The 230,686-nt window shown below is 33.5% G+C and carries 216 protein-coding genes, 2 tRNA genes and 2 riboswitches (1 of these 220 cut by a window edge); of the genes, 100 read left to right on the top strand and 118 right to left on the bottom strand.

The window, feature by feature from the left end; all coding sequences use genetic code 11:
• The 3 genes in view from rodA to BUA46_RS11160 are tightly spaced (at most 48 nt apart) and all read left to right on the top strand, a layout consistent with a single transcriptional unit that may run on beyond the window.
• Positions 1–29, top strand: the 3' end of a protein-coding gene (rodA, locus tag BUA46_RS11170; protein WP_019388206.1) for a rod shape-determining protein RodA. It extends 1,249 nt beyond the left edge of the window; 29 of the gene's 1,278 nt are visible here — the last part of the coding sequence; its start codon lies off the left edge, out of view; its stop codon occupies positions 27–29.
• Between the two features lie 31 nt (positions 30–60).
• Positions 61–684: a peptide deformylase gene (gene def / locus BUA46_RS11165; protein ID WP_019388205.1), complete on the top strand. Its 624-nt coding sequence runs from the start codon at positions 61–63 to the stop codon at positions 682–684.
• Positions 685–732: 48 nt separating this feature from the next.
• Positions 733–1,209, top strand: coding sequence for a hypothetical protein (locus BUA46_RS11160; RefSeq protein WP_143148121.1), 477 nt, complete (start codon positions 733–735; stop codon positions 1,207–1,209).
• A gap of 24 nt (positions 1,210–1,233) precedes the next feature.
• On the opposite strand, the gene gldC is transcribed toward BUA46_RS11160, so the two are convergent.
• Both gldC and gldB read right to left on the bottom strand, forming a co-directional pair.
• On the bottom strand, positions 1,234–1,569 hold the full coding sequence (gene gldC, locus BUA46_RS11155) for a gliding motility protein GldC (RefSeq protein ID WP_019388203.1): 336 nt from the start codon (positions 1,567–1,569) through the stop codon (positions 1,234–1,236).
• Positions 1,569–2,531: a gliding motility lipoprotein GldB gene (gene gldB / locus BUA46_RS11150; protein WP_019388202.1), complete on the bottom strand. Its 963-nt coding sequence runs from the start codon at positions 2,529–2,531 to the stop codon at positions 1,569–1,571. Before gldB ends, gldC begins: the two co-directional genes overlap by 1 nt.
• A gap of 92 nt (positions 2,532–2,623) precedes the next feature.
• Between gldB and nadE the strand changes: the two genes are divergently transcribed.
• Positions 2,624–3,412 (top strand): NAD(+) synthase, encoded by a 789-nt coding sequence (nadE, locus tag BUA46_RS11145; protein WP_019388201.1) that lies wholly within the window; start codon positions 2,624–2,626, stop codon positions 3,410–3,412.
• 97 nt (positions 3,413–3,509) lie between these two features.
• Positions 3,510–4,139, top strand: coding sequence for a response regulator (locus BUA46_RS11140; RefSeq protein WP_019388200.1), 630 nt, complete (start codon positions 3,510–3,512; stop codon positions 4,137–4,139).
• Between the two features lie 2 nt (positions 4,140–4,141).
• On the opposite strand, the gene dnaG is transcribed toward BUA46_RS11140, so the two are convergent.
• Positions 4,142–6,100: a DNA primase gene (gene dnaG / locus BUA46_RS11135; RefSeq protein ID WP_019388199.1), complete on the bottom strand. Its 1,959-nt coding sequence runs from the start codon at positions 6,098–6,100 to the stop codon at positions 4,142–4,144.
• A gap of 143 nt (positions 6,101–6,243) precedes the next feature.
• Here dnaG and BUA46_RS11130 point away from each other — a divergent pair, with 143 nt between their 5' ends.
• The 23 genes from BUA46_RS11130 (at position 6,244) to BUA46_RS11015 (ending at position 28,217) form a co-directional block, all read left to right on the top strand.
• The gene (locus BUA46_RS11130) at positions 6,244–7,434 is read left to right on the top strand and encodes a tyrosine-type recombinase/integrase (protein ID WP_019388198.1); all 1,191 of its coding nucleotides are present in this window, start codon (positions 6,244–6,246) and stop codon (positions 7,432–7,434) included.
• Positions 7,435–7,711: 277 nt separating this feature from the next.
• Positions 7,712–7,960 carry a hypothetical protein gene (locus tag BUA46_RS15180; protein WP_019388196.1) on the top strand — a complete coding sequence of 83 codons (249 nt, stop codon included), beginning with the start codon at positions 7,712–7,714 and terminating at the stop codon, positions 7,958–7,960.
• Positions 7,961–8,124: 164 nt separating this feature from the next.
• Positions 8,125–8,700: a TlpA family protein disulfide reductase gene (locus tag BUA46_RS11115; RefSeq protein WP_019388195.1), complete on the top strand. Its 576-nt coding sequence runs from the start codon at positions 8,125–8,127 to the stop codon at positions 8,698–8,700.
• A 151-nt stretch (positions 8,701–8,851) separates the two neighbouring features.
• Positions 8,852–9,325: a hypothetical protein gene (locus BUA46_RS11110; protein WP_019388194.1), complete on the top strand. Its 474-nt coding sequence runs from the start codon at positions 8,852–8,854 to the stop codon at positions 9,323–9,325.
• A gap of 125 nt (positions 9,326–9,450) precedes the next feature.
• The gene (locus BUA46_RS11105; RefSeq protein ID WP_019388193.1) at positions 9,451–10,188 is read left to right on the top strand and encodes a hypothetical protein; all 738 of its coding nucleotides are present in this window, start codon (positions 9,451–9,453) and stop codon (positions 10,186–10,188) included.
• A gap of 338 nt (positions 10,189–10,526) precedes the next feature.
• Entirely contained in the window at positions 10,527–11,354 is an 828-nt protein-coding gene (locus BUA46_RS11100; protein ID WP_019388192.1) for a hypothetical protein, read from the top strand.
• Positions 11,355–11,513: 159 nt separating this feature from the next.
• The gene (locus BUA46_RS11095) at positions 11,514–12,500 is read left to right on the top strand and encodes a type I restriction enzyme HsdR N-terminal domain-containing protein (RefSeq protein WP_019388191.1); all 987 of its coding nucleotides are present in this window, start codon (positions 11,514–11,516) and stop codon (positions 12,498–12,500) included.
• A 182-nt stretch (positions 12,501–12,682) separates the two neighbouring features.
• Complete coding sequence (locus tag BUA46_RS11090) at positions 12,683–13,078, top strand: DoxX-like family protein (RefSeq protein ID WP_026010097.1); 396 nt, start codon at positions 12,683–12,685, stop codon at positions 13,076–13,078.
• Complete coding sequence (locus BUA46_RS11085; RefSeq protein WP_019388189.1) at positions 13,075–13,809, top strand: DUF2071 domain-containing protein; 735 nt, start codon at positions 13,075–13,077, stop codon at positions 13,807–13,809. The genes BUA46_RS11090 and BUA46_RS11085 overlap by 4 nt, the downstream gene beginning before the upstream one ends.
• Positions 13,800–14,549 (top strand): class I SAM-dependent methyltransferase, encoded by a 750-nt coding sequence (locus tag BUA46_RS11080; RefSeq protein WP_019388188.1) that lies wholly within the window; start codon positions 13,800–13,802, stop codon positions 14,547–14,549. The genes BUA46_RS11085 and BUA46_RS11080 overlap by 10 nt, the downstream gene beginning before the upstream one ends.
• A 2-nt stretch (positions 14,550–14,551) precedes the next feature.
• Positions 14,552–14,947, top strand: coding sequence for a hypothetical protein (locus BUA46_RS11075; RefSeq protein ID WP_019388187.1), 396 nt, complete (start codon positions 14,552–14,554; stop codon positions 14,945–14,947).
• A 767-nt stretch (positions 14,948–15,714) separates the two neighbouring features.
• Positions 15,715–18,744 (top strand): Eco57I restriction-modification methylase domain-containing protein, encoded by a 3,030-nt coding sequence (locus BUA46_RS11070; protein ID WP_019388186.1) that lies wholly within the window; start codon positions 15,715–15,717, stop codon positions 18,742–18,744.
• Between the two features lie 354 nt (positions 18,745–19,098).
• A complete protein-coding gene (locus BUA46_RS11065; RefSeq protein WP_026010096.1) occupies positions 19,099–19,893 on the top strand; it encodes a cation efflux transmembrane domain-containing protein in 795 nt (264 codons plus the stop codon).
• 231 nt (positions 19,894–20,124) lie between these two features.
• Positions 20,125–20,805, top strand: coding sequence for a hypothetical protein (locus BUA46_RS15240; protein ID WP_244890600.1), 681 nt, complete (start codon positions 20,125–20,127; stop codon positions 20,803–20,805).
• Between the two features lie 5 nt (positions 20,806–20,810).
• A complete protein-coding gene (locus tag BUA46_RS11055) occupies positions 20,811–21,593 on the top strand; it encodes an abortive infection system antitoxin AbiGi family protein (RefSeq protein ID WP_019388886.1) in 783 nt (260 codons plus the stop codon).
• Between the two features lie 190 nt (positions 21,594–21,783).
• The gene (locus BUA46_RS11050) at positions 21,784–22,656 is read left to right on the top strand and encodes a cyanophycinase (RefSeq protein ID WP_019388885.1); all 873 of its coding nucleotides are present in this window, start codon (positions 21,784–21,786) and stop codon (positions 22,654–22,656) included.
• 179 nt (positions 22,657–22,835) lie between these two features.
• Positions 22,836–23,549, top strand: coding sequence for a DUF6090 family protein (locus BUA46_RS15125; protein WP_019388892.1), 714 nt, complete (start codon positions 22,836–22,838; stop codon positions 23,547–23,549).
• Between the two features lie 193 nt (positions 23,550–23,742).
• Complete coding sequence (locus tag BUA46_RS11040; protein WP_019388891.1) at positions 23,743–24,204, top strand: hypothetical protein; 462 nt, start codon at positions 23,743–23,745, stop codon at positions 24,202–24,204.
• A gap of 219 nt (positions 24,205–24,423) precedes the next feature.
• Positions 24,424–25,110 (top strand): hypothetical protein, encoded by a 687-nt coding sequence (locus tag BUA46_RS11035; protein ID WP_237714684.1) that lies wholly within the window; start codon positions 24,424–24,426, stop codon positions 25,108–25,110.
• A gap of 156 nt (positions 25,111–25,266) precedes the next feature.
• Positions 25,267–25,653, top strand: a complete 387-nt coding sequence (locus BUA46_RS11030) for a hypothetical protein (RefSeq protein ID WP_019387816.1) — start codon at positions 25,267–25,269, stop codon at positions 25,651–25,653.
• Between the two features lie 135 nt (positions 25,654–25,788).
• A complete protein-coding gene (locus BUA46_RS11025; protein WP_019387815.1) occupies positions 25,789–26,379 on the top strand; it encodes a hypothetical protein in 591 nt (196 codons plus the stop codon).
• Between the two features lie 154 nt (positions 26,380–26,533).
• Complete coding sequence (locus BUA46_RS11020; protein ID WP_019387814.1) at positions 26,534–27,319, top strand: tetratricopeptide repeat protein; 786 nt, start codon at positions 26,534–26,536, stop codon at positions 27,317–27,319.
• Positions 27,320–27,473: 154 nt separating this feature from the next.
• Complete coding sequence (locus BUA46_RS11015; RefSeq protein WP_143148120.1) at positions 27,474–28,217, top strand: SGNH/GDSL hydrolase family protein; 744 nt, start codon at positions 27,474–27,476, stop codon at positions 28,215–28,217.
• Positions 28,218–28,386: 169 nt separating this feature from the next.
• Here BUA46_RS11015 and BUA46_RS11010 read toward each other — a convergent pair whose 3' ends face one another.
• From BUA46_RS11010 to BUA46_RS11000, 3 genes are read right to left on the bottom strand one after another with little or no spacing between them, the layout of a single operon-like run.
• Complete coding sequence (locus BUA46_RS11010; RefSeq protein WP_019387812.1) at positions 28,387–29,520, bottom strand: low temperature requirement protein A; 1,134 nt, start codon at positions 29,518–29,520, stop codon at positions 28,387–28,389.
• A 28-nt stretch (positions 29,521–29,548) separates the two neighbouring features.
• Positions 29,549–30,067, bottom strand: a complete 519-nt coding sequence (locus tag BUA46_RS11005; RefSeq protein ID WP_019387811.1) for a peroxiredoxin-like family protein — start codon at positions 30,065–30,067, stop codon at positions 29,549–29,551.
• Positions 30,068–30,077: 10 nt separating this feature from the next.
• Positions 30,078–30,659: an NAD(P)H-dependent oxidoreductase gene (locus tag BUA46_RS11000; protein WP_019387810.1), complete on the bottom strand. Its 582-nt coding sequence runs from the start codon at positions 30,657–30,659 to the stop codon at positions 30,078–30,080.
• 105 nt (positions 30,660–30,764) lie between these two features.
• Here BUA46_RS11000 and BUA46_RS10995 point away from each other — a divergent pair, with 105 nt between their 5' ends.
• From BUA46_RS10995 to BUA46_RS10930, 14 genes are all read left to right on the top strand, one after another.
• Positions 30,765–31,160: a winged helix-turn-helix transcriptional regulator gene (locus BUA46_RS10995; protein ID WP_019387809.1), complete on the top strand. Its 396-nt coding sequence runs from the start codon at positions 30,765–30,767 to the stop codon at positions 31,158–31,160.
• A 120-nt stretch (positions 31,161–31,280) separates the two neighbouring features.
• Positions 31,281–31,934 (top strand): hypothetical protein, encoded by a 654-nt coding sequence (locus tag BUA46_RS10990; RefSeq protein ID WP_019387808.1) that lies wholly within the window; start codon positions 31,281–31,283, stop codon positions 31,932–31,934.
• Between the two features lie 172 nt (positions 31,935–32,106).
• The gene (locus BUA46_RS10985) at positions 32,107–32,871 is read left to right on the top strand and encodes an alpha/beta fold hydrolase (RefSeq protein ID WP_019387807.1); all 765 of its coding nucleotides are present in this window, start codon (positions 32,107–32,109) and stop codon (positions 32,869–32,871) included.
• A gap of 168 nt (positions 32,872–33,039) precedes the next feature.
• Positions 33,040–33,813 (top strand): DUF6090 family protein, encoded by a 774-nt coding sequence (locus BUA46_RS10980; RefSeq protein ID WP_019387806.1) that lies wholly within the window; start codon positions 33,040–33,042, stop codon positions 33,811–33,813.
• Between the two features lie 297 nt (positions 33,814–34,110).
• Positions 34,111–34,887 carry a DUF6090 family protein gene (locus tag BUA46_RS10975; protein WP_019387805.1) on the top strand — a complete coding sequence of 259 codons (777 nt, stop codon included), beginning with the start codon at positions 34,111–34,113 and terminating at the stop codon, positions 34,885–34,887.
• 174 nt (positions 34,888–35,061) lie between these two features.
• On the top strand, positions 35,062–36,000 hold the full coding sequence (locus BUA46_RS10970) for an NAD-dependent epimerase/dehydratase family protein (protein ID WP_019387804.1): 939 nt from the start codon (positions 35,062–35,064) through the stop codon (positions 35,998–36,000).
• A 247-nt stretch (positions 36,001–36,247) separates the two neighbouring features.
• Positions 36,248–36,763: a VanZ family protein gene (locus tag BUA46_RS10965; RefSeq protein WP_162129534.1), complete on the top strand. Its 516-nt coding sequence runs from the start codon at positions 36,248–36,250 to the stop codon at positions 36,761–36,763.
• 215 nt (positions 36,764–36,978) lie between these two features.
• Positions 36,979–37,230, top strand: a complete 252-nt coding sequence (locus BUA46_RS10960; RefSeq protein ID WP_019387802.1) for a type II toxin-antitoxin system ParD family antitoxin — start codon at positions 36,979–36,981, stop codon at positions 37,228–37,230.
• On the top strand, positions 37,223–37,522 hold the full coding sequence (locus tag BUA46_RS10955) for a type II toxin-antitoxin system RelE/ParE family toxin (protein ID WP_019387801.1): 300 nt from the start codon (positions 37,223–37,225) through the stop codon (positions 37,520–37,522). The genes BUA46_RS10960 and BUA46_RS10955 overlap by 8 nt, the downstream gene beginning before the upstream one ends.
• 162 nt (positions 37,523–37,684) lie before the next feature.
• Positions 37,685–38,449 carry a DUF6090 family protein gene (locus BUA46_RS10950; RefSeq protein WP_019387800.1) on the top strand — a complete coding sequence of 255 codons (765 nt, stop codon included), beginning with the start codon at positions 37,685–37,687 and terminating at the stop codon, positions 38,447–38,449.
• A gap of 81 nt (positions 38,450–38,530) precedes the next feature.
• Positions 38,531–39,583, top strand: a complete 1,053-nt coding sequence (locus BUA46_RS10945) for a DUF6090 family protein (RefSeq protein ID WP_019387799.1) — start codon at positions 38,531–38,533, stop codon at positions 39,581–39,583.
• Positions 39,584–39,793: 210 nt separating this feature from the next.
• The gene (locus BUA46_RS10940) at positions 39,794–40,564 is read left to right on the top strand and encodes a DUF6090 family protein (RefSeq protein ID WP_019387798.1); all 771 of its coding nucleotides are present in this window, start codon (positions 39,794–39,796) and stop codon (positions 40,562–40,564) included.
• Between the two features lie 340 nt (positions 40,565–40,904).
• Positions 40,905–41,624, top strand: coding sequence for a DUF6090 family protein (locus tag BUA46_RS10935; protein ID WP_019387797.1), 720 nt, complete (start codon positions 40,905–40,907; stop codon positions 41,622–41,624).
• A gap of 162 nt (positions 41,625–41,786) precedes the next feature.
• Positions 41,787–42,800: a DUF6090 family protein gene (locus tag BUA46_RS10930; RefSeq protein WP_019387796.1), complete on the top strand. Its 1,014-nt coding sequence runs from the start codon at positions 41,787–41,789 to the stop codon at positions 42,798–42,800.
• Between the two features lie 184 nt (positions 42,801–42,984).
• Here BUA46_RS10930 and BUA46_RS10925 read toward each other — a convergent pair whose 3' ends face one another.
• Complete coding sequence (locus tag BUA46_RS10925; RefSeq protein ID WP_019387795.1) at positions 42,985–43,293, bottom strand: winged helix-turn-helix transcriptional regulator; 309 nt, start codon at positions 43,291–43,293, stop codon at positions 42,985–42,987.
• A 124-nt stretch (positions 43,294–43,417) separates the two neighbouring features.
• On the opposite strand from BUA46_RS10925, the gene BUA46_RS10920 reads away from it, so the two are divergent.
• The 8 genes from BUA46_RS10920 to BUA46_RS10885 all read left to right on the top strand — a co-directional run bounded on the left by BUA46_RS10920 (position 43,418) and on the right by BUA46_RS10885 (position 49,759).
• Positions 43,418–43,930 carry a VOC family protein gene (locus BUA46_RS10920; RefSeq protein WP_019387794.1) on the top strand — a complete coding sequence of 171 codons (513 nt, stop codon included), beginning with the start codon at positions 43,418–43,420 and terminating at the stop codon, positions 43,928–43,930.
• 174 nt (positions 43,931–44,104) lie between these two features.
• The gene (locus tag BUA46_RS10915; protein WP_019387793.1) at positions 44,105–44,470 is read left to right on the top strand and encodes a nuclear transport factor 2 family protein; all 366 of its coding nucleotides are present in this window, start codon (positions 44,105–44,107) and stop codon (positions 44,468–44,470) included.
• A 173-nt stretch (positions 44,471–44,643) separates the two neighbouring features.
• Entirely contained in the window at positions 44,644–45,078 is a 435-nt protein-coding gene (locus BUA46_RS10910) for a DUF1801 domain-containing protein (RefSeq protein WP_019387792.1), read from the top strand.
• Between the two features lie 73 nt (positions 45,079–45,151).
• Positions 45,152–46,273, top strand: a complete 1,122-nt coding sequence (gene chrA / locus BUA46_RS10905; RefSeq protein WP_019387791.1) for a chromate efflux transporter — start codon at positions 45,152–45,154, stop codon at positions 46,271–46,273.
• Between the two features lie 172 nt (positions 46,274–46,445).
• Positions 46,446–47,387, top strand: coding sequence for a TerC/Alx family metal homeostasis membrane protein (locus tag BUA46_RS10900; protein ID WP_019387790.1), 942 nt, complete (start codon positions 46,446–46,448; stop codon positions 47,385–47,387).
• A gap of 351 nt (positions 47,388–47,738) precedes the next feature.
• Positions 47,739–48,614 (top strand): glycoside hydrolase family 16 protein, encoded by an 876-nt coding sequence (locus tag BUA46_RS10895; RefSeq protein ID WP_019387788.1) that lies wholly within the window; start codon positions 47,739–47,741, stop codon positions 48,612–48,614.
• A 25-nt stretch (positions 48,615–48,639) separates the two neighbouring features.
• Positions 48,640–49,146 (top strand): DUF3124 domain-containing protein, encoded by a 507-nt coding sequence (locus BUA46_RS10890; protein WP_019387787.1) that lies wholly within the window; start codon positions 48,640–48,642, stop codon positions 49,144–49,146.
• Between the two features lies 1 nt (position 49,147).
• Entirely contained in the window at positions 49,148–49,759 is a 612-nt protein-coding gene (locus tag BUA46_RS10885; protein ID WP_019387786.1) for a MarC family protein, read from the top strand.
• Between the two features lie 84 nt (positions 49,760–49,843).
• Here BUA46_RS10885 and BUA46_RS10880 read toward each other — a convergent pair whose 3' ends face one another.
• Positions 49,844–50,320: an Hsp20/alpha crystallin family protein gene (locus BUA46_RS10880; RefSeq protein ID WP_019387785.1), complete on the bottom strand. Its 477-nt coding sequence runs from the start codon at positions 50,318–50,320 to the stop codon at positions 49,844–49,846.
• A gap of 344 nt (positions 50,321–50,664) precedes the next feature.
• Between BUA46_RS10880 and BUA46_RS10875 the strand changes: the two genes are divergently transcribed.
• Both BUA46_RS10875 and BUA46_RS10870 read left to right on the top strand, forming a co-directional pair.
• Positions 50,665–51,468 carry a helix-turn-helix domain-containing protein gene (locus BUA46_RS10875; protein ID WP_019387784.1) on the top strand — a complete coding sequence of 268 codons (804 nt, stop codon included), beginning with the start codon at positions 50,665–50,667 and terminating at the stop codon, positions 51,466–51,468.
• Positions 51,469–51,551: 83 nt separating this feature from the next.
• A complete protein-coding gene (locus BUA46_RS10870; RefSeq protein ID WP_019387783.1) occupies positions 51,552–52,097 on the top strand; it encodes a cupin domain-containing protein in 546 nt (181 codons plus the stop codon).
• A gap of 28 nt (positions 52,098–52,125) precedes the next feature.
• On the opposite strand, the gene BUA46_RS10865 is transcribed toward BUA46_RS10870, so the two are convergent.
• From BUA46_RS10865 to BUA46_RS10855, 3 genes are read right to left on the bottom strand one after another with little or no spacing between them, the layout of a single operon-like run.
• A complete protein-coding gene (locus BUA46_RS10865; RefSeq protein ID WP_019387782.1) occupies positions 52,126–53,205 on the bottom strand; it encodes a hypothetical protein in 1,080 nt (359 codons plus the stop codon).
• 49 nt (positions 53,206–53,254) lie between these two features.
• Positions 53,255–53,986: a hypothetical protein gene (locus BUA46_RS10860; RefSeq protein WP_019387781.1), complete on the bottom strand. Its 732-nt coding sequence runs from the start codon at positions 53,984–53,986 to the stop codon at positions 53,255–53,257.
• Complete coding sequence (locus BUA46_RS10855; protein ID WP_019387780.1) at positions 53,973–54,572, bottom strand: RNA polymerase sigma factor; 600 nt, start codon at positions 54,570–54,572, stop codon at positions 53,973–53,975. The genes BUA46_RS10860 and BUA46_RS10855 overlap by 14 nt, the downstream gene beginning before the upstream one ends.
• 317 nt (positions 54,573–54,889) lie before the next feature.
• Between BUA46_RS10855 and BUA46_RS10850 the strand changes: the two genes are divergently transcribed.
• Genes BUA46_RS10850 through BUA46_RS10840 form a run of 3 tightly spaced genes read left to right on the top strand, consistent with a single transcriptional unit; the run spans position 54,890 to position 58,231 of the window.
• The gene (locus tag BUA46_RS10850; protein ID WP_019387779.1) at positions 54,890–56,332 is read left to right on the top strand and encodes a circularly permuted type 2 ATP-grasp protein; all 1,443 of its coding nucleotides are present in this window, start codon (positions 54,890–54,892) and stop codon (positions 56,330–56,332) included.
• 18 nt (positions 56,333–56,350) lie between these two features.
• Positions 56,351–57,274 carry an alpha-E domain-containing protein gene (locus tag BUA46_RS10845; protein ID WP_019387778.1) on the top strand — a complete coding sequence of 308 codons (924 nt, stop codon included), beginning with the start codon at positions 56,351–56,353 and terminating at the stop codon, positions 57,272–57,274.
• 3 nt (positions 57,275–57,277) lie between these two features.
• A complete protein-coding gene (locus BUA46_RS10840; RefSeq protein WP_019387777.1) occupies positions 57,278–58,231 on the top strand; it encodes a transglutaminase family protein in 954 nt (317 codons plus the stop codon).
• Here BUA46_RS10840 and BUA46_RS10835 read toward each other — a convergent pair whose 3' ends face one another.
• The 10 genes from BUA46_RS10835 to rsgA form a co-directional block, all read right to left on the bottom strand.
• Positions 58,232–59,209, bottom strand: coding sequence for a polyprenyl synthetase family protein (locus tag BUA46_RS10835; RefSeq protein ID WP_019387776.1), 978 nt, complete (start codon positions 59,207–59,209; stop codon positions 58,232–58,234).
• Between the two features lie 36 nt (positions 59,210–59,245).
• Positions 59,246–60,286 carry a dual-specificity RNA methyltransferase RlmN gene (gene rlmN / locus BUA46_RS10830; RefSeq protein ID WP_019387775.1) on the bottom strand — a complete coding sequence of 347 codons (1,041 nt, stop codon included), beginning with the start codon at positions 60,284–60,286 and terminating at the stop codon, positions 59,246–59,248.
• A 254-nt stretch (positions 60,287–60,540) separates the two neighbouring features.
• Complete coding sequence (gene queA / locus BUA46_RS10825) at positions 60,541–61,590, bottom strand: tRNA preQ1(34) S-adenosylmethionine ribosyltransferase-isomerase QueA (protein ID WP_019387774.1); 1,050 nt, start codon at positions 61,588–61,590, stop codon at positions 60,541–60,543.
• A gap of 90 nt (positions 61,591–61,680) precedes the next feature.
• A complete protein-coding gene (aroA, locus tag BUA46_RS10820; protein WP_019387773.1) occupies positions 61,681–62,904 on the bottom strand; it encodes a 3-phosphoshikimate 1-carboxyvinyltransferase in 1,224 nt (407 codons plus the stop codon).
• Between the two features lie 113 nt (positions 62,905–63,017).
• A complete protein-coding gene (locus BUA46_RS10815; protein WP_019387772.1) occupies positions 63,018–63,344 on the bottom strand; it encodes a nucleotide pyrophosphohydrolase in 327 nt (108 codons plus the stop codon).
• Positions 63,344–65,362, bottom strand: coding sequence for a transglutaminase family protein (locus BUA46_RS10810; protein ID WP_019387771.1), 2,019 nt, complete (start codon positions 65,360–65,362; stop codon positions 63,344–63,346). Before BUA46_RS10810 ends, BUA46_RS10815 begins: the two co-directional genes overlap by 1 nt.
• A 5-nt stretch (positions 65,363–65,367) precedes the next feature.
• Positions 65,368–67,278 carry a DUF3857 domain-containing transglutaminase family protein gene (locus BUA46_RS10805; protein WP_019387770.1) on the bottom strand — a complete coding sequence of 637 codons (1,911 nt, stop codon included), beginning with the start codon at positions 67,276–67,278 and terminating at the stop codon, positions 65,368–65,370.
• Positions 67,279–67,339: 61 nt separating this feature from the next.
• On the bottom strand, positions 67,340–67,876 hold the full coding sequence (locus BUA46_RS10800; protein ID WP_019387769.1) for a metal-dependent hydrolase: 537 nt from the start codon (positions 67,874–67,876) through the stop codon (positions 67,340–67,342).
• Complete coding sequence (dtd, locus tag BUA46_RS10795) at positions 67,876–68,328, bottom strand: D-aminoacyl-tRNA deacylase (protein WP_019387768.1); 453 nt, start codon at positions 68,326–68,328, stop codon at positions 67,876–67,878. Before dtd ends, BUA46_RS10800 begins: the two co-directional genes overlap by 1 nt.
• A gap of 42 nt (positions 68,329–68,370) precedes the next feature.
• Positions 68,371–69,321: a ribosome small subunit-dependent GTPase A gene (gene rsgA / locus BUA46_RS10790; RefSeq protein WP_019387767.1), complete on the bottom strand. Its 951-nt coding sequence runs from the start codon at positions 69,319–69,321 to the stop codon at positions 68,371–68,373.
• Positions 69,322–69,408: 87 nt separating this feature from the next.
• Here rsgA and BUA46_RS10785 point away from each other — a divergent pair, with 87 nt between their 5' ends.
• A complete protein-coding gene (locus BUA46_RS10785) occupies positions 69,409–70,059 on the top strand; it encodes a hypothetical protein (RefSeq protein ID WP_019387766.1) in 651 nt (216 codons plus the stop codon).
• An 82-nt stretch (positions 70,060–70,141) separates the two neighbouring features.
• Here the strand turns inward: BUA46_RS10785 and BUA46_RS10780 are convergent, their stop codons facing one another.
• From BUA46_RS10780 to BUA46_RS10765, 4 genes are read right to left on the bottom strand one after another with little or no spacing between them, the layout of a single operon-like run.
• On the bottom strand, positions 70,142–71,224 hold the full coding sequence (locus BUA46_RS10780; protein ID WP_019387765.1) for a bifunctional 3-deoxy-7-phosphoheptulonate synthase/chorismate mutase type II: 1,083 nt from the start codon (positions 71,222–71,224) through the stop codon (positions 70,142–70,144).
• Between the two features lie 10 nt (positions 71,225–71,234).
• A complete protein-coding gene (locus tag BUA46_RS10775; RefSeq protein ID WP_019387764.1) occupies positions 71,235–72,086 on the bottom strand; it encodes a prephenate dehydrogenase in 852 nt (283 codons plus the stop codon).
• A complete protein-coding gene (locus tag BUA46_RS10770; protein WP_019387763.1) occupies positions 72,086–73,231 on the bottom strand; it encodes a pyridoxal phosphate-dependent aminotransferase in 1,146 nt (381 codons plus the stop codon). Before BUA46_RS10770 ends, BUA46_RS10775 begins: the two co-directional genes overlap by 1 nt.
• Positions 73,228–74,055 (bottom strand): prephenate dehydratase, encoded by an 828-nt coding sequence (locus BUA46_RS10765; protein ID WP_019387762.1) that lies wholly within the window; start codon positions 74,053–74,055, stop codon positions 73,228–73,230. The genes BUA46_RS10770 and BUA46_RS10765 overlap by 4 nt, the downstream gene beginning before the upstream one ends.
• 330 nt (positions 74,056–74,385) lie before the next feature.
• Here BUA46_RS10765 and gldA point away from each other — a divergent pair, with 330 nt between their 5' ends.
• The 3 genes from gldA (at position 74,386) to BUA46_RS10750 (ending at position 78,779) form a co-directional block, all read left to right on the top strand.
• Positions 74,386–75,282 (top strand): gliding motility-associated ABC transporter ATP-binding subunit GldA, encoded by an 897-nt coding sequence (gene gldA / locus BUA46_RS10760; RefSeq protein WP_019387761.1) that lies wholly within the window; start codon positions 74,386–74,388, stop codon positions 75,280–75,282.
• Between the two features lie 215 nt (positions 75,283–75,497).
• Entirely contained in the window at positions 75,498–77,588 is a 2,091-nt protein-coding gene (gene pta / locus BUA46_RS10755; protein WP_019387760.1) for a phosphate acetyltransferase, read from the top strand.
• A gap of 3 nt (positions 77,589–77,591) precedes the next feature.
• The gene (locus BUA46_RS10750; protein WP_026010052.1) at positions 77,592–78,779 is read left to right on the top strand and encodes an acetate/propionate family kinase; all 1,188 of its coding nucleotides are present in this window, start codon (positions 77,592–77,594) and stop codon (positions 78,777–78,779) included.
• Here the strand turns inward: BUA46_RS10750 and BUA46_RS10745 are convergent.
• From BUA46_RS10745 to BUA46_RS10640, 22 genes are all read right to left on the bottom strand, one after another.
• Positions 78,765–79,511, bottom strand: a complete 747-nt coding sequence (locus BUA46_RS10745) for a head GIN domain-containing protein (protein WP_026010051.1) — start codon at positions 79,509–79,511, stop codon at positions 78,765–78,767. The two genes, BUA46_RS10750 and BUA46_RS10745, sit on opposite strands and share 15 nt — an antisense overlap.
• 13 nt (positions 79,512–79,524) lie before the next feature.
• Positions 79,525–79,944 carry a VOC family protein gene (locus BUA46_RS10740; protein WP_019387757.1) on the bottom strand — a complete coding sequence of 140 codons (420 nt, stop codon included), beginning with the start codon at positions 79,942–79,944 and terminating at the stop codon, positions 79,525–79,527.
• A gap of 10 nt (positions 79,945–79,954) precedes the next feature.
• Positions 79,955–81,055, bottom strand: a complete 1,101-nt coding sequence (locus tag BUA46_RS10735; protein ID WP_019387756.1) for an acyloxyacyl hydrolase — start codon at positions 81,053–81,055, stop codon at positions 79,955–79,957.
• Between the two features lie 34 nt (positions 81,056–81,089).
• Positions 81,090–82,046: a methylenetetrahydrofolate reductase [NAD(P)H] gene (gene metF, locus BUA46_RS10730; RefSeq protein ID WP_019387755.1), complete on the bottom strand. Its 957-nt coding sequence runs from the start codon at positions 82,044–82,046 to the stop codon at positions 81,090–81,092.
• A 143-nt stretch (positions 82,047–82,189) separates the two neighbouring features.
• Positions 82,190–82,423, bottom strand: coding sequence for a hypothetical protein (locus BUA46_RS10725; RefSeq protein ID WP_019387754.1), 234 nt, complete (start codon positions 82,421–82,423; stop codon positions 82,190–82,192).
• Between the two features lie 5 nt (positions 82,424–82,428).
• Complete coding sequence (gene metH, locus BUA46_RS10720) at positions 82,429–85,101, bottom strand: methionine synthase (protein ID WP_019387753.1); 2,673 nt, start codon at positions 85,099–85,101, stop codon at positions 82,429–82,431.
• Between the two features lie 17 nt (positions 85,102–85,118).
• A complete protein-coding gene (locus BUA46_RS10715) occupies positions 85,119–86,126 on the bottom strand; it encodes a homocysteine S-methyltransferase family protein (RefSeq protein ID WP_019387752.1) in 1,008 nt (335 codons plus the stop codon).
• Between the two features lie 49 nt (positions 86,127–86,175).
• Positions 86,176–86,286: riboswitch (SAM riboswitch) on the bottom strand.
• A gap of 79 nt (positions 86,287–86,365) precedes the next feature.
• Entirely contained in the window at positions 86,366–87,256 is an 891-nt protein-coding gene (gene cysM, locus BUA46_RS10710; RefSeq protein ID WP_019387751.1) for a cysteine synthase CysM, read from the bottom strand.
• Positions 87,240–87,983 (bottom strand): serine O-acetyltransferase EpsC, encoded by a 744-nt coding sequence (gene epsC, locus BUA46_RS10705; protein ID WP_019387750.1) that lies wholly within the window; start codon positions 87,981–87,983, stop codon positions 87,240–87,242. The genes cysM and epsC overlap by 17 nt, the downstream gene beginning before the upstream one ends.
• Before the next feature lie 132 nt (positions 87,984–88,115).
• Entirely contained in the window at positions 88,116–89,168 is a 1,053-nt protein-coding gene (locus BUA46_RS10700; protein ID WP_019387749.1) for an NAD(P)/FAD-dependent oxidoreductase, read from the bottom strand.
• 1 nt (position 89,169) lies between these two features.
• Complete coding sequence (locus BUA46_RS10695) at positions 89,170–89,754, bottom strand: precorrin-2 dehydrogenase/sirohydrochlorin ferrochelatase family protein (protein ID WP_019387748.1); 585 nt, start codon at positions 89,752–89,754, stop codon at positions 89,170–89,172.
• Between the two features lie 6 nt (positions 89,755–89,760).
• Positions 89,761–90,522, bottom strand: a complete 762-nt coding sequence (gene cobA, locus BUA46_RS10690) for a uroporphyrinogen-III C-methyltransferase (RefSeq protein WP_019387747.1) — start codon at positions 90,520–90,522, stop codon at positions 89,761–89,763.
• A 12-nt stretch (positions 90,523–90,534) separates the two neighbouring features.
• Entirely contained in the window at positions 90,535–92,628 is a 2,094-nt protein-coding gene (locus BUA46_RS10685) for a HEPN domain-containing protein (protein ID WP_019387746.1), read from the bottom strand.
• A 48-nt stretch (positions 92,629–92,676) separates the two neighbouring features.
• A complete protein-coding gene (locus tag BUA46_RS10680; protein WP_019387745.1) occupies positions 92,677–93,924 on the bottom strand; it encodes a sulfate adenylyltransferase subunit 1 in 1,248 nt (415 codons plus the stop codon).
• Positions 93,925–94,051: 127 nt separating this feature from the next.
• Positions 94,052–94,957 carry a sulfate adenylyltransferase subunit CysD gene (cysD, locus tag BUA46_RS10675; RefSeq protein ID WP_019387744.1) on the bottom strand — a complete coding sequence of 302 codons (906 nt, stop codon included), beginning with the start codon at positions 94,955–94,957 and terminating at the stop codon, positions 94,052–94,054.
• Positions 94,958–94,967: 10 nt separating this feature from the next.
• Positions 94,968–95,588 (bottom strand): phosphoadenosine phosphosulfate reductase domain-containing protein, encoded by a 621-nt coding sequence (locus tag BUA46_RS10670; RefSeq protein WP_019387743.1) that lies wholly within the window; start codon positions 95,586–95,588, stop codon positions 94,968–94,970.
• A 9-nt stretch (positions 95,589–95,597) separates the two neighbouring features.
• On the bottom strand, positions 95,598–95,855 hold the full coding sequence (locus tag BUA46_RS10665) for a DUF2061 domain-containing protein (protein WP_026010050.1): 258 nt from the start codon (positions 95,853–95,855) through the stop codon (positions 95,598–95,600).
• A 161-nt stretch (positions 95,856–96,016) separates the two neighbouring features.
• On the bottom strand, positions 96,017–96,436 hold the full coding sequence (locus BUA46_RS10660) for an RrF2 family transcriptional regulator (protein WP_019387741.1): 420 nt from the start codon (positions 96,434–96,436) through the stop codon (positions 96,017–96,019).
• An 80-nt stretch (positions 96,437–96,516) separates the two neighbouring features.
• Complete coding sequence (locus BUA46_RS10655) at positions 96,517–97,689, bottom strand: trans-sulfuration enzyme family protein (protein WP_019387740.1); 1,173 nt, start codon at positions 97,687–97,689, stop codon at positions 96,517–96,519.
• Positions 97,690–97,726: 37 nt separating this feature from the next.
• Complete coding sequence (thrA, locus tag BUA46_RS10650) at positions 97,727–101,125, bottom strand: bifunctional aspartate kinase/homoserine dehydrogenase I (RefSeq protein ID WP_019387739.1); 3,399 nt, start codon at positions 101,123–101,125, stop codon at positions 97,727–97,729.
• A gap of 127 nt (positions 101,126–101,252) precedes the next feature.
• A complete protein-coding gene (locus tag BUA46_RS10645) occupies positions 101,253–102,527 on the bottom strand; it encodes an O-acetylhomoserine aminocarboxypropyltransferase/cysteine synthase family protein (RefSeq protein ID WP_019387738.1) in 1,275 nt (424 codons plus the stop codon).
• Between the two features lie 119 nt (positions 102,528–102,646).
• Positions 102,647–102,767, bottom strand: a riboswitch (SAM riboswitch).
• Positions 102,768–103,026: 259 nt separating this feature from the next.
• Positions 103,027–104,571 carry a hypothetical protein gene (locus tag BUA46_RS10640; RefSeq protein ID WP_035106356.1) on the bottom strand — a complete coding sequence of 515 codons (1,545 nt, stop codon included), beginning with the start codon at positions 104,569–104,571 and terminating at the stop codon, positions 103,027–103,029.
• 148 nt (positions 104,572–104,719) lie between these two features.
• On the opposite strand from BUA46_RS10640, the gene BUA46_RS10635 reads away from it, so the two are divergent.
• Together BUA46_RS10635 and leuB are read left to right on the top strand one after the other, a co-directional pair.
• Positions 104,720–105,895 (top strand): 2-isopropylmalate synthase, encoded by a 1,176-nt coding sequence (locus tag BUA46_RS10635; protein ID WP_019387736.1) that lies wholly within the window; start codon positions 104,720–104,722, stop codon positions 105,893–105,895.
• A gap of 46 nt (positions 105,896–105,941) precedes the next feature.
• Positions 105,942–107,060 carry a 3-isopropylmalate dehydrogenase gene (gene leuB / locus BUA46_RS10630; protein ID WP_019387735.1) on the top strand — a complete coding sequence of 373 codons (1,119 nt, stop codon included), beginning with the start codon at positions 105,942–105,944 and terminating at the stop codon, positions 107,058–107,060.
• A 123-nt stretch (positions 107,061–107,183) separates the two neighbouring features.
• Here the strand turns inward: leuB and BUA46_RS10625 are convergent, their stop codons facing one another.
• The 18 genes from BUA46_RS10625 to BUA46_RS10540 form a co-directional block, all read right to left on the bottom strand.
• Entirely contained in the window at positions 107,184–107,501 is a 318-nt protein-coding gene (locus BUA46_RS10625) for a DUF3784 domain-containing protein (RefSeq protein ID WP_019387734.1), read from the bottom strand.
• 11 nt (positions 107,502–107,512) lie between these two features.
• Positions 107,513–108,787 carry an argininosuccinate lyase gene (gene argH / locus BUA46_RS10620; RefSeq protein WP_019387733.1) on the bottom strand — a complete coding sequence of 425 codons (1,275 nt, stop codon included), beginning with the start codon at positions 108,785–108,787 and terminating at the stop codon, positions 107,513–107,515.
• A 51-nt stretch (positions 108,788–108,838) separates the two neighbouring features.
• A complete protein-coding gene (locus tag BUA46_RS10615; protein ID WP_019387732.1) occupies positions 108,839–109,906 on the bottom strand; it encodes a M20 family metallo-hydrolase in 1,068 nt (355 codons plus the stop codon).
• Positions 109,907–110,683 carry an acetylglutamate kinase gene (gene argB / locus BUA46_RS10610; RefSeq protein ID WP_019387731.1) on the bottom strand — a complete coding sequence of 259 codons (777 nt, stop codon included), beginning with the start codon at positions 110,681–110,683 and terminating at the stop codon, positions 109,907–109,909.
• 108 nt (positions 110,684–110,791) lie between these two features.
• Positions 110,792–111,730, bottom strand: a complete 939-nt coding sequence (locus tag BUA46_RS10605) for an N-acetylornithine carbamoyltransferase (protein WP_019387730.1) — start codon at positions 111,728–111,730, stop codon at positions 110,792–110,794.
• Between the two features lie 3 nt (positions 111,731–111,733).
• Positions 111,734–112,498: a glutamate 5-kinase gene (gene proB, locus BUA46_RS10600; RefSeq protein ID WP_019387729.1), complete on the bottom strand. Its 765-nt coding sequence runs from the start codon at positions 112,496–112,498 to the stop codon at positions 111,734–111,736.
• Position 112,499: 1 nt separating this feature from the next.
• Positions 112,500–113,696 (bottom strand): glutamate-5-semialdehyde dehydrogenase, encoded by a 1,197-nt coding sequence (locus BUA46_RS10595; protein ID WP_019387728.1) that lies wholly within the window; start codon positions 113,694–113,696, stop codon positions 112,500–112,502.
• An 18-nt stretch (positions 113,697–113,714) separates the two neighbouring features.
• Positions 113,715–114,854 (bottom strand): aspartate aminotransferase family protein, encoded by a 1,140-nt coding sequence (locus BUA46_RS10590; RefSeq protein ID WP_019387727.1) that lies wholly within the window; start codon positions 114,852–114,854, stop codon positions 113,715–113,717.
• A gap of 1 nt (position 114,855) precedes the next feature.
• On the bottom strand, positions 114,856–115,650 hold the full coding sequence (gene proC / locus BUA46_RS10585) for a pyrroline-5-carboxylate reductase (protein ID WP_019387726.1): 795 nt from the start codon (positions 115,648–115,650) through the stop codon (positions 114,856–114,858).
• A 272-nt stretch (positions 115,651–115,922) separates the two neighbouring features.
• Positions 115,923–116,900, bottom strand: coding sequence for an N-acetyl-gamma-glutamyl-phosphate reductase (gene argC, locus BUA46_RS10580; protein ID WP_019387725.1), 978 nt, complete (start codon positions 116,898–116,900; stop codon positions 115,923–115,925).
• Positions 116,897–118,078, bottom strand: coding sequence for an argininosuccinate synthase (locus BUA46_RS10575; RefSeq protein WP_019387724.1), 1,182 nt, complete (start codon positions 118,076–118,078; stop codon positions 116,897–116,899). The genes argC and BUA46_RS10575 overlap by 4 nt, the downstream gene beginning before the upstream one ends.
• Before the next feature lie 39 nt (positions 118,079–118,117).
• Positions 118,118–118,729 (bottom strand): GNAT family N-acetyltransferase, encoded by a 612-nt coding sequence (locus tag BUA46_RS10570; RefSeq protein ID WP_019387723.1) that lies wholly within the window; start codon positions 118,727–118,729, stop codon positions 118,118–118,120.
• 490 nt (positions 118,730–119,219) lie between these two features.
• Positions 119,220–119,966, bottom strand: a complete 747-nt coding sequence (locus tag BUA46_RS10565; protein ID WP_019387722.1) for a DUF1080 domain-containing protein — start codon at positions 119,964–119,966, stop codon at positions 119,220–119,222.
• A 17-nt stretch (positions 119,967–119,983) separates the two neighbouring features.
• Complete coding sequence (locus BUA46_RS10560; RefSeq protein WP_019387721.1) at positions 119,984–121,036, bottom strand: sugar phosphate isomerase/epimerase family protein; 1,053 nt, start codon at positions 121,034–121,036, stop codon at positions 119,984–119,986.
• Positions 121,036–122,181, bottom strand: coding sequence for a Gfo/Idh/MocA family protein (locus BUA46_RS10555; RefSeq protein WP_019387720.1), 1,146 nt, complete (start codon positions 122,179–122,181; stop codon positions 121,036–121,038). Before BUA46_RS10555 ends, BUA46_RS10560 begins: the two co-directional genes overlap by 1 nt.
• An 11-nt stretch (positions 122,182–122,192) precedes the next feature.
• Complete coding sequence (locus BUA46_RS10550; protein ID WP_019387719.1) at positions 122,193–123,422, bottom strand: nucleoside permease; 1,230 nt, start codon at positions 123,420–123,422, stop codon at positions 122,193–122,195.
• A gap of 30 nt (positions 123,423–123,452) precedes the next feature.
• Positions 123,453–124,433: a sugar phosphate isomerase/epimerase family protein gene (locus tag BUA46_RS10545; protein ID WP_019387718.1), complete on the bottom strand. Its 981-nt coding sequence runs from the start codon at positions 124,431–124,433 to the stop codon at positions 123,453–123,455.
• 110 nt (positions 124,434–124,543) lie between these two features.
• Entirely contained in the window at positions 124,544–125,563 is a 1,020-nt protein-coding gene (locus BUA46_RS10540) for a helix-turn-helix transcriptional regulator (RefSeq protein ID WP_026010049.1), read from the bottom strand.
• Between the two features lie 105 nt (positions 125,564–125,668).
• Between BUA46_RS10540 and BUA46_RS10535 the strand changes: the two genes are divergently transcribed.
• The 4 genes from BUA46_RS10535 to BUA46_RS10520 are packed head-to-tail and all read left to right on the top strand — an operon-like array spanning position 125,669 to position 130,301.
• A complete protein-coding gene (locus BUA46_RS10535) occupies positions 125,669–127,393 on the top strand; it encodes a GMC oxidoreductase (protein WP_019387716.1) in 1,725 nt (574 codons plus the stop codon).
• An 11-nt stretch (positions 127,394–127,404) separates the two neighbouring features.
• Positions 127,405–128,022 carry a gluconate 2-dehydrogenase subunit 3 family protein gene (locus tag BUA46_RS10530; protein ID WP_019387715.1) on the top strand — a complete coding sequence of 206 codons (618 nt, stop codon included), beginning with the start codon at positions 127,405–127,407 and terminating at the stop codon, positions 128,020–128,022.
• Positions 128,022–128,828, top strand: a complete 807-nt coding sequence (locus BUA46_RS10525) for a 3-keto-disaccharide hydrolase (protein ID WP_019387714.1) — start codon at positions 128,022–128,024, stop codon at positions 128,826–128,828. The genes BUA46_RS10530 and BUA46_RS10525 overlap by 1 nt, the downstream gene beginning before the upstream one ends.
• 24 nt (positions 128,829–128,852) lie before the next feature.
• The gene (locus BUA46_RS10520; protein WP_019387713.1) at positions 128,853–130,301 is read left to right on the top strand and encodes a Gfo/Idh/MocA family protein; all 1,449 of its coding nucleotides are present in this window, start codon (positions 128,853–128,855) and stop codon (positions 130,299–130,301) included.
• An 82-nt stretch (positions 130,302–130,383) separates the two neighbouring features.
• Here the strand turns inward: BUA46_RS10520 and BUA46_RS10515 are convergent, their stop codons facing one another.
• From BUA46_RS10515 to ilvD, 7 genes are all read right to left on the bottom strand, one after another.
• Entirely contained in the window at positions 130,384–130,905 is a 522-nt protein-coding gene (locus BUA46_RS10515) for a plastocyanin/azurin family copper-binding protein (RefSeq protein WP_019387712.1), read from the bottom strand.
• Between the two features lie 27 nt (positions 130,906–130,932).
• Positions 130,933–132,525 carry an NADP-dependent glyceraldehyde-3-phosphate dehydrogenase gene (locus BUA46_RS10510; protein WP_019387711.1) on the bottom strand — a complete coding sequence of 531 codons (1,593 nt, stop codon included), beginning with the start codon at positions 132,523–132,525 and terminating at the stop codon, positions 130,933–130,935.
• A gap of 269 nt (positions 132,526–132,794) precedes the next feature.
• Positions 132,795–134,060: a threonine ammonia-lyase IlvA gene (ilvA, locus tag BUA46_RS10505; RefSeq protein WP_019387710.1), complete on the bottom strand. Its 1,266-nt coding sequence runs from the start codon at positions 134,058–134,060 to the stop codon at positions 132,795–132,797.
• A gap of 159 nt (positions 134,061–134,219) precedes the next feature.
• A complete protein-coding gene (gene ilvC / locus BUA46_RS10500) occupies positions 134,220–135,695 on the bottom strand; it encodes a ketol-acid reductoisomerase (RefSeq protein ID WP_026010048.1) in 1,476 nt (491 codons plus the stop codon).
• A 17-nt stretch (positions 135,696–135,712) separates the two neighbouring features.
• Positions 135,713–136,246, bottom strand: coding sequence for an acetolactate synthase small subunit (gene ilvN / locus BUA46_RS10495; RefSeq protein ID WP_019387708.1), 534 nt, complete (start codon positions 136,244–136,246; stop codon positions 135,713–135,715).
• A 10-nt stretch (positions 136,247–136,256) separates the two neighbouring features.
• Positions 136,257–137,990 carry a biosynthetic-type acetolactate synthase large subunit gene (ilvB, locus tag BUA46_RS10490; RefSeq protein ID WP_019387707.1) on the bottom strand — a complete coding sequence of 578 codons (1,734 nt, stop codon included), beginning with the start codon at positions 137,988–137,990 and terminating at the stop codon, positions 136,257–136,259.
• 45 nt (positions 137,991–138,035) lie between these two features.
• On the bottom strand, positions 138,036–139,715 hold the full coding sequence (ilvD, locus tag BUA46_RS10485) for a dihydroxy-acid dehydratase (RefSeq protein ID WP_019387706.1): 1,680 nt from the start codon (positions 139,713–139,715) through the stop codon (positions 138,036–138,038).
• 753 nt (positions 139,716–140,468) lie between these two features.
• On the opposite strand from ilvD, the gene metK reads away from it, so the two are divergent.
• Positions 140,469–141,722, top strand: coding sequence for a methionine adenosyltransferase (gene metK / locus BUA46_RS10480; RefSeq protein WP_019387705.1), 1,254 nt, complete (start codon positions 140,469–140,471; stop codon positions 141,720–141,722).
• A gap of 212 nt (positions 141,723–141,934) precedes the next feature.
• Positions 141,935–142,819: a hypothetical protein gene (locus BUA46_RS10475; RefSeq protein WP_019387704.1), complete on the top strand. Its 885-nt coding sequence runs from the start codon at positions 141,935–141,937 to the stop codon at positions 142,817–142,819.
• A gap of 109 nt (positions 142,820–142,928) precedes the next feature.
• Here BUA46_RS10475 and BUA46_RS10470 read toward each other — a convergent pair whose 3' ends face one another.
• Together BUA46_RS10470 and BUA46_RS10465 are read right to left on the bottom strand one after the other, a co-directional pair.
• Positions 142,929–145,436 carry a DUF5686 and carboxypeptidase-like regulatory domain-containing protein gene (locus tag BUA46_RS10470; protein WP_019387703.1) on the bottom strand — a complete coding sequence of 836 codons (2,508 nt, stop codon included), beginning with the start codon at positions 145,434–145,436 and terminating at the stop codon, positions 142,929–142,931.
• A gap of 63 nt (positions 145,437–145,499) precedes the next feature.
• Complete coding sequence (locus BUA46_RS10465; protein ID WP_019387702.1) at positions 145,500–146,477, bottom strand: pyruvate dehydrogenase complex E1 component subunit beta; 978 nt, start codon at positions 146,475–146,477, stop codon at positions 145,500–145,502.
• Between the two features lie 156 nt (positions 146,478–146,633).
• Between BUA46_RS10465 and BUA46_RS10460 the strand changes: the two genes are divergently transcribed.
• From BUA46_RS10460 to BUA46_RS10440, 5 genes are all read left to right on the top strand, one after another.
• Positions 146,634–147,380, top strand: a complete 747-nt coding sequence (locus tag BUA46_RS10460) for an electron transfer flavoprotein subunit beta/FixA family protein (protein WP_019387701.1) — start codon at positions 146,634–146,636, stop codon at positions 147,378–147,380.
• Between the two features lie 103 nt (positions 147,381–147,483).
• The gene (locus BUA46_RS10455) at positions 147,484–148,443 is read left to right on the top strand and encodes an electron transfer flavoprotein subunit alpha/FixB family protein (protein WP_019387700.1); all 960 of its coding nucleotides are present in this window, start codon (positions 147,484–147,486) and stop codon (positions 148,441–148,443) included.
• A 119-nt stretch (positions 148,444–148,562) separates the two neighbouring features.
• On the top strand, positions 148,563–149,186 hold the full coding sequence (locus BUA46_RS10450) for a bifunctional nuclease family protein (RefSeq protein ID WP_019387699.1): 624 nt from the start codon (positions 148,563–148,565) through the stop codon (positions 149,184–149,186).
• Between the two features lie 15 nt (positions 149,187–149,201).
• Positions 149,202–150,725: a NupC/NupG family nucleoside CNT transporter gene (locus BUA46_RS10445; RefSeq protein ID WP_019387698.1), complete on the top strand. Its 1,524-nt coding sequence runs from the start codon at positions 149,202–149,204 to the stop codon at positions 150,723–150,725.
• Between the two features lie 175 nt (positions 150,726–150,900).
• Complete coding sequence (locus BUA46_RS10440; protein ID WP_026010047.1) at positions 150,901–151,725, top strand: thymidylate synthase; 825 nt, start codon at positions 150,901–150,903, stop codon at positions 151,723–151,725.
• Between the two features lie 259 nt (positions 151,726–151,984).
• Here BUA46_RS10440 and BUA46_RS10435 read toward each other — a convergent pair whose 3' ends face one another.
• Positions 151,985–152,281, bottom strand: coding sequence for an isoamylase early set domain-containing protein (locus BUA46_RS10435; protein WP_019387696.1), 297 nt, complete (start codon positions 152,279–152,281; stop codon positions 151,985–151,987).
• A gap of 316 nt (positions 152,282–152,597) precedes the next feature.
• On the opposite strand from BUA46_RS10435, the gene BUA46_RS10430 reads away from it, so the two are divergent.
• The 5 genes from BUA46_RS10430 (at position 152,598) to lspA (ending at position 158,005) form a co-directional block, all read left to right on the top strand.
• Positions 152,598–153,530, top strand: coding sequence for a dihydrofolate reductase (locus BUA46_RS10430; protein ID WP_019387695.1), 933 nt, complete (start codon positions 152,598–152,600; stop codon positions 153,528–153,530).
• A gap of 116 nt (positions 153,531–153,646) precedes the next feature.
• Positions 153,647–154,702, top strand: a complete 1,056-nt coding sequence (locus BUA46_RS10425) for a bestrophin family protein (protein ID WP_019387694.1) — start codon at positions 153,647–153,649, stop codon at positions 154,700–154,702.
• A 138-nt stretch (positions 154,703–154,840) separates the two neighbouring features.
• Positions 154,841–156,397: an NAD(P)/FAD-dependent oxidoreductase gene (locus tag BUA46_RS10420; RefSeq protein WP_019387693.1), complete on the top strand. Its 1,557-nt coding sequence runs from the start codon at positions 154,841–154,843 to the stop codon at positions 156,395–156,397.
• A gap of 186 nt (positions 156,398–156,583) precedes the next feature.
• A complete protein-coding gene (gene fabD / locus BUA46_RS10415) occupies positions 156,584–157,477 on the top strand; it encodes an ACP S-malonyltransferase (RefSeq protein WP_019387692.1) in 894 nt (297 codons plus the stop codon).
• Positions 157,478–158,005 carry a signal peptidase II gene (gene lspA / locus BUA46_RS10410; protein ID WP_019387691.1) on the top strand — a complete coding sequence of 176 codons (528 nt, stop codon included), beginning with the start codon at positions 157,478–157,480 and terminating at the stop codon, positions 158,003–158,005. It abuts the gene before it with no gap.
• Between the two features lie 38 nt (positions 158,006–158,043).
• On the opposite strand, the gene galE is transcribed toward lspA, so the two are convergent.
• The gene (gene galE, locus BUA46_RS10405; protein WP_019387690.1) at positions 158,044–159,066 is read right to left on the bottom strand and encodes a UDP-glucose 4-epimerase GalE; all 1,023 of its coding nucleotides are present in this window, start codon (positions 159,064–159,066) and stop codon (positions 158,044–158,046) included.
• Positions 159,059–160,213, bottom strand: a complete 1,155-nt coding sequence (locus tag BUA46_RS10400; RefSeq protein WP_019387689.1) for a DegT/DnrJ/EryC1/StrS family aminotransferase — start codon at positions 160,211–160,213, stop codon at positions 159,059–159,061. The genes galE and BUA46_RS10400 overlap by 8 nt, the downstream gene beginning before the upstream one ends.
• A 154-nt stretch (positions 160,214–160,367) precedes the next feature.
• Here BUA46_RS10400 and BUA46_RS10395 point away from each other — a divergent pair, with 154 nt between their 5' ends.
• The 3 genes from BUA46_RS10395 to BUA46_RS10385 all read left to right on the top strand — a co-directional run bounded on the left by BUA46_RS10395 (position 160,368) and on the right by BUA46_RS10385 (position 162,897).
• Positions 160,368–161,603, top strand: a complete 1,236-nt coding sequence (locus BUA46_RS10395; protein ID WP_019387688.1) for a 3-deoxy-D-manno-octulosonic acid transferase — start codon at positions 160,368–160,370, stop codon at positions 161,601–161,603.
• A 99-nt stretch (positions 161,604–161,702) separates the two neighbouring features.
• A complete protein-coding gene (locus BUA46_RS10390; protein ID WP_019387687.1) occupies positions 161,703–162,035 on the top strand; it encodes a hypothetical protein in 333 nt (110 codons plus the stop codon).
• A 442-nt stretch (positions 162,036–162,477) separates the two neighbouring features.
• Complete coding sequence (locus BUA46_RS10385; RefSeq protein WP_019387686.1) at positions 162,478–162,897, top strand: putative metal-binding motif-containing protein; 420 nt, start codon at positions 162,478–162,480, stop codon at positions 162,895–162,897.
• A gap of 83 nt (positions 162,898–162,980) precedes the next feature.
• On the opposite strand, the gene BUA46_RS10380 is transcribed toward BUA46_RS10385, so the two are convergent.
• From BUA46_RS10380 to mutS, 3 genes are all read right to left on the bottom strand, one after another.
• Positions 162,981–163,064 (bottom strand) — tRNA-Leu (locus tag BUA46_RS10380).
• Between the two features lie 26 nt (positions 163,065–163,090).
• Positions 163,091–163,162 (bottom strand) — tRNA-Gly (locus tag BUA46_RS10375).
• 97 nt (positions 163,163–163,259) lie between these two features.
• Complete coding sequence (gene mutS, locus BUA46_RS10370) at positions 163,260–165,872, bottom strand: DNA mismatch repair protein MutS (RefSeq protein ID WP_019387685.1); 2,613 nt, start codon at positions 165,870–165,872, stop codon at positions 163,260–163,262.
• 129 nt (positions 165,873–166,001) lie between these two features.
• On the opposite strand from mutS, the gene BUA46_RS10365 reads away from it, so the two are divergent.
• From BUA46_RS10365 to BUA46_RS10355, 3 genes are all read left to right on the top strand, one after another.
• The gene (locus BUA46_RS10365) at positions 166,002–166,535 is read left to right on the top strand and encodes an RNA methyltransferase (RefSeq protein ID WP_019387684.1); all 534 of its coding nucleotides are present in this window, start codon (positions 166,002–166,004) and stop codon (positions 166,533–166,535) included.
• A 6-nt stretch (positions 166,536–166,541) separates the two neighbouring features.
• Positions 166,542–167,201: a class I SAM-dependent methyltransferase gene (locus tag BUA46_RS10360; protein WP_019387683.1), complete on the top strand. Its 660-nt coding sequence runs from the start codon at positions 166,542–166,544 to the stop codon at positions 167,199–167,201.
• Between the two features lie 69 nt (positions 167,202–167,270).
• Positions 167,271–168,098: a hypothetical protein gene (locus BUA46_RS10355; RefSeq protein ID WP_019387682.1), complete on the top strand. Its 828-nt coding sequence runs from the start codon at positions 167,271–167,273 to the stop codon at positions 168,096–168,098.
• A 66-nt stretch (positions 168,099–168,164) separates the two neighbouring features.
• Here BUA46_RS10355 and BUA46_RS10350 read toward each other — a convergent pair whose 3' ends face one another.
• Both BUA46_RS10350 and folK read right to left on the bottom strand, forming a co-directional pair.
• Positions 168,165–169,109: a hypothetical protein gene (locus BUA46_RS10350; RefSeq protein WP_143148119.1), complete on the bottom strand. Its 945-nt coding sequence runs from the start codon at positions 169,107–169,109 to the stop codon at positions 168,165–168,167.
• A gap of 130 nt (positions 169,110–169,239) precedes the next feature.
• The gene (gene folK / locus BUA46_RS10345) at positions 169,240–170,385 is read right to left on the bottom strand and encodes a 2-amino-4-hydroxy-6-hydroxymethyldihydropteridine diphosphokinase (RefSeq protein WP_019387680.1); all 1,146 of its coding nucleotides are present in this window, start codon (positions 170,383–170,385) and stop codon (positions 169,240–169,242) included.
• A gap of 70 nt (positions 170,386–170,455) precedes the next feature.
• On the opposite strand from folK, the gene BUA46_RS10340 reads away from it, so the two are divergent.
• From BUA46_RS10340 to rpsU, 4 genes are all read left to right on the top strand, one after another.
• A complete protein-coding gene (locus BUA46_RS10340) occupies positions 170,456–171,160 on the top strand; it encodes a queuosine precursor transporter (protein WP_019387679.1) in 705 nt (234 codons plus the stop codon).
• Between the two features lie 117 nt (positions 171,161–171,277).
• Positions 171,278–173,950 (top strand): AsmA family protein, encoded by a 2,673-nt coding sequence (locus tag BUA46_RS10335; RefSeq protein ID WP_019387678.1) that lies wholly within the window; start codon positions 171,278–171,280, stop codon positions 173,948–173,950.
• Between the two features lie 200 nt (positions 173,951–174,150).
• Positions 174,151–175,014, top strand: coding sequence for a sigma-70 family RNA polymerase sigma factor (locus tag BUA46_RS10330; protein ID WP_019387677.1), 864 nt, complete (start codon positions 174,151–174,153; stop codon positions 175,012–175,014).
• Positions 175,015–175,050: 36 nt separating this feature from the next.
• Positions 175,051–175,245 (top strand): 30S ribosomal protein S21, encoded by a 195-nt coding sequence (rpsU, locus tag BUA46_RS10325; RefSeq protein WP_019387676.1) that lies wholly within the window; start codon positions 175,051–175,053, stop codon positions 175,243–175,245.
• Between the two features lie 80 nt (positions 175,246–175,325).
• Here the strand turns inward: rpsU and BUA46_RS10320 are convergent, their stop codons facing one another.
• Positions 175,326–175,565 carry a hypothetical protein gene (locus tag BUA46_RS10320; RefSeq protein WP_019387675.1) on the bottom strand — a complete coding sequence of 80 codons (240 nt, stop codon included), beginning with the start codon at positions 175,563–175,565 and terminating at the stop codon, positions 175,326–175,328.
• Between the two features lie 62 nt (positions 175,566–175,627).
• Entirely contained in the window at positions 175,628–176,422 is a 795-nt protein-coding gene (locus tag BUA46_RS10315) for a DUF2797 domain-containing protein (protein WP_019387674.1), read from the bottom strand.
• A gap of 42 nt (positions 176,423–176,464) precedes the next feature.
• Here BUA46_RS10315 and BUA46_RS10310 point away from each other — a divergent pair, with 42 nt between their 5' ends.
• Positions 176,465–177,979 (top strand): GH3 auxin-responsive promoter family protein, encoded by a 1,515-nt coding sequence (locus BUA46_RS10310; protein ID WP_019387673.1) that lies wholly within the window; start codon positions 176,465–176,467, stop codon positions 177,977–177,979.
• 394 nt (positions 177,980–178,373) lie between these two features.
• Here BUA46_RS10310 and clpX read toward each other — a convergent pair whose 3' ends face one another.
• From clpX to BUA46_RS10280, 6 genes are all read right to left on the bottom strand, one after another.
• Positions 178,374–179,606, bottom strand: coding sequence for an ATP-dependent Clp protease ATP-binding subunit ClpX (clpX, locus tag BUA46_RS10305; RefSeq protein WP_019387672.1), 1,233 nt, complete (start codon positions 179,604–179,606; stop codon positions 178,374–178,376).
• 71 nt (positions 179,607–179,677) lie between these two features.
• Entirely contained in the window at positions 179,678–180,352 is a 675-nt protein-coding gene (gene clpP, locus BUA46_RS10300) for an ATP-dependent Clp endopeptidase proteolytic subunit ClpP (RefSeq protein WP_019387671.1), read from the bottom strand.
• Between the two features lie 143 nt (positions 180,353–180,495).
• A complete protein-coding gene (gene tig / locus BUA46_RS10295) occupies positions 180,496–181,824 on the bottom strand; it encodes a trigger factor (RefSeq protein ID WP_019387670.1) in 1,329 nt (442 codons plus the stop codon).
• Between the two features lie 203 nt (positions 181,825–182,027).
• The gene (locus BUA46_RS10290; RefSeq protein WP_019387669.1) at positions 182,028–182,375 is read right to left on the bottom strand and encodes a phage holin family protein; all 348 of its coding nucleotides are present in this window, start codon (positions 182,373–182,375) and stop codon (positions 182,028–182,030) included.
• A 15-nt stretch (positions 182,376–182,390) separates the two neighbouring features.
• Positions 182,391–183,158 carry an alpha/beta fold hydrolase gene (locus BUA46_RS10285; RefSeq protein WP_019387668.1) on the bottom strand — a complete coding sequence of 256 codons (768 nt, stop codon included), beginning with the start codon at positions 183,156–183,158 and terminating at the stop codon, positions 182,391–182,393.
• Complete coding sequence (locus BUA46_RS10280; protein WP_019387667.1) at positions 183,158–183,871, bottom strand: pyridoxine 5'-phosphate synthase; 714 nt, start codon at positions 183,869–183,871, stop codon at positions 183,158–183,160. The genes BUA46_RS10285 and BUA46_RS10280 overlap by 1 nt, the downstream gene beginning before the upstream one ends.
• Positions 183,872–184,017: 146 nt before the next feature.
• On the opposite strand from BUA46_RS10280, the gene BUA46_RS10275 reads away from it, so the two are divergent.
• From BUA46_RS10275 to murI, 8 genes are all read left to right on the top strand, one after another.
• Positions 184,018–184,677 carry a CBS domain-containing protein gene (locus tag BUA46_RS10275; protein WP_019387666.1) on the top strand — a complete coding sequence of 220 codons (660 nt, stop codon included), beginning with the start codon at positions 184,018–184,020 and terminating at the stop codon, positions 184,675–184,677.
• A 65-nt stretch (positions 184,678–184,742) separates the two neighbouring features.
• The gene (locus tag BUA46_RS10270) at positions 184,743–185,636 is read left to right on the top strand and encodes an NAD kinase (RefSeq protein ID WP_019387665.1); all 894 of its coding nucleotides are present in this window, start codon (positions 184,743–184,745) and stop codon (positions 185,634–185,636) included.
• A 103-nt stretch (positions 185,637–185,739) separates the two neighbouring features.
• On the top strand, positions 185,740–186,426 hold the full coding sequence (gene porG / locus BUA46_RS10265; protein WP_019387664.1) for a type IX secretion system protein PorG: 687 nt from the start codon (positions 185,740–185,742) through the stop codon (positions 186,424–186,426).
• Between the two features lies 1 nt (position 186,427).
• Complete coding sequence (uppS, locus tag BUA46_RS10260; RefSeq protein ID WP_019387663.1) at positions 186,428–187,168, top strand: undecaprenyl pyrophosphate synthase; 741 nt, start codon at positions 186,428–186,430, stop codon at positions 187,166–187,168.
• Positions 187,101–189,782 (top strand): outer membrane protein assembly factor BamA, encoded by a 2,682-nt coding sequence (bamA, locus tag BUA46_RS10255; RefSeq protein WP_019387662.1) that lies wholly within the window; start codon positions 187,101–187,103, stop codon positions 189,780–189,782. The genes uppS and bamA overlap by 68 nt, the downstream gene beginning before the upstream one ends.
• Positions 189,783–189,955: 173 nt before the next feature.
• Positions 189,956–190,966, top strand: coding sequence for an OmpH/Skp family outer membrane protein (locus BUA46_RS10250; RefSeq protein ID WP_019387661.1), 1,011 nt, complete (start codon positions 189,956–189,958; stop codon positions 190,964–190,966).
• 31 nt (positions 190,967–190,997) lie between these two features.
• Positions 190,998–191,498, top strand: coding sequence for an OmpH/Skp family outer membrane protein (locus tag BUA46_RS10245; RefSeq protein WP_019387660.1), 501 nt, complete (start codon positions 190,998–191,000; stop codon positions 191,496–191,498).
• Between the two features lie 70 nt (positions 191,499–191,568).
• Positions 191,569–192,348: a glutamate racemase gene (murI, locus tag BUA46_RS10240; RefSeq protein WP_019387659.1), complete on the top strand. Its 780-nt coding sequence runs from the start codon at positions 191,569–191,571 to the stop codon at positions 192,346–192,348.
• Positions 192,349–192,450: 102 nt separating this feature from the next.
• Here the strand turns inward: murI and BUA46_RS10235 are convergent, their stop codons facing one another.
• Positions 192,451–192,966: a gamma carbonic anhydrase family protein gene (locus BUA46_RS10235; protein WP_019387658.1), complete on the bottom strand. Its 516-nt coding sequence runs from the start codon at positions 192,964–192,966 to the stop codon at positions 192,451–192,453.
• A 167-nt stretch (positions 192,967–193,133) separates the two neighbouring features.
• Positions 193,134–194,144 carry a PorP/SprF family type IX secretion system membrane protein gene (locus BUA46_RS10230; protein WP_019387657.1) on the bottom strand — a complete coding sequence of 337 codons (1,011 nt, stop codon included), beginning with the start codon at positions 194,142–194,144 and terminating at the stop codon, positions 193,134–193,136.
• A 174-nt stretch (positions 194,145–194,318) separates the two neighbouring features.
• On the opposite strand from BUA46_RS10230, the gene BUA46_RS10225 reads away from it, so the two are divergent.
• The 4 genes from BUA46_RS10225 (at position 194,319) to BUA46_RS10210 (ending at position 196,938) form a co-directional block, all read left to right on the top strand.
• Positions 194,319–195,221, top strand: coding sequence for a NifU family protein (locus BUA46_RS10225; protein ID WP_019387656.1), 903 nt, complete (start codon positions 194,319–194,321; stop codon positions 195,219–195,221).
• 90 nt (positions 195,222–195,311) lie between these two features.
• A complete protein-coding gene (locus tag BUA46_RS10220) occupies positions 195,312–195,512 on the top strand; it encodes a dodecin family protein (protein ID WP_019387655.1) in 201 nt (66 codons plus the stop codon).
• Positions 195,513–195,683: 171 nt separating this feature from the next.
• Positions 195,684–196,037, top strand: a complete 354-nt coding sequence (locus BUA46_RS10215) for a DUF1304 domain-containing protein (RefSeq protein WP_019387654.1) — start codon at positions 195,684–195,686, stop codon at positions 196,035–196,037.
• Positions 196,038–196,122: 85 nt separating this feature from the next.
• Positions 196,123–196,938: a mechanosensitive ion channel family protein gene (locus tag BUA46_RS10210; protein ID WP_019387653.1), complete on the top strand. Its 816-nt coding sequence runs from the start codon at positions 196,123–196,125 to the stop codon at positions 196,936–196,938.
• On the opposite strand, the gene tsaB is transcribed toward BUA46_RS10210, so the two are convergent.
• The 26 genes from tsaB to BUA46_RS10070 all read right to left on the bottom strand — a co-directional run.
• Positions 196,935–197,606, bottom strand: a complete 672-nt coding sequence (gene tsaB / locus BUA46_RS10205) for a tRNA (adenosine(37)-N6)-threonylcarbamoyltransferase complex dimerization subunit type 1 TsaB (protein ID WP_019387652.1) — start codon at positions 197,604–197,606, stop codon at positions 196,935–196,937. The two genes, BUA46_RS10210 and tsaB, sit on opposite strands and share 4 nt — an antisense overlap.
• 1 nt (position 197,607) lies before the next feature.
• Positions 197,608–198,954, bottom strand: a complete 1,347-nt coding sequence (locus BUA46_RS10200) for a TolC family protein (RefSeq protein ID WP_019387651.1) — start codon at positions 198,952–198,954, stop codon at positions 197,608–197,610.
• Positions 198,938–200,056 (bottom strand): efflux RND transporter periplasmic adaptor subunit, encoded by a 1,119-nt coding sequence (locus tag BUA46_RS10195; RefSeq protein ID WP_019387650.1) that lies wholly within the window; start codon positions 200,054–200,056, stop codon positions 198,938–198,940. The genes BUA46_RS10200 and BUA46_RS10195 overlap by 17 nt, the downstream gene beginning before the upstream one ends.
• 89 nt (positions 200,057–200,145) lie before the next feature.
• The gene (locus tag BUA46_RS10190) at positions 200,146–201,390 is read right to left on the bottom strand and encodes an ABC transporter permease (RefSeq protein ID WP_019387649.1); all 1,245 of its coding nucleotides are present in this window, start codon (positions 201,388–201,390) and stop codon (positions 200,146–200,148) included.
• A gap of 2 nt (positions 201,391–201,392) precedes the next feature.
• Positions 201,393–202,622, bottom strand: a complete 1,230-nt coding sequence (locus tag BUA46_RS10185; RefSeq protein WP_019387648.1) for an ABC transporter permease — start codon at positions 202,620–202,622, stop codon at positions 201,393–201,395.
• The gene (locus BUA46_RS10180) at positions 202,615–203,316 is read right to left on the bottom strand and encodes an ABC transporter ATP-binding protein (RefSeq protein ID WP_019387647.1); all 702 of its coding nucleotides are present in this window, start codon (positions 203,314–203,316) and stop codon (positions 202,615–202,617) included. The genes BUA46_RS10185 and BUA46_RS10180 overlap by 8 nt, the downstream gene beginning before the upstream one ends.
• A gap of 84 nt (positions 203,317–203,400) precedes the next feature.
• Entirely contained in the window at positions 203,401–203,622 is a 222-nt protein-coding gene (locus BUA46_RS10175) for a hypothetical protein (RefSeq protein ID WP_019387646.1), read from the bottom strand.
• 1 nt (position 203,623) lies between these two features.
• Entirely contained in the window at positions 203,624–204,151 is a 528-nt protein-coding gene (locus tag BUA46_RS10170) for a DUF420 domain-containing protein (RefSeq protein WP_019387645.1), read from the bottom strand.
• Between the two features lie 53 nt (positions 204,152–204,204).
• Complete coding sequence (locus BUA46_RS10165) at positions 204,205–204,948, bottom strand: SCO family protein (protein ID WP_019387644.1); 744 nt, start codon at positions 204,946–204,948, stop codon at positions 204,205–204,207.
• Positions 204,941–205,660 carry a hypothetical protein gene (locus tag BUA46_RS10160; protein WP_019387643.1) on the bottom strand — a complete coding sequence of 240 codons (720 nt, stop codon included), beginning with the start codon at positions 205,658–205,660 and terminating at the stop codon, positions 204,941–204,943. Before BUA46_RS10160 ends, BUA46_RS10165 begins: the two co-directional genes overlap by 8 nt.
• Before the next feature lie 90 nt (positions 205,661–205,750).
• Positions 205,751–206,131, bottom strand: a complete 381-nt coding sequence (locus BUA46_RS10155) for a cytochrome C oxidase subunit IV family protein (RefSeq protein ID WP_019387642.1) — start codon at positions 206,129–206,131, stop codon at positions 205,751–205,753.
• Between the two features lie 52 nt (positions 206,132–206,183).
• Positions 206,184–207,176 (bottom strand): cytochrome c oxidase subunit 3, encoded by a 993-nt coding sequence (locus BUA46_RS10150; protein ID WP_019387641.1) that lies wholly within the window; start codon positions 207,174–207,176, stop codon positions 206,184–206,186.
• A gap of 291 nt (positions 207,177–207,467) precedes the next feature.
• Positions 207,468–208,049 (bottom strand): cytochrome c oxidase subunit 3, encoded by a 582-nt coding sequence (locus tag BUA46_RS10140; protein WP_019387639.1) that lies wholly within the window; start codon positions 208,047–208,049, stop codon positions 207,468–207,470.
• Between the two features lie 3 nt (positions 208,050–208,052).
• The gene (gene cyoE, locus BUA46_RS10135; RefSeq protein ID WP_019387638.1) at positions 208,053–208,946 is read right to left on the bottom strand and encodes a heme o synthase; all 894 of its coding nucleotides are present in this window, start codon (positions 208,944–208,946) and stop codon (positions 208,053–208,055) included.
• Positions 208,947–209,139: 193 nt separating this feature from the next.
• Positions 209,140–211,245 (bottom strand): energy transducer TonB, encoded by a 2,106-nt coding sequence (locus tag BUA46_RS10125; RefSeq protein ID WP_019387636.1) that lies wholly within the window; start codon positions 211,243–211,245, stop codon positions 209,140–209,142.
• Positions 211,246–211,533: 288 nt separating this feature from the next.
• A complete protein-coding gene (locus BUA46_RS10120; RefSeq protein WP_019387635.1) occupies positions 211,534–212,253 on the bottom strand; it encodes an energy transducer TonB in 720 nt (239 codons plus the stop codon).
• Positions 212,254–212,313: 60 nt separating this feature from the next.
• Complete coding sequence (locus BUA46_RS10115; protein WP_162129533.1) at positions 212,314–212,691, bottom strand: VanZ family protein; 378 nt, start codon at positions 212,689–212,691, stop codon at positions 212,314–212,316.
• On the bottom strand, positions 212,684–213,064 hold the full coding sequence (gcvH, locus tag BUA46_RS10110; protein WP_019387633.1) for a glycine cleavage system protein GcvH: 381 nt from the start codon (positions 213,062–213,064) through the stop codon (positions 212,684–212,686). The genes BUA46_RS10115 and gcvH overlap by 8 nt, the downstream gene beginning before the upstream one ends.
• 137 nt (positions 213,065–213,201) lie before the next feature.
• Positions 213,202–220,506 carry a T9SS outer membrane translocon Sov/SprA gene (gene sov, locus BUA46_RS10105; protein ID WP_019387632.1) on the bottom strand — a complete coding sequence of 2,435 codons (7,305 nt, stop codon included), beginning with the start codon at positions 220,504–220,506 and terminating at the stop codon, positions 213,202–213,204.
• Between the two features lie 6 nt (positions 220,507–220,512).
• The gene (gene ruvA, locus BUA46_RS10100) at positions 220,513–221,094 is read right to left on the bottom strand and encodes a Holliday junction branch migration protein RuvA (protein ID WP_019387631.1); all 582 of its coding nucleotides are present in this window, start codon (positions 221,092–221,094) and stop codon (positions 220,513–220,515) included.
• 49 nt (positions 221,095–221,143) lie between these two features.
• Complete coding sequence (locus BUA46_RS10095; RefSeq protein WP_019387630.1) at positions 221,144–223,441, bottom strand: NADP-dependent malic enzyme; 2,298 nt, start codon at positions 223,439–223,441, stop codon at positions 221,144–221,146.
• Between the two features lie 52 nt (positions 223,442–223,493).
• Entirely contained in the window at positions 223,494–224,417 is a 924-nt protein-coding gene (gene queG, locus BUA46_RS10090; protein WP_019387629.1) for a tRNA epoxyqueuosine(34) reductase QueG, read from the bottom strand.
• 52 nt (positions 224,418–224,469) lie between these two features.
• Positions 224,470–225,492, bottom strand: a complete 1,023-nt coding sequence (ruvB, locus tag BUA46_RS10085; RefSeq protein ID WP_019387628.1) for a Holliday junction branch migration DNA helicase RuvB — start codon at positions 225,490–225,492, stop codon at positions 224,470–224,472.
• A 161-nt stretch (positions 225,493–225,653) separates the two neighbouring features.
• A complete protein-coding gene (locus BUA46_RS10080; RefSeq protein ID WP_019387627.1) occupies positions 225,654–227,540 on the bottom strand; it encodes an OmpA family protein in 1,887 nt (628 codons plus the stop codon).
• A 20-nt stretch (positions 227,541–227,560) separates the two neighbouring features.
• Positions 227,561–228,517: a PorP/SprF family type IX secretion system membrane protein gene (locus BUA46_RS10075; protein ID WP_019387626.1), complete on the bottom strand. Its 957-nt coding sequence runs from the start codon at positions 228,515–228,517 to the stop codon at positions 227,561–227,563.
• A 27-nt stretch (positions 228,518–228,544) separates the two neighbouring features.
• Positions 228,545–230,686: T9SS type B sorting domain-containing protein (locus tag BUA46_RS10070; protein ID WP_072794746.1), on the bottom strand; the 2,142-nt coding region annotated here is incomplete at its 5' end.

Here is a 230,686-nt window from a genome sequence, read left to right as displayed (position 1 = left end):
TAGATTCTAACAGAATAAACGAATGGTAGCCGATAATCGGCATTTAATTATCTCACCAGGATGGGAAAACAATTAATTTTAATTTTTGGATTGGTTTTAGTTTTTGGATGTTCCAGTTCGAAAAACATAACTAAAAAGTCTTTTTCGGAAGAAGAAATTAAAATGATTATGAATGCAGACAGCTTAAAACCTATGCGCGTTTATAAGATTACTAATGAAAAAGATTCTTTGTTGCTTAGAATGAAAAGCAGCTATATCAAACCAGATGCTAACAATCCCATTTTACAAAATTTCATAAAGCGTTTATACGCCACGGTAAGAGATAGCACTTCTTTAGGTGTTGGCATTGCGGCACCTCAAGTAGGTATTTTAAAGAACATCATTTGGGTACAGCGATTTGATAAAGACAACTTCCCGTTTGAAGTTTATTTAAATCCGAAAATTATTTCCTATTCTGAACAAAAACAGACCATGCGCGAGGGTTGTTTATCCATTCCTGATAGAAGTAAAACGCTTTATAATCGAGCAAATACCATAACAATTACGTATGACACCATGCAAAACGAACAAAAGACCGAATCGATATCGAGTTTTACAGCAATTATTTTTCAACATGAAATAGATCATTTAAATGGTATTTTATATCTTGATCATTTAAATGAAAACATACCCATAAAACTTTAAATAAAAACGATAGCATCACTCAACATGTTTAACCTAAATCTTGAAAAAATGAAAAAGCCATTTCTTACTTTAACCTTAATGATGTTAAGTCTAGCCTTTTGTAACGCTCAAAAAATAGATATTGAAAAAGTGTTTGGAGGCTATAAATACACTTATAATGATGAACTGATTTCTATTGGCGATTTGGCCAATATTATAGAATCGAACAATGAAGCCTTCGAAATCATGAAAAAAGGAAGAACCAATCGTAGTTTATCTGGAGTTTTAGGTTTTGTAGGTGGCGGGCTCGTAGGATGGCCTATTGGGAATTCTATAGGTGGTGGTAATCCGAATTGGACTTTGGCTGCTGTTGGTGCAGGTATTATCGTGGTTGCTATACCAATCGCATCTCGTGCTAACAAAAACATAAACCAAGCGGTAGAACTTTATAACGCCTCGGTTGACTCTAAAGCATCGAATTGGATGAAACCAGAATTTAGTTTAATCGCCAATAGTAACGGATTAGGCTTATCTATGAATTTTTAATTCTTCGTAAAAACGATTAAGTTTTTATTTCTTTAATTCTAGTTTTTCGGCGAAGTAATCGCAAAAATCTTTCATAGTCGCACTCATTTTTTCATCTTGAGTTGCGCGGTAAAAGGTATCGCTCATGGCCACGAGTGTTTGATGAAAAAACACTTTCATTTCATCTACCGGCATATCTTTGGTCCATAAATCGATACGCAATGTTTCTTGGGTTTTGGCGTCCCAAACGGCAAGCATCATAGCTTTAGCTTCTTCATTGGTAATGCCTCCATCTTGAGCTGTCCAGTGCAGTTTTTCTGGCACTCGATTTTCATCCAATTCAACATTAAGCTCTATTTTTGAAGTTATTGTATTTGCCATTATTTACGTGGTTTAAACTTAGAATTATTAAAAATATCTTCGGTGCTTTTTATAAGCATTTCTTTTAAGGATACATCGTTTTGGTTCATATAAGCTCTTACAATTTGCCAACCAATATACTGCCCTATTCTACCTGGTGAATCGGTATCTATTTCTTCTAAAAAGAATTTTGAAAACGGTGCCGGATTTATAAATCTGCCCGGTAATTTAGAATCTGTACTAAATAGCATTTCTCTACTTACAAAATAACGCCAAATATAACTTTCGTTAGCTTGAGCCCATTTAAGTTGCGCTTCGGTATAACCTATACGCTCCGCTTCGGTTTTAAAAGGCAGCATAACATCTTTAAAGTATAAGAGTTTACCAAAGTAAATCATTTCATCTAGCAAGGTTTTACGCTCTTGCTGAAAGGTGTATTTTTTAGCGTAAGCCTCAGCCAAATCGACAACAATTTGTTCTTTATTTAAATTGGCTTTTAAATAATTTGCAATACCACTATAAAACTCGTGGCTTGTGCCTAAATACGTATCTAAAGCTATAAGCGCAATGGTATCTGTAACAATCACCTTATTTCTGTAATCTACATCGCTAGTTGTAGTAATAATTCTAGGCGGATTAAACTCTGGAAAATAATATTTTAAATGATTGAATAAGGATTCTATTTCGGTTTCTGTGTTCTCAAAATCAGCAAAAGTTTCATCTACAGCATCAAACAATTGTACTTGCAAGGTATCATTACTTTTAGCTAGCCATAAAGAATCTGGATACTTTTCAGAAAACATAAAAGGATAAGCCGTCTTTAAATTATCTAATTTAAGGGAGTCAACATTTGCAAATAGTCTATCAAAACGTTCTATTTGCACATTGGTATTTATTTTTGCGATATCTTGTTCTAAAGACCTTTCATTCTTACAAGAAACAGCCATTATTCCAATAATTAAAAACAATAATGTAGGTTTCATAGAAAACTTAAACGGCATAAATTTTTATAAATTGAGTGTATGGGTTATTTTTGTTTGCAAAGGTACTATTCTTAGATTAAAATTCATTTATAATGCAAACAGAAAAAATAGTAAATCACATTGTTAATTGGCTAAAAGAATACGCTACAAATGCTGGCGTAAATGGTTTCGTAGTTGGTGTTTCTGGCGGCATAGATTCGGCTGTAACCTCTACCCTTTGTGCTAAAACAGGCTTAAATGTTTTATGCGTAGAAATGCCCATACACCAAGCCGAAAGTCATGTAAGTAGAGCGCATGAGCATATTGCACAGTTAATTGAGCGCTTTGATAATGTTGATGAAACCCGTTGCGATTTAACTCCCGTTTTTGAAGAATTTAAAACTGAAATATTTATGGAAGGCGACCAAGCCACTGTAGATATGGCTTTAGCCAATACCCGCGCCAGATTAAGAATGACCACACTTTATTATTACGCAGGACTTTACAAATTACTGGTAGCCGGAACAGGCAATAAAGTGGAGGATTTTGGTGTTGGTTTCTACACTAAATATGGTGATGGTGGTGTCGATTTAAGCCCCATAGCCGATTTATTAAAATCTGAAGTGTACCAAATAGGTGAATTTTTAAAAGTACCAGATTCTATTATGAAAGCAGCGCCTAGTGATGGTTTATTTGGCGATGCCAGAAGTGATGAAGACCAAATTGGCGCATCTTACCCAGAATTAGAGTGGGCTATGAAAATGGATGATGAAGGCAAGACAGCAAACGACTTTAAAGGTAGAGAACAAGAGGTATTTAAAATTTATAAACGCTATAACAATTCTAACAAACACAAGATGATCCCTATACCGATTTGCGAAATTCCCAGTAATTTACAGTAATTTTTGCAGATTATTTAAAAAAGTATTACATTTACAGCAAGCTTATTCTCTCAACCTAACTATCTCTCACGTAGTTATTTAAAAAAGCTTTTCAATTATGATAAAATTATTAATAGCAGACAACCACCCAATTACGAGGAAGGGACTAGAGGTTCTTTTTTCTGCTTCTCCTAACATCAAAGTTGTAGGAAGCGTGAACGATGGCGAAGCCATCTTAGATTTTGTAAAGAAAAATCCAGTAGACATTATTTTGACTGAAACTGATTTTCCGAAATTAAACGGACTTACAGTATTGCGTCATTTAAAAAATGATTTTCCGGATATTAAAACCGTAATTCTTAGTGCACAGCCCGAAGAAGTTTATGCCATAAACGCCATTAAAGCTGGTGCTGCAGGGTATTTAAACAAATCGGTAAATGTAATTACTATTAATGAAGCCATTTTGAAAGTACATGATGGTGGTATTCATTTAAGTAACGATTTAACCCAGCAACTAGCCTTAGGTACTCGAGTAAACAAAGGCGGTGCTTTTTACAAAAAACTTTCTACTAGAGAAGCTGAAGTATTGAAACTTCTAACGATAGGTAGAAAAAACAAAGAAATTTCTAAGGAATTAGATATCAACGAAAAAACAGTTAGTACTTACAAAGCTCGACTTATGAGAAAGCTTAAGGTTACTAATTTAGTTGATTTGGTAAACCAAGCAAAACTTAGCCAACAGGTATAGTTTTACAATACCCTGTTTAATTTTCTAGACAACAACATTTTTAGACCCGAATAGTCTTTTACTTCTTCAAGTATATTTCTATTCGAGTCTATTTTATTTTGTAGTGTTTCTTGCTGAAATTCTTTAACCTTTTGGTCGATTAAAAAACAGCGCAAACTTAAAATGGTTTCGCTTACCAATTGTGCGATGGAGTGTGTTTTTTCTTTAGGAAAAATATTCATTCTATTCCAATTGTCTAGAGCATATCGCTCGTCTTCCATTAAAATAGTTGTAATTTCATTAGCCATATCTTGGTCTACTGAATTTACAAAGGTTTTCAGTTCAAACTCTTGATCTTGGTTCAACCTATCAATAATGGTGTAATACAGGTTTTTAAACTTTTCATTACTAAATTCCATTTCATCGTCTTGCAAGTCTAAAAATACTTTTTCGAATACTTTGGCTTGATGGATTACAGGTTCTAAAACCAATTCGCCTTTATCGTTTTCTTTTAAAACAAGGTCTTCAAAATTTTCAGTTTTATTACCGTAAAGCAAAAGCACTTCAATAATTTTTCGTTCTAAGATATATTGTACATCAACTTTTTTAACAGGTTGTACGTGTTTTATAACATCGAAGGCTTTTTGTTCAGTTTTATACCTTTTATTTTCTTCTTGAACATCTTTTTTATTGATTTGCGCCAAAGTACTAAAGAGGACTTCTTCACTAATATCCATTATTCGGGCACATTCTTGAATGTAGATTTCTTTTTTAATTCGGTCTGGAATTTTAGAAATACTATTTACAATATCGCGAACGGTTTCTGCCTTTTTTATAGGATCGTTTTTAGAATCTTCAAATAAAATTGAGGCTTTAAACTGAATAAAATCTTTAGCATTTTCGGTTAAATAGGTGTTTAGCTCTTCAAGGGTGTTTTGTTTCGCAAAACTATCCGGATCTTCACCTTCAGGAAACGAACACACCTTAACATTCATGCCTTGTTCTAGAATTAAATCTATCCCGCGAAGCGATGCGCGCATACCAGCTGCATCACCATCAAAAAGCACGGTAATGTTTTTGGTAAGTCTGTTTATAAGTCTTATTTGTTCTGAAGTTAACGCAGTTCCGGAAGAAGATACTACATTTTTTATTCCTGTTTGATGAAACTGAATGACATCTGTATAGCCTTCAACTAAATAACAATTATCTTCTTTAGCAATACTTTGTTTGGCATGATATATACCGTACAACACTTTACTTTTATGGTAAATATCGCTCTCTGGCGAGTTTACATATTTAGCTGCTTTTTTATCGGAAATTAAAATACGTCCGCCAAAACCTAAAACACGTCCGCTCATGCTTTTTATAGGAAACATAACGCGCCCTTTAAACCTATCAAAGCGCTTATCTTCTTTTACAATGGTAAGCCCAGTTTTTTGCAGATAATCAATATTATAGCCTTGCTTTAAAGCTTCATCGGTAAAGGCTTGCCATTCGTTTAAGGCATACCCTAAATCGAAGGTTTTAATAGTTTCTTCAGTAAAACCACGTTCTTTAAAATAGCTTAGGCCTATGGCCTTACCTTGATCGGTTTTATGAAGTATTTTCTTGAAGTAATCGTTTGCAAATTCACTTACCAAATACAAACTTTCACGCTCGTTAGCTTTTTCTTTTTGTTCTGAAGATTGCTGCGTTTCTTCTAACTCAATATTATACTTTTTTGCCAAATATCTTATGGCTTCAGGATAGGTAAAATGCTCGTGTTCCATAAGAAAAGATACGGCTGTACCACCTTTTCCGGTAGAGAAATCTTTCCAGATTTGTTTCACTGGCGATACCATAAAACTTGGAGAACGCTCGTCGCTAAAAGGGCTTAGTCCTTTAAAATTACTTCCTGCTTTTTTAAGTTGCACAAAATCACCTATAACCTCCTCTACTCGGGCGGTTTCAAACACTTGATCTATGGATGCTGGTGATATCAAATTTGATTTTTTTTTGTGGAATGTAAAAGTAAGATAAAATAATGCATTTTAAAATATATAAAATGTACATGGTTGATAAACTCCTAATTTTGAACATGGATTATTTGTAGGAATTTATTATTTTTAAGAAAATATTTCATTACATGAGCGTATTGCCCTTAGTTACTTTAGATCGTAAATATCATAGAAAGGCACATCAAATTACCATTAATTTCAAGTATAATGCGACTTTAATTAATATTCTGCGAGACATTCCAGAAATTATATGGAGTCAAAATCTAAAAACATGGTATATAAAGAATACGCCCGAACATTTAAAGCTAGTTCTTGAGTTATTAAAGGGAAAAGCCAAGGTGAATGCTGATGCTGTTTTGGATACGAGCATGCCAACCAAACAATTTCCTAAAAAACGCATTAGAAACTTGACGCTAGACAACAAGAACTTATTAAATGGTTTTTATTTGTACTTAAAAGGGAAGCGTTATAGCAAAAGTACCGTTGATACCTACGCTCATTTTATGGCAGATTTTATAGAGTTTTACAATGCAAAGGATATTTCTAAATTGAATAATAGAGATGTTGAATTATTTATTGAAACCGTTTTTGTAAAGCGAAAATATGCCATTAGCACACAACGACAATTTGTAAGTGCTTTGAAATTATTTATTGTTTTTTACCCGAATACCCATATTGACGATTTAAAACTGATGCGCCCATCGGCTTCAAAAAAACTTCCTAATGTGTTATCGCAAAACGAAGTGATAAGGTTATTGCGAGTGACTGAGAATTTAAAGCATAAAACGATATTGGCTTTAATTTATTCGGCCGGATTAAGGATAAGTGAATTAATTAATTTAAAAATTGAAGATTTAAAAATAGACAGGAAACAAATACATATAAAAAACGCCAAAGGCAGAAAAGACAGGTATGTTGTTTTAGCAGAAAGCACATTGCCCTTGTTGCATCATTATTTAAGAATATATAAACCAACGGTTTATTTAATTGAAGGCCAGAAAAAGGAGGCGTACACTGCTAGTAGTGTTCGAAAATTTATGTATCAATCTTGTAAAAAAGCTGGGATTTTAGGAAAGGTGACGCCACATACTTTAAGGCATAGTTACGCGACACATTTAATAGAGCGCGGTGTTGGGTTGAGACACATCCAGGAGTTATTAGGGCATTCGAGCCCTAAAACCACGATGATTTATACACATGTAGCACGGAAAGATATTTTGTCGATTACAAGTCCTTTAGACAACGCTTTAGAGCAATTATCAAAATCACAAAAAGAGGAAGAAAAATTCCTCTTATCATCCCGAAACGGAATGAAATAAGAAATTAAATAATATATTTATCCACATATAATAAGTTGTAGCACATTTGCGAATCAATGAGTGAATCAAAAAAATACCCTGACTCAGATATTGTTCTCTTTTTTTTAGGACCTGTATATCTAATATTAGTAAAATTAAGTGGAACTTATAATCCAACATATAACTCAGGACTTAAACGAAGTAAAGACGACAAAATGGGACGAAAATTGATTTTGATGAGTCTAGGCACAGTATTTTATGTGGTTCTAATTATTGTTCTGACTAGCTATGATTTATAATGAATAAAAGAAAATATAAAATTGTGAGACTTTACATTATTGCTTTATTATGTATTGTCTTTTTCTTTTTTTTAGAAAATTCTAACATCATATCTGAACTAGTTGAAAAATCAAACAAATTTAGGTATGGGAGTTTTGGAACATTTTTATTAACAGGATTATTCAAATACGGATTATTAGTAGTCGGAATAAGTATTATTATAATTATGAGTTTTATGCTAATTAGAGAAAGAACAAAAACCTCTTAAATAAATAAAAACGTGCTACAACATTGTATAAAAATAATGCTTAAGTTTAATCCTAAATCTAAAGGTTAGTGCGTATTTGGTCACTCCGATTTTCCTACGGAAAATCCTCGGACTCAAAACCGCACTATTCTTATACCAACCGTTAGCTACAATAAAAAACGACTATGAGAAATTTATTAATATTACTATTGATTTTCTTTTTAAGCTGTCAAGAAGTAGAAAAAACACCTCTAAAAAAAATAGTAGTTGATACAAATGAAATTGTCAACAGTAAAAAAACGAACAAAAAGGAATTAATTGGAGAAAAATTTATTTTTCACGACATAAAAACACTTGCAGATAAAAAAGTTAATTCTGAAATATTAATAGGAAAACCAACATTAATAATAGCTTGGAGTATTACTTGTAAATCTTGTATAGAGGAAATTCCAATTTTAAATGAATTAGTAACAAAATATTCTGATAAAGTGAATTTTATAGCAATAACTAATAATAGCAAGAAGGAAATTAGAAGGTTTATAAGAAAAAGGGAATTTAATTTTACCCATATTATAAATGCAAAAGAAATACATAACGACTATAATATTTACAGTTTCCCTAAAACCTTTTTACTTGACAAAAATGGAATTATAACAAAAACTAATATTAGAGGAATTACTTACAAAAAAATAAATGGAAAGTTTGTGAAACGGAATGAAAATGGTGAGGAATTTGTAAGATTGATAGATAAATTACTGTAGCTAACACCGTATATAATTTATTGCTAGTTCTAGTCTACTTACGAAAGTCCTCGCGGACTTTCTTTGTCGGTAATTATTTACTAAATTACTTGTTTAAACCACGCAACAAACCATATACAAACACGTTGTGCATAATACCGAAACGACCTAAATGAAAATCAAATCTTTCTCAACCATATTTGGATTATTATTTTCTGTAATTGGAATTATTGTTGGAATTTGGATTGCATATACAACAACAAATAAAGACTATGATTATTTCTATATCTACTCTGGAATTTCTGGATTTATAACGGCAAAACTAATTGCGAAATATCTAATTGAGAAAAAGAATAGATTTAACCATACGAGTTATATAATTGTGGCAATAATGACTGGATTAATTTCTCATTGGCTGTGTTGGTATATTATAACCTTGGAATTGAACTTCCGATATTGGATTTTGAACGAACATTTTTTTTCTCAACCGATTGACCCATTACTAGGAATTTTTGGAGTATTAGTGTTTTGTTTGTGGAGTTGGATTTTTGTTGGTTGGGCTACAATTTTAGGCGGAATTTTAAGTATTTATACGACCAAATGGATTTATGAAAAGAATAAAAGTACTATGCACAACACCGTATAAAAATAATTGCTATTTTAGGCTTAATCAAAGGTAGTTGCACTTTTGTTACGTCTGATTTTCCTTCGGAAAATCCTCGCACACAAAACCGCAACTATTCTTATACAAACACGTTGTGCTTCATACCGATGAAAAAGATAACACTCATATTAATTATTCTGATTTCAACTTTAAGTTGTAAAGATAAATCTGAAAAAAAGATTGATTCAACTAAAATTGAACCAAAAGTCAAATTTGAAAAGCTCGATTCTGAAGATGAAAATAATTTTAAAAATAACGAGTTAAAATTTGAACAATTCAGGTCAGCTGAAAATGATGAATTGAATAAATTATCAATAGATTTTGACAATTATAAATTAATTATTAATGGATACTCAACATTTAATGATAATTTTATTATTGATAAAGACACTCTAATATTTGATGAGGAACTTGGATTTAATTTTGAGAATAGATTGATTGAAATTCAACCAAAAAATAAGTTCGACAAATTTGAGTTATTTATAGCTTTAGAAAATAATTTGACCGTTTATGTTGGAGAAAAACAATTTCAAGAACTGAAAAATTGGAAAAAAATTGAACAATATGAGAAATTAAAAGATTCTTCTAATTTTTTCTTTAAAACATCAAACTACAATCGAAAAATTAAAGAACAAAAACTTGAGAGTGATTTTGAAAAGATAAAAAGAGAAGTTTTAAAATTAAAAGGAGAATACATCACAGAGGAAATTAACAAGGCTGATTCAATTAATAAACTTCCGATTGAGTTTTGGATAAGTCGAGTATTCTTAAAAATTATTAGAACAAAAGAGAACGGAGAAAAAGAACAATTAGTAATAATTAATAATTCAAGTTGGGGATGTTGATTAAGTACGAAAGCACAACAATGTACATAAAAAATAGCTTCATTTAGTTAAATAGAATGTTTCTAAAACAAAAAAATATTAAATTTAAACATCGGAAAATAACGTTTTCAAAAACGCTACTTTTCATGTACTAAACCGTTACCTGTAATATTTCTCTCATCTCAGGTTTGCGAATTTTAATGTGAAATATACTACGCTCCTGCCTTCTAAATTGTCTTAAAAAATCAAATTGTTAGCGGATTTTAAAAAAGTGAAATGTTGCGCGGATTAAAAAGAAAAGCGGATTGTTAAGCGGATAAAAAAAAGTGGAATGTTGCGCGGATTGAAAAACAGAACGGATGGTTGCGCGGATTGAAAAACAGAACCAATGGTTGCGCGGATTGAAAAACAGAACGGAATGTTACGCAGACTTTAAAGCAGTACGCAAGCAGAACGCACCGTTCAATACTACAGGTAACATTGTGTATAATTCATTGCTGCGGAATTTTCTAGCGAAAATTCACGCGCATTTGTTATCTTTCTACTCAAGCGGAAAGAATCCTGCGGATTTTTCCGCAACGAAATCATACACTAGACCGTTACCTACAATTATGAAAAACATCCGAACTCAAATTCAAATTTTATTGATTATTATATCAATTCCCTTATTTGGACAAAATGATTCTCTTTCAATTAATGGAAACGGATTTGGATCTGTTTTTCAAAATTTAGAATCGGGAAAATTTAGTGGAACTATAAACGGGATTTTAATTCTGAAAAATTCTAAAAACAAAGAGTCTTTATTGGATTTTCAAGGCAGTTACGCAAAATTGGAAATAGAAAAAGATGAAGATGAAGTTTATGATGTGAGTTATAAAAAATATACTGGAAAAACAACAAGCGGAAAGACGGAAATTAAATACGAAACCTACGCTTACTCAAACTCAATCGGAATTGAATACAATGGAGAATATTATGATTTATCGTTAATAGATGGAGCTTGTGATTTAATAATTAACGGACTTGAATACTCTTACGAATCTGAAAAGAGTGCTGAATATCTCATTATCCGAATTACGAAAGAAATAAAATTAATGAATCGTTATGACAGCAAAATTAGAAAAACAATTAAACTTTTACCGAATTCAACTTTGGTAATTGCAATAAATCGGAATAAAAAACTGTAGGTAACAACGTGTATAATTCATTGCTAGTACTCGCCTACTTACGAAAATCCTCGCGGATTTTCTATTCGGTTTGTATTTGCTAAATTAGTTGCTCAAACACGCAACGAAATCATACACAAACACGTTGGCAACAAGCTGAAAAAACAGAGAAAATCGAAAATGAACAACGAAAAATGGAATGAAATCTGCTTTATATTATCCGACAATATTCGGACTGATATTAGCGAAAGTGATTTTGAACTAAACGTAGTCCAAGCTTTAAGAGTTTTGGATTGGAAAGAATATTCTGGAGATATAGAAATTCGACCTTCCTTTCAAGTTGGTGCCTCAAACAGAATTACACCTGATTTTGTAATAAAAGATTCCGATAATAGAAAATTGTTCGTGATTGAAATTAAACAACCAAACATTCCACTTAATTCAAGATTCCAACAACAGTTATTTTCATATATGCGTCAGTTAAAACTCGAATACGGAATTTTAATCGGACAAGGAATCCAAATTTTTTACGATGGAAATTTAGCAAAACAAGAAGACCCAATACTTTTAGAAACAATAAAGTTCACAAAGGATAATGACAAAGGATTAAAATTTGTCGAAATATTTGCTAAAGAAAATTTTAACCAAGAATCATTGCGGAATTTTACTCTTAATGGACTAAAAAAATTAAATCGCAGAGAGGAACACAAGGAACTGACAAAAAAACTACTCGATGAAAATTATCAAGAAAAAATATCGGAACTTATAAAACAAGATTTTCTTGACCAATATGATGGCGAATTAATTGAGTCTGTTTTGGAAAATTTGAGAATTGAGATTAGAGCAAAAAATGCACTACCAACACAAAGTGAATTACCAAAAAGAGAATTTTCTAAAGAAAGAATAGTTGACTATTCAAATGGAATTTTACCAATTGAATTAAATCCGTCAACGGAATATGAATTTAAAAGGAGACTTTTATTGACCAAAACAGCTTATATCACGACATTTTATAAAAACGGAACTTCTAAACAAAAAGTTTGGAATGCTAACAGATTTAGAGAAACTTCGGGAGTTTTAGGAAATTTAAGGTCAAGACCAGAATTCAGAAATGGAGAATGGCAAAAACTCGGAATTGAAAAAGTTTTAGTTTCGATTGACAAATAGAAATCGGAAAGAAAAGCCAGTTGCCAACAACGTATAAAATTAATTGCTTGGTTCTAGCCTACTTACGAAAATCCTCGCGGATTTTCTATTCGGTTTGTATTTGCTAAATTCGTTGCTTAACCACGCAACTAATCTTATACAAAACCGTTGGCAGTAAGTGTGAAGGAAAACCCCGAAAAACATTGACAAACGAAAAAAAAAGTAAAATACTGATTTATCTTATTGCAGCCATTTGGATAGCGAATGGGCTTTTTTGCAAAGTGTTAAACCTCGTTCCCCGACACGAAGAAATTGTTGCCCGAATTTTAGGAAACGATTATTCCAGAATGCTAACAATTCTCATCGGACTTGCCGAAATTGTAATGGCAATTTGGATTTTGACAAAATTTAAATCAAAACTAAACGCCATATTTCAAATGGTAGTTGTTGCAACAATGAACATCATTGAATTTATTGCTGTTCCTGACTTGCTTCTCTGGGGAAAACTAAATATTATTTTTGCTTTCCTATTCATCGGACTTGTTTACTACAACGAATTTGTTTTAAACAAAAAACCTAACTCACCTATCACAATATGAACTTCCTAAAAAACCATCCGTTTGCCGTTGAAGCATTTTTTGAAAGTTCGTTGGTTATGACCTTTGCCGTGCCCAAAGAACAACTTCAAAATTTCATTCCTAAATGTTTGGAATTGGACACTTTTCAAGACAAATGGGCTTTTTTAGCAATTGCAATGGTTCAGACAAAAGGGCTTAAACCAAAGGGCTTTCCAAAATTTATGGGTAATGATTTCTTCCTAATCGGTTATCGAATTTTTGTCCGCTACACCAACAACGCGGGAAAACGATTAAGAGGTTTGTACATCATCAAATCGCAAACTGACAAAAAGAAAATGGAATTATTTGGTAATGTATTCACACATTACAATTACACTACAACAGACATCACGAAAACAACAAACGGAAATTTACGAACCATTAAATCCGAACAATCAAAATTTCAAATTTCAGTTGAACAAACTAATAACGAAATAAAAATCCCTGAAAACTCCCCGTTTACCGACTGGAAGGATGCTCGAAAGTTTGCAGGTCCTTTGCCTCATACTTTTACCGTTAACAAAAAAGATAAAACCATACTTACTATTTTGGGCGTTCGACAAAATTGGAAACCCGTACCTGTAAAAGTGGAAAGTTACCATTTTGATTTTCTGAACAGTTTGAAACTTCAAAACATAGTTCTGGCAAATGCTTTTGAGATTAAGAATATACCATATCATTGGGAAAAAGGTAAAATTGAAAAATGGAAATAAGCAGACGAAAATTTCAGGGAGTTCTTAATATCTTAAGTTTCAACAGGCATTTTTACGTGTTTGGACTAATTGCTTTGGTGCTAATTATTGGAAGCAAATATATTTTCAACTGGAATAATAACTTGTTTTGGTTGGTCATTTGTGGGTTTATCTACGGTCTTACAATGCCCTTAATCGTTTCCGCCTACGTTTACGATTTTTCAGGTTTCTATCATTTCGACTGGCTAAAAAAAATAAATCTTGACGATTCAAAACAAAATCTTAATCTAAATATCAATGCCGGTTTTGATGAAACAAGCTATATCATAAAAAACGTTTTGCCTAAATCAGAATTACAAGTTTATGATTTTTACAATGCCAAACAGCATACAGAACCTGCAATAATCAGAGCAAGAAAAGTCAGTTTGGTCTATCCAAACACCGAACAAATAAAATCAAATATAATTCCACTATCAGACAATTCGGTTAACAACATTTTTTTACTTTCAGCTATCCACGAAATACGGAAACAAGACGAAAAAATACAGTTTTTAAAAGAATGCAGAAGGGTTTGCAAACCCAATGGAAATGTAATTATGGTGGAACATTTAAGGGATTTACCTAACTTTTTTGCTTTTACCATCGGCTTTACACATTTCTTTTCAAAAACAACTTGGGTTAAGGCGTTCAAAGAAGCTGGTTTTACATCAATCAACGAAACAAAATTCACACCGTTTATGTCAATTTTCGAGTCTAAATAACAATGGAGGTACACTTAAAAATTATTGGAGTTTTATTAATGGCTTTAGCGTCAATTCACGTCTTTTTTCCAAAATATTTTAGCTGGAAAGAAGAACTAAAATCCTTGAGTTTGATAAACCGACAAATGATGACAGTTCATACCTTTTTCATTGCCTTTGTGGTATTTCTAATGGGCTTACTTTGTCTGACATCTGCAACAGACTTAACTCAAACCAAATTTGGAAGAACAATAGCACTCGGACTTGGATTTTTTTGGGCAACCCGATTAATTTTTCAACTCTTTGTGTATTCAACGAAACTTTGGAAAGGCAAGACCTTTGAAACAACAATCCACATCGTATTTACGATATTTTGGATATATTTAACAAGCGTATTTTTACGGACTGGATTAAAATAATAAACGGTGTTACGGTAGAAAAACACCAACTGCCAACAACGTATATAAAAAATAGCGGTTAAGTCAATTAATCAAAAGAAAATGAATAAATAAAAGGTCTGTTTAAACTGAAAAAATTGTGCTTAAAATCCGCTACTTTTCATATACAAGACCGTTGCCTACAATAGCGGAATCCACTCAAGCGCGAGCAATACGGAATTGAAAATCATCTGACTTTTGCCAATCTCTACGCTGAATTTTTTTCTCGAAATCTGAATTAAGCCTGTTGCGGACTTACCACTCATACGGAATTTATAAACGTTGCGGAAATCAGATCTGAACGCTGAAATTCACTCTTGCGGAATTGAGCCAGTTTGCTGAATTGAAAATCTGAACGGAATAAATGCGTCTGAATTTTTGGCTAGTTTGTTTTTCGCGATTTTTTTTTTAGAATTTTAAGAAAGTAAAAACGAAAAAACTACAGTAGGCAACAACGTATAAAAATAATGCTTAGTTTAGTGCTAAATCAACGAATAGTCCACTTTTGCTACTTCTGAATTTCCTGCGGAAATTCCTCGCACGCAAAACCGCACTATTCTTATACAGAAACGTTGTAAGTAATGCAGAAATCGTGATAAAATGAACATTTGAACTAAAAAAAGCCAACGCGCAAACAGCACATTTATTTTTTTTGCCAACGCGAAAAGCCAAAGCTGAAAAAAATAAAAGAGCTGTTTCTTGCCAACGCTCGAAATGATATTAACTTTGAGAAAAACGATTAAAATTTTATGAGCTTATTTCAGAACTCTGTTCTAAACAAATATTTAAAAGGATTGGAGTCCGAAAAAGTCAATCAAGCTTACGAGCGATTTACCAGCCATTTCCATAATCCGACGATTCAAGAAAACATCCGAAATTCCAAAGAGGAACAGTATCAAGGCGAATTTCTAATTGACTTATTCGTAAACGTTTTTGGCTACGTTAAAAACCCAACACCTAGTTTTAATCTGACAACCGAGTTAAAAAACTTTAAAGGTTCAAAAAAAACAGATGGAGCAATTTTAAAAGGCGACAAAGCTCTTGCTGTAATTGAACTGAAAGGAACAAACACAACGGATTTAAGCAAAGTAGAAACTCAAGCATTTGGATATAAAAACAACCAACCAGGTTGTAATTATGTAATTACTTCCAACTTTGAAAAGTTGCGATTTTACATAGACAACGCAGTCGATTTTGAGGAATTTAATCTATTTCAACTCACAAAAGAACGCTTTGAAATACTTTGGCTTTGTCTTTCGTCAAAGTATCTTTTAAAAGACCTTGCAAAAAAAATTAAAGACGAATCTATAAAGCAAGAAGCGAACATTACCAAAAAGCTTTACAAAGATTACTCTGAATTTAGAAACGACATTTTTGACAGTATTCAAAAAGAAAATCCAGAATACGACAAACTAACTTTATTTAAGAAAACACAAAAGTTACTTGACCGTTTCCTATTCATATTTTTCGCAGAAGACAGGTTATTAGTTCCACCAAACTCAATTAACCAAATTATTGAAAAATGGAAAGACGATGTAGATTTTGGAGACCACAAACCATTATATTCAATTTTCAAGCAATATTTTAATGTTTTAAATGTAGGTCGTCCAGCAAGAGGAATTAGAGAAGCTATTTTTGCTTATAACGGAGGTTTATTTGCATCTGATGAAATATTAGACAACATCAATATAAATGATGACTTACTTTTCAAGCACACATTAAATTTAAGTAACTACGATTTTGAAAGCGAAGTAAGTGTAAATATTCTTGGACATATATTTGAACATTCTCTAACCGAAATTGAAGAAATTCAATTGGAATTAGCTGGCATTCCGAATGACAAAGGAAAAACCAAACGGAAAAAGGAAGGAGTTTTTTATACGCCAAAGTATATCACTAAATATATTGTAGATAATACGGTTGGTAAACTTTGTGAAGCAAAGAAAAAAGAACTTGAAATCAACGATGACAATTATCAACCAGCAAAACAACGAAGCAGAAAACGATTGGATAATCTTCAATCTTATAGAGATTGGCTATTGCAATTGACAATTTGTGACCCAGCTTGTGGCTCTGGTGCTTTTTTAAATCAAGCATTGGAGTTTTTATTAGAAGAACATAAGTTTATTGATGAACTCTCGGCTAAATACAACAAAGATGCTTTGGTTTTAAGTGATGTTGAAAATGCAATTTTAGAGAAAAATATTTATGGCGTAGACATCAATGAAGAGGCAATTGAAATTGCCAAACTTGCATTATGGTTACATACAGCTCAAAAAGGGAGAAAACTAACATCTTTAAGCGACAATATAAAATGTGGGAATAGCTTAATTGAAGACCCAGAAATTGCAGGAGATAAAGCATTTAATTGGGAAAAAGAATTTCCTGATGTTTTTAGCAAAGGTGGTTTTGATATTATTATTGGAAATCCGCCATACGTATCCAATAAAGATATGCATAGACACGGAATGCAAAACCAAATTAATCATTGGAATGATAAGTTTGAAAGTGCACAATCTGGTAATTATGACATTTTCATTCCATTTATTGAACAAGGAATGCGATTAGTTAAGGAAAAACAATATCTATCTTTTATTATTCCTAATAAATTTTTAAGTGCAAAATACTCGAAAAGCTTACTTGACTTAATTAGCAAAAACTACACATTTGAGGAAGTTATAGATTATTCAAATATAAATGTCTTTACAGACGCTTCTGTATATCCTATAATTATAACAATCTCAAAAAATAAACAAAAACAAAAGAACCAAAATTCTGTCGATAGAATAATTGTAGAACAAGGTGCTTTTGAGGAGTTTGGTATTCATCGAAAATGGGATTTCATTAATCTAAAGTATTTAGATTCTATTGACAAGGAGAGTGATTCAATCATTTCAAAAATTGAAAAATCTAAAAACACCTTAAACAATGATTTAAGTTTTGAACCAGGAATAAATGGATTTCAATTTACCAACTATGCTCAATGTGTTACAGATGGTAAAATAAATGATGATTCAAAAAGGTTAACAGTTACTGGCAGTATTGACCCACATATTTTCACCAACAACATAACAAGATACAAGAAGAAAGATTACATAAAACCATTTATAACTTATGATTCAGAAATAATATCCGAAGGTAAATGGGCTTTATTCTGTAAACCAAAAGTTATGGTAGCTGGAATGACTAAAATTATTGAAGCGTCTTTAGATTCGAAAGGGGAATACGCACCAGCTGTAAGTGTTTATAGTATTTGCGGAGAATTAGACAAATTGTACCAAGTCCAATTAATTATCAATTCTAAACTAATTAATTGGTTTTTTAGATATAAATTTTCCGATAAACATATGGCTGGAGGCTATATAAGTGTGAATAACTTACTACTTCAAAAAATACCATTTAGACAAATAACAGACGTAAGTCAAACAAAAGTTTTAGTAGAAAACGCCAATAAGTATAGATTGGAAGTAGAAACATTAGCTAATAATTTCTCGACACTTCTAAAATCGAAATTTGAATTGGAAAAAATTAGCAGAAAATTGCAAAATTGGTATCAATTAGAATTTAAAGACTTTTTAAAAGAGCTTAAAAGATTAAAAATCTCTATCGCAATTAGTGAAGAAGCAGAATGGTTACAATATTTTAACCAAGAGAAAGATAAAATTGTAGAACTCGAATCGCTTATTTTACGGAATGATAATGAAATGGACAAAATAGTATATGAACTTTATGAACTAACTAAAGAAGAAATTGAATTAGTGAAAAATGCCAACGCATAAGCCATACACATTTGCAATTCGCTTCAGCCAAAACACAAGCCAAAAATTGCAAAAGAGTATGTCTTGCCAACGCTCACATTTGAACTAAATAACAAACATCGGAAAACAAAGCAGAACGTAAAAAGCACTACTTACAACAACGTGTATAAAACATAGCTATTATAGGCTTTCCGAGAGGTTTTTGTATATTTACAAAGTACGCCAAATTTTTTATTTGGTTATATTTAGAAAAGAAAATTAAACATAAAAATAAAAAATTCGGCTCGTGTTAAATCCGAAAAATTAGCGACTTTTTATACGCTACGTTTCATACACAAGACCGTTGTAAGTAATGCCGAAAACCCACGAATTTGAATGAACAAAACAATATTTGAAATTACCAAAATGGACTGTCCATCGGAGGAAAATTTAATCCGAATGAAATTGGACGGAATTTCAAGTATTGCCAATTTGGACTTTGACATTCCGAATCGAAAATTGACCGTTTTTCACAGCGGAGAAATTGACCAAATCGAAAAGTCAGTTATCGAACTGAATTTAGGCGGAAAGAAAATCTCAACGGAAGAAACCGACCAAACGGAATTTAAAGAAAACGAAAATCAGAAAAAGCTACTTTGGTCTGTACTTGCAATAAATTTCGCGTTTTTCATAATCGAAATGACAACAGGAATTATCTCAAAATCAATGGGACTTGTTGCCGACAGTTTAGATATGCTTGCGGACAGTTTTGTTTACGGAATTAGCTTGTTTGCGGTTGGCGGAACAGTAATAAAGAAAAAACGGATTGCCAAACTTGCTGGATATTTTCAAATAACACTTGCGATTATTGGATTTGTAGAAGTTTTAAGGAGATTTTTTGGAGACGAGAAACTTCCCGATTTTTCAACAATGATTATCGTCTCTATTTTTGCACTTATAGCAAACGGAATTTGTCTTTACATTTTGCAAAAGTCAAAAAGCAAAGACGAGGCACATATGAAAGCTAGTATGATTTTCACCTCGAATGATGTGATTATCAATTTAGGCGTAGTAATCGCTGGACTTTTGGTAAATTGGTTGAGTTCGAGTAAACCTGATTTGATTATCGGAACAATCGTTTTTGCATTGGTAATTCAAGGAGCATTCCGAATACTAAAATTGAGCAGGTAAGCAAAAAAACACTACTTACAACAACGTGTATAATTAATTGCTTAGGTCGTTGCCTATTTGGAAAATTCCTTCGGAATTTTCTCGCGTTCGTTTTTGTTTACTAAATTAGTTGCTGAAACACGCAACTAACCATACACAAGACCGTTGCCAGTAATTTGAACCCAACCAATAATGTCAGTAAGTAGTTACAGAAATAAAGTCAGCCAAATAAATTCTCAAATTGCGGATTTAATGAAAAAGCAAGTTGCTGAAAGGAAAAAAGAAGTCGATTTGAATTCTAAAATCAATGATTTATCTAAAAGAGCTTTCTCAACGAAAAATCTTTCTACAATTCAAAGTTATCAAAGACAAATAGATGGTAAATCAAAAGAGCTAATTCGTATAAGTTCGAAAGTTGCTGACTTTGAAAAAAAACTGGCTGATAAACGAAAAGAATTATCTCGAAATCAAGATTACTTGACAAAAGCAATCGATAGTGAAACAAAAAAAAGACAGAATCAAGAACTGAATTTTTTAAAAGAAAAAGAGAGAATCAATCGTTCTGAATTGGGCAACATTCGGAATTTAAACTCTGAAATTCAACGCCAACAAAATATATTTGAAAATTACCAAGTTCCAGAAAGTGAATTAACAGATGACGATGTTGACTACTCTCTAAAGGAACTTACTGAACTTCACGACCGAATTAACTCTGTATTGGAAAAACTTGAGAAACTGGGTTATGGACAAGAAATAATATTTGATGAAATTGAACAACTAAAAGGAAAAAGTAAAAAAATCAGCAAAAAGGATTTGAAAATGATGCTTATTGGAAAGATTGTAAGTTTTGGAATGGGAAAAATTGACACGGAATTAGCTGCTCAAATATTTGAAGAAATTACGAGTGTTGATTTAACTAAACTGATTGAATAAAAACTATGAACTTAAGCGCAAATACACTATTCCACATTACACCCAAAATTGAATTTTTAGAAAATATTTTAACCAATGGTTTTGCACCCAGATATTGCATTGAAGAAATAGGTTTTTTTACACCTTTTACAAATGGTTCTGAAATGGTTGCCCAACCAATGGTTTGTTTCTGTGACATTGGTCTTGCTTCAATAAGTGAACACGTAAATAAGTACGGATTCTTCGGCTTAGGAATGACAAAAGAATGGGGAAGCTCGAAAGGAATTTCACCTGTAACTTATGTTTATGAACATAGTTCTACTGCAGACTTAATAAGATTTATTTTGTGGAAGACGTTTGAAATGAAAGTAAGTGATGAAAGCAATCAATTTTTAGGTTTACTTCAAATTCTTAAAAATTACTATAAGTCATCAAAAGGACATATGTATAAAGATGGTAAATTTCAAGATAAACTTTACAATTTTTACGACGAGAGAGAATGGAGATATGTTCCTTTTGGAGAAATTGAAAAAGCAGCTTCAAAAATACCAGAAATAAGAGCATTTTTAGAAAAAGAAATTTTTGACAACATTGATATAAGAGAAAATAACAATAGTATTTTACAAGAACATTGCAGTCTAAAATTTAATTATAAAGATATCAAATACATCTTCGTAAAAACAAATGAAGATTTTGAAAGATTATCGGATTTTATTGAGCAAAATTATTTGAGAAATCAATCAAAAAGTGTCCAACGAAATATGATTGGTAAAATTCAAGTAATGGAAAATTTAATGGAGGATATTTAAAATAAAAAACTACTGGCAACACCGTGTATAATTAATTGCTTTGGTCGTTGCTTATTTGGAAAATTCCTTCGGAATTTTCTCGCGTTCGTTTTTGTTTACTAAATTAGTTGCTGAAACACGCAACTAACCATACACAAACACGTTAGCTACAATGACCTAAAAACTAACGTAGAACAATTAAAAACCACAAATGTTGAAAATATCATTCGTATTTTTTATCACACTACTCTTACCTATTGTATGTATAGCACAGGAAAATAAAGTAACTACAGGAAATGAAAATGGAACACTTATAGCGATTGGTGGTGGAGATATTGGACACACTAATATTATGAAAGAATTTCGGAAACTGGCTGGCGGAGATTCTGCAAAAATAGTAGTTATACCAACAGCGTTTGTGAGGAACAATGAAATAGATACATTGTTATTAAAAAGAAATTTCAAAGAATATGGAATACCTAATTTTACTGTTCTACATACAAATGATTCTATTGAGGTAAATACAGATGATTTTGTTAAACCGATTAAAGAAGCTACAGGTATTTATTTTACAGGTGGTAGACATTGGAGAATTGCAGATAGTTATTTAAATACCAAAGTACACAAGGAACTATTAAAATTATTGGACAGAGGTGGCGTAATTGCAGGTTCGTCAGCAGGCGCAACTATACAAGGTTCCTATTTAGCAAGAGGAGATACGAAAAACAATCAAATAATGATGGGAGACCACGAAATTGGATTCGGATTTATTTCAAATATTGCTATTGACCAACACGTGTTAAGCCGAAATAGACAGTTTGATATGTTTACAATCCTAGAGAAAAAACCTGAACTTTTGGGTGTCGGAATTGATGAGAGTACAGCTATTGTGGTCAAAGGAGATATTCTGGAAGTTATTGGAGAAAGTTATGTTATTATCTATGACAAATCGTTCTGGTCAATTGAACATAATCCATTCGATGAGGAAACTCAAAAAGAACTTCCAAATAAAAACCAATTATTCTATTTTTTGAAAAGTGGAGATAAATATAATTTAAGAGACAGAAAAGTCATTCGGAATTAAACATTATGCATAATCACTGTAGCTAACACCGTGTATAATTAATTGCTTTGGCAAGTGCTTATTTGGAAAATTCCTTCGGAATTTTCTCGCGTTCGTTTTTGTTTACTAAATTAGTTGCTGAAACACGCAACTAACCATACACAACAACGTTGTGCTTCATTATCAGAAACCGCTAACCAATGATAAAATTCTTTAGAAAAATTAGACAAAATTTACTTTCAGAGGGAAAAACTGGAAAGTATATTAAATATGCTATTGGTGAAATTTTACTAGTTGTTATCGGAATTTTGATTGCTCTTCAAATTAATAATTGGAACGACCAACGTATTTCAAAAAAAGAAGTAATCACGCAATTAAAAATATTGTCGATCGAATTAAAAGATGATATCAATCTATTTGAATCCCAGATTAAAAGTTACCCAGAAAGAGTTGATTATCTTCAAAAACTATCTCAAGGAGAATTTGAAGAATTAGATTTAAGTCTGTTTTTTGAAATAGTAGTTTGGAATGATACTCCTATACTCTTCGGTGATTCTTATGCTAATTTAAAAACCAATGGAGGTATTGATTTGATAGATGATAAAGATTTAAAAAACAAATTAGGTTTCTACAATGATCGCGCACGACTTACAACTAACGAATTAATAGATTATGGAAGGTCTACCGCTCTTGAAAATGTGGATATGACTGTTTTATCGTATATGGAATATGATAATAATAATGAACTGGTAAAAGAAAACACGATTAGAGTTATTAAAGAAAAAAAACTCAATAACATTATCAATTATCAATTGATGACGAAGAAAACACAACTTAACATTTATACGGATATGAATGAATTTGCCCAAAAACTTAAAGAACAATTAGATGAATATATACAGACACTTGAATAAATAACGAAAGCACAACAATGGCTATAAGTAATTGCTTGTTCTCGTCTACTTCTGAAAATCCTCGCGGATTTTCAGTTTGGGGTGTACTTGCAAAGTTAAGTGTTAATCCACGCAACTACTCATAGCCGAGACCGTTGTGTGTAATACCCAATCTTATCCAAAAACTGACTGAATGCTAATAACTTAAATAATTATGAAATCTTTAATCATCATTTTAACCTTATTATTATGTTTCAGTGTTAATGCTCAAGAAAAAAAATTAAAATCGAACACTTTTTTGAGGATATACAATTTAAATGGAAAGAAAATCGCTAAGGGAAAATTACTGTCAACTACCAAAACTACGTTAACATTAAGAAGAAATAAAAAACCAATAAATATTTCAATTGATAGTATAGGTTCAATTAAAACTAAGAGATCTGTAGGCAATAATATACTTATAGGTTCATCAATTGGTGCTGGCACTGTAATTCTTCTAAGTACCAGAACAGATGAATCATTTACTGAGGGCTATACAGGAATAGGGACCTTGGTATTCTCAGGATTGGGTGCTGGAATAGGTGCTATTACTTCTATTTTCAAGAACTCTATGACTTTTCAAATTAATGGCGATTCAGTTGTATGGGAAAATTTCAGAAATCTTTTACCAAATTAATCTGAATGATAAAATTAACCTCTGATAATGAACAAAATACTACACACAACAACGTGTATATTTAATTGCTTGTTCTGTGTGTACTCGGAAAATCCTACGGATTTTCCTCTGGTTCGTTTTTGTTTACTAACTTAGTCCTAGCCAACGCAACTCACCATACACGAACACGTTGCCACACATATGAGAAAACCGCTAACTACATTTTTTGCAATTTTGGTTTTGACTTCAATTTTTTGGAATTGTCAGCAAGAAAAAATTATTTCTGAAACTGAATTTGAACAAGCTGTTTTCTATGAAATATTTCCTTCTATTTTAGATTCTATTTATGACGACAGGCGAAAATCTCCACCTCCTCCACCTCCTTCACCAGAGTTTTTTGACAAATATGGAAGTATAGATGAAGCTATTGAAGCTTATAAAAAGACTGATGTTTATATACAAGCAATAAAAGATTACAAAAGAAAAAAAGATTCCTTAAACCGAGATACAGCATCAATATATTTAGCTATTTCGGATTCTATTACTCGTTTTGACAGAGAAGATATGTACGAGTTAGTTAAACATTTTAAAAACCAAAACATAGTTTTAGATTCAAAAAACATTGAATTGGACAATGGATTCAAAATAGATTTAACCAGGTTAAAGGCTAACAATAAAAAATTCAAATTCAAATATCAATCGGAATTCCCTAAAGGACGTGAATTCTGGAGAACTAAATATGATTTTTACATTGGAGCGAAGATTGGGTTTAGTCGAATATTATTTGACAAAAATAAATCTTACGGAGTTCTAAATGCTGGATTTGGAATGGGAATTCTAAACGGAAGTGGTTTTCGAGTTTTCATAAGAAAAAATGACCAAGGTAAATGGATTATTGATAAGATTATTGACACTTGGATTTCATAAAAAATACGTGTGGCAACAACGTGTATAATTAATTGCTTTGGTCGTTGCTTATTTGGAAAATTCCTTCGGAATTTTCTCGCGTTCGTTTTTGTTTACTAAATTAGTTGCTGAAACACGCAACTAACCATACACAAAACCGTTGGCAACAATACAGGAATGACAGATAAAAATCGAGAATATGATTTTGAAGAATGGATTTCGTTATCTGAAAATGATAAGGGAAAAATAATTAATGAATATTGGAATCCTTACAAACCTGAAATCGGAAAGAAAACTCGGGAGCAAATAATTGAAAAATTAAAAGAAAAAATCTCCGACCAAATTGACTACTGCGAATTCCGGTACTTTGGATTTTATGCGAGCGCAATATTTATTATTCCGAATAATTCTAAAACGAGAATTCCGACCTCTTTTGCTGGTTTGACTATCAATAAAGGAAAAATAAAACAGAAAGTGGAATCTGACTTATGGAAAGTGAAATGGAACTATTCTGGGACTGAAGAACTAAAAATAAATAAAAGTACAGTTGCCAACAATGTATAAAAATAATTGCTTGGTTCTTGCCTACTCGGAAAATCCTGCGGATTTTCCTCTGGTTCGTTCCATTTTTGTTAAGTTAGTTGCTTAATCACGCAACTATCCTTACACAAACCGTTGTAGGTAATTTAACTGACCCGAATGAGAAAATCAATTTATTTAATTTTAATAATCCTTTTAGTATCCTGTACCGATAGAAGAACTGAATTAGAAAAGCAGTTTTTGGAAAATTATGCAAATGGAATTGGAACTTTCTCAAGAGATTTAACTGGCCATTTTCCGAGCGAACTGAAAGAAGAAAAAAAGCTTTCCGTAAGTTATCCTTCAGGAGTTTATGCAATTGGAATGGCAAATATGATTTTCTCTCATCAAGTGGATTCAATGGAATTTAACAAAGTTAAACGCAAACTGGAATTGAATAAGATTAAATCTTATAAACCAACAGATAGCATTTTTATAATAGTTGGAGATACTATCAACTATTCTGAAAAATTAAATGGAATTCCCATACCGAATTTCGACTCTTACGAAAGAGACTTTGGAATGAATAGCAAATATCTACCTGAATATCATAAAATTTATGTATTTGAATCCAAAACTGGAAAATATTTACAAGAAGAAAATTTATCATCGGGAAAGAATCTACCTGAAAAATGGAAAAATGGATATTCAAGAGGAATTGCCACAAATGAAAAAGAAAACGAATTAGTATATTGGCTTTACGTATGGTAAAAAAACTACCTACAACAATGTATAACCGCAATTACGGCGGATTCGACTACGTCCGAATCCACTCGGAATTGCTAACGTCTGTTCCTAACCGAAAATTATTAACTTTAAAACCGTAACTGACGGTTATACGAGACCGTTATGCTACATTAGACCTATGAAACAAACATTAATTCTTTTAATTGGAATTTTAGTTTCCACAACAACTTTTTCGCAGAATAAAGCGACGGAATTATATACTTCTGGAAACTCGAATTTTAAATCAGGAAAATTTCAAGAGGCAATTTCAAATTATACTGAATTGATGGAAATGGTGGACGAAAAAACTGTTCGAAAAACTTGTTTCATAAATCGTGGACTATCATATGACCGAATTAAAAAATATGATTTAGCAATATCTGACTTTACAGAAGCAATTAAGTTGGACATTACTGATATGGCTTCATTTATAGACAGAGGACTTTCTCAAATGCACGCTGGAAATTTAGAAAAAGCAAAAGAGGATTTTAATTATGTTGTTGTAAAAAACAATAACAATAGAATGATGGAAGCATCACTTTATTGGCTCGCTCGAATTAATTATTCTCAAGGTAAGTTTGAAGAAGTAATTAAAAATTGTGACAGATATTTTACCATAAACGCAAAAGACCCTGAATTATATTTCATTCGTGGAACTGCGAACGATATGTTGCGGAATTTTGAGCAATCAATAATTGACTATTCAAAAGCAATTGAATTTAAACCAAATTATGTGGAATCTATTGCAAATCGTGGAACTGCGAAAATCAATCTTCTGACTGGAAACGGAAATTTACAACCGAGTAAAAAAGAAACGAAAAGTGCTTGTAAAGATTTAAAGAAAGCGAAAGAATTGGGAGATAATGCAGTCGATGATTTAATTTATGTTTATTGCGATAGAAAAGATAAAAAGAAACGGAATTAATAACGTAGCATAACACCGTATATAATTTATTGCTAGTTCTCGCCTACTTACGAAAATCCTCGCGGATTTTCTATTCGGTTTGTATTTGCTAAATTAGGTGCTTAAAACACGCAACAAACCATATACAAACACGTTAGGCACAATTAAAGCATCTATGAAATTTATTAAAAACTTATTTATTACAATTTTCTTTTTTGGAATAGCAAATGAATGTTTAGCCCAAATTAAAAAAGATACATTGAATGTTTTATTTGTTGGAAACAGTTACACTTACTATTCCAATTTGCCACATCTCGTTTCTCTGATTTCAGACAGTACTAAAGTCAAATTAATAACCTCTAAAAGTACTGCTGGTGGAGCTAAATTGAGCGACCATTGGTATGGCAATAAAGGACTTAAATCAAAAGAAGCAATAATTAACGGAAATTACGATATAGTTGTATTACAAGGGTCAAGTAGTGAAGCTGTTAAGAAAAAGGACGAATTTTTCAAATACTCTAAAAAGTTATCTGACCTAGTTAAAGCTTCTGGTGCTAAACCTTACTTATATGTGCCTTGGCCACCAAAAAAATTTCCACAATTTCAAGAAAAAATAACAGAATCGTATCAACAAGCATCAAAAGAAAGTGATTGTGGACTTGTTATGGTTGGAGAAGCTTGGAAATTAGCTAAAACATTAAGACCAGATATACAATTGTATTTACCAGATGGTAGTCACCCAACAGATTTAGGAGCATTTTTAACGGCTTGTGCTTTTGTAAACACTCTTTCGGGAGAACTACCTAAAAATCTACCGGACAGGTTTTTTATAACCGATTCAGATGGAAAGGAAGTTATGTTGTTTAGAGAAAATTCTATGAATATTGCATTCTGTCTAAAGGTAATTCAAGGTTTATAAAAAACTGTGCCTAACACCGTATATAATTTATTGCTAGTTCTAGCCTACTTACGAAAATCCTCGCGGATTTTCTATTCGGTTTTTATTTGCTAAATTTAGTGGTTAAACCACGCAACAAACCATATACAAACACGTTGTACGCAAGCTGAAAGACTGTTTCAAATCTTTATTAATCCAAAAACCTCGACACGTCCTTTGTCAATGTAAACTTAAAATTCCCTATTGTGTAGTATAACATTCCAATTGTTACTCCTATAAGTGCATATTCAATTTTTGGAAGAATCGTTGAACCCACTGTTATAAAAACACAAATAAGTGTATTGATAACTATAGGTTTTCTAAAAGGTGGTAAAAATTTAAAATATATGGTTTGTTTTCCTACATAAAAGAAACACATTCCCACTATTGCCAGTACCCTAAAATCGTTTTGGTTTAAATCATTCAAAATAGCATGTCTGATGACATTAGCTAATATCACAAATCCCATAGCAAGAAAGAAGTGAGAATAAATAAGCGCAAAACCATTCTTCATTGCTTTTAATCTTTCCATTATATGGAAGCTATCATAATAAATCCACCAGATTAATCCTATCATAATAAATCCAGTTACGGCAGCAATGACACTCAATACATCCCAATTAATATCTCTTAAGGCTGTTGTTAAACTAATAATAGATTCACCTAAAAGTATAATGGAAAGAAGACCAATTCTTTCAACTAAATGCTCTTTATGTACTGGAGGCACAATCTTGTTTTTGCTTACAATAACAAAGGCTATCATTTCAAATACGATTCCTAAAACTAAAGTAATTTCTCTATAAGGATCAGGGAAGAGAAATGAAGCACCAATAATAATTGTTCCAATAATTATAATTATACCGCATTTATTAGCATACTCTTTTGACTCATTAAGTGCTTTAGTAGAATTAATATACAAGCCTGCTATAATGATTTGAATAACTGCATAAAAGCCAATAAATAACCCATAGTTTTCAAATAAATCACTACCTAAAAAGGCAGTCATTGTTATCATTAAAAACATGATAGCCAAACTTGAAATTCTATGGTACCTACTATCTGTGTCAAAACGATTAGCAAATAAGGTATGCAGCGTCCAAATCCACCAAATAGATAGGAATTGAAGAGGAAACATCCAAATTTGTTTAGGATCTATATGATTATGATGCGTATGTGCAAGTTGATGCGTAACAATACCTATACTGGACACAAAAACCAAATCAAAAAAAAGCTCCAACCATGTGGCATGCCTATTTTGAACTAAATATTTGAATGTTTTCTTCAACAGAAACTATATTTTAACATATACGAAATTATAACATTTCTCCACGAGCTGGATAATGAGCTGTAATAATGTAATCTACCGCTTTTACAAAAGATGGTAAATATGGTCTTCCCCAAGGATTACTGTTTATAGCTGAATAATAAACTTGGTTACTATTGTCAATTAAAAATAATCCTGGTTCACTAAACTCACTTGGCTCTCCATCTTTTACTCCTGCACTTAAATACAAAGCCCAATCTCTGGCTGATTTTTCAGATAAACCATAGCCCAAAGTAAGATTAGACAATTCCCACTTTTGACGAGAAAGTCTAGCTCTCTTTTCGGTATCCATACTTACAGCTACAACATTAACGCCTCTTTGCTCAAATTCGGGTAACAATTCTTGTAATTGTTGTAAGTACTTTTTACATAATGGACAATGTAATCCTCGGTAAAAAACAACCAAAGTAAAGTTGCCTGGTTTTTGGTCTGCTAAATTCCATTGATTTCCATCTAATAATGGGAATTGTAAATCTGGTGCTGTATGTTTTGGTGTTGGTCTATTCATAATTAATACTTTAAAAGTTTGCTTTTAAATGATTTTCAAAACGATTAAAATCATTCTCTATTTCAGGGTTTTTCATTACATCATATGCCACAAAAGTTGGTAATGGTTCAAAACCAAACCATTTAAAATTAAGATGCATAGGTTTTAGTAAGTCATCTTCACTCATACCATTAAAAAAAGTTTCCTCTGGATTATTAAAAGCTTCTTTTGGTGCATTAGCCGTTACTGACATCATATAATTTCCGTTTAACTTTCCACCTAATCCGTAATTCTTCTTCGGTGCTTCTTTACTTCTTCCATCACCATCAGACATTTCGCCCATCATACCCATCGAAAATACTTCATCAATGTATTTTTTAAATGACCAACTAACACCCATCCAGTTTAAAGGAGTTTGAAAGAAGACCACATCTGCCCATTTGAATTTTTCAATTTCTTCATTGACATTATAATTGTCTTCCATTGTAGTTTTCTTGATATTGTAACCGTTGCTCTTAAAGTAGGTTTCTGCTTTTTTAGTTAAACTTGCGTTTAATTTTCCTTCTGAAAACGGATATTTTTGATGTCCATTTATTATAAAAATATTTTTCATTTTAAATTTTTAATTACATTTGTATCGCAAAGAAACTAATAATAGTTTATAAAAGAAACTATAGTGTTTGAATTTGAACAAATAGTGGTAACCAAAAAGTAACTAATGGCAAGAAAATATATAGACAACCCAAATGCATGTTCCCTTGTGCATACGATGAACATAATTGGAAACAAATGGAAACCGATTATATTATATTTACTATCTAATGGTTCTATGCGATTTGGAATGTTAAATGCACTTATACCTACAATCTCAAAAAAAGTACTGACTAATCAATTGAAAGAATTGGAAAATGATGGATTACTTTTAAGACAGTCCTTTGCTGAAATTCCACCAAGAGTTGAATATTCATTAACCGAAAAAGCAGTTGGACTTTTACCCGTTTTAAAGTTGTTAAGTGATTGGGCAAATGAAGCTTATCCCGAAATGGACTTTGAACAATGTAGAATAATAGAAAATGGAAAAAAGCCAGCGTACAACAACGTATATAAAAAATAGCGGTTTAAGCGCCTAATCGAAAATGAATTTTATAAATTTAAGGTCAGTACCAAATCGAAAAGTCCGTGAGTAAAATCCGCTACTTTTCATATACAAAACCGTTGTACACCAATTAGAGAAATGACGAAAGAAGAAATTTACGAAAAAGCAAATAGCGTTATTGGAATTGGTGGAATGACGGGAAATGAACGTCTTTTTGCAAGTGGATTAATGCACACATTTGACAAAGCAAAAAAGAAAGACAAGTATTTAGCAAGAACAATTTTACAAGCTTTAAAATTTGATGAACTTTCAATAAGCCGAATAATTGGCTATTCAATAGATTCATTGAAATATCCAAACGCTTGGGACTTTCCGAATGAAAACTCAAACGGTCTGAATAATGACGAAAAAGTTATTTTGGAATACTCTGACTTAAATGAAATCGGAATTGGAGCACCTTTACGTGGAATTTGTAGAATAAAAACAAATGAGAATAAAAGTATTTTAATTGACAACAATTGTGGTGGACCTGCAATTTGGACAAGAAATGGATTAAAAATTGCTATTCCGATTTGGGAAAAGTCATTTTTTAGTGGAACATTTCAAAGAATTGGAATTGTAGATTTAAATAAACAAACGTTGACTAAATACAAGAAAAAGTTTCGAGTTTTAGATTTAAGGTCATTTAGTGGTAATTTAATTTTAGGAATTGATAGTCCAATTCACAGAATGAAAACTGTGGAGTTTAATTATGAAAATGAACAGATTGAAAAAGTAGTCGGAATAAAATAACTGGTGGCAACAACGTGTATAATTAATTGCTTTTTACGTGCCTACTTGTGAAAATTCCTGCGGAATTTTCACGGGTTCGTAAAAGTTTGCTAATTTAGTTGCTCAACCACGCAACTAACCATACACAAACACGTTGGCAGTAATTAAAGCGAACATCCAAACAAGAAGATAAATGCCGAAATTCACAACAAATAAAGTTACAATAAGCTATGAAGTTCACGGCAAAGGAAAACCAATAGTACTTCTTCACGGTGGAGCAGTTGATTTCAATTATAACTATGTACAAACTGGATGGATTGAGACTTTAACAGAAAACGGATTTCAAGTAATTGGTATAAATTTTCGTGGTTATCATGAGAGCGATAAAAGTAATGACCCAAAATTTTATGGAACAGAAAACTTCTCAAATGATGTAATAAATTTAATTAAGCACTTAAAATTTTCTAAAGTTTTCTTACTTGGCTATTCAATGGGAACATTAATAGCTTTTGATTTATTATATAGATATCCTGGATATTTTTCTAAAGCAATTTTAATTGCTACTGGTAATGGTCTGATTGGAATTCCACCTTATATTTTAGAAAATCTCTTGCCTGGTTTTGCAAAAATATTTTCATATGAGAGTTACCCAAGTCACCTACCAAAACATTTATCTGCATATTGGAATTTTATTAATGAAGTGGGATTAGATAAAGAATCTATGATTGCTTTAAGTTTAGGAAAATATCCAAGTTTGACAGTAGAGAATGCTTCGAAAATTGAAATCCCAACTCTTATCATTAGTGGAGAATTGGATTTGGTGCTTGGAAAAGGAGAAAAAGTAGCTAAAACCCTGCCTAATGGAGAGTACTTGGAAATAAAAGGGGCCAATCATTTTGCTCTGGCAACTGAAAAGAAAGTACACGAATCAACTATTAAATTTTTAATTGCTGAATAAAAACAATAACTACAGCCAACAACGGCTATAGTTCATTACGGCTGAAATTCCTAATCGGAATTTCGAGCCTTTTTGCTAAATTTATGGTTACGGCGGAATGATACTCGCGTACCATTCCGTAACGAAACCATAGCCAAAACCGTTAGCCTCCATTAAAGAAAAAAACTAATGATAAAGTTCTTCAGAAGAATCAGACAAAAGTTGCTCTCCGAAAACAAATTCAGTAAATACCTGATTTACGCAATTGGAGAAATATTACTTGTGGTTATTGGGATTTTAATCGCTCTACAGATAAATAATTGGAATGAAACAAGAAAAACGGAAATAGTTGAAATCGAAATTTATAAAGAAATTAAAGTTGATTTGAAAGCTGTCCTAGGGGACTGGAAATCTGGTATAAAAACACATTCAGAATATCTGGAAAATTCGATTAAATTAAGAGATCACATTATTAAAAGAAAACCTTTAAATGGAGATGTTTCAAGCTATTTAAGCAATGCTCATCGCGATGATCAATTTTTCCCCAGGTCTGTAGGTTTGGAAGCTTTAAAATCAGCGGGTTTAGAAACACTCACCAATGACACTTTAAGGAGAAAAATAATTACTATTTATGAACGTGGATTTAAAAGAATAGAATTATTAGGATATCACAATGCACCAAGACATAATTTTAGTTTTTTGCAACCATTAACAGATAAATATCTCACATTGTCCGATAGTGATATCAATAATTACAAGATTACAAAAAGGGACAGCATTAAGCTGTACAGCAAGAAAATCGTGAATTATGAAAAACTTTTAAATGATGAGCATCTATTAATGAAACTACAGGATGCTATTAGATTGAGAGCGTGGAAATTAGCAATGTACAAAAGGTGGTATGGCCATGTTGAGAATCTTTCCACTTTAATCGATGCTGAACTAGATAGGTTGCAAAATTAAATACAACTTTAGATGAAGTGAATATGGGTTATTTAATCAAAATATCGAAGATGATTATATATATATATATATATAATGCCATTTCCAAAGAATTAGAAAAATAACGAAAGCACAACAATGGCTATAAGTAATTGCTTGTTCTCGCCTACTTTGGAAATTCCTGCGGATTTTCATTTTGGTGTGTACTTACAAAGTTAAGTGCTAACCCACGCAACTACTCATAGCCGAGACCGATGTGCTTCATTATCTCTCACTCGAGTTAAATAATTGTTCTACCTTTCAAGAAACAACTAATCAATGATAAAATTCTTTAGGAAAATTAGGCGAAAAATGTTGACTGAAAACAAATTCAGTAAATATATACTTTACGCAGTTGGGGAAATTATTTTGGTTGTTATTGGAATTCTAATTGCATTGCAAATTAATAATTGGAATGAAAACCGTAAAGTTCAAAAACAAGAAGTACAGATTTATAAGGAAATAAAAAATGATTTAAGTCAAACTAAACAAGAGATATTACAAGCTGTACAAATAAATAAATTTTGTTTGACCAGTAATCAAAATCTGATAAAAGCTATTTTAAGTAAAGAGCAAAATTCTGAAATTATAAATAATCACTTTATTGCGTCAATGGTAGAACAAAAGGTATTCCCTAAAACAAGTGGTTTTGAAAACCTCAAGACTATTGGTTTGAATACCCTATCAAATGATAGCTTACGAATTGCTATTACAAATTTGTTCCAATTAAGTTTTGAGCGTATGAAAGACAAATCAAGAATGGAAAATCAAGATTATAATATTTCCAAAATTTTATTTCCCTTTCAGACGAAGTATCTGAAACCAGATAAAAGTAAAATAATGAAATACCCCTCAAAATTTGCCGATACATTGTCAGTTCCTAAATTAGCAATCAATAATTACGAAAACTTTGTAAATGACGAAGAATTATTACAAACTCTACAGATAGTGCTCTTTAACAGGAGCAATATTATTAATAGCGAAATGGAGGTCTTAGAGGAAATAAATGCAGTGACCAAAAACATTGAAGACGAACTAGAAACTCTGAATAAATAACGAAAGCATAACAATGGCTATAAGTAATTGCTTGTTCTCGCCTACTTTGGAAATTCCTGCGGAATTTCCAACTTGGTGTGTACTTGCAAAGTTTCGTGCTAACCCACGCAACTACTCATAGCCGAAACCGTTAGCCTTTATTTAGAAAAACATAACTAATCAAAATCAGAAAATATGAAAACAGTTGGAATTATTGGAGGTTCAGGCTTCATTGGAAGTCATACCACAAAGAAATTTTTGCAGGAAGGATTTAAGGTAAGAGTATCAGCTACCGATATTTCCAAAAGTGAAAAATATGACCATTTAAAAAATTTACCGAATGCCGAAAACCTTGAAATTCTTCCTTTAAAAGTTGAAATCAAGAGTCAGTTGAAGGAATTCACAAAAGGCTGTGACATAGTTGTTCACGGTGGAACACCTTTTCAGTTGGATGTGCAAGACCCAAAAACTGAATTATTTGACCCGACTATTAAAGGAACAGAAAATTTCCTTGAAGTAATAAACGAAACGCAAGGAATTGAAAAAGTCGTTTTCATTGCTTCTGTAGCATCGTATAACACAAATTTTCCTTTGCTTCCTAATGGTAAGAGTCCTGATGATACAATTGATGAATCTGACCAACCATTTATGAGTGAAGAAAGTCATCCTTATGCACAGGCAAAATATATTGCTAACCAAACCGTAGAGAAATTTATAGAAGAACATCCAAATGCTGATTTTGAAATAACAAGTGTTTCACCTGTTGCTGTTATGGGTAAATCATTATCACAAAGAGAAGATTCAACTTCTTCAGGTTTACAATTTCTTTTCAAAAACAAAATTGCACCAAATCCATTTGTTCAAATGTTATTTGACACAGATACGGAATTTGCGATTGTAGATGTAAAAGATGTTGCAGACGGAATTTATAGTTCGGCCATAAAAAAAGGATTAAACGGAAAAAACTATCTATTAAGCAGTGAAAGCTGGAAAGTTTCGGACATTACAAAAATGCTGAATAACGAAAAACCTAATGGAAATGGTAAAATCGTTTACAGAAATGATAAAGCAAAACAAGAATTAGGAATTGAATTCAACAAAGCAGAAGTTCCTTTACGAGAATTCGGACAATAAAAAACAAAGGCTAACAATGGCTATAAATAATTGCTTGTTCTAGCCTACTTTGGAAATTCCTACGGAATTTCCAACTAATTGTATACTTGCAAAGTTAAATGCCAACCCACGCAACTACTCATAGCCAAGACCGTTGTGTGTAATTTGAAAAAAAACAATTACCCTAATTTTCATCTCAGTTTGATAAATGAAAAAAAAGAAAAATTTCACATCTGAAAGGGAACGGAAATTATGGATTTGGGCGTTAATGGTTTTAATTGCAATCTATGCTACTCTGTTTTTTGGAGGTCAACTCATAGATTATATGATTGAACGTAGAATAATAGAACAAAGCACTTTTTACTTATTTCTAGTTTTGATTTTAGCATTCATATTCAGCGGATTGAAAAGTTCAGGAAAGAGATTAGAGTATTGGATTTATGCGGGAGTGATAGCTGTATATGGGATGGCAATGTTAAGAATGGATCTCACAACCGCTGAGCGCTCTCACATGTTTGAATATGGATTACTTTCAATATTAATTTATGAAGCATTAATTGAAAGGAGACTTAATGGAGTGAATGTCAAATTTCCTGTATTTACCTCAATTATGGCTGCAGGAACTATTGGATTATTGGACGAATTTATTCAGCTTTTTATACCTTATCGAGTTTTCGATTTTGTCGATATTGGTTTCAATTATTTGGCATCGGCTTTTGGAGTGCTTATAAGTTTTGGAGTTAAAAAATTGCGACTAATTTTCACAAATTGGACTAGGAAGTAGATAAGTATTTAAAAACCACACACAACACCGTGTATAATTAATTGCTTGGTCACTGCCGACTTACGAACATTCCTGCGGAATGTTCTATCTGTGATTTATTTGTTAAATTAGTTTCTGAACCACGCAACTAACCATACACAAACACGTTGTGTGCAATTTGGGGAATTTGGTCATTATACCAATTTTTGGTATATTTGAGATAAATTAGTACTCAAATGAACAAAAACACATCTATATCACTTGGAAATTATTTTGACCGATTCGTGCAAAATTGCATAAGCGAAGGAAGATTTAAGAACGTTAGCGAAGTTATTCGTGCAGGATTAAGACTTTTAGAAGAAGAAGAAAGTAAAGTAACTGCATTGAAAAAAGCTATTCAAGAAGGAATTGACAGCGGAATAGCTCACGACTTTGACCCAAAAAAACATCTTGAATCTCTAAAAGCGAAAAAGCACTCGAATGGCTAAATATAAATTGACCAACAAAGCTGTTGAGGATTTATCAAAGATTTGGGATTATACCTTTGAGGTTTGGTCGGAAAAACAAGCTGACAAATATTACGCTGAACTGATTTCTAATTGTCAAGAAATTGCAGAAAACCCAGACATCGGAAAATTCTACGATGGAATATCAAAGCAACTTCTCGGAATGAATACAAATCGACATATAATATTCTACAGAACTTTGAACGAAAATTATGTTGAAATAACGAGAATATTGCACGAAAGAATGGATTTGAAGAAAAGAATATCTGAATAAAAACTGCACACAACACCGTATATAATTTATTGCTAGTTCTAGCCTACTTACGAAAATCCTCGCGGATTTTATATTAGGTTTTTGTTTACTAAATTAGTTGCTGAAACACGCAACTAACCATACACAAAACCGTTGTGATTCATTATCAGAAACCGCTAACCAATGATAAAATTTTTTAGAAAAATTCGTCAAAACTTACTTTCAGAAGGAAAAACTGAAAAGTATTTGAAATATGCAATCGGAGAAATAGTTTTGGTCGTAATTGGAATTTTGATTGCTTTGCAGATTAATAATTGGAATGAAAACCGAAAGAATAAAAATGCCGAAGCAGATTATTACTGTAGAATTTTAGACGACTTTGAGTTAAATGACAAATTAATTGATGAAACTTCAAAACTCACAACTGATAAAATTAAGCTTTGTAAAGAGCTAATATTAGATTTAAACAAATTACCTAATGACAGAGGTGAAATACTTAATAAATTCGTAATTGCTTTAAGACAAGACGTTTTTGTACCCAGTAATATTGCTTTTGAAGACATAACATCGTCAGGACAGCTAAAACTGTTGAGGGATTTAGAACTTAAAAACAGACTCATTCAGCATAGTACATTTTTGAACAATATTCTAAATCTACTTCAAGAGAATAGGAATGAAATTCTCAAAAGAATGAGTGATTTTGAATTAATATGTGATTTTGGGTTTCAAGATATTGATTACCTTAATCAGGAGCTCGACAAAGAACTATTAGAGGTATTGCCAAAAAATGATTGGACAAACGAGATCAATAACCCAATTTTCGTAAAGTTTCAAGATAATCTAGTTTTTTTTATTGCCATGCTCATTAGACAGAAACAACATTTATCAAATTTGAAAAAGGAAATGCAAGAACCTATAGGATTATTAAAAGAAAAAGAATGTAAATAACGAAAGCACAACAACGTTGTGCTTCATTATCAGAATTCCCAAATTCATTTATTATCCTACCTTTAAAGAAACTAACCACTAATGATTAAATTCTTTAGAAAAATTAGACAAAATTTACTTTCAGAAGGTAAAACAGGAAAATATCTGAAATACGCAATTGGTGAAATTGTTCTTGTGGTTATTGGTATTCTCATTGCACTTCAAATTAATAATTGGAACGAGAATAAAAATAACAATGCCAAAATTGAAACATTGTTTGAACAAGTTTTGCAAGAACTCGAGCAGGATATAAAAGCAATTGACGGTACTATTTTCTATCTAAATAAAAAAGATTCAATAGCAAAACTAATATTAGAAAGCAATTATAAAATTAATGAAGTAACAGGTTTTCAGTATGGAGAGTTAACTGATTTTTTTAAAATGAGTCATAATTTTAGTCAGTCCACTAATGATTACAATAGTTTAATGAATGCTATAAATATTATACCGAAAAAATATAATAGTATCCTTAAAAACCTTACCCCTTTATACACCTATAATGCAGAAAAGGTATACGAACCCATGGAGTCTTTAACAAATTTAAATGATGATATTAAAAAAAACTTTATGTTCAACCAGCCTTGGTATTATGATGTATTGAGCAAAAAGCCAAATAAGGAGGCCTTTGCTTTTGTTGAACAAGCATTATTTAAAAATATGGTGGCCTCATATAAAGAAAGAAATATCAAATATATTGAATCATTGATTTTTTTAAAATCTGTTTCAATAATAAGTTACGCTGAACTACATGACGCCATATTTTCAGAAAAACCCTTACCGAAATTTATGCCTAGACATGCTATAAAAATAAGTAATGACAAATTAGAGACCTATTCCGGCTGTTATAAAACTGGAAGAATAGACTTGGATATAACTATTGAAAGAAAAGGTAACTTCTTAGCATTTGGAGACTCTGGCACTGCCCATTTACTTTTGTCTATAAATGAAAATGGTGATTTTATTGCTAAAATTAACAAAACCAGTATCATAAATTTTAATTTTTCCAAAGATGATGCTGGTAATGTCTATAGTGTAAAAACAATTGTTAATGGACAAATAACTAGTGAATTTATAAAATTGAAAAACTGTGATTAAATTCTTTAAGAAAGCATAACTTACTAGAACAAAACTGAACAAGAAATAACGAAAGGCTAACACCGTATATAATTTATTGCTGGTTCTAGCCTACTTACGAAAATCCTCGCGGATTTTCTATTCGGTTTTTATTTGCTAATTTATGTGCTTAAACCACGCAACAATCCATATACAACTACGTTGTGATTCATTATCAGAAACCGCTAACCAATGATAAAATTCTTTAGAAAAATTCGTCAAAATTTACTTTCTGAAAATAAATTCAGTAAGTATTTAATTTATGCAATTGGAGAGATAGTTCTTGTAGTAATTGGAATCTTAATAGCATTACAAATCAACAACAATAACGAATTAAATAAACAAAGAGCCAAAGAAGTACAATTCTTGAAAAATTTAAAGAGTGATTTAGTTTTTGAAGAAAGTGAACTTGAACGCTACATTGGTATTAGAGAAAGTATAGTGAACTCTGCCCAAATTGCTCTTGAACATTTTAATGGAAAGCCTGTAGAGAATATTCAAATGTTTAACTTCCATACCTTTAATGTGGGCATCTGGCAAGAATTTCAGCGGAATAACAACACTTTCGTAGAATTATTGAATTCTGGAAATTTTACAATAATCTCAAACGCATCAATAAAAAATGAACTTTTAAATTTAGACTTAATCCACAAACAAATTATATCATATCGAGAGCATTTGAGAAATGATATGGAGCACTATTTTTATGACCCTTGGTTTAGAACTGTTGATTTAGAACCTTTTGCCCAAAGCTTTGTTTTCTATGCTAACAATGGAGAATTTGATAATAAGATAGAGCTTTCAAGGGAAGAAATAGATAGACTGATTAATAATAAAGTCTTTAAGAATGGATTTGTCGTTTCAGTATTTACGAATTCATTGATTATCGATGATTACAAAAGAATGAAAGAATTGAACAAAAAAGTTATTGACTTAATTAATAAAGAAATAACGAAAGGCTAACAATGTATAACCGCAATTACGGCGGATTCGACTACGTCCGAATCCACTCGGAATTGCTAACGTCAGTCCTTAACCGAATATTAACGCATATTAACCCGCAACTGACGATTATACAAACACGTTATGCTTCATTATTCTCACTCGAACGGATTAAAATAATTATCCTAACTTTAGTGAAAGAACTAACCAATGATTAAATTCCTTAAATTATCGAAACATAATTTTGTGCAACAAAATCAAATGTCCAGTGGACATTTGGTTGAGATAGCCGCTTGCGGACAGACTAAATGCTTAAATTAGATATATGATTAAGTTTTTTAGAAAGATTAGATACGACCTTATGGAAAAAAATAAAACTGGAAAGTATTTCAAATACGCCATTGGAGAAATTATACTTGTTGTTATTGGTATTTTGATTGCTTTGCAATTAAATATTAGTCGAGAGAATAGTGATTTGAGAAAAAATGAAATTGTACATCTAAATAATATTCTTCAAGATTTAAATCAGGAAATAATTGCTTTAGAAAAAATGATAAAATTTAAAGAATCACAATCTAAAGCTTCTGATACTATAAGGGATTACATTGATGGAAAAAGACAACAAGATTTAGTCTCTTTCAATAAAAATCAGTTCAGAGCATTTATTTGGAGAGTTCATCACCCGAACAACAACTCATTTAGTGAACTTAAAAGTTCCGGTCAATTGTCATTAATTAATAGTAATGAAATACGACAACATCTTTTAAATTTAAATTCGAAATATGTGCAACTTGCAATGATGGAAGAACATTTAAAATATGAGTATCACGAATTCCTTTATAAAAAAAATATTAATTCTATCGATTATGAGCTAATGTTTAATGCAAAAAAAGTGGATTTTGATAAAAATGATTCCATTTTATTAAAACAGAATATTGAAATGATTAAAGGTGATAAAAGTTTAAAAAATACATATGTTTTAGCTTCATCAAATAATTCCTATATAGCATCAATTTGTAAAAATATTCTAGACATAGTAGAAAAAACTATAGTATTAATTGAAGAAGATATTGAGAAATAACGAAAGTACAACACCGTGTATAGCTCATTAACAGAAACCGCTAACCAATGATAAAATTCTTTAGATTATCGAAACATAATTTTGTGCAACAAAATCGAATGTCCAGTGGACATTTGGTTGAGAAAGCGGCTTGCGGACAAACTAAATGCTTAAATTAGATATATGATTAAGTTTTTTAGAAAGATTAGATACGACCTTATGGGAAAAAATAAAGCTGGAAAGTATTTTAAATACGCCATTGGTGAGATCTTTCTAGTGGTGATAGGAATCTTGATTGCTGTCGCCATAAATGATGCCTATAATGCGTCTAAAAACGAGCAAAAAATTAAAACTATCCTTACCCAGATACAAGAAGATATTCTTATTGATATAAAAGACTCCAAGCGAATATTCAAACATTTTATTCGAAAAGACTCAATGGCTTATAAGGTTTATAAGGACTTATTAACGGTGGAATCTACACCCTATGAGTTACGTCCATATGATGGTTTTGTAAATTTTAGTGTTAATAGAGGAGGTTATGAACGCTTGATGGACAATCTGGAAAACTTGCCGGATAAATACTCTGTGCTCATGCCTAGATTAAATGGTTTATATACGGTAACACAAGAAGATATTACCGACAGTAATGCCACCTTAATTGCAAAAGCTGATGACAGCAGATATAACCGGGCATACATAGATCCAAATCATGCAGAACATCAATTCAACAACTTTACTACAAAAGAAGCCAGACAATATCTATTGGATGATCCTTTTTTGAAAAACAGGACGGCAGAGTACATGAAAGCCTTTCGAAGTGTGGCCTTTATATCATCTGTATTCAGGTTTGAGGCTACAGAGCTGTACCATCAAATTGATTCGTTACTAGGGAATCATGGCTCCAAGACTCCAGAAGTTTTAAGACTTTCAGCCAATAAAGATGACGTTGAATCCTTTTTAGGGGATTACATCCATTCAGAAGGACTTGAGATTCGCCAAAGGCTTTCCTTAATCTTTGAAAACAACGAACTATTCATTAAAACGGAAGACAACCAAACGCAATTATATTGGCATCAAGACAATTTTTATTTTGCCGGTAGGGCTGCGATTATAAGGTTATACAAAAATGAAAAGGGGCAGCACTTCCTGAAAAGAAGTAATGGCATAATAACTCAAATACTAATTAAAGAATAACGATAGCCTACCTACCCTAGGCAGGCACAACAAGTTTATAATTCATTGCTTGTTATAGACTGCTTACGAATATTCCTGCGGAATTTTCTCGCGTTCGGTTTTGTTTGCTAAATTAGTTGCTTAAACACGCAACTAATCATTCACAAAACCGTTAAACAACAAGTTTGAAATCGAGCACATTAAATTAATTCTGACAATCTTCCAATCCCCAATTATCCAAACTTCTTAAAATATTCTCAAGTGATTTCCCTCTAGTGGTTAATCTGTATTCCACTTTAGGAGGAACTACAGGAAAAACTTTTCTAGAAATAAGTCCATCTTTTTCTAGATCTCTTACTGTTTGTGTAAACATTTTATTTGAAATCTCTGGAATTTTCTTTTGTAATATTCCTGAACGTAAACCGCCTTCTAATAAATGAAATAGAATTAAAGGTTTCCATTTTGTTCCTATTAATTTCATAGTATAATTTAATGGACAACTATTTTCTTTCATCAAAATTACAACTTTAAATTATTGATTATCATTATTTTACTCATTTTAGTAACTATACTCCTTTTTAGTAAGTTATTGCCGATTAGGCAAATATAGATTATTTTTGCAATCTAAAATTTAACTTATGACAACGAATAAAAATTATCCAAAATCATTTTCGCATATCGGATTAACAGTTCCAAATATAAAAGAGGCCGTTAAATTCTATTCAGAAGTAATGGGCTGGTACATAATTATGGAGCCTTCAGAAGTCAAAAAAGAAAAGGAAACTGCTATTGGTCAAATGTGCATTGACGTTTTCGGAAACGATTGGACGTCGTTTGAAATCGCTCATTTAGCAACTTCTGACGGTATTGGAATAGAATTATTTTCTTTTCCGAATGGAATTAAAGAAGCACCTGAATTTAATCCTTTCAATACCGGTCTATTTCATTTTTGTATACAAGACCCAAATATTGAAGAACTCATTGATAAAATTTTGTCTTATGGAGGAAAACAAAGAATGCCAATAAGAGCATACTATCCGAATGACAAGCCTTTCAAAATGTGTTATGTTGAAGACCCGTTTGGAATTGTATTTGAAATCTACACGCATAGTTATGAATTGACATATTCTTCAGGTGCTTATTCAAAATAAAAACCAGTTGTCTACAACGTTTATAATTCATTGCTTTGGCCGTTTCTTGTTTGGATTATTTCTTCTAAATTTTCTCGAGCTCGTTATTGTTTATTAAATTAGAGGCTAAACCACGCAACTAATTTGTTACAAACACGTTGGCGCACATACTAAATTGCGATACTAATTTATAAAATGGACTTAAAAGATTTAGTGAAACAATGGTTTGACAAATGGGAAAAAGGTGATTTTCTTAATTTGCCAATCTCTGAAAATTTCAAACACACAAGCCCTTTCGGGATCATAGAAGGAAAAAAAGCGTATACAAACTTAATTGAAGAAAATAAGGATAAATTTCTGGGATATGAATTTGAGATTCACGATGTAATTTATGAATCAAATAAAGCATGTGTAAGATATACAGCGAAACAAGGTCAAGAATTTAGTTTGGATGTAAGTGAATGGTATTATGCAAAAGACAATCTCATTGAGCAAATTATAGCATATTATCATGTAGGTGAAATTCGTGACGAACGAAAGATTCAAAACTATAATAATTAAATTAAACCACGACACGCCAACAACGCGTATAGTTTATTGCGCTTGATTTCATTCGGAAAACTAGATGCTTTGAATTATAGGTTTCTGTTAATTTACTATCTTAGTTCTATTACTCCGAAATCACACACGAACACATAGGCAGGCATTTTAAAGCACTTAACACAATTAAAGAAATGGTTAAAAATAAAACAACTGAAACTGAAGTAGATGTATTTGATTTTATTGAATCTTATGTAGACAACGATCAAAAGAAAGCCGATAGCTATAAGCTAATAGAATTAATGAGTGAATGGTCTGGTTTTGGACCAAAAATGTGGGGGCCGACAATAATCGGTTTTGGAACCTATCACTATAAATATGCAAGTGGTCATGAAGGTGATGCTCCTTTATTAGGTTTCTCACCAAGAAAAGCGCAATTCTCCCTCTACGTCTATTCAAAAACAGAAAAAAGTGATGCACTTTTGAAAGACCTAGGGAAATTCAAAATGGGAAAAGCTTGTATTTATTTTAAAAAACTGGCTGACATAAATATTCCAATTGTGGAAGAACTAAGTTTGGAAACCATTGCGTATCTCGAAAAACATCATGAGTGTTCTTGTAGAAAATAACAACAGACCTATAGTAAATTAGTGTAGAAAGTTAAAAACCATGCTAACGTGAAACTTTTGAACTGAACATATAATGGCTCAAAAAAATGAACTAAAAGAAATAGCGAAATTATTCTTTAAATTAGGAAGTATTGCTTTTGGCGGTCCTGCAGCTCATATCGCCATGATGGAAGATGAGGTTGTTAAAAAAAGAAAGTGGATGACCCAAGAACACTTTCTAGATCTTGTTGGCGCTACCAATCTAATTCCTGGCCCAAATTCTACTGAAATGACCATGCATTGCGGCTACGAACGAGCCGGTTGGAAAGGACTATTTGTTGCTGGTTTTTGTTTTATTTTTCCTGCCGTAGTTATCACTGCTATTTTTGCTTGGCTCTATCAGAAATACGGCCAACTACCTAACGTTGAGCCTTTTATTTACGGTATTAAACCTGCAGTTATTGCCATTATAATTATGGCAGCGTACCGCCTAGGAAAAAAGGCAGTAAAAAATATGGAGCTCGCCATTTTAGGTATTATAACTTTGGTGGTTTGCTTATTGGGTGTTAATGAAATAATTGCGCTTTTTGGTTGCGGTTTACTTGGTTTAAGCATTTATTTGTTTAAAAAAAATACGAGTAATTTAAAGAGTTTCATACCGCTTATTATTTTTCAGATAGCCGATCCTTCTAAAATTGGAGTATTTAAAATATTCTTAACCTTCTTAAAAGTTGGCGCCATACTTTATGGCAGTGGCTATGTTTTATTTGCATTTCTAGATTCTGAATTAGTAGTAAATGGTTGGCTTACAAGACAAGCTTTAATTGACGCCGTTGCTGTGGGACAAATTACACCTGGCCCTGTTCTATCTACTGCTACTTTTATAGGTTGGCAAATGCATGGAATAACAGGAGCATTGGCTGCAACAATTGGAATTTTCCTGCCGTCATTTTTCTTCGTATTGGTATTAAATCCATTAATTCCAAAAATGCGAAAATCAAATATATTAGGCGCCATTTTAAATGCCGTAAATGTAGCCGCGGTAGCATTAATAATTGCTGTTTGTCTAGAAATGGCAAAAGATACTATAACAGATTGGCGAACAATCGTCATAGCCATTGCAAGTTTGGTTGTTGTATTCGTTTTTAAAAAATTGAATAGTGCCTTTATTGTTTTAGGCAGTGCATTTATTGGTTATCTATTAACCTATATTTAAATTACAAACACTTAATTGTGAGCATACTACAACAAGTAACTTTTTGGGTTAAATTTCCAATTAGAATTCATTGCAATTTGCTATCTTTCCATTACACGGTAAAAGTTCGCTGATTTATAATTGATTTGAAAACGCGAAAATAAATGCTGAAACTAAATATTTATTGAATCGTATGAATCATTTAACGCCTTGGATCATTTTAATTATTTATGTGCTAATTCTTTTATTTATAGATTTCTTTATACTACATAAAAAGAATAAAGTAACTTCAGTAAAAAAGGCGATTTTCGAAACCATTTTCTTTATTTCAAATGCCTTAATATTTTCCGGAATATTGCATTGGTGCTTTAGTCAATCTCTTGTTGAGAATATAAATAATTTAACCCCTAATCAAGCGCTAGTTAAATACTTAACTGGCTATATTATTGAACTCTCTTTAAGTGTTGATAATTTATTCGTTATCGCAATTATCTTTACATCATTTAAAATCCCTAGCCAATACCAACACAAATTACTTTTTTTAGGCATATTAGGTGCCATTATATTTCGAGCCATTTTAATAAGTGTTGGACTTGTGCTGATACACAAAATACATGGCATGAGTATAATTTTTGGTCTGTTACTTCTATTCAGTGCTCTAAAAATGTTAAAAAAAGAAGCCGAACATAAGGATGCTAAAGAGCCTAAAAGCATCATGAAATATTTTAGATTTAGTAACGAACTTGACGGCGGGAAATTTATTACCAAAATTAACGGTAAGCGCGTTTTTACGGCTCTTTTTGGCGCATTGTTAACCATTGAATTTACAGATCTACTATTTGCTTTAGACAGTATACCAGCTATTTTTGCCGTAACCACAGACCCATTTATTGTTTATAGTTCGAATATATTCGCTATAATGGGTTTACGTTCGCTTTACTTCTTTCTTTCAAATATGCTTGAAAAATTTAAATATTTAAAATACAGTGTTTTTTCTATACTCTTGTTTGTTTCAATAAAATTAATGACAGCAAACTTTGTGGATATTCCTGAATGGTTTTCGCTTTTATTTATTGGAATTTCATTAGCCATTGGAATTTACATTTCGGTTATTAATATTAAAAAAGCTGAATAACGCGAGTTGATATCATAGTTATTAAGATTACTTTTTTAGACTATATTTAAACGATGAAGTACGTTTGAAATGTATATAAATGTGAGTAAATCAACTTGAGATTTACCATACTTAGGAACTTTATTACAACCATAATACCAACAATTATGAAAAAAATTATCGTCGTAATTCTCATCTTTTTATTTCATTCAGTAAATACCCAAGTTGAAAAAGATATAGCAATATTTCATAGGCTACTAATTTTAAATTCTCAAAATGAACTCATGGTTGTAAACATTGAGAATACTGATTTTTAGGTAACACCTGGACTTTATCAAACTAAAAAACAACACATTATAAATTAAACTACAGATGACTAATGAATTAAAAACATACACGCTATTCATAATTGGGTTTATTTTTCTCTCATATCTAATTTTCGCATTTTTTAAAGAAACTCCTGATACATCTAAAGAAAACATTGTAACGAGTTTAAATCCAAAGTTTGATGTTTTAGTGTGGTCTGATGAATTTGATGTTGAAGGAACAATTAATCAAGAAAAATGGTTTCATCAAACTAAGCTTCCTCCTAGTGGTAGCTGGTGGGGTGGATTAATTCAGCATTATACCAATAGGGATACAAATTCATATGTAAAAGATGGGTATTTGCATCTAGTTGCTAAAAAGGAATCATTTGAAGCTCATGGCGAGGTAAAAGAATACACTGCAGCACGATTAAATTCAAAATTCGCCTTTACCTATGGTCGCGTTGAAATTCGAGCAAAACTGCCAGCAGGCATAGGAACTTGGCCAGCCATTTGGATGCTTAATAAAAATATTGATGAAGATGGTGCATATTGGGACAATCAAGGGTTCGGCACCACAAAGTGGCCATTTTGTGGCGAAATAGATATATTGGAACATTGGGGTAAAAATCAAGATTATGTCTCAAGTGCAGTACACAATGGTTCAGGGTACGGCTCTGATGTTAAGAATATTGGAGGTCAAAATATTAAAGGTGCTTCTACTAAATTTCACAATTATGTTCTCGAATGGTCTAAAGATAAAATGATTTTTAGTATTGATGGGGTTGAACATTATAAATACCAACCAACAATAAAAAATTCTGATACTTGGCCTTACGATTCTGATTATTATATTATATTAAACATAGCAATAGAGCCTGATATTGACCCTAATTTCGTCGAGAGCCCGATGGTAGTTGATTATATTAGGGTTTATCAATAATGATTTAAATCGATAAATAAAGACTATGAAAATAATTAATCTATTAATAGTGTTAGTTCTGGTTTTGGGATGTAACGAAACCAAAGAAATTAGTTCTATAAATCCAGAAAACTGGTCGAAACGAACAGCTAATTTAAGCACTAAAGATTCGCTAGAATACGGGAAATCTTATCTTTCTATTTACTCGCAAATTTATAGCATGTCTGAACATAAAACTCACAATTTAACGGCCATGGTTAGTTTGAGAAACACCAGTGATACGGACACCATTTACTTGTTAAAAGCGAAGTATTTTGATACACACGGTGTACCAGTGAGAACGTATTTTGAAAAGCCCATTTTTTTGGCACCTATGGAAACTACTGAAATTATAATTGATGAAATTGATACATCGGGAGGAACAGGGTCGAACTTCATATTTGAATGGAACATTCCAAAAGGTTGTCCGGAACCTTTATTTGAAGGTATTATGAATTCTACTGTTGGACAACAAGGACTTTCATTCACCACAAAAGCAATACGCATAAAATAATATGGCAGAATATATAACCACCTTGTTTTTCATATTTGCAGTTATTGACCCGATTGGATCTATTCCTGTATATCTTGAAGCCACAAAGGAATTTGACATAGCACATAAGAAAAAAATTGCCATAAGAGCTTCGGTAATGGCTTTTTTTATCCTTCTGTTTTTTATTGTGATTGGGCAGTTAATTTTAGAAGGTATGTCGGTTAGTCTAGATGCTTTTCAAATTTCAGGAGGCGTTATTCTATTCCTTTTCGCATTAACAATGATATTTGGCGATGGTAAACCAGAGCAAGAAAAAAACAGAATTACAGACTATAAACATGTTACCATATTTCCAATAGCCATACCTTCAATAGCGTCCCCAGGAGCAATAATGGCCGTAGTTTTAATGACTGATAATCATATTTACACCATCCAGCAACAAAGTATTACAACCGGACTTGTATTGGTTGTAATTGGGATTACTTGCTTAATTCTTTTAACTGCAAATCATTTACAAGAGCGCATCGGGAGTTACGGAATTACAGTCATTAGTAAAATTATGGGGCTTATTCTCGCATCTTACGCAGTACAAAGTATTTTGAGTGGCATAAGTCATTACTTTGGGCATGTGTAATACATGAAAAGCATGTTTAATATAAAAGGAGGCCAAAATATGTACCTCCTTTTATGTAATTAAATCCCAAAATGACTTTATCAATTATGAAATTTTAATACTTCTAGCTGGTTTTTGTTTTGCTTCTTCTTTTTTAGGCAAATGCACTGTTAAAATACCTTCATTGTATTTCGCATTTATTTTATCATCATCAACACTTTCTGGCAGTGTAAACGATCTTTTAAAAGAAGCATAACCAAACTCGCGTCTTGTGTAATTCTCTTCTTCAAGCTCTTTTTCATCTTTCGTTTCAGTTGAAATAGAAAGAACTTGATTATCAATGTCTATATGGAAATCTGATTTTTTTAGTCCGGGAACCGCCATTTCTACAAGATATGCATCAGCAGTTTCTTTTATATTAACTTTCGGTAAAGACATACCGGTATTAAAATTTGAGGTAAATACCGAAGGTAAATCTCTATTGAATAAATCATCTATCCAGTTAGACCAATTTGGGAAGCTTACATTTGAATTACTGTTTGATAAACTTCCGTTTTTAGGAACATTAACTAAGTTGCTCATAATTACAAAATTTTAAATTAAACATGATTTCAAATTTGAAAATATTATTTTTTCATTGAGTGTAATGCAAAAAAAATACCAAAATAAAAATGACATAAAAACATGATTAATTTCTTAAAATTTCAGAATAATTGTCATTTTTTCATTAGTCAAAATGTCATATTGACACTGATACTTAGGCTCTTAAGTTTTTCTGTTTTCTATTCAGATAATATTTATTAAATTAGGTGTTCAACCAACATTAACTCATATTATAATACCTAATCTTCTGCATATAGTAAACGATACAAAATATTCTAAATCAATAACTGTAAATCTTAATCAGGCTATTTAATTTGTAAAATATGATTGAAGATTCAATTAACATATCGCAAATAATTAAAGAGATTACAGTAAAACCCAATAGTGAAAACTATGCTTTTTGTTGGATTAAAAACAAAATAAAGGGCATTGAATTAAATGGTGTTTTCTATAAGGATGTCTCTAATTCTATTTTTTTCTTAGACCCAAGACATCAATGGAAGGTATTGAAAAAAGACAGTTCAACCTCTGCCGGCTATATTTTATATTTGTCTAAAACAGTTTTGAATAATCCGGCGTTAAGCAATCTTCATATCAATAAGGTAAGACTTTTTAACTCTGGCGAAATTCCTCTTTTTAAATTAAGTCCAGGAATTGAGAAAAGAACTCAGGCCATACTTGAAATGATTGATGAACTTGCAGGTTCTCATCTCAATCATAAAGAGGATGCTATACTTTCTTTACTTTACACCTTTTTTGTTTATTGCGACGGGCAATGTAATATTAAATCGGTAGCCTCGAACAACAACTCTAAATCCAATATTGTATATAAATTTAAAACGCTTGTTGACGCACATGTTTTAGAAAATCATGATGTAGCTTATTATGCCAAACTTTTAAATATTACACCTAAATATCTTAATGAATGTGTCCAAGAAGTACTTTCTGTGAGCTCAAAAAGCATTGTTATAGAACAATTACTTATGCGATCCAGACACGCATTAAAATTCTCAGATAAATCAATAAAAGAGATTAGTTTTGATTTAGGTTTTTCTTCACCCGATTATTTCAGTTACTTTTTTAAAACTCATACAGGAATAACCCCTTCGGCATTGCGAAAGGGGTAGGAATTCCTAAATTCTAAGAGATTACTGTGATTTTCACATGGCAATGAGACAATTGAAAGTGTAAATTGCAATAAAACAAAATCATGGACCGTAAAAAATTCATTCAAACTACAGGTATAGGTTTAGGCCTTGCGCTAGTTCCTAAATTGCTTCAAGGCCAAAATCAAGAAGCCAAAAACACATTTTCTACTAATGCCAAACCTAAAATTGTTAAAGATTCAGAAGGTGATGTATTAAACGTTATTGGCGATATACAAACCCACAAACTAGTTGGAAGCGATACTGGAAACCAAATAGTAGAATGGGTTGATAATGTTGAACCAGGTGTTGGTATTCCTCCTCATATTCACACCTTAGAAGATGAAATATTTAGAGTTATTAAAGGCCAAATTGAAATCATGGTAGATGGACAAGCTACTATTTTAAATCCTGGTGATGTGGCTTTTGCTCCTAAAAACGTTCCCCATTCATGGAAAGTAATAGGAACTGAAAAAGCTAAAATGATGACTTCAGCTTTTCCAGCTGGTATCGAATTGATGTTTCAAGAAATAGCAAAATTACCTCCAGGACCACCAGATTTTGAAAAAGTTACAGAAATTTGTGGCAGACACGGCATTAGTTTTCTGTAAACAAAATGACTTCGAATAAAAACCCGTTCTAATCCATATCAAATCGAATTCCTAACGAAATATTATTCTGGTCTATCGTCTGGTTTTTAAATATAGGTGACAAATCGTACTTAACATAAAGTGCCACATCATCAAATGCGATATAGCTACTTAAACCATAAACGAGGTTTGTAGTATTGAACGAACGCTTTTGTTTGTCTTTAATGCGCTCTCCATCCAGTTCATATTTCAATTTCTGTCTTGTTCCTATATTGAAACCTGCGTAACCCCCAATGCCAATTTTAAATTGATTTTTTGTGGAATATCTAAAATAAGTATCCTTATCAATTCGTTTTGAAGGGCCAAATTCAAAATGCACAGGAAATACTAAATTGGTAATAGAAAGTTTAGATTTTTTAAGTTTTTCTGGGAATTCTTCTAAATAAGTCTCGCCTTCATTCTGAACAAAATATTGATTATCGGTAGGTTTTAATCCATTAATTTGAAGAGAATACCCGTATTTCAATCTCAAGAAATTTGAGTTCTTAAATACTCTTGTTTTCCACGCCCAACCTATTTCGAAGAATCGAGAACCTCCAAATTTATAAGGCGAATCATCTAATTTTTCACCATCAATAATGGCATTATTTAAACCAAAGGCTAATACAAAATCGCTGGAAGTTCGTAAATCGTATTTCTTAGGTTTGTTTTTATAATTAATTTTTACACCTGCAAAACTGTCGTCATTTCCACCAATACTAAAACCAACTCTCGATAAATCCTCTTCATTGTTGATGTGATACCCTTCATCATTCCGTTCTAATAAAGAAATTTTATTGTTTATAATGTCCAACCGGTTCTCAATATTTAGAGCGCGCTTTTTTGCCAATTGCTTTTTAAGATTTTCTGCTTCCTTTTGGGTAATCTCACCATTGCTTAAACGTGAATTAATAATTTCAACTTCTGCTTTTAAGAAATTACGTTCTTCTTCTTTAATGAGCTCTTTAATATCTTCTAATGTTTCTATTTTATACTTATTATTAACGTTTCTAATGGTGTCTTGAGCATAAAGAAGTTGCATGCTTAAGGCCATGATAATAAGCACCACTTGTTTTGTAATTGTTTGCATAACTGTTCGTTTTGATTTTAATTAATTGATTTGATGATTGAATTTTTTATTAATCGTTACGTTGGGCAACTGCAGTTTTTACCGAATCGAAACTTGATTTTAAGGCTTCAAAAACCTTACTTCTAAAAGATTGATCTAGCTCTTGTTCAACGTCTTGAAGTAGTGCATTGGCATCAACCACATTTAGGGTTTCATTATTTAATCTATTTAATTTAATTTCTTTTTGGGCTTCAATTAACAGTTGCTCAATATCGGCATCTGTAATTTCTTGATTTTCATTTTTCATAATTAGAACTTGAGCTACAACATCTTGTATTTTCTGTTCTTCAAAGCTCAGTTCTTTCCTAGGTGTTTCAACAATACTTGTGGTTTTGGCTACTTCTTTTTTAGCCAATTCACTCTTTTTAACCACAGTAACAATATCTTGTTCTTTCTTTACATCATGAATTTCAATAGGACTTGCACTGAGGTCTTCAACGGCATTTAAATCTGTGTTTTCTAAAACAATAGCATTCGATTTTTCGTCCTGAATTACCTCTGGTGAATCGGCTATTTTTGGTATGCTAATTTCTTGAGTATTATCATTTAAGAACTGAGAAACCACAAATACAACACCAATAATGCTCGCGGCAATTCCAAGCCACCAAAATGCCTTATTATTTTGCTTTTTTTCTTGTACATCTAGCTTGTTAGATAGTTTGCTCCATGCATCAACCGATGGTGTTAAGGCTCTCTTTTCAAGCTTATCTTTTATGCTATTTTCAATATTATTTGGTGCCATAACTTAAGTTGTTTAATTTTTTTATTTTCTGCTGAAGCATTTTTCTAGCTTTAAATAATTGCGATTTTGATGTGCCCTCTGTAATTTGTAATAAGTTGGCAATTTCATGATGTTTATAACCTTCAATAGCATATAAAACAAATACCATTTTGTAGCCTTCGGGCAAATCATCAATAATTTGTTGTATTTCTGCTACTTCTAAATTAGTGTGAATGACATCAGTTAGCTGGTTATTAATTTCTATTTCTTCAGATAAAAACTCGACTTGCTTTTGTTGTCTTAAAAACGAAATAGATTCTCTTACCATAATGCGTCTTATCCAACCTTCAAAACTGCCTTCACTTTTAAAGCTTTTTAAATTTGAAAACACTTTAAAAAAACCGTTTAACATGGCTTCTTCAGCTTGCTGCAAATCTTTTATATAATATCTACACACACTTAACATTTTTGGAGCATGTAATTCAAAAAGTACATGCTGCGCTTCACGATTATTATTAATCGCTTTTTTTATCAACGCCGATTCGTTTTTATGTAACGGAATAACTTTCAAAAATGATTTTATGTGTCGATAACTCTTTTTTTTCATCGGTCAGAATTAATACTCATTTTAAGTATTTCAATAATTAGAAAATTAAAATATGAATATTTCATTGAGACTTCTATTTATAAAGACGTAAATTTTATATAAATGGTTGCCTGCAGTATAAAATTTTTTTAAGAATTTTTTAAAGATTGGGGGTTTTCATGTTATCAGATTTAGAAAATAACAAAATTTCGCAGTGTTTTTCTTCAAATACAAAATAATATTCAACAAAATAAAGTAAACAATGACTTATTTATTAAAAAACCTTAAATTGATTAATAATATATTACAATCTTTCTACTTTTAAAAAGCAAATATATATGACAAACGACGCGCTATCTTCTACATACGAATTAGTCCCTAAAACATGGGATGAAATGCATACAGATCCTACGAATATTAGATCGCAATACGATGTTATAAATGCATATCTTAAAAAAACCTCACCCGATATTCTTTATAAAAAGGAAGAATTATCAAAACAGCTATTTATGAAGCAAGGGGTTACATTTACTGTATATAATGATAATGAAGGTATCGAAAAAATATTCCCTTTCGATATTGTACCAAGAATTATAACAGCAGCCGAATGGGATAAAATAGAAAGAGGTATCAAACAGCGCCTTAAAGCACTTAATTTATTCATTAAAGATATTTATAATGAACAATTTATAATTAAAGACGGTATTATTTCTGCCGAATTGATTTACTCATGCCCTAATTTTTTAAGAGAAATGAAAGGTGTGAAAGTGCCTTACGACGTTTATGTGCATATATCGGGAGTTGATTTAATACGGAATAATGATGGTGAATTTTATGTGCTTGAAGATAACTTAAGAACACCATCTGGGGTAAGCTACATGCTTGAAAATAGAGAAATTTCAAAACGATTATTTCCTGGTATTTTACCAAAAAGTAATGTTAGAGGGGTGTCAAACTACCCAAACATGCTTTATAAAAAATTGAAAGAACTCTCTATTAAACCTAACCCAAATATTGTGCTCTTAACTCCAGGTATTTATAATTCAGCATATTACGAGCATACTACATTAGCGAGACTTATGGGTATCGAACTTGTTGAGGGGAGTGATTTGGTAGTTAAAAACCATACGGTTTATATGAAAACCACAAATGGGTTAAAACAAGTTGATGTGATTTACAGACGCGTTGATGACGACTTTTTAGACCCACTAGAATTTAATGCTAAAAGTGTATTAGGTGTTGCCGGAATTATGGCAGCTTATAGAAAAGGTAATGTTAATATCGTAAATGCTCCTGGAACAGGAATTGCAGATGACAAGGCCATTTATATTTATGTGCCAGACATGATAAAATACTATTTGAAGGAAGAACCAATATTAAAAAATATAGAAACCTATCAATTGGGTAACCCAGAAGAGTATGATTACGTTGCTAAAAACATCAAAGACATGGTAATTAAAAAAACCGATGGTAGTGGTGGTTATGGTATGCTTATGGGGCATGAGGCCTCAGAAGCTGAAATAAAAGATTATTTAGAAAATGTAAAAAAGAAACCAGAAAATTTTATTGCACAACCTATTTTAAGATTGTCGACTGCGCCATGTTATATTGATGGGCAACTGACACCGCGTTGTATCGATTTACGCCCTTTTGCGCTTTCTGGTAGAGATGGTATTGATATTTGCCCTGGCGGACTTACCAGAGTCGCACTTAAAAAAGGATCATTAGTAGTTAACAGTTCTCAAGGAGGTGGTAGTAAAGACACTTGGGTACTTCAATAAATTTAAAAAAAACAATATATGTTAAGTAGAGTTGCAAATAACCTCATTTGGTTAGAAAGATACATGGAACGTGGCAATGGTATTTTAAGTTTATTAAAGGTAAACTTTTATGCCAATCAAGACTCTCCAGAACTGTTTTCTTGGACACCAATAATAAATAATTTCACGACTTCGGATAACGAATTTTATACTGAAGACGCCATTGAATGCATTGATTTTATGATTTTCAATCTTGACAATTCTAATTCGCTTCTTAATATTGTTACTCGGGCTCGAGAAAATGCCCGAAGCGTTCAAGAACACATATCAAGAGAAATGTGGTTGTGCATCAATAACTATTATTTGCATCTTACTCGTAAAGATTTGCCTAAAAAACTCAAAGAAGAGGACCCTGTTCAATTTTTGGAAGAGTTAAAAAGTCATCATTTAATTTATAACGGCACCTTAGACATCACGCAAGAGCGTGGTGCCTCTTATTATTTTTTGAACGTTGGTAAATATTTAGAACGTGTTATTCAAATTTCAGATTTTACGGTTCTGAAACTCGCCGACATAGGTAAAACAACCGATAAATTAGAACAAACCATTTATTGGAAAAACTTACTTTTATCTGTTGGAGGTTATCAGTTATATTTAAAAACACATAAATCTACCTTTAATGAAGACCATGTTATAAAAATGGTATTTCAAGACAAATTATTCCCAAGGTCTGTGTATTACTGTGTTAATAAGTTAAATAAACATATCAATCAATTGATAGAAAGTAACGAGCTTGAGAAAAATAATTTAGAATTTTTACTAGGAAAGCTTGAAAGCACAATTAAATACACTACTATTGAAAGTATTAATGCTCAAGGATTGCATAATTTTATAGATGATATTAAAGCAGATATTAGAAATATATCTTTGAATATCAATTCAGTTTACTTTTCTAATACTTAATTTATGGCGACTTTTTATATAAAACATATTACCAAATACACGTATAGTAAGGATGTTATTGATGGCGCTACATTAATTAGGCTCCACCCTATTAATGATGAATTTCAAAAAGTGAATTCGCATTTCCTAACCATTACCAATAATACTTTTGTTGAAACCTTTACCGATTTTTATAATAATCGTGTTGGTACTTTTATGATTACTGAACCACATAGTGAATTGGTTATAGAATCGGATGTTGAAGTTATCACTTTTGATAGAATTTTTCCGGATGATAGTGTAGATACACCATCACAATGGTTAGCCCTAAAAAAGTTAAAGCAAGACATTAATTTTATAGACTTTTTGCAGCATAGGCCATTTAGTGGTAGTCAAGATGTATTAAAACTAATAGAATATAAAAACTTAAAATCTAAATCGCCATACAAAGCTGTTTTAGAACTATGTGAATATATCTACCAAAATTTTAAATACCATAAAGGCATTACTAACGTGGATTCTTCTATTGAAGAAGTATGGAAATTAAAGGCTGGTGTTTGTCAGGATTTTACTGTTTTACTTTTGCAAATGGTTAGAATGTTAGGGATTCCTGCCCGTTATGTAAGCGGCTATATTTGCCCTAATGATGCAATTACACGTGGTGAAGGCGCTACCCATGCATGGATTGAGGCGTACATTCCATTTTATGGCTGGCTAGGTATTGACCCTACAAATAATGCCATCGCTAATGAAAATCACGTGCGATTAGCCATAGGAAGAAATTATAACGATTGCTCGCCAGTAAAGGGTGTTTTTAAAGGAAAAGTAGAAGCAGAATTGCATGTTAAGGTTCATGTGAGCACATCAAAAAACATGGTGAATAGCACGACTCAAACTGATAATTTCATTCCATTAGAAACGGACAACAGTTTCCAACAAAACTTAGAGCGTATTCAACAGCAACAAATGCAGCAATAATTATTTTTTTCTATCGATAACATAATTCACCATAAGAATTAGTGAACTTTTAAATTCCGATTCGGGGTAGATATTTAATAGTTGAAGTGCTTCCTGCTGAAACGATTTCATTTTAGTTACCGCATAGTCTAAGCCATTATTTTGTTTTACAAAAGCAATAACTTCTTTAACTCGCTTAACATCTTTATTATGGTTTTTAATGGAATTAATAAGCCATTTTTTGTCTTTTTTTGAGGCCTGATTTAACACATATATTAAAGGCAGTGTCATTTTTTGCTCTTTTATATCTATACCTGTAGGCTTTCCTATCTGCTCTTCGCCATAATCAAACAAATCATCTTTTATTTGAAACGCCATTCCTATTAACTCACCAAATTTGCGCATCGTTTCAACATGTTGCGATTCTGGCTTTACCGAAGCGGCGCCCAAACTACAGCAAGCGGCAATTAAAGTTGCCGTTTTTTGACGAATAATTTCGTAATAAATAGCTTCTGTAATGTCTAATTTTCTTGCTTTCTCAATTTGTAGCAATTCGCCCTCACTCATTTCACGAACGGCTATCGAGATGATTTTAAGCAGGTCAAAATCGTTATTATCAATAGAAAGCAATAAGCCTTTTGAGAGCAGAAAATCGCCAATTAAAACGGCAATTTTATTCTTCCAAAGGGCATTTACAGAAAAGAACCCTCTCCTGCGATTACTATCGTCAACCACGTCATCGTGCACTAAAGTTGCCGTATGAATTAATTCTATAACCGATGCCCCACGATAAGTACGCTCGCTCACCTCGCCATTTGATACCATTTTGGCCACAAGAAACACAAACATAGGTCGCATTTGTTTGCCTTTTCGATTGACAATGTAATGCGTAATCCTATTTAACAAAGCCACTTTACTTGACATAGAAAGCTGGAACTTTTGCTCGAAAAGATCCATTTCGTAGGCTATAGGTTGCTTTATTTGTTCTACTACTTTCAATTGGTTGGTTTAAAAGACGTTCAAATATAAGTTTATTTAAGATTTATTAGCCAATTGTCCGCAAGCGGCATCAATATCTTTTCCTCTACTGCGTCTAACAGTTACCGTAATATTGTTTGCTTCAAGTACTTTTACATACATTTCTAAGGCTTTCGAATTGGCTTGTTGAAATTCACCATCGTCAATAGGATTGTATTCAATAAGATTGACTTTACTAGGCGCAAATTTACAGAACTCAACAAGGGCATCTACATCTTTTCTTTTGTCGTTGATGCCATCCCAAACCACATACTCGTAAGTAATTCGGTTTTTAGTTTTTGAATACCAATATTGAAGTGCTTCTCTTAAATCGTTAAGCGGAAAAGTGGCATTAAACGGCATGATGGATGTTCGCACCTCATCGATGGCTGAGTGTAAAGACACTGCAAGTTTGAATTTCACATCGTCGTCGGCCATTTTTTTAATCATTTTTGGCACGCCTGAAGTTGACACTACAATGCGTTTAGGCGACATACCTAATCCTTCTGGTGATGTTATTTTGTCTATGGCTTTAATAACATTATTATAGTTCATAAGCGGTTCGCCCATACCCATAAAAACAATATTACTTAACGGACGATTATGATATAATCTGCTCTCGTTATCGATAGCGACAACTTGATCGTAAATTTCGTCTGGATTCAGATTTCGCATACGTTTTAAGCGTGCCGTTGCACAAAACTTACAATCTAAACTACAGCCTACCTGACTTGACACACAGGCTGTTGTTCTGGTTTTTGTTGGAATTAAAACAGACTCGACTATTAAACCATCATGTAATTGTACTGCATTTTTAATGGTTCCGTCTGAACTACGTTGCATCTGATCGACTTTGATATGATTAATAACAAAATGATCTTCTAGCATTTGGCGCGTTTCTTTAGAAACGTTGGTCATATCCTCGAAAGTATGTGCTGCTTTTTGCCAAAGCCACTCGTAAACCTGATTGCCACGAAAGGCCTTATCGCCTTGATTCACGAAGAATTCTCGGAGTTGCTCTTTGGTTAATGCGCGTATGTCTTTTTTCTTGATTTCCATGTTTTAATCCTGAAACTTGGATTAATTATAATCGATTAGTTGCAAAAGTAAGCAAAGGTTTTACGATTGCCGAATTACTGATTGACGATTTTTAAATGCGAGCAGTAATTTGCATTAGGGATTGAACGGCATGTTTAAGCTCGCCGACGCAGGAGGAAGCGAGTAGTGAAAGCCCGCCCCCTGTGGAATGCCCAAATAATTCATAAAAAAAGTCCCGCTAAAACGGGACCCTTTTATATTTAAAACCTTAGCTTTTAGATGATTAACATAGCATCACCGTAGCTATAGAATTTGTAGCCTTCTTTGATAGCCTCGTCGTAAGCACGTTTGATAAATTCGTGACCTGCGAATGCTGAAACCATCATTAACAGTGTTGATTTTGGCGTGTGAAAGTTAGTAATCATGGCATTTGGAATGCTAAATTCGTAAGGTGGGAAAATAAATTTGTTGGTCCACCCGTCGAATTCGTTAAGTAAACCGCTTGACGAAACCGAGCTTTCTACAGCACGCATAACGGTAGTCCCAACGGCACATACGCGACGTTTTTCTTTAATTGCAGTGTTTACTATTTCAACAGCTTTAGAATCAATTGTTAGCTCTTCGCTATCCATTTTATGTTTAGACAAATCTTCAACCTCAACAGGATTAAAAGTTCCTAAACCAACGTGAAGCGTCACTTCTGCAAATTTTACACCTTTAATCTCTAAACGTTTTAATAAGTGTTTTGAGAAGTGAAGACCTGCGGTAGGAGCCGCTACAGCACCTTCGTTTTTAGCAAATATAGTTTGGTAGCGCTCTTCATCTTGAGGCTCTACATCTCTTTTGATGTATTTTGGAAGTGGTGTTTCTCCTAATTCGTTAAGTTTGATACGGAATTCTCTGTACGACCCATCGTATAAGAAACGTAATGTACGCCCTCTTGATGTAGTGTTATCAATAACCTCTGCAACTAAAGTATCATCGTCTCCAAAATAAAGCTTGTTACCAATTCTTATTTTACGAGCCGGATCTACTAAAACATCCCAAAGGCGTTGTTCCTCGTTTAATTCTCTTAACAAAAACACTTCTATTCTTGCACCTGTTTTTTCTTTATTACCATAAAGTCTAGCTGGAAATACCTTGGTGTTATTTAGCATTAAAACGTCATCTTCATCAAAATAATCGATGATATCTTTGAACATTTTATGCTCAATGGTTTGATCTTTTCTGTTCAAAACCATTAATCGAGATTCATCTCTATTCTCTGCAGGATATTCTGCTAATAACTCGCTTGGTAACTCAAAGCCGAAGTGTGATAATTTCATAAATTATTTAATTTTTTAGGCGTGTTTAATTTTTACAAGATTGCAAATATACAATCTGAAGATAGGGGTTGTCAAGTAAATGCGTGATTATTATTTAGTTATTTGAAAACCAATAGATTTTAAGTCGTCCCAAAAGGTTGGATAGGACTTTGATACCACCATAGCATCTTCAATAACAATTGAGGTTTTTAGAGCTAAAGGTGCAAATGCCATTGCCATTCTATGATCGTTATAAGTGGCTATAGACACCATAGATTTAATTGCTGTTGATGCTGCCAAATGCAACGATTTATCAGTGATTTTTACGCTACCACCTAATTTTTCAATTTCTGTTTTTAAAGCGACCAGTCTGTCGGTTTCTTTAATTTTCAAGGTATGTAAGCCGGTTAAATCGCAAGGTATGCTTAAAGCAAAACAGGTAACTGCAATGGTTTGTGCTATATCTGGTGCGTTTTTTAAATCTAGATTAAGCGGTGTTAAAGTCGTGTTCTCCTTTGTTAAGGTTACCGAATTTTCATGAAACTGCGCAGAAACTCCGAAGTGTTTGTAAATTGAAACTAATGCCGAATCGCCTTGTAGTGAATGTTCTTTATAAGATGATAAAGTAATTTCAGTACCCACAGGACTTAAAGCTGCGATACTAAAATAGTATGACGCCGATGACCAATCAGACTCCACAGTTAGTGTTTTAGGCTCTAACTTATTTGAATTAGGTTTTACAGTAATTGTATTTTCTTTAAAAGTTGATTCTACGCCAATTTCGTCTAATAAACTTAAGGTCATTTTTATATATGGCACCGAGGTAATTTCGCCTTCAAGTGTTAATTCGATACCGTTTTCTAATTTTGAAGCTATCAATAACAACGCTGAAATGTATTGACTACTTACATTTGCATTTAATGATACCTTGTTTTTGGTAAGTTTTTTTCCAATTATTTTTATTGGAGGGAAGCCATCATTTTCCACATAACTTATTTCGGCGCCTAATTCTTTTAAGGCTTCAACCAAAATTTTAATGGGGCGCTCCTTCATACGTTTAGAACCGGTAAGTACCGTTTCTCTCCCTTCTTGAATAGAAAAATAAGCAGTTAAAAACCGCATTGCAGTACCTGCGTGATGAATATCTACCACTTTAGATGAAGATTTTAATGCGTTGGTCATTAAATTACTATCATCAGAATTTGAAACATTGTTCAATTCTATTTCTGGGTATAACGCTTGTAATAGCAACAATCTGTTAGATTCACTTTTTGAACCTGTAATTTTTATAGACGATTGTTTTGCAATGTTAGATTTTTGAAGTGTAAAATGCATACTTATTTAAATCTCAATTAAAAGAAGCAGCAAATTTACTGGATAATGGATATTAATACTAAGTTATTTCGTGTTTTTTTTTGAGGTTTTACTTAAGTACGATTATAAAAATGTTATTTCAATTTTTCGTTATTATGATGCCTATCGTGGTCTCGTTTAGCTTTCTTATCCATTCTTTTGTTAAAAGCTTGTTGTAAATCGACATCGGTTTGGTTGGCTAAACATAGCAAAACAAAAAGCACATCGGCTAACTCTTCGCCTAAATCTTTATTTTTGTCGCTTTCTTTTTCGCTTTGTTCGCCGTATCTGCGGGAAATAATTCTAGCTACTTCCCCCACCTCTTCGGTAAGTTGCGCCATATTTGTAAGCTCGTTAAAATAGCGTACACCGTGTTCTTTTATCCAATTATCAACTTCTTGTTGCGCGTTTTGTATGTTCATTATGCTTTTGTTAAAACGATTTGTTCTGCTTCTTTTTCGATAAATTTATTAAAATATTCTTTTAAAGCATCATAATACAAAGGCGTAATAATAGAAGAATTAATTTTAGTTGAAATAATTAACTGGATAGAATTACCTTTTCCGGATATATTATACTTAAACTCTCCTAAATTATCTGGTAAAGCCATAGCAGATGGTTCTGGCATACTTTCCATTTTATAACCTTCTGGAATCGTAACTATGACTCTGTAAGTTGTTGACGATGGGTAACCAAAATCGACTGGAAATTCTCTTTTTTCTAATTTAAAAGGGTTTTCTGCTGTTCTTAAGAAAAATAGAGGTGAAAAATAGATCTTGTCGCCAATAATATCTGCTTGATTTTCTTTGAAAAAATTATACGATTCCATAACTGGTTTTGACAAATCGACATCGTTTTTTACAGCATAATCAGACACCTCTAATCCATTATATTTATTTTCTAATTTTTCTAAAAACTCTTCTTTATTAGCCTCAACATAGCGTTCTCTAAAATCTAGCGCCTTATGATTGGTTTTAACACTTCTAATCATGCCTTCAACACCACCCTCACTATCTAACTTTGCCATCATGGTAATTGTATTTTTAGAAGCCACACTAGGATACAAATCGATTAATTCTGAACTCCCATGCTCTGCGATGACCCTACCCTGCCAATTCAAGGCTCTTAGCGGTAAGACATTAGGTACTGAATACTTATTAGTTGCATCAAGCAGTACAACATTGCCATCAGGAAGTTTTACATAAGTAACCACATAATTATAGCCTTCTCTTGTTGGAAACAACGAAATACCATGACCTCTTGTACTCACCAAAACAGGATGCGCTTTTAGACCTGCATAACGTAGCATTGAAGTGAGCATTAAATTAATTTCGGCAACATTACCAACGCCTTCTTTAAAAGATTTTTTAACACCATCATCGGTATACTTTCCATAGTAACCGTTCCACTTAACTTTAGATTTTACGAAATCAAAAATAAGAGACATACGTCTTTCCGGGTCGGAAATTGAAGACACAATGTTATCTATGTCATCTTCGTAGTAACCCGTTCTATCCAATTCATCTCCAAAATTGGAGCTTTTAAAAATCGTTTCCACTACATCTTCCCAAGTTGTGGTATAATATTCTATTTGTGAATATGGAAATTTAGTATAAGAAAGTTCATATTTAATTGATGATCTGTAATTATTAATACTATTTACATATGGTTCATTTTTAAGTGCTGGAACATTTTCTATTTCATATTTACTTATTTTTGTAGAATAAGACACTTCTGAAGTATTAAAAGTAGTAGTGCTACTTGCAGAATATCCAGAGCCTTGATTTCTAGTTTTATTAACGAATCTGATATACTCCGTTTTACTATCTGTAGTAGGATTAACTGTTAAATATCCTTTTGTATTGATTCTAAAATTAAAGTACTCCGGAATTTCAATATTTGATTCTAATTTCTTTATTGGTATATCATGCTGAAAAACCAATTCATCAATATTAGACCAAAATGGGGAGGTAATTTGGTATTTATATTCAATGACAGAACCAGGCTTTATATTAGGCATAGTAAATTTCACCTTATTAAAATATTTATTAGTTTCAGAATTGAACATTCCCTTTTTAGTTAATTTTTCTTCTACTATTTTACCGTTTTCAAGATTATAGGTAAAAGCCTTTATTGGAGAAATAGACTCTTTAGTATTACCATTTTTATATAAGTTTAACTGTTTTGTTGCATAATCAAAACCATCTTTATTGTATATTTTTATACGCTCATGGATTTCTGTTTTTAACTCAAACCCGAGACCTTTAATGTAATCAAAGTAAGTCCGTCGGTTTTTATACAAATACGTTGCACTGGCAGAAGAATCTGAAGGGTTAAATTTTTCTTGAAGTTCTTCTTTGGATACGTCTCCAAAATCATAATCTTGTGCAAATGCGCTTAAAGTAAAGCTAAGGGCTATTATTAATGCTGAAATTCTCATGGATACTACTTTTTAATTAATGCTATTTTTGCGTTATCTTGTCTTGAAACTGTTTTATAAAACGATCTGAATTTTTCGTAATCTTCTTTGGGAAATTCGCCATCATTTACCTTAAACTCCCTTTTGTACAAAAGTTTGTTTTCGTCTATTTTTTCAATTTCCGTTTTATAATGTCCAAACTTATTTTCTATAGCAATGTTTTTAGGCATAGATTCTACTTTATAATCTGATGGTAACTCAATTTCAACTTCATCAATATCAACAAACCCACGACTCACTTTAAGTGGATAATTTCTATTTCTGTAACGATCTGGCACATGTGTACTTCTATTTAATGCATTTACAGTTAATAGCATTCGGTCTCCTATAACCTTAGAATAATTTGTAGCATTAAAACTTACTTGTTCAATAAATTGAATATCTTGTTTATCATTTTGAATATCCATACTTTCAATAGACATGCTATTAACATAGCGCCATCGTTTTTTGTAATGTTTATCTAAATCTCTTTCAGTTTCGGTTTCTAGCCAATATTTATCATCGTATTGAATCCCTTTTGAACCAACTATAACCTGCGCTTGTAGATTACCATCATTAGAAATACTATATTTTCCATTAATGGTTTGAATACTTTCTTCTGGGTTATACTTTTTTGTATGTTTTATTTCTCCACCATCGGTTGTAATGACTAACACATCTCTATCATCTGTGCTATTGGCTATAAAACCAAACGGCAATTTCTGACTGGTACATTCTAACCAGATATCTTCGTTATTTTCGGTGGGAATGTTTAGAAACACATGATTACCTTGCATTGAGGTAAAATCTTTTTCAATGCTTCTACCTTGAGTATATCTCCAAACCACGCAGTAATTAGATTTAACTCCAACAGCATTAAGAAGCGCCATTGTATAATTGGTAAGTCCTTTACAATCGCCATAGCCCAATTTATCAACATCAGATGCGTTAAAAGGTTTCCAGCCTCCAATACCCACTTGTACACTTATATATCGTGTTTTATCCTGTACATACTTGTATATTTTTTTTGCTTTCTCAATATCATTAGTTTCATCTTTAACTAGTTCCTGAATCATAGCAATAGTACTCTCAGGTAAATCGTGTGTATCTTTAATTAAATCATGATACATCCATTTTCCAAAATCATTCCAATTTTCAACTTTTGCCTGTACCCCTTCTAACGTAAACTGATTTGAAGCTAATAATACTTTTGGTGCTAGATCAAAAAACGCTGGTGCATATTTTTCTGGCTTAAATGCATTTATATTCTTGACTTTATATTTCAAAACCCCACTAGCTTCTTCTTTAATTAATTCATAATTATCAAAATTTCTCTCTAGTGTTCTAAGTGTAATTTCTGTTGGATAGTTAATTTGATACGTACTTCTTTCAATACTTAAAAAATAATCATCTATTGGCATAAAAGGCTGAATGAATGCTGTGTTATTGCTCACGGTTTCTGAGATGAATTCAACCGAATATGGATAGTCTACTGCGGTATATTCAAGATACTTGACTCTAGAATCAGAATACAATGTGCCACCATCAACTGCACTTACATCTTTAAAGTCGTTTTTCTTGAATTTATTAATCTGAGTTCCAAAATTATTATAAACTTTAACTTCTAAGTTTTTTATTTTAACATTGTTATCATAATGCACCACAGCATTAATCGCATCATCCCCTTCTTTGTTTAAAATTGTTACAACTCTTTTCTGAAGAACAGACATTTCATAAGAAGAATTTAAAGCTATCTGCACATGGTTATAACGAACCACAGCGTTGGCATTTCCTCGTAATTTTGATGGAATTGTTAAACTCGTGTATAAACTTTCTTGGGCTAAAACTTGAATGGAAAATAACAGCAGTAGAATGTAGGCTAAATTCGTTTTATGCATAAAAAATATCTTGTTGAAGCTTAAAAATATTGTTTTTATGCAAACGATTTTATGAGAAAAGTCATATTTCGTTGTAATGCGCGTTTTTTAGTTTATTTGCTAAAAATCTTACAATCAATAACAGAGAACACGGCACTAAAACATATTTTATTTCGCTTACAATAACTCGAAGCCCCCATTCTGAAAAAAACCTTCCCACACCCAATGGGGAAACTATAATACCTTGAAAAGAAAAGAAATGCCGACTATTATCAAAAGGAATAAAGAAGCCAACACCCATGCCGCCTGAGGTCATAGCATCTAAAACACCATGTGAAAGGGTGGTTAAAAAAATAACCATAAACCAAATGAGTTTATTTTTTCTACCAAAAGCCAACATTAATATGAGTGCCCAAATAATAGCAAAAAGTATAGAATGTGTAAAACCACGATGACCTAAGGGATGCTCGTATGGTATGCCCAATTTAAAAGTAAGCACATCAAAATCTGGTAAAATCGCAGAAAAAATAGCAGCAAATAACAACCACTTAACCTGTTTATTATCAATTAATTTAGTGAGTGTAAACCCAACAATACTGTGCCCGAATATTGAGGCCATTATTCTTTGTTTTTAGTATCAATAATAATAGTTACGGGTCCATCGTTTATTAACTCCACTTGCATATTCGCTCCAAATTGTCCGGTTTGAATGGTTTTTCCTAAATCTTTTTCTAGTTGTTTCACAAAACGCTCATACAACGGAATGGCTATATCTGGTTTTGCGGCTTTTATATAACTTGGGCGATTTCCTTTTTTTGTTGATGCTTGTAGTGTAAATTGACTTACTACAATGGCATCGCCTTTTACATCGAGTAACGAGGTATTCATGACACCGCTATCATCATTAAAAATTCGAATATTTACAATTTTATTAGCAAGCCAATTAATATCCTCTTGAGCATCTTCATTTATAATTCCTAATAAAATTAAAAGTCCGTTTTTTATTGAAGCCACTTGTTTGCCTTCAATAGTAACGCTCGCTTTTGAAACCCTTTGAATTACCGCTTTCATAGATTCTTAATTTCAGTAGGTATTTTAATATTCGTGATTTTATTATTGGTTCTCCCAAATATCGGTTCTGTAATGTTCATCTTCACCTTCTAAAATTTGCACATAACTTCTATAACGCGAATAGGCGATTTCATCATTCTCTAAAGCTTTTTTAACAGCACATTTGGGCTCTTTTAGGTGTAAACAATTATTGAATTTACAATCTTGTTTAAGTGCGAAAATTTCAGGAAAATAATCTCCAATTTCTTCGCGTTCCATATCTACTATTCCAAAACCTTTTATTCCTGGTGTGTCAATAATTTTTGCACCGAAACTCAAATCGAACATTTCGGCAAACGTAGTAGTATGTTGCCCTTGGCTATAAAGCGTTGAGATTTCTTTGGTTTTAATGTTTAATGTAGGTTCAATGGTATTAACTAAAGTTGATTTTCCAACTCCAGAATGACCAGAAAACATACTCACTTTATCCTGCATTAAGGCCTTTACTTTATCTACATTTTTGCCCGTAGTTGCGGAAACCCCAATACATTCGTACCCTATTTTGCGATAAATATGGGCTAAATATCGAACTTCATCAAGTGTTTCTTTATCGTAAGTATCAATTTTATTAAAAAGCAACACCGTTTTAATGGAATAAGCCTTGGCAGTTACCAAAAACCGATCTATAAAACTCGTTAACGTTGGTGGGTTATTAATGGTAATCATTAAAAACACCTGATCTAAATTAGCGGCGATGATATGAGTTTGCTTCGATAAGTTTACCGACTTCCTAACTATATAATTCTTCCTATCATGAATCTTATGAATAATTCCTGTTTCTTCATTGTTATCAGTTTCCAATTCAAAATCCACAAAATCTCCAACAGCAATAGGATTGGTGCTTTTTATACCTTTAAGACGAAATTTGCCTTTTATACGGCATTCGTACGTATGCCCCAATTGGGTTTTTACGGTATACCAACTTCCTGTAGATTTATAAACGTGTCCTGTCATAATATGTCCTCAAAAATAACTTAAATTAATTATTTTAAACGTAAGATTATACATATATTCGCTATCAAATTTTAAAACCTCAACAACATGAAAAAAATTTTATTTTCAATTTTTACCTTTATTTTTATTTTTAATCTAAATGCACAAACTAACCTTTATGAAAATCCTGAATTTGATGAAATAGCAAAAACTCATAAAATAATTGCAGTAGTTCCTTTTAAAACTCAAGTCAAATTGAGGCCTAAACAAATGAAAGATATGGACGATGAAAAACTCCACAGACTTGAAAAAGCTGAAGGAGAAGGAATTCAAACGGCTATGTACTCATGGTTTTTAAAAAGAAAAAAACGTGGAAAATTGAAAAACTTAGAAGTACAAGACCCAAAAGTAACTACCGCTTTACTCAAAAGAAAAAATATTAACTATGATAATATAACGGATTACACGCCTCAAGAGTTGGCAAAATTACTTGAAGTTGATGCTGTAATTTCAGGAGAATTTGAAACTAACAAACCAATGTCTGAAGGCGCATCTGTTGCTTTAGGCTTGGTATTAGGTTTCTGGGGTAGTACAAATAGTGCTATTGTAAATATGAGCGTTCATAATGCTGAAGATGGTGTTTTATTATGGAATTACAATAAAAAAGTGAGAGGCAGTATTGGCAGTTCACCTGAAGATCTAATAAATATCTTAATGCGCAAAGCATCAAGAAGATTAGCTTACACAAAAAGCAACTAGTTTTAACAACTACTAATTATAAAAAAGCCTCCTAAAATTAGGAGGCTTTTTTTATCGGAATTAATTGAATAGATAAATAAATTTATCCGTTTATAATTTTCTCTTGATGGTTTATAGATTCTTGATGAACCGCTTTAAACATTCTTAAGATAAACTCTTCACTTAAGCCATGTTGCTCTCCTTCTAATACCATTTTTCCTAAAATCTCGTTCCATCTTTTAGATTGTAAAACAGCAACATTTTTTTGCTTCTTAAGCTCACCAATGCTATCTGAAGATTTCATTCGCTTACCTAACAACTCTATAATTTGATTGTCAATCACATCAATTTGTGCTCTTAAATTACCTAAAGCACTATTGTATTCTGCTTCTGGATCAGTTTCTTTTTTAATTTTTAAATCTCTCATGATTTGTACTAAAGTAGATGGCGTAACCTGTTGAGCCGCATCACTCCAAGCATTATCTGGGTCGTAATGTGTTTCTATCATTAAGCCATCAAAATTTAAATCTAATGCCGTTTGAGACACATCAAAAATCATATCTCTTTTACCAGTAATATGCGACGGGTCGTTTATTAATGGAATATCTGGGAATTTATTTTGAAACTCGATAGCCATCTGCCATTCTGGATTATTTCTATACTTCGTTTTTTCATAAGTTGAAAACCCTCTATGGATGGCGCCAATATTGTTTACCCCTGCTTTGTATATTCTTTCGATACCTCCTAACCATAAAGCTAAATCAGGATTTACTGGGTTTTTAATTAATACAGGTTTATCAGTACCCTCTAAAGCATCTGCAATTTCTTGCATAATAAAAGGTGATACTGTAGATCGTGCACCAATCCAAAGCATGTCAATATCATGCTCTAAAGCTAGTTTTACATGAGCTGCATTTGCAACCTCAGTACAAACTTTCATTCCCGTTTCTGCTTTTACTTTTTGTAACCAATTTAAACCTAAAGCACCAACACCTTCAAACATACCTGGGCGTGTTCTTGGTTTCCAAATACCAGCTCTAAAATAGCTAACATCTGTGTTTTTTAAATCGTGAGCAATTTTTAATACTTGCTCTTCTGTTTCTGCACTACATGGACCTGCAATTACTAATGGATGATCTAATTTTAAATCATCTAACCAGGTTCTCATTTCTTTCTTGTTTTCCATAATTTAACTCTTAACTAATTCCGTTTAAAATATCTTTAATATGATTTGTGCTTGCCATTTCTTCATAAATAGCATCAAAATCGTCTTGTTTCATCAACTCTTTAAAATGAGTGAGATTGATTATATACTCTTCTAATGTTTCAATTACATTTGTTTTGTTCTGCTTAAAAATAGGTGTCCACATTTCTGGTGAACTCTTTGCTAAACGCACTGTAGACGCAAAACCACTACCTGCCATATCGAAAATATCGCGTTCATTTCGCTCTTTATCAATAACCGTTTTTCCTAACATAAAAGAACTTATATGCGATAAATGAGACATGTATGCGATGTGCTTATCATGATCTACAGGATTCATATATCGAATACGCATACCAATATCTGTAAACAGCTTCAATGCTTTTTCTTGAAGTTTAAACGTTGTTTTTTCAACTTCGCAAACTATATTGGTTTTACCTTTAAATAAGCCTTCAATTGCAGCTGTTGGTCCTGAATGTTCGGTTCCTGCAATGGGGTGCATGGCTAAAAAATTTCTTCGTTTAGGATGATTTTCAACAGCCTTACAAATATCTTCTTTCGTAGAACCAGCATCAACAACCAATCCCGTATCAGATATTTTATCTAAAATTGTTGGCAATAATTTTACAGTAGCATCAACCGGGATAGACACAATAACCAAATCGGCATTCCCTAAATCATCTAATGTTGCTTTTTTGTCAATCAAGCCTAATTCTAAAGCCGTATTTAGCGTTGTATCTTTTCTACTGATACCGTGAATAATCACATCCGGATTATTCTTTTTAATATCAATAGCGAGACTTCCTCCTATCAACCCAACTCCTATGGCGTATATATTTTTCATTACTTTACTCTTGCTATAGCTTCTTCTAATACTTCGGTTGATGCACATAAGGAAAACCTAATGTAACCTTCACCCTGTGTTCCAAAAATGGTTCCTGGTGTTATAAATATGTGGTTTTCTTTCAACACCAAATCTATAAACTCTTCAGACTTCAAATATGCTGGTAATTTTGCCCAAACAAATAAACCTGTTGCCTCTTTATCGTAAGTACAGTTTAAAGCATCGGCTAATTTCCATACTAAATTGCGGCGCTCTCTATACACATTATTTAAGGTTGCAAACCACATTTCTGAACATTTTAAAGCTTCAATAGCACCTTTTTGAATGCCGTAAAACATTCCCGAATCCATATTACTTTTTACCTTCAAAATGTTATTAATATGTTCGCTTGCTCCTAAAACCATCCCAACACGCCATCCTGCCATATTGAAAGTCTTGCTTAAAGAGTTTAACTCTAAACACACATCTTTCGCCCCTTCAACACTTAAAATACTTGATGGATTATCGTTTAAAACAAAACTATACGGATTGTCGTTAACAATTAAAATATTGTGACGTTTTCCAAAAGCCACTAGCTCCTCAAACACATACTTGGTAGGTTTTACACCTGTTGGCATGTGTGGATAATTTACCCACATGAGCTTTACTTTAGATAAATCTGATTTTTCTAAAGCCTTAAAATCTGGCATCCAGTTGTTAGCTTCATCAAGCTCGTAAAGCACACCCTTTGCTCCAACCAATTTGGTTACCGATTGGTAAGTTGGATACCCCGGATTTGGTATTAAAACCTCATCGCCTTCATTTAAATAGGCCATAGAAATATGCATAATGCCTTCCTTACTTCCCATTAAAGGTAAAATCTCAGTACCAGGGCTTACATTTACCGAAAAATGTGTTTTATAAAATTTCGCGATAGCGTCTCTTAGCTCTGGTAACCCTTGATAGCTTTGGTATTTATGCGCGATAGGATTTTCTAAACTTGCAGAAATAGCAGACAACACCTTTTTGGGTGGCTGCAAATCTGGGCTACCAATACCTAAATTAATTACTGGCTTACCACTAGCTATAAGTAAATTTACTTCTCTTAATTTCTTAGAAAAGTAGTATTCTTCAACAGTTTGCAATCTGTTAGCTACTTCTATCATAACTTAGCGTTTTTATATTCTCCTAAAACTTTAAAGGCATCACCCATAATATCAATTATAGATTTTGCTTTTTTAAAATCTTCAAAACTTTCAAATGTCACATCTACAAAAAAAGCATATTTCCAGGGTGTTTCAACAATGGGTAAGGATTGTATTTTTGTTAAATTAAGTTTACAATCGCTCATCACATTTAAAATTGTAGCGAGACTTCCTCTTTTATGGTTGGCTTCAAATTTAACCGAAGCTTTATTAATTTCTTTTTCTGGCACTTCAGAATTGGTGCGTTTAACAACTACAAAACGCGTTTCGTTGTGTTTTATGGTTTGTATGCTGTGTGCTAAAATTTCTAGATTGAAAATTTCAGCAGCCGTAACGCTTGCTATGGCCGCAATGCCTTCCAATTTATGTTCTTCAATTCGTTGCGCAACTTCTGCCGTATCTTTATCTTCAACTAATTTAATATGCGGATGTAATTTAAAAAACTCTTTACATTGCAACAGTGCCATAGGATGCGAATACACTTCCTTAATATCGGCTATATTTTGATTTGGTAAGGCCATTAAATTGTGTTGAATATCTAAATAATGCTCGCCAACAATATGTAAACCATACTTATCAATTAAAGCGTAATTAGGTATTATAGAACCTGCAATAGAATTCTCTAAAGCCATAATCGCTGCATCACAAGTTTTTGTTATCAAGGAATCAACAACACCATCGAACGTCATACACTCTATAACATCAACAGGTTTTGTAAAAAACTCCTGAGATACTATATGGTGGAACGATCCTTTAACACCTTGAATGGCTACTGCTTTTATCAAAATTTAAAATTTCTATGGTTTTAATTCAATCTTTTAAACGCTTAAACAAAAAAAAGTCTCGATTTTCATCGAGACTCATATTTTAATTTATTAGTATAAATTATACATACAACGCCTCGATCCTTTTGCTAAAAAAGAAATAGAACCAGTTGTTAAAATATGTATAAGTTGCTGTCATCTTCATAATTATGTGGCTAAAGTAATTATTATTTTAAGAAATCAAAATACAATAAAACCTTTTTTTTATTTTTCTGAAAAGTTTTAAAGATTTTACAGCAAATGTACCTTTACATTAGTTAATCGATTATTTTTGAACAAATTATTTTAATTATGTCTATTGAAGTTGAAGGCGTTACCAAGATTTATGGCACACAAAAGGCGTTAAACAATATTTCGTTTAAAATTGAAAAACCAGAAATTGTTGGGTTTTTAGGACCTAATGGTGCAGGAAAATCAACCATGATGAAAATTTTAACGACGTATTTACAAGCCAACAACGGGAGCGCAAAAGTTAATGGCTTTGATGTGCATACTCAACAAAAAGCGGTTCAGCAAAATGTGGGTTACCTTCCTGAACATAATCCTTTATATTTAGAACAATACGTCAAAGAATATTTAGCTTTTAATGGAAATATATATGGGGTTAGTAAACAACGCATACAAGAAGTTATCGAATTAACAGGTCTTAACCCTGAAGCACACAAGAAAATAGGTCAACTCTCAAAAGGTTACAGACAACGTGTTGGGTTAGCCAATGCATTATTGCACGACCCCGATGTTTTAATTTTAGATGAACCTACAACAGGATTAGACCCAAACCAATTGGTGGATATTCGAAACCTTATAAAGTCCATTGGTAAAACAAAAACAGTTTTTCTTTCAACTCATATCATGCAAGAGGTTGAAGCGATGTGCGAACGCGTGATTATAATTAATAAAGGCGAAATAGTTGCCGATAAACAGCTTAAAGATCTGCGTGACGAAAAACAACAAATTGTAATAGTAGAATTTGATTATCGTGTGGAAGATGCCTTTTTACTTAAACTTCCAAAAGTTGAAAAAGTAGTTAATACTCATGATTTCATTTACGAAATCACTTTTAAAACATCCGAAGATATGCGCTCTTATGTTTTTGATTTTGCTCATGATAACCAATTAAAAATATTGCAGCTCAATCAAAAAAACGCAAGTTTAGAAAGTCTATTTAGAGAATTAACCCAAGGTTAAATCATAAAAATTCGGGCTTTTCCTCTATTTTTTAGTACATTATTTACGAAATAGTTTATTTTTGTTAAAATTGGTTAACCAATTTATTTTTATGATAAATATCATCTTAAAGATAAAGTGAACGCCCTAATTTTGCGCACATATATTATAAAACAACACAATAAACAACAGCTATATTCTAATAAAAGAAATTAAAATTATAGCAATTAAAGACTATGAGTAAAGGAATTTATGTAGCAACCATTGAGCCAAATAGTGGAAAATCTGTTGTAGTACTTGGTTTAATGCGCATGCTTTTAGGGAAAACAGCGAAAGTAGGTTATTTTAGACCAATTATTGAAGACACAAAAAATGGAGAACCCGACAACCACATTAATACGGTGGTGTCTTATTTTGAAATTGACATTAATTACAAAAAAACTTTTGCTTTTACGAGAAGTGAAGTTTTAGACCTTTATAATAAAGGTAAATCTGGTGATGTTATTGATGAAATTATCAAAAAATATAAATACCTTGAAGAGCGTTTTGATTTTGTTTTGGTTGAAGGCACAGACTTTTCGCATGAAAATTCAAGTTTAGAGCTAGATATCAATATATTAATTTCTAAAAACTTAGGTCTTCCTGTTATTATTGTATCTCAGGGTGATGGAAAACCGTTAAACGAGATTGTTGATAATGTGCAATTAGCGCACAATACCTACAGAGAAGAAGTGGATGTGCTGTCCATAATGACCAACAAAATTGATCCACAAAACATAACAACTTTAAAAGAGCTTTTAAAAGCAAAAATAAATAACGGTACAGATGTGACTGTTATACCTAAAATTAAAAGTTTAGCAAATCCTACAATCAAAGAAATTGTAAAGAAACTTGAAGCCACAATTCTTTTTGGTGAAGACATGATAAATAATCAGTCTGAAAACTTTAGTGTTGGTGCGATGCAACTGCGTAACTATTTAACACATCTCAAAGAAAATGCTTTGGTAATTACGCCTGGTGATAGAGCCGATATTATCTTAGGAGCCCTTCAGGCTAATATATCGAAAAACTATCCTAAAATTGCTGGTATCATTCTTACAGGTGGTTTAATTCCTGAAGATCCTATATTAAAATTAATTGAAGGACTTTCGAGTGTTGTACCAATCATTAGTGTGAAACAAGGTACGTTTAATGTTACCAATTCCATTGGTCAGATTAAATCTAGAATTTACGCAGAGAATATCGAGAAAATTGAAACTTCTATTGCGTCTTTTGAAAAACATGTTGATACGGATAAACTCGCAGAAGATTTAATAACTTTTGAATCTGGTATATTCACACCCAGAATGTTTCAGTATAACTTGTTGCAACAAGCCTTAAAACATAAAAAACATATTGTTTTACCCGAAGGAAATGATGAGCGTATCCTTCGTGCTACCGCAAGATTAATTGACGAACAAGTTGTAGATTTAACTTTAATTGGTGATAAAGACAAAATAATTGAGACCATCACTAAATTAGATATTGCTTTAAATATTGAAGATATTAATATCGTATCGCCGCAACAATCTCCATATTTTGAAGATTATGTAAACACATTTTACGAATTAAGAAAACATAAAAATGTAAATTTAGATATGGCGAAAGATGCCATGTCTGATGTGTCTTATTTCGCAACTATGATGATTTATAAAGGACATGCAGACGGTATGGTTTCAGGAGCGGTTCACACCACAGCACACACTTTGCGCCCAGCTTTACAGTTTATAAAAACGAAACCAGGCGTCAATATTGTGTCGTCGGTATTTTTTATGTGTTTAGAAGACAGAGTTTCTGTTTTTGGTGATTGTGCCATAAATCCAAATCCTAATGCCGCACAATTAGCCGAAATTGCTATCTCTTCTGCAAAAACTGCTAAAGATTTTGGTATAGAACCTAAAGTCGCAATGCTTTCTTATTCTTCTGGTGCATCAGGAAAAGGTGAAGATGTTGATAAAGTTAGGGAAGCCACAGAAATGGCTAAAGCACTGGCGCCAGATTTAAAAATTGAAGGTCCTATACAATATGATGCAGCCGTTGATATGCGCATTGGTAAAAGCAAACTACCAGACTCTGAGGTTGCAGGACAAGCTAGTGTTTTAATATTTCCAGATTTAAACACCGGAAACAATACTTACAAAGCTGTACAACGTGAAACAGGAGCTTTAGCTATCGGACCCATGTTACAAGGTCTAAACAAACCTGTGAACGATTTAAGCAGGGGCTGTACTGCAGACGACATATATAGCACAGTAATAATAACCGCAATTCAAGCTCAAGACCAATAAAACATGCAAGTATTAGTTCTAAATTCAGGAAGTTCATCATTAAAGTTTCAACTATTTTCAATGCCAGAAGAAAAAATACTTTGTTCTGGAATAATTGAGCGCATAGGTTTAGAAGATGCCATATTTAAATACAAAACAGACAAAGATTCTATAGAAGTTGTAAAAGCAATACCAAACCATAAAGTTGGTTTAGAGCTGGTATCAAAACAACTTTTAGATAAAGATACAGGCATCATAAAATCTACAGACGATATCAATATTGTTGGGCATCGTGTAGTGCATGGTGGAAAACATTTTAGCGATACTACCGAAATTACAACAGAAGTAAAAGATAAAATAAAAGCGCTTTCCGCATTAGCACCATTGCATAATCCAGCCAATTTAGAAGGCATAGAAGTAGCTGAAACTATTTTTACAAACGCAAAACAAGTAGCTGTTTTTGATACTGCTTTTCATCAATCTATCCCAGAATATGCATATAAGTATGCTATTCCTAATGAGTTTTTAGAAAAACACAATATTCGTGTTTATGGATTTCATGGTACAAGTCATAAGTACATTTCAGAAAAGGCTGTTGAATATTTGGGTAAAACGCATTCAAAAATTATTACCATTCATTTAGGAAATGGTTGTAGCATGACAGCAGTTAAAGATGGAAAAAGTATTGACCATACTTTAGGGTTCTCGCCAATAAACGGCTTGATTATGGGAACCCGTTCTGGTGAGATAGACCAATCTATCATCTTCCACTTAGCTAAAAAATTCAATTATAGTTTAGATGAAATAAATGATATCCTTCAGAAAAAAAGTGGCATGTTAGGATTAACAGGTTATAGTGATTTAAGAGATATTCTAGCTGAAGCGAAAAAAGGAAATCGAGATTGTGAATTAGCTTTACAGATGAATGCCTACCGAATTAAAAAATACATTGGAAGTTATGCAGCTGTTCTAAATGGTCTAGATGCTATTGTATTTACTGCAGGTATTGGTGAGAATTCTCCAGACATTAGAGAACGTGTTTGCGAAGATTTAGACTATTTAGGAATTATTTTAGATAAAGAGAAAAACAACATTAGACCTGATAAGTTAACCGAAATAAATACGGATACTTCTAAAGTAAAGATATTAGTAATTCCAACTAACGAAGAATTAGAAATCGCAAAACAATCGGTAGACTTATTCGAAAATTAATCGACCACGATAAAGGACTTCAACATTCACTATTGGAGGTGTATTTGTAGAAATTACATCTCCAATACCTAAAATTTGTCCTGATAATTCTTGCTGTGGGTTTACAATCATATCGTTAGAACTTCTATTAGAAACGGTAACTTTTTGAGCGATTAAATTTCGCCCTTCAAACCGCGATGTTCCTGAAGCAAAGATTACATTCAAATTCTCTGTTTGCCCAGAAACATAGCATATAGAAATGTTATTAAACACCACATTTAGGTTAGTATTATCGATTTGTAATCTAAAATCACCTACATTAAAAGATCCTGCAGCGCCAAAATCTTCAGACAAGATATTCAAATTAGGATAGGTTAAAACACCATCTGAACTCACATCATACTGTGTGGAGCTTCTTATTTCGGTAATATTTGGAGCGTTTACATACACTTTGGTAACACCGTAATCTCTAACATAATTGCAGGTGTTATTATCAGTTAATATTAATGTACCATCAATAACTTCAGCCACCACATCATTTAGCAAATTTTCACCGGTTTCAATAGTTACTTTTTGATTATCGTCTTCTTTCAAAATCAATTCTATATCCCGATTCACTAAAATTTTATCAAAACTATCCACTACAATATCCTGCTGAATTATAGATCCAGATTTTTGGAAACAATCACCTGCGTTTTCACTATCGCAAGCCATAACGATTAGACAAATTAATATGTATTTTAATTTCTGCATGAATTATTTTAATCTAAACAACGTTTCCTTTCTCATCTAATTTCAAATAGGGATTAAATGCTATTTCCCATAAATTTTCATCAGGATCTGCAATATAACTGCTATAGCCACCCCAAAACACCTCCTCGGGTTGTTTTACAATTTTAACACCTCTAGCTTCAAGTGTTTCAATCAACGTATCAACTTCTTCTTTTGTTCTAGTATTATAGGCTAGAGAAAACGCTTTAAATCCTTCACCTTCACTAGATACTCCAGCATCTTCAGCTAATTTATCTATCGGATATAACGACAATAGCATCCCGTTTAATTGAAAAAATACAATGCTCTCATTACTGGATTCTGTTTTTTTCCAACCAAATTTTTCTTCATAAAACTCTGAAGATACTTTTAGATTTTTTACGCCTAAACCTATAATGGTTAATCTCTGTTCCATATCTGTCTATTTACAGTCTTATTCCAAGTCCAAATTCAACACCTTCAGCCTTAGCACCGTGCGATTTTAGAGTTAACGAACCAAACCATTTCTTTGAAATGTATCGTTTTAACCCTATTCTAAAATAGGTCCTTCCTTCAAAATCAAAAGGATAATATACATAATACCCCAATTGGGTGATTAACGATGTTTTATTAATGAACAATTCATGTCCTGCGAAAACACCAATACGCTTATGGTCTTCATCACCTGAAAGCCCCTTGTTAGGAAAAGCTACACTCTGATAATAAATTAACTCTTTCAAAAAGTTAGAAAAAAACACATCGGTTCCTAGCTGAAATGCACTTGATTTATTAATACGCTTATCGGCATAGGCAGATATAACATACATAGCATATTGTCCGCTACCAACAACATCGCTCTCATTAATTCCAGACCTAAAAACAAGGTTGTATTTTAGAGGCTCAGAAAAATCCCGATCCGCCTGTTTATCTAAAGTATATTGGTATTCTATATCGGTATCGTCTAAATTATAGGTCATCCCCAAATTAAAGGTAATCGAATTGGTTCCGTTGTTAGGCGATTTCACATTCGCATTTGAATAATGTACCAACGAAAACCCAGCTTGCAAACCAAATCTATCAATAATGCGCTCTTTTTTGTAGTTAAGCATTACATAGGTACTACTCCCAAATGTAGAGCCAAAGGCCACATTTTTAAAGTTGGTATCTATATCATATGGATTGGTATTGTATGACAAACCTTGCCCAATTCTAAACATTAAATGACGCTTTAAAAAGTAAAAGTTGTAATGTGCGTAAAGCGCAATATTGTTTCCTAAAACATCGTTTTTCATATTCTGATAAGTCAACGAAACCCCGTAGTCAGGAAAATTAAATCGTTGTTCCCAGTCTTGAAAACCATAAGTTTTTTTATTCCAAGCTAAAATAACACCTTCAGGATGTCCTTTAATTAAATGAAGGATTTCATTGTTATGAAGTGCAATATTCCCACGAAAATAATTAACATCTATAAAAGACGTATGTGTCTTATCTTGAGAAAAAGAAAAGCTAAAAGAAAAACAAAAAACACAAACAAGTATTTGGCGCATAAATAGGTGTTACGCAGCAAAAATAACTTAATTATTAAAACAATGCCGATGCAATGGCTTTAATATTGTCGCTTTTACCCATAGAATAATAATGTAATACTGGCACACCAGCTTCCCGCAACTCTCGAGACTGTTTAATGGCCCACTCAATTCCAACTTGTCTTACCGCTTTATTGTCTTTACATTTTTCAACCTCAACTATTAATTCTTCAGGTAAATCAATTTTAAATACTTGCGGCAATAGTTGCAAATGACGCTTTACTGCAATTGGTTTTATACCCGGAATAATTGGTACATTAATGCCTATAGCTTTAGCTGCTTTTACAAACTCAAAAAACTTGTTATTATCAAAAAACATTTGCGTAACCACATAATCTGCTCCAGCATCAACCTTTTCTTTTAATCGTCTTAAATCGGTTTGTAAAGAAGGGGCCTCCATATGCTTTTCAGGGTAACCCGCAACTCCAATACAAAAATCAGATTTATGCTCAGATTCAATTACATCATGTAGATATTTCCCCGTGTTTAAATTCTGAATTTGCGCGACCAATTCGGTTGCGTATTCATGTCCGCCAGCGCATGCTTTAAAATACTTTTCATGGCTCATGGCATCACCGCGCAACGCCATAACATTCTGTATCCCAAGATAATGACAATCTACTAAAACATATTCCGTTTCCTCTTTAGTAAATCCACCACAAAGCACATGTGGTATGGCATCCACATTATATTTATGCTGTATAGAAGCGCAAATACCAACCGTTCCAGGGCGCATTCTCGTAATTTTTCTATCTAAAAGCCCATCACCTTTATCAATATAAACATACTCCTCCCGCGAGGTAGTCACATCAATAAATGGCGGATTAAACTCCATTAAAGGGTCAATATTATTATACAATTCCTGAATATTTCTACCCTTCTGTGGCGGTATAATTTCAAACGAAAACAACGTTTTTCCTTTCGAATGTTTTATGTGATCTGTAACCTTCATAACTCGTATTTGTCATTCCCGAAAAAACGGAAATCTCATCAGTTTTATTTTTATCTTTTTAGCGTTACCACAAGGGTCGCGCTTTATACTATATCTTTTTCTCGTCCCTCAAAAAAGGATGTCGTTTCAATCGCTAACGCGGGCTAAATCAAAGCTTTTTTAACCTCAGCAAAAGCCTCTTTATATTCCCAATATATCCATCGTCCATCCACATAATCCGTTAAAATATACTTATCACTAATAGATTTTATTCTAGAAACCGCAACAATCTTCTTTGAAAATGTATCCGAGTGTACATGCTCTAAAACTTCTTTGTTCTTGTCATCATATCCGTGCGATATCACATAACTCCCTAAAGTTAATTCTATAAATTTCATATCTTTTATTCTGCAATATTTGGGTGCAACCACTTTCTGGCCTTTGCTTTTGTTATGCCTTTTCGTGTTGCATAATCCGTTACTTGATCGTCGGTAATTTTACCTAGACCAAAATATTTGGCTTCCGGGTTTGCAAAATAATATCCAGAAACTGCTGCTGCAGGCCACATGGCTAAACTTTCGGTTAATTTTACACCTATAAGCTTTTCCACTTCTAGTAGTTCCCAAATGGTTTCCTTCTCTAAATGATCAGGACATGCCGGATAACCCGGAGCTGGACGAATGCCTTTATAACTTTCTTTAATTAAATCGTCGTTAGTTAAATCTTCATTGGCTGCGTAACTCCAATGCTTCACTCTTATTTGCTTGTGCAAATATTCGGCGAATGCTTCGGCAAACCTATCGGCAATAGCCTGCGCCATAATAGCATTATAATCATCCTCTTTTGCACGATAACTATCAGCCAATTCTTGCGCTCCAAAAATTCCAACACAAAACGCTCCTATATAATCGGTTTTACCAGTTTCTTTGGGTGCGATAAAATCTGCTAACGCATGATTAGGAATCCCTTCACGCTTTTTTAATTGCTGGCGTAAAGTTCTAAAAACGGCGACTTCCTTTCCTTTTTTCTGAACAGTAATGTCATCGTCATTAATCGAATTTGCTTCAAATAATCCAAAAACCGCCTTGGGTTTTAGCAATTGTTTAGCAATAATTTGCTGCACCATGTCTTTAGCATCTTCAAAAAGCTGCGTAGCTTGTTCACCAACAACCTTATCTTTCAGAATATCTGGATATTTACCGTGTAGATCCCAACTTCTAAAAAACGGGCTCCAGTCTATGAAAGGTTCCAATTCTTTCAAACTTAATTGTTTTAAAATCTGAACGCCAAGTTCCTTTGGTTTTACAATTTCCGAAGTTTCCCAATCAATTTTATATTTTCTGGCTCTAGCTTCTTCAATTGAAATATATGATTTCTCTTTGCCTCGTTTTAAAAACTTGGTGCGAAATTCGTCATAATCCTTTTTTAATTTCGCTGTATACTCGTGTGTACCTTTCTTATTTAATAAATCGCCCACAACCGTTACTGCACGTGATGCATCGTTAACATGAACCACGGCTTTATTGTATTGCGTATCAATTTTTACAGCGGTATGTGCTTTTGATGTTGTAGCACCACCAATTAATAATGGTATTTCAAAATTTTGCCGCTGCATTTCTTTCGCTAAATACACCATTTCATCAAGCGATGGCGTAATTAATCCAGAAAGTCCAATAGCATCAACACGCTCTTTTATGGCCGTTTCTATGATTTTTTCAGGCGGTACCATCACCCCTAAATCTACTATTTCATAATTATTACATGCCAATACTACACTTACAATATTTTTTCCAATATCGTGAACATCGCCTTTAACAGTAGCCATTAAAATTTTACCAACTGGTTCTTGCTTATCAGTTTTTTCAGCTTCAATAAATGGATTTAAGTAAGCCACAGCTTTTTTCATGACCCTAGCCGATTTTACAACTTGTGGCAGAAACATTTTTCCTGCACCAAACAAATCGCCAACCACATTCATACCAATCATTAAATGCCCTTCGATAACATCAATAGGTTTTTCGGCTTCTTGTCTTGCTTGTTCAATGTCTTCAATAATAAAAGCATCAATACCTTTAACTAAAGCATGAGTGATACGCTCCTGTAATGGATTTTCTCTCCAAGATAAGTCTGCTCCAGCTTCCTTCTTTGACCCTTTTACGGTTTCAGCAAAATCTAATAAACGCTCAGTGGCATCATCTCGTCTGTCTAAAATCACATCTTCTACATACTCTAATAAATCTTTTGGAATATCATCATAAACCTCCAATAACGCAGGATTTACAATACCCATATTCATTCCAGCTTGTATGGCATGATACAGAAATACAGAGTGCATCGCTTCACGAACACCATCATTACCTCGAAATGAGAATGACACGTTGCTAACGCCTCCGCTTACACTTACATTTGGTAAATTTTCGCGAACCCAACGTGTGGCTTCAATAAAATCGATAGCATTACGCCTGTGCTCATCCATTCCAGTGGCAACAGGAAATATATTTAAATCGAATATGATATCTTCTGATGGGAAATTTACCTTGTTCACCAAAACATCATACGATCGTTTGGCAATTTCAATTCTTCGTTCATAATTATCGGCTTGCCCAACTTCATCAAAAGCCATGACAATCACAGCGGCTCCATATCTCTTTATTTGTTTTGCTTCCCAAATGAATTTCTCTTCTCCTTCTTTTAACGAAATGGAGTTTACAACACATTTTCCTTGTACTACCTGAAGTCCAGCTTCAATAATTTCCCATTTTGAACTATCAATCATGATAGGAACACGACAAATATCTGGCTCAGCGGCAATTAGGTTTAAGAAACGTACCATTGCTTCTTTTCCATCAATTAAACCATCATCAAAATTAATATCGATAATTTGTGCGCCACCGTCTACTTGATGACGTGCTATATCTAAGGCTTCATCAAATTTTTCTTCTTTTATTAATCGTAGAAATTTTCGAGATCCCGCGACGTTAGTTCGCTCTCCTACATTTATGAAATTGCTATTTTCGTTTAGAACCAAAGGTTCCAAACCAGATAATTTCATGTATTTTGTTTGTTTAACTTTCATTTTTTCTAATGAGAATCTTAGACTGCGCTCAGAGTTGCAAATTCACGAGGTTTATATTTAGCTGCTATATTTGCAATAACGCGAATATGCTCTGGACTTGTTCCGCAACAACCACCAATAATATTAATTAAATTCTTCTTTAAATATTCTTCAATCTGTTCTCCCATTTCTTCAGGAGTTTCATCATACTCACCAAATGCATTTGGTAAACCGGCGTTAGGATGTGCAGAAATTGCAAAATCGGTTTTACTAGCAATAGCTTCTAAATGTGGTTGAAGTAAATTGGCTCCCAAAGCACAGTTGAACCCTACAGATAGCAAAGGTATATGAGATACTGAAATCAAAAATGCCTCAGCCGTTTGTCCAGATAAGGTTCTTCCCGATGCATCGGTAATTGTACCGCTTAACATAATTGGAATATCGATTCCGCGTTCTTCTTTCACTTCTTCAATAGCAAATAACGCTGCTTTGGCGTTAAGTGTATCAAATACAGTTTCCACTAAAAGCAAATCTACACCGCCATCTACTAAAGCCTCTACTTGTTGCTTGTAAGCAATTCTCAGCTCATCAAAAGTTACGGCTCTATAGCCAGGGTCGTTTACATCTGGAGACATACTTGCCGTACGGTTTGTTGGCCCTATAGAACCTGCGACAAATCGTGGCTTATTTGGCTCTTTAGCTGTGAACTCTTCTGCTACTTCTTTAGCTATTTTGGCCGATTGATAATTTAATTCATAAACTAAATCTTCCATTTGATAATCAGCCATGGCTATGGTTGTCCCTGAAAACGTATTGGTTTCAACGATATCTGCACCAGCTTCAAAATATTTTCCATGAATGGTTTTTATAGCTTCAGGCTGTGTAATAGACAACAAATCGTTATTACCTTGCAAAGGCGTTGGGTAATCTTTAAAACGTTCGCCTCTAAAATTGGCTTCGGTAAATTTATAAGCTTGTAGCATGGTGCCCATGGCGCCATCTAAAACTAAAATTCGTTCTTTTAATGCTTGTTGTATACTCGACATTTGATAATTATTATCTGTATGTCATCAAGAAAAGTTAGGGATTTACTTTTCGTTATCTGTCCAGTAAATTAATTACTGGTAGAACGTAGCACCTTTCCCGAAGTTCGGGAGGTTGCCAAGGTTTCAACGGGTCTATTCCCTCTACCTTTCTTGATAACATTAATACGTTAATGAACTGGGATGCAAAAGTACTAACTATATTGCTTTATTCACACGAAATTTGCAAAAATTGTTATTTCTTAATCAAAGAGTGTGGACGATAAATATCTATCTCCGCGATCGCAAATAATGGCTACTATAACGCCTTTATCTATTTGATTTGCTATTTGCAGTGCACAATATACTGAACCACCACTACTCATACCTGCAAAAACGCCTTCTTCTTTGGCCAATTTAATTGTAGTTGCTTTAGCATTTTCTTCTGAGACATCTACTACAATATCAACCTTTTTAGGGTCAAAAAATTTCGGAACATAATCAGGTGACCATTTTCGAATACCAGGAATTCTTGCACCATCAGCAGGTTGTGCACCAACTATGGTGATTTTTTTATTCTGCTCTTTTAAATAAGTAGATGTTCCTGTAATGGTACCAGTTGTGCCCATGGCAGATACAAAATGGGTTATTTCGCCTTTAGTAGCCTTCCATATTTCAGGGCCTGTTGTTTTATAATGCGCCTTCCAATTGTCATCATTTTCAAACTGATTTAAAAGCGTATATCCTTTTTCGTCTCTTAGTTGAAATGCCAAATCTCGCGACCCTTCAATTCCAATATCTGAGGATGTTAATATAACTTCAGCTCCATATGCGCGCATGGTTTTTACACGTTCTTCGGTTGAATTCTCAGGCATGATTAATACCATATTCAGGCCTAAAAGTTTCGCTATGAATGCAAGCGCAATTCCTGTATTACCGCTAGTGGCCTCAACTAAAGTACCTCCCTTTTGAATATCACCACGTTTTAAAGCTTCATTAATCATGTTGAAGGCAGGCCTGTCTTTAACGCTTCCGCCAGGGTTATTGCCTTCTAATTTTAAAAACAATCGCACACCCTTTTTGTTAATTAGATGAGTTGCTTCAACTAACGGCGTATTTCCAATTTGACCAATTATACTATTCTCGAATTCCATTTTTCTTTGGTCTTATTTTAATTTCTGTTTGATAGGTAACTAAGGAGTTTTCAGGTACGGATTGCGTTATCCAAACGTTTGCTCCAATGATGCTATTAGCACCTATTACAATATCGCCACCCAAAATAGTCGCATTAGCATAAATACATACATTATCTTCTATGGTTGGGTGTCTTTTTATTTTGGCTAAATCTTTACTCACTTGAATACCTCCTAAAGTTACCCCTTGATAAATTTTAACTCCATTTTTTATGATTGAAGTTTCTCCAATAACAATTCCGGTGCCATGGTCGATATAAAACGACTCACCTATTGTGGCCCCTGGATGTATATCAATACCTGTAATGCCATGAATATATTCAGTCATCATTCTAGGAAGAATATGCACGTTCAACTTGTATAATGCATGACTTAATCTATAAATAGAAATGGCGTGAAACCCAGGATAAGCCAAATAAATTTCTTCCAAACTATGAGATGCAGGATCATTACATTCAAAAGCAATGGCATCCAAGTCTAATTTTTTTCTTATTTGCGGAAGCTCTTTTTGAAATGCTGTCCAAATTTCGTCGCCATTATCAATGTTTAAAGCTGAAAGAATTTTTAAAAACGTAGATTCTAAATACTCACCATGAGCCTCTTCTTGCTCGCAGTCAAACAATGAATAAAACAATCTTTTAGTGAAGGTTTTAACGGTATCTTTTAAGCAAACATTATAACTTTTCATGTGTTTTTAAATTATAGGCCTTTCGGCTGCTAAAAATAAAACTATTCCTTTTAAATCTTACAATTTATTAAAAACTAAATCCTGCGAAGTAAAAACTAAGCAGGATTATTCTAAAACAACTTGTGTTTATAGTTAATTTATAGCTTGTACTACAGCTTTTGGAGCCTCTTTACGAGAACCGTCAAAGCCATCTATTCCGCTTACAGTTGTATATTTTAATACGTACTTTTTTCCTGGGTTTATAATTCTATACGCTGCTTGACACATTAAAGTGGCTTCATGGAAACCACAAAGTATTAACTTTAATTTCTCAGGGTAGGTATTCACATCGCCAATCGCAAAAATACCTGGAATATTAGTTTGATAATTTGCTGCGTTATTCACCTTTATGGCATTTTTTTCAATTTCTAATCCCCATTTTCCAATAGGTCCTAATTTTGGTGATAATCCGAATAAAGGAATAAAATGGTCCGTTTCAATTTGAAACGATTCGCCATCTCTCACATAAGTTACGGCTTCAATTTTTCCATCGCCATGCAATTCTTTAACCTCAGCAGGCGTCACTAAATTAATTTTACCCGCTCTAGTCAATTCTCCAACTTTTTCAACAGAATCTAAAGCTCCTCTAAATTCATTTCTTCTATGGATTAAGGTTACTTCTGAAGCGACATCGGTTAAAAAGATACTCCAATCTAAAGCAGAGTCTCCACCTCCAGAAATTACTACACGTTTATTACGATAAAATTCTGGATCTTTAATAATATACTCAACACCCTTGTCTTCGTAATCTGCAATACCTTCAATGGCAGGTTTTCTTGGTTCGAAAGAGCCCAAGCCTCCTGCAATTGCCACCACTGGCGCATGGTGTTGTGTACCTTTGTTTGTAGTTACGATAAACGAGCCATCATCTTGTTTCTCTATGGTTTCAGCACGTTCTCCTAAGGTAAATCCTGGTTCGAATTGCTTGCCTTGTTCAAGCAAATTATTTGTTAAATCTCCGGCTAAAATTTCTGGGAAACCTGGAATATCATAAATTGGTTTTTTTGGATAAATCTCCGAACATTGTCCACCTGGTTGTGGTAATGCGTCTATTAAATGACATTTTAATTTTAATAATCCTGCTTCAAATACAGTAAATAAACCTGTTGGTCCAGCACCTATGATAAGTATATCAGTCTTAATCATTTTATGATTCTCTTTTTTGTATTAATCCTTTGGTGAATTCATTTAATGTTTCCACTTTTTCTTCGAAATCACCTTTTATTGTTTTTCTATATTCATTTAAATTTTTCACTAAATCGTCGACGTTTTCAGGAATAACATCCTCGAAAAACTGTCTGAGACGTTTAGCAGTTGTTGGCGATTTTCCATTGGTTGAAATCGCTACTTTTACATTGCCTTTAGTTACGATACCTCCCATATAAAAATCGCAATATGGTGGATTATCTGCCACATTAACCAATTTAGCTTCTGCACGACAATCTTTCCAAACCTGAATATTTACATCTGGTACATCTGTCGTTGCAACCACTATATGCTTGCCAAATAAATACTTTTTTTTGTAAATATCTTCAACCAAAGTTACACAACCTTTTTTTGCAATTCCTTTGGTACCTTCTCTAAACATAGGAGACACCATAGTAACCTTTGCGTCAGGGCTTGATTTTAATAAGAACGTTAATTTTTCTTCAGCGACATTTCCTCCTCCTACAATAAGCACATTCAAGCTTTTTGCTTTTAAAAATATAGGATATAAATTATTTCTTTCCATAATAATTTACTCCTGAGTCACTTCTTTATAAATGGAACCTAAAACTGCACGTTGTTTTACAACTTCACCAATAATAATTATAGCGGGATTTGCTAATTGTTTTTCTTCTACTATATCTTCAATAGTACTTATTATTCCGATGCCAACATTCTCATTGTTTCGCGTTCCGTTTTGAATTACAGCAATAGCAGTATCCTGCTTATTTTCATTTGAAAAAATTTGAACGATTTCTGATAATTTACTCATCCCCATCAATATTACTACCGTAGCTGTTGATTTCGCAGCCAAAGCAATATCATCTGACAATTGATGGTTTTTAGTTGTTCCTGTAATAACCCAAAAACTTTCTGAAGCACCGCGTTTTGTTAAAGGAATACCTTGATAAGCGGGTACCGCAATAGATGACGAAATACCAGGAACCACGTAAGTTTCTAAACCAAATTGGCGCACAAAATCAATCTCTTCTGCGCCACGACCAAAAATAAATGGATCACCACCTTTTAAGCGCACCACATGCCCTTTTTCTTTAGCTTTTGAGACGATAAGTTCATTTATTTGTTCTTGTTGAAAAGCATAACATCCTTTGCGTTTCCCTACAAAAATAAGCTCCGCACTTTTGGCAGCATATTTTAGTAAAGATTCGTTTATAAGCGCATCGTATAGAATGACATTCGCCGATTCAATTGCCTTAATTGCTTTAAGGGTAATTAAATCTTCATCTCCAGGGCCTGCACCTACAACTGTTAATTTTGGGATATTAATACTCATTTTAAATATCGCTTATGCCGATTTCTTTTGTTCTGTTTCTCTAAATGATCTCACTGCCGCCAAAAATTTATTAGCACTAGTAATATAATTTAAAGCAAATTCTTTACTAGGCGCATTTTTATTAATTTGATAAATTAAATCTGAAAATGAAGTACCTAAGTTAATTTTTTCACTTTCAACAAATATCTCATCAAATTGAGAAATGATGCCAGCGTGTGTATTTGTTTTTTTGTTTTCGGCTAATAATAACGCTTTCGCGGAATTAACCAAAGATTGGTAAGCATAATAAATTGCTCCTGAATACACACCATCTTCGAATGAAGTTTTAGCATTTTCAATTTTCTCTTCACTTTCAAAAAACAAAGTTGCAATTAAATCTATAACTACACCAGCACATTCGCCAATTCCTATTTCTTTTACATATTTCTCATCCTCACCCCAATCTATAAAATCTTCTTGAGTTAAATTGGTGGCATCTTGCAAATCATTCAATAGATCGTAAAAATAGCGTTCTCCTTTTTCTTGATAGTAATCTACAAATGCTTTTCCGTTGGCATGAGCTTCAAAATCATTTAAGATTCGGCGTAAAGCTTCTGGCCCTCTTCTACTAGGTACTTTCGCCACTTTATCTGCAAAAGTTGCGTTGCCATCACCTTGATTACCGCCACCAAGCAACACTTGTAAAGCCGGTGCTACCAACTTATCTGGTGTTCTAATCGTCATCCCCTGAAAGCCAATATGTGCCATATTGTGTTGACCACAAGCATTCATACAACCACTAATTTTAATAACTAAATCCTCATTTTTTAAATACTGTGGATATTCTGCTTTTATCACACGCTCTAATTCTTCAGCAATACCTGTACTACTTGCAATACCTAGATTACAAGTATCTGTACCCGGACAAGCCGTAATATCTACTGCTTTATTATAACCCGCCTCTACGAAGCCTAACTTCGCTAATTCTTGATAGAAGAAAGGCACTAAATCTTCTTTTACAAAAGGTATTACGATATTTTGTCGTAATGTTAAACGCACCTCACCAGCGGCATAATTATCTACTAAATTAGCCAATAATCTGGCTTTGTCCGTATAAAAATCACCTAAAAGCACTTTTATTCCAATGGCAACATAGCCATCTTGCTTTTGTGGAATAAGATTTGTTGATTTCCATAAATTAAAAGCCTCTTGGTCTTTAATTTCAACCTGTGGAGTTTCAACCTCTACTGGTTTTGAAGCTTTATAAGCATCGGCGTCTATTGCCACACTTTTAAACTCAATGGCCTTTTGTTCTTCTGCAATTAAATCTTTAAATGCTTCTAAACCTATATCTTTTACTAAGAATTTCATTCTCGCTTTAGCACGACTTTTACGCTCGCCGTAACGATCAAAAACTCTTAAAACGCCTTCCATTATTGGAATTATTTTATCGGTTTCAATGAAATCATATAATACATCTGCATGTCTTGGTTGAGAGCCTAAACCACCTGCAACCATCACTTTAAATCCGCGAACGCCATCTTTTGTTTTAGCAATATATCCTATATCGTGTAAATATGACAACCCGGTATCTTCGTCAGTCGAAGAAAAAGACACTTTAAATTTACGTCCCATTTCTTGACAAATTGGGTTACGTAAAAAGAACTTGTAAAGCGCATCTGCATAAGGAGACACATCAAAAGGTTCGTTTGGATCAATACCTGCGGTTTCAGAAGCCGTTACGTTTCTTACCACATTGCCACAAGCTTCACGCACCGTTACTTCATCTTTTTCTAATTCAGCCCAAAGCTCTGGAGTTCTGTCTAAATCTACGTAATGAATTTGTATATCTTGTCGTGTTGTAATGTGTAAACGACCACGAGAATATTCATCAGACACCGCAGCAATTCTTCTTAATTGATTACTCTTTAACTTACCGTATGGTACTTTAATACGAATCATTTGTACGCCTTCTTGACGCTGACCGTAAACACCACGAGCCAAACGAAGACTTCTAAATTTTTCTTCATCAATTTTACCATTATGAAAAAGCTCAATTTTATTGGCTAATTCAATGATGTCTTTCTGGACTATCGGATTTTCTATTTCTGTTTCAAAACTTCGCATGCTATACCTGACCTTTTCTTTATTAGAAAAGAATTTTTAATTTATGTTTTACTGGATAAAACCAGCTCCTACTGTATTGTTTGATTGTGTATCGATAATAATAAACGAGCCATTCGTTCTATGATTTTTAAATTGATCGTAGAAAATTGGCTTATTTAATTTGAACGTTACCGAAGCAATATCATTAATAGCTAAACCAGTTACACCTTTTTCAAAACCAGAATAATCTGGATTGATTTTATGATTGATGCGTTCCACTTTGGCTAATACTTTGTTGATGCCATGTTGTACAACGTACTTGCCACCAGGTGTTAACTCATTGGTATCCATCCAGCAAACGTTTGCTGTAAATTGCTTATCGATTGTTGGTAAATCACCTTCTTTTACAATCATATCGCCACGACTTACATTAATATCATTCTCTAAAGTAATAGTTACAGACGAGCGTCTTGAAGCCGTTTCGTATTTCTCATCATAGAAATAAATATCTTTTATTTTAGAGCGTGTTTTCGATGGCAACACAATAATATCATCACCTACACTTAAATCGCCACCATAAACTTTTCCTGCATAACCTCGGTAATCATGAAATTCTTCAGTTTTCGGACGAATAACATACTGCACAGGGAAGCGCGGTGTACCAACATTAAAAATATCAGCTTTATCCAATTGCTCTAAATGCTCTAATAAGGCTTCACCTTTATACCAAGGCATTTTATCTGTTTTGTTTACTACGTTATCTCCTTTTAAAGCACTTACTGGGATGAAAGTGATTTTCTGGTCTTGGTAATCACGCTTACTCATTAATTCAGAGAAATCTGCTTTAATTTTATTGTAAACTTCTTCCGAATAATCTACCAAATCCATTTTGTTGATAGCTACTACAACATCTTTAATTCTCAATAAATTGTTAATGAAAAAGTGACGATTGGTTTGCTCAATCACCCCTTTTCTTGCATCTATTAAAATTATTGAAGCCTGCGAAGTAGAAGCGCCAGTCACCATATTACGTGTATATTCCACATGGCCTGGTGTATCTGCGATGATGTAACTTTTTTTCTTTGTAGAAAAATAGATGTGCGCTACATCAATGGTGATGCCTTGTTCTCTTTCGGCAACCAAACCATCTGTTGCTAACGAAAAATCTAAATAATCGTATCCGCGTTGCTTACTTGTTTTCTCAATAGCTTCTAACTTATCGGTAGTTAAAGATTTTGTATCATAAAGAATACGACCTATTAACGTACTTTTCCCGTCATCTACACTTCCTGCTGTTGCAATTTTTAATACTTCCATTTTTTATCGGCTGTTGGCTATTGGCTTTTAGCTATTGGCTAATTCCAAAGACCTTATTTTAAATTCTTATTTGTTTTGCTAAAGGCTAAACGCCAAAAGCTAAAGGCAAAATTTTCAAAAGAAAATTTTAAAAGTACCCTTGTTGTTTACGTTTTTCCATAGCTGCTTCAGATCGTTTGTCATCTATACGCGCGCCTCGTTCTGAAATTGTTGAATCTCTAATTTCTTCAACAACTTTATCAATGGTTGATGCTTCTGATAGTACAGCTGCAGTACAACTCATATCACCAACGGTTCTAAAACGCACCATTTCTTCTATAACTTCTTCATGGTCATCTCTATAAACCACTTCATCATCAGCAGACCAAATCATACCATCTCTTAAGAACACTTTACGTTTATGTGCAAAATAGATTGAAGGAATTTCAATGTTTTCTTTTTCTATATAAGACCAAACATCTAATTCAGTCCAGTTTGAAATTGGAAATACACGCACGTTTTGCCCGTGCTCAATCTCGCCGTTCAACATATCGAATAATTCTGGACGTTGATTTTTTTCATCCCATTGACCAAAATCATCACGTACAGAAAAAATACGTTCTTTAGCTCTGGCTTTTTCTTCATCTCGACGTGCTCCACCTATACATGCATCAAATTTAAATTCTTCGATCGCATCTAAAAGCGTTGTTGTTTGCAACATATTTCTACTGGCATAACGACCAGACTCTTCTTTCACTTTTCCTTCGTCAATAGAATCTTGAACATTACGAACTATTAATTCTAAACCTAGTTCTTTAACCAAGCGATCTCTAAATTCAATAGTCTCAGGGAAATTGTGCCCTGTATCTATATGCATTAACGGAAACGGTACTTTTGCAGGGTAAAATGCTTTAACAGCTAATCTTACCAAAGTAATTGAATCTTTTCCTCCTGAAAATAAAAGCACTGGTTTTTCAAACTGTGCTGCTACTTCTCTCATGATATAGATTGCTTCGTTTTCTAGCGAATTTATATGTGATGTGTCTTTCTTCATAATCTATTTTTTAAGCGTGTAAACCACACTCTCTGTTTTCTAATGCTTTGGTGGGATCGAAATATTTAAACTCGTTTGGCAAATTGTTTTCTTCTAAATAAGTGTCTAATTTTTCATCAGACCAATAATAAAATGGACTTACCTTTAAAACGCCATCTTTACTTAAACTAAAAATACCGATGCTGTTTCTAAATGCTGTTTGCCCTTGACGCAAGTTTGTAAACCACACGTTTGGCTTATGCTCTTCCATGGCTCGTTTAAAAGGTTCTAATTTTACTTGCTCTGTAAATAAAGCATGTTCTGGAGCATCAACTGTTGGAATACCCATAACTACATCGCGGTGTGCCGAAGTTTGTTTTGGAACATATAAAAACACATTTAAATTTAAATCTTTTATGACCTGTTCTGCATGTTTATAAGTTTGAGGTGTGTTGTAGCCTGTATCACACCAAACCACAGGGATTTTAGCTTCCACAAGACTTACAGCGTGTAAAATTGCTGCTTCGTAGGGTCTAAAATTTGTAGTAACTACTGCGTTATTATTTAGCTCAAAAGCCTTCTGAATAATTTCAGATGGCTTAGCTTTTTCAAAACTTTTGTTTAATTCTTCTATTTGACTTTCTGTAAACATATTGTAATCTTATTTACCCCACTTAATTGAATTCCAAATGCGTTCGTGAAAAAAGTATAATACCATTTTAGTCACTAACTCTATACCGCCAATTGAAAATGCTAAGTCTAGCTTCCCAGTTATTACCCAAGAAATTAAAATCGTATCTAAAGTTCCGATAGTTCTCCAGCTAAGTGATTTGACCACACTTCTTAATGGTTTTTCATTAGCAGTATCCTCTTTATAAGTCGACTTTTCTTTTTCCTTTGTTAACATTTGTGCAAACATTTCTAATTGTTTTATATTAATCCTATCGATTTAGTAGGGATTACAAAAGTAAAACTTTTTATTACATAAAAAAGAATTTTGGAAACTTTTTAGAAATATGAAAAATTTTAAGGAATAAGTGCGAAATATTCTTTTAAAAGCACTTGTTTGTTGTGAAATTGTTATCTCTTTGTATTAGACAAATCAGCCAAAGTGGTATTTCTAAATACTTTAAGAGTGCTATCACGAACTTCAATCATTAATTTATGAACGCTACATTTATGTTCATCGGGGCAGTCGTCGCATTTTTCATAATAGTTTAAACTCACACAAGGTACCATAGCAATAGGGCCTTCTAAAACGCGCATAACTTCGGTCATTAAAATTTCCGAAGGTTCTTTTCTGAGGTAATACCCTCCGTGTTTTCCCTTTTTAGACCCTAAAACACCAGCTTTTTTCAGTGTTAGCAATATCCCTTCAAGAAACTTAGAAGGAATTTGTTCGCTTTTTGCAATCTTACTCACTTGCACAGGCATATCGCCTTCATTTCTCGCAATGAAAGTAAGTGCTTTTAAGCCGTATTTAGTTTTTTTAGATAGCATTTTGCTAATATAGCGATTTTAGAAAAGTCATTTCTATCCTATAAAGAATAGAGATTAATATTAAGCTAATTACTTGATTTCTAATCCAGTGCCTGTTTCAAGTCTTTAATAATATCATCAACATGCTCCAGTCCTACAGATACGCGAACCATACCGTCACTGATACCTGCGGCGGCTTTAACTTCTGGCTCCACCTTGGCATGCGTTGTACTTGCCGGATGAGTTACAATGGTTCTGGTATCTCCTAGATTAGCAGACAATGAACACATTTTAATGGCATCTAAAAACGTTCTTCCAGCTTCTATACCTCCTTCAACTTCAAAAGCGACAATATTACCGCCTAATCGCATTTGCTTTTTGGCAATATCATACTTAGGGTGCGACTTTAAAAATGGATACTTCACCCATTTTACCTTAGGATGTGATTCTAAATAAGTTGCCAATTTTAAGGCATTTTCACAGTGTTTATCCACTCTAATCGCTAGGGTTTCTAAAGATTTAGACAAGACCCATGCATTAAACGGACTCATTGATGGACCTGTTAATCTTGAAAATAAATAAATTTCTCGAATGAGCTCTTTTTTGCCAACAGTTACACCTCCTAATACACGTCCTTGCCCGTCCATTAATTTGGTAGCTGAATGAATTACCAAATCTGCTCCAAATTTTATAGGATTTTGCAAATATGGTGTGGCAAAGCAATTATCAATCACCAATAAGAGATTGTGTTTTTTGCAAATAATACTCAGCGCCTCCAAATCTAAAACATCAACCCCAGGATTGGTTGGTGTTTCTGCGTAAATAAACTTTGTATTTGGTTTTATTAAGCTTTCTATATCTTCAACTTCATTGATGTTAAAGTAAGAACATTCAATATTCCATTTTGGAAAGTATTTTGTAAACAAACCATGAGTTGCTCCAAACACAGAACTACAAGACACAACATGATCACCAGCATTTAGTAAGGTAGCAAATGTTGAAAACACGGCAGCCATTCCACTTGCGAAAGCAAAACCGGCTTCTGCCCCTTCCATTAAACACACTTTATCTACAAACTCGTTGACGTTAGGGTTACTATATCTACTATATAAATCTCGTTGCTTCTCTTCTGCAAATGAGGCTCTCATTTCTTCAGCATCATCAAAAACAAATCCTGATGTTAAATACAAGGGTACAGAATGCTCTGAAAACTGCGTGGTTTCAGACTGGGTTCTTATCGCTTCTGTTTCGAAATGTTTTTTATTCTCTTTCATTTTATTGTATGAGGTCTCGACTGCGCTCAACCTAACTTTAATTTATATGCTTAGACAACCTTAGGATATCTCCAAAAACGCCTCGTGCAGTAACTTCTGCTCCTGCACCAGCACCTTGAATAACTATTGGTTGCTCGCCATAACTTTCGGTAAATATTTCAAAAATCGCGTCACTTCCTTTTACGTGCCCTAAGGTACTATCTTCTGGGATAGAAACTAATTTCACCTCCAAATTTCCTTTATCTTGAGACAAATCTCCTGATAAATCGCCAACATATCGCAACACATGACCTGGCTCTTGACTGTCTTTTATTTGTTGATACTGCTCATCTAACACATGCAATTGAGATAAAAATTCTTCAACTGAAATATCGCGATAAGCTTCTGGTATTAAATTCAAGACCTCAACATTTTCAAATTCGTTTTGCAAATCTAACTCTCTTGCCAAAATTAATAGCTTTCTTGCCACGTCATTTCCTGAAAAATCTTCACGAGGATCTGGCTCAGTAAATCCTTTATCTACGGTTTCTTGAATAATGGCACTAAACGGTTTGTCTTCAACTGAAAAATTATTGAATAAATAACTCAATGTTCCTGAAAAGACCCCACGAATTCTTGTGATATTTTCACCAGATTCATGTAATAATTTTATAGTATCAATTAACGGCAAACCTGCACCAACAGTAGTTTCGTATAAGTATTGCTTATTATTTACTGCCAATTGCTCTCGTAATTCTGTATAAAAATCATGAGAAATGGTATTGGCAATTTTATTTGACGATACTAAATCAAAACCTGCCTCAATTAAAGGAATATAATTTTGATAAAACGTTGAACTCGCGGTGTTATCAACCGCAATTAAATTTTCTAAATGATGATTTTTAGCATAAGTTATAATATCGCTAATTGAACTTTCATAAGAACTTGATGCAATAGCATTTTTCCAATCAGATGCTACTCCATTTTTATCTAACAATAATTTCTTCGAATTTGCAATGGCAAACACATTTAAATTGATGCCTTTGCGTTTTTCAATATCATTTTTCGATTTTAAAATCTGATTGATTAATGCGCCACCAACACCACCATGACCAAAAATGGCAATGTTTATTTTCTTTGAAATACCGAAAATTTCACCATGAATCACATTGACCGCTTTGTGTAATTGCGATTTTTTAACCACCAAACTCACATTCTTTCCTGTAACCGTATTATTGAATAAAAGTGGGGTAATTTGGTTTTTAATCAATGCATTAAATGGCTTATGAAACGAACTTAATTCAATACCAATTATTGAGATTACAGCAACATCATCAACCACATCAATTTTGTTCACATCTTGCGAGTAGAAATCGCTTTCAAACTCGCGCTCTAAAGCAATTACGGCTTGAGTAGCTTGGTCTGCATCAATTATTAAACCAATACCTCTTTCCGATGATCCCTGAGACACGATACTAACACTAATACCGTATTTACTTAAGGCACCAAAAATTCTGGCATCCACTCCAATTTTTCCTAATAATCCGCGGCCTTCAAAATTCAATAAAGCCACGTTGTCTAAAATAGACAAAGAAGTTACCTCTTTATTACTCGGTCTAGCAGTGATTAAAGTCCCTTCATCATCAGGATTAAAGGTATTTAAAATACGTAAGTTAATGTTCTTTTCAACTAAAGGAATTATGGTTTTGGCATGCAATACCGAAGTACCAAAATTTGCCAATTCGTTCGCTTCACTAAACGATAATTCTCTTATTTGTTTCGCATCTGCAACCAACCCAGGGTCGGCAGTATAAATTCCACTTACATGTGTGTAATTTTGAAGCTCTTCTGCATCTAAAAAATTAGCAAGTAAAGCCGCTGTATAATTGCTGCCATTACGACCTAAAGTCGTAGTTTCGTTCTTTAAATTGGAAGCTATAAAACCAGTAACCACATTAACCACATTCTTGTTTTGACTAAAATAAGCTAGCGTATTTTCTTTAGATAATTTTGATAAAGGTTGTGCATTACCAAAGGCTTCGTCGGTTTTTATTAAATCTCTAGCATCGGTTGCTTGAGCCTCAATACCTTGATCTTTTAACAAAGCAGTTATTAATTTTACCGAAAGCAATTCGCCTTGGGCCAAAATATTGTCTTTGGTTTTTTTACTGTAATCTCGCAATAAACTTACTCCTTCAAAAAGCTTATCTAAAACCATAAATTCTTTTGAAAAATCAATGGTTTTCAAAGGTTCTATTTGGTAATTTTTAAAAGCCTCTAAATCTTCTTTATAAGCTTCACCTTTTAGTGCTTTATTTAAGATAGCATCTAGTTCGTCGGTAGCGTTGCCTCTTGCAGAAACAACAATACTATTACGCTCTCCAGACTCCACTTTATTTTTAATAATTGAAAGTACCGTATCTAAGCCTTTTCCGTTGGCTAAAGATTTTCCTCCAAACTTTAATACCTTCATAGGTTTTCTTTTAGAATGTGGCACAAAAATGCCTTCTATTATTTTTTCCAACTGGCTGTATTCCATTAAAAAGGCATCATGCCCATGTACCGAATGAATTTCATTATAAGTAACATTAGGATGCGTTAAAGCCAATTGTTTATGGGTTTCACGATTCTCTTCGGCGGTAAAAAACAAGTCAGAATCGACGCCAATAATATGAATTTTGGCTTCAATATTTTCAAGCACATTAAAATTACTCGACCTGCCTTTAGTCACATCAATCGTTTTTAACAACTGATTCATTAATTTATAAGCCGAAAGCTGAAAACGTTCCTGCAGTTTTTTTCCATGGTGCAACAGCCAACTCTCTACATTAAAGATTTCTAAATCGTCGTTTTTTGAACGCTGAAAACGCTCTTTAAAAGACTCTGGCGTGCGATAACATAACATGGCATGCATTCTAGCATCATGCACGGGGTGTTTAGAATTTAACAAGAATTGTTCTTGTATCTGGCAATTGGCAATTAACCAATCTGTCGATTTCCAATCGGTTGCTACAACCACCAAATGCTCCGTGAAATTAGGTTGCAATACGGCCATTTCCCAAGCAATACCACCACCCAGAGAACCTCCAATAGTTGCGAAAACAGTACCCGTTTTTAATTCTTTTAATCCTGTTAAAAACAATTTCGCAACATCTCTAGCCACAAAATCTTTGTAATTATCAATCACAAAACCATCAAAACCATTCCCTGGAATATTAAAGGCCAACACCGTATACAATTTGGTATCAATAACCTTATCGTCGCCTATTAAATCTTTCCACCAACCATCATCGCCAGCAACATTACTATTACCAGTAAGTGCATGGTTAACCAAAACTATAGGCGCCGTTCCAAGCGGTTTACCAAAAACCTGGAAACTCAATTTTATTTCAGGAACAACCGCACCACTTTCAGTTGTGTAGTTAGGTACAATAATATGTTTTAATGGGTGTTTCAAATTTTATTTATTTGGGCGTTACCCTGTCGGGTCGGGCTATTCGCTATATCTTTTTTTCATGCTTCAAAAAAGGATGCCGCTACTATCCCTAACGCGGGCAAAACTGCCAATGTCATTTTCTAACTCGTTAAATCGTTTTAAAAGCTTCGGTTAAATCTGCTTTTAAATCCTCTAAATCTTCAATACCCACAGACAATCGAATTAAATCTCCAGAAACTCCTGCCGAAGCTTGTTCCGCTTCATCTAACTGCTGGTGCGTTGTACTTGCTGGATGAATAATAAGCGATTTTGTATCTCCAATATTTGCTAATAAGGAGAATAGTTTCGTGTTATCCGCTATCTTTTTAGCCGCTTCAAAGCCACCTTTATGTCCAAAGGTAACAATTCCACTTTGTCCTTTTGGTAAATATTTATCTGCAAGTTTTTTGTATTTACTGCTTTCTAAACCAGGATAGTTTACCCAAGCCACTTCGTCTTGTGCTTCTAACCATTTTGCAAGTGCTAAAGCATTCTCGCTATGTTGCTTGATTCTAACAGGTAAGGTTTCTAAACCTTGAATAATGTTGAAAGCATTTGTTGGACTTAAAGCCCCTCCAAAATCTCTTAAGCCTTCAAGAATTAATTTAAACGTGTAGGATGCAGCACCTAAAGCTTCGTGATATTTTAATCCGTGGTATCCTGCTGAAGGCTCTGTAAACTCGGGGAATTTACCATTTGCCCAATCAAAAGTACCAGCATCAATAATAGCGCCTCCAAGAGAATTTCCTTGACCGCCAATATATTTCGTTAACGAATGGATTACAATATTAGCACCATGCTTTATCGGATTCAATAAAGCTGGTGTTGCTACCGTATTATCAACAATAAATGGTACGCCAGCAGCTTTTGAATTTTTAGAAATTGCTTCAAGATCTAAAACATCCAACTTCGGGTTTCCTAAAGACTCTACAAAAAAGGCTCTCGTATTATCTTGTACTGCCGCTGCAAAATTATCTGGGTTTGATGCATCTACGAAGGTTGTTGTAATACCCAATCTAGGTAAGGTTACACTTAATAAATTATAAGTACCGCCGTATAAACTACTCGATGCCACAATATGGTCTCCAGCTTTTAACAAGGTTAATAAACCCGTTGAGATTGCTGCTGTTCCAGAAGCAAAAACCACGGCTCCTATGCCGCCTTCTACTGCAGCTAAACGCTCTTGTAGAATTTGGTTTGTAGGGTTGTTTAATCGTGTGTAAATAAAACCTAATTCTTGTAATGAAAACAGGTTTGCTGCATGATCCGAATTGTTAAAAACATACGAAGTTGTTTGGTAAATAGGTACCGCTCTAGTGCCTCCGGTTGCCTTAACATCGTGTCCTGCGTGTAGTGCGTTTGTCGCTAATTTGTGATCGCTCATTTTTCTAAATTTTTTTGAGTTAATAAATTAATTCAAAAGCCAAAATGCATCAATTTTGATGTACTTATATAGAAAAATGTTATTAAGAGTTTTGGAAAATTACTGAAAGTAATTTTCTTGGGTTATCTATCTAAAGCACTTAATATTAAATACTTAAGTAGAATTTAGCACCTTCCCCGAAAACTCGGGAGGTTGCTAAGGCTTCAAAGGGTCTATTCCCTCCACCTTTCTTGATAACATTTCAATAAGTGTTTGAACTTTGTGAATGCAAATATTCGGTTAGAAAAAGTTAATATCCAAATTTTTTCTTGAAAATTTTATTTTAAGTTTCACTTTAAGTTGCTAGACACACCAAAAATAAAGTTTAAAATAGGTGATGGCTGGCAAGTGCGTAAAGGATTGTAGAGGCTAGCTTTTGGCGAGGCGCCTATCGAGCCAAAACTATTAACGGAAAGCCCGACCCCATAGGGTTACCTGCCGGCAGTCAGGCGCCCAAATTTTAAGAGTTAGTTTTTTTAAATTTGTCGCGAATAACATCTCCAATTGGACGGTTTTCTATCTTGGATTCTAGCCACGAAATGATGTCTAGATACAGGAACGCACGACTTTGATAGGGGTCGTTCTCGAATTCTTTTAGTTTTTTGTGCAACTTGATGAATTCATTTTTAACCTCGTGCGGGTAAATGTCGCCCAAACCACGTAAAAATTTGATGAATTCTTTTTGCACCTCGTACAAATCTTCCATTTTAATTAAAAACTTGTAGGTGCTTTTTATTAAAACATCGAGGTTGTAATCGAGTCCAGCTTCATAATGCGCAACCAAATTTAAAATTCTAGAAAAACACAACAAATCTTCGCGCATCTGTAGTGATTTATTACTAATTATTTTTTCAAGGAAGAAAATACATTTTTTGGTGTCGCCAGCGCCAAAATACATGCTGGCAATTTTGTAATAAAACACCATAATGTGATGCTCGTCTATTCGGTTTTTGTAGCTTTCTAATCGTTCTAAAACCTCATCAACCAGCTGTAAACCCTCGTTAAAACTGCCTTCTATAAAATGTAAATTAAATTTGTTATTGTAGATATAAAGGAAGGCTAATCCATCAATATTATCGTCTATAGGAAACCATTTTTCTTGGGTGATATTCTCGAGATTTGATAAGGTTTTTTTAAATTTATTATATCGTCTTAGATAGAAAAGTGATTCTAATAAATAATGATTACCGCGAAGAAAAAACACAGGATTTAAGGCAATCATCTCTTTATTTTCATAGAATAAATCCACCCATTTTGAGGCGTATTTATAACATGCTAAAAAATCTACAGTTAAAAAACTGTACCACAAATACGATTTGTAAAGCCATAGTTTTTCTCTAAAACCTAGTTTATTGATGTCGTATTTTGGAAGCCTATCGTGAAAATATTTGGTAATTATTTTATGCTCTTCGTCATTTTTTATATAACCTGTTTTTAAAAACAAACCGTATAACTGTAACGATAGGTTTGAGAGTTTACTCGCCATTACATTTTGTAAACTAAGCTCTTTGGCTTGTATAGAAAGCTCGTCTGCTCTGTTACTTAAACTTCGTGTAATATATTGTGATTCTATAATTTTTTCGAGCTCAACAATCTCGTAAGCTACATTTTTTTCTTCGTGATTTATTGCTAACGTTTTAGCTTTATCTAAAATTTTAAGACTTTGCTTGTACAATCCCTTATGATACAAAATGGTCGCAAAATCTAATTGTTCGCGAATTTGAATTCTAATATCCTGATGCGACGGATTTAATCGTAAACTAATTAATATTTGCTTGTATAAATGTGCTTTTAAATTTGAAAGTTGTTGCTTTTTTACGATGCCTTTTTTTAAAATAGTCGCCTCATCATAAACCGAAAGTTTATCAAGTATATTAAAAAGCATTAAGAATTTAGAGTCTTCATTTACACCCAATCTTCCTACATAGAGCTTAAATTGTCTTTTTTCTGATTTAGACAACGATTTTATTAATACAAATAAATTATCTTTTTGCTCTTTTGTCATAGTCATAAAAACAATATTATTAAGCTGATTTTCAGCTATTTAAATCAGTATATATAAGGTTAAACATCGTAAAATTTATATATGAAGTTCTGTATTTAGAAAACCAAAATATACATTCGTATAACAATACGAAAATATATTTTAATAAATGTCTGATAATAAGGTCCAAATTTTTGATACAACACTACGTGATGGAGAACAAGTCCCGGGTTGTAAACTAAACACTGAACAGAAATTAGTTATTGCTGAACAGCTTGATTTTTTGGGTGTTGATATTATTGAAGCTGGTTTTCCGGTATCAAGTCCTGGAGATTTTAAATCGGTTGAAGCCATTTCAAAAATCGTAAAAAATGCTACTGTTTGTGGATTAACACGTTCGGTTGAAAACGACATAAAAGTAGCTGGAGAAGCATTAAAACATGCTAAAAAAGCAAGAATTCATACCGGAATAGGAACCTCAGATTCTCATATAAAATTCAAATTTAACTCTAATCCAGATGCTATTATTGAGCGTGCTGTACATGCCGTGAAATATGCCAAAAGCTTTGTTGAGGACGTTGAGTTTTATGCTGAAGATGCTGGTAGGACAGACAACGCTTACTTAGCTCGAGTCTGTGAAGCTGTAATTAAAGCAGGAGCTACCGTTTTAAACATTCCGGATACCACAGGATATTGCTTACCAAGTGAGTATGGAGCAAAAATTAAATACTTAAAAGAAAACGTAAAAGGTATAGATAAGGCTATTTTATCTTGCCATTGCCATAACGATTTGGGGTTAGCAACTGCCAACTCTATTGAAGGTGTTATTAACGGAGCACGCCAAATAGAATGTACTATTAATGGTATTGGGGAGCGTGCTGGAAACACAGCCTTAGAAGAGGTTGTAATGATTTTAAAACAACACCCTTACCTAAACCTAGATACCAATATTAAAACGGAAATGCTATACGGCATAAGCCAATTGGTGTCAGACAGTATGGGTATTTACACACAACCAAATAAAGCTATTGTTGGAGCTAATGCATTTGCACACAGTTCTGGAATTCACCAAGATGGTGTTATTAAAAATCGTGAAACTTACGAAATTATAGACCCTAAAGATGTAGGTGTTACAGAATCTGCTATTGTATTAACCGCACGTAGTGGAAGAGCAGCATTAGCATATAGAGCAAAAAATATTGGATACGAGTTAACTAAACTTCAGTTGGACGAAATCTATACAAATTTCTTAGATTTTGCCGATAAGAAAAAAGAAGTTGATGATAACGACATTCATAAAATTATAGAAAACAGTAAAGTATATAAAGAGATTACCTCAGCATAAATAAAATAGATTCCCACTTTAATGGGAAAGACAAATAGTTGACTAAATGAAATTAAATATTGCCCTTTTACCAGGCGATGGTATAGGACCAGAAGTTACAGCACAAGCCGTAAAGGTATTGAAGGCTATAGCTATGGAATTTAATCATGTATTTACATTTCAAAAAGCATTGGTCGGGGCTTCGGCTATTGACAAAACAGGAAACCCTTTACCAGAAGAAACCATAAGCATCTGTAAAAACGCAGATGCTGTTTTATTTGGCGCTATTGGAGACACCAAGTACGACAACGATCCAGATGCAAAAATAAGACCAGAACAAGGTTTATTAGGAATTCGTAAAGAACTTGGATTATACACCAACATCAGACCAATTATTGCGTACGAAGATTTATTAAGCAAATCCTCATTAAAAGTAAAGCAAATTAAGGATACCAATATTCTTATTTATCGCGAGTTAACCGGAGGTATTTATTTTGGGGAGCGCTACCTTAGTGAAGATGGAAATATAGCATCAGATGTTTGTAAATATGAGCGTTTTGAGATTGAGCGTATAACACATCTAGCTTTTAAAGCAGCCCAATCTAGAAGAAACAAATTAACCTTAGTTGACAAAGCCAATGTTTTAGAAAGTTCAAGACTTTGGCGTCGTATAGTAAAAGAAATAGCGCCTCAATATCCGAATGTAAAGGTAAATTACACCTATATTGATAATGCCGCCATGGAACTTATTATCAAACCAAGGCAATTTGATGTTATACTCACTGAGAACATGTTTGGCGATATATTATCGGAAGAAGCAAGTGTTATTGTTGGATCTATTGGTTTATTAGCATCCGCATCTATTGGCGACAAGCATGCTATGTTCGAGCCCATTCATGGGGCATACACAAAGGCAGCGAATAAAGGTATTGCTAACCCAATTGCATCTATTTTATCGGCAGCTATGTTGTTAGATCATTTCGGATTAGATGAAGAGGCATCTTTAGTAAGAGAAGGTGTAGACAAATCGCTAAAACTGCACATTACCACACCAGATTTAAATAACAAATATGATAATATAACCACAACAAAAGTGGGTGATTTTATAGAAGATTTTATACAAAATCCGGACGAAACTAATCTAAACTTTACAAATATTCATTTAGGACAATCCACAATTATTTAATTATTTTGAGTTAGTCACCAAACAATTAAACTAAACATTTTTTTCAGGAAAGTCCTTAAAAAGCGCATTTACATAATGCGCTTTTTTAATGCCCTATATTGTGTTAAATTTAAATCTTGTGAATCAGGAATTATCTTTGTTCCTCTTGAATCTTTTAGAGTTCGAAACAATCAATAAATACGGAATTCCAATTAGCATTGCCATCCAAAGAGCATAATTATTAATATTTGGGAGTTCAGCCCATTTTGCAACAAAGTACCCAGCAATAATAAGAAGTGCCATTCCAAACATAACATTACGAAATACAGTTGCAATACCTTCAATATCGTATTTTTCTTTATCTTCTTTTTTCATGGTATTATACCCCGCAATAAGAAAATACATTTTTCCGTATTTTATTAAAATCCCGAGCACAATAAAAAGAACAGCAACTGCTATCATATCTAAAAATTTTACTTTGGAAACTTCGCTTTAATTTTATCTAAACTCAAATTATGGATGCTTCCAACGTGTGTGTGCTTTTTAGAAGTATCTGGTACGTAGGTTCCATCTTGCACTTGTCCGCCAATTTTTTGGTAAGCTTCTCTAAAACTTTGACCTTCAACAACCAAAGTATTGATATTGTCAACAGTAAATAAATACTTGTACTTATCATCATTGATATCAATATCCTTAACAATAATTTGCTGAATGGAAAAATTAAAAATATCAAGAATATCTTTTAATTCCTCAAAAGCGGCAATCATGTTTTCTTTTAGCAACTGAAAATCTCTGTGGTAACCACTTGGTAAATTATTGGTTATTAAAATCATTTCGGTTTGTAACGCCTGTATTTTATTGCATTTTCCACGAATTAACTCAAAAACATCTGGGTTCTTTTTATGTGGCATGATGCTGCTTCCAGTAGTTAACTCATCTGGAAAAGATACAAACCCAAAATTCTGACTCATATACAAACACACATCCATTGCAAAACGTGATAAAGTGTTGCATAAACCACCTAAGGCAGCGGCAATAGTACGCTCGTTTTTACCACGTCCCATTTGCGCAGCAACCACATTGTATTTTAAAGTCGCAAAACCCATTTCTTTGGTGGTTAATTCTCTATCAATTGGAAATGAACTACCGTAACCCGCGGCAGAACCCAATGGATTTTGGTCTACTGTTTTTATAGCTGCGTTTAGCATGTAAACATCGTCTATCATTAACTCTGCATAAGCCGAAAACCACAACCCAAACGATGAGGGCATTGCTACCTGCAAGTGTGTATAACCCGGTAAAACTTTGTCTTTGTACTTATCTGCTAAATCTAACAACGTGTTAAACAGTACTTGTGTTTTATCTTTAATTAAACTTAAATTGTCTTTATAGTATAGATGGCAAGCCACTAAAACTTGATCATTTCTTGAACGAGCGGTATGGATTTTTTTACCAACTTCACCAAGGCTTTTAGTAAGTTCAAATTCTATTTTAGAGTGCACATCTTCAAATTGCTCATCAATAATAAAAGTTCCGTTATCAATTTGGGTTTCTAAAGCTTTTAGTCCACCTAATAAATCAACCAATTCTTCAACTGAAATAATACCTATTTTTTGAAGCATTTTAGCATGTGCACGAGAAGCGATAACATCATATTTCGCAATGTGAATGTCAATTTCACGATCGTTTCCAACAGTAAATTGTTCTATTTTTTTATCGATACTTATGCCTTTATCCCAGAGTTTCATTTTAAAAATGTTTATTTGTTTATGCGTTGATTCGATTATGTGTTGATTTGTTTAAACTACTACCCGTTTCAACAATTCAATATATATTTTTATGCCTTCTTCTATTTCACTTACATATATAAATTCATCTGCCGAATGCGAGCGAGTGCTATCCCCAGGTCCTAATTTTAAACTCGGGCAAGACAATACCGCTTGATCTGATAATGTTGGCGATCCGTAGGTTGATCTTCCCATAGCTATGCCTGCTTTCACCAACTCATGATTTTCAGGTATCGATGATGAATTTAAACGTAAACTGCGCGGTGTAATTTTTGTTACGGGCGCTTTGTCTTGTAATATTTTTGCAATTTCTGAATTGCTATAAGCGTCATTCACACGTACATCAATAACCAAATCAACATGACCAGGCACCACATTATGTTGTGAACCTGCATTAATTTGTGTGACTGTTAGCTTAACATCACCCAAAGCTTTTGAGCCTTTTTCAAACTTAAAATCTTTAAACCATTGTAAGGCTTCTATACTGTTATAAATCGCATTATTTTCGTTTGGATGTGCTGCATGACTTGGAGTACCTTGAATAACTGCATCAAAAACTACTAAGCCTTTTTCGGCAACTGCTAAATTCATTAAAGTTGGTTCGCCTACAATAGCCACATCTACTTTTGGAATTATGGGAAGCATACTGTTTAGTCCATTAGGTCCACTGCTTTCTTCTTCCGCGGAAGCGACTATAACTAAATTGTATTTTAGATTGTCTTGATTATAAAAATGGGTGAATGTTGCAATTAACGACACCAAACATCCTCCTGCATCATTACTCCCTAATCCGTATAATTTACCATCTTTAACAAAAGCCTCAAAAGGATTATTGGTATATGCCGAATTAGGTTTAACAGTATCATGATGGGAATTTAACAACAGCGTTGGCTTACCTTCTTGAAAATGCTTATTAACAGCCCAAACATTATTTTTGGTGCGTTTATAATCGATTTTATAACGCTTAAACCAGTCTTCAATATGTGCCGCTGTTATATCTTCTTCAGATGAGAACGATTGGGTTTCTATTAAGATTTTTAATAGTTGAATGGCATCATTTGTCAATTGCTCTAATCCCATTTACAAGGTTATTTTAGTGAAATTATCATTTTCTCGTGTTAACATAGACGTATTACCCATGTTAATATTATGAACACCATGCTTTAATGCGTCGAAACAATTTTCCAGTTTCGGAAGCATACCATCTGCAATAATACCTTTTTCTAATAAATCTTTATAAATTTTAGAATCGATGTGTTTGATAACCGAATTTTTATCGTTGATGTTTTCTAAAACGCCATTCAGCTCAAAACAATAATAAATTGAGGTTTCGTACAAATGACTCATCCCGACCGCTACTTGTGATGTGATGGTATCGGCATTTGTGTTTAACAACTGTCCGTTTCCGTCGTGCGTAATCGCACAAAATACCGGCGTAAAATCAGCTTGAATTAATTTATCGATAGACTTGTAGGCCACTTCTTTGACATCTCCCACAAATCCAAAATCTACCTCTTTTACAGGGCGCTTATCAGATTTAATACTGTTAATGTCGGCACCCGTTAACCCAATGGCATTGGTATTTAACGCTTGCAATTTAGCAACTACATTTTTGTTCACCAAACCTCCATAAACCATAGTAATTACCTCTAAAGTATCTGCATCTGTAATACGACGACCATTAATCATTTTAGACTCAATACCTAGTTTTGACGCCATGTGTGTGGCGCGTTTGCCACCACCATGCACTAAAATTTTTTTTCCTTTTAAATTGGAAAACAATTTTAGAAAGGCATGTAAAGCCTCATCATCTTCAATGATATTTCCTCCTATTTTTACTATGGATAGTTTTTCCATTTTTTATTTTTAAGTCTCCTGTGCTGCGCAGTCGAGAGGTTATTAAGGTTCTGACTCCGATCGACCAGACAATAAGTTGAGATTCTGAAACAAGATCAGAATAACAAACTATGAGTCTTCCAATATCTTTTTAAGCACTAATTGTGCAGCATAGGTCCTGTTGTTGGCTTGTTCTATAACCAATGAATTATCGCTATCTAAAACGGCATCTTCAACCACAACATTTCTTCGTACTGGTAAACAGTGCATAAATTTAGCATCGCCAATTTTAGCTTTAGTAATCATCCAATTCGGATCTGAATTCACAACTTTACCGTAATTTTCATAAGAGCTCCAGTTTTTAGCATATACAAAATCGGCATCTTTAAATGCTTCTTCTTGATTATGATAAATTGGTGTGCTTCCTGTAATTTCAGGATTTAAGTCGTAACCTTCAGGATTTGCAATAACAAATTCTACATCCATCTTTTGCATCGCTTGTACAAAACTATTACCAACCGCGTGCGGTAGCGCTTTAATATGAGGTGCCCAAGATAAAACCACTTTGGGCTTTTTCACTTTTGCATATTCCGAAATGGTTAAAGCATCGGTTAACCCTTGTAGAGGATGACCCGTGGCGCTCTCCATGTTTACAATTGGTACAGAAGCATATTTTTTAAAAGCGCTCATAACCTGTTCGCTTTCATCTTTTACTTTATCGGTTAAGGTTGGAAATGCTCTTACAGCTATAATATCGCAGTATTGTGAAACTACTGCTGCTGCTTCCTTAATATGTTCTGCAGTATTGCCATTCATTACAGTTCCATCATTAAACTCTAAACCCCAAGCATCGCCAGAAACATTCATCACTATTGGGTTCATACCTAAGTTTAAAGCCGCTTTTTGAGTACTTAATCGGGTACGTAAACTCGAATTAAAAAACAGTAACCCAAGGGTTTTATTTTTACCTAATGTGATATGCTTTAACGGCTCTTTTTTTAATGCTTTAGCATCTTCAATCCAAGAATTAATATGATCTATATCGTGTATGGATGTGTAATGTTTCATTTCTTATTTTATTTTGGTAAACGGCACTTTATTTTCCATAGCATTCACTATAAAATCATCCTCCAAACCGTTTACAATCCATGTTTCTATATTTGCTGCTTTTGATACCGATGCCGCTTCTATTTTGGAAGCCATACCACCACTGCCGTGTGTTGATTTAGAACTAACCACTTGCGCTCTTAATTCATTAAAATCAACAACTTCACCAATGGTTTCGGGCGTTTTACTGTTTATGGAAGCTTTGGTATAAATGCCATTTGTATTGGTGGCAATTATAAACAAATCTACATCCAATAACGATGCTGTTAATGCGGCTAATTTATCGTTATCCCCAAATTTAATCTCATCAGTAGCTACCGTATCATTTTCATTTATAATAGGAATGTAATTATTGTTTACTAATACATTTATGGTGTTTACTATATTGGTTTTACTTTCCTGTTTTTCAAAATCAGAATAAGACAATAAACACTGCGAACTTAATAATCCGTATTCTCTAAAAATTTCTTGGTAAATACGAATTAAATGCGGCTGCCCAATTGATGCTAACGCTTGTTTTACAAAAACCCCATTGCCTTTACTTTCCAATTTCACAAATTGTTTTGCAACTGCAATTGCACCCGAACTTACTATAATAAACTCGCAAGTATCTTTGAGTTTTGCGATTTGACTTGCAACATCTTCAATTTTACCTCTCGAAATATTGTCGGTTTCTTTGGTTAACGTGTTAGACCCTATTTTTAATAAAATGCGTTTCTTTTTCTGCATGCTATCTTATTTGCCCATTACCGTGAATATACCACTTGTTAGTTACTAAATGCTGCAATCCTATAGGTCCGCGTTGGTGTAACTTATCTGTACTAATAGCCAACTCACCTCCTAAACCTAATTGCCCGCCATCTGTAAATCGAGTGGACGCATTATGATAAACTGCTGCGGTATCAACATTTTCCATGAAGGATTTGGCCTCATCGTTATTTTTCGAAATTATAGACGAAGAATGCCCACCTGAATAGGTGTTTATTTTAGCAATAGCATCGGTTGTCGATTCTATTTCACCAATAACAATTTTATAATCTAAAAACTCTTCGTACCAAATGGCATCAGATTTAAAAGCATCAACGTCATCAAATTGACTTATGGCAGCATCACCTAAAATTTCAACGTTATAGGTTTTTAACTTTGAAATCAAATTCTTTACAAATGTATCTTTATTAGGTAAATTCTCATCAATTAAAACTTTATCAACAGCGTTGCAAGCTGATATTTTTGCTGTTTTTCCATTGATTATGACTTTCATTGCGATATCTAAATCGGCTTCAGCATGCACATAGACAAAGTTGTTTCCTCGTCCGCTTATAATCACCGGACAAGTAGCATGTGTTTTTACAAATTCAATGAGTCGCTCACCACCTCGAGGCACAATTAAATCGACCTTTTGAGTTGGTTTTTCTAAAAATGATTGGGTTTCGGTTCTATTGAATTGTAAATATTCAACCCATTGGTTTGAAGCCTTGAATTCTTGCAACGCTTCGTGCCATAACTCGACAATTTTCAGGTTGGATCGTAATGATTCCTTTCCACCTTTAAGCAGTATTTTATTACCCGATTTAAAAGCAATTCCTGCCGCCTCAACTGTAACGTCTGGTCTAGATTCATAAATAATTAAAACCGTACCAAACGATGCTGTTTTATTATACACTTGCATGCCATTTTCATGTTTAAAACTAAACCTTTCAACACCAACAGGGTCGTCCTGAGACGCTAAATGTTTAACGGCATTAATCATTTCATCAACCTTGGCATTATCAACTTTTAATCGATCGTACATAGAAACATCGTCGCCATTGTAAGCATCCAAATCTTTTTTATTAGTGGCAATTAAAACTTCGCGTTCGCGCTCCAATAAAACTGCCATTTTAAGTAGGACTGCATTTCTAGTTTCTATAGATAATAATGTATTCATTTCTAATTTTTATTCCGTCTATGCTTCAACCTCAGCAAGCGTTTCAATTAATGCTTCAAAAAACATATTGATGTGCTCTTTTCTTATCGTTAACGGAGGTAATATTCTTAACAACTTTTTATTTGATGCACCGCCCGTAAAAATGTGATGCTCATAAATTAGTTTTTTTCTAAGGTCGCCTACTTCAAAATCAAATTCTAAACCTAGCATTAAACCGCGCCCTTTTATATTTTTTATCTGCGGAATGGTTTTAGCAAGCTTGATAAAATATTCGGACATCTCATTCACGTTGTCCATCAATTTTTGCTCTTCTATAACATTTAAAACTGAAAGACCCGCAGCACAAGCCAAATGGTTTCCACCAAAAGTAGTTCCTAGCATGCCAAATTTAGCTTCAATATCTGGGTGAATCAGAATCCCTCCAATAGGAAATCCATTACCCATACCCTTGGCAATCGAAATAATATCTGGCGTAACATTATAATGCTGAAACGCGAAAAATTTACCCGAACGTCCGTACCCAGATTGCACCTCATCTGCTATAAACATTGTATCATTGGCTTTACACAGCGCATATACTTGCTCAAAGAAATCTGAAGTTCCTTGATCTAGCCCTCCAACACCTTGAATAAACTCCACTATAACAGCACAAACATCACCCTTTTCAAGTTCTGCTTTTACACCAGAAATATCGTTAAGCTCCAGAATAGTTACTTGCTGTTGTGCGTTTATAGGCGCAATAATACTTGGGTTATCGGTTGCTGCCACAGCTGCCGATGTACGCCCATGAAACCCATTTCTAAAGGCCACTATACGTGATTTTCCAGTTTTAAAAGATGCCAATTTCAAAGCATTCTCGTTAGCTTCTGCTCCAGAATTACACAAAAACAATTCGTAATCTTTACAACCCGAAAGTTTTTCAATTTTATCTGCCAATTCTTTTTGTAACGGGTTCTGAATGGCGTTAGAGTAAAACCCTAGTTTAGTTACTTGATCGGTAACAGCTTTAACATATTTAGGATGCGCATGCCCAATAGAAATTACAGCATGACCACCATAAAGATCTAAAAACTCTACTCCCTTTTCATCATAAACATAAACACCATTCCCCGAAACAGGTGTTACATCGTACAAAGGATATACATTAAATAGTGGCATTTTATGTGGTTTTAATTTGGTTAATTTTTTCGAATGATGCGGTTATACCTTTAATTAAAGACGAGCTTAAACCCTGGTGTTCCATTTCGTTTAATCCTTCAATAGTACAACCACTTGGTGTAGTAACTCTATCTATTTCTTCCTCTGGATGTTTTCCAGATTCTTTTAATAAAGTGGCGGCACCAAAGCAAGTTTGCATCGCCAATTCGTGTGCCTCATGGGCTTCAAAACCCAACTGAATTGCACCTTGGGTAGTCGCTCTAATCAAACGCATCCAGAAGGCAATTCCACTTGCACAAATAACTGTTGCTGCTTGCAATTGTTCCTCAGGAATCTCCATAGAGCGCCCCATACTATTAAAAATAGTTTTCGCCAATTCTACTTTTTCTTTGCCTTTGTTATTTGATGAAATACAAGTCATTGATTGCCCAACCGAAGCCGCAGTATTTGGCATGGCGCGAATAATAAATTTATCCTGCCCAACAATAGCCTCAATTCTTGAAATCGAAAAACCAGTAATCACCGAAATCAGCACCTGGCTTTTCTGTAAAACTGATTTATAATCCGTTAAAATAGCTTCTAAATGGCGGGGTTGAACAGCAAAAATAATAACCTCAGCGTTTTTAATTGCCAACGCATTATCACTGGTTAAAAACACCTTTTGGTTATCCTCAAACCCTTTAATAGAGCTTAAATCCCGCTTAGTTAAGTACAACGAAGTTAAAGTGCTAGACGATACTAACCCCTTCGCAATAGATTGTCCTAAACTCCCTGCTCCAATAATTGCTACTTTCATTTTATTCTTATTTTGTTCCCTATCAAAAAAGGAATTCATTTAACTTTTTATGGCGTTACCACAAGGGTCGCGCTTTACGTTGCAAGTCCTCGTTCGTGCCCTACTGTGGGTTTTTATTCGTGAGTTTTTATTTTAAATTATCTACTCATGAAATAAATATTTCACTACAATCGCTAACGCAGCTAAGCCTTACCAAATACCTCTACTCAAACTTTCTACTTTAACTCCCAGACATATTTTCTTTTCTCCCCTTCTGTACGTTAGGTGGGAATCTAAAAATACGTCGCCTTCAATCCCAACCCAGTTGTTTCTTCAAAGTCGAACATTAAATTCATGTTCTGTACTGCTTGTCCAGATGCTCCTTTTAATAAATTATCAATCGTACTTGTAATTAATAATTTACCGTTATGTTTATGCAAATGTACCAAACACTTGTTGGTATTTACCACTTGTTTCATATGTAAAAATTCGTCAGACACAAACGTGAATTTCGCATCTTGATAATACAATTTATAAATGTTTTCTGCATCTTCAACTGTACCTTCAAAATCGGTATAAATGGTTGCAAAAATACCTCTAGAAAAATTACCTCTATTTGGCATAAAAATAATTTCAGACTTAAAATTATTTTGCAATTGCTTAACCGATTGGTTTATCTCGCCTAAATGCTGATGTGTAAACGGTTTATAATATGAAAAGTTATTATCTCTCCATGTATAATGCGTTGTTGCAGATAATGAAGTACCGGCACCTGTTGCACCAGTAACCGCGTTTACATGCACATCTTGTTGTAGTAAACCTTGATCTGCTAAAGGTAATAACCCCAACTGAATGGCAGTTGCAAAACATCCAGGGTTCGCAATATATTTGGCCTTTACAATGGCATCTTTGTTCAATTCTGGCAACCCATAAACAAATGTTTTGCCTTCAAATGTTTTATCGGCTTCAAGCCTAAAATCGTTACCTAAATCGATAATCTTAGTTTGATTTGAAAATGTATTTGCAGATAAAAATTTAACCGAATTTCCATGACCTAAGCATAAAAACAATACGTCCACATCTGGATTAATTGTATCTGTAAATTCTAAATCTAAACTCCCTATTAAATCTTGGTGCACTTTACTAATTTTGTTTCCGGCGTTACTCGTGCTATAAACAAAATTAATTTCGGTTTCAGGGTGATTAATCAGTAATCTAATTAATTCTCCTGCGGTATAACCTGCACCACCTATAATTCCTACTTGTATCATTTTATAGAATTTACTTGCTGATATATTTTATTTTGGTTTCCTAATATTTTAATAAAACCTTTCGCATCGTCAGCAGTCCACGCTTTATTTTCTTCACCATAACTTCCAAACTTCGCACTCATTAAATCGTGTTTAGAGGAAATACCATCTAATGAAAAATGATAAGGTTTCAAAGTTACAAAAACATCGCCTGTTACTTTATCTTGACTGCTTTGTAAAAAAGCTTCAATATCTCTCATCACCGGATCTAAATACTGACCTTCGTGTAAATGCATCCCATAAAAACTTGCTAAATACTCTTTATGTTGTAGTTGCCACTTGGTAAGCGTATGCTTTTCTAATAAATGATGTGCTTTAATTGTAATTAATGCTGCTGCCGCTTCAAAACCTACACGCCCTTTTATACCAACAATGGTATCTCCAACATGAATATCTCTTCCTATGGCGTAAACTGAAGCTAAGTTGTTTAAAACTTCAATATTAATTTCGGGTGCATTTTCAATACCATTAACAGCTACAAGTTCACCTTTTTTAAATGTTAGTTTTTCTTTTTCATCTTCAGCATGTTTTAATTGCGATGGATAAGCTTCGTTAGGCAATGGTTTTTCTGAGGTTAATGTTTCAGAACCTCCAACACTTGTACCCCACAAACCTTTATTTACAGAATATTTGGCTTTTTCCCAAGACATATCAATACCGTTAGATTTTAAATAATCTATCTCTTCTTGTCTTGTTAATTTTTGGTCTCTAATTGGTGTTATTATCTTAATATTCGGTGCTAAGGTTTGAAAAATCATATCAAAACGCACTTGGTCGTTTCCTGCACCAGTACTACCATGAGCAATATATTCAGCGTCAATGCTTTTCGCATATTCTACAATTTCAATGGCTTGAATAATTCGTTCCGCACTTACTGATAAAGGATACGTGTTGTTTTTTAACACATTCCCAAAAACCAAATACTTCACTACTTTTTGATAAAAAGTGGCAACTGCATCAATATTTTTATAAGTTGAAACTCCCATTTTATAGGCGTTAGTCTCAATATGATTTATTTCTTCTTGTGTAAAACCTCCTGTATTTACACTAACCGCATGAACATCATACTCTTTTGATAAACTTACAGCGCAATACGACGTATCTAATCCGCCACTATATGCTATTACTAATTTTTTCATTTTAATTATTTTGTTATTTCCTAAATCTGGAAATATTAATTATTTATCTTTTTTAAGAAGCAAAGCTTGTTTTATTTGTTTCAACCTTTTAAAAACACTTTCCTTAATAGGTTTTATATCTTCTTTTTTGGCATTAGGATCGAACAACATCCCTGTGCACAAACACATTTTTCTATTGGTTCGTGTTAAAACATCGTAATTTTTACAGGTTTGGCAACCATCCCAAAACGTTGGATCGTCTGTAAGTTCAGAGAAAACCACAGGCTTATACCCCAAGTCGCTATTCATTTTCATAACAGCAGACCCTGTTGTGATACTAAACACTTTGGCATCTGGAAATTTCTTTCTGGAGTGTTCAAAAACTTTATGCTTAATTTTTTTAGCTAAGCCTATACTTCTGTAATCAGGATGAACTATTAACCCAGAGTTAGCAACAAACTTACCATGACCCCATCTTTCTATATAGCAGAAGCCAGCAAACTTATCGCCATCTAGAGCAATAACCGCATTTCCGTTTTCCATTTTGGTAGCAATGTACTCAGGAGTTCTTCTAGCAATTCCCGTTCCTCTAACAGCTGCTGATTCAGCAATGGTTTCGCAGATAAGCTCTGCGTATTTTATATGTGATTTATCGGCTATTACAACCTTCATTTCCTTACTTGTATTAATATCAATTATTTTATTTTTCTTAAAAGCTGAACTGGACTCACCTAATTCAATAAAATTAAAACATACCCTTACGGGCGACGAGGAAAATTACGGCGCATAATAGAACTTGGGTTAATTAAAAAATTAACTGAATTTTGAAATACTATGAGAATAAATTTGGACACTTTTGAAAAATTAAAATTACGTTTGGTTTTACTAAAATTAGAGCATTAGAAGCTGCGGCGATTGCGTGCGGGCAAACGAGAAATAGAACAACGTATTTTATTATTTAAATTTTTCACATGGTAAAACTAAAATTTTATTTGATACAACTAATCAATTAAGGTTGATTTTTTCGAAAAATTATTAATTTTTAATAAAATTTTACCATTTGTTATGAATAATGCGCTATTTAAGATGTGTAATTATTATAAAAAAAATGGAATCGCTGATTAAACGACTCCATTTCAGATTTCTATTGATAAAAGAGTTCTTATAGATTTCTAATTTTTATGTTTTTAAACCATACCTTATCTGAATGATCCTGCAGGCCGATATGCCCTGTTTTATGTTTTCCAAAACCTTCCCAATCTTTAAATTTTGAATTTGCTACGAGCGCATCCCAAGCTTCACCATGTACAGGAAAACTGACAATTTTGGTTCCATTTAAAGTTACAGACCCCTCATTTGTTTTATGATTCACACTTAAAACACAATGATTCCATTCACCCGCTGGTTTACAAACGTCTTGCTCTGGCTGAACCATATCATAAAGCGCACCTGCTTGATGGAATTTAGGATTCGCTTTAGCATCAGGATGACGCTCATTATCTAAAACTTGTATTTCTGGCCCAGTTTGGTAGGCTTCGTTGTATTTTGGATCTTCAAAAACACTCCAAAAGATTCCACTATTACCAGCTTCAGATATTTTCCACTCCAATGATAATTCAAAATTGGTAAACGTATCTTTAGTAATAATATTTTTTCCGCCTTCTTCACCAGGAGTGAACATCATTACTCCATCTTCAATGGTCCATTCTGGGTGCATTTCATCTTTTAAATATCCGCGCCATTTATCAAAATTTGTTCCATCAAAAAGATAAACCCAATCTGAATCATTTTCAACCTCAACTTCAGTGTTTACCTCTATATCCTCCTCAGCTTGTGCAGATTCTTTTGTTTTGTCTTTGCAGGCTGTAAAAGCTATAGCAACCACAGTAAATAAAATTAATTTCTTCATTTTAAATAGTAATTAGTTTATAATCCTAGTATTTTTTTAAGTTGATTTTCATCTGTATTTCCGCCCGCAAAATCGTCAAAACGCTTAGTTGTTGCTTCAATAATATGAGTGCTTATAAAATCAACACCTTCTTTAGCGCCTTGCTCAGGGCTTTTAATAACACATTCCCATTCTAAAACTGCCCAAACATCACAACCATATTCTGTTAGTTTTGAGAACACAGTTTTAAAATCTACTTGTCCGTCTCCTGGAGAACGATATCTACCTGCCCTATCTTTCCAATCATTATACCCGCCAAAAGTTCCTTTTTTACCTGAAGAATTAAATTCTGAATCTTTGACGTGAAACGCTTTTATAAACTCATGATAATGATCAATATATTTTATATAATCAAGTTGCTGAAGCACAAAATGCGAAGGGTCATACAGAATATTTACTGCTTTATGATTTCCTGTGGCTTCTAAAAAACGTTCGAAAGTATCACCATCGTGAATATCCTCAACAGGGTGAACTTCATAACAAACTGCCACACCGTTATCTTCAAAGGTGTTTAAAATAGGTTTCCACCTATCTGCTAGTTCTTTGAATCCTAGCTCGATTAAACCTTGAGGTTGTTGTGGCCATGGATGAACGTACGGCCAAAGTAACGACCCAGAAAAAGTAGCATGTGCTTTTAATCCTAAACGTTTACTTGTTTTACCAGCTTTATGCATTTGGTCTATTGCCCAAGCAGTGCGTTCTTTAAATTTTCCTTTTAAATGATCTGGAGCAAAGGCATCAAACATAATATCATGGGCCGGATGAACTGCTACTAACTGTCCTTGAATATGGGTGGAAAGCTCTGTAATTTCTAATCCGTAACTATTAATTTTTCCTTTGAATTCGTCGCAATAGGTTTGACTATTTGCCGCAATATCTAAATCGATAATCGATTTATCTAGAGTTGGAACTTGAATACCTTTATAACCTAAATCTGAAGCCCATTTGCACAATCCGTCCAAAGAATTAAACGGTGCTTTATCATCCATGAATTGTGCTAAAAAAATAGCTGGTCCTTTAATTGTTTTCATTAATCTACATTTTCAATGTCCACCCAAACATTTCCTTTTTGGTGAGATTCCACTGCTTTTTCAATAAAATTCATTCCTCTTACTCCATCAATAATTGTTGGGAATTCTCCATGATTGTAAGGTTCTTTGTTAATAGCTTTTGCAACGCCTTTATAAATATTTCCCATAGAATCAAAGATTCCTTCTGGATGTCCAGGCGGTAATTTTGTTCCATCTAAAGACAATTCAGAATTATAAGAATGTCCTGGTTTTAAAACACGTAGCGGTTTTCCATCTTCCATTAAATACAAGTAATTAGGGTTTTCTTGTTCCCATTTTAAACCTGCTTTATCACCATACACTTTTACTATAAAACTGTTTTCTTCACCAGTTGCAATTTGACTAGAGCAAATTACCCCTTTAACATTTTTACTACAGCGGAGTAAAACGGTTCCGTCAATATCCATTTTATTATCTGAATACAAATAGTTTAAATCGGCCAAAACCGATTCTATTTTAACACCTGAAACAAACTCCAACATATCAAAAGCATGAGTTCCGATATCACCAATACAACAACTAATTCCAGATTTTTCTGGGTTTAACCTCCATGTTGAAGAACGTTTTTCTTTATCGTGAATAATTGGATTTATCCAACCTTGATAATATTGCGCATCTACCTTTTGAATGGTTCCTAACTCACCGTTTAAAATCATTTCACGCATTTGACGCACCATAGGATAACCGGTATAGGTGTATGTAACTGCAAAAACAGTTTGCGCCTTTTTTAAGGTTTGATTCAGGATTTTTGCTTCTTCGTAAGTGGTTGTCATTGGCTTTTCGCAAATCACATGAAACCCATTTTCCAATAGCTTGTTTGCCATAGGAAAGTGTAGAAAATTAGGTGTTAGTATAGACACCACCTGTATTCTCTCAGATTCTGGGAGTTTTAATTCTTCTTCAATTAAAGTGTCAAAATCTTTATAAATCCGATTTGTCGGTAACCCTATTTGTTTTGCAAAACCAATATTATCTTCCCAATTAGGATTAAACACACCGCCAACAATTTGATATTTATCGTACATTGATGAAGCTACGCGGTGTAAAATACCAATTAAAGAATCGCCTCCGCCCCCTAAAATTCCTAATCTTATTTTATTACTCATTAGTTTATTTTTTACTCTTTATATTCTACTTTTTCATTTTTAAAAAAGAATGCGAATAGAACAAAAACGCCTAACGCAAATAATGCTGGAAACCTCCAAATATCTACCCAACTATGATCGCCATTTGCCAATGCATTTTGGTCTACAATTTGTCCTGCAACCCAAAATCCTACTAACATCCCAACACCATAAGTAGCTAATGTAATTAATCCTTGTGCTGCACTTTTAACTTTCTCACCAGCTTTTGAATCGGTGTAAATTTGACCTGAAACAAAAAAGAAATCATAGCAAATTCCGTGTAATGCTATTCCAACTACCAACATGAAAAACAAGTCACCACTATTACCATAAGCAAATAATACATAACGAATTGCCCACGCTAGCATTCCGAAAAGAATGGTTTTTTTAAAGCCATATTTTTTAAAGAAGAATGGCAATAATAGCATAAATGCAACTTCAGACATTTGCCCTAATGAAGCCCATGCTGTAGAATTTTCAACTTTATACTCTGTTAAAAACGGACTAATATTTTGATAATAAAAGGCTAATGGAATGCAAATAAGAACCGATGACAAGAAGAATACTAAAAAGTTTCTGTCTTTTAATAAATTCAATGCATCTAGTCCCAAAATATCCCTAACTGTTACTTTTTCATCTTTAGAAACACTTGGTGGTGTTTTTGGTAAGAAGAAACTAAACACCCCTAAGATAACTGAAGCTATAGCTACCATTATAAAAGTATTTGACAACATGCCTTGTCCAATATTTTCGATAGAATCCCACTTAAAAACAAAACTTATTACTAATCCCGCTAGAATCCAACCAATGGTTCCCCATACTCTAACAATCGGAAATTGTTTCGCTGGGTCGTTCATTTGATTAAATGATACTGAATTTACCAAAGCTAATGTTGGCATATAAGCTATCATGTAACCCAAGACATAAGGATAAAATGTCGCAACTTCAGTTGATTGTGCCATTTGATACATTAAAAATGCACCGACAATATGCAACACTCCAAGAATTTTTTCAGCATTAAAAAACCTATCGGCAATTAATCCTATAATAAAAGGTGCTATAATTGCTCCCCAAGATTGTGTTGAATATGCCATTCCAGTTTCAGCACCTGTTGCGCTTAGATTGTTTCCCATAAAAGATCCGAGGGTTACAAACCATCCTCCCCAAATAAAAAATTCAAGGAACATCATAAAAGACAATTGAAATTGTGTGGATTTTTTCATTTATAATTTAGTTAGTTAGTTATCAGAATTCTATTGCAATCCGCTAGCAGCCTTTAACAACAATGCTTTTGTTGCTAAAATACCTTCCTTTTCGCTTAATCTTTTGCCTTCATATTCAACTCCAATAAAACCTGTATATCCGGCATCTTTCACTAATTTCAATATTCTTGGATAATCTAATGTGGTCTCATTTCCTTCCTCATCAAAATCATAACTTTTTGCGCTAACCGCTTTGGCAGCTGGTAACATCATTTTAATGCCTTCGTATTTATCTGAATAAACCTCTTCGCATTCGCCCCATTTAGCTCCTTCTTTACGCTTCAAACACCAGTTTCCAAAATCTGGTAATGTGCCACAATTTTCCATATTTACTTGATTAATTGCTTCCACTAATTTAGCTGCATCAGAAGACAACCAACCATGATTTTCACATAATACATTTATATTTTTGGTAGCTGCATACTCCGATAATTTTTTCAATCCATCAACCACCGAGGGCAACCACAATTCTGGGTCGTTAGTTCCAAATGTATTTACTCGAATAGAATGGCAACCTAATTTTTGTGCAGCGTCAATCCATTTTTTATGGTTTTCAACAGCTTGATTACGCACTTTTTCACTCGGGTCAGCCAAATCGCCTTCGCCATCAACCATAATTAATACGTTGCTCATATTATGTAATTGACTCATTACCATTAAAGAATCGATTACTGTATCAATACCTAAGGCTTCAATTTGATTTTCGTATATCTGACTTACATATTCTAAACCTTCAAATCCATGAGCTTTTGCCATTTCAGCAAATTTAAAAGGACTTACACCTTCATCATTAAATGTTTTATGAAGTGACCATTGTGCTAACGAGAGTTTAAAAAATGGTTCTTCAGCTATTTCATGAGCAATTGGTTCGTCATTAGTTGCTACCTTTTTATTGTCTTTACAAGATAAGATTAATAAGAATGAACATATTACTAATGCGATTACACTCTTTTTATAGAGATTTAAAGTCATTTTTATAGTGTTTTAATTAGTTTAAAATAAATTGAAAATTATAAAATTACACCATTAAACATGTTTATAATTATTCAGTGAAAGAATTTATACAAACTAGACAATAATTTTTAAACTAAAATCTCATGTTTTTGGCGATATTCTATTGGTGTGCACTTTTCTTGTTTTTTAAATACTGTTGAGTAGTATTGACTTGTTGAAAAACCACAACTAAATGCAACTTCTGCGACGCTCAAATCTTTATTTTCTAACAGCATTTGTTTGGACATTTTTAGGCGTCTCATCATCAAGTAGCGCATGGGTGTTAAATTAGTTAATTGCTTACAATGAAATGTAAATCTTGTTAGACCAACTCCGGCAGATTCAGCCATTTTTTCAATAGTCCATGCTTCAGCTAAATTTTTTTCTAATTCATTTAAAAATAATTTAACGCTTCTAGAGCTATCCGTTAGCTCTTCTCTAAGCTCAACATTTTCAGATTCTAAAAGATCTAATAGCAGAATTAAAAGGTAGTTCACTAATAATCTTATTCTTGATGAATTACTTCCTGACTTATCCGTATCAACAGCGCGTCCTATTCTTTGAAAACAATCTCTAACCCTTCTGTCTGAGCGCAATCTTACATCTTCATTCTGTCTCAAAATAGTTGTTAATCTCATCAAATCTTCAGGCGCCAAAATAATCCAATCAGGCCAAACCCAATTTTGATGAGGCCTACGCACGCCTAAGTCTAATATTACCCAATAAAATTTACCTACTCCTATGTCTGGGTTACCAACCTTATGCGCTTCCCAAGGTCGTGTTATGGTTAAATCATTAGGCTGCAATTCTAGTTCTTTTTTTTCTTGAGCATACGGCATAGAACCTGATTCTAAAAAATGTATTTCAATACCTTCATTTCTGTGCCAATCCAGACCCCAATCTTGCTGTTCGTTGGCATCCCAATACCCAATACTATTTAATCCCAATGTGTCATCGGTTAATCTATCTCCAGGATAAGTATATCTTGCCAATGCTTTAAACTTAACTTTCTTTCGTTTTACGGCATCAATTAAAGGTAAACATGTGTCTGCATGATAGATTATTCCATCAGCTTCAAAAGGGGTTATTTTTTGTATATTTATCTTCACTGAAAAAAATTGAACATTATTAAAATGCAAATTAACTAATTTGGCGTTAAATGTGTAACTTATCACATTTTAAATTCTAAACTAAAACCAAATAATACGTAACAAATGAGTGTTAACAATTTAATTTCTATTGAAGAAGAATATGATGCCATTGTAGTTGGAACGGGAATATCTGGAGGATGGGCCGCCAAAGAACTTTGTGAAAAAGGCTTAAAAACCCTCGTTCTTGAACGTGGACGAATGGTGAAACATATTGAAGACTATAAAACTGCTAATATGGATCCGTGGGATTTTCCGAACGGCGGTGTAGCATCTAAAGAAACAAAAGAACGTAAATTCAAACAACACCGAACAGGCTATGTAACTCAAGAAGCACATCAACATTTTTTTGTAGATGACATTAAGCATCCTTATAATGAAGACAGACGTTTTGATTGGATAAGAGGTTATCATGTTGGCGGACGCTCATTAATGTGGGGAAGACAGAGTTATCGATTGAGTGATATAGATTTTGAAGCAAACAAAAAAGAAGGTATTGCTGTTGATTGGCCAGTACGATATAAAGATATTGCCCCTTGGTATGATAAAGTTGAAGAATTTATTGGTGTAAGCGGCGAAAATTTAGGTTTAGAGGTGCTTCCAGACCAAAAGCTACTAAAACCAATGAACCTTAATTGTGTTGAAAAAGAATTAAAATCAAAAATATCAGAAAAATTCGATGACGGTAGAGTGCTAACAATAGGTAGAACTGCACATATTACCGAAGGCACTAAACCAGGAATGGGTAGAAGTACCTGCCAATATAGAAACAGATGTATGCGTGGTTGTCCGTTTGGTGCATATTTTAGTAGCAACTCTTCTACATTACCTGTTGCAGAAGCAACCGGCAACATGACGTTAAGACCAAACTCTATCGTGCATGAAGTTGTTTATGATGAAACCACTAAAAAAGCAATTGGTGTTAAAGTAATAGATGCAGAGACTAAAGAAGCCTTCCTGTTTAAAGCAAAAATCATCTTTTTATGTGCTTCAGCTATTGCATCCGCTTCTATTTTACTACAATCAAAATCAGAGCGTTTTCCTAACGGTTTAGGAAACGATAGTGGCGAATTAGGGCACAATATTATGGACCATCATTTCCATGTTGGCGCCACTGCGGTAGCTAAAGGATTTGAAGACAAAATTAACAAAGGTAGAAGAGCCAATGGCGTATATATTCCGCGATTTAGAAATCTTGGTGGCAAAACCAATGTTAAGGAATTTAGAAGAGGATATGGTTACCAAGGTGGTGCAAGCAGATCTGGACTTTCCGATATGGTTGCCGAATTAAAATACGGACCAGAATTGAAGGAAGCCATTTTAAAACCGGGAGAATGGCGCGTCAATCTTCTTGGGTTTGGTGAAACACTACCCGACCATAAAAATAGAATGTATTTAGATTACGATAAGTTAGACGAATGGGGATTACCAACAATCACTTTTGATGCCGATTTTGGTGAAAACGAAATAGCAATGCGAAAAGACATGCAAGAACAAGCCATAAAAATGCTCGAATCCGCAGGGTTTAAAGATGTAGAAGGTTATGACAGAGCAGAAGGAAGAGGTATGGGCTTAGGTATTCATGAAATGGGAACTGCGAGAATGGGAAGAGACCCAAAAACATCTGTATTAAATGAATACAACCAGATTCATGCTTGTAAGAATGTCTATGTTACAGATGGTTCGTTTATGACCTCTGCGGCTTGCCATAATCCATCATTAGGCTATATGGCTTTTACAGCTAGAGCAGCAAATCATGCTGTTGAACAATTAAAAAAAGATAACCTTTAATAATTTTTAAAATGAAAAGAAGAGATGCATTAAAAAATTTAGGTTTAGCAACAGGGCTTTTTGTAGCCACCCCTACTATTGTTAGTTTATTACAAAGTTGTACAAGTGATGTTAAAACTTGGATTCCAGATTTTTTGTCTGAAGAACAAGGGAAAGTTTTAACTAGGTTCGTTGATATTATTTTACCAAAAACAGAAAATTTACCCTCCGCGTTAGAGCTCAACGTCCCTCAATTTATTGATAAGTATATTGTAGAAGTTGTTGAAGATGAAGACAAAGCACATATTAAAACAGCGTTTAACAATATTATTAGTGTTTTAAAACCTAATGCTGAAGAAACTATAGACTCAGTAACCGATGAAAATTACAAAGCATTATTAGACAAACACATGTTGCTTAAAGATGAAATTGATGAAGAAAGAGAAGCCGATTTAGAATCGTTAATCCCTACGAAATCTGAATTTTTAAACAGTATCAAAATGATGACCATTAGTGCCTATGTTACAACGGAACAGATAGGCGAAAAAGTATTGAAGTACGACCCTGTACCGTCTCAATATTATTGCGGTGATTTACAAGAATTAACCGAAGGTAAAGCTTGGTCTCTTGATAACTCATTAGTTATATAATGAAATTTGCTGCTAAATACATTTTGTTGATTCTTGCTATTGCTTTATTTAGCAATTGTAAGATGAATGATGAAAAAGAGTCTGACGAGATAGAAACTGAAAATTGGATTTCCCTGTTTAACGGCAAAGATTTAACCGATTGGACTCCTAAAATCAATGGTTACGAATTAGGCAACAATTACAACAATACTTTTCGAGTAGAGAATAATCTTTTAAAGGTATCTTATGATGGATATGAGAATTTCTCAAACGAATACGGGCATTTGTTTTACAAGGCACCTTTCACAAATTATAAATTGCGTTTGGAATACAGATTTGTAGGAGAGCAAGCTAATGGAGGCGCATCTTGGGCAGAAAAAAATAGTGGAATTATGATTCATTGTCAATCTCCAGAAACCATGTTAGTTGGTCAAGGGTTCCCAATTTCTCTAGAAGTTCAATTACTTGGTGGTGTTAATGAAAACGCACTTCGTCCTTCAGGAAATTTATGCACCCCGGGAACTCATGTTGAAATGAATGGCGCGTTAGTTACCGATCATTGTATTTCTTCAGATAGTAAAACTTATTATGGCGAAGAATGGATTACTGCCATGGTAACTGTAAACAAAGATTCTATCACGCATTACCTTGACGGAAAATCGGTTATTTCATACTCAAACCCAACAATTGGTGGTCAGTTTTTAGATTCAACTTCAGAAGAAATTCAAGCTAAAGATGGGCAACCTTTAACCGGAGGATATATTTCATTACAAAGTGAGAGCCATCCTATTGAATTCAGAAATATCGAAATACTAGAATTAAAATAGTTTTCATCATAAATCCCTTTCATTATGAGTAAAAAATCTTTAAACAGTAGGCGTTCTTTCATTAAAAAAACAGCGCTTACAACATTTGGTATTTCCATAATTCCACGTCATGTCATGGGGAAAGGATTTGTTGCACCTAGCGATAAACTAAATATAGCAATTGTTGGTGCAGGTGGCAAAGGCTACTCAGATATGATGAATGTTTGGAACAATGGCGCAAATAATATTGTAGCAATTTGTGATGTCGATTGGAATAGTGCTTCTAAAGCATTTTCAAAATTTCCGAAGGCCAAACAATTTAAAGATTACAGAAAATTATTAGAAGATAGTTCTGACATTGATGCCATTACGGTTTCCACTCCAGACCATACGCATGCTGTTATAACACTTGCCGCAATGCAATTAAACAAAGATGTATATGTGCAAAAACCGCTAACACATAGTATTCATGAAGCACGTGTGCTTACTGAGGCCGCAAATAAATACAAAATTGTTACCCAAATGGGAAATCAAGGGGCTTCAGGACAAGGTGTCAAAATCATGGCAGATTGGTTCAATTCTGGAATGATTGGAACGGTTAACCATGTTGATGTTTGGACAAACAGACCTGTATGGCCACAAGGCATTAAAACACCAACCGACAAACCAGCTATTCTTGATAACTTAGATTGGGACACCTGGGTAGGTCCTGCACAATGGGTAGATTACCATCCATTATACCATCCGTTTAAATGGAGAGGATGGTGGAACTTCGGAACTGGCGCACTCGGTGACATGGGATGCCATTTAATGGACCCTCCTTACCGTGTTTTAGGATTAGGATATCCAACTGAAGTAGAAAGCAGCGTAGGAGCTGTATTTACACGCGATTGGACACCAGATTATTTTCCAGAATCTTGTCCGCCATCATCAAGAACACAATTAAAATTTGAAGCAACCGATAAAAATCCTTCAGAAGTTAAATTAAATTGGACTGATGGTGGTTTACGACCGTTTCATCCTGAGCTTATTCCTGCGGACCACCCTATTGGTGATGAGAATAGTGCGAATGGTGTTATCATGATAGGTGAAAAAGGCATTATAACATGTGGAACGTACGGACGAAATCCTAAACTATATTTAAATTCGGGTGAAATTATTTTACCTGAAGACAGTGATTATGAAGAAATTTCATTACCTGAAAATGGTCATCCCCATAAATGGGTTGAAGCTTGCAAAGCTGGATATGAAAGTAAAGAACATCAAGCATTAACTTCTTCATTTGATTTCGCTGGTCCGCTTACTGAATCTATTTTAATGGGTAATTTAGCCATAAGAAGTTATAATTTACGAGAAGAAAATAATAACAGATTTGAATATCCTGGGCGTAAAAAATTACTCTGGGATGGTAAAAACATGAAAATTACCAATTTTGAACCAGCCAATCAATTCGTGAAAAGAGCTTATCGTGAAGGCTGGAAATTAGATTTCTAAACTACTAACTCAACTATATTAACTAGAAAACCCTTTTAAGATTTTATCTCAAAAGGGTTTTTCATTTTTATTTTTTAAAGATTTATTCTACAATAAATTTACCTTTCATAATTCCAGAATGCCCAGGGAAACTACACAAAAAATCGTACGTTCCTGCTTCTGGAGCAACAAACTCTATAGATGTCACTTGACCACCACCAATAAGATCGGTATGAGCAATAATATCTTGTGAATCTTTAGGGATATATTTATTTTCCCTTTCAATAGCAGCCTTTCCTGCGAATTCTGTTAAATCAACGCCTTGTTTAAGTATAACTACATTATGCCCCATAACATTAATATCAAGCTTACCAATATGTCTTAATGTTAACTTAACTTTTTGACCCGCTTTAGCTTTAATTTCTTTTAAATTATACTGCATTACATCGTTAGAAGTTAATACAATATTTGCAACGTCGCTATCTGTTTCCTTGGATTCGTTTGCTTCTGAAGAGTTTGTTCTTTCATAACTAAAACCTTCTTTCTTCTTTTCTTCTTTACCTCCACAATTAAACATTAATGAAGCTAATAAAATGGCTAGGATTGGTAATTTAATGATTTTCATATCTGTTCTTTTTAGTTTGATATAAATTTATAAAATATAATCCGTACTTATAAAGTTTGATGTTTTCTTTTCTAATAATTCCTGAAGTATCGCATTATTGTATGCATTATCTTTCGCAGCTACAAAAGTTCGAATAGAAAATGAACGTAAAGCATCATGAACACTTAAAGTACCATAAGCAGAATCTTTTCTTCCAGTAAAAGGATAGACATCTGGACCACGTTGACAAGAACTATTCAAGTTTACACGACACACTAAATTCACTAAAGTATCAATCAATGGTGACAAGGTATGAACGTTTTTACCAAACAAACTTACTTGCTGTCCATAATTTGATTCGGCCATATCATCTAGAGGTTCTTCAATATCCGAAAAAGAAACAATAGGAATAACAGGACCAAATTGTTCTTCTTTAAAAACACGCATATCTTTTGAAACTGGATACAGGACTGCTGGAAAAATGAAATTTTCTGTCGTTTCTCCACCTTTTTTATTCAACACTTTTGCTCCTTTTGCCTTAGCATCATCAATTAATTCTTGAATATATCCTGGCTTATCAACTTCAGGAAGTGGTGTAAGTTTCGCGCCTTCTTCCCATGGATTGCCAAACTTTAGTTGATCTACCTTGTATGCGAAACGACGATTGAATTCTTCAATAATTGACTCATGTACGTATAATACTTTTAAGGCTGTACAACGTTGTCCGTTAAATGATAAAGTACCCGCAATACATTCTTCAACAGCTAAATCTAAATCGGCATCAGGCAATACAATTGCTGGATTTTTGGCTTCTAAACCTAAAACCATTCTCAATCTATTTCCTTTTGGATGTTGCGATTGTAATGCATTAGCTGAATTACTATTCCCAATTAATGCTAATACATCAATTTTACCAGATTGCATAATTGGAGTAGCTAAAACACGACCACGACCATACACAATATTTACAACCCCTTCTGGAAAACTACTTTGGAAAGCATCTAATAATGGTGAAATGAGTAAGACACCCAATTTAGCAGGCTTAAAAATTACAGGATTCCCCATAATTAATGCAGGAATTAATAAAGTGAATGTTTCATTTAAAGGGTAATTATAAGGCCCCAAGCATAAAACAACACCTAATGGCCCACGGCGGATATGGGCATGTACACCTGAGTTCTTTTCAAATTTCGCAGAATCTCTGTCAATTTGTTTATAGGCTTCAATAGTGTCATAAATGTAGTCAACAGTTCTATCAAACTCTTTTTCAGAATCTGGAAGATTCTTTCCTATTTCCCACATGAGTAATTTCACGACTTCCTCACGCTTTGTTTTCATTTGATCAACAAAGGTTTCCATACATGCAATTCTATCTCCAACCTTCATAGTTGGCCATAACCCTTTACCATTATCGTAAGCTAAAGTTGCTGAATCTAAAGCTTCTTTAGCTTCCTTTTCACCCAATTGCGGAATAGTTCCGAGAAGTGTTTGTTTATAATCTGAAGTTGATGAGATGGTTGAATATACTTCTGCCGTTTCTCCCTTCCAAGGTTTTAACTCACCATTTACCAAATACGTGTTTTGATGCAAAAGAGAGTCAATTTTAAATGCCTGCGGAATTTCTTTAAAAGGTTGTTTCATCAGTTTGAATTTATTATTTTTTTGATTAGTGTAATTTGTCCCTTAAACATCTTATTTAATAGAAAAGTTTTTATGGTCTTTTTTTATTTTTAGAGTGTTTCAAAAATTAAAGTTTAAAGACTTTAGAATCTCCAATTTAACATAAGACGTCTCAATCAAAATAACTGAAAATAACTGAAACCAAACCTTTAAACTTTAAATAAATTTAAGAATTTCAACTCAAACGATTTCGTAAATAATAGACTTTAACTACCTAAAAAACAAGGTCTTTAAACTAAAAACTGAAAGAGATCAGGTTTGTCGTTTAAGTAATCACCATAAAAATTATGTTTCTTCATTCTTTCAACTAAGGGTTGTAAATCTGATGCGGATTTTAATTGAACACCAACCACAGCTGAACCATTTTCACGGTTTGTTTTTTTAGCATATTGAAAATAAGTTATATCATCATTCGCTCCTAAAATATCAACAACAAACTCTTTTAATGCGCCTGCTCTCTGTGGAAAATTGATGATAAAATAATGTTTTAAGTTGGCATATAACAAGGCTCTTTCTTTGATTTCAGGTGTTCGTGTAATATCATTATTACTGCCGCTAACTACGCATACTACGTTTTTTCCTTTAATTTCTTCAGCATAAAAATCTAAGGCCGAAATGCTTAATGCTCCCGCAGGTTCCGCAACTATTGCATCTTTATTATATAGTTCTAAAATGGTTTCGCATACCTTCCCTTCGGGCACCGTTATCATGGCATGTAAATTTTCTTTACAAATAGCGAAATTTAGATCGCCCACGCGTTTTACCGCTGCACCGTCTATAAATTTATCGATAGATTTAAGTTCGGTGTTTTTATTATTTCCAATAGAAGTTTTCATTGAAGGCGCTCCTTCTGGCTCAACCCCAATAACCTTTGTGTTTGGAGATAAGGCTTTAAATACTGTTGATAATCCTGCCGCAAGTCCACCACCACCTACAGCAATAAATACATAATCGATAGGTTTGTCACATTGTTCTAAAATTTCTAAACCAATTGTAGCCTGCCCTTCTATAACTTTTTCATCATTAAATGGATGGATAAATGTTTTACCTAAAGACTCACATTCAAACATTGCGGCATGGTAAGAGTCATCAAATGTATCTCCAACGAGTTTTATTTCTATAAAATTTTCGCCAAACATCTTTACTTGTTCCACCTTTTGATTTGGAGTTGGAGCCGGCATATAAATGGTGCCTTTTATTTTGAGTAATTTACAAGACAAGGCTACACCTTGGGCATGATTTCCAGCACTTGCGCAAACCACACCGTTCTTAGACTCTTCTGCAGTAAGAGAACTTATTTTATTATATGCCCCTCTAATTTTATAAGATCGTACTTGTTGTAAATCTTCACGTTTTAAAAGAATATTGGCATCAAATTGTTTTGAATATCTTAGACTAACACCTAAAGGCGTTACTGCCGATACTTTTTTAATTGCTTCGGCTGCCTTATTTACGTTTTCAATGGTAGGAAAATAAGTTTGCTTTTCCTGATTCATAAGTTCAATTTATATAATATGATAGATGCAAGTTACAGCTTTAATTAGCTTTCTAAAAAATATTAAAGACTCAATTGGCAAATGTTTTAGAATAAAAAACCCGTCAGAAAAAATCATATCTGACAGGTTTTTGAAAATATAGTTTAGTTTAGTTGTGTGCTATACAATAGGTTTCATTGCTGTCATTGAAGATCTTAAAAACTCACCTACTTTTTCAACTGGGTGATTTCTTAATGCTTTATTCACTTCAATAAGTTTTGCATTATCAACTCCTTCACCATTATCTTTAGCATAGGCCTTACCAATTACATCGGTTTTAATATTCGACATAAAGTCTTTCAATAAAGGCTTACAAGCATGATCGAATAAATAACATCCATACTCAGCAGTATCAGAAATCACACTATTCATTTCGTATAATTTACGTCTTGCGATGGTGTTAGCAATTAATGGTGTTTCGTGTAAAGACTCGTAGTATGCTGATGCATCAATAATTCCAGAATCTGTCATAGCTTCAAAAGCTAATTCAACTCCAGCTCTCACCATAGCAACCATTAACACGCCATTGTCGTAATATTCTTGCTCTGATATTTCAACATCACCAGCCGGTGTTTTTTCAAAATTGGTTTCAGCAGTTGCTGCTCTCCAAGTCAATAAATCATGATCATCATTAGCCCAATCTGCCATCATTCCTGCAGAAAAACGACCTTCTATAATATCATCCATATGTTTTTGGAATAACGGACGCATGATATCTTTTAATTCTTCTGACAATTCAAAAGCTTTTATTTTTGCTGGGTTAGATAAACGATCCATCATATTAGTCACACCACCATATTTAAGACCTTCTGTTACAGTCTCCCAACCGTATTGAATTAATTTTGAAGCATAACCAGCATCAATTCCTTCTTCAACCATTTTATCAAAACAAAGGATAGATCCTGTTTGTAACAAACCACAAAGAATGGTTTGTTCTCCCATTAAATCAGACTTCACCTCAGCAATAAAAGATGATGCTAACACACCCGCTTTATCTCCACCAGTTGCTACTGCATAAGCTTTAGCTTGCGCCCATCCTTTACCTTCTGGATCGTTCTCGTCGTGTACTGCAATTAATGTAGGCACACCAAAACCACGCTTATATTCTTCACGAACCTCAGACCCTGGAGACTTAGGCGCCACCATAATTACAGTAAGGTCTTCACGTATTTGCATACCCTCTTCAACAATATTAAAGCCGTGAGAATACGATAATGTTGCTCCTTTTTTCATTAAAGGCATTACGGCATTTACAGCATTGGTATGTTGTTTATCTGGTGTTAAGTTTAACACTAAATCTGCAGTTGGAATTAACTCTTGATAATTACCAACTTTAAAACCATTTTCTGTAGCATTTATAAAAGATTGACGCTTTTCTTTAATCGCAGCATCACGCAATGCATAAGAGATATCTAAACCAGAATCTCTCATGTTTAACCCTTGGTTTAATCCTTGAGCACCACATCCTACGATAACTATTTTTTTACCTTTTAAAGCGTTTACTCCATCTGAAAACTCTGAAGCGTCCATAAATCTACACTTCGATAATTGATTTAATTTATCTCTTAGCGATAGTGTGTTAAAATAATTTCCCATTTTATATTTAATTGTTATTATTGGTTATTGAATGCTGTTAGCAATTCGGTTATTTTCATTTGATCTTTAGTAACTGCAATTCTACCAGAACGTACAAATTGCATGATACCAAATACGTTTAAATCACGTCGTAAAGATTCAATTTCGTTTCTTCTGCCTGACTTTTCAAGTACAAAAAACTCTTTATTCACGGTTACAATTCTTGCATTGCTTTCTTTAATGATATTCTGAATTTGAGGTTCGTTAAACAACAAATCAGATTTTATTTTAAACATACAAGACTCGGTAAAAATGGTTTGGTCTTCTGTGTGATAATAAGCTCTAATCGTTTCGACTTGCTTTTCAATCTGTTTAACAATTTTACAAGCAGTGTCTTCGCAAATATTTACAACAATAACAAAACGATTAACGCCATCTATTTCTGACTGTGATGTTGTTAAACTTTCAATATTGATATGTCTACGCTGAAATATTGCTGAAATACGATTCAATAATCCGATATTATTTTCGGTATATATTGATATTGTGAATGATTTTATATCTTCCTTCATTTCTATAAACTTAACTTAATCTTACATCTGAAACCGCTGCACCCGATGGTATCATTGGAAATACATTGTCTTCTTTTTCAACACAAACCTCTAAGAAATAAGACTCTTTTGAGTCCATCATTTCTTTTACAGCCTCTGCTAATTCTTCTCGTTTTGTTACTTTTCTAGCTTTGATATAATAGCCTTCTGCAATGGCAACAAAATTTGGGTTTGTCATTTCGGTAGATGCGTAACGCTTATCGAAAAACAACTGTTGCCATTGACGTACCATTCCTAAAAATTCGTTATTTAAAACTACAATCTTTACAGCAGCTTTTTGCTGAAAAATGGTGCCTAATTCTTGAATATTCATTTGGTAACCGCCATCACCAATAACGGCAACAACTTCACGCTCTGGTGCTGCCATTTTAGCTCCTATAGCCGCTGGAAGTGCAAACCCCATGGTTCCTAGACCTCCAGATGTAATGTTACTTTTTGAAACGTTAAACTCGGCATATCTGCAGGCTATCATTTGATGCTGACCAACATCTGAAACAATAGCTGCTTTACCTTTGCTTTCAATATTTATTTGTTTGATAACCTCGCCCATAGTCAATCCTTCTTTCGTAGGACTGATATCACCTTTAATTACTTTTTCAAATTCAATAGCGTATAAATCTTTAAATTCTTGCAACCAAGATTCATGAGAATTATTATCCAAAGCATCTAAAAGCATCGCTAAACTTTCTTTTGAATCTCCTAATACTGCAACATCAGTCTTCACATTTTTATCAATCTCTGCAGGATCGATATCAAAATGAATGATTTTTGCTTGTTTAGCATAAGCATCTAATCGTCCAGTAACACGATCATCAAAACGCATTCCTATGGCAATGAGCACATCGCATTCATTAGTTAATTTATTAGGAGCATAATTACCATGCATTCCTACCATTCCTATATTTAACGGATGAGATGTCGGTAATGCTGAAGCTCCAAGAATAGTCCATGCCGATGGAATTCCAGCTTTTTCTATTACTGCTTTAAGTTCGTCTTCTGCTTGACCTAAAATAACTCCTTGGCCCCAAACAATCATTGGTTTTTTAGCGTTATTAATTAATTTTGCAGCTGCATTAACAGACTCTTGACTTGTTTTTGGCACAGGATTATAGCTTCTTATACCTGTACATTTCTTATATATAAAATCTAAATTTGAGACTTGTGCATCTTTAGTAATATCAACTAATACTGGTCCTGGTCTCCCGCTTTTAGCTATGTAAAATGCTTTTGCGATTGCTCCTGGAATATCTTCAGCTTTAGTAACCTGACAATTCCATTTGGTTACAGGAGTAGAAATACCAACAATATCGGTTTCTTGGAATGCATCACTTCCTAATAAATGCGAAAACACTTGACCCGTTATACAAACTAACGGTGTAGAATCTATTTGCGCATCGGCAATTCCGGTGATTAAATTGGTTGCTCCTGGACCCGAAGTTGCCATAGCAACACCTACTTTACCAGAAATTCTGGCATAACCTTGAGCAGCATGTGCAGCACCTTGCTCATGACGCGTTAATACATGATGAATTTTATCTTGATATTTAAATAACTCATCATAAACGGGCATAATAGCTCCTCCTGGGTATCCATAAATAATATCTACACCCTCGGCAATTAAGCTTCTTACTACTGCTTCGCTACCCGCAATATTTTGTGTTTTTTCTGCCACTTCTTGGTTCTTATTAATTGTTTGTGTCTTCATATTCTCAACTTTTAAGTGTGAGATTCCTGCCAATGCAAGAACATTTTATGCATCTGTTACACAGCCTTTTGAAGCCGATGCTACAGTTTTTGCATATTTATATAATATTCCTTTTTTGTGTTTTAATGGTGGTTGAACCCATTGCGCTTTTCTTTGAGCTAATTCTTCATCAGAAATCAATACATTAATAGAATTATCTTCTGCACTAATTCTAATTTTATCACCAGTTTTTAATAATCCGATAGTTCCTCCTGTTTGCGCTTCGGGAGTTATATGACCTACCACGAAACCGTGAGTTCCTCCTGAAAAACGACCATCAGTTATTAACGCTACAGATTTTCCTAAACCAGCACCCATTATTAAGGATGTTGGTTTTAACATTTCAGGCATTCCCGGACCTCCTTTAGGACCTACATAACGAATGACGACTACATCACCTCTTTCGACTTCACCATTTGAAATCCCTGTATTGGCAGCTTGTTCACCATCGTAAACCACAGCTTTACCTTCAAACAGTAATCCTTCATTCCCTGAAATTTTTGCTACCGCACCTTCTTCGGCTAAATTCCCATAAAGGATTTGTAAATTACCAGAAGATTTTAAAGCGTTTTCTTTTTGATAAACAATGTCTTGTTCTTCAAACTCGATAGCTTCTACATTAGCTAAGTTTTCTGCCAATGTTTTGCCTGTAACCGTCATACAGTCACCATGTAAGAAACCATTCTCTAATAAATATTTCATGATTGCAGGAATACCTCCAATACTATGAACATCTTCCATTAAGTATTTTCCGCTAGGTTTTAAATCGCCAATTAATGGTGTTCTATCACTTACGCGTTGAAAATCTTCAAGTGTGAAATCAATATCTGCTGCATGAGCAATTGCTAAAAAGTGCAATACCGCATTTGTAGATCCTCCAAGTGCGTTTACTAATGTAATTGCGTTTTCAATAGATTCTTTTGAAATAATATCTAAAGGTTTTAAATCTAATTCTAAAAGATTCTTAATAGCTCTTGCAGTTCTTTCACTTTCTGATAATTTATTTGGATTCTGTGCTGGAATAGATGAGTTATATGGTAATGCAAACCCCATACATTCTATTGCTGAAGCCATAGTATTAGCAGTATACATACCACCACAAGCACCAGCGCCTGGAATGGCTCGTTTAATAATTTCTTTATATTCCTCTTCATCAATTTCTCCTGCTACTTTTTGTCCTAAAGCTTCAAAAGCCGAAACTATATTTAGTTTTCTACCTTTATATAGTCCAGAAGCGGTGGAACCACCATACATCATGATTGATGGACGATTTAAACGCAGCATAGAGATTATAGCTCCAGGCATATTTTTATCACAACCAACAATAGCTATTAATGCATCATAACTTTGTGCTTGCATAACCGTTTCTATAGAATCTGCAATAATATCTCGAGATGCTAAAGAATAATTCATACCAGAGGTCCCCATAGAAATCCCATCACTTACACCTATGGTATTAAACCCTAAACCTACTAATCCTGCAATATTGCACTCAATTTTAACTTCATCTTTTAAGCCATTAAGATGCATATTACATGGGTTTCCGTCAAACCCCGTACTTGCAATTCCTATTTGTGCCTTATTCATATCCTCATCCCTAAAACCGGCTGCATATAACATGGCTTGAGATGCAGGCTGAGATTCATCTTGAGTTAATCTTCTACTATGTTTATTGAGTTCTTTCATATTTGTTGCAAAAAATAGCGCTAATTATGTTGATTAATTATAATTCAGTTAATTTTTAAGATTAATATTATAAATTCTTCAATTTAATAATACGACTTGCCGAAATTAAAATATTAGGTTTTTATAGATTTTATGCTTTCATTTTTTAGGTTAAACTCACAACCATAAAAACCAACTTAACATATTGTTATTCAGCTTTTTAAGTTATATTTTTTATGATGTTCAAAAGATGAATAAATTCTAAAAAAAATATCAAACTTATTTGAATCTGCATTTTTTCATTATTGTAGTCCTTTTTTATCTACTTTCATTACTGTCGCAACCTTTTCTTTCAATCCAACTTTCGGTATATCATATTCCCTATCACTACGTCACTTTTAAACGGGTTTTGAAAAAAATATTTAGCTACAAATTTACCTTATTCTACTAGAAGAATTCATTTAATTACGGACAGAATTATTATTTGATTATCCATTTGCAGATTTAACAACCACAAATCAAGAGATAAAAATTCTAAAGCTTATTTATTTGCTTAAAAAAGTTAAAATCAAGGTAGATATTCTTTTATTTTTTTACTTTTGCGCACACAAATAACAAGAGGAAAGATTTGACTGATTGCAACCTCTTTCATACTAAACTTTATAAAGTTATCTTCCAGAGATACTGAAACAAGTTAAGGATGGAGCAAAAATGCTAAAGGCAGTGTAAACTTCCTTCGACGTTCTCGTCAAATCTTACCGTAAAATAAAAAATATGGCTTATTTATTTACCTCAGAAAGTGTTTCTGAAGGACACCCAGATAAGGTAGCAGATCAAATTAGTGATGCCTTAATTGATAATTTTTTAGCCTTTGATAGAGAATCAAAAGTGGCTTGTGAAACGTTAGTTACAACGGGACAAGTTATGCTTGCTGGTGAAGTAAAATCTACCACCTATTTAGATGTGCAAAAAATAGCAAGAGATACTATAAATAAAATTGGTTATACCAAAGGTGAATACATGTTTGATGGTAATTCTTGTGGAGTTTTATCTGCAATCCATGAACAATCTGAAGAAATAAATCAAGGTGTAGATCGTGGCAACAAAGAGGAACAAGGTGCTGGAGACCAAGGTATGATGTTTGGTTATGCCACAAATGAAACCGAAAATTTTATGCCTTTGGCTTTAGATTTGTCGCATAGAATTCTAAAAGAATTGGCGGAATTACGTCGTGAAAATAAAGACATCACGTATTTGAGACCAGATTCTAAAAGTCAGGTTACCATTGAATATAGCGATGATAATTTACCACAACGAATTGATGCTATTGTAGTTTCTACACAGCACGACGATTTTGCAGATGATGATACCATGCTTGCTAAAATTAGAAAAGATATTGTTGAAATTTTAATTCCACGAGTTGTTGCTAAACTTCCAGAATCTGCTCAACTATTGTTTAATGATGACATTAAGTATCATATTAATCCAACAGGGAAATTTGTAATTGGCGGTCCGCACGGAGATACAGGATTAACAGGAAGAAAAATTATAGTAGACACTTATGGTGGAAAAGGTGCTCATGGCGGTGGTGCATTTTCTGGAAAAGACCCAAGTAAGGTTGATAGAAGTGCTGCTTACGCTACAAGACATATTGCTAAAAACTTAGTTGCTGCTGGAGTTGCCGACGAAATTTTGGTACAAGTAAGTTACGCCATTGGCGTTGTAGAGCCCATGGGGATTTTTGTTGATACGTACGGCACGTGTCCTTTTAATTTAACGGATGGAGAAATTGCAGAAAAGGTATCTGAAATTTTTGATATGCGCCCATTTGCTATTGAAGAACGTTTAAAATTACGTTCGCCAATGTATAGTGAAACTGCGGCTTACGGACACATGGGACGAACAAATGAAACTGTTACCAAAACTTTTTCTCAGCCTAACGGCGAAAACGTAACCCTTGATGTAGAGTTATTTACTTGGGAAAAATTAGATTATGTAGATAAAGTAAAAAAGGCTTTTGGTTTATAAATATTTAAACTTTTTTTGAATATCGAAAGACTACCTAATGGGTGGTCTTTTTTTATTCTAAATTTTTCAGAATAAAAATTAAAACCAAACAGAAGCAAATTATAAAATAGCATAAAGTTTAATTAAAAAGCACTTTATCCTCTAATTTAGAAGACATTTATGTTCCTAATTAGCCTATCCTTTTGTTTTTTTTATAAATTTCAATCTTGAATATGACACATATACTAAAAAATAAAAACTTAGAAATTCATATTGATGACCCTTTTGAGGGCTACAAATTTTCAAGATTCGATTGGACTGGAAAAATTGTGAATGTAATATTTCAAAACATTCAACTATCGGCGATTGAAACAACCACTTATGAAAATGAAGCTTTTTTGGGAAAAGGGTTCTATAACGAATTTGGCATTGATGCAGCATTAGGATTTGAAGAAACGGAAATAGGCGATTGGTTTCATAAAATTGGCGTAGGTCTATTAAAAAAAGATGATTCACAATATTTATTTAATAAGAAATACGAGATTAAACCAGCTAAATTTAGTATAAATAAGGAATTAAATAAAATTATTATCAGCTGTAAATCTGAGACTGTAAATGGATATTCGTATGTATTAAGAAAAGTAATTGAACTTCATGAAAACAGTTTTACAATAAATTATTATTTACAAAACACAGGCGACAAGGATATTCGAACAGACGAGTATAATCACAACTTTACTTCAATCAATAGTGATATAATTGGACCTCATTATTTATTAAAATTTCCTTTTGAAATACAACCCAAGCACTTTGGTGAAACCGTAAACCCCGAACTTAAAGTTGATATTGGCCCACGTAATATAAAATTCAATAATAATATTAAAGAACAATTCTTTTTTAGTAACCTCTCTGGTGGGAAAATTGTTAAAGCCACTTGGGATTTAATAAACCTAGAAACCAAAATTGGGATTAATGAAACCGCAAGTTTCCAAACTGATAAAGTGAATCTTTGGGGGTGGCGACATGTGATTTGTCCCGAGTTATTCCATAAAATATTTGTTAAGCCCGGGGAATCAATGACATGGTCTAGGAATTACAATGTCTATAGAGACATTTAATTAGATTTGAATATTTAGAATTTAATAACGGCATTTTAAATTAAAACTAATTTATGTTTTTTCAATCTGAAAAAAGTATGAGTTAAACGATCAAAAATTTGAGAGTTTCTTAAAAATAAAATCCAAAACTCCCCGTAACCCCAAACTTTCTGGCTTCTGGGTATAAGTCTTGATCCTTATAATTGCCTCTAAAATTAAAGTCTATTCTAAACACTTTAAAAATATTACCAACTCCTAAACTGTATTCGTAATAAGGTTCTTTATTAGGAGCTTTTAGTTGCAAATTATTCGGGTTGCTTGGTACATTATTTAACTGAACGTTCTCGTCTGTAATGCTGCCCATAACACCTCTAACACTTACAATTTCACGAAGATTTAATTTTCGTAAAAACGGTATTCTAGAAAATAAGCGTCCATTAAAATTATGTTCAAAATGAAATGACGCATACGTATCAGAAACAAACTCGTAAAAATCAAGTTGAGAAAAAGTATTATATATTGAAAAGTATGTTTGATTTCCGGGAATAACACTTAACAACCCTAAAGGTACTTCTCCAAAAGTTTTACCAGCTTCAAAAGTGGTATACAATCTTCCGAAACCTCCCATTTGCCAAGGCTGCGTGTATGAAAACTGCACTTTGGTATAATCAAAATCACTATTAAAAATGGTTTTATCGCCACGACTTACCTGCGCAAATAATCTTGCAAAATCATCGTTCGCAATTTTTCGTTCAACACCAAAACCTGTCATTTTTCGACCCGGGAAATACGATACAGAAAGACTCGATTCAAACTGTTTAATTTCAGAAGCTATACCTGTTGGTGTATTATAATCTAAACTAAATGTTGGTGAAGCCGATTCTAGAGTTCTATAATTTCCGCCCAATCTAAATATAACATTTCGCCATGGTTCAGCCTCAACAGCTAAACTTGTCAAATTGATATTGGTTAACTTATCGTTTGCGCCCGTGCCAATAACCGATGAAGAGGCTAAACTTCTACCTAAAACATCGGTACTTGTTGTTAAACTCGCTCCAATTTGTTCTACATCTCTTCGGTTTCCTCCAGAAATGGTTAATCGACTTTTTTTATCGAGTAGCCATTTTCCTGAAATGCCGTATTTAAATTTGTCATCATCAAAACCATAGGCTAAAAACCCTTCAATTCGCCATAAATCGTTAGGTCCAAAATAGGTCCTTCCACCTGTTCGTAAACGCAAACCTTCAACCTCGTTAAATCCGAAGGTTGAAAACACCGGTCCGTAATCTAAAGGCAAGGTATTAAATTCAATATAACCAGATGCTAAAATACTCCCGAGGTTATAAAGACGCTTAAATTTTTTAACCGTTTTTAAGGTGTCTAGCATTTTATAGACTCCTTTTTCATCTTTATTTAATTGCTCTAATCGATTTGAATCCCAAAATTCATCATCCCGATTATATACATCTCTATCATAATTATAAACTTCTGTTTCATAGAATTTTTTATCCTTTTCTATATCAAATTTATAGTTGTTGTATAAGGTGGTACGCTTACCATAAACACCACGTGATTTTTCCTTTTTGTTGAAAGCGAAATCAGATAACATATAATCACGTGTCACTAGAAAAACAGAGTCGTTCAATACTTCAAACTCTTGCTCGATATATATTTCTTTAACCCAGTTTATATTAGCACTTTTTGAAGCTTGAAGGTTAATTTCTTTGATGGCATAGGTGGTATCTGCAACCCAAAAATCGCCTTTAAAGGTTAATTCGTTTCGTCTTCTAGGATAATAGATTACATTATAACACCATTTGTTATCAATATAAGCACTGTCTGACAACACATAATTATAAGTGCTAATTCCTGTTTTAGATAGTGGACTTACAAAGCTTTTATCAAAAAATTTCAGGTAATTATCGTACACATTAAAGTCTGAATATAAATCATCAACAAAATCTATAATCATTTGATTATCACTGAATCCTGAGTTTTTATTCCCAAGTAAATCCTCTTTTTTCTTATTGATTACATTATCACCATATACTTTTGACACGGCTTCGTTGATGAATATTGGCAAATAAGTTTTTCCTGTAACTTTAGAGGTATCGACTTCATTGAAAACAAACTCCATACCTTTAAATAGTTTACTTTTTATAAGCGAACTATCAATTGTGTTTAAATCGAATTCTACTTTTTCGTATTTATCGTACTCGTATTGATTAAACTGTTTTAAGCCGTTACTTCGCTTATTTGCCCAAATTTTACGAAGTAAATCAATGGCAGGATTATTCTTTTTTGGTTGCTTTCCAGATAGAATAACTACAGCATCTAAAGCTGCCGCTTCTTCTTTTAAGACAAATTTTAAATTGTAATTTACTTTTTTATCAAGCGGAATATTTAAGGTTTCATAACCAATAAAGGATACCGTTAAGGAATCCCAAGTTTCGTCAGATTCTAGATAGAATTTACCATTTTCGTCTGTTATTGTACCCTGAGTAGATCCAGAAAATATAACGTTAGCAAAAGATACTGGAGCATCAAACTCATCAAACACATAACCACTTACTTTGGTTTGTGAAAATGCAGAAAATATTCCTAGAAAGAAAAGGGCAATAAGTAGTCTTATATTCATAATACAAAAAAACTTCATCAACAATCGTGCTAATGAAGTTTATATAACGTAAATAAAATGTTTTTATTTATAAAGTACTTTTTTTACAGCTTTAATTACATCTTCATGATTTGGCAACCACTCTTCAAGTAAAACAGGAGAATATGGTGCTGGGGTATCGGCAGTATTAATTCTAACTACTGGCGCATCTAAATAATCAAAAGCTTCAGATTGAATTAAATATGTAATTTCAGTAGCTACATTTCCAAAAGGCCATGCTTCTTCTAAAACCACTAACCTATTTGTTTTTTTCACAGATTCTACAATCGCTTTTCTGTCCATAGGACGAACGGTACGCAAATCTATAATTTCACAAGAAATACCTTCTTTTTCTAACTCGTCGGCAGCTTTGTATGCTTCTTTAATAATTTTACCAAAAGAAACGATGGTTACGTCTGTTCCTTCACGTTTAATATCGGCAACACCAAGAGGAATAATGTATTCTCCTTCTGGCACTTCACCTTTATCGCCATACATTTGCTCACTTTCCATAAAAATAACTGGATCGTCATCACGAATAGCTGCTTTTAATAAGCCTTTAGCATCGTAAGGGTTTGATGGCACAACAACTTTTAAACCTGGTGTATTTGCAAACCAACTCTCAAAAGCTTGCGAGTGTGTTGCTCCTAACTGACCCGCAGAAGCTGTAGGTCCACGAAAAACAATAGGACATTTAAACTGCCCACCAGACATTTGTCTAATTTTGGCAGCATTACTTATAATTTGATCAATTCCAACTAGAGAGAAGTTAAAGGTCATGTATTCAACAATGGGTCTGTTACCCGTCATTGTCGAGCCAATGGCTATACCTGCAAATCCAAGCTCAGCAATTGGTGTATCAATAACACGTTTAGCTCCAAACTCATCTAACATGCCTTTTGATGCCTTGTAAGCACCATTGTATTCTGCCACTTCTTCGCCCATTAAATATACACTTTCATCTCTGCGCATTTCTTCACTCATGGCTTCGCAAATGGCTTCTCTAAATTGAATTGTCTTCATTAAAAATTGTTTTTAGAACTGCAAAAATAACAATTAATGAGATACAGTCATGAAAGATTTTTTTAAAATTTATTATGCGTGCATAGTAAATATTCAGAATAAAATAATTAACTTCGTGAACTCAAAAAAATTAAGACATTTAAATACCTAAAAATTATGAAAATATTAGTGTGTATAAGTCACGTGCCAGACACTACTTCAAAGATTAATTTTAGTGATAACAATACTAAATTTGACCCAACTGGTGTGCAATTTGTGATTAACCCAAACGACGAATTTGGATTAACACGTGCCATGTGGTTTAAAGAAAAACAAGGTGCTCAAGTAACGGTAGCCAATGTTGGAGGTGCAGATACCGAACCAACTTTACGCAAAGCATTAGCTATTGGCGCAGATGAAGCTATACGAGTAAATATGCCTGCTACTGATGGTTTTTCGGTCGCTAAACAACTAGCAAACGTTGTTAAAGATGGTGGTTACGATTTAGTTATTGCAGGACGAGAATCCATTGATTACAATGGCGGCATGGTTCCTGGAATGATTGCGGGATTAATAGGTGCTAATTTCGTAAACAACTGTATTGGTTTAGAGGTTGATGGCACATCGGCCAAAGCGGTCAGAGAAATTGATGGCGGTAAGGAATCGGTTTCAACATCCCTTCCTTTAGTTATTGGCGGACAAAAAGGCTTAGTTGAAGAAAGTGATTTACGTATCCCGAATATGCGAGGAATTATGATGGCAAGAAAAAAACCGCTTACTGTAGTAGAACCTGTTGCAGTTAGTGCTGAAACAAGTTCGGTAGCTTTTGAAAAACCAGCTCCTAAAGGCGCGGTTACTTTGGTATCTCCAGATAATTTAGACGAATTAGTAAATCTGCTTCATAACGAAGCTAAGGTGATTTAGCTTGCTAAATCGTTCCGGAAATTACTTTGGGATAAATTATTTGAAATGAGCAGTTATTAATGATATCCTGAATCAAGTTCAGGATTAGAAAACAAAATAAAATATGTCAGTTTTAGTATATACAGAATCAGAACAAGGCAACTTTAAAAAAGGAGCCCTCGAAGTCGCATCTTATGCAAAAGCAGTTGCTAATCAATTAGGTACAACGGTTACGGCTGTAGCTATTAATGCAAATGACACCTCAGCATTAGGTAATTATGGTGTAGATAAAGTTTTAAACATCTCAAACGCGCAACTTGATAATTTTAATGCCAATGCTTATGCGGCCGCAATAAAACAAGCTGCAGAACAAGAAAGTGCACAAGTTGTTATTGTAAGTTCTAGTGCAAATAGTAAATATTTAGCACCGTTATTAGCCGTAGGATTAAATGCAGGCTACGTTTCAAATGTTGTTGAAGCTCCTTCAAGCACAAGTCCTTTTACTGTAAAACGTACCGCATTTACTAATAAAGCCTTTGAAACGACACAAATCAATACCGATATTAAAATTGTTGGAGTTTCTAACAATGCATTCGGATTGGTTGAAAATACTGGTAGTGCTTCCGCGGAAGCGTTTTCACCTTCTATTCCAGAATTAGGAGTTACCGTTGAATCTGTTGACAAAGCTACAGACAAAGTAACCATTGCAGATGCAGAAATAGTAGTTTCTGGAGGAAGAGGATTAAAAGGACCTGAAAACTGGGGTATGATTGAAGAACTTGCAGAAGTTTTAGGCGCTGCAACAGCATGTTCAAAACCGGTTTCAGATTTAGGCTGGAGACCTCATAGTGAACACGTGGGGCAAACAGGTAAACCTGTAGCTTCAAACTTATATATCGCTATTGGTATTTCTGGTGCTATTCAGCATTTAGCAGGAATTAATGCCTCAAAAGTAAAAGTAGTAATCAATACAGATCCTGAAGCACCTTTCTTCAAAGCTGCAGATTATGGGGTTGTTGGTGATGCTTTTCAAGTGGTTCCAGAACTTATCGAAAAATTAAAAGCATTTAAAGCACAACAATAATTTATTTTTTATAAATTGTGTAGTACTATAGAACTGCTTAAATTAGCATTTTAACTTAATTATGCCATGTGCAGTTGGTAAAGTTCTAATTTAAGCAGTTCTTTGCGTTTTTATAAATTATGAGTTTAGTAAGATTAAATATAAAAGGCATATCGTATAGCCAAACACAAAATGGCGCATATGCTTTAATTTTAAATGAAGTTGATGGCGAACGTAAACTTCCAATAGTTATTGGCGCTTTTGAAGCACAATCAATTGCGATTGCTTTAGAGAAAGAAATTAGCCCTCCAAGACCATTAACACACGATTTATTCAAAAATTTTGCAGATAGATTTGATATTGTTGTAAAACAAGTGATAATCCATAAGTTAGTTGATGGTGTTTTTTATTCTAGTTTAATTTGCGAACGCGATAAAATTGAAGAAATTATTGATGCCCGAACTAGTGATGCAATTGCATTAGCACTACGTTTTCAAGCTCCTATATTTACATATAAAAATATTCTTGATAAGGCTGGTATTTACTTAAAAGTGAATCCGAAAAAAGAGGATGAAGAAGATGAAGCTCAAGACAGTATTTTAATGGACGAGTTGGTTGCTAATGAATTAGAACCTTCTGAACCAAAAGAGAATTTCAAAGGAAAAACCCTGGAAGAATTGCAAACTTTACTAGAAGAGGCTGTGAACAATGAAGATTATGAAAGAGCAGCACATATTCGCGATGAAATCTCAAAAAGAGAATAATCTGAACTACCCTTTATGAAAAAACTCTTACTGCTCATTTCCGCACTATTCTTTTGTTTTACAACGCTAACAGCACAAGATCTAGAGAACACGGTTGCAGTAGATACGGTAACAAATACTTTGGAAGTTAATTCCGATGAATCTGAATCCAATCTCAATAATTTAGAATTTACTCCTGAAGCAAAAACCACTCTAGATACTGCTGAAGCCAATAATAATACGATTATTCCTAGCCAAGGGTTTTCTATTAATAGTTTATGGCGAGGTGTTTTGGGTATGATAACTTTAATTTTTGTCGCCTTTCTTTTTAGCAGTAACAGAAAAGCCATTAATTGGAAAATTGTAGCTATTGGTTTAGCGTTTCAGTTACTTATTGCTATAGGCGTTTTAAAGATTGAATTCATAAAAAACATATTCGAATTTATTGGTGGTTTATTCGTCCAAGTATTAGAATTTACGAGAGCTGGAAGTAAGTTTTTATTTGAGGGCTTAGTGGTAGATATGGATACTTTCGGGTTTATTTTTGCTTTCCAGGTACTACCAACCATAATATTCTTTTCTGCCTTAACCTCGGTACTTTTCTATTTAGGTATTATTCAAAAAGTTGTAAAAGCCATGGCTTGGTTACTTTCAAAAGCATTAAAAATATCTGGTGCTGAAAGTTTAAGTGTTGCCGGAAACATCTTTTTAGGACAAACCGAAGCACCTCTTTTAATTAAGGCTTATTTGGAAAAAATGAATAAGTCTGAAATGCTTTTAGTCATGATTGGTGGTATGGCAACAGTGGCAGGTGCTGTACTTGCTGCTTACATTGGGTTTTTGGGTGGTGATGATCCTGCACTACGATTGTTTTATGCGAAACATTTATTAGCCGCCTCTGTAATGGCTGCTCCAGGTGCTATTGTTATTTCAAAAATACTTTATCCACAAACCGAAGATGTGAATACCGATGTTTCTGTGTCTCAAGAAAAAATAGGCTCAAACTTCTTAGATGCGATTGCCAACGGAACTACCGAAGGCTTAAAATTAGCAGTAAATGTTGGCGCCATGCTTTTAGTATTTGTAGCATTTATAGCCATGTTTAATGGTATTTTAGGTTGGATAGGTGATGTCACAACTGCAAACAGTTGGATTGCTAATAATACGTCTTACAACAACCTTTCGCTAGAACTTATTTTAGGTTACGCCTTCGCTCCATTAATGTGGCTTATTGGTGTCGCTAAAGAAGATATGGCTTTAATGGGACAACTTTTAGGAATCAAATTGGCCGCCAGCGAGTTTATCGGCTATATACAATTAAGAGAATTAAAAGAAGCCTCAAACGCTATTCATCTCAGTTATGAAAAATCCATAATCATGGCAACCTATATGCTGTGTGGTTTTGCAAACTTCGCGTCTATAGGCATACAAATTGGCGGTATTGGGTCGTTGGCTCCTGGGCAACGTAAAACGCTTTCAAAATTTGGCATGAAGGCCTTAATTGGTGGTACTATTGCATCGTTAATTTCGGCTACAATTGCTGGAATGATAATTGGATAAAAACTGCCCTTTTGTTTCTTCAAAGGAGCAACCAAAACACAAAACAAAATCGTTAATAACTTTATTATAATATCTGAAATCTTAGGTGCTATCATTTAAAGCTATTTTTTATTTTTACTCTGCTTTAAAAATCATGGTTTAATTAAAAAAAATCCCCATTTTCATGGGGAATGTTATGAAACAATATCACGACCTAGTAAAACACGTTTTAGAAAACGGCAATGAAAAAGGAGATCGCACAGGAACAGGAACAAAAAGCGTTTTTGGTTACCAAATGCGATTTGATTTAAGTGAAGGCTTTCCTATGGTTACCACTAAGAAACTACATTTAAAATCTATTGTTTATGAGCTACTTTGGTTTTTAAAAGGGGATACTAATACAAAATACCTTACTGAAAATGGCGTGCGTATTTGGAATGAATGGGCTGATGAAAATGGTGATTTAGGACCTGTCTATGGTCACCAATGGCGCAACTGGAATAATGACGAAATAGACCAAATAAAAGAGGTAATAGATGCCTTAAAAAACAACCCAGATAGTCGTCGTATGATGGTTTCTGCATGGAACCCTTCTGTGTTACCAGATACTTCAAAAAGCTTTAGCGAAAATGTAGCGAATGGTAAAGCGGCACTTCCGCCTTGTCATGCATTTTTTCAGTTTTATGTGGCCGATGGTAAATTATCATGCCAACTGTACCAGCGTAGTGCTGATATATTTTTAGGTGTACCTTTTAATATTGCTTCTTATGCATTATTTACTATGATGATGGCCCAAGTTTGTGGTTATGAAGCTGGAGAGTTTATACATACTTTTGGCGATACTCACATTTATAGCAACCACTACGAACAATTGGAGTTACAATTATCTAGAAATATTCGTCCGTTACCAAAAATGATTCTTAATCCTGAAATTAAAGATATTTTTGATTTTGATTTTGAAGATTTTACTTTGGTTGATTATAATCCGCACCCGCACATTAAAGGCGTAGTTGCTGTTTAAATTTCCTAAACATTAGATTAAAGTTTACTGCAGCTGATGGTGCGTTAGGGATAGCAGCGGCATCCTTTTACTTTTAAAAGTAAATGATTAATAACCGTAGATAAGACTATACCAAAATAAGAGTTTTCTAGTCTAAGCAGATTTAATTAAAAGTAAAAGATATAGTGTATAGCACGCCCCTTGTGGTAAAGCTAAAAAAATTATAAAACAAAAAAAGCACCCCTAAAGAGGTGCTTTTATATTTTTTAAATTGTGGAAATTATAGTTTTATAACACCGTTTTCTGCACCAGCAAAGTCATTCCATGCATAAGCATCGGCAGCATCGTCATTTACGTAAACACCATCAACTAGGTATTTAAACTCGTAAGTGTTTCCAGCTTCTAAATCTAAAGTACCTTTAAATGTACCATTTTTTAGTTTTTTAAGAGGTGCTTTTTTAGCATTCCAATCGTTGAAAGACCCAACCACTGATACTTTTTTTGCATCCTCGGCAGGAACAGTAAATGTTACTTTACAAACTGGTTTACTTTTTAAAAATTGTTTTTTAATAGCCATAATAGTATATTTTTGAAATTTGTTCTTTTACGTTTAATTACACTGCAAATTTATAAACTATTTATTATAGATTGCCATTTAAAGCTTTTAGTTCTAAAGAATTATCAATTTGACAATTTCAGTTATTCAAATATCTAAAGTCTACAATAATTTAGGATTAAAATTATATTATTATCAATCAAAATTTTACGTTTTACGCTGATTATCAATGGCTTTTGCTACTAAAACGTTTTAGTAAACTTGATTTTTTTAAGTATGATTTATCTTATTAATTATCATTAAAAAACTTTAACTTTACACTTGTTATTTTACGATTATGTTTGGAAAAAAGAAACCCATACCACAAATAGATAAAGACCAATTGGAGCTTATTGAAAATGCTCAAAAACGCATCAAACAAAAAAAACGTTTGTATGTGCATTTTGTTATCTTTTTAATTGGTGCTATTTTTTTAATTGCTGCCAATACGGTATTAGGAATTGGTAAAGATTTTCAAATCTTCAACATTGATTGGTTTGTGTTTGCCATTTTACTATGGTTATTCTTTTTTGTTTACCACCTGTTTAACGTGTTTGTTACTCATAAATTTATGGGTAAAGCATGGGAAAAAGCCCAATTAGAAAAACTGGTTGCCAAACAGCAAGACCGCATAGAATCTCTTAAAGCTGAATTTATAAAAGAGGAAAAACTAATAGCGCAAAGTGAAGTATTTAATGAATCTGCTACTCAATCCGAAACTTCAATCACAAAAACTAAAAAATCTGAACTTACTATAATTGTAGCTGCTGCCGAAAATGATGCCATAGGACTAGGAAATAAATTAATTTGGCATTTAAGCGACGACTTAAAACGCTTTAAAGCTCTTACAAACGGGCACCATATTATTATGGGGCGCAAAACCTTTGAAAGTTTCCCGAAGCCTTTACCAAATAGAACGCATGTGGTAATTACAAGGCAGAAAGATTACCAAGCACCAAGTGGTGTTATTTTAGTGCATAGTCTAGAGGATGCTATTGATGCATCAAAAAGCGACGCGCAGCCATTTATTATTGGCGGAGGCCAAATTTACAAACAGGCCATGGCAATTGCCGATAAAATAGAATTAACTCGGGTTCATCATAATTTTGATGCCGACACCTATTTCCCTAAAATAGATACTTCTGTTTGGAAAGAAACTGCCAATGTTTTCAATAAGAAAGACGCAGACCACGATTATGAGTTTTCGTTTTTGACTTATGAAAGGAAATAGCCTTCTTTTTTCTTTGTCATAAAAAATATCTAAATTCGTTTGACTCTTGTTTAAATCGATGAAACGATTTTTATAAGTAGCATATCAGGTATTTTATAAATTCCAATACTTAAATTATGTATATAGGCAAAGTATATCGAATAATTGACATGGTGAAATGGACTCGTTTTGAAACGCTCTCCTTCGTCATAATTATTGGAGCATGGGTTTCTATCTATTATTTCCTTGAACTAGATTGGTTTAGAATTCCCTGGACTCCAATGGCCTTAATTGGTACAGCGGTTGCATTTGTTATAGGATTTCAAAATAATGCTGTGTATGGTCGAATTTGGGAAGCACGAAAAATATGGGGAGGCATAGTCAATACGTCTCGTACTTTTGGTGTTTATGTTCAAGATATGGTTACTGACGAACATGCTAAAGAGAGTGTTTCTAACGATTCCATTAAGAAAGAAGTTAAGATCTTAACTTATCGACATATCGCGTGGATGACTGCATTAAGATATGCCATGCGAAATAAAAAACAATGGGAAACAACAAGTAAACATAGAACGAATACGGAATGGGGTATCAAGCCACCTGAAATGAAGTCAACATTAGTAGAGGAACTTAAATTATATCTGTCTGATGACGATCTAAAAGAAGTGATGAACAAAGACAATCACCAAACGGCAATACTCTATTTACAATCACATCATATCAGAAAATTAAAAGACAAAGGGATAATCTGGGAGTTTTCATTTCTTGAACTTGAAGCACTCATCAAAGAATTATTCACCCTTCAAGGACAAACGGAGCGCATCAAGAATTTTCCATATCCAAGGCAATATGCTTCTCTAAATCATTATTTCATGTGGCTACTCTTGTTGCTTCTGCCCATGGCATTAGTTCCACAATTTATGGACATTGGAAAAGAAATTGCAGTTAATTATCCCTTATGGGGAGATATTTTCATATGGTTTACTATTCCCATTTATACTGCGGTAGCTTGGATGTTTCATACCATGGAGCGTATTGGTAGAACAGGAGAAAATCCATTTGAAGGCACTTCTAATGATGTTCCAATTTCGACCATTTCAAGAGGAATAGAAATAGATTTAAGACAAAATTTAGGAGAAGATAAAAGTAAAATTCCTGTTCAATTCCCAGCTGAACACGGTGTTCAATTCTAGTGTAATTTAAAATAGCACTTCAATTAATTGAAATTAGTTAATGCATCTTCTCAAGTTTAACTTGATAACTTATTGGTGAAATACAAAGTCTAAAATCTTTTTCAAAACTCCTGTTACAATTTTCAGTAATTTTGCCAAATGGTGAAAGAAATACAACTTCGTATTACAATTGAAGAAGAAAAACAGCCCGATATTCTTGCTAAAAAATCGGCGATAAAACTAGGTACAAACCAGGATGATATTTCGGGTGTTAAAATCCTTAGAAAATCTATTGATGCCAGAAAACCCAAAATTTTTTTCAACTACAAAGTAGCTGTTTACATTAACGAAGCTATACCAGAAACATCAGAATACAACTTTAATTACCAAGACATATCAAAAGCAAAGCCCATTCATATTATTGGTTTTGGTCCTGCAGGTATGTATGCTGCATTACGTTGTATAGAACTCGGTTATAAACCCATCGTTTTAGAACGCGGTAAAAATGTACAAGATCGCAGACGTGATTTAAGAGCCATAAACCAAGACCATTTTGTAAATGAAGATTCCAACTATTGTTTTGGCGAAGGTGGCGCCGGAACTTATAGTGACGGCAAATTGTATACTAGAAGTTTAAAACGTGGCGACGTTCGTCGAATTTTCGAAAATCTTGTCTATCATGGCGCAACAGATCAAATTTTGGTTGATGCGCATCCACATATCGGTACCAACAAACTGCCTAAAGTTGTTCAAAACATCCGCGAAACTATTTTAAAATATGGTGGAGAAATACATTTTGAAACTCGGGTTACAGATTTCAACATAAAAGATCACCAAATAAAAGCCATTCAACTCCAAAACGGCAGTGAAATAGCAGTCGATAAAGTAATTCTGGCAACAGGCCACTCCGCAAGAGACATTTTCTATCTGCTAGATAAAAAGCAAATAGCAATACAAGCCAAATCGTTTGCCATGGGAGTTCGTGTTGAGCATCCACAACATATTATAGACTCAATTCAATATCATTGTTCTGGCGAACGTCCCGACTTACTTCCAGCCGCTTCATACGCTTTGGTCGAGCAGGTAAAAGAGCGCGGTGTATATTCATTTTGCATGTGCCCAGGAGGATTTATTGTGCCGGCAGCCACCGCCAATGGCGAAGTTGTAGTGAATGGTATGTCGCCATCAAAACGAAATAATTTATACGCCAATTCTGGTATAGTCGTAGAAATAAATGTCGATACCGATTTACCCAAATACGAGCAATTTGGGGCCTTAAAGGGCTTAGAATATCAAAAAAATCTAGAACGATTAGCTTTTACGGCAGGCGGAAGAAGTCAAACCGCACCCGCACAACGCTTAACCGATTTTGTGGAAGGCAGATTGTCAACCAGTTTAAACGACTGTTCCTATCAACCCGGATTAAATTCCGCACCTCTACATTCGTTATTACCCAAATTTATTGGCGGGCGCTTGCGCAAAGGCTTCGAAGCATTCGGACGAAAAATGAAAGGCTATTACACCGCAGAAGCTAACGTGGTTGGCGTAGAATCCAGAACCTCATCACCTGTTTCCATACCACGAAACGAGCAGTTGCACCACCCACAAATCACAAACTTATATCCCTGTGGCGAAGGTGGCGGATACGCGGGCGGTATCGTTTCAGCAGCTATGGATGGCGAACGTTGTGCCGAAGCAGCCACAAGCAATCTTTAATATTTTTAGGCGCTTGCCTGCCGGCAGGCAGGTTACCACAAGGGTTGGGCTTTCCGTTGCAAGTCCTCAGTCGTGCCTCCCTGCGGGCTTTCTCTGCAATCCCTAACGCGAACACAGAACTTTCAATAAACAGAGTTACACGTCTAAAGATTTATTGTTATTTTAGCCTCACAAAAACTAACCAACATGAACGCATATATATTTCCAGGTCAAGGTGCACAATTTTCAGGAATGGGATTAGACCTTTATGAAAACTCACCTCTAGCACAAGAATTATTTGAACAAGCTAATGAAATTTTAGGTTTCAACATTACAGACACTATGTTTGAGGGTTCTGCTGAAGACCTTAAAGAAACTAAAGTAACACAACCAGCAATATTTTTACATTCGGTAATTTTAGCAAAAACTTTAGGTGCAAGCTTTAAACCAGATATGGTTGCAGGACACTCTCTGGGAGAGTTTTCAGCATTAGTAGCTAATGGCGCTTTAAACTTTGAAGATGGCTTAAAATTAGTATCACAACGCGCCATGGCGATGCAAAAAGCTTGCGAATTACAACCTAGTACTATGGCAGCTGTTTTAGGGTTAGATGACGATGTAGTTGAAAAAATCTGTGCTATGACTGAAGGCATTGTAGTAGCCGCAAATTACAATTGTCCAGGGCAATTAGTAATTTCTGGAGAAGTTGATGCCATTAACAAAGCCTGCGAAGCATTAAAAGAAGAGGGTGCACGTCGCGCTTTAGTTTTACCTGTTGGCGGTGCATTTCACTCACCTTTAATGGAACCAGCACGCGAGGTATTAGCCGCAGCAATAGAAAACACAACATTTAGCAAACCAAACTGCCCAATATATCAAAACGTTACAGCAAACGCAGTAATTGATGAGAGTGCTATTAAAGCTAACTTGATATCTCAATTAACTGCACCAGTACGTTGGACACAGTCTGTGCAACAAATGATTGCAGATGGCGCTACTTTATTTACCGAAGTTGGTCCTGGAAAAGTTTTACAAGGCTTAGTTAAAAAAATAAATAGAGATGCCGAAACGGTTTCAGCAACTTTAGAAAGCAATAGCTAAATGAAGTTATCTAAACGTTCCATCTATATTATTTTGGTTATCGTCTTAACCATAGCTGTCGATCAAATTTCAAAAGTTATTGTTAGAAATAACATCACACTTAGAACCAACATTAACCCTGGTGAACGCATCCCCATACTCGGTGATTACTTCATATTAATGAATGTAGAAAACACAGGTGCTTTTTTAGGTATGGGTAGTGAGTTAAACGAAACGCTAAGAATTATTTTATTACTCATACTTCCAATAGTTGTTTTGGGATTAGTGCTACGTTATATTTTCAAAGACAAATCTTTAGACAACTGGTCGCTTTTTGCATTTGCAAGTATTATTGGTGGCGGAATAGCTAATGTTTTTGATAGAATAGCTTTTGGAAAAGTAACCGATTTTTTATTTATAGATTTAGGTGGTGTTTTTAGAACTGGAATTTTTAATCTAGCCGATTTATCGGTAACCACTGGGATGATTATTTTGCTATTTGCAAGTTTTAAAAAGAAGAAAAATGATAATAAAAAAAACGTCGCTTAGTTAGCGACGTTTTTTTTATTATTGTAAATTAATTTAATCTAATTCCCTCTAACTTTCTGCTCCCATTTCCATGCAGATAACATAGCATCTTTAAGAGATAAAGTCGGTTTCCATCCTAAATCATTATTGGCTTTATTTGTATCGGCGTAAGCAGAAATGATATCGCCTTCTCGTCTTCCAACAATTTTATAGTTTAATTTTACTCCAGAAACCTCCTCAAAAGCATTAACCACTTCTAATACAGAACTACCTTTACCTGTTCCTAGATTGAAAGTTTCGTAATTCGATTTATTATTGCCTTTAAGTAATCTACCTAAAGCAATCACGTGAGCTTTAGCTAAATCTACTACATGAATATAATCTCTAATACAAGTGCCATCGGGCGTTGGGTAATCATCACCAAAAACCGATAATTGTTCTCTTAAACCAATGGCCGTTTGTGTAATAAAAGGCACTAAATTTTGTGGAACGCCAATTGGTAATTCGCCAATTTCAACAGACTCATGTGCGCCAATAGGATTAAAATAACGCAATGCAATCGCTTTTAATGATGGCACTACTTTACAAGTGTCAGCTATAATTTCTTCGCCAATTTGCTTGGTGTTTCCATATGGTGATTCCGCTGTTTTAACGGGAGCATTTTCTGTAATAGGTAATTCATCAGCTTGCCCGTAAACTGTGCATGAAGAACTAAAAATAAAACTTGCTGATGGCAATTTCTTCAATTCTTTTAAAATGTATATTAAGGAGGCTAGATTGTTTTCATAGTACATCAAAGGCTCGTTTACACTTTCGCCTACAGCTTTACTTGCAGCAAAATGAATTACCCCTTTTATATCTTGATGTTTAGAAAAAAACGATTCAACTTCAGTTTTATCTTTTAAATCTAACCTCTTAAAAATCACGGCTTTTCCTGTTATGGCTTTAATACCGTCAAGCACCTGCACAGAAGAATTTGATAAATCGTCGATTATTACAACTTCGTAGCCTTTATTTTGTAATTCTACAACCGTGTGCGACCCTATAAAACCTAAACCACCAGTAACTAATATTTTATCCATTTATAAATTTTATAATTGCAGATGTTATAAACTCAATTTGTTCATCTTCAAGCTCAGTATGCATTGGCAATGAAATAACATCTTTAACCAATTGGTTGGTAACTGCAAAATCTTTCTCATTATATCTTGAATCTTGATAGGCTTTTTGTTTATGCAGTGGAATTGGGTAATATACGCCGCATGGGATTCCTTTATCGTTTAAATGTTTTACTAAAGCATCTCTATCAACACCTTTTAATTTCAATGTATATTGATGAAATACATGACAGTCGCATGTATCACAAATATCTCCACAGCCATTTGAAACCTTCGGTGTTATAATTTGTTTAATATTTTTAAACGCTTGATTATATTTTCTCGCTGCATTTTGTCTCGATTTATTATAGCTATCTAATTTTGGTAGTTTAGCATCTAAAACTGCAGCTTGTATACTATCTAATCTTGAATTCACCCCTACCACATCATGATGATAGCGCTCGTACATGCCGTGATTTACGATACCTCGAATAGTATGAGCTAATTCGTCATTATTGGTAAAAATAGCGCCACCATCACCATAGCAACCAAGGTTTTTTGATGGAAAAAACGATGTTGCACCAACATCGCCTATAGTTCCAGCTTTTACTTTTGTGCCGTTACTATAAGTGTAATTTGCTCCAATTGCTTGAGCATTATCTTCAATAACATAGAGATTATGCGCTTTAGCTATATGCATTATGGCCTCCATGTTAGCACACTGGCCGAATAAATGGACTGGTACAATGGCTTTCGTATTCGGCGTTATCGCCTTTTTTAAGGCTTCAATATTAATATTAAAATCATCTTCGTTAACATCAACTAAAACAGGAGTAAGTTGCAATAACGCAATAACCTCTACAGTAGCTGCAAAAGTAAAATCGACAGTTATAACTTCATCCCCTGGCTTTAAACCTAAACCCATCATGGCTATTTGTAAGGCATCGGTTCCATTAGCACAAGGAATAACATGTTTAACGCCTAGATACGTTTCAAGGTTTTTTTGAAACTCATGTACTTTTGGTCCGTTAATAAAAGCTGTGTTTTCAATTACTTCTTGGATAGAAGGATTAACGATATCTTTGATATCGTTGTACTGACCTTTGAGGTCAACCATTTGAATTTTTTTCATCTAAAAAAAATTGTAGCCCTATTTAAAGAATCAAATACGACTTATTTTAATGTTAATCTTTTACGGTATAACACGTAACAAAATTACAAAAATGATTATCGCTAACCAATGAATTTCTGTCAAAGAAATGTATTTTAGCATTTAAAATTAAATATTGCGTTTTATTTATAACATAGGGATTTTTCTTGCAGGTATTGCTTTAAAAATAGGAGCTCTGTTTAACAACAAACTAAAAAAAGGTGTTGAAGGCAGAAAAAGTACTTTCAAAATTTTAAAAGACAGCATCTCTGAAAATGATAAAACACTTTGGTTTCATTGTGCCTCTTTAGGCGAATATGAACAAGGGCTGCCTGTATTCACAAAGCTTAGGAATCATTATAAAAGTCATAAAATAGTTTTGAGTTTTTTTTCCCCATCTGGCTATGACATAAAAAAAAACAGCCCTATAGCAGATCTTGTTGTTTATATCCCTCTAGACACCAGAACGAATGCAAAACGATTTTTAAATTTAGTGAAACCCGAGCTTTCCGTTTTTGTAAAATATGATATCTGGCCTAATTTTTTGTACGAATTGAAAAGTCAGCAAAAGCGTGCCCTACTCATATCTGCTTCTTTTAGAGAAAATCAAATTTATTTTAAGGCCTACGGAGGTTTTTTTAGAAAAGCTCTTTTTACTTTCGAGCACATTTTTACACAAAATGAGGTTTCTAAAGAAATTCTAAACGCAATCAACTACAAGACTGTTTCAGTAAATGGAGATACTAGGTTTGATAGAGTTTACAGCCAGTTAGAAACCGATAATACATTGCCCTATGTTGAAGCATTTAAAAATAACAAACTATGCGTTGTTGCTGGTAGTACTTGGCCCGAAGGCGAATCATTATTTATAGATTTTATAAATTCTGAAGCATCAAAAGATATTAAGTATATTATTGCTCCGCATGATATAAAACCAGATCGAATTAAAAAATTACAGGAGAGAATAAATTCAAAAAGCATATTGTTTTCAGATAAAAACAACAAGAATTTATCGGATTACAAGGTCTTTATTATTGATACCATAGGTATTCTTTCAAAAATATACAGTTATGCAGATATAGCTTATGTAGGTGGTGCTATGGGCAATACCGGGTTACACAACACCTTAGAACCTGCAATTTTTGGAGTTCCTATAATAATAGGCAACAATCATTATAAATTTCCAGAGGCGAGTGCCCTTATAACTAATGGAGGAATGTTCTCAATTTCAAACCAGCAAGAGTTTAACCAAATTTTAAATGAACTCATTCTAAACGAGGAAAAAAGAAAAAATTCTGGCATCAAAAACAGACAATACATTGAAAAAAACACGGGTGCCGTAATCCAAATACTAGATTATCTGCGTATATAAAGAGATTTTAATCAAGAATTTACCAAAAATCATAATTTTTAAAAAAAAGTCATTAAATTGTGACTTTCAACAAAATAATTAACACTAAAACAACAACTGATGAAAAAATTATTATTAAGTTCAATCTTATTATTAGCTTTAAGTTTATGTTTCACTTCATGTAGAGACACCAAAAAAGGAGAATCTATGGAAGATGCCATTGAAAACGCTGCAGATGCCGCTGGCGACGCAGTTGACAATGCTGCAGACGCTGCTAGCGATGCGGTAGATTCTGTTGAGGAAGCTGCTGAAGAAGCCGCTGATGCTGCAGGTGAAGCTGTTGATTCTGCTGTAGATGCTGCAGGTGAAGCTGTTGACAATGTAAAAGAAAAAGCTGGAGAAGCTGCTGATGCAGTTAAGAAAGAAGCTGATAAATTAAAAGCTGAACACTAATTTCTGATTAGTTTTTAAAATTTATAAAAAACCACCTATGAGGTGGTTTTTTTTATGCCTAATTCTTAAAATAATAACACAAAAGGTCTGTTTTGGTCGAGATTATTAATTTAAATATATTCAACTTAAAATTTTATTCATTTAAAAATGAATCTAACAAAAGATTATCTTAACTCAACAAATCGCGAATTTAAATCAATAAATTTCTTTAACAACTTACTACTACAGAAAAAAATTATTTAAAAACATCATTAAAATTAATTCTCACTGCATAACACTAAGTTTTTTAAAGTGCTAATGCTTAACTTTTTATCAGATTTATTTACATTTTTTTTTCAATTATAGAAGAAAACACCTCTTATATCGAGAAATTCTTTCCAAATTTAGTTTTAAGACATTTTTGTTGGTAATTGCTTTACTAAATCTTTAAATCCCAAATTTTATGAAAAAAGTAAACTACTTATTTATTGCTTTATTAATTGTATTTAATTGCTCAAGCGATAATACAGATGAACTTATGCTTCAAGAAGATAACTTAATCTTAGCAAGCAAAAGTAAGACTACTAAAAAGTCTAAAGAAGACAAAGTTTTAATTTGTCATAGAACAGGTTCTGGGTTTCATACCATAGAAGTAAGTGCAAATGCTTTAGATTCCCATTACGGTCATGGCGATATTAACCCTGACATGGATGGAGATGGTTTTACTGCTCCTTATGGCAGTGACAACCCATGTGGTTTGGGCGATGGCACTGATTGCGATGACAATAATCCAGATATTAATCCTGGTGCAACGGAAGTATATTCTGATGGTATCGATAATAACTGCGATGGCATTGTAGATTATAATGGAGGAGGTCACTAGAAAAGTAATCTCTCCATTTATTCAGAATAAATAATTTTAAACAAAAAACCTCTTGAAAATCTATTGATTAACAAGAGGTTTAGTACTGAAGACGGGACTTGAACCCGTACGTCCTAATGGACATTGGATTTTAAGTCCAACGTGTCTACCAATTCCACCACTTCAGCATTGGTATGTTTTAAGAAAGTTTCAGAGCGAAAGACGGGATTTGAACCCGCGACCCTCACCTTGGCAAGGTGATGCTCTACCCCTGAGCTACTTTCGCAGTCTTTAATGAACGTTACAATATTGCTATTGCGGATGCAAATTTAAAATATTTATGCTAAATGCAAAGCCTTTTCTGAAAATAAATCAAAATTATTTTAAGCCTGTTTTTTCTTAACTAACATTCGCTTTATTTCGTTCAATTTCATTAGCGCTTCAACAGGCGTAAGTGTATCAATATCAATGTGTAATATTTCATCTTTAATGTTTTCAAGTAAAGGATCATCTAAATTAAAAAAGCTTAGTTGCATTTCATCTTTTATTGATTTCACTTTATCTGTAAGCTCTTCGCTTGAATGTGATTGCTCTAATTTCTTTAATATTTTGTTTGCACGATGCAAAACTTGTTGAGGCATTCCAGCCATTTTCGCCACATGAATACCAAAACTATGCGCACTTCCTCCTTCAACCAGTTTTCTTAAAAAAAGCACATTATCTTTTAATTCCTTTATAGAAACATTAAAGTTTTTAATACGAGCAAACGTCTCGCTCATCTCATTAAGTTCATGATAATGCGTAGCAAATAAAGTTTTTGGTTTTGCGGGGTGTTCGTGCAAATATTCGCTAATAGCCCAGGCAATTGAAATACCATCGTAAGTGCTAGTGCCCCTCCCAATTTCATCTAATAAGACCAAACTTCTATCAGATATATTATTAAGAATGGATGCGGTTTCATTCATTTCTACCATAAATGTAGATTCGCCCATCGAGATATTATCACTTGCTCCAACCCGTGTAAAAATCTTATCAACCAACCCAATTCTTGCCTCTTTTGCGGGTACAAAGCTTCCTATTTGGGCTAATAAAACAATAAGTGCCGTTTGACGTAATATGGCTGATTTACCAGACATATTGGGGCCAGTGATCATGATGATTTGCTGAGCTGTTCTGTCTAAAAACACATCATTAGCAATATAAGCTTCACCTATTGGTAATTGTTTTTCAATTACAGGGTGGCGACCATCTTTAATGTCTAAATCAAATGAATCATCAATAGTAGGGTAAATATAATTATTGTCTTTTGCCAATTGCGAAAAGCCGCATAAACAATCAATTTGCCCAATTAAATAAGCATTTTGTTGTACTGGTTTTATGTATTGATTCATCCAGCTTACCAAATCTGCAAACAACTGCTGTTCTATGGCTTGAATTCTATCTTCAGCACCTAAAATTTTAGCTTCGTATTCCTTAAGTTCTTCAGTAATATAACGTTCTGCACTCACCAACGTTTGCTTTCTTATCCACTCTTCAGGAACCTTATCTTTATGTGTATTTCTTACCTCTATATAATATCCAAATACATTGTTTGATGCAATTTTAAGTGAAGTGATTCCGGTACGTTCACTCTCGCGTTCTAGCATCTTATCAAGATAATCTTTTCCAGATTTCGACAAACCTCTTAATTCATCTAACTCTGAAGAATACCCAGCGGCGATACTATTTCCTTTCAGTACATTTACCGGCGCATCTTCATTTAAAGTTGCTTTAATTTTTTCTCGAAGCACATCACAACCTTGAAGCTTGTCTCCAATAATCTTAAGCGATTCATTTGCACAATTTGAAGCCAGTGACTTAATAGGCACGATAGCTTCTAGAGAATTTTTAAGCTGAATAACCTCACGCGGATTAACTTTACCGGTTGCCACTTTTGAAATTAAACGTTCTAAATCACCTATGTGTTTTATATGGTTCTGAACCTTCTGAAGCACCATATTTTCTTTGGAAAGAAAACTAACGACCTCATGACGTAACTTTATTTTTTCAACGTTTTTTAAAGGAAGTGCTAACCAACGTTTTAACAATCTTCCGCCCATTGGCGAAATGGTTTTATCGATAACATTTAAAAGGGTAACCGCATTATTATTTGTTGAATTGTAAAGCTCTAAATTTCTTATGGTGAATTTATCCATCCAAACATAATCATCTTCTGCAATTCTAGAAATAGATGTAATGTGTTGCAATTTATGATGCTGCGTTTCACCTAAATAATGTAGAATTGAACCTGAAGCTATTATGCCTTCATACAAATCTTCAATACCAAAGCCTTTTAATGTTTTTGTATTGAAATGTTTGATGAGTGTTTCGTAAGCATAATCGGTTTGATAGACCCAATCTTCTAAATAAAATGTGTGAAAATCGTTCCCAAACGTTTCATTAAACAGCGTTCGCTTTTGCTTTGACACTAGCACTTCACTAGGGCTAAAGTTTTGTAGTAATTTATCAATGTACTCTGCATTACCTTGCGATGTTAAAAACTCACCAGTCGAAATATCTAAAAAAGAAACTCCAATGTATTTTTTATCAAAGTACACCGAGCATAAAAAATTATTAGATTTTGAAACTAAAACCTCATCATTTAAGGCAACTCCTGGTGTTACAAGCTCTGTTACACCTCGTTTTACAATGGTTTTGGTTTGCTTAGGGTCTTCCAATTGGTCGCAAATAGCGACACGCTCACCAGCTTTTACCAATTTAGGTAAATAGGTGTTTAATGAATGGTGCGGAAATCCTGCCAACTCTGTTTCACTATCACTCCCTGCGCCACGTTTGGTTAAAATAATGCCTAAAATACCCGCAGCTTTTATCGCATCACTACCAAAGGTTTCATAAAAATCGCCAACACGAAACAACAGCAATGCATCAGGGTACTTCGCTTTTATTGCATTGTACTGTTTCATTAACGGGGTTTCTTTTTTTGCTTTTTTAGCCAATGGTAAAGTAATTTATAAGTCTTATTTTTGACAAAATTGTAGCATGCAATGTACTATTAATTTCATGTTTTATGAGATTGATTCTTTAGAAGTTATCTACAATTAGAACGAGATTTCAACAATAAAACCATGCGCAAACTTAAAAATAGCGAATTAGACCGGTTAAGTATCGATGCTTTTAAAGAAGCGAAGAAAACACCTATAATTATTATTCTTGATAACATTAGGAGCTTGAACAATATTGGCTCGGTTTTTAGAACTAGCGATGCTTTTTTAGTTGAAAAAATTTATCTCTGCGGAATTACGGCAACACCACCGCACAAAGATATTCATAAAACGGCCTTAGGAAGTACTGATACGGTAGCTTGGGAACACGTTGAAAACACTTTAGATTTAGTTGAAAAATTAAAGGCTGAAGATGTGAAAATCATTGCTATTGAACAAGCTGAAAATGCTACAATGCTCAACGATTTTAAAGTTGAACCAAACACGAAATACGCCTTAGTTTTTGGTAACGAAGTAAAAGGTGTCGCTCAAAAAGTAGTAGATGCTAGTGATGTAGTGATTGAAATTCCGCAATTTGGCACGAAACATTCCTTAAACATCTCGGTGAGTTGTGGGGTTGTTGTTTGGGATATGTTTAGTAAATTATCTGAAATATAATATAAGTTGGCTAAAAAAAATAAAACACCTTGGCCAACACGAGCTGTGATGAACCAAATTTATGAGCAGCATCTTTGGGGTGGAAAAGCATATGATTTTTATTCTGGTTTTGGATCACATGACCCGACAATTGTAGAACCTTATTTAGAAGCGATAAAGGCTTTTATTAAATCTCACATAAACACTTTAGAGGTTTGCGATTTAGGATGTGGCGATTTCAACATTGGTAAGCACCTTGTTAAGCATACCAAAAAATATATAGCAATAGATATTGTTGAAAGCCTTATCAATAGGAACAAAAAACTGTTTCACAATAAAAATCTAGAATTCCATTGTTTAGATATTGCTAAAGACGAAATTCCGTTGGCAGATTGCGTTATTCTCCGCCAAGTTTTGCAACATTTATCAAATTCTGAAATTAAACACGTAATTGAAAAACTAGTGAATTTCAAATATATTATTCTCACCGAACACCTCCCTATAGGTGTTTTTACACCTAATCAAGACATTATTAGTGGCCAAGGTATCAGGCTCAAACTAAACAGCGGTGTTAATTTATTAGAGCCCCCTTTTAATTTTAAAATTAAAGACGAAAAACAACTTCATGAGCATATTCTGGAAGAAAAAAGTGGACGCATCGTAACTACTTTATATCAAACATTTTGAAATTATTCTGAACTTATAAAGCATAATCCATCCTTTTTGATTAAATTGGTAAACCAATTTTATTTTATTATGAAAATCAGTTTTATCTATAGTATCGCATTCACTTTAATTTGTTCATTTTTAAGTGTTTATTCACAAGAAATCCCTATTGAATTTCTTTCAATGGAATTACAAACTAATCAGAAAGAACAACACAAAACAATCTTAAACAAAGAAATTGATGGTGTAATTTCTGAACATGTTACAATATCAAGTGATATTACTGAAAAGGTTGAGCTTGAAAATGGATATAAATTCGTTTACTTATTTATAAAAGGTTATGGACAATTGACTTCTGGTGGAAAAACATACGAAATTGTTCCGGAGACTATTATGTTGCCAAATAATGTGGGTGATGTATCTTTCAAGCCCATAGCAAATGACACACTGCACTATCTAAAAATATCTGTATTCCAAACTGAATTAGATCAAGAAGATATAAAAACGTTTCCTAAGGAAAATATCAACAATATCTATTTTAAAAAGTTCACGGATTGTAAATCTTATACTGAACCAATTAAAAGTCCGCAAACAACAAGCAGAACCATATTACCTAACAAATACATTCCAAGAGTAGCCATGGGCACCGTTAAAACTATAGGTCCCGACAAAGTTGGTGCTCATGAGCATGCGATGTTAGAACAATTATTTTTGGGGCTTACTGATAATCAAACCATTGTTTATGCTGATGATGCTCAAGTTGATTTTCCTGAGTATTCTTTACTTCATATTCCGCGGGGTTCCAGCCATTCAGTTAGTGTAAATGCCGAAAATGAAATGTACTATGTATGGATGGATTTCTTTGTAGACAAAGACGGAGAAGAGTGGCTAAAAACCCACAACACAGAAGACGAGTAACAAATACAACAATCTTCCTAATGGTTGCGAATTTAAGCTTAACCCCTCATTCAAAACTAATTAACACTAATCGTTTTCTACTTTAGTATGCGTCGTATTTGCCCATCTAATTTGAGCTCTACCACCTTTTACTCGATATGCACCATATCTTATTTTTGATTCTGTTGCACGATCTGGTTCTGGTATGTTCCAATTAAAACTTTCACCACCAATTACAGCATCGCAATAATGAATTTTTTTAGTAGCATCGTTCGGATCTACTCTAAAACCTACCTCTAGCTGAAAATCGGTTTGTTTATTCTTCTCAATATTCTTCAGGAAAACAACTTCTCTACCGCTTCCTGATCCTCCACGCACTAAGATACGCTCAGCATAAACATCAAAGGATACTTGCTTATTTGCATTCGCACCTGTTCCATAAACGGGCTTTGCTAAATACAAACAAATAGCTGGGTCAGGAGAACCACCTCCTCCGGTGTGTTTACCTTTGGCTTGTGCAATATAAGTACCATCACTACCATCTCCCGTAGTATCACCTACTTCAAGAATTCTTACAGTTCCTGTAAATTTTACATATGTTCCTACACCAAGTTTTACTGCTCTTGGTAATGAACGTTCTATTCTAGGTTGTAACGTATTAGGCGCATCCATATGGTTGGAGCCATCAGTAATATTATAAACACCCCAAACTTTTCCATCTACGTTACTTTCTTTATAGTCAGCATAACAACTCCTATCATCAATCGTTCCTACATTAACTGGATTAGCTATATCCTTAGTTCTTTCTGTATTTTGACCCTCAGGTGTGCAAGTGGTATAAGCTCCAATATCTTCATCAATAGCCTCCTCTACTTCAGGAGATGTTTCTTCTTCCGGATCAGGATCTGGTGCCGTAATAACATCTTCAAGAAACTCCACTGGTTTCTCATCAGGTTGACAAGAGTAGAAATTTATAAAAAGAACCAAAATAACCAATGAAGTTAGTTTGTAAATGATTTTTGAATTTTTCATGTCCATCTAAATTTTTAGTAAAAATAAAACTTCGAATAAGTAAAACCATCCTGAACTATCCTGTTAGCGAAAGTTAAAAGTTTTAATTGAATACACATCCTAAAGTACAAACTAAAAGTCGATCCATATATTAAATCAACTGATTTAAATCCTCAGATATTTCACCTAAAATCCACAAATAATCACTTCGGTTTTCCACAAAATCTCTATCCGAAACATCGATGATTTTTACGTTAAAATCTTTTTGCGTTTTCAAGAAATCTAAATACCCCGAATTAATTTTCTCTAGATAATCATCAGCAATATTTTGCTCATAATCGCGTCCGCGTTTTTTTATATTTTCCTGTAAACGCTGAGTGTTCTGGTATAAGTACACGTACAATTCTGGTTTTGCAATGTCTTTATACATTAAATAGAATAGCTTTCGGTATAAATTAAACTCGTCTTCTTGCAAAGTAATTTTTGAGAATATCAACGATTTAAATACATCATAATCACTCACAATAAAATCTTTAAACAAATCGAGTTGCGATAAATCATCAGAAATTTGCTGGTACCTATCTGCAAGAAAAGACATTTCTAATGTAAATGCGTAACGATTGGCATCTTCGTAGAACTTGGGCAAAAACGGATTGTCGGCAAAACGTTCTAAAATCAATTTGGCATTAAAATCGTGTGCCATTTTAGTAGCTAAACTGGTTTTTCCTGCGCCAATATTACCTTCAATAGCGATGTAATTGTACTTTGAAAAATTGTATTGTTTACTAGGATTTTTAAGCCATATTTTGATGGGTTCTAACACCGATTCATCTTCACATTCATCGAGTAAAACAGCAACTTCTTTACCTATATTAGGATGTCTCACTTTTGATGCAATATCGTTTAAAGGCTTCAATACAAACTTGCGCTTAGTCATTTCAGGATGTGGCACTTGTAGTGAGTTGGTATTAATAATTTCAGCTTCAGCGAAAACAATATCCAAATCTATAGTTCGGGCTTCGTATGCTTCAGATTGTGTTCTTATTCGCCCTAACGTTGTTTCAATTTTTAAAAGTGTTTCTAAAACCTTTTGCGGTTCTAAATAGCTTTCCAGAACCAAGCAGCAATTAAAAAAGTCCTCACCATCAAAACCTAAAGCGGGCGATTTATACACTTTCGAAATTAGCTTAATAGCTCCTATTTCTAAATAAATAGCATTAACCGCATTTTGCAGATTTTTAAATTTATCACCTTTATTACTGCCTAATGCAATATGATATGTTATTGGTTTTGTCATGAAGGAGCAAAATAATAAAAAGTAAATGGTTTTCCTTTATATTTACATACGCTATTTATTCACAATTTAAATGACCTTAAGAGATAAACTTGCTGCCCAACGTATTTACATCCTTTTAGGGGCTTTATTTATAACCTCATTAGTGGTTTCGAATCTCATTTTTCAAAAGTTTTTTTATTGGTATCCGTTTAATTTTGAAATTTTTGGCAGTAAACTTTTTGAAATTTCTGTTGGTATTCTTCCTTATCCAATAACGTTTTTAATCACTGACTTAATTAGTGAAATTTATGGCAAAAAACGAGCTAATGATGTTGTTGTAGTTGGAATTTTTGCGTCGCTTTTTTCACTTTTAATTATTTACGCTGCTGGCAATGTGCCCGCAACTTCTTGGTCTTATGTAAATGACGATACCTTCCAATTGGTTTTTGGAAACTCTATGATTGCTGTTTTTGCAAGTATGCTTACTTATTTATTTGCGCAATTTGTAGATATTCAAATTTACCATTTCTGGAAACGCCTTACCAAAGGAAGACACCTATGGCTTCGCAACAATTTTTCAACTTGGTTTTCACAATTTATAGATACGTTTACTATTGTTTTCTTGCTATGCACTTTCGAGATAATTGAATGGGCAAACTTTAAAGGACTTTTAGTTAGCGGCTTTCTGTTTAAAGTAATAGTTGCTGCTTGCGATACACCTTTTTTGTATTTAGGTGTTTATTTTTTTAGAAAATGCTTCCATTTAAAAGTGAATGAAGAAATAGATTTACTTTAAATATTTCAAATTCACACAACTTTAAAACTTAACATAATAATAAGATAGTTCTTCATCTTTAAATGGCATTTTTGCGTATATTATAATGACTGTTTTTATATACAAATCATATTCTTTATGAAGAAAGCTTTAAAAATTACCAGTATTACTTTACTTATTTTAATCGCGCTTTTGGTAGCCATTCCTTTTGCATTTCAGGGTAAAATAAAAGACATGGTAAAGCAAATAATAAATCAAAATTTAAATGCACAAGTGGAGTTTAGTGATGTGAGTTTGAGTTTTATTCGCAGTTTTCCGCAAGCACATATCAATGTAAACGATTTGGTTATTACCAATTTTGAACCTTTTAAAGACGAAACTTTTGCAACTGTTAAAGATATAGCCTTTACCATGTCTATTAAAGAATTGTTTAAAAGTGCTAATGAAGACCCAATAGTCATTAACGCCATAAACATTGATGAAGCGCTCCTAACTTTGAAGACTGACAAGTTAGGCAACAACAATTACGATATTACCAAAGCTGATACTAATAACGCTTCCGCAGAAGGGGATTCAAGTAGTTTTTCTTTCGATATTGAAGATTATAATATCAAAAATAGTGCAATTAACTATTTGGATGAAGGTTCTAACATCATCTTTCATATTACCGAATTTAATCATGAAGGTCATGGTACATTTTCAGCTGAAAATTCAGAATTAATCACAAAAAGCGAAGCCAATGTTAGCTTTTTTATGGATAGCACAAGTTACCTGAGTAGTAACCCGGTAAAACTCGACGCTATTATTGGTTTAGATTTAAAAAACAGCAAATACACGTTTAAAGAGAATAAAGGTTTCATTAACGATTTACCTATAGAATTTAAAGGGTATGTGCAACAACTTGAAAACGGACAAGAAATTGACATATCTTTTGAAAATCCAGAATCTGATTTTAAAAATTTTCTTGCCGTTATTCCTAAAACCTATTCAAAGAATTTAGAAAATGTACAAACCACTGGCGATTTCAAATTAAAAGGTCAAATTAAAGGATTAAATTCAGAAGAAACTATCCCTAATCTTGACATTAGCATCACATCAAACAATGCTTCATTTAAATATCCAAACTTACCTAAACGTGTTGAAAACATTATAATTAACACCGAAATAAAAAACACAACGGGATATGTTGATGATACCTATATAGATATAAAGGCATTGAACTTTAAAATTGACGATGATGTTTTTAAATCATCGGCATTATTAAAAAACATTACAAAAAATATGCTGGTTAATGCCAATATTGATGGCACGCTAAACCTCGCTAACCTTACAAAAGCATACCCTATTGAATTGGAAAATGCCCTTACGGGGATATTAAAAGCGAAACTGAATACGGCTTTTGACATGAACGCTATTGAAACCAATGCCTACCAGCGTATAAAGAATAATGGTTCAGCTAGCATTTCAGATTTTGTATTTTCTTCAGAAGACATTGTAAACCCAATTCATATTTCTCGAGCAGATATGACTTTTAACCCTGGAACTGTTTCATTGAATAATTTTAAAGCCAAAACAGGCGATACCGATTTAAATGCCACAGGAACTATTAATAATTTATTGGGCTTTTTATTGAGTGACAACAACTTAAAAGGAAACTTTAATGTTAGCTCAAACCTGTTTAAAGTGAGTGATTTTATGACAGAAGACCAGTCTTCAAAAGCGAATAAAACTACTGACAAATCTGAATCTTTAAAAATCCCTGCATTCTTAGATTGCACCATAAACGCTGATGCGAAAACGGTTGTTTATGATAATTTGAATTTAAAAAATGTTACAGGAAAACTAATAATTAAAGACCAGCAAGCGACCTTGCAAAATATGAAATCGAATATTTTTGACGGGGCATTGTCCATTTCTGGTGATGTATCAACTAAAGGCGAAACACCAGATTTCAACTTGAGTTTAAGTGCCGATGGATTTGATATTTCAGAATCATTTAAAAATTTAGAATTATTAAAAAGTCTTGCGCCAATTGCGAAATTACTCGATGGAAAATTAAATACAACTCTTAACTTTTCAGGAAAACTAGACCAAGAATTCTCTCCAGATTTAAATACCATTTCTGGGAATGCCCTAGCAGAATTATTAGCTACAAGAATTAATGCTAAAGAAGGCGAATTATTTAGCAAACTTGAGGGCGCACTAGGGTTTATTGACTTCGATAAATTAGATTTAAAAGACCTAAAAACACAACTCGCTTTTGCCAATGGTAAAGTGAGTGTTAAACCTTTCGATTTAAAATATAAAGATATTGCCATTACGGTTTCTGGTTCTCATGGTTTCGATAAAACCTTAAACTATAATGCCGTTTTTAACGTACCAGCAAAATACTTAGGAAGTGATATAAACAGGCTAATAGGTAAGATAAATTCCGAAGAAACGAATAAAATTACCATTCCGGTTACAGCAAATATTGGAGGAAGTTTTAACAGCCCCACTGTTAAAACCGATTTAACAAGTGGAGTTTCGACTTTAACCAAACAACTTATTGAGATTGAGAAACAAAAATTACTTAATCAAGGTAAGGACAAGGTAAAAGATTTAATTGGTGATGTTATTGGTGGGAATAAACAAAAAACAGATTCTGTAAAGCAAAAACAAAATGATGCTATAAAAGATGTTTTAGGAGATATTGTTGGAGGTAACAAAACCAAAGATTCAACCACCACCAGCACAACAAAAGATGCTGTAAAAAATGTTTTAGGTGGATTATTAGGCAATAAGAAAAAAGTAAAAGACACAGTAAAATAGTGTTTATAAAAAAATCTGAGTCATTTAGCCTTGAGACAAGTTTCTACCTAATATCAATAAAACGTTAAAAAACGTCAAAATTTGAAGATTTTTGAACGTTTTTACGCGTTTTTACTTAAAAACATCCTGTTTTATTAGGTTTTCTGACTTTTTTGACTATGTTATAAGGAAGTCTAATTTCATAAAATCTATAATAATATATGCGCCAATTAAAAATTACAAAACAAGTTACCAATCGTGAAACTAAATCTCTGGATAAATACCTTCAGGATATTAGCAAAATTCCCTTAATCACAGCCGATGAAGAAGTGGAACTAGCAAAACGTATTCGACAAGGAGACCAAGAGGCATTAGATAAACTTACAAGAGCCAACTTACGTTTTGTAGTTTCAGTATCAAAGCAATACCAAAATCACGGACTATCATTACCCGATTTAATTAACGAAGGCAATGCAGGACTGGTTAAAGCGGCAAAACGATTTGATGAAACTAGAGGTTTTAAGTTTATATCATATGCAGTATGGTGGATTCGTCAAGCAATTTTATCTGCATTAGCACAACAATCTCGAATAGTTAGATTACCTTTGAACAAAATTGGCTCAATTAGTAAAATTAATAAAGCCTATTCGTATCTAGAACAGCAGCATGAGCGAGCGCCAAGTGCACAAGAAATTGCTACTAATCTAGATTTAACTGTTAATGATGTAAAGCAGTCCATGAAGATTTCGGGTAAACATGTTTCCATGGATGCACCGTTTAAAGAAGGAGAGACGTCTAATTTATACGATGTTATAAAGTCTAGCGAATCTCCAAGACCTGATGCTTCACTGATAAAAAACTCATTAACCATTGAAGTTAATCGTGCATTAAACACGTTATCAGAAAAAGAGGCGATTGTGATAAAGCACTTTTTTGGTATTAATGCAAAAACACCCAAAAGCCTTGAGGAAATAGGAGAAAATTTTGGATTAACTAGAGAAAGAGTAAGACAAATAAGAGAAAAAGGTATTCGTAAATTACGTCATACCTCAAAAAATAAAATATTAAAAACGTATTTAGGATAAGCCTAAAACAAAAAAATCAAATATTAAATTCAAACTATGTTAAAGATTATAGTAAAAGATGGCGAGAATATAGAACGCGCCTTAAAACGTTACAAACGTAAACACAGAAATATTAAAGTAATGCAGAACCTTAGAGATGGTCAGTTTTTCACTAAACCCTCTGTAAAAAGACGTCGTGAAGTGCAAAAAGCAGCATATATTCAAAACTTAAGAGATCAAGAGGATATATAATCATATATAACTTCTCATAATTTAAAATCCCATTTACATTAATTGTTTATGGGATTTATTATTTTCTTCCCTCTTCAATTTTAAGAATCGTTATTATTTTTTCTGTAATTTATGGGTCTATCTTCATAAAAATGATCAAAAGTTTTATCAGTACTATAACGGTCTTTTAAAACCTTATAAACCATAATTAATAGAAAGGCTTGCCCCAAACACATGGTATAAAATACCCATGAAAAAGCAATATTCATAGAAACCATAACGGTGAGCAATACTAAAATAAATGTAGTAAGTGCTACATAAAACATTACTGGAATTTTCATTTTTTATTTTCAAGATACTAAATAACAGAAAATTAACCCGTTACAACCTTGTTAAAAATGACTTAATGAATTGTTATTTGAACAACCAAGCCTTCATTAGCACGTACATTAAAAACGGTTTCATCTTCAAAAATGAGGTATTGCCCTTTTATACCTACTAATTTACCTGTGTAAGCATGTTGTTTAACAATATTTAAGCTTTTTGGTTTTTCAGGATATTTAAATACTGGAAATTCGAGGTTTGTTTCTGTATTACTTTCAATAAAATAATCTTTTGCTTCTTCTGGAATATAAGATTTTAAACGTTCGCGCCATTCTACTAAATTTTCATCTTTTATATCGTTTTTAAGCATCGAGCGCCAATTGGTTTTATCGGCTACATAATCTTTAAGCGCAACTTCTGTGACTCCAGCCAAATACCTATTTGGGACCTCAACAATTTCAATGGCTTCATGTGCCCCTTGATCTATCCAGCGTGTGGGAACTTGGCTTTTTCTAGTCACCCCAACTTTTACATTACTTGAATTCGCTAAATAAACGATGTGCGGTTGTAACTGAACTTTTTTCTCATATTCTAAATCTCTATCGGCAATATCTAAATGTGCTGTACTTAACTCTGGTCTCATAATCCAATCTCCCGCTTGTGCTACATCGTAAAAACATTGCCTATCATAACCTTGTCTGAATATCGGTTTATCCAATCCACAGTTTAAACACTGATATTTTACAAATTGTATGGTAATAGTTTTATTGAGTAATTGATTCATATTTATAAAATCATTCTCAAACACTAAATAATACTGAATTGGACTAGTAAATTCAGTTTCCATTTTTGTTAGAACACCTTGGTAGGTCATAAAAAAAAGTCTTATTTTTAGAATCTTAAAGATAGCATAAATATGTCAATTCCATTAGTAAATTCTATTGCGTCATGGTTTTTAAAAAAGCGATTTCATCAAATTGAATTGTTTTTAAAGTACCCAAACGAAGTGCAGGAAGAGCTCTTATTGAGCTTGTTAGATTTTGCGAAAAATACAGAAATAGGTAAGGAATTTGATTTTGCATCTATTAAAAATTATAGAACGTTTGCAGAACGCGTTCCCATTAAGAATTACACGGGATGGCAAAGTACAATTGAACGATCGCGACAAGGTGAAAACAACATTTTCTGGCCCACACCTATTAAATGGTTTGCTAAGTCAAGTGGAACTACAAGCGCAAAAAGTAAATTTATACCTGTAAGCGAAGAATCATTAGAAGATTGCCATTATGCAGCCAGTAAAGATTTGTTGTGTATGTACTTAAACAACAACGAAAACTCGCAACTATTTACTGGCAAGAGTTTAAGGTTAGGAGGTAGTAAGGAATTGTACAAAGAAAACGGTACTGTTTTTGGCGATTTATCGGCTATTTTAATTGATAATATGCCATTTTGGGCAGAGTTTAGCAGCACTCCAAGTAACAAAGTCTCACTAATGAGCGATTGGGAGCATAAGATGCAAGCTATAGTTGATGAAACTATAAACGAAAATGTTACCAGTCTAGCAGGAGTACCTTCTTGGATGCTTGTCTTGTTGAACAACGTGTTAGAAAGTTCTGGAAAACAAAATTTACATGAAGTTTGGCCAAATTTAGAAGTGTATTTTCATGGTGGCGTTAGCTTTACACCTTATAAAGATCAGTACAAAAAAATTCTACCAAATAAGGAATTTAAATACTATGAAATTTACAATGCCTCTGAAGGTTTTTTTGCCATTCAAGATCAAAATAATTCCTCAGAATTACTACTGATGCTGGATTATGGTATTTTTTATGAATTTATCCCAATGGAAGTGTATGCGACTTCAGAAGAAAAAGCTATTCCACTTAGCCAGGTTCAACTCAATAAAAATTACGCAGTCATTATAACTACAAACGCAGGTTTATGGCGTTATAAAATTGGTGATACCGTAAGATTTACGTCTTTAAATCCTTACCGTATTAAAATTTCTGGAAGAACTAAACATCATATAAATGTTTTTGGAGAAGAACTCATTATTGAAAATGCAGAAAACGCACTCAAAAAAGTTTGCAAACGAACCAAGTCAGAAATTGTAGATTTTACTGCAGCACCAATTTTTATGAAAGGCAAAGAAAAAGGTGCTCATGAGTGGTTAATAGAGTTTAAAACACCTCCTAAGGATCTCGATTATTTTAATGAATTATTTGATAATGCATTAAAATCATTAAACTCAGATTATGAAGCAAAACGTTATAATAATATCACCCTTAACAAGCCGAAAATAAATATTGCACGCACACATTTGTTTCATGATTGGTTAAAATTAAATGACAAATTAGGTGGACAACATAAAGTACCTAGACTTTCAAATTCTCGTGATTATATTGAAGATTTACTGAAACTGAACAACTAACCACTTTCTTCAAAACTCATTCTAGAACATTTATTGATTTATTAAATCAAGGTTCTTAACTTCTTCATATGTAATAATTAGCAAAACAAACTATGAAGTTAAAAAATCTCAAACTATTTTACACATCAAATTCATATTCATCATTTAGATTTTATCGATAAAAGGTTGTCATATCGATTAAGTGCTACCAAAAAAGTTTTTAAACGAGTATTTCGTCTTATAGTCTAAAACACAGTTTGTGGTCATTGCCCATGTATTTATTAGCTATACTTTTACGTCAGATTAAAAGAGTAACAAAAACTAAATAACGTATATCCATATTAATTAATATCCATAAATAAAAAAAACCACGCTATATAGCGTGGTTTTTTTATAATATTAATTGACAAACTATTTAAGAAACTGCTTTAAGTTTCTTTAAAGTTGTTTTTGTTAATTTATCTTCGGCATAAGCCTTTGTCACATTTAATTTTTTCTCGTTACTACTTGGCAATTCAAACATTGCATCGGTTAAAATTTCTTCGCATAAAGAACGTAATCCTCTGGCACCCAATTTATATTCAATTGCTTTATCTACAATAAATCCTAAAGCCCCGTCTGTGATGGTAAAGTCTATATTATCCATCTCAAACAACTTTTTGTATTGTTTGATTATAGCGTTTTTTGGTTCTGTTAATATGGCTCTTAAAGTATCTGCATCTAACGGATCCATGTATGTTAATACCGGTAAACGTCCTATAATTTCCGGAATTAAACCAAAATCTTTTAAATCTTTTGGTATAATATATTGCAGAAGGTTATCTTGATCGACAACTTCATCAGACATTGATGCGCTGTAACCAACTGCTTGCATATTTAAACGTTTTGAAATAACACGATCAATACCATCAAAAGCACCACCGGCAATAAATAATATATTTTCTGTGTTGACTTCAATAAACTTTTGGTCTGGATGCTTACGCCCTCCTTTAGGTGGGACATTAACAACGGTACCCTCTAAAAGCTTAAGTAATGCTTGTTGAACACCTTCACCAGAAACATCTCTAGTTATAGATGGGTTATCGCTTTTACGAGCAATTTTATCAATTTCATCAATAAAAACAATGCCTTTTTCTGCTTTTTCTAAGTTATAATCAGCGGCTTGTAACAAGCGCGTTAAAATACTTTCAACATCTTCACCTACATAACCAGCTTCAGTTAAAACCGTTGCATCAACAATAGCCAATGGTACATTTAACATTCTAGCAATGGTTTTCGCCATTAATGTTTTACCTGTACCCGTTTGCCCAACCATGATGATATTACTTTTTTGAATGTCTATATCATCTGTAGTAACTGGTTGCAATAATCTTTTGTAGTGATTATAAACAGCAACCGACATTACTTTTTTAGTTGACGATTGACCTATAATATATTCATCCAGAAACGCCTTAATTTGTTGGGGTTTACGAAGTTTTAATTCTGCAGATAAGTCACTGCTATCGTTTTGTTTTGATTCCTCTAGTACAATACCATGAGCTTGCTCAATACATCTATCACAGATGTGTGCATCTAATCCCGCAATCAACAAGTTTGTCTCAGGTTTTTTACGACCACAAAACGAACATTCTAATTCTTCTTTTGCCATTAATCTTATTTAATTTTGAGAGTAAAAAGTTATAATTACCTCTGTAACAATTCTTTAAAATTACAAATTATTTATTTGCGAGCCAAAATCTCGTCTATCATACCGTATTCTTTGGCCTTATCAGCTTTCATCCAGTAATCTCTATCACTGTCTTCATATACTTTGTCGTAATCTTGTCCTGAATGCTTACTAATTATCTTATAAAGTTCTTCTTTTAGAATTAAAATTTCTCTAGCCGTAATTTCAATATCACTAGCTTGACCTTGCGCTCCGCCTAAAGGTTGATGAATCATGACACGCGAATGCGTTAATCCGCTTCGCTTACCTTTTTCACCAGCACATAACAATACGGCCCCCATAGAAGCTGCCATACCAGTACAAATAGTTGCTACATCTGGTTTTATAAATTGCATGGTATCATATATACCTAAGCCCGCATAAACACTTCCTCCTGGAGAATTGATATATATTTGAATATCTTTATTAGCGTCTGTACTTTCTAAGAATAATAATTGAGCCTGAATAATATTGGCCACTTGATCATTAATTCCTGTTCCTAAGAAAATAATCCTGTCCATCATTAAACGAGAAAATACATCGAAAATTGCGATATTCATTTGGCGCTCTTCAATAATATTCGGTGTAAGGTTAGTAGGATACATGCTACTTATAATTTTATTATAGTATGTACTGCTTATACCTTGGTCTTTTATCGCGAATTTTTCAAATTCTTTTGCGTAATCCATAGTCGTTTTTATTGTGTTTTTTATTTAACCATCTGACTTACATAAAGATAAGTTTTAATGAATTAAATGTGAATTTTGTTTTTAATAAAAAAGCGCTTAAATCTTTTGATTTAAGCGCTTAAATATAAGCATTTATTATTTATCTATTTGTCACCGTAAACTTCTTTAACAAAGTTTTCGTAACTTAATTCTTTTACTTTAATATTTGCTTTTTCCTTATAAAGACCAAGTAATTTTTGGCTAATTAACTGCTCTGATATACGACGTGCCTCATCCTGATTACCTAACACTCTGGCAGCAATATCATCCAACTCTTTATCAGAAGGATTCATTTGACCAAATTGAGCCATTTGCCCTTTAATCATTTCTTTTGCATGATTCTTAATATCGTCCATAGTTACTTGAACGTTATTTTCTTCAATTAACTTTCCTTCTATTAACTGATAACGCAAGCTTTTTTCAGACTTCTCGTATTCTTCTCTTGCTTGGTCTGCATCTAATTCTTGCTCGCCAGCTGTTTGCATCCATTTTGTTAAAAACTCGGCAGGTAAATCGAATTTAGTATTTTCAACTAAATATTCAGTGACATCGTTTAACAGTTTTTGGTCTGCTTGTTGCGCAAATTGCTTTTCGGCATCTTCTTTTATTTTGGCTTTTAATTCGGTTACAGAAGTTACATTTCCTACTCCAAAAAGCTTATCAAATAATTCCTGATCTAAATCAGCTAATTCACGTTCGTTAATTTCAGTAATTTCAAAATTAACTTCAACATCTAATCCATGAACATCATCATGTCCTAATTTTAAAGCATGCATTAATTCATGCTCGTCATCATAAAGTCCTTTAGTTTTTAATGTAATAACATCGCCAACTTTAGCGCCAATAAATTGTTTTGCAGTAGATTTTCCTTTAAACTTATCTAAAGTTAAAGTTACTGTATTGTTTATCTCTTTTTCCTCGTTAGTAAAAGTACCCGTTATTTCACTGTCTTTTTCAACAGTATCTTGAGAAACTAATTTACCGTATTGTTTTTGAATACGCTCAATTTGCTCATTAATCATTTTATCATCAGCAATAATATGGTATTGCGTGATGGCTTTTTTACTTTTCAATTCTACTTTAAATTCTGGAGCAAGACCCAATTCAAATTCAAAAGAAAATTTATCGGCATCCCAATCTATTTCATCTTGAGTTTTAGGTAAAGGTTGCCCAAGTACATCTAATTTTTCTTCAGTTAAATATTTGTTTAAAGCATCTTGTAATAACTTATTTACTTCATCAACCAAAACAGCTTTTCCGTATTGCTTTTTAACCATCCCCATAGGCACGTGCCCCTTTCTAAAACCAGGAATGTTAGCTGTTTTACGGTAATCTGTTAATATTTTTTCTACTTTATCGCTATAATCTTCTTTAGCGATATCAACTTTTACTACAGCATTTAATGCATCAACGTTTTCTCTTGTAATATTCATTTTAAATGATATAAAACCCTTTTACGGGAGTTTAACAAAAGGTTTTTAAACCTAAATTAATTAATTCACGCTTACGCGAAAATATCCAAATTTAGTAGAAACTCTAAGCCTTTAATGTACAGCGATTTCTGTGACTAAAATTGGGATGCAAAAATAATACATTTTTACATCCCAACAAAGTTTTTAATTACTTGATTTTGAAGCTATTTTTTATCTGTTTTCAAGAAAGACTGTAAAAGCGATTGAAGTATAGATAAAAGAATACTGAATAAGATTGCCCACCATATATTTTCGACTGAAAAACCATCAATAAATTTATCTGCTAACAGAATAATTAATCCATTAATTACGAGCAGAAATAACCCTAAAGTTATGATGGTTACAGGCAATGTGAAAATTATCAAAATGGGCTTTACAAATAGGTTTAGGATAGACAATACAAGTGCAACAATTATTGCCGATATATATCCATCTACATAAACACCAGTTAAGATATTTGCAAGAGCAAATACCGCCACAGCGTTAAGAAGTAGTCTTAAAATTAAATTCATGTTTTTTATATTTATTTATGAATTTACGAAATTAATTACAGCTTCAAAAAAGTCTTTCGGATTTTCGGCATGTAACCAATGTCCAGCATTGGAAATGGCAACAATCTTAACCTTTGAAAAGTGATTTTTTATAATGCGTTCATCTTCAACTCCTATATATTCAGAGCGATCTCCACGTAAAAACAAGGTGTCATTTTCAAATCTGGCATAACTTGGCAAGGGTTCACCAACCTCGGCAACTTCATTTTTTAAAACTTCTAAATTGATTCGTAACCCTAATTGTCCTTTTTCTACCCAATATAAATTTTTAAGTAAAAACATACGGATTCCTTGATCTGATATGAAGTGGCTCAAAACTTTATCTGCCTCACCTCTTGAAGATATTTCATTAAAATCTAAAGCACTTAAACCTTCTAGTATAGCCTCGTGATGCACTGGGTAAAATCTAGGTGAAATATCGGCAACTATTAATTTTGAAACCATTTCAGGATAAGTTGCAGCAAATAACATGGCTGTTTTTCCGCCCATGGAATGCCCTAATAGCACTATATTGGTAAGATTATTAACATCGCAATACTGTTTTAAGTCTTCAACTAATACCTCATAATTGAACTCGGTATCATGAAAACTTCTTCCGTGATTACGCTGATCTACCAAATGCACTTCAAATCCTTCTTCACTAAACTGTGTCCCAAGGGTTTTCCAGTTATCGCTCATGCCTAAAAACCCATGTAAGATAACAAATGGCTTTCCTTCTCCTAAAATATTTGAATGTAAAAGCATTATTTAAGTTTGTTTAAATACATTTGAATTACATTTTCTACACCCAAATATAAACTCTCTGCAACTAATGCATGCCCAATTGATACCTCTAACAAATTTGGTATGTTCTCATTGAAAAACTCAATATTATCAAGCGATAAATCATGTCCTGCATTAATTCCTAAACCCAAATTATTTGCTAATTCGGCACTTTCAACATATGATTTTATCCCTTCAAAATCTCCTTTACTATATTGATGCGCAAATGCCTCAGTATAAAGCTCGATTCTATCAGTTCCAGTTTCTTTGGCGCCTTCAATTTGTTTTAAAACTGGATCAACAAATATTGAAGTTCTAATATTGTTGTTTTGAAATTCTTTAATCACATCAACTAAAAAATCTTTGTGTTTTATAGTATCCCAGCCTGCATTACTTGTTATAGCATCAACAGCATCTGGCACTAACGTAACCTGTGTTGGCTTCACATTTAACACCAAATTAATAAATGATTCTATTGGATTTCCTTCAATATTATATTCGGTATAAACTTCTGGTTTTAAATTGCGAGCGTCTTGATATCTTATATGTCTTTCATCAGGTCTTGGGTGTATAGTCACTCCTTCCGCACCAAATCGTTGCACATCTTTTGCAAACTGTACTACATTTGGCACATCGCCTCCTCTAGAATTTCTTAAGGTTGCTATCTTATTAATATTAACACTTAACTTTGTCATAAATCTATTTTAAAAGACAAAAATACAAAGTACAACAAGCATTGGTACTATTTTTTTGATTAATTTGCGGTACATTTTAAGAGTACTATTAAAATGGAATGTGCAGTTAGTTTATTTGAATTATCAATTTATATTAGGAAAGAACGATGAAACTTTCAGAACTTATAATTAATGACATAAAACCGTTAAACATTAATAGTAAAACAAGAGATTTACAATTATTGTTTAATCAACTAACATTCTCGCATATTCCTGTAAAAGACGATACCGGTGCCTATTTAGGTTGTTTTTCTGAGACCGATGCCCATATTTTTGACGCCGACAAACAACTAAGCGAGTATAAATACGCATTGGAAGATTTTTATGTTAGAAAAAATACCGTTTGGCTCGATATTTTGGAAACTTTTGCTGTAAATTCAACCAATGTCATGCCTGTCTTAGATATTCATAACAAGTATTTAGGTTATTATGAATTAAATGATGTTATCAGTTTATTTAGCGAATCGCCTTTTTTCTCTGAAGCTGGAGGTATTTTAATCGTGGAAAAAGGTATAAACGATTATTCATTTAGTGAGATAAGTCAGATTGTTGAATCGAACGACGGTAAACTTTTAGGCGCATTTATTTCTAGAATGAACACCGATTTGGTTCAAGTAACCTTAAAGATAGGGAATACTGGGCTTAATGAAATTATACAAACATTTAGACGCTATAGCTATAACATTGTTTCTGGACATGAAGAAGATGGATATCTTGAAACATTAAAAGAACGTTCAGACTATTTAAAAAAATATTTAAACATGTAGTTTGGTGAAAAATATTTTGAACTTAATACAAAATACCAAACAACCATAGAAAATAGAATAAACACATGAAGGTTGCCATTTTTGGACGATATTTTAATGTAACAACACCACAATCGGTTGAAACGCTTTTCAATTTTCTTGAAAGTAAAGGCATCGATGCTTATATCGAAACGGAGTTTTACAAGCTTATAGACAAAGAACCTCACAATATAAAAGACTACCATAAGTATAAAACATTTACCGAACTTGATGAAAGTTTTAGTTTTTTAGTGAGTATTGGTGGCGATGGTACTATTCTTAGAGCAACCATGTTTGTGAAAGATTTAGGTATTCCTATAATTGGCATTAATACGGGAAGATTAGGGTTTTTAGCTACTATTCAAGTTGATGCCATTGAAGAGGCCATTCAAAATATTATAGATGGAAAATACAGAATTTCTGAACGTTCAATACTAACTGTTGAAACAGTTCCTGAAAATGAGGATATAAAATCGATGAATTTTGCTTTAAATGAAATTTCAGTAAGCAGAAAAAACACAACTGCTATGATTACCATTGATACACATTTAAATGACGAATTTTTAAATTCATATTGGAGTGATGGTTTAATTGTCTCTACACCTACTGGCTCAACAGGATATTCATTAAGCTGCGGCGGCCCTGTAATTACTCCAGGTGCACTTAACTTTGTTTTAACTCCTATTGCGCCTCATAACCTAAGTGCTAGACCATTGGTTATTCCCGATTCTACAGAAATTCACCTTAGAGTAAACGGTCGAGAAAAACAGCATTTAATTTCCTTAGATTCTAGAATTGCCACACTAGATAACGGCACACTTATTAAAATTAAAAAGGCAGATTTTAAAATTAAGATGATAGACCTTCTAAACGAAAGCTTTTTAGCAACCTTAAGAAAAAAGCTGCTTTGGGGAGAAGATAAACGTAATTCGCTTAAATAACTTAACAATATTTCAAAAGAATTTCTGTTTTACACTAATACTATTCAGCTCAAATTGTTATGGGCTAATCTTATTTATTATATTTGCAAACTTTTGAATATTTATGAGGCATTTAACCATATTGATATTAAGCATTTTAAGCACTCAATTAAGCTTTAGCCAAATTAACGAAATTGGCGTTTTTTTAGGTGGAAGTAATTTTATTGGAGACGTAGGTGCTACCGACTATATTTCACCAAATCAATTCGCTATTGGCGGTTTATATAAATGGAATAGAAGTAAAAGACATTCCTACAGAGGCTCAATAATTTTTAGTGAATTAGAAGGTATCGATACCAATTCAGACGACCCAAGACGTATTCAAAGAGGCTATGAGTTCTCGAGCAAAATAACTGAAATCTCATTAGGTATGGAATTTACATTTTTAGATTTTAACCTGCACTCTGGTGAAAAGCTAGGAACTCCATATTTATATTCAGGTATTACAGTGGCTTATCACGATAATCACTATTTTTCAAACGGTGCACAAACACAAGAAGACACCTCGAGTTGGGCTTATGGAATTCCTATGGCTATAGGGTTTAAAACCAATGTTTTAGAGAATTTTATTTTAGGTATTGAAGTTGGTGCGCGATATACCTTCTCAGACGAACTTGATGGAAGTAACCCTGATGCAGCAGAACTACAATCATTGCGTTTTGGAAATATAAATAATAACGACTGGTATGTGTTTTCTGGAATTACATTAACTTACACCTTTGGAGAAAACCCTTGCTACTGCGTAGAATAAAATGGATTTAAAGAACAGTATTCATACAAAATCATTACCTAAACATATTGCCATAATTATGGACGGAAATGGGCGTTGGGCAAAACAAAAGGGCATGATGCGCGCTTTTGGTCATGAAAACGGAACCAAATCTGTAAGACAAACTGTTGAAGCTAGCGCTGAACTTGGCATAAAAAACTTAACTCTTTATGCTTTTTCAACTGAAAACTGGAATAGACCAAAATTAGAAGTACAAACACTTATGAAACTTTTAGTGTCCTCTTTGAAAAAAGAAATAAAAACACTGCAAGACAACGACATTAAACTATCTGCCATTGGTGCTTTAAATTCTTTACCGACCAAAGTATACAAAGAACTTTTTGAAGTTATAGAAAACACAAAAGATAATTCTAGAATGACCCTAACACTTGCACTAAGTTATGGCTCTAGAGAAGAAATCATAAACACTGTTAAGGAAATAAGTATTAAAGTTAAAAATAATATAATTTCTCCCGAAAATATTGATGAATCAATTATAAATGAGCATCTTTACACGCAAAATTTACCAGATGTAGATTTGCTAATTAGAACCAGTGGAGAACAACGTATAAGCAACTTTTTATTATGGCAAATTGCATATGCAGAATTATATTTCACAAGTGTCTTATGGCCAGATTTTACAAAGCAGCATTTATATGAAGCTATTATTGAATATCAAAAAAGAGAACGACGATTTGGGAAAACAAGTGAACAACTTAGCTAAAAATATATCTACTACATCATATTTAAAGAACTGCATTGCAATACTATTTTTTATTAGCTTTTTTAATGTTAGTTCACAAAATTCTAACTTTATAGAAGGAAAAAAATACACTTTAGGCGAAGTTTCAGTTGCCGGAAACACTGCATTTAGCGAACAAACTATCATAGCCTATTCTGGTTTAAGAAAAGGTCAAGAAATTACAATCCCTGGTGAAGACATAGGTAATGCCATTAAAAAACTTTGGAACTCTAAACTATTTAGCGATATAGAAGTATACGTTACTAAAATAGAAGATAATGTGGCTTACTTGCAGATTAAATTATTTGATTTACCTCAACTCAACGAACTAAAAGTCAAAGGCGTTAAAAAGGGTAAAGTTGAAGGTATAGTTAAAGAGAATAAACTAACAAAAGGAACTAAAGTCACCGAAAACTTAATTACAACTACCAAAAACTTTCTTACTAAAAAATACAAAAAAGAAGGTTTCCTAAATACTAAAGTACATATTAATACCATTGAGGTGCAAGATACCGTGAAAGCCTCAAGAGTAAATATGGTGTTGAATATAGATAAAGGTGAAAAAGTAAAAATTAAAGATATAACCTTTAAAGGCAACGACGTTCTGAGTGATAAAAAACTTAGAAAAAGCATGAAAGGCACTAAGAAAATTAACCCAATAAGGGTTTTAAAACGTTCAAAATTCATAGACTCATCGTATCAAGCAGATTTAGGTCATGTAATTGATACTTATAAAGAAAATGGATATAGAGATGCCCGAATATTATCGGACAGTTTGATTTATAACGATGATAAAACCATTTCTTTAGTAATTAAAGTTAATGAAGGTGAGCAATATACTTTTGGAGACATTAAATTTATTGGTAATACCGTTTATACAAACGAACAACTTAGTAGATTGTTACGAATTAGAAAAGGCGATACCTACAATGGAATCTTATTACAAAAAAGAATAGCCGACAATTCGAAACCAGATGCTCAAGATATTACAAATCAATATCAAAATAACGGCTATTTATTCTCGAGTGTAAACCCTGTGGAGGTAAGTGCTGATAATAATGTTATTGATATTGAAGTTAGAATTTCTGAAGGAAAACCAGCTTATTTTAACAGCGTCTCAGTTGTTGGAAATGATAAAACCAACGACCATGTTATTTATAGAGAACTACGTACACGCCCTGGACAATTATACAGCAAAGCCAATGTGGTAAGAACGGTTAGAGAACTTGGGCAATTAGGCTTTTTTGATGCCCAACAAATAACTCCAAATTTTAACAATCCCAACCCCGTAGAAGGCACTATTGATATGGAATATGCAGTTCAAGAAACTGGATCTAGCCAAATAGAACTACAAGGTGGTTACGGCGGTGGAGGTTTTATAGGAACACTTGGTTTATCATTTAACAACTTTTCTATAAAAGACATCTTTAAAAAAGAAGCTTATAAGCCAATTCCAATGGGTGACGGACAGAAATTATCGCTACGTTTGCAAGCTAGTCGATTCTATCAAACCTATAGTTTCTCATTTTCTGAACCTTGGTTAGGAGGAAAACGTCCAGTACAATTCTCTACATCTTTATCGCATACCAAACAGTTTTTATACGATTACACAACAGGAAACGCAGATAAAAGTAGAAGTTTTAACATTACAGGTTTAACCTTTGGATTAGCTAAAAGATTATCGGTTCCAGATGACTATTTCACCTTATCGCAAGCAGTAAGTTACCAACGTTATGACTTAAATAACTACAACACAGGTTTATTTACATTTGGTGATGGTTTCTCAAACAATTTATCATACACTTTTGGCTTAAGTAGAAATAACACAAGTGTTGATCCTATTTTCCCAACAGGAGGGTCTAACTTCGCCTTTAGCGCAAAATTTTCGCTCCCTTATTCTTTATTTAACGGTGTTGACTACGAACAACTTTCAGATGATTACGATGACGCCGTAGAAAGAAGAAACAATGCTGATAGCACTGCAGATATTGAGTATATTGAAGCCACTAATGACATCACTGAAATTGACCAAAAACGCTTCAATTGGTTAGAGTTTTACAAAGTAAAATTCTCTGGTGAGTGGTATACTCAAATAACAAAAAATTTAGTTTTAAGGCCAAAAATAGAATTTGGATTTTTAGGAGCATATAATAATGCCAGAGGTGTAATACCTTTTGAGCGTTTTTATTTAGGAGGAGATGGTTTAGGTAATTTCTCGTTAGATGGAAGAGAAGTTATTCAATTACGTGGTTATCCAAACCAATCGCTTACCCATTTAGATGAAACTACAGGGCAGGCATCTCAAGATGGTTCAAGTATTTACAATAAATTCTCATTAGAACTTCGTTATCCTATAACATTAAAAGCATCGGCTAAAATTTATGCCCTTGGTTTTATTGAAGGTGGTTCATCGTACGAAAATTTTAGAGATTTCGATCCTTTTAACATCAAGCGTTCTGCAGGATTAGGTATTCGAATATTTATGCCAGCATTTGGTTTATTAGGTATTGATTTTGGCCATGGTTTTGATCCATTACCTGGGCAAACTACTAAAAATGGATGGGAAACTCATTTCATAATTGGACAACAGTTTTAACTAAAAAAAATACTTTGGCACGATATTTTCTAATAACACAATAATGATTTGCATGAGAATTAAAATTTTTAAGATTAAAATTCGTTAATTTTGAAAACCAAGTTCAAAAAGGCAGAGAATAACCATCTGTCATTTTAGAATTTATAAAAGATAAATTATAAAATATTAAACAGATGCAAAATAAAGTTCTTTTTTTACTGACATTAGTTTTTACACTAAGCTTTTATTCGCATGCACAACGTGGGGTAAGAATTGCTTATATTGATACCGAGTATATTTTACAAAATGTACCCGAATATCAAGAAGCCACAGCACAATTAGAAGATAAAGCTCAGAAATGGAAAAACGAGATTCAAGCAAAATTAGCAACGGTTGAGCAAAAGCGAAAAGATTTAAGTAACGAAAAAGCGCTTTTAACAAAAGAACTTGTTGATGAGCGCGAAGAAGATATTGCTTTTGAAGAAAATGAGATTTTAGATTATCAACAAAAGCGATTTGGGCCTAATGGCGATTTGTTTATTCAAAAAAGACAATTGATGCAACCCATACAAGATCAAATTTTTGCAGCAGTTCAAGATATGGCTGAAGGCAGAAAATATGATTTTATATTTGATAAATCATCAGACGCTGTGATGTTGTATTCTGCAAAACAGTTTGACATTAGCGAGCAGGTTTTAAGAAGTATCACAAGATCTTCAAAACGAAAGCAAGTTACAACAAAAGCAGAACGAAAAGCAGCCGAGGAAGAGGAGTTAATTCCTGAAATAAATGAAGAACAAGAAGCTAGAGAAAAAGCTTTAGAAGAAAAAAAGCAAGCTAGAGAAAGTGCCGTTGAAAAACGCAGACAAGAAATTTTAGAGGCGCGTGAGGCTAAGAAAAAAGAGGCCGAAGCAAGACGTCAAAAAATATTAGCAGATAGAGAAAAAGCGAAACAAGCCAAATTGGACGCCAGAAACAATACCGCAGAAGCCGCCAATGAAACCACTGAGGTAGCCGGTAAAACAACTGAAGCCAAAATTGAGGGAGAAACTAAAACGAAAGCTGAACTTATAGAAGAGAACAGGCAAAAAAAATTAGCTGAACGTGAAGCTCGAAAAAAGGCTTTAGAAGAAAGAAAAAAGAAAATTTTAGAAGATAGACAAAAAGCAAAGGACAGTATAAACAACTTAAACAAAAACGAATAATAATTTATAACACACTTAATACTATTTAAAAATGAAACAATTGAAAACTATTTTATTAGCAACCGTACTATGTATTGCATCTGTTAGCTTTACACAAGCGCAAAGTAAAGTTGCTCACATAAATACTCAAGAATTAATTGCATCAATGCCTGCAGCTAAAAAAGCACAAGCAGAAATTGAAGCTTTGAGTAAAACGTACCAAACAGATATTCAAGCGTCTATTACAGAATACCAAAACACTGTAAGTCAATATGATGCTGAAGCTAATACAAAAACGGCTGAAGAGAATCAAAAAAGAATGATTGAGTTACAGGAAAAACAACAAAGAATTCAGCAATTTAGAGCAGATGCACAAAAAGATTTAGCTGAAAAAGAAGCTGAATTGTTTAAGCCTATACAGGAAGCTGCAATGAAAGCTATAAACGATGTTGCTAAGGCTAAAGGTTACCAATATGTTTTAGATAGAGCTACTTTAATTGTTGCTGACGGTGATGATATTTTAGCAGACGTAAAAAAACAATTAGGTATCTAATAAAAATCTACCTTATAAATATTATGAAAAGCTGCTTTTTACAAGGCAGCTTTTTTATTTTTGTTAAACTATGAGTAAACACCCAATTGGTATTTTTGATTCAGGAGTTGGAGGCACATCTGTTTGGAAAGAAATTCATGCTTTGTTGCCTCATGAAAACACCATTTATTTAGCCGATAGTGCTAATGCACCATATGGCCCAAAGGGCAGAGAAGCAATTATAGAATTAAGCATAAAAAATACAGAATATTTATTAAATAAAAACTGTAAGCTTATCGTTGTAGCATGTAATACTGCTACAACAAATGCTATTGATTATTTACGAGCCAATTACAATGTACCTCTTGTTGGTATAGAACCCGCCATTAAACCTGCTGCTTTGCAAACCAAAACCCATGCTGTTGGTATTTTAGCCACCAAGGGAACCTTAAGTAGCGAATTGTTTTCTAAAACGTCGAGCCTGTTTGCTAGTACGATTAATGTAGTTGAACAAAATGGCAATGGTATTGTTGAGCTTATTGAAAATGGTAAACTTAATTCTGAAGAGATGAAAACGCTTTTAATGGTTTACTTAAAGCCGATGATTAAAGCGAATATTGATTATTTGGTTTTAGGTTGCACACATTACCCCTATTTAATGCCATTGCTATTAGAATTGCTTCCGAAACATGTAAAAATTATTGATTCTGGTGAAGCCGTAGCAAGACAAACTAAAGCCATTTTAGAACGCCATAATATATTAAATACCGATAATACTCAACCTAAAAACAAATTTTTCACAAATGGTAAACCGGAAGTGATGCAATCGCTTTTGGGTGCTAATTATTGGGTTGAATATCTTGATTTTTAAAAGTACTAGTGAATTGCGTTAGGGATTGCAATGCTTAGCTTTTGGCGAGGCGCACATCGAGCCAAAACTAGTAATGGAAAGCCCGACCCTTGTGGTAACGCCCTACTCTTTAAACCAACTTGAATATTTTATATAGGCATCGGCTATTCGGTTTATTTCGCCCGAGATGAGTTCGTTACTAATATCTTTTACTTTTTTGGCTGGAACTCCAGCATAAATGCTACCCGATTTCACCATAGTGTTTTGGGTTAACACCGCGCCTGCTGCAATAATACTGTTGCTTTCTACCACACAACCGTCCATAATAATACTACCCATGCCTACCAAAACATTGTCGTGAATGGTGCAACCATGAACCAAGGCATTATGACCAATAGAGACGTTGTTACCTATGGTGGTGGCCGATTTTTGATAGGTGCCATGAATTACCGCACCGTCTTGTACATTAACTTTATTGCCCATTTTTATGTAATTAACATCGCCACGAACTACGGCGCTAAACCATACGCTACATTGGTTTCCCATAGTTACTTCGCCTACTATGGTTGCGTTTTCGGCTATGAAACAATCGTCTGGAATACTAGGTGCTTTCCCTCTTACTGATTTTATTACTGGCATATTTAATTCCTTTGAAAAAAGAATCTCGAATGTTAGAATGGAGAGTCTTTCTTATTATATTAATTTGGCTTTAGCTATACGGCTAAATTTAACTAAATTAAATAAAGTAGAACTTAATATATCTGAAATTAGTCAAAAAAAAGATTCAAATTTTGAATCTTTTTTTACTAGTTTACTGCAGGACATTTACAGTCAAAACGTTCTCGCCTGCAATTAAAGTTATAACCTAATGTAATTTGATGAAAGCCGCCGTTTGTAAATACAACGTCGTTCATTTGATAAGTATAAGTGTAGGCAAACATAAAATCGTTATAATTTACACCTAAAATTGGAGTTACTTGTTGTAGTTTTTGACTACTCACTGTATTTTGGTTTGTTAAAAATTCGGCACCATCTAAGCTTTGTCTGTAAGACACGCCTCCCCAAAATTGACCAAAATCCATTTCTTTGTAAACCTTTCCGTTAACATCAATAGCAGATTCTTTAGTAAGGTCTCTATATTGGAACATTACAGAAGGTTCAAAGCTCCATTCACTACCCAATCTGCTAAATACATTTCCAACAGAAACCAAATAGCGTCTTAAATTACTTGTTATTTGTGTATCGCGGTTAACCCCAGCGTTTTCTAATAAATTTTTAACGGTAAGGTGTGCATAAAAGTCAAGATAGTGATATGAAAACCCTAAATCAACATTAAAATTGGTTTCGTTCTGAACAATTCCATTAATAATTGGGTCTGGTATAGGAGCTCCATTTAAAAAGGTTGTTTCATCTAATTGATATTGAACAAATCCAGCGCTTAAACCAAAAGATAGCATATTTAAATCAACCTCACTTCTAGAAAACATTAAATGGTGGGCATAAGTTAAATAAGCTCCTTTTTGAGAATGATAACCGTTTTTATCAGCATATAAAATACCACCCACACCCGATTGTGAATCTCCTATTCTTCCATTCATACTCATGGTTAAGAGTTTAGGAGCATCATCTTGTCCGAACCATTGTTGACGACCTGTAATTCTGATTTTCGAACAATTAGCAACACCTGCCATAGAAGGGTGCAATAAATAATAATTATCGGTTAGATAATCAGTATAGATAGGTAATCCTTCCTGCGAAGTAGCTATATTGGTAAACATAGCTATAAGTGCTACTATAATGATGTTTTTTAAATTCATAAATTTTCTACCAAGTAGATGTAGTTATATACAAACGTCTTGATTATTAAAAAATTACACATAAAAAAGATAAAGTTAACCTTTATCTTTTTAGCCTTTATTAACGGGCAACAAAACTCAAATATATGGATAAGTAAAGTTTTCTTTTAGTATTTTTGTAAAAAATTAGCTGAAATGAACACTTTCAAGGTTTCTGTGCAAGAAACGTCAAATAAAGCCATTGTAAAATTTGAGGTAAATCAATTTATTACTCAACATCAGAGTTTTGAGTTTAATAACATAGACGAAGCAAAAGAATCGCCATTAGCTCAACAATTATTCTATTTGCCCTTTGTAAAGAAAGTTTATATTTCTGGAAATTTTATAGCTGTAGAACGTTATAATATTGTAGAGTGGAATGATGTGCAAGATGAGGTTGCAGAGCAGATTGAGGCTTATTTAAATGACGGTGGAATTGTGGTTGAGAATACTGCTGCAACGAAAAAAGTACCCGTTACAGTTTATGCAGAAAGCACACCTAACCCAGCGGTGATGAAGTTTGTTGCGAACAAAAAGATTGTAACTGCCTTATTTGAATTTACTTCAATTCAAGAAGCCAAACATTCGCCGTTAGCTACAGAGTTATTCCATTTTCCTTTTGTGAAAAGTGTTTTTATAGATGAAAACTACGTATCGGTAACAAAATTTGACATTACAGAATGGCAGGATATTACCATTGAAATTCGAGAATTTATTAGAAATTATATCGAGTCTGGAAAAGATGTTGTTTTGCCAGGAGCAGAAGAGACATTACAAAAATCTACTAAGCAACTTGATAAAAACTATGAAGCGCTTGACGATATTTCAAAAGAAATAGTAAATATACTTGAAGAATATGTGAAACCTGCGGTTGCCAGTGATGGTGGTAACATTCAATTTATTGCCTATAATTCTGACGAAAAGAACGTTAGTGTGATGCTTCAAGGTGCTTGTAGCGGTTGTCCTTCTTCTACCTACACCTTAAAAAGCGGTATAGAAAATATGCTAAAAGAAATGCTTCCAGGAAAAGTAGAAACTGTTGAGGCAATTAATGGTTAATTATCTGTGACTTATCATAAATAATAGTGTCAAAAATATAAGACCTTAATCGGTTTTTTATTTAATAACTAATTAAAATAGTATAAGACCATGGCAGTATTAAAAGTAATTGAAGTATTATCAAATTCAGACAAAAGTTGGGAAGACGCAACTAAGAAAGCAGTGAAACACGCCTCAAAAAGCCTTAAAAATATACGTTCGGTTTATGTACAAGACCAAAGTGCAAGTGTAAAGGATGGTGAGGTTACAGAATTTAGAGTAAATGTAAAAATCACTTTTGAGGTAGATTAAATTTCACCTCTTTATTAGGATTCGAAGCGTTCATAATTATGAGCGCTTTTTTGTATTTAAAAATAGTTAACTTTGATCTAAATGCAATTATTAATTACTTATTTCAATTAACCGTTATGAACTATTGGAAATTTCGTAAAGTGTAATTTAGTTTTTAAAAAATTTGAAACCATGACACTTATTACCAGCATATTAATCTGTTTTGTTGCAGTAGAACATTTTTACTTTTTATTTTTAGAAATGTTTATGTGGACTAAGCCTAAAGGTATTAAAGCATTTGGTTTAAAATCTAAACAATTTGCAGAAGAAACTAAAGTATTAGCTGCAAACCAAGGACTTTATAACGGATTTTTAGCAGCAGGCCTGATCTTCTCATTGATTCAAAAAGACATAAACACAACCATGTTCTTTTTAATTTGTGTTATCATTGCAGGCATATATGGCGCCTATTCAACTAAAAAAATAAAATTATTTTACATTCAAGCTATTCCTGCTATTCTAGCATTAATAAGTGTTGTAATTTAAATTTTAACAATTTATTCACTTTAATAGTTCGCTTGAAGTTTCTGGTAGTGCTAGTTTTGTATATTATCGAATTAAAACATAAAATATGGATTTAGAAAGTATTGATGCTGAAAAATGGATTGATTTAATTTTAGAATATGGTTTAAAAATTATTGGGGCCATAATCATTTGGATTATTGGTTCTTGGGTTATTAAGCTAATATTAAAAGGCTTAAGAAAAGCCATGGAAGAAGCAGATTATGATGTTAGTCTGAAAAAGTTTTTAATGAACCTTTTAAAATGGATATTAAAAATAGTGTTAATAGTAGTTGTTCTTGGCACTGTTGGCGTTGAAACCACATCGTTTGCAGCCATTTTAGCTGCTGCTGGTTTAGCAATAGGTTTAGCATTACAAGGGTCTTTAGGGAATTTTGCAGGTGGTGTTTTACTTATGATTTTTAAACCAATAAAAATTGGTGATTTAATTGAAGCTCAAGGCGAAATAGGTGTGGTTAAGCAAATTGAAATCTTTACCACCAAACTTACTGGGCTCTCTAATAAAGAAATTATAATCCCAAATGGAACCTTATCAAACGGTAATATAATTAATTATTCTACTGAAGGAACCAGACGTGTAGACTTAATTTTTGGTGTTGGATATGATTCTGATATTAAAAAAACTAAAGAGGTTTTAATGAATGTTTTAACCTCACATCCAAAAATCCTAAAAGATCCTGCGCCTTCTGTTACCGTTATAGAATTAGCAGATAGTTCTATTAATTTTGCCGTAAGACCTTGGTGTGAAACTGCAGATTATTGGGCAGTTTATTTTGATGTAACAGAACAAACTAAGGAAGCTCTTGATGCTGCAGGTATTGATATTCCTTATCCTCATCAAGTTGAAATACGTAAAAACGCTTAAGATTTAGGTTTCAGAGCCACAAAATCTTTTAAATAATAAGGTTCAAAATAAGCGACATCTTCAAAGTCGCTTATTTTGTATTTATTAAATGCCAGTAAACCCAATTCATTTGCTGAAGGTAATTTACCCTCAATAAAAATGGCGTTCAGGTTATTAATTAAGGTTTTTGTTTTCTCAACACCATTCCCTATAAAATAAACTTTGCCTTGATTTAAATAGCTAGTAAAGGAGGTTTTATCTAAAATTTGAGCCTTTGTTTCTCTAATTTCATTATGATTAGAACTGTAAATCGCTGAATACACTTCCATACGTCGGGCATCAAGCATGGATACAATAACACCATCATCATTTTTAACTTGTTGCGATAAAGCCTCTAGTGTAGGAATAGAAATTAAGGGTTTCTCTAAAGCATAGCTCAATCCTTTTGCTGCAGACACGCCTATTCGCAGCCCTGTGTAAGAACCAGGGCCTTTACTAACGGCTATGGCATCCAAATCGTTTGCGTTTACTCCAGCTTCTTTTAAAACAGCGTCAATATAAACATGAAGTCGTTCTGCATGCGAATAACCTTTGTCGTTATCTTCTTTAATAGCAATGGTTTTGCCATTATTTGAAAGTGCAACTGAGCAATTCGTTGTAGCTGTTTCTAAACTTAAAATTAAAGCCATATTAATTGGTCAATGATTTTCCCATGTAAAAGTCTAAAACTTTAGTCTTGAAAACAAAATCATATTTCGCATTTATTAAAGAAGATTCAGCGTTAATAAGCTGCACTCGGGCCTGTTCCAAATCAAAAGCTGTCATGGCTCCAATATCATAGCGTTCTTTTGAATTGTTAAATGCCAATGTTTGAGATTCCAACGATTTTTTAGCAGCCTCAAAAGCTTTAAAAGCAGCCTGAGCATCTGTAAAAGCCCGCTGTATATTTGATTCTAAATTCAACTTGGCCTGCTCTAAATTCAGTTTGCTATTTTCTTCTTGAATTCGAGATTTAGCTACCGCTGTTTTATTTTGAAACCTCGAAAAAATAGGAATATTTACGTTCAAGCTAATATTGTGTCCTTTAAATAAGTCAAGTTCTCTAAAAAAGGCTTGTTTAACAAAATCATTTTTTGATTCACTCCAAACTGATCCGAATCCATAGCCAAGGTTTACAGAAGGATAATAACCCGATTTAGAAATTTCTGTTCCAATTAGAGAATTTTCAATATTCTTTTCGGCTACTTTTATCTCATTTCTATTTTCAAGAGCATAATTTAAAACGGGTGAGACACTGGTGTAAAGTAATGCTTCCGAAGGACTATCAATTTCTATAATTTCAACATTAAATCCATTAAACGGAACTTGTAGTAATTGAGATAAAGACAGTAGTGATAAATTAAAACTATTTTCTGCTAGAGTAACCTGTTGTGCATCTCGACTTAAGGTTGCTTCTGCATCATATATATTGGCTTTAGGTTGCACACCAGCATCAACCAATGATTGAACTTGACTCAATTGTTTTTCACTAAATGCGTACTGAGCCGTTGCCGTTTCTAGCGTTTCCTTATTAAACAAAACGTTTAAATAGGCATTAACTACATTTAAAGAAATATCATCTTTAATTCTGTTTAGTTCTAGCTCGTTAGTCTCGCGGGTTAACTGCGATTGCTTATACAAGTTTAAAGTCCTAAAACCGTTAAACACATTCTGACTAATACTTAAATTATAATTAAATGAATGTGTTGTTTGATTATTGATACGTTGGTTGGTTACAGGATCAAATCCAGAACCAATGCTCATTCGCTCTCCCATACTTCCGGAAAACGAAGGTAGAAACTGACCTTTGGCAGCTGTAATATCTTCATCATTTATTAATAAGGTGTTTTGACCTTGCTTAATCGAAATATTATTTTCTAATGCATGATTTACGCATTCTTGTAAAGTCCATATTTTCTGTTGTGCAAAAGAACATAATGAACAAACTAGAAGTGCAAATACTAAAATGGATTGTTTCATATTATTCTTCTTCTTCATCTTCATTATCTTTTGATGCTTTATTCCAAACTTTAATTTTATCTCCTTCTTTTACGCCTTCAGTAATTTCAACATTAATACCATCTGAAAGTCCTAGCTCCACATTTTCTTTCTCGAATTTATTATCGCCAGTCATAATTTCTACAAAAGGTTTTTCAGTAATTCTGTTGTATTGTAAAAGTGCTTCTCTAATAACTAGAACGCTATCTTTACTTTCAATTTCAATTTCTGCGTTAGCACTATAACCTGCTCTGATATTGGTTATCGAATCAATTTTAACATCCGCTTTAATTGTAAATTGTACAGCACCATTTTCTTCGATACCTTTAGGTGCAACAAAAGTTAATATGGCAGGAAATTCTTTGTCTTTTATAGCACCCAAAATCACTTTTATTTCTTTGCCTTCCTCTACTTTTCCAACTTCTGCTTCATCCAACTTACCCTCAAAAATCATTAAACTCATATCTGCTATGGTTGCAATAGTCGTACCTGCATTGAAATTATTACTTTGTATTACTTGATCGCCTTCACGAACCGGGATTTCCAAAATTGTACCTGGAATTTGAGCTACAATATTTGTATTCGCTGAACTTCCACCAGAAATAGATCCTCGTTTAATAATTTGATAGTCGTTTTGGGCTTGCCCCAATGATTCTTTGGCTTGATTGAAAGAGAGCTCACTATTCTCAAAATCTTGTTGCGAAATCACACCTTTTTCAAATAAAGTTTTGTTTCGGTCGTAGAGAATTTTAGCATTATCATAAGATAATTTAGCTGTTGCAATTCTACTTTTGGCACTCACTAAATTCTGCTCATTCGGCACCACTCTAATAGTTGCAATTAAGTCTCCTTTCTTAACTTTATCACCTTCTTCTACAAGAATTTTATCTACAATACCAGATATTTGAGGTTTTAGTTCAATTTCTTCTTCTGGATTTAATTTTCCTGTTGCTACCGCTTTGGTATCAATAGAACTGTAAAAGGGTTCTTCAACTTTATAATCAACCACATCTTTTGAGTTGGCATCTTTAAAATACTTCAACACGAATGCTAATGCAATTATAGCAACTAATACTAAAATAATTTTTACTGTTTTATTCATTTGGTTATTCTTGTTTTTTCTAATTTTTTAAATGAAACTCTTTTACAGAAATTAACATTTAAACTTTAGAGTGTTTATTTTTTGATTGTTTATTCTTCTCGCAATGCTTCAATGGGTTTCACGCTTGTTGCTTTAAATGCCGGTATTAAACCTATCAATGTTCCTAAAATTACTAATATGACTAATGCTATAAATACAACTGAAATCGATACAGACGCATTAACAATAGCTGCATCGTCACCTTGCCCGAATGCAGCATCAAGACCAATTAATATCCAACCCCCTGTTATAATTCCAAAAATTCCAGCTACTATGGTTAGAAATACTGCTTCTACAACAATTTGACGTTTTATTTCAAAGGGTGTTGCTCCTAAAGCCCTTCGCACTCCAATTTCTTTGGTACGTTCTTTTACGGTTATGAGTAAGATATTTCCAATAGCAAACACCCCCGCAATTAAAGTTGCAATACCAACAAACCATGTTAAAAACTGCATTCCTGTTAAAAAACCTGTGATTTTTGCAAACTCTTTGCCTAAATTAAAACTGCCAAAAGCACGGGAGTCTTTAGGGTGGATTTTATTTAGATTTTTTAATAATAATTTGGCGTCTTCTTCAATTTGTTTGATATCATATTCAGGTTTTCCAGTAATCATCATCCATCCTATACGATCGCCTTGATTGTAAATTTGCTGAAACGTTGTAAAAGGTATGTGCATATCTGAGGTTGGCCCCATATTAACATTACCGTTCTCAAACATTCCTATTACCATAAAGTTTATATTATTAATTTCAATGTATTCTCCTATTGGCATTTCGTCTTTTTCAAAAAGTTGCTTATAGGCATCTTCGGAAATAACTACTACTTTTTTATTATCGTCGATATCATTCTGATTTATAAATCTGCCATGTATTAAATTCTTCTTCTGGACCTGATCTAGCAATGGGTAATCACCATTTATTCCAAAAGAACCCGATAGAAAGTTTCTAACCACAGTGGCTTGATTTTGATTTCGAGGCACTAAAAACTCAATCCCTTCTACATTTTCTTCAACTTTTTTGGCATCAGATAACGATAGTTTCACTTGCCTTCCTTCTTGAAAGCCCATGAAAGGTTTACTTGTACTTTGTCCCCAAACAAATACACTATTTGTTGCAAAACTTCCAAACAAACGGTTGAATGAATTCTCTAAACCTCGCGCAGACCCTAAAAGCCCAATTAAAAGTAAAATCCCCCACCAAACACCAACCATAGTTAGTATAGACCTTAGTTTGTTTTTACTAAAGCTATCAAAAACCTCTTGCCATGTATCTCTATCGAATAAAAATCTAAACATGTTTAATCATTTCTTAAAGCAATTATAGGTTTAATTTGGGATGCTTTTTTAGCAGGAATATATCCTGCAATTGCTCCAGCAATTATTAATGTAAGAGTTGCACCAATAACTAACCCATTGCCAACACCTGGGTCTTTTATAAAATATTCTTTCAAGCTCGGACCTACTAATTCTAAAACACCCACACCAATAAGCAATCCAACATAACCTGCAATTGCCGTAATAATGATAGACTCAATTAAGATTATGGATACTATAGATTTAGGAGAAGCACCCAAGGCTTTACGAATGCCTATTTCTTTGGTACGTTCTTTAACAATAAAAATCATGATATTACTAATACCAACTATTCCGGCTATTAAAGTTCCGAAACCAATAACTAGGATGATGAATGTTAATCCCACCGTCATTTGGCTTACCGCTTTTGTCCCTTCAGCCATATTTCGCACACGAATTGCTCTTTGATCACTTCTAGCAACTGAAAAACGATTCTTTAGTTTTTTTGTAATTAAAGTGCTAAAGGCTAAAGCTTGATCATAATTAAGTTCAGGATTGTAGGTAAGATTAATTTGGTCCAGATAATCATTATTACCATAAAGATATTGCGCAGTAGAAACTGGTATGTAAATTTTTCGTTCTTCATTATCGCCACCATCATCAGTAAAAATACCTACGACTTTAAATTGTATACCTCCAAGGTTTAAATATTTGCCTAAAGCGGTTGTTTTTAGAAATAAATCGTCTTCAACCAAACGCCCAATAACAACTACTTTGGTTTTATTATTTAAGTCGTTTTGATTAATATAACGCCCTTCTTTTATTTTAGTTTTTTCGAGAAATTGATGGTCTGGGTGCACTGCACGCACATCATAAACATTTTGCTCACCTCGAAATGAAGCTTGAAAATTTTTATAGATTCTAGCAGTTATAAACTCTATTTTTTCATCAAATTCATCTTTTACATAATCGAAATCTTCATTTTTAAATTGAATTTGTCTTCCAACTTGATTTCCTTTATGTGCTTTTGTTGTTCTTCCTGAATTTATAAAAATGGCATTATTAGCATCATCAACAAATGCTTCGGCAAATGTGTTTTGTAAACCGTTGGCAATACCAAATAAAATAGTAAATAACAAAATAGCAAAAGCCACAGTAAATCCAGAAAGTAAGCTTCTAGTTCTGTTTTTATTAATACTCTGAAATATTTCGCGCCAAAGGTCTATATCAAACATGTTCTTGCGCTCTTACTTGATTTACTTTTTCATCTTCCATAATTACGCCATCTTTAAGTCTTACAATTCGCTTACACATATTGGCAATATCTTCTTCGTGAGTTACCATTAATATAGTTTTGCCCTCATCATTCAATTGTTGAATAAACGCCATAATTTCGTGTGAAGTTGCAGAATCTAAAGCTCCCGTAGGCTCATCGGCCAATAATAATTTAGGATTTGCTGCTAGCGCTCTTGCAATGGCAACACGCTGTTTCTGCCCTCCCGATAATTCTTTAGGTAAGTGTTTAGCCCAATCTGTTAAACCTACTTTTCCTAAATGAAATAAGGCTTTTTCTTGACGCTCTTTTCGTTTCATCCCTTGATAATATAGTGGAAGTGCTACATTTTCAAGTGCATTTTTATAATTAATGAGGTTAAAGGATTGAAAAATAAATCCTAAAAATTTGTTTCTATAAACGGCAGCTTTCTTTTCGGTAAGGTTTTTTATTGGCAATCCATCTAGAATATAATCCCCAGAATCGGCCTCGTCTAACATGCCTATAATATTTAATAAAGTAGATTTTCCGGAACCAGAAGACCCCATTATGGCAACCATTTCTCCATCTTCAACATTAAGATCTATTCCTTTTAAAACATGTAAACTTGAGTCTCCAATTGGGTAAGATTTATGAAGCTGATGAATCTTGAGCATAATTTGATTGATTTAAAAGAGCAATATAGCTTTTTAGTTAGACTAGCGACTTGTAGAAATGTTACAATTAAGGATAGAAAACTTTTACTTTTTCTTTACAGTATTGTATTTTCTATAAATAAAGTAGGCCATTCCTGCAACCAAAATATAAGGTATCGCCATTAAATACACTATGCCATCGTTAATTCCTTCTGCAGCCGTTTGCCCTTCCTCACTTTCTAAAACAGCTCTACACATTGCACATTGCGCATGAGTTTCTAAAAAACTGAAAAAAAATAGAAAAAATATGGCAATTCGGTATTTCATGTTAAACGTAATATGGTGAAATCATAATAAAAACAACTACTCCTGTTATGGCCACATAAAGCCAAAGTGGAAATGTGATTTTTGCTATTTTTTTATGCTTTTCAATATTGTTAGTAATGGCTCTTACATACGTTATTAAAACAAATGGAATAACTAATATAGACAACAGTATATGAGTTATTAAAATAAAATAATACAAATATTTGGTAATACCCTCCCCACCAAATTTTGTTGAATCACTGGTCATGTGATATGCAATGTACATGAGCAAAAACAGCACAGATAAGGCAATCGCAAATTTTATTAACCTTTCATGAAGTTTTATTTTCTTTTTCTGAATTGCTACAAAAGCCATTACTAAAACAAATGCAGTTAATGCATTTATTCCGGCATAAATTGGAGGTAAAAATACCGGGAGTTCAACATCTATTTTTACACCAAATAATATTGCAACAGCTACAGGAATAATAATGGATAAGGCAACAATAAGTTTATTATATTTTTTATCGTCTAAAACTTCTTTTTGCATAATATAATTCTTTTTCTAATGAGCTAATAAAACCAGCATTGAACGCCAAAGCATTACTCATTTAGCAATTTTTTAATATCTTCTTTTAACGCACTAATTTCTTCTGATTTACCGTCTTCATCAACAGCTTCGGCCTCGGATGTGATGCCGTTGTAATAAATTAAAGGATTTCCGTTTACAACTCTACTTCTTATAAATCCATTTTTATCTATTAATGCAAAATTTCCAGAATGCTCAAAACCACCTTCTACACTTTCATTTTCGGCTGCATATATATAAAAACCTTCATTTGAGAGTTTATAAATGGCCTCTTTATCTCCAGTCATAAGATGCCAATTTGGGTTAGTTACTCCATATTTTTCAGCATAAGCTTTTAAAACTTCTGGCGTATCATGTTCTGGGTTTATTGTAAAAGATGCCACACCAAAATCATCAAAATCTTTAAATTCATTCTGAATTTGAATAAGGTTTCTATTCATTCTTGGACAAATGGTTGGGCAGGTTGTAAAAAAGAATTCAATAACATAAACTTTCCCTTCGTAATCTTTATTAGTTATTGTTTCTCCATGTTGGTTTGTAAATGAAAAATCAGGCACTTTTCTATTTTCACCGTTATTAGAAATATAAACTAAATCGGATTTTTTTAAAGCCTGCTCCTCTTTTAAATCGCTTCTACTTTCTTGTCTTGAAATATCGTTGTTTGATATTCTATCAACTATTCTTGGAATAAAAATAATACCAAAAACAAGAACAATAAAGGCGATACCTATGTATGAATAATTTGTTTTTTTACTCATTGTTTTCAGTTTTTAAGTCACTCGCTCGTCTTGTTGTAGAATTAAATTCTCCTTTACGCTTTTGTCTATATTCTGTGAAGAGAATACGCATATCTTCGCTCATCTTATTTTTAATTTCTGCCACTTCTATGCAATCGTAGGTATTAAGACCATACACTGGTTTATTCTTCTCTATTTCATTGTCTGTTCTGTCGTCTATTCGTCCGCGTTGATTCAAATCTTTATCTATAATAAAAACATGATCTGTTGCTAAATCTTCTGACAAATCCTCTTCTTTCTTTAAACTAAAAAATACGCGCTTAATATGAGAAGGTTCACCAAACACAAAGTGCCAGAATCTTAAATCCTCATAAGAACTGATTTCTTGCTTTAATGTTTGAACTGCTTCTTCAGTTCCTTTGGGCATTAAAACAACAACTTGAAAGCGCTTAAATCCTTTAAACTTATCATAAACCAGTTCTTTTAAATTGGAAGCTGTAATGTTTTTATCAATGGGATTATTTCCAAAAAAACCCAACACGGTAATATGATCTTTTAACTGTATCTTTTCTTCAGAATTCGAACTAAAATTATCTAAATCTAAAACCGATTCATTGACAATATCCAATGGCGAATAATTATGTGTAGCAGGATATAGAAATAACAAAAAAGTAACAGGTAGAAAAAATAGAATACCCAATACTACATATCTGCTTACTTTCTTTAAATTCATTAAAAATCAGGTGTTTCTATTGCTTTGCAAAAATAAAAAAAGGCGGTTTAAAAACCGCCTTTAATTTTATATTTAACTACTAAAAAAAAGTTAAAAGTCTCTTTTTATATAACCGTTATCATAAATATCAAATACATATCCACCTTCTTGCAATAAGATGAATATTAAGTATAAAATAAGGAATATGGTTGTCCATACTACAGCACGTCTTAAACCTTTTGTTTCATCGCGCATGTGCATGAAATCCCATGTAATGTAATATGCTTTTACTATAGTTAAGATAATAAATATCCAGTTTAAAAGCTTCATGCCTAAAAACGGAGCCATAGACCACTCTGGTTTCACAATACCCAATGCTACTTCAACGGTTGTAACTATAGTTAATAAAATTAAAACACCCCAAATTTTCTGAGTATTCGATTTAAATTTTAATAAACCTCTAAATATTTCTAATTTATGCTCGTGTGCCATTTTTTATGCTTTTTCAGATCCCGATTTCGGAATGATAAAAATTCTTAATTAATTAAACTAGGTAGAAGAATGTGAATACAAATACCCAAACTAAATCTACAAAGTGCCAATACAGTCCAACCTTTTCAACCATCTCATAACTTCCGCGTCTTTCATAAGTTCCTAAAACAACATTAAAGAAAATAATAATGTTTATAACAACTCCGGAGAATACGTGAAAACCGTGAAATCCTGTGATAAAGAAAAAGAAATCAGCAAATAGTGGCGACCCATATTCGTTTACATGAAGATTTGCACCTTCAACAACCAATCTACCATTCTTCATAATTTGATCTAAAGACTCCCCTCTAGATAAAACAGTTTTTTCTCCATCCTCGTTTATAATTTGAGTACGCACTAAAATATCTTTATTTGCTTGCAAACCATGAATAACTTCATCCATTGTATAACTAGGCAAAGTACCTTCATTTACAAACCAAAGTCCATTTTTTCTTTCGTGTTGTGTTCTATCTTTATGTGCTGTAGCAACCGCAAAATCTTTTACCGCTACACGCTTAAAAACTTGCTCACCGTCTTTTTCAACATAATGCCCAAACTGCAAGATGTTCCCACCTTTAGTTTGTACAGCGCCATAATCTCCTTTTATAAATGTGTTCCATTCCCAAGCCTGAGAACCAACGAAAATTAAACCTCCAATTATAGTTAAAAACATATAAAAGGTCACTTTCGATTTGTTCATATGATGTCCAGCATCTACAGCCAATACCATGGTTACAGACGACATAATAAGTACAAACGTCATAAATGCTACGTAGTACATCGGCGCATCTACACCGTGTAAAAAAGGAAAGTGAGTAAACACCTCATCGGCAATTGGCCATGCATCAATAAACTTAAATCTTGAAAATCCGTAAGCTGCTAAAAACCCGGAAAATGTTAAGGCATCTGATACGATGAAAAACCACATCATCATTTTACCGTAACTTGCTTTTAACGGTTGGTTACCGCCTCCCCAAGTTTTGCCTTCTGCTACTGCTGTACTCATATATAATGGTTGTTATTTAAAAGTTGCACAAAAATAATCATTTTATTTATCTAATAAAATATACCGCTTTAAAAATTAAAAACATGACAAAAATCATAGTTAAATTTGGTATTGGCGTTCCCTTCGCTTTCGGTCTGGAGGTAAAAAAAATCTTCAAAAATCGCCTCGGTCGCGCTTTCGGCAGTCGCTTCCTCCTGCGTCGGCGAGCTCCAACAAAGCCTCAATCGCTAACGCAACTATTCACAAAAAACCTTGTAAATCAGCAACATAAAAGGGATTTTCATTTCAGAATTACCTAACAAAATATAAAAACAAGAACAGATAAACCCAAAGTATATCTATAAAATGCCAGAAGGTTGCGGCCAATTCAAATCCTAACATATTTGTAGCATTATACTTTTGTTTAAAATGATTATAAATTACAACCAATAAACAAATTAAGCCCACTACAACGTGTAAAATATGAACTAAGGCTATTAAATAAATATAAGACATGGTAACGTTACTGGTTGGTCCAGTAAAATTGTACCCCAAATCAATAATTTGTTGAAATCCTGAAAACTGATTAAATATAAAAATAAATCCAAGAATTAAAGTAGCAAACAACCAAAGCATTGTCCCTTTGTTGTTGCCGCTTTTTAATGCACGTTTGGCTAAAATAAAAGTAGCGCTGCTAATAATGATTACCACGGTACTTACAATAAAAGCACTTGGTAGTTGAAAATCTTTTAACCAATCTGGTCTTGAACTACTCACCACAAAAGCACTAGTCCATCCTGCAAAAGACATGATAAGGGAAACAATCCCAAACCAAAGCATCATTTTTTTAGCTCTACTGTTTTTTTCTTCTTGTGTTCCTTGGGTTAAATCCATAATCTATCTAATAAATTTATCAACAACATAAATAATTTGAACTAAGGTAATGTACGACACACTTACTATCATAAGTTGTCTTGCTGCCTTTACACTCATTAATTTAAATAATCGAATAGCGTAGTAAAGCATCCAAATACCAACTGCAAAAACCAGTATAGCTGCCACTATTGAAAGTTGTAAAGTACCTGTAAAACCAAATACAGGAATTATTGAAATTAAAATAGTCCAAATGGTGTACATAATCGTTTGTACAGCAGTGCCTTTATCTTGTTTTCCTGTAGGAAGCATAAAAAACCCAGCCTTTTTGTAATCTTCATACAAAAACCAGCCAATTGCCCAAAAGTGCGGAAACTGCCAGAAAAATTGCAATGCAAATAAGGTGCCTGGTTCTATACCAAAATCGTCTGTAGCTGCCACCCAACCTAACATAAACGGGATGGCTCCAGGAATGGCTCCAACAAAAACCGCCAGTGGTGTTTTTGTTTTTAAAGGCGTGTAAGCACAGGTGTAAAGAAATATCGAAATTGCACCAAACATAGCGGTTTGCTTGTTAATGCTGTATAAAATAATAATCCCTAAAACGGTAAAAATACTAGAAATAATAAATGCCGTATTCACAGACATTCTTCCAGAAGGCACAGGTCGGTTTTTGGTTCTTTCCATCAACGCATCCAAATCTTTTTCAATAATTTGATTGAAACCATTTGATGCCCCCACCATAAAATAACCACCTAATGCAAGTAAGCCTAAAATTTTAAAATCAATAACATCTACACCCAACAAATACCCTACCAGCGATGAAAATACCACGCTAATAGACAAGCGCATTTTCGTGATTTCCTTAAAATCTGAAATCCAAGATGGAGCTGCTACTGTAGTTTTTGTGTTACCCAATGTTGTATGTCCTTGACGGCTTTTGTATTGCGAGTGCAAAGATACTCTATAAAAGCAATTTTAGCAATGGTTTTAACTGGTAAATTTTTTTTGTGTTTGGGCGTTACCACAAGGGTCGGGCTTTACGCTACAATCTTTTGCCAAAATGCAAAAGGATTTCCACTACAATCCCTAACGCAAATAGTAACTTCTATTAATTGTCAAAATACCAATTAAACAAATCGGTTCTCAGTCCAAAATTAACCCATAGCGTTTCGTTATTAAACGTTGATATTGTAGTTGCTTCAGGATTAAAGTTTCTAACCGTAATATCGGTAAACACTTTTAAGTTGGTCGCAGGATTTATTAAATAACCAGCTTGTAAATTTCCATTAAAGACTTTAGCTTTTAAACCTTGTCCAACCTCTACTCCGGTGTCAAAAGGGCGGTCGTTATAATCTCTATAAATATCTGCACCATAACTAAAATTATCGGTACCATCATTAAAATCTAAACCACGTGTTCCAAAAATTAATTTAGCATCGGCAAACCATCGTTTGTAACGGTATCGACCAATAATAATAGCTTCACTAAAGTTCGCTCCCCATAAATGTGCCATTGATTGGTTATTATGTGCATAATTCAACACAATGGTGTTATGAGAATACGTATAGGGCCTTACGCGATTATATTCAAATTGCAACAATAAATTATCCACTTTAAAGGCATTAAAATATTTGACACCTAATTGGTAACCAAACTTATTTTTCCAGCTTTTTTCACCTGCTTTTACATCTCCTAACGAAAATTCGTCTAATATAAACTGACTATAAATATTCACATTATCATTCCATTTATATTTAGCCGAAGCTCCTAAAATGGCATTTCCAGCACCTTGCCCCGTTTCAAATTCAATAGCTCTATAAAAAATAATAGGGTTTAAGTAATTTACATCAAATCCACGATCGTTAGAGTTTGTCCATAATACCGATTCAAACAAGCCTATATTTAAGCGCTTGGAAACATTCCAACTTAAATAATGGTTCGCAATAAACTTGGTTAAAAAAGCTTTGTCTTCCTCAACTTCATCTCTAACATCTTTAAGCCACATCCAAGTATTGGTGTATTTAATTTTCCAAAATTTGGTGTTTAATTTTAAAAATGGGTGCGGACTCGCCACATCACTTAACAATAACGAACGGTAACCATCGCCTATAAAGTTTTTACCATGCCCAAACTGAATATTAATAAATTGAGCTGGTGTAAACGACAAATACGCTTCGGCCACAGGATAATCGTATGAGTCTGTTTTAAAACGTTTGGCAATGCCACGACCAGGAATAATAGCCGGATCTGGACCAAATGCTTTTAAACTCTCAGCATATTGATTTACATATTCTGCAAATCGTCCTTGGCTTTCAAACACCGAGGCGTAAAAATTCAATTTCGAACCTAACCCTCCTTGAACATTAAAGCCTCTCGTATTGTTGTACGTTTTATTATTCTCAAGGTTTGATTCTATTCCGAATTCTAAATCCAATATAGGGTCCACTGTAAACCAATAATCTTTACCTTGTAATTGCACTAAATGCTCATTCCATAGTTTCCTTCCTGCCCAAGTTTCAGTTTCATGTTTTAGGCGTTCTTGTTCCTCTTCAAAATCATAATAATTTGAAACCTCCGAATAGAGAAATGGTTTTGATGCTGTATGGCTATTTGTTCCAATTAAGTTCATTTGTCTATCAAACCTCGCATAATCACTATGTGTAAACTGAATGTTTAATTGACTTTTAAATGTTTTATTCTCAAAGGCTTCAAGTTCCTTATCCACATTTTCAAACTCATTTTTGGCAGCTAATTCCAGTTTCGATACAGCTTTAGGAACATTAACTCCCTCCTCGGATGATACTAATGTTTGATTAGCCAAAGGTATTTTTATAGGAATAGAATATTGCTTAAAAGTATTACGCCCATTATAAGTTGCTGGTTTTATTTTCGGAAATTCTGAAAACACACGCTTAGCTTCTTCTTTGAGTTCATTATATAAAGCATCCGAATAAACTACTCGAAATTGCCCTGTAGTATCTACTTCAAAAATCACAACAACTTCACCTTTATATTTTTCTTTAGAAATACGTTCCGGAACTCTAAAATTATTGTAAATGTGTTCTAAAACCTGCTTATTAAAACAAGTTTGTAATGAATCTATAACTGAACTTTCACAATTTGGAAATACAGGTGGTTTTTCTAAATATAAAGCGTTCTGCGCGTAGAAATTATATGTAACAAAAAGTAGGAGTAGTACAATGAATTGCTTCATATTTTTTTACATAAATGGATTTAGGCTAGAAAGATACTATAATTTTAGATTTTGGTTATACTATATCGGTGATAAGTGTTTCTAAAATAGCAGAAAAATAAATTTATTCTGAATCTGGTTCATGCTTTTAAAAACCACTATTCTTATTATGATAACGTGTTTTACAACTGTAAATTATCTAAATTCATTTACATTAATAATGGTTCAAATAATTAATATGCTTTAATCAAAAAAAAAAACCTCGAAGAATACTTCGAGGTTTTTAAATTTATAATATCAATTATTATATTAATCTTGAACTTGGAAAATAATTGGTAACGAATATGGAACGTTCACAGGTTTACCACGTTGTTTTCCTGGTTTCATTTTAGGCAATAAGCCTATTACTCTTTTAGCTTCTTTCTCTAATCCTGGGTGTGGTGCTCTTGCACGAATACCTACTACACTACCAGTTTTATCAATTTTGAATATTACGTTTATACGTTGTCTTCCTGTTAATCCTAAATCACCAGCTAAATCAGTATTAAATTTCTTATTTACAAATTGTGAAATCTTTTTAGACATACAATCTCTTTTCGCAGCGTTGTTTCCACTTTCGCATCCTGGAAAAATTGGCACGTTTTCAATTACCGAAAATGGTACATCAATATCTTCCTCAACTTCTTCAACTTCAACTTCTTCAACTTCTACAATTTCAGTTTCTTGATCAACCTCTGTAGACTCAATAACCGTTTCTTCTACCTCAACTTCATCTTCAACAATCTCAATTACTTCAGGCGCTGCTGGTGGCGGTGGCGGTGGCGGCGGTGTTTGAATCTGCTCTGTGATTGGAATTTCCTCTTCTAACTCTTCATCAAGATTTAGCTGTCCGATATCAATATCAGACTTATCATAAGTTTTGTAATTAATCGCATAGTTTGTTATAAACAACATCAATGCTAATCCGATGGCAAAATAAAGCGAACTGTTACGTCCTACATTTGCTTTGGTGTTTTTTTTAGGTTCCATAATTTTTATCGTTTATCAAGATTGCTAAAATAACTATTTATTTATCAAAAAAGCAAGCGTTTAATTCTTTTTAACGCTCAATTCATGTTTAAGCCATATTATAAAGGAGGCAACTATAGCTCCCATTGAATTTGCAAAAGCATCATAAACATCAAATGCTCTTGAGGTCGTTATTGTACCTTGTAATACCTCAAGAACTATACCAAATAATATGGCAAATACAGCCGCAGTTAAGATGGCTTTCCTTTTTTCGAACTTTAACGACATTGAAAATGCAAAATACCAAAGGATTGTAAATAAGCTATATGCTAAAAAATGAAAAATTTTATCTGCAAAAGAAAGCTTTACCTCTGGGAGGTTTTTTAACGTCATTAAACTAGCTGTTGCCAAAGCAATAGCATAAAAAATTGCCGCAAATAGCGTAAGTTTTTTAAGCACCAATAAGAGATTTGTATTCTTCGGCGGAAAGTAGTCCATCAATTTGAGATAAATCTGAACACTTTACTTTTATCATCCAGCCAGCGTTGTATGGATCTGAGTTTACAACTTCTGGCTCGTCTTCTAAACCTTCGTTGAATTCTATTATTTCACCAGAAAGTGGTAAAAATAAATCTGAAACTGTTTTTACAGCCTCAACAGTTCCAAAAACTTCATCAGCTTCTAATGTTTCGTCTAAAGTTTCAACTTCAACATAAACAATATCACCTAATTCACTCTGTGCGAAATCTGTAATACCTATAGTAGCAACGTCTCCGTCAATTTTAACCCATTCGTGGTCTTTGGTATATTTTAATTCTGAAGGAATGTTCATTTTATAATTTTAAAGAATTTGTTCAACAAATGTATTTATTCAAAATCACATTTCAAACATCAAAGTACTAATAAAATAAAATAGAATTTAAACACCCTTATTTTATTGCGTTTACTAAGCAACGAACTGTTACTTTATTAGTTTCCAAAATTATATCTAACCGTGAAACCAGACCTAATTGTTGTTTGAGGAAAGGCCGTTGAGATGGCGTAGTCTGAAAACGTATAATCGAAATAGAAAATACCCGTTAAATTTTTACTAAACGCATAATCGGCGGTATACTTTAAGCCCCAAATGGTTTGACCCGATGTAATTTGATTATTTTCTAAATCAAGATACCTAATTATGGTTTTATTATCTCTTACCGAAATATCGGCTTTCATATTTAAATCGCTTACTATTCGCTTTTTAGGACCTGCTAATTTTGAACGAATTCGTAAATCTTTAATTCTGAATCCTAATCCTATGATGTATTCGTTTCCTTGAACTTCGGTAACTAAATTATTATCGAAACTCAGTGATAACATTCTATCTTTTTTAACTTCAGCCTGAATTCTAACCGAATTTTTCATTTCTAAATCTATTCTAACTAAAGGGCTAAATAATTCAGTTAAGTTAATGTTGCTAAACAACCTTTCGTTTTTTAAATTTCCAGATTGATCAAATGCCTCATTCGGTTGGTTTTCATAAGGAATTCCTTCTACCGGCGCTTCGTTGGCGTCAGGATCTAAATTCAAATTTAAATTAGTATTAAACTGATTGATGGTGTACGCTGATCGATACCCGTGAGTTATAGAAAACCGTTTAAAACGCTTTTTAAACCAATTAAACTGCATGAATCCGGTATATTTTAAATCCCAGTTAGGAATGGGCACATCTCTAAAAGCGCTAGTTGTTATTTTATTAGCATCTTGCCCAGAATAAGCTGCTAAAAATGCTGGTAACAACACTTTTTGATTGTTTTTACCAAACCCTAAAGGATAACCTTCGGCATCTCTAGTATACGCGTTATTTCCATAGAAACTTTCAGCTAATCGTTCTGCAATTTTCAATCTATTGGTTCTAAAATCCTCAAAGGCAGGCGAACTTACCTCATCACTTTTGTTAAAAGCTGTCTTGATTAAAACCGTTGAAATATTAAAATTACCAAACGTGTTAGGTGTTAACGGATTGTACACACCATTATCAACAAAATAATTTTCAGTAAAGTTCTCATAATAGGCTCTATTACCTACAATGTCAATTTTTAAATCTCTTACAGGTTGTAAACTTGCCGAAAGATCTAATTGTTTTGTGCTTGTGGCTGTATATTGCTGATTGAATTCATCGAAAGTTGTTAGCCAGCCGCGTCTTGCCGCTAAATATCTCACATCGCTTTGGCTACCAAATGTAAATCCTACAGTTGGTTTTAAAGTCCCTATAAATCCAGGGGTATTTAAGTATCCTGGTAAATACATCCCGTTATTTTCAGAATAATTTATTTGAATCCTTTTTATGCTTGTCAATACATCCACACCAGCATTTAAAAGTTTTATTACCGATTGATTCTTTCCTCTGGTTACTTTTGTTTTTACATCTTCATCAGGCTTGCCTCCCGGAGGTGCACCACCTGGTGTTGTTCTAGTTCTAACTCGTCTAATTGGTTTTTTAACAAGCCCAATGTATTTGTATAAACGGGTCATATCTAAAGAGGTGTTCAAATTATGAACGTTTGAATTCTGAACAGTATTACCTAAATCGTAGGTCTGTCCGTCAACTTCTAAACTTCCATACAAATCTGAACCTTTTTGCCATTGGAAACTTCCTGTGTACTGATAGGTAGCATCAATAAAACTAAATGTTGGTATTTTATTTATTGGTAACTGGTAGGTTACACCCAAATTTTGAGTTTGCCTGTTTGGGTCGCCTACATCCAATAAACCATCCCAAACATCTAAGGCTTCATCTTGTTCGCCAGCAATTAAATCGTTGTCTTTAAAATAATTTCGAACGATGTTGTTATTGGCAGCCGTAAAGTTAAATTGTAACGAATTGGTTAAATTATAGTTTATGGCATATTGAAAATCGAAGGTGTAATTTCTTCTGAACAATTCTTCAATTCCTATATTACCACTTGCAGCCGTTAAATCAATTTCTCTAAATTTTTGTCGGTTGAATTGCCTGTTTATATCTGTATTAATGGTAAAACTTGTTGGCAGTAAATTGAAATTGAAATCTTTTAGAATCTTCCAATATTTACCTGTAAAAAGGGAATCGTTTTTCTGAAAAGGCTCAATAGTAATGGGGTTAAAACTATGAGCATAATTGGCTCCAATACGCAGTGTTTTATTAACTGAGTTTTCAATTTCAAAATCTCTGTGTTCCACTTTATTATATGAATAGTTTAAAGTGACATTCTCAACATCATAAAACCTTGGTTTTTTATCGGTAGTTCTATTTTTTCTAACACCAATAAAATTGATGCTTTGCCTTTTGGTATAATCTTCAGATTGTTGTTTAATTTGTTCTCTTTCTGCATTATTTTCGGCAGCAGCCAAACGAGAATCTAAAGTTAGATCTTCGTAAAACTGATCGTATTTAGGTGTAATAAGCTCTTCACTTTGTGCATAGTTAAAAGGTACTTGAATTCCCCATTTCTTGGGTAACAATTGCCCCACATTAACATTGGTAACCACATCGTACTGCTTAACATCTTCTAAACTACGTTGGCTAGGACCTTGTTCTAACGATCCAAATCCCGAAGTGCTTTGTCTACCTGTTGCGCTTATGCTCGCAAAATCTGCTATGTTAGTATCCATACTTACTACAGCTGCCCAACCGCCTTCGTTATCTAAGTCTGATAAACGCAATTCGTTAAACCATACTTCTGAACATAACCCATTAAAACCTGAAACATTTTTAACACCAACCATTAGTGTTCTTACATCTCCAAAATTAGGATTTCCTTTAATTCCCACGCGATGTTGCCCTGGAACATATCCTGCAAACGGGTTTGAAGCTAAAACAATATCGTTACCCACAACATCATAGAAAGTTGGGTCTTGGTTGCTCAATGTCATATCTGAAATACCTTGTGCCTTAACTTTTCCTAATACTTCAATAGGTAAATTAATTTCATTGGCTTCGGGCCATAAACCTGATCTGGTAGTAGATGTTGAAACTTCTAATGGAATTTCAATTTGATAATAATTATCGGTTAAATCGTTACCAATTCTTATAAAACCAACCAAATCATTATCAGCTAAGTTGCCAGTTCCAGACTCACCATCTTCGGCATGCATAAACATTCTTAAACGTTTATACTGACGCATATCTATATTGATATTTTTATAAACAGCTCTGGAATCTTCAGTTTCTAAATTACAAACGTTAACAACTAGTGATTGCTCGTTTTGATTAACTACTGTATTGTTATTAAAGAGTTGTTCGGGCTCAATTCCTGGAGGTCTTTGGTAAATCCCATCATTTTCAATAGTCCCGATAACTCCCAAAGAAAAATCGGTATCATCATCGTCAGGGTCGTCTTGATCAAACTCTAAAGTTTGTGTATAACGCCTCCAATCGCTTCGAACTAAATCTAAAGTACCAAAACGGAAAATGGTTGTTTCTTGAAAATCTTTCAAATAGATTCTTGTGAATCTTACAGAACGTAAATCGCTAATTCCACCAACCGCTTTCACATGGCTACCTTGAACTGGAATTCTAAATTGATACCATCGTACATTTCGTGAATCGCCATTTGGTAATGACCGTGGTTGATCTTTAAAGTCTCTTAAGAAATCTTTCAACGGATTTGAATCCGGAATATTCTCAAAATCAGCTTGCGATTGTGGTAAATTTTGTCTTGTTAGGTCTAATTCGTACTCAAAATAACTATCAATGGTGTTCATGGTATTATCACGATTGATATCCTCAACATCAGGTTGCGTATTTGCACCTCTATCAGTATTTGTAAAGGTATCTGGCGTGTTTCCTTGTACACCGTTATATTTTTTATAACGTTCGAAAATATCACCATCGGTATTTAAAAAGTAAGCGTAATTATCTTTGGCGGGGTCATCACCAAACTGAGCTCCAAAAGCTTGTATTTCATTAGCATCGTCATAACCATCATAACCAACATCTTGATTATCTCGTTCACCGCCAGTGGTATCAAAAGCATATACCAACGACTGATTTTGTGGAACGACAGTACCCCAACTTGTAGGTTGTAATAAACTAATATCTCCATTATCTGGTAAACCGTTTTCGTACAGTTTTTTACCATCTTTTATGATATCCTCTGAAATATTTCCTAAGTTGAAAACTAATTTTCCACCTGGATTTGTTGGGTTATCTTGAAACGGGTCTTGTAACCAAAAATCGATATACTCAACATTTTGTTGTTCAAAATCGGTAGACGTAATTTGTCTTGTTATACCTGCCCAACTATCAATAGGATTATCTAAAACATCATCCTCAGAACCTGGCTCAAAATTATAAGGTCCTCTCTCTTCAGGGTAATATGCTAAATCTAAAGTAAACAATACCGAATTTTGCCCTTGTACTAAATCTTGTTCTGGAAATAACTCGTTAATAAATACACGACTAGTGTATAAATCTGAAACATCTTCGTCTGATATTTCACCTGGACGCTGACTGCTATAAAAAATAGGATCGATGGTGTACCAGTTTAACATGGCTCTACCGTATCCATTTTGAATACCAGCTTCATCTTCAAGTTCGTCTGGATCACCGTTTCCGTTTATATCCAAAGGTCTACTAGATAAAAACCATGACTGTTGCGATTTTAAATCGATTCCGTTTTGTGAACCTTCAAAATCATCGATATATGAAGTGGCTTCACCATTTAAATCGGTTCCTTTTGGAGCACCAGGAGCTAAATACGCAAATTCACCACGAAGTGATAAATTTGATTCTACATCGGTATCAATATTGGGTAATTTGTTTGCTAATCTTGTTAAAAATGGCACTTTCGTAGAATAATTTCCGTTCAAACCAAAGATGGTATTGTTAATCGATTCTGAACCGAAATTTGCTTTTTGCGTTATTGGCCGCTCGTTTAAGTTTAATAAGGTCGCCCCTAAAACAAAATTATCGTCGAATTTATGTTCGATATTTAATCCTGTGAATCGTCTTGTCTGTTGACCAAATACTGCGTTGTTTTCAGTCGAAACTTGAATCGGCGTATTGGAAGCTTTTAATGATTCGTCTAAAATTTGAACACGACCTAATTGATAGTTTACCGTATAATCGACACCTTCAACCAACACACGACCACCAGCAGTAACTCTTACCGAACCACGAGGCACATTAAATGCTCCTATTGGGATACCATCGCCACCACCTGAAGATTTATAACGCCCTTTTAATTTGAATTTATTTTTTTCAACCTCATCTAAAGCTGCCGTTTTCGTGCTTTTATAAAGTATATCGTAAACGTATTTTTTCTGGTCATCGTTATAAAGAGTATTGTCTGTATTATAATCTCCGCCACCCAGTATGTTGAATAAATATTCACCAAACGGTTCTGCACTTGTAAACACAATTTTTCCGTTGTCCGGGATTACAGTTATTCTCGGAACATAATCAAAAAATCCATCTCCACCAGATTGCGGATCGTTGTTGTAATTAAGTTTATCTAAATTAAAAACTCTTAATAATGGTGAGTTTTCAATACGGTCGTCGCTTGGAGTACTTGCATTAACAGGGTTTCCATTAATATCCAATGCAAAATCAGCACCTACAGGAGTAATGTAATTTAACGGTGATGCTTCGTTGTAGAAAATATTTAGAGTAAAATCATCTTGACTCAAATTATAAGCTCCTGTATCGTAGATGTTTTTCATCATTAAATCCCAAACAGGTTGATCTACATTGGTTATACTACTCTTTAACATTTTTGTTACTAGCGCAGTATTTACCACAGATGTTACGTCACCATTTGAGTTGGTGCCAACATTTGTTGCATCAAGACCATCGTTAGCAAATTCACCCACTTGATAAACTTTTCCGCCTACGGTATATTGAAAAGCAACGGCCAAAACTTCGTCGTTATTTAATCTTTGGTTTAAAGAAATGTAACCTAACTCTGTGTTTAGGGTATATTCTTGTCCGTTGATTAATTTTCTTGCATTTTCAAGTTTAGCATAATCTCCACCTTCATTAACTTGATTGTTTAAGGTGCCGAAACCTTGGTCGGCCGTAGAAATGTCTCTAATCTGTTCAACTAATACTGAACCTGTGCCGATGGCTTTTGGATTAAAATCGTTATTGCCATTATCTGGTAACGCACTGGTAGTATTGATAAATCCACCAGGAATTGGGTCTAATAATAAATTATCATTTTCAGGTTGTGCCGCACTATAAAAAGATTCACCTAAATCTTGCAGCGCAACAATATTCCTAACATTATCTGTTCGGTTGCTTCTATTGGTCATCCAAACCTCCAATCGAGTAATTTGCAAACCTTTGTTATTGATGAAAGGATAGTTAGCTAGTGCATTATCATATTCATCTCTAAAATATTGTGCTAAGAAGAAATGCCTGTTTTCGTCATATTCTCTAATGAAAAACTCAAATTCTTCCAGCGTTCCTCCACCTTGAGCAACAACCGTGTTAGCTTGCGATTTTTGTTCTGAAAATACTCCCGTTACTGTAGTTTTTCCAAATTGAAGTTGTGCTTTTACACCAAATAAACTTTGTGCTCCTGTAATTAAAGAGCTATTTAATGGCATGCTCACATTACCAACTTCTATTTTTTGAATAATGTCATCTTCAGTTGGTGTGTATTCTAATTTTATAAGCTGTTGAAAATCGAAGGTTGACTGTGTATCGTAATTCGCTGTAACCTGAAGTCTCGTTCCAACTTTTCCTAACAAACTCAAGCTTATTCTCTGGTCGAAATCGAATGTAAAATTACTTCTGTTTCTTGGTGAAAAGGAAGGATTGTCTTGTTTAGAAAACAAAACACCTAAATCCATTTCTACAGATCCTTGAGGAATAACTTCAATGGTGTTACTTCCAAAAATACTTTCAAAAAACCCGGAATTCACATAAAATTCTGGAAGCAAATTTTTGCGTTCGTCGTCAGCTCCATCTTTCTTTCCATCAAAAGCATCAATTTTATCTTTGTAATAATTCCTTAAATTTTCTTTAGCAACTAATGCATAGTACTCTTTAGGCGTTAAAATAATGGGGTAGTTAATATTAAACTCTCCTATTTTTTCGGTATATATGTATCGGTCTGTTAAAGGGTCGTAAGTGTATTTTGATACAACACTGTTGGGGTTTGGTATTTTGATATTCCCAAGTGCAAATCCTGTTTTTACAGAATCTTGTGCTGGTTCTTGAGACCAACCTAAAAGCGAATTAAATACTATAAATGCTAATAGGAGAGAATATTTAATTAATTTATAATCTTTAAGGTTAGTTCGATTCAAAATATATTATAAATTTTTTAAGGCTTGTTTTATAATCGTTTCAACATCAGCATCAGGTTGGCTTACCATAATTTTATCCACAACGCGTTCTGCCTGCTTTTTCACAAAACCAAGCACTTCTAAAGCAGATAACGCTTCATCTTTGTTGGTATTGCCTTTAGAAACAGAAACTTCATCAATATCGTAAATCTTTAAAATTTTATCTTTTAAATCAATAATAACACGTTGTGCAGTTTTGGCTCCAATACCTTTTATAGATTGAATTAATGCCACATCGCCAGTAGCTATACCCTCCCTAACTTGTTTTGGCGTTAAAGATGACAACATGGTTCGTGCTATACTTGAACCAATGCCACTTACAGATATTAAAAGTCTAAAAATTTCGCGTTCTGCTAATGATGAAAACCCATAAAGTGTATGAGAATCTTCTTTAACTTGAAGATGTGTGAATAATTTTAAATGCTCTTGATTAGGAATTTGAGAAAATGTATGCAATGAAATATTTAACATATACCCAACACCATTACATTCTATAACAACATGAGTTGGATTTTTTTCGGTAAGTTTCCCTTGAATATGTGTTATCATGAATTGTTATCCTTAACCCTCAAATGTAATAAAATTATTTACATTAGGATTATTTGCTTTTGGCATTTTCTAAATCTCTTTTTTCTTTTTGCTGCGCATCCACAACCGCAATTGCAGTCATATTTACTATTTCATCTACACTTGCCCCTAATTGCAAAATATGCACTGGTTTTTTCATACCCATCATAATAGGCCCTATTGAATCGGCTTCATGCAATTCTTTTAATAATTTATAAGTAATATTTGCCGCGTCCAGATTAGGAAATATTAAAGCATTTACCTTTTTCCCTACTAATTTTGAAAATGGAAAACGTTCGCGAAGCATTTCATCATTTAATGCAAAATCGGTTTGTAATTCACCATCAACATCCATATCTGGATAGTGTCGATGAAGGTAAGATACGGCTTCTCGAACTTTAGTAGCTCTATCGTTTATTGACGAACCGAAATTTGAATAAGAAACCATTGCCATTACAGGATTTAAGCCAAAAAGTTTAATAACCGACGAGGTCATTTGAGCAATTTTAGCTAAAGTTTTAGCATCTGGATCAATATTAATAGAGGTGTCACTCAAAAATATTGGACCTCTTTTTGTCATCATAATATTAGTCGTAGCTATTTTACTAACACCATCAGCCATTCCTATAAGTTCTAACATTGGTTTAACTACCGTTGGATAATTTCGAGAATACCCAGAAATTACAGCATCAGCATCTCCTTCATTAACCATCATAGCTGCAAAATAATTTCGCTCTCTCATTAAACGCTGTGCGGAATAATAAGTTACTCCTCTACGCTTACGTTGTTCCCAATATACTTTAGCATACTTATCTTTTCTTGGATTTTCTTCCTCTGTTTTTGGGTCAATTATAGCTATATCGTCTTCAAACTCAATTTCTTTCATTAAAGCTTCGATAGTTTCTTTTCTACCCAACAAAATTGGTATTGCTATTCCTTCTTCATAAACTATTTGTGCCGCTTTTAATACATCTAATTGGTCGGCTTCAGCAAATACAACACGTTTCGGGTTTATTTTTGCTCTATTTAAAAGTAGTCTTACAAGTTTATTATCAGAACCTAATCGCTCTAATAATGAATCGGTATATTTTCCCCAGTCTTTAATTGGTTTTTTGGCAACACCACTCTCAATAGCTGCTTTAGCAACGGCTGGAGGAACTTCAGCAATTAAACGTGGGTCAAATGGTTTTGGAATGATATAGTCTTTACCAAAAGTTAATCGAGTTTCCCCATAAGCAATATTAACTTGCTCAGGTACTGGTTCTTTTGCTAATCTTGCTAATGCTTTAACCGCCGCCATTTTCATGTCCTCGTTAATCTTAGTAGCACGAACATCTAGAGCACCTCTAAAAATAAAAGGAAAACCTAAAACATTATTTACCTGATTAGGATGATCGCTACGGCCTGTAGCCATAATAATATCCTTTCTTGTTGCAACCGCTAAATCGTACTTTATTTCAGGATTTGGATTTGCCATGGCAAAAACAATAGGGTTTTTAGCCATTGCAAGTAACATTTCAGGAGATACAATATCCGCCATAGAAAGCCCAATAAAAACATCGGCATCCTTCATAGCTTCATCAAGTGTATCTATTTTTCTGTGTGTTGCGAATTCAGCTTTTTCTGAAGTTAAATTATCTCTATCATCTCTTATAACTCCTTTGCTATCTAGCATTACCATGTTTTCGCGTTTAGCGCCACATGCTTGATATAATCGAGAACACGATATAGCTGCTGCTCCGGCACCACTAATCACTATTTGTACTTCTTCTATTTTTTTGTCAGCTAATTCTACAGCATTTATTAACGCTGCTGCTGAAATAATTGCCGTTCCGTGCTGATCGTCATGCATTACTGGAATATCCAGTTCTTCTTTTAAACGTCGTTCTATTTCAAACGCTTCGGGAGCTTTGATGTCTTCAAGATTAATACCTCCAAAAGTTGGCGCAATATTTTTTACGGTTTGAATAAATTCTTCAATATTTTCGGTATCTACCTCAATATCAAAAACATCAATATCAGCGAAGATTTTGAATAATAAGCCTTTTCCTTCCATCACTGGTTTTGAGGCTTCTGGACCAATATTTCCTAATCCTAAAACTGCTGTTCCGTTTGAAATTACAGCTACTAAATTTCCTTTAGCAGTATATTTATAAACCGTTTCTTTATCTTTTTCAATCTCTAAACATGGTTCTGCAACACCAGGGGAATATGCTAACGATAAGTCTCGTTGGGTCGCATATTTTTTTGTTGGTACTACTTTTATCTTACCTGGAGTGGGTTTTGCGTGGTATATAAGGGCCTCTCTTCGTTTGCTTTCTTCGCTCATAATATGATTAATTAACTAACGGACAAAGATAACAATCCTATTAAGGAAACTCCTAATCTTTTAAAAAATTGATGTTTCTTTTTAAACCCGAAAATTTTGTGCGTTTTACTGCTGAATTTTTAAATACTTTTTGAAAAGTTTCTTCAGTTATTTCTTCCCATTCCTTTTTTGACATAGAAAGTAATTCTGGATGTGGATTGAAAAGCGGCTCCTTATGCGATTTTGAAAATCGATTCCATGGGCAAACATCTTGACAAACATCACAGCCAAACATCCAATCGTCCATTTTACCTTTAAATTCTGTTGGGATATTTTCTTTTAATTCGATGGTGAAATATGAAATACATTTGCTACCATCTACCACAAAAGGCTCGGTGATAGCTTCCGTTGGGCATGCATCAATACAGGCGGTACAGGAACCACAATGGTCTGTTGTAACTGTATCATATTCCAACTCTAAATCGATAATTAATTCTGCAATAAAATAAAATGAACCCACTTGTTGGGTTAATAAATTACTGTGTTTCCCTATCCAACCTAATCCCGATTTTGCCGCCCAAGCTTTATCTAGAACCGGAGCTGAATCAACAAAAGCGCGACCATGAACGTCTCCTATTTCATCTTGAATAACATGTAATAATGATTTTAGCTTGTCTTTTATTACGAAATGATAATCTGTTCCGTAGGCGTATTTAGAAATTTTGAAACTATTTTTATTTTGCTCTTCTGAAGGATAGTAGTTTAATAACAATGAAATAACACTTTTTGAACCCTCAACAAGCTTCGTAGGGTCTAAGCGTTTATCAAAATGGTTTTCCATATAATGCATTTCTCCGTGCATTTGGTTATTGAGCCATTTTTCTAAACGAGGTGCTTCTGCTTCTAAAAATTCTGCTTTACTAACGCCACAAGACAAAAAACCGAGGCGTTTTGCTTCGGTTTTAATAAGCTCTGTGTATTTTGATTTCGAATTCATTAATGTTTTGGACTTCGACTGCAATCAGTCTGACTTCATAACTAAAATGAAATTAAAACAAGCCCCCTTGAACAGGCCCTTTAGTTTTGCCTAAGTGTTTATAAGCTTGTTCTGTAACTTCTCGACCTCGTGGTGTTCGCATAATAAATCCTTGTTGTATTAAAAACGGTTCGTAAACCTCTTCAATTGTTTCAGGGCTTTCGCTTACAGCTGTGGCTATGGTTGTTATACCTACTGGTCCACCTTTAAACTTATCAATGATAGTAGTTAAAATTTTATTATCCATTTCATCTAAACCATGGGCATCAACATTTAAGGCTTCTAATGCATATTTGGCTATTTTAATATCGATAGAACCATTACCTTTTATTTGAGCAAAATCTCTAACACGTCGTAATAATGCATTAGCTATTCTTGGTGTTCCTCTACTTCTGCCTGCAATTTCAACCGCTGCTTCCATAGAAATTGGGACCTCTAATATCAAGGCGCTTCGTTGTACAATAGTTGTAAGTAAATCGGTTTTATAATATTGAAGTCTGCTTTGAATTCCAAAACGTGCACGCATTGGTGCGGTTAACAATCCTGAACGCGTTGTAGCACCAACTAATGTAAACGGATTCAAATTGATTTGAACGGTTCGCGCATTAGGTCCTGTTTCAATCATGATATCAATTTTGTAATCTTCCATTGCGGAATACAAATACTCCTCTACAATTGGACTTAATCGATGAATTTCATCAATAAACAAGACATCACGTTCATCTAAATTAGTTAATAAACCTGCCAAATCCCCTGGCTTATCTAGAACAGGTCCAGAGGTTACTTTTATACCAACTTCAAGCTCATTGGCTAAAATATGTGCTAGTGTTGTTTTTCCTAAACCTGGAGGCCCATGAAACAACGTATGATCTAAAGCTTCGGTCCGTAAGTTTGCGGCTTGAACAAAAATTTGAAGGTTTTCCAAAACTTGATCCTGACCCGTAAAATCGTCAAATGATAATGGTCTTAACTTTCTTTCTACATCTAATTCTTCTGGTGAAAAATTCTCGTCTGTTGGATCTAGGTTTTCGTTCATGTTTGAGACCTTTCGACTGCGCTCAAGGTGACATTTAGGTTCAATTTAAAAAGATTTCCGTCTATACGGAATGACAAAAAAGTCAGTACAAGCAAATATAAACAAAAAGCCTTTCTGTTTTAGAAAGGCTTTTTAAATATTTGGTTGATTATTTTGGTTGATTAATTTAAGATGGTAAACTCACAACGTCTGTTTATGTCGTATTCTCTATCGTCGCAAATACCCTCTTTAACACATTGGTTTAAAGGTTGCATTTCGCCGTAACCAATACTTTTTAATCGGTTTCTTTCTATACCTTGACTTACAAGATATTCCAACGTAGAAGCGGCACGTTTTTTAGATAAATTTAAGTTGTATTCATCTGGTCCGCGGGCATCGGTATGTGCAGAAACCTCAACTTCCATAGATGGATATTTCTTCATTAAATCAACTAATACATTTAGGGTAACAGCTGCATCTTCACGAATAATGGCTTCATCAAAATCGAAGTAAATTTTATCTAATTCAACTTGAACGATTCCATCATCTTTTTCTTCTACACGCTCTTCTGCATCAGCAAAAGATTGTAAACTTAAATAGATATTATGTTGCACTTTCCCTTTACTATCAGTTGAAAACTCAACATCCTGAGGAATGTAAGCTTTTCTTGTGCCACGAACTTTATATTTTTTATTTGGTTCTATTTTGAAAATATAATAGGCATCGTCACCTACTATAGTGTCTTGTATTACCGTATCAGATTCATCAAATAAGGTTACTAAAGATCCTGCTAATAGTTCTTTGCTATTTAAATCTTCAACAATACCTTCAACTTGATACATAGTTAATGGGTTTTGCTCTCTTGCAAATCCATACAATCTATCGTAACCCGTTCGGTTTGAAGACACATAACCTTTATTGGTTTTTTCTCTAACAACATAGGCAAAATCGTCTAAATTGCTATTGATGGTGCTTCCTAAATTTACTGGTTTATCAAATGTATTATTCACCATATTACTTCTAAATACGTCTAATCCACCAAATCCTTGATGTCCTATAGATGAAAAATAAAGTACATTATATTCACTTATAAATGGAAATTGTTCTCTGTGCTTTGTATTGATAGTCTCACCTAAATTTTCTGGTTCACTGTAAGTACCATCATCATTTATTGTAACTCTGTATATATCAAAGCTGCCATAAGATCCAGGCATATCACTAGCAAAATAAAGTGTTTTTTCGTCTTTACTTAGCGCAGGATGCTCTGTACTATATGCGTTTGAAGTAAATGGCAATGGTGTAACATTAGTCCATTGGCCGTCTACTAATTCTGCCTTATAAATTTTAATGTGCGCAATACGTTCCTCATCGGTTTTTTTACGCGCAGTATTCGTTCTATTGAAGTACATTGTTTTTCCATCTTTAGAAATAACAGCATTACTCTCGTGCGAACTTGTATTGATAGCTTCAGAAAATGGTTGAATATCTTCTAAAATATTCTGACTATTAATGGTAGCGCTATACAAATCAAGATATGGCAAATTATTCCAAGCGTAAGCTGGATTTTCAGAATTCCTAGCTGATGTAAATGCTACTTTATCATCACCATAAAATGACAACCCAAAATCGCTACTAGAATTTTTGTTTTCAATTTGTTTTAATTTGAACGTATGCGGCGTAGTTTTATCGGTTTCTTCAATAAAAGCCAATGTGTTTACTGGTTTATTGTAGTAACGTCTTAAATGTTTATCGGCTTCTTTATAGTCTTTTACACCTTTTAAAGCTTGAGCAAACTTGAAGTGATATTCAATATCGATAGAATCTCCATATTCAACAAATAGTTCTCTGTATGTTTTAATAGCCTTTTGAAGACTTGAATTATAATAGTAACAATCTGCTAAATTTTGAAGTACTTCTTGATTACGTTCTTTCGTTTCATAAATTTCAGCAGCGTCTTTATATGCTCTCATTTCGAACATTTTGTTTACGCGCTTTAAATTTTTATTTTGTGCCATAGCCGTTCCACTAACTAATAAAAGGCCTGCAAGTATGTATATAAATTTTTTCATGTTTTCCAATTATTATTAAGTTAGAAGAATCTGGGTGAACGATCGTAACCACCTTTAAACCCGAATAAATCAACATCGAACAAAATAAATATTTCGTGCGACCCGGAATTGTAATCTCCTAGGTTGGTTGTGGTGTAATCGTAAGCATAGCCTATTCTTAAATCTTGAGTTATTCTAAAATTTATTAATGCACTTATAGCATCATCCAAACGGTAACCTAAGCCAGCTTCTAGCTTTTCGTTAATTAACACGTTGGCTGTAATATCAACAGCTAAAGGAGCGCCTTTAACACCTCTTGCCATAAATGCAGGTTTTAGTTTAACATTGTCGTCTATATCGAAAACGTAACCTCCAGTTAAAAAGTAGTGTACATTTTGCACACCAGTTGCTTTTATACCGTTTTCATTCTCAAGATGTTTTGTTGAAAGCATATTGGGAGCCGACAACCCGAAATAATAGTTGTCGGTAAAAAAGAATGCCCCAATTCCTATATTCGGAAAAGCTTTACTTATGTTTTCATCAAAAGCTTGATCGGTATTTGATCCTCCTGATTGTAATTGAAATCCGTTGAAATTAGTATCAAAAAGCGTAACTCCAGCTTTTACACCAAAGGAAATTTTAGTTTCAATACCAACTGGTAAAACATATGCAACATCTGCGTATATGTTGTTTTCATTGACAACGTCTCCAATATTATCATTGGTGAAAGAAATTCCCATTTCTATTTTATCGTTGATAGGGGTATGGGCAAAAAAGCTTCCTGTTTTTGGGGCGCCTTCTAATCCTACCCATTGTGTTCTATACAATCCTCCTAAGTTTAATATCCCTTCTTCCGCAGTCGCGTAAGCTGGATTAATGACACTCATATTGTACATGTATTGTGTAAATTGAGGATCTTGTTGTGCATGACTTTGAAAAGACAGTATGATTATACTTAACAAAGCAGCTATTTTATGATATATTTTTAAATTTTTCATGTTCTTAAATTTTGCTTTATCTATAAATTATCTGCTTAAGTATAAGCGTCCTTGTTCTGGTTTAGTTTCACCATCATTAAATCTGAAAATGTAGAAATACACTCCAACTGGTAAATCACCTTTGGCAACTATTCTGCCCTGATTAGATGTACCATCAAAACGTGGTGTGTTTGCATTTCCTTTATAAACAATGTTTCCATTTCTGTTATAAATCTCAATCTCAAAATTTGGATATAGGATGGATAGATTGTCCACCTCATACGTATCATTTGTTCCATCACCATTTGGTGAGAATCCATCAGGAAGACTTATTTTTCCACAAGCCGTTAAATCCGGAGTAACCATTAAACGTACACTACTTTCACATCCTGTTGTTGCATCAATTAATGCCACATAGTACGTTATATTTGTTAACAGTGAATTACTATCAATGGCAACACCTCCTGTTTGAACATCATACCATGCCAAATTATCTTGAGCACTATCATATTCGACTATATTTAATGAGAGTGTTTCAATAGTTGGGTCATCGTTAATACAATATTCAATTGAAGGATCGATTAACGTTGGTGTTGGTGTATCATTTATCGTTGGAATTATTTGAACTGGAATTGATGATTCACAACCTGTACTATTGGTTTGAGTTGCATAATAATCTTCTCCATCAATTAATGCATCCGTAGATAACACTGGTATTGTTAATGCTAAATCATCATACCAATTTACTATACCCGTTGGTCGAATACTAATTGATAAGCCTGCCACAGTTGGGTTATTCGCTAAACAATATTCCGGATTTGGATCCAACACTATTATAGTTGGTGAATCATTTACAGTTACCGCAATTTCTGCCACTGAATCTGGCGAACAGGGTGCAACTGCTGTAACGGTATAGGCATATGTTCCTGAAGCATCAACCGCTGGATCAAAAACACCTGTTCCGCTAGTTAAAGCCGGCGACCAAGCACCTCCGCTTTGAGCTCCGGTTCCTAATAAATCAAATAAATCTGTCGGATCATCACCTGCGCAAATTGTAAGCGTATTATCTGCTCCTGCGTTAGGCGCCAATGTAACTGTTATAATCACTTGATTTGTAAACGTACCACAACTGTTAGTTAAGGTATAAGTATAAGTTCCATCTAAATCAACTAACGGGTCAAAAACTCCTGTTGTACTTGCTAATGCTGGAGACCATACACCGCCAGTATCAGCACCTCCAAGAAGCGTAAATAAGTCGGTAGTTCCATCATTACTACAAATATCTAATGTAGGATCAATGTTTGAACCAGCATTTAGAGGTTCTTCTATTGTAATTGTAATTGTTTCACTATCATCTAAACAAGGTGCAGAAGCTGTTACTAAGTAAGTAAAACTGTATGTCCCGGCTGCAACACCCGTAGCGTCAAAAACATTTCCTGCTAGTGTACCTACACCATCATCATTACTCCAAGTTCCGCCTGAATCTTGAGACCCGTCTAAACCAGTAAATAAATCAATGTTACTATTGTCGTTACAAGATACAATTGCAGTAGCATTTGGCGCTCCTGCATCTGGCGATTGATATATTGTTGCCATTACTGCGGTTCTCAAAGATGACTCACAACCTGTAGTTGCATCTGTTTGAGTAGCATAATACATTTGACCATCTACTAAAGCTGTTGTATCAGGCAGAAGATTTCCACCGGTCATTGCGTCATACCATTGAATGGAAGTTCCAGTTGCTACTAAATCTACTACTGTAGCTGTATCACAAAATTCTTGTGGTGTTGTCGCGCTAGGTGCAGATGTATCATTAATAATTATTGAAACTGTAACATTTACATCATCACAAGTACCAATGGCAGCGACATCGTAAGTATAGTTATAAGTTCCTGCAGCTAATCCGTCTAAGGTTACCACATTTCCTGATAAGGCTCCTGAACCATCATCGTCATTCCAAGTTCCTGATTGATCCTCATCTGACAATAAGTCGAATAAATCATAGGTTTGTCCTGTAGTTATTTCAGCAATACAGAAAGCTACTGGAGTTAATGCTGTACCTGATTCTGGTGCGTCTTCAACAATTATAGTTACAGTTGAACTATTTGTACAACCGTTTGCATCTGTTATTGTATATGTAAAATTGTAATTTCCTATGGTTAAAGCAGTCAAATTAACATCACTTCCCGT

The organism is Algibacter luteus, from assembly GCF_900141715.1.
GTDB classification, from domain to species: domain Bacteria; phylum Bacteroidota; class Bacteroidia; order Flavobacteriales; family Flavobacteriaceae; genus Arenitalea; species Arenitalea lutea.
This window is presented reverse-complemented; position numbering and strand designations above follow the sequence as displayed.

Excerpts from the sequence above, each read along its gene's own strand:
- def (WP_019388205.1), top strand. The coding sequence starts at position 61 with ATGGGAAAACAATTAATTTTAATTTTTGGATTGGTTTTAGTTTTTGGA.
- BUA46_RS11160 (WP_143148121.1), top strand. The coding sequence starts at position 733 with ATGAAAAAGCCATTTCTTACTTTAACCTTAATGATGTTAAGTCTAGCC.
- gldC (WP_019388203.1), bottom strand. The coding sequence starts at position 1,569 with ATGGCAAATACAATAACTTCAAAAATAGAGCTTAATGTTGAATTGGAT.
- gldB (WP_019388202.1), bottom strand. The coding sequence starts at position 2,531 with ATGAAACCTACATTATTGTTTTTAATTATTGGAATAATGGCTGTTTCT.
- nadE (WP_019388201.1), top strand. The coding sequence starts at position 2,624 with ATGCAAACAGAAAAAATAGTAAATCACATTGTTAATTGGCTAAAAGAA.
- BUA46_RS11140 (WP_019388200.1), top strand. The coding sequence starts at position 3,510 with ATGATAAAATTATTAATAGCAGACAACCACCCAATTACGAGGAAGGGA.
- BUA46_RS11130 (WP_019388198.1), top strand. The coding sequence starts at position 6,244 with ATGAGCGTATTGCCCTTAGTTACTTTAGATCGTAAATATCATAGAAAG.
- BUA46_RS15180 (WP_019388196.1), top strand. The coding sequence starts at position 7,712 with ATGAATAAAAGAAAATATAAAATTGTGAGACTTTACATTATTGCTTTA.
- BUA46_RS11115 (WP_019388195.1), top strand. The coding sequence starts at position 8,125 with ATGAGAAATTTATTAATATTACTATTGATTTTCTTTTTAAGCTGTCAA.
- BUA46_RS11110 (WP_019388194.1), top strand. The coding sequence starts at position 8,852 with ATGAAAATCAAATCTTTCTCAACCATATTTGGATTATTATTTTCTGTA.
- BUA46_RS11105 (WP_019388193.1), top strand. The coding sequence starts at position 9,451 with ATGAAAAAGATAACACTCATATTAATTATTCTGATTTCAACTTTAAGT.
- BUA46_RS11100 (WP_019388192.1), top strand. The coding sequence starts at position 10,527 with ATGGTTGCGCGGATTGAAAAACAGAACCAATGGTTGCGCGGATTGAAA.
- BUA46_RS11095 (WP_019388191.1), top strand. The coding sequence starts at position 11,514 with ATGAACAACGAAAAATGGAATGAAATCTGCTTTATATTATCCGACAAT.
- BUA46_RS11085 (WP_019388189.1), top strand. The coding sequence starts at position 13,075 with ATGAACTTCCTAAAAAACCATCCGTTTGCCGTTGAAGCATTTTTTGAA.
- BUA46_RS11080 (WP_019388188.1), top strand. The coding sequence starts at position 13,800 with ATGGAAATAAGCAGACGAAAATTTCAGGGAGTTCTTAATATCTTAAGT.
- BUA46_RS11075 (WP_019388187.1), top strand. The coding sequence starts at position 14,552 with ATGGAGGTACACTTAAAAATTATTGGAGTTTTATTAATGGCTTTAGCG.
- BUA46_RS11070 (WP_019388186.1), top strand. The coding sequence starts at position 15,715 with ATGAGCTTATTTCAGAACTCTGTTCTAAACAAATATTTAAAAGGATTG.
- BUA46_RS11065 (WP_026010096.1), top strand. The coding sequence starts at position 19,099 with ATGAACAAAACAATATTTGAAATTACCAAAATGGACTGTCCATCGGAG.
- BUA46_RS15240 (WP_244890600.1), top strand. The coding sequence starts at position 20,125 with ATGAAAAAGCAAGTTGCTGAAAGGAAAAAAGAAGTCGATTTGAATTCT.
- BUA46_RS11055 (WP_019388886.1), top strand. The coding sequence starts at position 20,811 with ATGAACTTAAGCGCAAATACACTATTCCACATTACACCCAAAATTGAA.
- BUA46_RS11050 (WP_019388885.1), top strand. The coding sequence starts at position 21,784 with ATGTTGAAAATATCATTCGTATTTTTTATCACACTACTCTTACCTATT.
- BUA46_RS15125 (WP_019388892.1), top strand. The coding sequence starts at position 22,836 with ATGATAAAATTCTTTAGAAAAATTAGACAAAATTTACTTTCAGAGGGA.
- BUA46_RS11040 (WP_019388891.1), top strand. The coding sequence starts at position 23,743 with ATGAAATCTTTAATCATCATTTTAACCTTATTATTATGTTTCAGTGTT.
- BUA46_RS11030 (WP_019387816.1), top strand. The coding sequence starts at position 25,267 with ATGACAGATAAAAATCGAGAATATGATTTTGAAGAATGGATTTCGTTA.
- BUA46_RS11025 (WP_019387815.1), top strand. The coding sequence starts at position 25,789 with ATGAGAAAATCAATTTATTTAATTTTAATAATCCTTTTAGTATCCTGT.
- BUA46_RS11020 (WP_019387814.1), top strand. The coding sequence starts at position 26,534 with ATGAAACAAACATTAATTCTTTTAATTGGAATTTTAGTTTCCACAACA.
- BUA46_RS11015 (WP_143148120.1), top strand. The coding sequence starts at position 27,474 with ATGAAATTTATTAAAAACTTATTTATTACAATTTTCTTTTTTGGAATA.
- BUA46_RS11005 (WP_019387811.1), bottom strand. The coding sequence starts at position 30,067 with ATGAATAGACCAACACCAAAACATACAGCACCAGATTTACAATTCCCA.
- BUA46_RS11000 (WP_019387810.1), bottom strand. The coding sequence starts at position 30,659 with ATGAAAAATATTTTTATAATAAATGGACATCAAAAATATCCGTTTTCA.
- BUA46_RS10995 (WP_019387809.1), top strand. The coding sequence starts at position 30,765 with ATGGCAAGAAAATATATAGACAACCCAAATGCATGTTCCCTTGTGCAT.
- BUA46_RS10990 (WP_019387808.1), top strand. The coding sequence starts at position 31,281 with ATGACGAAAGAAGAAATTTACGAAAAAGCAAATAGCGTTATTGGAATT.
- BUA46_RS10985 (WP_019387807.1), top strand. The coding sequence starts at position 32,107 with ATGCCGAAATTCACAACAAATAAAGTTACAATAAGCTATGAAGTTCAC.
- BUA46_RS10980 (WP_019387806.1), top strand. The coding sequence starts at position 33,040 with ATGATAAAGTTCTTCAGAAGAATCAGACAAAAGTTGCTCTCCGAAAAC.
- BUA46_RS10975 (WP_019387805.1), top strand. The coding sequence starts at position 34,111 with ATGATAAAATTCTTTAGGAAAATTAGGCGAAAAATGTTGACTGAAAAC.
- BUA46_RS10970 (WP_019387804.1), top strand. The coding sequence starts at position 35,062 with ATGAAAACAGTTGGAATTATTGGAGGTTCAGGCTTCATTGGAAGTCAT.
- BUA46_RS10965 (WP_162129534.1), top strand. The coding sequence starts at position 36,248 with ATGGTTTTAATTGCAATCTATGCTACTCTGTTTTTTGGAGGTCAACTC.
- BUA46_RS10960 (WP_019387802.1), top strand. The coding sequence starts at position 36,979 with ATGAACAAAAACACATCTATATCACTTGGAAATTATTTTGACCGATTC.
- BUA46_RS10955 (WP_019387801.1), top strand. The coding sequence starts at position 37,223 with ATGGCTAAATATAAATTGACCAACAAAGCTGTTGAGGATTTATCAAAG.
- BUA46_RS10950 (WP_019387800.1), top strand. The coding sequence starts at position 37,685 with ATGATAAAATTTTTTAGAAAAATTCGTCAAAACTTACTTTCAGAAGGA.
- BUA46_RS10945 (WP_019387799.1), top strand. The coding sequence starts at position 38,531 with ATGATTAAATTCTTTAGAAAAATTAGACAAAATTTACTTTCAGAAGGT.
- BUA46_RS10940 (WP_019387798.1), top strand. The coding sequence starts at position 39,794 with ATGATAAAATTCTTTAGAAAAATTCGTCAAAATTTACTTTCTGAAAAT.
- BUA46_RS10935 (WP_019387797.1), top strand. The coding sequence starts at position 40,905 with ATGGAAAAAAATAAAACTGGAAAGTATTTCAAATACGCCATTGGAGAA.
- BUA46_RS10930 (WP_019387796.1), top strand. The coding sequence starts at position 41,787 with ATGATTAAGTTTTTTAGAAAGATTAGATACGACCTTATGGGAAAAAAT.
- BUA46_RS10925 (WP_019387795.1), bottom strand. The coding sequence starts at position 43,293 with ATGAAAGAAAATAGTTGTCCATTAAATTATACTATGAAATTAATAGGA.
- BUA46_RS10920 (WP_019387794.1), top strand. The coding sequence starts at position 43,418 with ATGACAACGAATAAAAATTATCCAAAATCATTTTCGCATATCGGATTA.
- BUA46_RS10915 (WP_019387793.1), top strand. The coding sequence starts at position 44,105 with ATGGACTTAAAAGATTTAGTGAAACAATGGTTTGACAAATGGGAAAAA.
- BUA46_RS10910 (WP_019387792.1), top strand. The coding sequence starts at position 44,644 with ATGGTTAAAAATAAAACAACTGAAACTGAAGTAGATGTATTTGATTTT.
- chrA (WP_019387791.1), top strand. The coding sequence starts at position 45,152 with ATGGCTCAAAAAAATGAACTAAAAGAAATAGCGAAATTATTCTTTAAA.
- BUA46_RS10900 (WP_019387790.1), top strand. The coding sequence starts at position 46,446 with ATGAATCATTTAACGCCTTGGATCATTTTAATTATTTATGTGCTAATT.
- BUA46_RS10895 (WP_019387788.1), top strand. The coding sequence starts at position 47,739 with ATGACTAATGAATTAAAAACATACACGCTATTCATAATTGGGTTTATT.
- BUA46_RS10890 (WP_019387787.1), top strand. The coding sequence starts at position 48,640 with ATGAAAATAATTAATCTATTAATAGTGTTAGTTCTGGTTTTGGGATGT.
- BUA46_RS10885 (WP_019387786.1), top strand. The coding sequence starts at position 49,148 with ATGGCAGAATATATAACCACCTTGTTTTTCATATTTGCAGTTATTGAC.
- BUA46_RS10880 (WP_019387785.1), bottom strand. The coding sequence starts at position 50,320 with ATGAGCAACTTAGTTAATGTTCCTAAAAACGGAAGTTTATCAAACAGT.
- BUA46_RS10875 (WP_019387784.1), top strand. The coding sequence starts at position 50,665 with ATGATTGAAGATTCAATTAACATATCGCAAATAATTAAAGAGATTACA.
- BUA46_RS10870 (WP_019387783.1), top strand. The coding sequence starts at position 51,552 with ATGGACCGTAAAAAATTCATTCAAACTACAGGTATAGGTTTAGGCCTT.
- BUA46_RS10865 (WP_019387782.1), bottom strand. The coding sequence starts at position 53,205 with ATGCAAACAATTACAAAACAAGTGGTGCTTATTATCATGGCCTTAAGC.
- BUA46_RS10860 (WP_019387781.1), bottom strand. The coding sequence starts at position 53,986 with ATGGCACCAAATAATATTGAAAATAGCATAAAAGATAAGCTTGAAAAG.
- BUA46_RS10855 (WP_019387780.1), bottom strand. The coding sequence starts at position 54,572 with ATGAAAAAAAAGAGTTATCGACACATAAAATCATTTTTGAAAGTTATT.
- BUA46_RS10850 (WP_019387779.1), top strand. The coding sequence starts at position 54,890 with ATGACAAACGACGCGCTATCTTCTACATACGAATTAGTCCCTAAAACA.
- BUA46_RS10845 (WP_019387778.1), top strand. The coding sequence starts at position 56,351 with ATGTTAAGTAGAGTTGCAAATAACCTCATTTGGTTAGAAAGATACATG.
- BUA46_RS10840 (WP_019387777.1), top strand. The coding sequence starts at position 57,278 with ATGGCGACTTTTTATATAAAACATATTACCAAATACACGTATAGTAAG.
- rlmN (WP_019387775.1), bottom strand. The coding sequence starts at position 60,286 with ATGGAAATCAAGAAAAAAGACATACGCGCATTAACCAAAGAGCAACTC.
- queA (WP_019387774.1), bottom strand. The coding sequence starts at position 61,590 with ATGAAATTATCACACTTCGGCTTTGAGTTACCAAGCGAGTTATTAGCA.
- aroA (WP_019387773.1), bottom strand. The coding sequence starts at position 62,904 with ATGCATTTTACACTTCAAAAATCTAACATTGCAAAACAATCGTCTATA.
- BUA46_RS10815 (WP_019387772.1), bottom strand. The coding sequence starts at position 63,344 with ATGAACATACAAAACGCGCAACAAGAAGTTGATAATTGGATAAAAGAA.
- BUA46_RS10810 (WP_019387771.1), bottom strand. The coding sequence starts at position 65,362 with ATGAGAATTTCAGCATTAATAATAGCCCTTAGCTTTACTTTAAGCGCA.
- BUA46_RS10805 (WP_019387770.1), bottom strand. The coding sequence starts at position 67,278 with ATGCATAAAACGAATTTAGCCTACATTCTACTGCTGTTATTTTCCATT.
- BUA46_RS10800 (WP_019387769.1), bottom strand. The coding sequence starts at position 67,876 with ATGGCCTCAATATTCGGGCACAGTATTGTTGGGTTTACACTCACTAAA.
- dtd (WP_019387768.1), bottom strand. The coding sequence starts at position 68,328 with ATGAAAGCGGTAATTCAAAGGGTTTCAAAAGCGAGCGTTACTATTGAA.
- rsgA (WP_019387767.1), bottom strand. The coding sequence starts at position 69,321 with ATGACAGGACACGTTTATAAATCTACAGGAAGTTGGTATACCGTAAAA.
- BUA46_RS10785 (WP_019387766.1), top strand. The coding sequence starts at position 69,409 with ATGAAAAAAATTTTATTTTCAATTTTTACCTTTATTTTTATTTTTAAT.
- BUA46_RS10780 (WP_019387765.1), bottom strand. The coding sequence starts at position 71,224 with ATGGAAAACAAGAAAGAAATGAGAACCTGGTTAGATGATTTAAAATTA.
- BUA46_RS10775 (WP_019387764.1), bottom strand. The coding sequence starts at position 72,086 with ATGAAAAATATATACGCCATAGGAGTTGGGTTGATAGGAGGAAGTCTC.
- BUA46_RS10770 (WP_019387763.1), bottom strand. The coding sequence starts at position 73,231 with ATGATAGAAGTAGCTAACAGATTGCAAACTGTTGAAGAATACTACTTT.
- gldA (WP_019387761.1), top strand. The coding sequence starts at position 74,386 with ATGTCTATTGAAGTTGAAGGCGTTACCAAGATTTATGGCACACAAAAG.
- pta (WP_019387760.1), top strand. The coding sequence starts at position 75,498 with ATGAGTAAAGGAATTTATGTAGCAACCATTGAGCCAAATAGTGGAAAA.
- BUA46_RS10750 (WP_026010052.1), top strand. The coding sequence starts at position 77,592 with ATGCAAGTATTAGTTCTAAATTCAGGAAGTTCATCATTAAAGTTTCAA.
- BUA46_RS10745 (WP_026010051.1), bottom strand. The coding sequence starts at position 79,511 with ATGCAGAAATTAAAATACATATTAATTTGTCTAATCGTTATGGCTTGC.
- BUA46_RS10740 (WP_019387757.1), bottom strand. The coding sequence starts at position 79,944 with ATGGAACAGAGATTAACCATTATAGGTTTAGGCGTAAAAAATCTAAAA.
- BUA46_RS10735 (WP_019387756.1), bottom strand. The coding sequence starts at position 81,055 with ATGCGCCAAATACTTGTTTGTGTTTTTTGTTTTTCTTTTAGCTTTTCT.
- metF (WP_019387755.1), bottom strand. The coding sequence starts at position 82,046 with ATGAAGGTTACAGATCACATAAAACATTCGAAAGGAAAAACGTTGTTT.
- BUA46_RS10725 (WP_019387754.1), bottom strand. The coding sequence starts at position 82,423 with ATGAAATTTATAGAATTAACTTTAGGGAGTTATGTGATATCGCACGGA.
- metH (WP_019387753.1), bottom strand. The coding sequence starts at position 85,101 with ATGAAAGTTAAACAAACAAAATACATGAAATTATCTGGTTTGGAACCT.
- BUA46_RS10715 (WP_019387752.1), bottom strand. The coding sequence starts at position 86,126 with ATGTCGAGTATACAACAAGCATTAAAAGAACGAATTTTAGTTTTAGAT.
- cysM (WP_019387751.1), bottom strand. The coding sequence starts at position 87,256 with ATGGAATTCGAGAATAGTATAATTGGTCAAATTGGAAATACGCCGTTA.
- epsC (WP_019387750.1), bottom strand. The coding sequence starts at position 87,983 with ATGAAAAGTTATAATGTTTGCTTAAAAGATACCGTTAAAACCTTCACT.
- BUA46_RS10700 (WP_019387749.1), bottom strand. The coding sequence starts at position 89,168 with ATGATTAAGACTGATATACTTATCATAGGTGCTGGACCAACAGGTTTA.
- BUA46_RS10695 (WP_019387748.1), bottom strand. The coding sequence starts at position 89,754 with ATGGAAAGAAATAATTTATATCCTATATTTTTAAAAGCAAAAAGCTTG.
- cobA (WP_019387747.1), bottom strand. The coding sequence starts at position 90,522 with ATGAGTATTAATATCCCAAAATTAACAGTTGTAGGTGCAGGCCCTGGA.
- BUA46_RS10685 (WP_019387746.1), bottom strand. The coding sequence starts at position 92,628 with ATGCGAAGTTTTGAAACAGAAATAGAAAATCCGATAGTCCAGAAAGAC.
- BUA46_RS10680 (WP_019387745.1), bottom strand. The coding sequence starts at position 93,924 with ATGGAAGTATTAAAAATTGCAACAGCAGGAAGTGTAGATGACGGGAAA.
- cysD (WP_019387744.1), bottom strand. The coding sequence starts at position 94,957 with ATGAAGAAAGACACATCACATATAAATTCGCTAGAAAACGAAGCAATC.
- BUA46_RS10670 (WP_019387743.1), bottom strand. The coding sequence starts at position 95,588 with ATGTTTACAGAAAGTCAAATAGAAGAATTAAACAAAAGTTTTGAAAAA.
- BUA46_RS10665 (WP_026010050.1), bottom strand. The coding sequence starts at position 95,855 with ATGTTTGCACAAATGTTAACAAAGGAAAAAGAAAAGTCGACTTATAAA.
- BUA46_RS10660 (WP_019387741.1), bottom strand. The coding sequence starts at position 96,436 with ATGCTATCTAAAAAAACTAAATACGGCTTAAAAGCACTTACTTTCATT.
- BUA46_RS10655 (WP_019387740.1), bottom strand. The coding sequence starts at position 97,689 with ATGAAAGAGAATAAAAAACATTTCGAAACAGAAGCGATAAGAACCCAG.
- BUA46_RS10645 (WP_019387738.1), bottom strand. The coding sequence starts at position 102,527 with ATGAGCGATCACAAATTAGCGACAAACGCACTACACGCAGGACACGAT.
- BUA46_RS10640 (WP_035106356.1), bottom strand. The coding sequence starts at position 104,571 with ATGACAAAAGAGCAAAAAGATAATTTATTTGTATTAATAAAATCGTTG.
- BUA46_RS10635 (WP_019387736.1), top strand. The coding sequence starts at position 104,720 with ATGTCTGATAATAAGGTCCAAATTTTTGATACAACACTACGTGATGGA.
- leuB (WP_019387735.1), top strand. The coding sequence starts at position 105,942 with ATGAAATTAAATATTGCCCTTTTACCAGGCGATGGTATAGGACCAGAA.
- BUA46_RS10625 (WP_019387734.1), bottom strand. The coding sequence starts at position 107,501 with ATGATAGCAGTTGCTGTTCTTTTTATTGTGCTCGGGATTTTAATAAAA.
- argH (WP_019387733.1), bottom strand. The coding sequence starts at position 108,787 with ATGAAACTCTGGGATAAAGGCATAAGTATCGATAAAAAAATAGAACAA.
- BUA46_RS10615 (WP_019387732.1), bottom strand. The coding sequence starts at position 109,906 with ATGGGATTAGAGCAATTGACAAATGATGCCATTCAACTATTAAAAATC.
- argB (WP_019387731.1), bottom strand. The coding sequence starts at position 110,683 with ATGGAAAAACTATCCATAGTAAAAATAGGAGGAAATATCATTGAAGAT.
- BUA46_RS10605 (WP_019387730.1), bottom strand. The coding sequence starts at position 111,730 with ATGAAACATTACACATCCATACACGATATAGATCATATTAATTCTTGG.
- proB (WP_019387729.1), bottom strand. The coding sequence starts at position 112,498 with ATGCAGAAAAAGAAACGCATTTTATTAAAAATAGGGTCTAACACGTTA.
- BUA46_RS10595 (WP_019387728.1), bottom strand. The coding sequence starts at position 113,696 with ATGAATACATTATTATCTATAGAAACTAGAAATGCAGTCCTACTTAAA.
- BUA46_RS10590 (WP_019387727.1), bottom strand. The coding sequence starts at position 114,854 with ATGCCACTATTTAATGTATATCCTTTGTACGATGTAACACCTGTTTCG.
- proC (WP_019387726.1), bottom strand. The coding sequence starts at position 115,650 with ATGAAAGTAGCAATTATTGGAGCAGGGAGTTTAGGACAATCTATTGCG.
- argC (WP_019387725.1), bottom strand. The coding sequence starts at position 116,900 with ATGATACAAGTAGGAATTATAGGTGGTGCAGGTTATACCGCAGGAGAA.
- BUA46_RS10575 (WP_019387724.1), bottom strand. The coding sequence starts at position 118,078 with ATGAAAAAATTAGTAATAGCATATAGTGGCGGATTAGATACGTCGTAT.
- BUA46_RS10570 (WP_019387723.1), bottom strand. The coding sequence starts at position 118,729 with ATGAAGGTTGTAATAGCCGATAAATCACATATAAAATACGCAGAGCTT.
- BUA46_RS10565 (WP_019387722.1), bottom strand. The coding sequence starts at position 119,966 with ATGAAGAAATTAATTTTATTTACTGTGGTTGCTATAGCTTTTACAGCC.
- BUA46_RS10560 (WP_019387721.1), bottom strand. The coding sequence starts at position 121,036 with ATGAAAACAATTAAAGGACCAGCTATTTTTTTAGCACAATTCATGGAT.
- BUA46_RS10555 (WP_019387720.1), bottom strand. The coding sequence starts at position 122,181 with ATGAGTAATAAAATAAGATTAGGAATTTTAGGGGGCGGAGGCGATTCT.
- BUA46_RS10550 (WP_019387719.1), bottom strand. The coding sequence starts at position 123,422 with ATGAAAAAATCCACACAATTTCAATTGTCTTTTATGATGTTCCTTGAA.
- BUA46_RS10545 (WP_019387718.1), bottom strand. The coding sequence starts at position 124,433 with ATGACTTTAAATCTCTATAAAAAGAGTGTAATCGCATTAGTAATATGT.
- BUA46_RS10535 (WP_019387716.1), top strand. The coding sequence starts at position 125,669 with ATGAGTGTTAACAATTTAATTTCTATTGAAGAAGAATATGATGCCATT.
- BUA46_RS10530 (WP_019387715.1), top strand. The coding sequence starts at position 127,405 with ATGAAAAGAAGAGATGCATTAAAAAATTTAGGTTTAGCAACAGGGCTT.
- BUA46_RS10525 (WP_019387714.1), top strand. The coding sequence starts at position 128,022 with ATGAAATTTGCTGCTAAATACATTTTGTTGATTCTTGCTATTGCTTTA.
- BUA46_RS10520 (WP_019387713.1), top strand. The coding sequence starts at position 128,853 with ATGAGTAAAAAATCTTTAAACAGTAGGCGTTCTTTCATTAAAAAAACA.
- BUA46_RS10515 (WP_019387712.1), bottom strand. The coding sequence starts at position 130,905 with ATGAAAATCATTAAATTACCAATCCTAGCCATTTTATTAGCTTCATTA.
- BUA46_RS10510 (WP_019387711.1), bottom strand. The coding sequence starts at position 132,525 with ATGAAACAACCTTTTAAAGAAATTCCGCAGGCATTTAAAATTGACTCT.
- ilvA (WP_019387710.1), bottom strand. The coding sequence starts at position 134,060 with ATGAATCAGGAAAAGCAAACTTATTTTCCTACCATTGAAAACGTAAAT.
- ilvC (WP_026010048.1), bottom strand. The coding sequence starts at position 135,695 with ATGGGAAATTATTTTAACACACTATCGCTAAGAGATAAATTAAATCAA.
- ilvN (WP_019387708.1), bottom strand. The coding sequence starts at position 136,246 with ATGAAGGAAGATATAAAATCATTCACAATATCAATATATACCGAAAAT.
- ilvB (WP_019387707.1), bottom strand. The coding sequence starts at position 137,990 with ATGAAGACACAAACAATTAATAAGAACCAAGAAGTGGCAGAAAAAACA.
- ilvD (WP_019387706.1), bottom strand. The coding sequence starts at position 139,715 with ATGAAAGAACTCAATAAACATAGTAGAAGATTAACTCAAGATGAATCT.
- metK (WP_019387705.1), top strand. The coding sequence starts at position 140,469 with ATGGCTTATTTATTTACCTCAGAAAGTGTTTCTGAAGGACACCCAGAT.
- BUA46_RS10475 (WP_019387704.1), top strand. The coding sequence starts at position 141,935 with ATGACACATATACTAAAAAATAAAAACTTAGAAATTCATATTGATGAC.
- BUA46_RS10470 (WP_019387703.1), bottom strand. The coding sequence starts at position 145,436 with ATGAATATAAGACTACTTATTGCCCTTTTCTTTCTAGGAATATTTTCT.
- BUA46_RS10465 (WP_019387702.1), bottom strand. The coding sequence starts at position 146,477 with ATGAAGACAATTCAATTTAGAGAAGCCATTTGCGAAGCCATGAGTGAA.
- BUA46_RS10460 (WP_019387701.1), top strand. The coding sequence starts at position 146,634 with ATGAAAATATTAGTGTGTATAAGTCACGTGCCAGACACTACTTCAAAG.
- BUA46_RS10455 (WP_019387700.1), top strand. The coding sequence starts at position 147,484 with ATGTCAGTTTTAGTATATACAGAATCAGAACAAGGCAACTTTAAAAAA.
- BUA46_RS10450 (WP_019387699.1), top strand. The coding sequence starts at position 148,563 with ATGAGTTTAGTAAGATTAAATATAAAAGGCATATCGTATAGCCAAACA.
- BUA46_RS10445 (WP_019387698.1), top strand. The coding sequence starts at position 149,202 with ATGAAAAAACTCTTACTGCTCATTTCCGCACTATTCTTTTGTTTTACA.
- BUA46_RS10440 (WP_026010047.1), top strand. The coding sequence starts at position 150,901 with ATGAAACAATATCACGACCTAGTAAAACACGTTTTAGAAAACGGCAAT.
- BUA46_RS10435 (WP_019387696.1), bottom strand. The coding sequence starts at position 152,281 with ATGGCTATTAAAAAACAATTTTTAAAAAGTAAACCAGTTTGTAAAGTA.
- BUA46_RS10430 (WP_019387695.1), top strand. The coding sequence starts at position 152,598 with ATGTTTGGAAAAAAGAAACCCATACCACAAATAGATAAAGACCAATTG.
- BUA46_RS10425 (WP_019387694.1), top strand. The coding sequence starts at position 153,647 with ATGTATATAGGCAAAGTATATCGAATAATTGACATGGTGAAATGGACT.
- BUA46_RS10420 (WP_019387693.1), top strand. The coding sequence starts at position 154,841 with ATGGTGAAAGAAATACAACTTCGTATTACAATTGAAGAAGAAAAACAG.
- fabD (WP_019387692.1), top strand. The coding sequence starts at position 156,584 with ATGAACGCATATATATTTCCAGGTCAAGGTGCACAATTTTCAGGAATG.
- lspA (WP_019387691.1), top strand. The coding sequence starts at position 157,478 with ATGAAGTTATCTAAACGTTCCATCTATATTATTTTGGTTATCGTCTTA.
- galE (WP_019387690.1), bottom strand. The coding sequence starts at position 159,066 with ATGGATAAAATATTAGTTACTGGTGGTTTAGGTTTTATAGGGTCGCAC.
- BUA46_RS10400 (WP_019387689.1), bottom strand. The coding sequence starts at position 160,213 with ATGAAAAAAATTCAAATGGTTGACCTCAAAGGTCAGTACAACGATATC.
- BUA46_RS10390 (WP_019387687.1), top strand. The coding sequence starts at position 161,703 with ATGAAAAAATTATTATTAAGTTCAATCTTATTATTAGCTTTAAGTTTA.
- BUA46_RS10385 (WP_019387686.1), top strand. The coding sequence starts at position 162,478 with ATGAAAAAAGTAAACTACTTATTTATTGCTTTATTAATTGTATTTAAT.
- BUA46_RS10365 (WP_019387684.1), top strand. The coding sequence starts at position 166,002 with ATGCGCAAACTTAAAAATAGCGAATTAGACCGGTTAAGTATCGATGCT.
- BUA46_RS10355 (WP_019387682.1), top strand. The coding sequence starts at position 167,271 with ATGAAAATCAGTTTTATCTATAGTATCGCATTCACTTTAATTTGTTCA.
- BUA46_RS10350 (WP_143148119.1), bottom strand. The coding sequence starts at position 169,109 with ATGAAAAATTCAAAAATCATTTACAAACTAACTTCATTGGTTATTTTG.
- folK (WP_019387680.1), bottom strand. The coding sequence starts at position 170,385 with ATGACAAAACCAATAACATATCATATTGCATTAGGCAGTAATAAAGGT.
- BUA46_RS10340 (WP_019387679.1), top strand. The coding sequence starts at position 170,456 with ATGACCTTAAGAGATAAACTTGCTGCCCAACGTATTTACATCCTTTTA.
- BUA46_RS10335 (WP_019387678.1), top strand. The coding sequence starts at position 171,278 with ATGAAGAAAGCTTTAAAAATTACCAGTATTACTTTACTTATTTTAATC.
- BUA46_RS10330 (WP_019387677.1), top strand. The coding sequence starts at position 174,151 with ATGCGCCAATTAAAAATTACAAAACAAGTTACCAATCGTGAAACTAAA.
- rpsU (WP_019387676.1), top strand. The coding sequence starts at position 175,051 with ATGTTAAAGATTATAGTAAAAGATGGCGAGAATATAGAACGCGCCTTA.
- BUA46_RS10320 (WP_019387675.1), bottom strand. The coding sequence starts at position 175,565 with ATGAAAATTCCAGTAATGTTTTATGTAGCACTTACTACATTTATTTTA.
- BUA46_RS10315 (WP_019387674.1), bottom strand. The coding sequence starts at position 176,422 with ATGACCTACCAAGGTGTTCTAACAAAAATGGAAACTGAATTTACTAGT.
- BUA46_RS10310 (WP_019387673.1), top strand. The coding sequence starts at position 176,465 with ATGTCAATTCCATTAGTAAATTCTATTGCGTCATGGTTTTTAAAAAAG.
- clpX (WP_019387672.1), bottom strand. The coding sequence starts at position 179,606 with ATGGCAAAAGAAGAATTAGAATGTTCGTTTTGTGGTCGTAAAAAACCT.
- clpP (WP_019387671.1), bottom strand. The coding sequence starts at position 180,352 with ATGGATTACGCAAAAGAATTTGAAAAATTCGCGATAAAAGACCAAGGT.
- tig (WP_019387670.1), bottom strand. The coding sequence starts at position 181,824 with ATGAATATTACAAGAGAAAACGTTGATGCATTAAATGCTGTAGTAAAA.
- BUA46_RS10290 (WP_019387669.1), bottom strand. The coding sequence starts at position 182,375 with ATGAATTTAATTTTAAGACTACTTCTTAACGCTGTGGCGGTATTTGCT.
- BUA46_RS10285 (WP_019387668.1), bottom strand. The coding sequence starts at position 183,158 with ATGCTTTTACATTCAAATATTTTAGGAGAAGGAAAGCCATTTGTTATC.
- BUA46_RS10280 (WP_019387667.1), bottom strand. The coding sequence starts at position 183,871 with ATGACAAAGTTAAGTGTTAATATTAATAAGATAGCAACCTTAAGAAAT.
- BUA46_RS10275 (WP_019387666.1), top strand. The coding sequence starts at position 184,018 with ATGAAACTTTCAGAACTTATAATTAATGACATAAAACCGTTAAACATT.
- BUA46_RS10270 (WP_019387665.1), top strand. The coding sequence starts at position 184,743 with ATGAAGGTTGCCATTTTTGGACGATATTTTAATGTAACAACACCACAA.
- porG (WP_019387664.1), top strand. The coding sequence starts at position 185,740 with ATGAGGCATTTAACCATATTGATATTAAGCATTTTAAGCACTCAATTA.
- uppS (WP_019387663.1), top strand. The coding sequence starts at position 186,428 with ATGGATTTAAAGAACAGTATTCATACAAAATCATTACCTAAACATATT.
- bamA (WP_019387662.1), top strand. The coding sequence starts at position 187,101 with ATGAAGCTATTATTGAATATCAAAAAAGAGAACGACGATTTGGGAAAA.
- BUA46_RS10250 (WP_019387661.1), top strand. The coding sequence starts at position 189,956 with ATGCAAAATAAAGTTCTTTTTTTACTGACATTAGTTTTTACACTAAGC.
- BUA46_RS10245 (WP_019387660.1), top strand. The coding sequence starts at position 190,998 with ATGAAACAATTGAAAACTATTTTATTAGCAACCGTACTATGTATTGCA.
- murI (WP_019387659.1), top strand. The coding sequence starts at position 191,569 with ATGAGTAAACACCCAATTGGTATTTTTGATTCAGGAGTTGGAGGCACA.
- BUA46_RS10235 (WP_019387658.1), bottom strand. The coding sequence starts at position 192,966 with ATGCCAGTAATAAAATCAGTAAGAGGGAAAGCACCTAGTATTCCAGAC.
- BUA46_RS10230 (WP_019387657.1), bottom strand. The coding sequence starts at position 194,144 with ATGAATTTAAAAAACATCATTATAGTAGCACTTATAGCTATGTTTACC.
- BUA46_RS10225 (WP_019387656.1), top strand. The coding sequence starts at position 194,319 with ATGAACACTTTCAAGGTTTCTGTGCAAGAAACGTCAAATAAAGCCATT.
- BUA46_RS10220 (WP_019387655.1), top strand. The coding sequence starts at position 195,312 with ATGGCAGTATTAAAAGTAATTGAAGTATTATCAAATTCAGACAAAAGT.
- BUA46_RS10215 (WP_019387654.1), top strand. The coding sequence starts at position 195,684 with ATGACACTTATTACCAGCATATTAATCTGTTTTGTTGCAGTAGAACAT.
- BUA46_RS10210 (WP_019387653.1), top strand. The coding sequence starts at position 196,123 with ATGGATTTAGAAAGTATTGATGCTGAAAAATGGATTGATTTAATTTTA.
- tsaB (WP_019387652.1), bottom strand. The coding sequence starts at position 197,606 with ATGGCTTTAATTTTAAGTTTAGAAACAGCTACAACGAATTGCTCAGTT.
- BUA46_RS10200 (WP_019387651.1), bottom strand. The coding sequence starts at position 198,954 with ATGAAGAAGAAGAATAATATGAAACAATCCATTTTAGTATTTGCACTT.
- BUA46_RS10195 (WP_019387650.1), bottom strand. The coding sequence starts at position 200,056 with ATGAATAAAACAGTAAAAATTATTTTAGTATTAGTTGCTATAATTGCA.
- BUA46_RS10190 (WP_019387649.1), bottom strand. The coding sequence starts at position 201,390 with ATGTTTAGATTTTTATTCGATAGAGATACATGGCAAGAGGTTTTTGAT.
- BUA46_RS10185 (WP_019387648.1), bottom strand. The coding sequence starts at position 202,622 with ATGTTTGATATAGACCTTTGGCGCGAAATATTTCAGAGTATTAATAAA.
- BUA46_RS10180 (WP_019387647.1), bottom strand. The coding sequence starts at position 203,316 with ATGCTCAAGATTCATCAGCTTCATAAATCTTACCCAATTGGAGACTCA.
- BUA46_RS10175 (WP_019387646.1), bottom strand. The coding sequence starts at position 203,622 with ATGAAATACCGAATTGCCATATTTTTTCTATTTTTTTTCAGTTTTTTA.
- BUA46_RS10170 (WP_019387645.1), bottom strand. The coding sequence starts at position 204,151 with ATGCAAAAAGAAGTTTTAGACGATAAAAAATATAATAAACTTATTGTT.
- BUA46_RS10165 (WP_019387644.1), bottom strand. The coding sequence starts at position 204,948 with ATGAGTAAAAAAACAAATTATTCATACATAGGTATCGCCTTTATTGTT.
- BUA46_RS10160 (WP_019387643.1), bottom strand. The coding sequence starts at position 205,660 with ATGAATTTAAAGAAAGTAAGCAGATATGTAGTATTGGGTATTCTATTT.
- BUA46_RS10155 (WP_019387642.1), bottom strand. The coding sequence starts at position 206,131 with ATGGCACACGAGCATAAATTAGAAATATTTAGAGGTTTATTAAAATTT.
- BUA46_RS10150 (WP_019387641.1), bottom strand. The coding sequence starts at position 207,176 with ATGAGTACAGCAGTAGCAGAAGGCAAAACTTGGGGAGGCGGTAACCAA.
- BUA46_RS10140 (WP_019387639.1), bottom strand. The coding sequence starts at position 208,049 with ATGGATTTAACCCAAGGAACACAAGAAGAAAAAAACAGTAGAGCTAAA.
- BUA46_RS10125 (WP_019387636.1), bottom strand. The coding sequence starts at position 211,245 with ATGAAGCAATTCATTGTACTACTCCTACTTTTTGTTACATATAATTTC.
- BUA46_RS10120 (WP_019387635.1), bottom strand. The coding sequence starts at position 212,253 with ATGGAACCTAAAAAAAACACCAAAGCAAATGTAGGACGTAACAGTTCG.
- gcvH (WP_019387633.1), bottom strand. The coding sequence starts at position 213,064 with ATGAACATTCCTTCAGAATTAAAATATACCAAAGACCACGAATGGGTT.
- ruvA (WP_019387631.1), bottom strand. The coding sequence starts at position 221,094 with ATGATAACACATATTCAAGGGAAACTTACCGAAAAAAATCCAACTCAT.
- BUA46_RS10095 (WP_019387630.1), bottom strand. The coding sequence starts at position 223,441 with ATGAGCGAAGAAAGCAAACGAAGAGAGGCCCTTATATACCACGCAAAA.
- queG (WP_019387629.1), bottom strand. The coding sequence starts at position 224,417 with ATGAATTCGAAATCAAAATACACAGAGCTTATTAAAACCGAAGCAAAA.
- ruvB (WP_019387628.1), bottom strand. The coding sequence starts at position 225,492 with ATGAACGAAAACCTAGATCCAACAGACGAGAATTTTTCACCAGAAGAA.
- BUA46_RS10080 (WP_019387627.1), bottom strand. The coding sequence starts at position 227,540 with ATGAAAAAATTTATATACATACTTGCAGGCCTTTTATTAGTTAGTGGA.
- BUA46_RS10075 (WP_019387626.1), bottom strand. The coding sequence starts at position 228,517 with ATGAAAAATTTAAAAATATATCATAAAATAGCTGCTTTGTTAAGTATA.